The organism is Bacillus sp. OV322 (genome assembly GCF_900112495.1).
Taxonomy (GTDB): domain Bacteria; phylum Bacillota; class Bacilli; order Bacillales; family DSM-1321; genus Peribacillus.
Window position 1 is genome coordinate 346,029 of record NZ_FOMA01000004.1, and the last position, 163,590, is coordinate 509,618.

146 protein-coding genes, 14 tRNA genes, 2 pseudogenes, 1 riboswitch and 3 other annotated features (1 of these 166 cut by a window edge) are annotated in these 163,590 nt (G+C 42.4%); of the genes and pseudogenes, 42 read left to right on the plus strand and 120 right to left on the minus strand.

Features of this window, described 5'->3' with window-relative positions; genetic code table 11:
- The 8 genes from BM126_RS11895 to ytxC all read right to left on the minus strand — a co-directional run.
- Positions 1-748, minus strand: partial view of an SDR family oxidoreductase gene (locus tag BM126_RS11895; RefSeq protein ID WP_090989713.1) — the 5' portion only. It extends 74 nt beyond the left edge of the window; 748 of the gene's 822 nt are visible here — the first part of the coding sequence; its start codon is at positions 746-748; its stop codon lies beyond the left edge, outside the window.
- A gap of 394 nt (positions 749-1,142) precedes the next feature.
- Positions 1,143-1,415 (minus strand): DUF1294 domain-containing protein, encoded by a 273-nt coding sequence (locus BM126_RS11900; RefSeq protein WP_256213087.1) that lies wholly within the window; start codon positions 1,413-1,415, stop codon positions 1,143-1,145.
- A gap of 81 nt (positions 1,416-1,496) precedes the next feature.
- Positions 1,497-1,856, minus strand: coding sequence for a 50S ribosomal protein L20 (gene rplT / locus BM126_RS11905; protein ID WP_071350790.1), 360 nt, complete (start codon positions 1,854-1,856; stop codon positions 1,497-1,499).
- 35 nt (positions 1,857-1,891) lie between these two features.
- Positions 1,892-2,092, minus strand: coding sequence for a 50S ribosomal protein L35 (rpmI, locus tag BM126_RS11910; RefSeq protein ID WP_034309070.1), 201 nt, complete (start codon positions 2,090-2,092; stop codon positions 1,892-1,894).
- A gap of 21 nt (positions 2,093-2,113) precedes the next feature.
- Entirely contained in the window at positions 2,114-2,617 is a 504-nt protein-coding gene (gene infC / locus BM126_RS11915; RefSeq protein ID WP_071350791.1) for a translation initiation factor IF-3, read from the minus strand.
- 129 nt (positions 2,618-2,746) lie between these two features.
- Positions 2,747-2,886: a sequence feature (ribosomal protein L20 leader region), on the minus strand.
- Positions 2,887-3,031: 145 nt separating this feature from the next.
- Positions 3,032-3,532: a GNAT family N-acetyltransferase gene (locus tag BM126_RS11920; protein WP_090989714.1), complete on the minus strand. Its 501-nt coding sequence runs from the start codon at positions 3,530-3,532 to the stop codon at positions 3,032-3,034.
- 336 nt (positions 3,533-3,868) lie between these two features.
- A complete protein-coding gene (gene thrS / locus BM126_RS11925) occupies positions 3,869-5,800 on the minus strand; it encodes a threonine--tRNA ligase (protein WP_071350793.1) in 1,932 nt (643 codons plus the stop codon).
- Between the two features lie 447 nt (positions 5,801-6,247).
- Positions 6,248-7,093, minus strand: a complete 846-nt coding sequence (gene ytxC / locus BM126_RS11930) for a sporulation protein YtxC (protein WP_256213088.1) — start codon at positions 7,091-7,093, stop codon at positions 6,248-6,250.
- Positions 7,094-7,176: 83 nt separating this feature from the next.
- Here ytxC and BM126_RS22390 point away from each other — a divergent pair, with 83 nt between their 5' ends.
- Positions 7,177-7,416: a hypothetical protein gene (locus BM126_RS22390; protein WP_177201414.1), complete on the plus strand. Its 240-nt coding sequence runs from the start codon at positions 7,177-7,179 to the stop codon at positions 7,414-7,416.
- Positions 7,417-7,507: 91 nt separating this feature from the next.
- Here BM126_RS22390 and dnaI read toward each other — a convergent pair whose 3' ends face one another.
- The 16 genes from dnaI to BM126_RS12010 form a co-directional block, all read right to left on the minus strand.
- Positions 7,508-8,449 carry a primosomal protein DnaI gene (gene dnaI / locus BM126_RS11935; RefSeq protein ID WP_071350795.1) on the minus strand — a complete coding sequence of 314 codons (942 nt, stop codon included), beginning with the start codon at positions 8,447-8,449 and terminating at the stop codon, positions 7,508-7,510.
- On the minus strand, positions 8,436-9,866 hold the full coding sequence (locus BM126_RS11940) for a replication initiation and membrane attachment family protein (protein WP_090989716.1): 1,431 nt from the start codon (positions 9,864-9,866) through the stop codon (positions 8,436-8,438). The genes dnaI and BM126_RS11940 overlap by 14 nt, the downstream gene beginning before the upstream one ends.
- Positions 9,867-10,010: 144 nt before the next feature.
- Positions 10,011-10,475, minus strand: a complete 465-nt coding sequence (gene nrdR / locus BM126_RS11945) for a transcriptional regulator NrdR (RefSeq protein ID WP_071350801.1) — start codon at positions 10,473-10,475, stop codon at positions 10,011-10,013.
- A gap of 144 nt (positions 10,476-10,619) precedes the next feature.
- A complete protein-coding gene (locus BM126_RS11950) occupies positions 10,620-11,015 on the minus strand; it encodes a hypothetical protein (protein ID WP_090989717.1) in 396 nt (131 codons plus the stop codon).
- 185 nt (positions 11,016-11,200) lie between these two features.
- Positions 11,201-11,581 (minus strand): adenosylmethionine decarboxylase, encoded by a 381-nt coding sequence (gene speD, locus BM126_RS11955; RefSeq protein WP_071350798.1) that lies wholly within the window; start codon positions 11,579-11,581, stop codon positions 11,201-11,203.
- Positions 11,582-12,091: 510 nt separating this feature from the next.
- Complete coding sequence (locus BM126_RS11960; protein ID WP_090989718.1) at positions 12,092-13,123, minus strand: glyceraldehyde-3-phosphate dehydrogenase; 1,032 nt, start codon at positions 13,121-13,123, stop codon at positions 12,092-12,094.
- A gap of 647 nt (positions 13,124-13,770) precedes the next feature.
- The gene (gene coaE / locus BM126_RS11965; RefSeq protein ID WP_090989719.1) at positions 13,771-14,373 is read right to left on the minus strand and encodes a dephospho-CoA kinase; all 603 of its coding nucleotides are present in this window, start codon (positions 14,371-14,373) and stop codon (positions 13,771-13,773) included.
- Between the two features lie 20 nt (positions 14,374-14,393).
- Entirely contained in the window at positions 14,394-15,029 is a 636-nt protein-coding gene (gene ytaF, locus BM126_RS11970) for a sporulation membrane protein YtaF (RefSeq protein WP_090989720.1), read from the minus strand.
- An 83-nt stretch (positions 15,030-15,112) separates the two neighbouring features.
- Complete coding sequence (gene mutM, locus BM126_RS11975; protein WP_090989721.1) at positions 15,113-15,946, minus strand: DNA-formamidopyrimidine glycosylase; 834 nt, start codon at positions 15,944-15,946, stop codon at positions 15,113-15,115.
- Between the two features lie 41 nt (positions 15,947-15,987).
- On the minus strand, positions 15,988-18,618 hold the full coding sequence (gene polA, locus BM126_RS11980; protein WP_090989722.1) for a DNA polymerase I: 2,631 nt from the start codon (positions 18,616-18,618) through the stop codon (positions 15,988-15,990).
- A 607-nt stretch (positions 18,619-19,225) separates the two neighbouring features.
- Positions 19,226-20,998 carry a two-component system histidine kinase PnpS gene (gene pnpS, locus BM126_RS11985; RefSeq protein WP_090989723.1) on the minus strand — a complete coding sequence of 591 codons (1,773 nt, stop codon included), beginning with the start codon at positions 20,996-20,998 and terminating at the stop codon, positions 19,226-19,228.
- On the minus strand, positions 20,995-21,711 hold the full coding sequence (locus BM126_RS11990) for a response regulator transcription factor (protein WP_090989724.1): 717 nt from the start codon (positions 21,709-21,711) through the stop codon (positions 20,995-20,997). The genes pnpS and BM126_RS11990 overlap by 4 nt, the downstream gene beginning before the upstream one ends.
- Positions 21,712-22,193: 482 nt before the next feature.
- The gene (gene mdh, locus BM126_RS11995) at positions 22,194-23,135 is read right to left on the minus strand and encodes a malate dehydrogenase (RefSeq protein ID WP_090989725.1); all 942 of its coding nucleotides are present in this window, start codon (positions 23,133-23,135) and stop codon (positions 22,194-22,196) included.
- A 127-nt stretch (positions 23,136-23,262) separates the two neighbouring features.
- Complete coding sequence (gene icd, locus BM126_RS12000) at positions 23,263-24,531, minus strand: NADP-dependent isocitrate dehydrogenase (protein ID WP_071353364.1); 1,269 nt, start codon at positions 24,529-24,531, stop codon at positions 23,263-23,265.
- Positions 24,532-24,655: 124 nt separating this feature from the next.
- Complete coding sequence (gene citZ / locus BM126_RS12005; RefSeq protein WP_090989726.1) at positions 24,656-25,771, minus strand: citrate synthase; 1,116 nt, start codon at positions 25,769-25,771, stop codon at positions 24,656-24,658.
- 546 nt (positions 25,772-26,317) lie between these two features.
- Positions 26,318-26,776: a DUF441 domain-containing protein gene (locus tag BM126_RS12010; RefSeq protein WP_090989727.1), complete on the minus strand. Its 459-nt coding sequence runs from the start codon at positions 26,774-26,776 to the stop codon at positions 26,318-26,320.
- Positions 26,777-26,945: 169 nt separating this feature from the next.
- Between BM126_RS12010 and ytvI the strand changes: the two genes are divergently transcribed.
- Complete coding sequence (ytvI, locus tag BM126_RS12015; protein WP_090989728.1) at positions 26,946-28,070, plus strand: sporulation integral membrane protein YtvI; 1,125 nt, start codon at positions 26,946-26,948, stop codon at positions 28,068-28,070.
- 224 nt (positions 28,071-28,294) lie between these two features.
- Here ytvI and BM126_RS12020 read toward each other — a convergent pair whose 3' ends face one another.
- The 8 genes from BM126_RS12020 to dnaE form a co-directional block, all read right to left on the minus strand.
- Positions 28,295-28,681 (minus strand): FxsA family protein, encoded by a 387-nt coding sequence (locus tag BM126_RS12020; protein WP_090989729.1) that lies wholly within the window; start codon positions 28,679-28,681, stop codon positions 28,295-28,297.
- 191 nt (positions 28,682-28,872) lie between these two features.
- Positions 28,873-30,633 (minus strand): pyruvate kinase, encoded by a 1,761-nt coding sequence (gene pyk / locus BM126_RS12025; RefSeq protein WP_090989730.1) that lies wholly within the window; start codon positions 30,631-30,633, stop codon positions 28,873-28,875.
- Positions 30,634-30,675: 42 nt separating this feature from the next.
- Positions 30,676-31,635: a 6-phosphofructokinase gene (gene pfkA / locus BM126_RS12030; RefSeq protein ID WP_090989731.1), complete on the minus strand. Its 960-nt coding sequence runs from the start codon at positions 31,633-31,635 to the stop codon at positions 30,676-30,678.
- A 332-nt stretch (positions 31,636-31,967) separates the two neighbouring features.
- The gene (gene accA, locus BM126_RS12035; protein WP_090989732.1) at positions 31,968-32,948 is read right to left on the minus strand and encodes an acetyl-CoA carboxylase carboxyl transferase subunit alpha; all 981 of its coding nucleotides are present in this window, start codon (positions 32,946-32,948) and stop codon (positions 31,968-31,970) included.
- Positions 32,945-33,811 (minus strand): acetyl-CoA carboxylase, carboxyltransferase subunit beta, encoded by an 867-nt coding sequence (gene accD, locus BM126_RS12040; RefSeq protein ID WP_090989733.1) that lies wholly within the window; start codon positions 33,809-33,811, stop codon positions 32,945-32,947. The genes accA and accD overlap by 4 nt, the downstream gene beginning before the upstream one ends.
- A 90-nt stretch (positions 33,812-33,901) precedes the next feature.
- Complete coding sequence (locus BM126_RS12045) at positions 33,902-34,540, minus strand: FadR/GntR family transcriptional regulator (RefSeq protein WP_090989734.1); 639 nt, start codon at positions 34,538-34,540, stop codon at positions 33,902-33,904.
- On the minus strand, positions 34,537-35,778 hold the full coding sequence (locus BM126_RS12050) for an NADP-dependent malic enzyme (protein ID WP_090989735.1): 1,242 nt from the start codon (positions 35,776-35,778) through the stop codon (positions 34,537-34,539). The genes BM126_RS12045 and BM126_RS12050 overlap by 4 nt, the downstream gene beginning before the upstream one ends.
- 121 nt (positions 35,779-35,899) lie before the next feature.
- Positions 35,900-39,259 (minus strand): DNA polymerase III subunit alpha, encoded by a 3,360-nt coding sequence (dnaE, locus tag BM126_RS12055; RefSeq protein WP_090989736.1) that lies wholly within the window; start codon positions 39,257-39,259, stop codon positions 35,900-35,902.
- Positions 39,260-39,426: 167 nt separating this feature from the next.
- Between dnaE and BM126_RS12060 the strand changes: the two genes are divergently transcribed.
- Both BM126_RS12060 and ytrI read left to right on the plus strand, forming a co-directional pair.
- Positions 39,427-39,762, plus strand: coding sequence for a sporulation membrane protein YtrH (locus tag BM126_RS12060; RefSeq protein ID WP_371261438.1), 336 nt, complete (start codon positions 39,427-39,429; stop codon positions 39,760-39,762).
- A complete protein-coding gene (ytrI, locus tag BM126_RS12065; RefSeq protein WP_090989738.1) occupies positions 39,759-40,259 on the plus strand; it encodes a sporulation membrane protein YtrI in 501 nt (166 codons plus the stop codon). Before BM126_RS12060 ends, ytrI begins: the two co-directional genes overlap by 4 nt.
- A gap of 430 nt (positions 40,260-40,689) precedes the next feature.
- On the opposite strand, the gene BM126_RS12070 is transcribed toward ytrI, so the two are convergent.
- A complete protein-coding gene (locus tag BM126_RS12070; protein ID WP_090989739.1) occupies positions 40,690-41,628 on the minus strand; it encodes a DHH family phosphoesterase in 939 nt (312 codons plus the stop codon).
- 239 nt (positions 41,629-41,867) lie between these two features.
- Between BM126_RS12070 and BM126_RS12075 the strand changes: the two genes are divergently transcribed.
- On the plus strand, positions 41,868-42,173 hold the full coding sequence (locus tag BM126_RS12075; RefSeq protein WP_090989740.1) for a YtpI family protein: 306 nt from the start codon (positions 41,868-41,870) through the stop codon (positions 42,171-42,173).
- Between the two features lie 45 nt (positions 42,174-42,218).
- On the opposite strand, the gene BM126_RS12080 is transcribed toward BM126_RS12075, so the two are convergent.
- From BM126_RS12080 to BM126_RS12090, 3 genes are all read right to left on the minus strand, one after another.
- Positions 42,219-43,538 carry a CBS domain-containing protein gene (locus BM126_RS12080; protein WP_090989741.1) on the minus strand — a complete coding sequence of 440 codons (1,320 nt, stop codon included), beginning with the start codon at positions 43,536-43,538 and terminating at the stop codon, positions 42,219-42,221.
- Between the two features lie 68 nt (positions 43,539-43,606).
- On the minus strand, positions 43,607-43,843 hold the full coding sequence (locus BM126_RS12085; RefSeq protein WP_090989742.1) for a hypothetical protein: 237 nt from the start codon (positions 43,841-43,843) through the stop codon (positions 43,607-43,609).
- A 180-nt stretch (positions 43,844-44,023) separates the two neighbouring features.
- Complete coding sequence (locus BM126_RS12090; RefSeq protein ID WP_090989743.1) at positions 44,024-44,707, minus strand: metal-dependent hydrolase; 684 nt, start codon at positions 44,705-44,707, stop codon at positions 44,024-44,026.
- Positions 44,708-44,870: 163 nt separating this feature from the next.
- Here BM126_RS12090 and BM126_RS12095 point away from each other — a divergent pair, with 163 nt between their 5' ends.
- Entirely contained in the window at positions 44,871-45,968 is a 1,098-nt protein-coding gene (locus BM126_RS12095) for a M24 family metallopeptidase (protein ID WP_090989744.1), read from the plus strand.
- 83 nt (positions 45,969-46,051) lie between these two features.
- Here BM126_RS12095 and BM126_RS12100 read toward each other — a convergent pair whose 3' ends face one another.
- The 7 genes from BM126_RS12100 to BM126_RS12140 all read right to left on the minus strand — a co-directional run bounded on the left by BM126_RS12100 (position 46,052) and on the right by BM126_RS12140 (position 54,743).
- The gene (locus BM126_RS12100; RefSeq protein WP_256213076.1) at positions 46,052-47,629 is read right to left on the minus strand and encodes an ATP-binding protein; all 1,578 of its coding nucleotides are present in this window, start codon (positions 47,627-47,629) and stop codon (positions 46,052-46,054) included.
- A 218-nt stretch (positions 47,630-47,847) separates the two neighbouring features.
- On the minus strand, positions 47,848-49,245 hold the full coding sequence (argH, locus tag BM126_RS12110) for an argininosuccinate lyase (protein ID WP_090989746.1): 1,398 nt from the start codon (positions 49,243-49,245) through the stop codon (positions 47,848-47,850).
- Entirely contained in the window at positions 49,242-50,447 is a 1,206-nt protein-coding gene (locus BM126_RS12115; protein WP_090989747.1) for an argininosuccinate synthase, read from the minus strand. Before BM126_RS12115 ends, argH begins: the two co-directional genes overlap by 4 nt.
- Positions 50,448-50,800: 353 nt before the next feature.
- A complete protein-coding gene (locus BM126_RS12125; protein ID WP_090989749.1) occupies positions 50,801-51,313 on the minus strand; it encodes a MogA/MoaB family molybdenum cofactor biosynthesis protein in 513 nt (170 codons plus the stop codon).
- Complete coding sequence (locus BM126_RS12130) at positions 51,314-52,150, minus strand: EcsC family protein (RefSeq protein WP_090989750.1); 837 nt, start codon at positions 52,148-52,150, stop codon at positions 51,314-51,316.
- Positions 52,151-52,269: 119 nt separating this feature from the next.
- On the minus strand, positions 52,270-53,460 hold the full coding sequence (locus BM126_RS12135) for an acetate kinase (protein WP_090989751.1): 1,191 nt from the start codon (positions 53,458-53,460) through the stop codon (positions 52,270-52,272).
- Positions 53,461-53,756: 296 nt separating this feature from the next.
- Positions 53,757-54,743 (minus strand): class I SAM-dependent methyltransferase, encoded by a 987-nt coding sequence (locus BM126_RS12140; RefSeq protein ID WP_090989752.1) that lies wholly within the window; start codon positions 54,741-54,743, stop codon positions 53,757-53,759.
- Positions 54,744-55,173: 430 nt separating this feature from the next.
- On the opposite strand from BM126_RS12140, the gene BM126_RS22865 reads away from it, so the two are divergent.
- Positions 55,174-55,296: a hypothetical protein gene (locus BM126_RS22865; protein WP_256213078.1), complete on the plus strand. Its 123-nt coding sequence runs from the start codon at positions 55,174-55,176 to the stop codon at positions 55,294-55,296.
- Positions 55,297-55,307: 11 nt separating this feature from the next.
- Here BM126_RS22865 and tpx read toward each other — a convergent pair whose 3' ends face one another.
- The 3 genes from tpx to BM126_RS12155 all read right to left on the minus strand — a co-directional run bounded on the left by tpx (position 55,308) and on the right by BM126_RS12155 (position 57,523).
- Positions 55,308-55,808, minus strand: coding sequence for a thiol peroxidase (gene tpx / locus BM126_RS12145; protein ID WP_090989753.1), 501 nt, complete (start codon positions 55,806-55,808; stop codon positions 55,308-55,310).
- 440 nt (positions 55,809-56,248) lie between these two features.
- Entirely contained in the window at positions 56,249-56,773 is a 525-nt protein-coding gene (gene ytfJ / locus BM126_RS12150) for a GerW family sporulation protein (RefSeq protein ID WP_090989754.1), read from the minus strand.
- Between the two features lie 15 nt (positions 56,774-56,788).
- Positions 56,789-57,523: a DUF2953 domain-containing protein gene (locus tag BM126_RS12155; protein WP_090989755.1), complete on the minus strand. Its 735-nt coding sequence runs from the start codon at positions 57,521-57,523 to the stop codon at positions 56,789-56,791.
- Between the two features lie 218 nt (positions 57,524-57,741).
- Between BM126_RS12155 and BM126_RS12160 the strand changes: the two genes are divergently transcribed.
- Entirely contained in the window at positions 57,742-58,542 is an 801-nt protein-coding gene (locus tag BM126_RS12160) for an NAD kinase (protein ID WP_090989756.1), read from the plus strand.
- A 28-nt stretch (positions 58,543-58,570) separates the two neighbouring features.
- Here the strand turns inward: BM126_RS12160 and rarD are convergent, their stop codons facing one another.
- Together rarD and BM126_RS12170 are read right to left on the minus strand one after the other, a co-directional pair.
- Positions 58,571-59,500 (minus strand): EamA family transporter RarD, encoded by a 930-nt coding sequence (gene rarD / locus BM126_RS12165; protein WP_090989757.1) that lies wholly within the window; start codon positions 59,498-59,500, stop codon positions 58,571-58,573.
- Between the two features lie 41 nt (positions 59,501-59,541).
- On the minus strand, positions 59,542-61,155 hold the full coding sequence (locus tag BM126_RS12170; protein ID WP_090989758.1) for an amidohydrolase: 1,614 nt from the start codon (positions 61,153-61,155) through the stop codon (positions 59,542-59,544).
- Positions 61,156-61,449: 294 nt separating this feature from the next.
- Between BM126_RS12170 and BM126_RS12175 the strand changes: the two genes are divergently transcribed.
- Positions 61,450-62,145: a hypothetical protein gene (locus tag BM126_RS12175; RefSeq protein ID WP_090989759.1), complete on the plus strand. Its 696-nt coding sequence runs from the start codon at positions 61,450-61,452 to the stop codon at positions 62,143-62,145.
- A 232-nt stretch (positions 62,146-62,377) separates the two neighbouring features.
- Positions 62,378-62,607 (plus strand): annotated as a pseudogene (locus BM126_RS22870) (IS1595 family transposase); the annotation flags it as partial.
- Between the two features lie 91 nt (positions 62,608-62,698).
- Here BM126_RS22870 and BM126_RS12185 read toward each other — a convergent pair.
- The 6 genes from BM126_RS12185 to ezrA form a co-directional block, all read right to left on the minus strand.
- Entirely contained in the window at positions 62,699-63,007 is a 309-nt protein-coding gene (locus tag BM126_RS12185) for a DUF3784 domain-containing protein (RefSeq protein ID WP_090989761.1), read from the minus strand.
- A gap of 430 nt (positions 63,008-63,437) precedes the next feature.
- Complete coding sequence (gene mbcS, locus BM126_RS12190; RefSeq protein WP_090989762.1) at positions 63,438-65,018, minus strand: acyl-CoA synthetase MbcS; 1,581 nt, start codon at positions 65,016-65,018, stop codon at positions 63,438-63,440.
- A 184-nt stretch (positions 65,019-65,202) separates the two neighbouring features.
- Entirely contained in the window at positions 65,203-65,400 is a 198-nt protein-coding gene (locus tag BM126_RS12195; RefSeq protein WP_071349998.1) for an alpha/beta-type small acid-soluble spore protein, read from the minus strand.
- A gap of 88 nt (positions 65,401-65,488) precedes the next feature.
- Positions 65,489-66,700 (minus strand): tRNA uracil 4-sulfurtransferase ThiI, encoded by a 1,212-nt coding sequence (thiI, locus tag BM126_RS12200; RefSeq protein WP_090989763.1) that lies wholly within the window; start codon positions 66,698-66,700, stop codon positions 65,489-65,491.
- A 4-nt stretch (positions 66,701-66,704) separates the two neighbouring features.
- Positions 66,705-67,844 (minus strand): cysteine desulfurase family protein, encoded by a 1,140-nt coding sequence (locus tag BM126_RS12205; RefSeq protein ID WP_090989764.1) that lies wholly within the window; start codon positions 67,842-67,844, stop codon positions 66,705-66,707.
- A 430-nt stretch (positions 67,845-68,274) separates the two neighbouring features.
- Complete coding sequence (ezrA, locus tag BM126_RS12210; RefSeq protein WP_090989765.1) at positions 68,275-69,972, minus strand: septation ring formation regulator EzrA; 1,698 nt, start codon at positions 69,970-69,972, stop codon at positions 68,275-68,277.
- Positions 69,973-70,138: 166 nt separating this feature from the next.
- Between ezrA and hisJ the strand changes: the two genes are divergently transcribed.
- Positions 70,139-70,945 (plus strand): histidinol-phosphatase HisJ, encoded by an 807-nt coding sequence (gene hisJ / locus BM126_RS12215; protein WP_090989766.1) that lies wholly within the window; start codon positions 70,139-70,141, stop codon positions 70,943-70,945.
- Between the two features lies 1 nt (position 70,946).
- Here the strand turns inward: hisJ and refZ are convergent, their stop codons facing one another.
- A complete protein-coding gene (refZ, locus tag BM126_RS12220; protein WP_090989767.1) occupies positions 70,947-71,603 on the minus strand; it encodes a forespore capture DNA-binding protein RefZ in 657 nt (218 codons plus the stop codon).
- A gap of 324 nt (positions 71,604-71,927) precedes the next feature.
- On the opposite strand from refZ, the gene BM126_RS12225 reads away from it, so the two are divergent.
- Positions 71,928-72,407, plus strand: coding sequence for a GAF domain-containing protein (locus tag BM126_RS12225; RefSeq protein WP_090989850.1), 480 nt, complete (start codon positions 71,928-71,930; stop codon positions 72,405-72,407).
- Positions 72,408-72,644: 237 nt separating this feature from the next.
- Here BM126_RS12225 and BM126_RS12230 read toward each other — a convergent pair whose 3' ends face one another.
- Positions 72,645-74,522 carry a sensor domain-containing diguanylate cyclase gene (locus BM126_RS12230; protein ID WP_090989768.1) on the minus strand — a complete coding sequence of 626 codons (1,878 nt, stop codon included), beginning with the start codon at positions 74,520-74,522 and terminating at the stop codon, positions 72,645-72,647.
- A 506-nt stretch (positions 74,523-75,028) separates the two neighbouring features.
- Here BM126_RS12230 and rpsD point away from each other — a divergent pair.
- Positions 75,029-75,631, plus strand: coding sequence for a 30S ribosomal protein S4 (rpsD, locus tag BM126_RS12235; RefSeq protein ID WP_071351454.1), 603 nt, complete (start codon positions 75,029-75,031; stop codon positions 75,629-75,631).
- Positions 75,632-76,094: 463 nt separating this feature from the next.
- Here the strand turns inward: rpsD and BM126_RS12240 are convergent, their stop codons facing one another.
- The gene (locus BM126_RS12240) at positions 76,095-76,436 is read right to left on the minus strand and encodes a hypothetical protein (RefSeq protein ID WP_090989769.1); all 342 of its coding nucleotides are present in this window, start codon (positions 76,434-76,436) and stop codon (positions 76,095-76,097) included.
- Between the two features lie 251 nt (positions 76,437-76,687).
- Between BM126_RS12240 and BM126_RS12245 the strand changes: the two genes are divergently transcribed.
- On the plus strand, positions 76,688-77,488 hold the full coding sequence (locus BM126_RS12245) for a polysaccharide deacetylase family protein (protein WP_090989770.1): 801 nt from the start codon (positions 76,688-76,690) through the stop codon (positions 77,486-77,488).
- 110 nt (positions 77,489-77,598) lie between these two features.
- Here the strand turns inward: BM126_RS12245 and BM126_RS12250 are convergent, their stop codons facing one another.
- Positions 77,599-78,261, minus strand: coding sequence for an HAD family hydrolase (locus BM126_RS12250; RefSeq protein ID WP_090989771.1), 663 nt, complete (start codon positions 78,259-78,261; stop codon positions 77,599-77,601).
- A gap of 264 nt (positions 78,262-78,525) precedes the next feature.
- Between BM126_RS12250 and BM126_RS12255 the strand changes: the two genes are divergently transcribed.
- Entirely contained in the window at positions 78,526-78,804 is a 279-nt protein-coding gene (locus BM126_RS12255; protein ID WP_177201415.1) for a hypothetical protein, read from the plus strand.
- Between the two features lie 304 nt (positions 78,805-79,108).
- Here the strand turns inward: BM126_RS12255 and BM126_RS12260 are convergent, their stop codons facing one another.
- A complete protein-coding gene (locus BM126_RS12260; protein ID WP_371261442.1) occupies positions 79,109-79,492 on the minus strand; it encodes a VOC family protein in 384 nt (127 codons plus the stop codon).
- Positions 79,493-80,149: 657 nt separating this feature from the next.
- Positions 80,150-81,406 carry a tyrosine--tRNA ligase gene (gene tyrS / locus BM126_RS12270; protein WP_090989774.1) on the minus strand — a complete coding sequence of 419 codons (1,257 nt, stop codon included), beginning with the start codon at positions 81,404-81,406 and terminating at the stop codon, positions 80,150-80,152.
- A gap of 56 nt (positions 81,407-81,462) precedes the next feature.
- Positions 81,463-81,681 (minus strand) — a binding site (T-box leader).
- Between the two features lie 146 nt (positions 81,682-81,827).
- On the opposite strand from tyrS, the gene BM126_RS12275 reads away from it, so the two are divergent.
- Positions 81,828-84,725: a transglycosylase domain-containing protein gene (locus BM126_RS12275; RefSeq protein ID WP_090989775.1), complete on the plus strand. Its 2,898-nt coding sequence runs from the start codon at positions 81,828-81,830 to the stop codon at positions 84,723-84,725.
- A 41-nt stretch (positions 84,726-84,766) separates the two neighbouring features.
- Here the strand turns inward: BM126_RS12275 and acsA are convergent, their stop codons facing one another.
- Positions 84,767-86,485, minus strand: a complete 1,719-nt coding sequence (gene acsA, locus BM126_RS12280) for an acetate--CoA ligase (RefSeq protein WP_090989776.1) — start codon at positions 86,483-86,485, stop codon at positions 84,767-84,769.
- 390 nt (positions 86,486-86,875) lie between these two features.
- On the opposite strand from acsA, the gene BM126_RS12290 reads away from it, so the two are divergent.
- Genes BM126_RS12290 through BM126_RS12300 form a run of 3 tightly spaced genes read left to right on the plus strand, consistent with a single transcriptional unit; the run spans position 86,876 to position 89,358 of the window.
- Positions 86,876-87,508 carry a GNAT family N-acetyltransferase gene (locus tag BM126_RS12290; RefSeq protein WP_090989778.1) on the plus strand — a complete coding sequence of 211 codons (633 nt, stop codon included), beginning with the start codon at positions 86,876-86,878 and terminating at the stop codon, positions 87,506-87,508.
- Between the two features lie 27 nt (positions 87,509-87,535).
- Positions 87,536-88,180, plus strand: coding sequence for an acetoin utilization AcuB family protein (locus BM126_RS12295; RefSeq protein WP_090989779.1), 645 nt, complete (start codon positions 87,536-87,538; stop codon positions 88,178-88,180).
- Positions 88,177-89,358, plus strand: a complete 1,182-nt coding sequence (locus tag BM126_RS12300; protein WP_090989780.1) for an acetoin utilization protein AcuC — start codon at positions 88,177-88,179, stop codon at positions 89,356-89,358. Before BM126_RS12295 ends, BM126_RS12300 begins: the two co-directional genes overlap by 4 nt.
- A gap of 75 nt (positions 89,359-89,433) precedes the next feature.
- Here the strand turns inward: BM126_RS12300 and ccpA are convergent, their stop codons facing one another.
- Both ccpA and BM126_RS12310 read right to left on the minus strand, forming a co-directional pair.
- On the minus strand, positions 89,434-90,435 hold the full coding sequence (gene ccpA, locus BM126_RS12305) for a catabolite control protein A (protein ID WP_090989781.1): 1,002 nt from the start codon (positions 90,433-90,435) through the stop codon (positions 89,434-89,436).
- A gap of 481 nt (positions 90,436-90,916) precedes the next feature.
- Positions 90,917-91,993, minus strand: a complete 1,077-nt coding sequence (locus BM126_RS12310) for a bifunctional 3-deoxy-7-phosphoheptulonate synthase/chorismate mutase (RefSeq protein ID WP_090989782.1) — start codon at positions 91,991-91,993, stop codon at positions 90,917-90,919.
- 268 nt (positions 91,994-92,261) lie between these two features.
- Here BM126_RS12310 and BM126_RS12315 point away from each other — a divergent pair, with 268 nt between their 5' ends.
- Complete coding sequence (locus BM126_RS12315; RefSeq protein ID WP_090989783.1) at positions 92,262-94,421, plus strand: cell division protein FtsA; 2,160 nt, start codon at positions 92,262-92,264, stop codon at positions 94,419-94,421.
- 293 nt (positions 94,422-94,714) lie between these two features.
- Here the strand turns inward: BM126_RS12315 and ytxJ are convergent, their stop codons facing one another.
- From ytxJ to BM126_RS12330, 3 genes are all read right to left on the minus strand, one after another.
- Positions 94,715-95,038 (minus strand): bacillithiol system redox-active protein YtxJ, encoded by a 324-nt coding sequence (gene ytxJ / locus BM126_RS12320; protein ID WP_090989784.1) that lies wholly within the window; start codon positions 95,036-95,038, stop codon positions 94,715-94,717.
- Positions 95,039-95,144: 106 nt separating this feature from the next.
- Entirely contained in the window at positions 95,145-95,729 is a 585-nt protein-coding gene (locus tag BM126_RS12325; RefSeq protein WP_090989785.1) for a YtxH domain-containing protein, read from the minus strand.
- A 30-nt stretch (positions 95,730-95,759) separates the two neighbouring features.
- The gene (locus tag BM126_RS12330; protein WP_090989786.1) at positions 95,760-96,248 is read right to left on the minus strand and encodes a DUF948 domain-containing protein; all 489 of its coding nucleotides are present in this window, start codon (positions 96,246-96,248) and stop codon (positions 95,760-95,762) included.
- Between the two features lie 445 nt (positions 96,249-96,693).
- Between BM126_RS12330 and BM126_RS12335 the strand changes: the two genes are divergently transcribed.
- Entirely contained in the window at positions 96,694-97,809 is a 1,116-nt protein-coding gene (locus BM126_RS12335; RefSeq protein ID WP_090989787.1) for an aminopeptidase, read from the plus strand.
- Between the two features lie 494 nt (positions 97,810-98,303).
- On the opposite strand, the gene murC is transcribed toward BM126_RS12335, so the two are convergent.
- The 4 genes from murC to BM126_RS12355 all read right to left on the minus strand — a co-directional run bounded on the left by murC (position 98,304) and on the right by BM126_RS12355 (position 104,787).
- Positions 98,304-99,605: a UDP-N-acetylmuramate--L-alanine ligase gene (gene murC, locus BM126_RS12340; protein ID WP_090989788.1), complete on the minus strand. Its 1,302-nt coding sequence runs from the start codon at positions 99,603-99,605 to the stop codon at positions 98,304-98,306.
- 453 nt (positions 99,606-100,058) lie between these two features.
- On the minus strand, positions 100,059-102,857 hold the full coding sequence (locus BM126_RS12345) for a DNA translocase FtsK (RefSeq protein WP_090989851.1): 2,799 nt from the start codon (positions 102,855-102,857) through the stop codon (positions 100,059-100,061).
- 637 nt (positions 102,858-103,494) lie between these two features.
- Positions 103,495-104,295, minus strand: a complete 801-nt coding sequence (locus BM126_RS12350) for a DUF1444 domain-containing protein (protein WP_090989852.1) — start codon at positions 104,293-104,295, stop codon at positions 103,495-103,497.
- Between the two features lie 180 nt (positions 104,296-104,475).
- Entirely contained in the window at positions 104,476-104,787 is a 312-nt protein-coding gene (locus BM126_RS12355; RefSeq protein ID WP_090989789.1) for a thioredoxin family protein, read from the minus strand.
- Positions 104,788-105,123: 336 nt separating this feature from the next.
- On the opposite strand from BM126_RS12355, the gene BM126_RS12360 reads away from it, so the two are divergent.
- Complete coding sequence (locus BM126_RS12360; RefSeq protein WP_090989790.1) at positions 105,124-107,235, plus strand: methyl-accepting chemotaxis protein; 2,112 nt, start codon at positions 105,124-105,126, stop codon at positions 107,233-107,235.
- A gap of 41 nt (positions 107,236-107,276) precedes the next feature.
- Here the strand turns inward: BM126_RS12360 and BM126_RS12365 are convergent, their stop codons facing one another.
- The gene (locus BM126_RS12365) at positions 107,277-107,786 is read right to left on the minus strand and encodes a DUF84 family protein (RefSeq protein ID WP_090989791.1); all 510 of its coding nucleotides are present in this window, start codon (positions 107,784-107,786) and stop codon (positions 107,277-107,279) included.
- A 140-nt stretch (positions 107,787-107,926) separates the two neighbouring features.
- Complete coding sequence (locus tag BM126_RS12370; RefSeq protein WP_090989792.1) at positions 107,927-109,000, minus strand: M42 family metallopeptidase; 1,074 nt, start codon at positions 108,998-109,000, stop codon at positions 107,927-107,929.
- 174 nt (positions 109,001-109,174) lie between these two features.
- Here BM126_RS12370 and BM126_RS12375 point away from each other — a divergent pair, with 174 nt between their 5' ends.
- Positions 109,175-109,489, plus strand: coding sequence for a PepSY domain-containing protein (locus BM126_RS12375; RefSeq protein ID WP_090989793.1), 315 nt, complete (start codon positions 109,175-109,177; stop codon positions 109,487-109,489).
- A gap of 66 nt (positions 109,490-109,555) precedes the next feature.
- Here BM126_RS12375 and BM126_RS12380 read toward each other — a convergent pair whose 3' ends face one another.
- Positions 109,556-110,407: a YtnP family quorum-quenching lactonase gene (locus BM126_RS12380; RefSeq protein WP_090989794.1), complete on the minus strand. Its 852-nt coding sequence runs from the start codon at positions 110,405-110,407 to the stop codon at positions 109,556-109,558.
- A gap of 968 nt (positions 110,408-111,375) precedes the next feature.
- Positions 111,376-112,017, minus strand: a complete 642-nt coding sequence (trmB, locus tag BM126_RS12390) for a tRNA (guanosine(46)-N7)-methyltransferase TrmB (RefSeq protein WP_090989796.1) — start codon at positions 112,015-112,017, stop codon at positions 111,376-111,378.
- A 221-nt stretch (positions 112,018-112,238) separates the two neighbouring features.
- Here trmB and BM126_RS12395 point away from each other — a divergent pair, with 221 nt between their 5' ends.
- On the plus strand, positions 112,239-112,517 hold the full coding sequence (locus BM126_RS12395) for a YtzH-like family protein (RefSeq protein WP_090989797.1): 279 nt from the start codon (positions 112,239-112,241) through the stop codon (positions 112,515-112,517).
- A gap of 9 nt (positions 112,518-112,526) precedes the next feature.
- Here the strand turns inward: BM126_RS12395 and BM126_RS12400 are convergent, their stop codons facing one another.
- The 7 genes from BM126_RS12400 to BM126_RS12435 all read right to left on the minus strand — a co-directional run bounded on the left by BM126_RS12400 (position 112,527) and on the right by BM126_RS12435 (position 120,202).
- Entirely contained in the window at positions 112,527-113,300 is a 774-nt protein-coding gene (locus BM126_RS12400; protein WP_071352235.1) for a phosphotransferase family protein, read from the minus strand.
- 422 nt (positions 113,301-113,722) lie between these two features.
- Positions 113,723-114,709 (minus strand): diacylglycerol/lipid kinase family protein, encoded by a 987-nt coding sequence (locus BM126_RS12410; RefSeq protein WP_177201416.1) that lies wholly within the window; start codon positions 114,707-114,709, stop codon positions 113,723-113,725.
- On the minus strand, positions 114,693-115,688 hold the full coding sequence (locus BM126_RS12415) for a hypothetical protein (protein WP_090989800.1): 996 nt from the start codon (positions 115,686-115,688) through the stop codon (positions 114,693-114,695). The genes BM126_RS12410 and BM126_RS12415 overlap by 17 nt, the downstream gene beginning before the upstream one ends.
- Positions 115,689-115,715: 27 nt before the next feature.
- Complete coding sequence (gene thpR / locus BM126_RS12420; protein WP_090989801.1) at positions 115,716-116,324, minus strand: RNA 2',3'-cyclic phosphodiesterase; 609 nt, start codon at positions 116,322-116,324, stop codon at positions 115,716-115,718.
- Between the two features lie 203 nt (positions 116,325-116,527).
- The gene (dat, locus tag BM126_RS12425) at positions 116,528-117,385 is read right to left on the minus strand and encodes a D-amino-acid transaminase (protein ID WP_090989802.1); all 858 of its coding nucleotides are present in this window, start codon (positions 117,383-117,385) and stop codon (positions 116,528-116,530) included.
- 22 nt (positions 117,386-117,407) lie between these two features.
- Entirely contained in the window at positions 117,408-118,820 is a 1,413-nt protein-coding gene (gene pepV, locus BM126_RS12430; protein ID WP_090989803.1) for a dipeptidase PepV, read from the minus strand.
- Positions 118,821-118,954: 134 nt separating this feature from the next.
- Complete coding sequence (locus BM126_RS12435) at positions 118,955-120,202, minus strand: DUF445 domain-containing protein (RefSeq protein ID WP_090989804.1); 1,248 nt, start codon at positions 120,200-120,202, stop codon at positions 118,955-118,957.
- 511 nt (positions 120,203-120,713) lie between these two features.
- On the opposite strand from BM126_RS12435, the gene BM126_RS12440 reads away from it, so the two are divergent.
- A complete protein-coding gene (locus tag BM126_RS12440) occupies positions 120,714-121,052 on the plus strand; it encodes a YmaF family protein (protein ID WP_090989805.1) in 339 nt (112 codons plus the stop codon).
- 302 nt (positions 121,053-121,354) lie between these two features.
- Here BM126_RS12440 and lepB read toward each other — a convergent pair whose 3' ends face one another.
- From lepB to BM126_RS12450, 3 genes are all read right to left on the minus strand, one after another.
- Positions 121,355-121,900, minus strand: a complete 546-nt coding sequence (lepB, locus tag BM126_RS12445) for a signal peptidase I (RefSeq protein WP_071350165.1) — start codon at positions 121,898-121,900, stop codon at positions 121,355-121,357.
- Between the two features lie 125 nt (positions 121,901-122,025).
- A complete protein-coding gene (locus tag BM126_RS22875) occupies positions 122,026-122,481 on the minus strand; it encodes an ankyrin repeat domain-containing protein (protein WP_256213080.1) in 456 nt (151 codons plus the stop codon).
- The gene (locus tag BM126_RS12450) at positions 122,445-123,341 is read right to left on the minus strand and encodes a M48 family metallopeptidase (RefSeq protein ID WP_256213081.1); all 897 of its coding nucleotides are present in this window, start codon (positions 123,339-123,341) and stop codon (positions 122,445-122,447) included. The genes BM126_RS22875 and BM126_RS12450 overlap by 37 nt, the downstream gene beginning before the upstream one ends.
- 611 nt (positions 123,342-123,952) lie before the next feature.
- On the opposite strand from BM126_RS12450, the gene BM126_RS12455 reads away from it, so the two are divergent.
- A complete protein-coding gene (locus BM126_RS12455; RefSeq protein ID WP_083392038.1) occupies positions 123,953-124,174 on the plus strand; it encodes a DeoR family transcriptional regulator in 222 nt (73 codons plus the stop codon).
- Between the two features lie 116 nt (positions 124,175-124,290).
- Here the strand turns inward: BM126_RS12455 and BM126_RS12460 are convergent, their stop codons facing one another.
- Positions 124,291-125,016 carry a pseudouridine synthase gene (locus BM126_RS12460; protein WP_090989806.1) on the minus strand — a complete coding sequence of 242 codons (726 nt, stop codon included), beginning with the start codon at positions 125,014-125,016 and terminating at the stop codon, positions 124,291-124,293.
- Between the two features lie 119 nt (positions 125,017-125,135).
- Positions 125,136-126,752, minus strand: coding sequence for a putative polysaccharide biosynthesis protein (locus BM126_RS12465; RefSeq protein ID WP_090989807.1), 1,617 nt, complete (start codon positions 126,750-126,752; stop codon positions 125,136-125,138).
- Between the two features lie 1,049 nt (positions 126,753-127,801).
- Here BM126_RS12465 and BM126_RS12470 point away from each other — a divergent pair.
- The gene (locus BM126_RS12470) at positions 127,802-129,085 is read left to right on the plus strand and encodes a BaiN/RdsA family NAD(P)/FAD-dependent oxidoreductase (RefSeq protein ID WP_090989808.1); all 1,284 of its coding nucleotides are present in this window, start codon (positions 127,802-127,804) and stop codon (positions 129,083-129,085) included.
- A 59-nt stretch (positions 129,086-129,144) separates the two neighbouring features.
- On the opposite strand, the gene BM126_RS12475 is transcribed toward BM126_RS12470, so the two are convergent.
- From BM126_RS12475 to BM126_RS12495, 5 genes are all read right to left on the minus strand, one after another.
- Positions 129,145-129,327 (minus strand): sporulation protein Cse60, encoded by a 183-nt coding sequence (locus tag BM126_RS12475; RefSeq protein ID WP_071350168.1) that lies wholly within the window; start codon positions 129,325-129,327, stop codon positions 129,145-129,147.
- 68 nt (positions 129,328-129,395) lie between these two features.
- Positions 129,396-129,707: a rhodanese-like domain-containing protein gene (locus tag BM126_RS12480; protein ID WP_090989809.1), complete on the minus strand. Its 312-nt coding sequence runs from the start codon at positions 129,705-129,707 to the stop codon at positions 129,396-129,398.
- A gap of 271 nt (positions 129,708-129,978) precedes the next feature.
- Positions 129,979-132,390 (minus strand): leucine--tRNA ligase, encoded by a 2,412-nt coding sequence (leuS, locus tag BM126_RS12485; RefSeq protein WP_090989810.1) that lies wholly within the window; start codon positions 132,388-132,390, stop codon positions 129,979-129,981.
- 62 nt (positions 132,391-132,452) lie between these two features.
- Positions 132,453-132,680 (minus strand) — a binding site (T-box leader).
- Between the two features lie 136 nt (positions 132,681-132,816).
- Positions 132,817-134,010 (minus strand): MDR family MFS transporter, encoded by a 1,194-nt coding sequence (locus BM126_RS12490; RefSeq protein WP_090989811.1) that lies wholly within the window; start codon positions 134,008-134,010, stop codon positions 132,817-132,819.
- 192 nt (positions 134,011-134,202) lie between these two features.
- The gene (locus tag BM126_RS12495; protein ID WP_090989853.1) at positions 134,203-134,466 is read right to left on the minus strand and encodes a YtzC family protein; all 264 of its coding nucleotides are present in this window, start codon (positions 134,464-134,466) and stop codon (positions 134,203-134,205) included.
- Between the two features lie 272 nt (positions 134,467-134,738).
- Between BM126_RS12495 and BM126_RS12500 the strand changes: the two genes are divergently transcribed.
- On the plus strand, positions 134,739-135,704 hold the full coding sequence (locus BM126_RS12500; RefSeq protein ID WP_090989812.1) for a tRNA modification radical SAM protein MnmL/YtqA: 966 nt from the start codon (positions 134,739-134,741) through the stop codon (positions 135,702-135,704).
- A complete protein-coding gene (locus tag BM126_RS12505) occupies positions 135,701-136,273 on the plus strand; it encodes a tRNA 5-(aminomethyl)-2-thiouridylate-methyltransferase MnmM (protein ID WP_090989813.1) in 573 nt (190 codons plus the stop codon). Before BM126_RS12500 ends, BM126_RS12505 begins: the two co-directional genes overlap by 4 nt.
- A gap of 53 nt (positions 136,274-136,326) precedes the next feature.
- Here BM126_RS12505 and BM126_RS12510 read toward each other — a convergent pair whose 3' ends face one another.
- On the minus strand, positions 136,327-137,133 hold the full coding sequence (locus BM126_RS12510; protein ID WP_090989814.1) for an alpha/beta hydrolase: 807 nt from the start codon (positions 137,131-137,133) through the stop codon (positions 136,327-136,329).
- Between the two features lie 128 nt (positions 137,134-137,261).
- Between BM126_RS12510 and BM126_RS12515 the strand changes: the two genes are divergently transcribed.
- On the plus strand, positions 137,262-137,783 hold the full coding sequence (locus BM126_RS12515) for a gamma carbonic anhydrase (RefSeq protein ID WP_090989815.1): 522 nt from the start codon (positions 137,262-137,264) through the stop codon (positions 137,781-137,783).
- 188 nt (positions 137,784-137,971) lie between these two features.
- Here the strand turns inward: BM126_RS12515 and metK are convergent, their stop codons facing one another.
- Positions 137,972-139,174: a methionine adenosyltransferase gene (gene metK / locus BM126_RS12520; protein ID WP_090989816.1), complete on the minus strand. Its 1,203-nt coding sequence runs from the start codon at positions 139,172-139,174 to the stop codon at positions 137,972-137,974.
- Positions 139,175-139,407: 233 nt separating this feature from the next.
- Positions 139,408-139,557: riboswitch (SAM riboswitch) on the minus strand.
- Positions 139,558-140,032: 475 nt separating this feature from the next.
- On the opposite strand from metK, the gene pckA reads away from it, so the two are divergent.
- The gene (pckA, locus tag BM126_RS12525) at positions 140,033-141,619 is read left to right on the plus strand and encodes a phosphoenolpyruvate carboxykinase (ATP) (protein ID WP_090989817.1); all 1,587 of its coding nucleotides are present in this window, start codon (positions 140,033-140,035) and stop codon (positions 141,617-141,619) included.
- 49 nt (positions 141,620-141,668) lie between these two features.
- Here the strand turns inward: pckA and BM126_RS12530 are convergent, their stop codons facing one another.
- Positions 141,669-141,911, minus strand: coding sequence for a DUF2584 domain-containing protein (locus BM126_RS12530; RefSeq protein ID WP_071350179.1), 243 nt, complete (start codon positions 141,909-141,911; stop codon positions 141,669-141,671).
- 44 nt (positions 141,912-141,955) lie between these two features.
- Entirely contained in the window at positions 141,956-142,744 is a 789-nt protein-coding gene (locus BM126_RS12535) for an alpha/beta hydrolase family protein (RefSeq protein WP_090989818.1), read from the minus strand.
- A 304-nt stretch (positions 142,745-143,048) separates the two neighbouring features.
- Between BM126_RS12535 and BM126_RS12540 the strand changes: the two genes are divergently transcribed.
- Genes BM126_RS12540 through BM126_RS12550 form a run of 3 tightly spaced genes read left to right on the plus strand, consistent with a single transcriptional unit; the run spans position 143,049 to position 145,643 of the window.
- On the plus strand, positions 143,049-144,047 hold the full coding sequence (locus tag BM126_RS12540) for an ABC transporter substrate-binding protein (protein ID WP_090989819.1): 999 nt from the start codon (positions 143,049-143,051) through the stop codon (positions 144,045-144,047).
- A gap of 29 nt (positions 144,048-144,076) precedes the next feature.
- Positions 144,077-144,859 (plus strand): ABC transporter ATP-binding protein, encoded by a 783-nt coding sequence (locus tag BM126_RS12545; protein WP_090989820.1) that lies wholly within the window; start codon positions 144,077-144,079, stop codon positions 144,857-144,859.
- The gene (locus tag BM126_RS12550) at positions 144,837-145,643 is read left to right on the plus strand and encodes an ABC transporter permease (protein WP_256213082.1); all 807 of its coding nucleotides are present in this window, start codon (positions 144,837-144,839) and stop codon (positions 145,641-145,643) included. Before BM126_RS12545 ends, BM126_RS12550 begins: the two co-directional genes overlap by 23 nt.
- A 46-nt stretch (positions 145,644-145,689) precedes the next feature.
- Here the strand turns inward: BM126_RS12550 and ytkD are convergent, their stop codons facing one another.
- On the minus strand, positions 145,690-146,166 hold the full coding sequence (gene ytkD, locus BM126_RS12555) for an RNA deprotection pyrophosphohydrolase (protein WP_090989822.1): 477 nt from the start codon (positions 146,164-146,166) through the stop codon (positions 145,690-145,692).
- A 117-nt stretch (positions 146,167-146,283) separates the two neighbouring features.
- Here ytkD and BM126_RS12560 point away from each other — a divergent pair, with 117 nt between their 5' ends.
- Positions 146,284-147,132, plus strand: coding sequence for a DUF6612 family protein (locus tag BM126_RS12560; protein ID WP_090989823.1), 849 nt, complete (start codon positions 146,284-146,286; stop codon positions 147,130-147,132).
- A 245-nt stretch (positions 147,133-147,377) separates the two neighbouring features.
- Here the strand turns inward: BM126_RS12560 and BM126_RS12565 are convergent, their stop codons facing one another.
- Positions 147,378-147,716 carry a hydrolase gene (locus BM126_RS12565; RefSeq protein WP_090989824.1) on the minus strand — a complete coding sequence of 113 codons (339 nt, stop codon included), beginning with the start codon at positions 147,714-147,716 and terminating at the stop codon, positions 147,378-147,380.
- Positions 147,717-147,942: 226 nt separating this feature from the next.
- Here BM126_RS12565 and BM126_RS12570 point away from each other — a divergent pair, with 226 nt between their 5' ends.
- Positions 147,943-148,200, plus strand: coding sequence for a DUF6154 family protein (locus tag BM126_RS12570; protein ID WP_071352329.1), 258 nt, complete (start codon positions 147,943-147,945; stop codon positions 148,198-148,200).
- A gap of 170 nt (positions 148,201-148,370) precedes the next feature.
- Here BM126_RS12570 and BM126_RS12575 read toward each other — a convergent pair whose 3' ends face one another.
- Positions 148,371-148,811 carry a Dps family protein gene (locus BM126_RS12575; RefSeq protein ID WP_090989825.1) on the minus strand — a complete coding sequence of 147 codons (441 nt, stop codon included), beginning with the start codon at positions 148,809-148,811 and terminating at the stop codon, positions 148,371-148,373.
- 232 nt (positions 148,812-149,043) lie between these two features.
- On the opposite strand from BM126_RS12575, the gene BM126_RS12580 reads away from it, so the two are divergent.
- Together BM126_RS12580 and ytzI are read left to right on the plus strand one after the other, a co-directional pair.
- Complete coding sequence (locus tag BM126_RS12580; protein WP_090989826.1) at positions 149,044-149,376, plus strand: YhfM domain-containing protein; 333 nt, start codon at positions 149,044-149,046, stop codon at positions 149,374-149,376.
- Between the two features lie 419 nt (positions 149,377-149,795).
- Positions 149,796-149,900, plus strand: a pseudogene (gene ytzI, locus BM126_RS23325) (YtzI protein); the annotation flags it as partial.
- A gap of 217 nt (positions 149,901-150,117) precedes the next feature.
- Here the strand turns inward: ytzI and BM126_RS12590 are convergent.
- The gene (locus BM126_RS12590; RefSeq protein WP_071352333.1) at positions 150,118-150,591 is read right to left on the minus strand and encodes an S-ribosylhomocysteine lyase; all 474 of its coding nucleotides are present in this window, start codon (positions 150,589-150,591) and stop codon (positions 150,118-150,120) included.
- A gap of 177 nt (positions 150,592-150,768) precedes the next feature.
- Between BM126_RS12590 and yidD the strand changes: the two genes are divergently transcribed.
- Positions 150,769-150,999, plus strand: a complete 231-nt coding sequence (gene yidD, locus BM126_RS12595) for a membrane protein insertion efficiency factor YidD (RefSeq protein ID WP_218154471.1) — start codon at positions 150,769-150,771, stop codon at positions 150,997-150,999.
- Positions 151,000-151,191: 192 nt separating this feature from the next.
- Positions 151,192-151,344, plus strand: coding sequence for a DUF1540 domain-containing protein (locus tag BM126_RS12600; protein ID WP_090989829.1), 153 nt, complete (start codon positions 151,192-151,194; stop codon positions 151,342-151,344).
- A 111-nt stretch (positions 151,345-151,455) separates the two neighbouring features.
- Here the strand turns inward: BM126_RS12600 and BM126_RS22395 are convergent, their stop codons facing one another.
- The 7 genes from BM126_RS22395 to BM126_RS12630 all read right to left on the minus strand — a co-directional run bounded on the left by BM126_RS22395 (position 151,456) and on the right by BM126_RS12630 (position 159,545).
- Positions 151,456-151,632 carry a hypothetical protein gene (locus BM126_RS22395; RefSeq protein WP_177201417.1) on the minus strand — a complete coding sequence of 59 codons (177 nt, stop codon included), beginning with the start codon at positions 151,630-151,632 and terminating at the stop codon, positions 151,456-151,458.
- A 435-nt stretch (positions 151,633-152,067) separates the two neighbouring features.
- A complete protein-coding gene (gene menC, locus BM126_RS12605; protein ID WP_090989830.1) occupies positions 152,068-153,174 on the minus strand; it encodes an o-succinylbenzoate synthase in 1,107 nt (368 codons plus the stop codon).
- Entirely contained in the window at positions 153,171-154,661 is a 1,491-nt protein-coding gene (locus tag BM126_RS12610; protein ID WP_090989831.1) for an o-succinylbenzoate--CoA ligase, read from the minus strand. Before BM126_RS12610 ends, menC begins: the two co-directional genes overlap by 4 nt.
- An 85-nt stretch (positions 154,662-154,746) precedes the next feature.
- A complete protein-coding gene (gene menB, locus BM126_RS12615) occupies positions 154,747-155,559 on the minus strand; it encodes a 1,4-dihydroxy-2-naphthoyl-CoA synthase (protein ID WP_371261443.1) in 813 nt (270 codons plus the stop codon).
- 20 nt (positions 155,560-155,579) lie between these two features.
- Positions 155,580-156,374, minus strand: coding sequence for a 2-succinyl-6-hydroxy-2,4-cyclohexadiene-1-carboxylate synthase (menH, locus tag BM126_RS12620; protein WP_371261444.1), 795 nt, complete (start codon positions 156,372-156,374; stop codon positions 155,580-155,582).
- A 2-nt stretch (positions 156,375-156,376) separates the two neighbouring features.
- Positions 156,377-158,134 carry a 2-succinyl-5-enolpyruvyl-6-hydroxy-3-cyclohexene-1-carboxylic-acid synthase gene (gene menD / locus BM126_RS12625; RefSeq protein WP_090989833.1) on the minus strand — a complete coding sequence of 586 codons (1,758 nt, stop codon included), beginning with the start codon at positions 158,132-158,134 and terminating at the stop codon, positions 156,377-156,379.
- Positions 158,127-159,545, minus strand: coding sequence for an isochorismate synthase (locus BM126_RS12630; protein WP_371261439.1), 1,419 nt, complete (start codon positions 159,543-159,545; stop codon positions 158,127-158,129). The genes menD and BM126_RS12630 overlap by 8 nt, the downstream gene beginning before the upstream one ends.
- Positions 159,546-159,822: 277 nt before the next feature.
- On the opposite strand from BM126_RS12630, the gene BM126_RS12635 reads away from it, so the two are divergent.
- Both BM126_RS12635 and BM126_RS12640 read left to right on the plus strand, forming a co-directional pair.
- Entirely contained in the window at positions 159,823-160,758 is a 936-nt protein-coding gene (locus BM126_RS12635; protein WP_090989835.1) for a 1,4-dihydroxy-2-naphthoate polyprenyltransferase, read from the plus strand.
- 356 nt (positions 160,759-161,114) lie between these two features.
- A complete protein-coding gene (locus BM126_RS12640; protein WP_090989836.1) occupies positions 161,115-161,861 on the plus strand; it encodes a TraR/DksA C4-type zinc finger protein in 747 nt (248 codons plus the stop codon).
- 437 nt (positions 161,862-162,298) lie between these two features.
- Here BM126_RS12640 and BM126_RS12645 read toward each other — a convergent pair.
- The 14 genes from BM126_RS12645 to BM126_RS12710 all read right to left on the minus strand — a co-directional run bounded on the left by BM126_RS12645 (position 162,299) and on the right by BM126_RS12710 (position 163,572).
- A tRNA-Glu gene (locus BM126_RS12645) sits at positions 162,299-162,370 on the minus strand.
- Positions 162,371-162,372: 2 nt separating this feature from the next.
- A tRNA-Ser gene (locus tag BM126_RS12650) sits at positions 162,373-162,463 on the minus strand.
- 5 nt (positions 162,464-162,468) lie between these two features.
- A tRNA-Asn gene (locus BM126_RS12655) sits at positions 162,469-162,543 on the minus strand.
- 1 nt (position 162,544) lies between these two features.
- Positions 162,545-162,621 (minus strand) — tRNA-Ile (locus BM126_RS12660).
- A 5-nt stretch (positions 162,622-162,626) separates the two neighbouring features.
- Positions 162,627-162,700, minus strand: a tRNA-Gly gene (locus BM126_RS12665).
- Between the two features lie 6 nt (positions 162,701-162,706).
- Positions 162,707-162,782: transfer RNA gene (locus BM126_RS12670), tRNA-His, on the minus strand.
- Positions 162,783-162,802: 20 nt separating this feature from the next.
- Positions 162,803-162,878: transfer RNA gene (locus BM126_RS12675), tRNA-Phe, on the minus strand.
- Positions 162,879-162,920: 42 nt separating this feature from the next.
- A tRNA-Asp gene (locus BM126_RS12680) sits at positions 162,921-162,996 on the minus strand.
- Positions 162,997-163,002: 6 nt separating this feature from the next.
- A tRNA-Met gene (locus BM126_RS12685) sits at positions 163,003-163,076 on the minus strand.
- Between the two features lie 37 nt (positions 163,077-163,113).
- Positions 163,114-163,206: transfer RNA gene (locus BM126_RS12690), tRNA-Ser, on the minus strand.
- Positions 163,207-163,216: 10 nt separating this feature from the next.
- Positions 163,217-163,293, minus strand: a tRNA-Ile gene (locus tag BM126_RS12695).
- An 8-nt stretch (positions 163,294-163,301) separates the two neighbouring features.
- Positions 163,302-163,378: transfer RNA gene (locus tag BM126_RS12700), tRNA-Met, on the minus strand.
- Between the two features lie 22 nt (positions 163,379-163,400).
- A tRNA-Ala gene (locus tag BM126_RS12705) sits at positions 163,401-163,476 on the minus strand.
- Between the two features lie 19 nt (positions 163,477-163,495).
- A tRNA-Pro gene (locus BM126_RS12710) sits at positions 163,496-163,572 on the minus strand.
- Between the last annotated feature and the right edge of the window lie 18 nt (positions 163,573-163,590).

Here is a 163,590-nt window from a genome sequence, read left to right on the forward strand (position 1 = left end):
CTGCAGTAATATCTTCTCCCGTTATATATGAACTGTCATCTGAAGCAAGGAACAGGGCCACAGAAGCTATTTCTTTCGGATCACCTAATCTGCCGAGCGGAGTTATCCATTTATTCGCTTCACGGAACTCTCTTCCTGCTTCCTCTTCCTTTGAACCTGCCAATTTATCAATGAGCGGCGTTTCAATAGTACCAGGTGAAATAGAGTTCGCTCTGATGCCATCACGCGCATAATCGATAGCCATCGCTTTTGTAAAATTGGTGATGCCTCCTTTCGCTGCATTATAACCTGATCGATTACGATCTGCAGCGCGGCCAGACATAGATGAGGTATTAATGATTGAACCCCCGCCGTCAAGCATAAGCGGAATCAGGTACTTGCTGCATAAAAAAGTTCCGCGCAGATCTACAGCAATGATACTATCGAAAAGTTCCACAGGATATTCATGCACCTTTCCGCCTTCTTGATCGACTCCAGCATTATTGAATAGCACATCAATGGTTCCATGCTCTTCCTTCACTTGTTTGGCAAATGCTGAAACACTTTCTTCACTTGATACATCAACATGATAGGCATAAGCCTTGCCATTATTTTTCTTGATTGTATCCACTGTTTCTTTTACTTGATCCTCTTTCACATCCGCACATAAAACTGTGGCGCCTTCACGGGCAAAAAGCTCTGCGGCTGCCTGCCCAATACCGGTAGCCGATCCTGTAATGACAGCCACTTTATTTTCTAATCTGCCCAATTAAATGACCTCCCCATGATTTATGTTTATAAAAGGCTCTTTTCTTAAAGATTGTTGTTTTTAAATTGTTCTATGAAGCGAACCTGTTGTTAAACCAGGTTTATTGGAGTGTAAGGTGCGAGACTCCTGTGGGATTAGCGGGAAGGTGAGACCCCGCAAGCGCAGCTGAGGAGGCTCACCACCCGCCCCACGGAAAGCGAGCATCCTGGAGCGGAAATCAACCCCTTGCTCAGGTAGCAACAAAGTTTACGAAAACAGCCTTATAAAAATACCCTGTATGTGAAATAGTAAACATAGTTAATCTTTTGGTGGTTTTAGTTGCAAAAAAAATAAACGGCTCCTTAAAAGAGCCGCCCTGCTTTCGTAATTAAACCCATCGTCAATTTAGCTTTAGCTATTGGAAAGTCAAATAAACCATAGCCAGAAGCTGCAAAACCATCAGGAGAGGAAAGCCGTATGCAAAGCTGGCATTCTTTGTTTTATGGCGGAAATTCCTCATTCCAGCAAATCCGCCGGTTCCTCCGCCCACCCAGGCAAGGAGCCACAGGGTTGCTTCGCTGATCCGGTACTCATGGTTTCTCGCCTTTCTTTTATCGATGCCCATTATGGTAAAAGAAATGATATTAATAATAACAAAATAAATCCATAGCACTTCCATGCCTGACATTTCCTTCACTCCAATTCCCCCACATATGAAAAAAGCCACTCTCCCGAAAGAGAATGGCTTCTTTAACAGATCAATTTGATCTTATTTTTCGTATTGCTGTTTTGCAGCTGTCGCTAATTGAGCAAATGCTTGTTCATCAGAGATAGCAAGCTCAGCTAGCATTTTACGGTTAACTTCGATACCTGCAAGCTTCAAGCCATGCATTAAACGGCTATAAGAAAGACCGTTCATGCGTGCTGCTGCATTGATACGAGTAATCCAAAGTTTGCGGAAGTCGCGCTTTTTCTGGCGACGGTCGCGGAAAGCATACAATAATGATTTCATTACTTGCTGATTAGCAACTTTATATAATGTATGTTTGGAACCGTAGTAACCTTTGGCTAATTTAAGAACTTTTTTACGACGTTTGCGAGTAACAGTACCGCCTTTTACACGTGGCATGTTATTTCCCTCCTATTTCAATCGATAACTCGATCTTACTTAATATTGTCTAGCATATGACGAATACGTTTGAAGTCACCTTTGCTTACAAGGCTAGCTTTGCGCAGCTTACGCTTTTGCTTAGTAGATTTGTTAGCAAATAAATGGCTTGTATAAGCGTTTGAACGCTTAAGTTTGCCGGATCCAGTTTTTTTGAAACGTTTTGCAGATCCGCGGTGTGTTTTCATTTTAGGCATAAGGTATTCCTCCTCATTACATTACTTTTCGTTTTTCGGTGCTAAAACCAGGAACATGCTGCGGCCATCCATTTTTGGGTGTGATTCAATGGTCGCCACTTCTTTACATGCAGCTGAGAAACGGTCTAGTACACGCTGGCCGATTTCCTTATGCGTGATTGCACGTCCTTTGAAACGGATAGAAGCTTTCACTTTATCGCCTTTTTCAAGGAACTTGATTGCATTCCGAAGTTTTGTATTGAAGTCATGCTCATCAATAGTTGGGCTCAAGCGAACCTCTTTTAAGCTAATTACTTTTTGATTCTTGCGTGCTTCTTTGTCTTTCTTTTGCTGCTCGAAGCGGAATTTTCCGTAGTCCATTATGCGGGCTACCGGAGGCTTTGCATTCGCAGCAACTAATACTAGATCAAGATTTGCACGAGCGGCAATGTCCAATGCCTCGAATTTCGTTTTGATTCCAAGCTGTTCTCCGTTTTGGTCAATAAGACGAAGTTCACGGGCCCGGATGCCCTCGTTTACCATCATGTCTTTACTAATAGTTAGCCACCTCCAAGGATATTTAGCGAATACAAGCGTTCGGGCTGAAGAAACCAACTCACTGCCAACACTTTCGCTTGCCATTGCCATGATCTGTTTAGTTTGCATCTACTTTTAATCAATAAAAAAGTGTGGATGCATAGAAACACCCACACAGATAGACTAGATAGAATCATTCCAAATAATCAAATCATGAAACCTGTTAACAACACGATTTGCGTCAACCAGGTGAGAAGCGGGTGCTTCTTCTTTTCCTCAAACTCGTATTCAATTTACCTTAGAAAATATATCATAAACACAGATGTTTTGTCAAATACATTACTTTGTTTTTCACAACAAAAATTATCTTATCAAATATCCTGGGTTTTGGCAATACGTTTTGTAAAAATATATAAAATATCCTTAACCAAGGAGCTTCGACATGTAGAATTCATCTGCAAACTTTCCTCCGAAATACAGCGAGTCCAGTTTAGTGCCTTCAATCTCAAACCCCATTTTTTTATATAATGCGATGGCAGCTTCATTATAGGCGATCACAGTAAGCTCAAGTCTATGCAGGTTCATCCTTCTTGCATGTTCTTCACACTCAGCGAATAAACGGGTGCCGGCGCCTTTCCCTCTCGCCTGCTCTGCCACGCCGATTACAATATATGCTTTATGGCGTGCTCTTTCATTACTGTTTCCAATGAGCATTAAATATCCGATTAATTCCCCATCGCTGTCTTCAGCTATAAAAACCTTTGTAACCTCCTCGTCCCCTGCCCTCAAAAATCTTCCCTCAAGCATTTCAGGCCTTACCTTTCTTTCACCTGGATTAAAAAGCATAAAGCCTGATTCATCTGCATGCTCCATCAATGCTGCCAAATCTTTGGCGTCCTTTTGCAACGCTGTACGGATCTTCATAATTTTCTCCTCCCCCCTATAAAGCGCAAGCGCCTGAATAGCAGATCAAAGACTAAGAACGCCGCGTCCTGCGGCAACGTCTTTGTGACCCCCGTCCTGAGGGCCTCCGACAAGCATAAGACGCATCCGAATAGAAGGTGCTCTTTGCCTTCAATTCGGATGCGTCTTATGACCTCGAGGGGCTAGGCGCTGGAGCTGGACTACATAAAGCGGAAGCACCCAGTTTAAAAAAAGGCCATGCCCCTTTCCGTGCAAATACGTACTGCACAGCTATGGAGTCATGGCTCTTTGATGGAATATAAATTCGTACTGCGGTATGACCAGTACTTCTTAGGCTTATAGTTTCGCTTCTTGCTTTATGGCATTTACAAATTCATCAAAAGCGACTGTTTCAGACTTTTGTTCTCCGTATTTACGGACATTGACACTGCCTTCCTTGCTTTCATTATCCCCTACTACAAGCATATAAGGGATTTTCTGCATTTGGGCTTCACGGATTTTATAGCCGATTTTTTCATCACGCTGATCCAGGGATACACGAAGTCCTTGGGCCTGCAGCTTTTCCTGCACTTCCTTGGCATAGCTGAGGTGGATTTCAGGTGATACAGGAATAACCTGAACCTGGACAGGTGCCAGCCATGTCGGGAATGCACCTTTATATTCTTCAATCAGGAATGCGACAAAACGCTCCATTGTCGATACGACTCCGCGGTGGATAACGACCGGACGGTGCGGCTTGCCGTCTTCACCCACATAGCTTAAATCGAAGCGTTCCGGCAATAAGAAATCAAGCTGGACAGTTGACAATGTTTCGTCCTTGCCAAGCGCCGTACGCACCTGGACATCAAGCTTAGGGCCATAGAATGCCGCTTCGCCTTCTGCCTCGAAATACTCAAGACCAAGATCATCCATGGCTTCCTTCAGCATGCTTTGCGCTTTTTCCCACATAGCATCATCATTGAAATATTTTTCAGTATCCTCTGGGTCACGGTAAGATAACCGGAAAGAGTAATCCTTAATATCGAAGTCCTTGTATACCTCTAATACCAGATTGACTACACGTTTGAATTCTTCTTTAATCTGGTCAGGGCGTACAAATAGATGAGCATCATTCAAAGTCATTCCTCGGACACGCTGCAATCCTGAAAGCGCACCAGACATTTCATAACGGTGCATAAGCCCAAGCTCGGCAATGCGGATCGGAAGCTCGCGGTAGCTATGGATGTCATTTTTATAAATCATCATATGATGCGGGCAGTTCATTGGACGAAGAACAAGCTGCTCATTCTCCATTTCCATAACAGGAAACATGTCGTCCTGATAGTGATCCCAGTGTCCTGAAGTTTTATATAAATCTACACTTCCCATAACAGGAGTATATACATGGTCATAGCCTAAACGCTCTTCTTTATCCACAATATACCGTTCGATAACACGGCGGATAGTCGCGCCTTTTGGCAGCCACATCGGAAGACCTTGGCCAACCTTTTGAGAGCTTGTAAACAGGCTCAGTTCTTTGCCGAGCTTGCGGTGGTCGCGCTCTTTTGCTTCTTCAAGCATCTGCATATGTTTTTCAAGATCTTCTTTCTTGAAGAAAGCAGTTCCATACACACGCTGAAGCATTTTATTATCACTGTTTCCTCTCCAATAAGCGCCAGCAATGCTCAAAAGCTTGAATTCTTTGATTTTGCCTGTTGAAGGTACATGGATTCCGCGGCACAGGTCAAAAAATTCTCCCTGCTCATAAAGCGTTACCTGCTGCTCCTCAGGAATGGCATCGATAAGCTCAAGCTTATATTCGTCCCCAATTTCCTTGAATTTGCTGATTGCTTCATCACGGCTTACCTCTTTGCGGAGGATTTCGAGATTTTCATTCACGATTTTTTTCATTTCTTTTTCAATCTTCGGCAAATCTTCTGGAGTTAAAGACTCTTCAAGATCCATATCATAGTAGAATCCGCCTTCGATAACCGGGCCAACTCCGAATTTAGCATTTTTAAACAAACGTTTAACAGCCTGTGCCATTAAATGTGCTGTACTATGGCGAAGAACCTCAAGAGCTTCTGCGCTATCTTGTGTAACAATTTCTATTGAACCATCTTCAGTAATCGGACGTTTTAAATCATACAGCTCGCCGTTAAATTTTCCGGCTATTGATTTTTTCTTTAGTCCCGGGCTGATTGAAAACGCAATGTCTTCAGTTGTAGTTCCGGCCGGAAACTCTTTTACAGCGCCGTCTGGAAATGAAATCTTGATTGATTCTGACATTCAAATCTCTCCTTTTTACTTCTATTTTTTATTCCCGGGCACTGGCCCGAAAGCCAGACAGGGGTTTGAAAAAACACAAAAAAAGCCCGCCCCTGTATAAAATACAGGGACGAGCTTTATCATATAAGATTAACCCGCGGTTCCACCCTTGTTTCATTCCCCATCTAAGGAAATGACACTCGTGACTTTTAACGGCAGCTTCCCGTCAGCCAATACTTGCTTAAGCGTTCCTGGCTGAAGTTTAGAGGCGGTAAGCGTACTAATCGTGCTGGGAAGCTTTCAGCCGTGTCCTCCCTCTCTGACAGCCCGTAATTAGAATGCCCTTGTCCTCATCATAACTTTTTCGAATGTTTTTTTCATAGTATGTAGGAAATTATAAAGTGTTATGTAAAGAAAAGCAAGACCATTTTCACAGACTTTTCAAAAGTAATTACGGCTTTTAGCCTGCTATGCAAAGCCGTTTTGCTCACTGAACGTATGGAGGGGCTTGATGACCGTTCTTTCCTCAAAAATCCTGCTGATGGTCCGGATCAATCCGTCCTCGCTTTCATTCGTATACAGATGCAAAGAAGAAGGTGCAATAGAAATCAAGGGAGCCAAAACAGAAGAATCAATGTAAAAAGGATTTTTTTCACTCATAAGCTTCCTGTCAATCAGCCGGTATACTTCCTGTTTATCCATCTTCATACACTTATCATTATAAAAGTGAAAGCCATTGTCATGGAGCAAATGTATGATGCCTGTTTTCGGCTGCCGTTCGTTCAGCATATCACGAAGCGAAGCAATGAAGTTCTGATAATCCTGTTCCAGCTTATATTCATCAATGGCGAGACCCGCGTAGTGCAGCAGGGTATCGTAAAAGGACTTGAGCCGGAAGGTGGCAAATGAATTAAAAGAGAATGTATCTTTTTCCAGCAGGATGGTCCTCAATCCTTCTTCAAGGATGGCCTTTTCCTTGCCAAACAGACTCTTTTTATGTTTCTTCTTGTCTCCTTCTATGATGGAATGCGCTATATCGGTAATCGCCTCCACTTCTTCTCTTTCCTGAAAAAAAAATTTCTTGGTCACGATATCCTCAAGAACATTTGACAGTTTTTCCTTCAGCAAATAGGAATAAAAGACATCACTTAACATCGACAGTATCTTTTCGGCATTATTTTCTTTTATCTGAACGATCAATTTGAGGTCAGTGCTGAAATGAATATGTGAATGGAGTTCTGCCCAGTATGGATGGATAGAAACCAATTTCTTTAAAATGATTGCTTCTGATTCGTTTTGAAAATGGATATGCACCAAATCTATTCCCCCCTAAGCCTGCCTTTCTGCTTATGTATATGGGATAAGCCCTCTATTTAGAAGCAGGAGGGGAACAGAATATGGAAAAATGGTATCTGGCGCAAAAGTTCTTTAAAAAAGGCTGTTTTCGTAAACTTTGCTGCTATGAAACAAGGTGGTTGATTTCCGCTCCAGGATGCTCACTTTCCGCGGGGCAGGCGGTGAGCATCCTCGGCTGCGCCTGCTTAGGTCTCACCTTCCCGCAAAACCCGCAGGAGTCTCGCACCTTACGCTACAATCAACCTGGCTTAACAACGGGATTGCCTCACATAACAAATTAAAAAACAACAATCTTTAAGAAAAGAGCCTTAAAAAAGAGTCTAAAAAGTAAAAACAGGCAGCTGTCCGCAGCCGCCTGTTTTATGTATATGTTTAAAGTCTTCTATTTTTCCCGTTTAAATGGATGGGCTCAGCCAGATAGCGGATCCTCTCCATGACACGTGCTGCCTTTACTTCTTCTTTTTCCCCCCGCTGTGAAAAGGTTAAATGATTTTTCAAGCCATCCATGTCGAAATTGGACGTGAAAAAGGTAGGAAGGTTTTCAAGCATTCTAAACTGCAGAATGGGCCCGATGACTTCATCTCTTCCCCAGCTTGTCATCGTTTCCGCACCAAAATCATCAAGCATAAGTATAGGAGCATGCTTGGTCATTTCTATTTTTTCATTGATCGTATTGTCCCCAATGGAGCCTTTTAGCTCTCTGAGAAAGTCAGGCACATATACAATCAGGGAAGAAATTTGTTTTTTGGCCAGCTCATTTGCAATGGCCCCAAGCAGATATGTCTTTCCGACACCAAATTTCCCATACAGGAATAACCCCTTCTGCTTTTTCCCAGGCTCATAATCCATAACAAAGGCCATTGCCTTTTCGCCTGCATCCATTCTGCCTGCAGACGAATCGCTCAGATAAAAATCTTCTATGCCTGCAGACAGTATATCCCTCGGAACATACAGGCTCTGAATCAGTTTTTCCCGTTTGGTTTTTTCATCATGAACTATTTTCCGGGGACATGGCTCGTAATGAAGATCAATTCCATTGCCTTGAAGGACCAGATGCGGCTGATAGCCTTCCATCACATTTATGCAGCCTTCAAGGCTTGGGCATTTTTCACAGCCGTTTTTACTTTGTGTGCTATATTCATAAAGCTTCATCAGGTTTTTATCCACAGTTTCCTTCGAAATGGCGGAACTGTTTTCATTTAAAAAATAACGGACATTTTCATCATTCAGGATTTCATTTTTAGTCCGTTCATATCTTTTCTGAAAATCTCCGGTATTAGCAAGCTTATTCAGCGATTTATCAATCCGTTCCATGGGCTGCTTCACCTCCAGTTTTTAGCTTTCTTAATTTTTCCTCAAACTGTCTCTTCCGTTCTTCAAGGCTCTCATTTTCAGTAACCTTCGCAGCCGCTGCAGGAGAGCTTTCATTGTCTTCCACTTCATTCAGCCACTCTGGAACAGATTCCGTCCTAATGGCTTTTTTCGAGCGGGTGTTTCCTGTTTTCTTATTATCTGCCCATTCCTGATATTGCCTGTGCTCGCTTTTGGCGAGCTCCATGGCCTCTGCAACCGTAACAACACGCTTTCTTGCCCAATGGCTCGCAATTTTTTCCACATAAGCCTTCGTCAGCTTCATATCTGTTTTGATCATCACATATTCAACAAGCACATTCGTTACTCCCGGTGTCAGGTTTTGCTTGAGCATAATATCCTCGAGAATCTGCAAATCAGATTTGGACGGCTCAGCACCGCCTGAAAGCTGGATCAGACGGCTGCGCGGCGATACGGTTTCCAAATGTCGGATATAAAGCTGTTCCTTCGTCTTAGGCTCTTCGGAATGTGAAATATATTTTAGGGGCTGAACCCTTTCAATAAGGCTTGGCATGTCAGCATGATATTCCATCTGGTACCAGTCGCGGGCTGATTTCCTCAGTTCTTCCAGATCAATTTCATTGTCTATATCAAGAGAGCTGAGAACAAGCTTTTGCATCTGTATGGGATCAATTCCATATAAAAAGGAAAGCTTGGCAATTGTGTCCCTGACCTTCAAATTAAATGCCCTGCGCGGCACGAGCGAGGTTTTGATGCCAGCAAACAGCAAATCAAAATCAAATGTATGCTCAAACCCCTGCAGCTCTTCGCCTTCTTTTCGATTCATTAATCTCTTGGACTGGTCTACGCTTAAATCCTTCAAAGACTCATCTGTAACATACAAGGAATCAAGGTGATCCGAAGCGAAGATTTCCGCAAAAGATTTGGTTACCAGTTCATATTCCCCAACAGGCACACGATCATCACAGAAGAATTTCTTCAGGCGCATAAATTGGGCTTTTCCTACTTTTTTATATAAATAAATGTTCAGCATGCCGTCCGTGAAAAACTGTTCCGGACTCAGCGGCGGATTCACTTCATAAATAAACTGCTTGTTTTCATCTGCCTTCTTTTTATAAACCGTCAAAAGGCCGATTCCTTCAAGCTTGGTTCTCGCATCATATATCTCTCTCAAATTCATGCTCATTGTGTTCATCAAATTATAATGCAGGGAAGACTCTGACCAAAGGCGGTTTTCTTCAAGCTCACTCCATAAAGTCATATAAAGGCTGATGCATACCGGCCCGATCAGCGGCTGATACAATAGTGTCAATACTTTGCGGTCATAATCATGAAGCAGCCCTGCTGATGATACCGAATATCGGTCTACGGGAAGCAATTCCTGCCAGTGGTTGGACATCCATATTCAAACCTTTCCAAAGTGAATCATGGCGGTACAAGGAGCCGCAGCACCCCGCCCGACGCGTTCACAGTCAACAGTAGTTTGCGCAATCTTTTATGATTTCACGGCTTTTCAGTGAAAAAAAGAGCCAAAGTGGTTGCCTCAGCTCTTTTTCTCTTTATTAATTAAATCCTTCAATTCATCTATAAATACATTAATATCTTTAAACTGCCTGTACACGGATGCAAATCTGACATAAGCAATTTCATCTACCCCTGCCAGCTTGTCCATGACCATTTCGCCAATGCTGTCGCTCTTGACTTCCGATATCCCCTGGCTTCTCAGTTCCTTTTCAACGAAATTTGTAATTTCCTCTAATTCCTTCAAAGGCACAGGACGCTTTTCGCATGCCCTTATCAGGCCGCGGAGAATCTTATCCCTGCTGAATTCCTCTCGGGTTCCCCCTTTTTTCACAACAATTAAAGGTATTTCCTCAACCTTTTCGAATGTTGTAAAGCGGTACCCGCACACCTCGCATTCCCTTCGGCGGCGGATGGAGCGGCTTTCGTCTACAGGCCGGGAGTCCAATACTCGTGTGCCGTTATATTGGCAGGACGGGCATTTCATCATTTATCAGCTCCGTTTATGCAGTTCTCCCTATCCATGGAGAACGAACCATTTTCATACCATTATACTATAAAAAAGAACCTGTCAGTACAAGAAGAAATAAAGAACTGTTCAGAAGCTTTCAGAGCTTCTGGAAGCCGAAAGTTATGCTTTTTTTCCTGCTGCAGCCGGAAGCTTCTTGTCGAGCTGTTCGTAGGAACCAGCAGCCGCCCTGCACAGAAGCGGATATACCCCGGTCAGTGAGCGCTTTTCCGTGGAGACTGTAAAATCGACTGCAGTTTCAAACGGTTTTACGGTTACAACTGTTGCAATGATGGATATGCGCGGCGCCTTTCGGGTTACGGCAAAAACTTCACCGTGCTCCTTTGAAACAGATTTAATTTCAAATTGCTGTTTATTTGCAAAAATCTCTTCTGCTGCACGAAGCGCTGTTTCTGCATTCGCTTTATAATAATGCGTCCTTAGCAATTCATCTCTATGATGATCGCTCGTTTCACATTGCTGATTGTACCGTTTAAAAATAGACTGAAACAAAGCCATTACACATCATCCTTGAAATTGTTTTGATGTAACCATTATACATGTCGAACTGTGTAAAAAAAAGCATAAGCATCATATTCCGGGGAAGAAAGGGCTGTAATGGAAAGGCAAGTATGCCTGAAATTCCCTATTTCCCCGCAAATAAAAAGAGATGCCGCGCGGGCATCTCCTGAATCGTCATTAAATTATAGTGCATTAACTTTAGTATTTTTTACTTGTACAGGACCCATTCCACGCGGAAGTTCGATATTTTCGCGTGTTTGTGCATTCAATGCCTCTGCAATGTAGTCTGCAGCAATGTGCGGGTTCAAATCTCCGCATGTATACACATCTATGCTTGCATATCCGTGTTCAGGAAAGCTGTGGATAGTCAGATGCGACTCAGAAATAATTACTACTCCGCTAACTCCCTGTGGTGCAAATTTATGGAAGGCCACTTCACGGACCTCTGCTCCAGATTTTAATGCTGCATCAACAAAAACCTGCTCAATATAATTCATATCGTTTAATTTTTCGAAGTCACAGCCCCAAAGTTCTGATATTACATGTCTGCCCATTGTTTCCATGTTTATGTTTCCCCCTTAACATGATAAAAATATTTTTGTAAAATTCAAGCAAATAACTACCACGGGGGAAAGTTAGTCCAAAGAGGTCCTAACCCTTTAAGTAGCCATTATGAAGGTCTAACCTAAGAAGTTCACGAATCATAGTATACTTTGTTTATTATTACTTTGCAACATATCTTTTTCATACCCACCTGCCGGAGAATAATGGAATTACAAACGAAACGGGGAGCAGCCCGCACTATGCATATCATTTCCAAAATAAAAAACCATATTAAATATTTTCCTGGATTCTTTATTGCTGCCCGTCTTTTATAAAATAAAAAAGGCTGTTTTCGTAAACTTGGTGCTATGAAATAAGATGTCTGATTTCGCTTCAGGATGCTCGCACCTTACGCTCCAATCAACCTCATTTAACAATGTGTTTGCCTCTCAGAACTCATAAAAAACAACATTTTTTTAAAAAAGAGCCTTAAAAAAAGAAGCTTCCCTCTTCAGGGGAGCTCCTTCTGGTTATCCTGCCTTCATTTCTTTCATACTAAGCATTTCAACTGCCACCAAATTCACAAGGTCCACAACACGGCAGGAATAACCCCATTCATTATCATACCAGGCTAAGACCTTCACTTTCCTTGTTCCCATGACCATCGTTGACAGTCCATCAATGATGGCTGAATGAGGATTCGTGTTAAAGTCTATTGATACGAGCGGCTCATCCGTGAAATCAAGGATTCCTTTTAACGGCCCTTTTGAAGCAGTAATGAAGGCTTCATTAACCTCATCAAGAGTAACATCCCTTTTTACATCAACCACAAGATCCACAAGCGAGACATTTGGGGTCGGGACTCTTAAGGCCATTCCGTGAAGCTTGCCCTTTAACTGCGGAAGCACTAGCGAAAGTGCTTTTGCCGCACCAGTAGTTGTTGGAATGATACTTTGCCCGCAAGCCCTGGCACGCCTTAAATCTTTATGGGGATTATCTATATTCCGCTGATCATTTGTATAAGAATGAATCGTCGTCATTAAGCCATTTTCAATTCCGAAGCTATCTTCGAGCACCTTTGCGACAGGTGCCAGGCAATTCGTGGTACAGGAGGCATTGCTGATGATATAGTGCTCATCAGCCTGAAGCGCTTCTTCATTTACACCCATCACGATTGTAACATCTTCCTCTTTTCCGGGAGCTGTTAATACAACTTTCTTAGCTCCAGCTTCAAGATGCTGTGCAGCTTTATCCCTGCTATTGAACTTTCCTGTTGCTTCAATAACAATATCTATATTCATTTCGCCCCATGGAAGCAGTCTCGGGTCGCGGTTATTAATGAGCCGAATTCGGTGCCCATTCACTATAATAGAGTGTTCTTCCGCCCTAACATCCCCGTCGAACCTGCCATGGTTTGTATCATATTTAATTAAATGCACTAAGGTTTCAGCAGGATAGCTGGCATTGATTGCCGCAATGTCCAGGTTATCATTTAGAATTGCTTTACGGAAAACCATTCTTCCAATCCTTCCAAATCCATTAATCGCTACTCTTGCTTTCATGTTTCGGAACCTCCCGAATTAGTGTTATACTCATTATGTTATTTCCACAATTAGTATAGCATAATTCATAATGAAAGCGGTAAACATTTCTCTAAAAATCAGCATATTTATTAATAATGATACCTCTGATTCACTTTTTTGTTCATTTCTGCTCCAGACAGTTCCTTTTCAGGCGCCGTTCGGCGAGCCTTTTCACACAGCAGACACCTTTAAATAGGCTGTTTTCGTAAACTTTGTTGCTATGGAACAAGGGGTTGATTTCCGCTTCAGGATGCTCGCTTTCCGCGGGGCGGGCGGTGAGCATCCTCTGCTTCGCTTGCGGGGTCTCACCTTCCCGCTAATCCCGCAGGAGTCTCGCACCTTACGCTCCAATCAACCAGATTTATCAATGAGTTTTCCTTACACAACTCATTAAAAAACAACTATCTTTAGGAAAAGGGCCATTAAATATGAAGATATGAAAACAAGATTAATAAAGCATCATATTTAAACAAGCCTTTTTTAATCTTGGCAGGTTAGAGAAAAAGGACGATTTAGCAACCGGCCGTACAATGGATTTCAAAATATTCAATAGCAGCAAAATTTACGAAGCAGCGCCAAAAGAAATACTCTTTAGAACTCAAAAAAAAGAAAAGCACATGGCTTTTCTAAAGTACATTCCATTCTTTAAGTATCTGTTTCACATTTTTCAATGTTTCTTTGAGGTCTCCGTTATTGTCTACAACTGCGTCTGCCAGTTTCTTTTTCTCGGCGAGCGGCATTTGTGAAGAAATCCTCGCGATGGCATCTTGTTCGGATAAAGCATTCCGCTTTATCAGGCGTTCTTTTTGAACGTCTTCATCCACATAAACAAGCAGTGTTTTATCTGTCATGTAGGTAAGCTTGCTTTCAAACAGCAAAGGGATATCCATGAAAACAGCCTTTTTCCCTTCATGGAATGCCTCTTCTTTTTGTTCAGTCATCCTCTTTCTGACAGCAGGGTGGACAATGCTGTTCAGCAGGAGCCTTTTTTCCTCATTATGAAAAATTATGGATCCCAGCTTAGCCCGGTCAATGGTCAAATCCTCAAGCAAGAGGTCATCACCAAACGCCTGAACAATTTTTTCATAGGCTTCCCTTCCAGGCTCGACAACCTCCCGGGAAGCAATATCTGCATCAATGACGGGGAATCCCAATTCTTCTTTTATATACTGGCTTACACTGCTTTTACCGCTTGCAATGCCCCCGGTGATTCCAATTACCTGCCCCATAAAAAAAGACTCCTTTTGCCTCAATAAAATTTTAATATGCCAATAATAATCAGCAGCACACCCGGCAAAAATGACAATTTCTGAACAAGCCTGTTAGCGGACAAAACCTTACCGCTCTGGAGGCCCATCCAAATAAATAAAGAACTCATCGCAGCAATGGCAAGAGCCAGTATGAAAGGAGGAATCCCAATCATCGCAGCTCCGATTCCTGCACCAAATGCATCGAGTGAAAGGGCAAATCCCAATACAAGTGCTTCCACCCCGTTAATGGTTCCTGATTTATCAAAATCTGCCGTTTGAGGTTTTTGCAGAATATTAATAGCAACACCAAGTGATTTGATTTCAAAATTAAATATAATCTTTTCTGTCAGCATTTCTTCATGATTTTGTTTTACTGGCCTAAAAAACTGAAAAAGAATCCACAAGCCCAGGATAATTAAGATAACGCCGCCTGTTTTGGCAGCGGCCTCTGGAGAAACCAGCGTGCTGATAAAGTCCCCAATCATCATAGCAATGCCAAGGCTCAAAGCTGAGCAGCAAGCAATGACCGCTATGGATCTAAAAGGAATCTTCATTTTTCTGATTCCAAATGTCATACCGACCCCAAATCCGTCGATACTTACCGCAAAAGCAAGAAATAGTATTTGTAGCCACATCGGAAAAAGTGCCCCTTCCTATCAGATTGCTACGATAGTATATGGAAATGGCAAATCCGATGTGTTTTTAATTGATCAGGGGTTCAGTCCTGAAGTTTTTGGCAGGAAGGGCAGATATGTGTCCCCCTGCCGCCTACTGTAAGCTTTACAACCTCTGTTCCGCAGCGTTTGCATGCTTCCCCTTTTTTGCCGTAAACATACAGCTCCAGCTGAAACATCCCCATTTCCCCCTGGGAGTTCAAATAGGTTCGAATGGTACTCCCGCCTTTTTCTACAGCCTGTGATAGCGTATCGACAATTTCCTGGCGGAGCACCTTTACTTCAGCTTCATTCAGAGAAGATGCGATCCGCTCAGGATGGATTCCTGCCCGGAATAATGCTTCATCCACATAAATATTGCCAATGCCGACTACAACTGATTGATCCAGAAGAACCGGCTTGATTTTCCTGCTGGTTTTAAGCAGGCGGCTCTTCAGATACTCTGCTGTAAACTCATTTGAAAAAGGCTCAGGTCCAAGGTGCATAAGCGGCTGCTGTGCTTCTTCCTCGCCTTTGCTGAATAAGTGCATGGTCCCAAATTTGCGGACATCGCGATAGCGAAGCTCGGTTCCGTCGCGGAATGAGAAAATGACATGTGTATGCTTGTCATAGGGAATATCCTTTTCCTGCAGAGCATACTTTCCCTCCATCCGGAGATGTGAAACCATTGCATAATCATCCAGATAAAAAATCAAAAATTTGCCGCGCCGCCCAATTCCAAGAATGGTTTGCCCGATAAGTGCATCACGGAATTGTTCAGGCTGGGCAGGAGACTTAATGATATTCGGCCAAAAAATTGACACGTCTTTAATTTCTTTGCCAATGACCAGGCTTTCCAAGGTCCGCCTAACTGTTTCTACTTCCGGCAGTTCTGGCATCTTACAGCCTCCTTTTCAGTAAACCCCAATGGAGGTTTTCTTTATTTAGCATCAAACCACGTCGGCCCGTATGCGTAATCTACCTTCAGCGGCACATCCAGCTCGATTGCCCGCTCCATTTCTTCAGGAACAATTTTAAGCAGTATGTCCAATTCTTCCCGGGGAGCTTCGAATATCAATTCATCGTGCACCTGGAGCAGCATTCTCGTTTGCAGCTTCTCCTGTTTAAGGCGGCCGCTCATATTGATCATGGCAAGCTTGATGATATCGGCTGCACTGCCCTGTATCGGCGTATTCATGGCCGTCCGCTCAGCAAAGCTTCTTAAGTTAAAGTTCCGGCTTGTTATTTCGGGGATATATCGCCGGCGCTGAAGCAGGGTGGTGACGTATCCAGCCTGCTTGGCATCTGCCACGCTTTCCTTCATATATTCTTCCACTCCCGGAAAGCTTCTCAGATATTGCTCGATGAACTGTGCGGCTTCTTTTCTCGTGATGTTCAGGCTTTGCGATAATCCATAATCGCTTATCCCATATACGATGCCAAAGTTGACTGCCTTTGCCTGCCTTCTCATATTGGAAGTCACTTCATCCTTCCCGACATGGAACACATCCATCGCAGTTTTTGTATGGATATCCATATCACTCCGGAAGGCCTCAATAAGACCGGGATCATTCGCGATATGTGCCAGGACCCGCAGCTCAATCTGCGAATAATCCGCAGCGAAAATGATCCAGTCCTTTTCTGAAGGAATAAAGGCCTGTCTGATTTTCCTGCCTTCTTCAAGGCGGATTGGAATGTTCTGCAGATTCGGGTCTGTCGAACTGAGCCGCCCTGTTTGTGTCAGCGCCTGATTAAAGCGTGTGTGCACTTTATCCGTTTTCCCGTCCGCCACTTTAAGGAGTCCCTCAATATACGTAGACTGAAGTTTGCCGAGCTGTCGGTAATGAAGAATTTCCCGGACTACTTCATGTTTTGATTCCAGCTTTTCCAGCACATCAGCAGAAGTGGAATACCCTGTTTTCGTTTTTTTGATCACAGGCAGTCCCAGTTTTTCGAATAAAATGACACCAAGCTGTTTCGGGGAATTAATATTAAACGCCACACCTGCGGCCAGGAAGATTTTCTCTTCAATGGCTTTTAAGCGGCCTGTCAATTCTTTGCCTGTCTCCCTCAGCCTGCCCACATCCACCTTGATTCCCTGAAACTCCATGTCAGCTAAAATAAGGGACAATGGCAATTCGAGCTCCGTCAGCAATTCATATTGGCTGTTTTGCTGCAGCGCATGGATCATTTTATCTTTTAGATCAATTATAGCTCTTGCTTTCCGGGCAATATGGACATGCAGTTCTTTTTCTTCTGGAATGGCCCTTTTTGCACCTTTTCCGTAAAATACTTCATCGGATTGCAGAGGACTTCCATTTTGCACCTTCACTATGTCGGAGACACCATTTGCAGATTCAGATGGATTCAAGATATAGGAGGCAAGAAATAAATCAAAATCAATGCCCTTTAACTCAATGCCCTTCAATTTGAGGGAAACAACAGAACGTTTGGCATCATACACGGATTTTTTCTTCGTATCATCTTCAGCCCATTTTTTAAACGCATCAGAAGCAGCTGCAGTATCTGCAGAAAAACTGAAATGGCTGGCTTCATTTGACATTGCCATACCGATAATTTCTCCGTGGAAATAGTTATCTTCAAGTATCTCAATATAAAGGGCACTCTCTTCAGTCAGCATATCTTCTGTTATTTCCGTTACAGACACTGCATTGATTTCTTCCTGTTCCACTTCTTCGCCTGGGACTGCCGCGTCCATCTTATCAAGAAGTGTCTGAAACCCAAGGTCTTTATATAGGGCTATGACTTTCCCCGTATCCATTCCTTCATAGGCGGTATCCTCTAGTGTAATTTCTATCGGAGCTTCCCTGGTAATCGTAGCAAGCTCCTTGCTCAAGACGGCAAGATCTTTATGCTCCTCGATTTTTTCCTTCAGCTTGGCCCCGCTCACTTCATCAATGGACTGTATCAGGTTTTCCACCGTTTCAAACTGATGAAGCAGTTTAAGCGCTGTTTTTTCGCCTACACCCGGAATGCCCGGGATATTATCTGAAGAGTCTCCCATAAGCCCTTTCATATCAACAATCTGGCTTGGAGTCAGCCCATACTTTTCTTTAATATGCGAGGGAGTATATTCTTCAATTTCAGTGATTCCCTTTTTCGTGATATTTACAGTTGTCGTCTCTGAAGAAAGCTGTGTTAAATCCTTGTCCCCGGATATTACCTTCACCTCGTAGCCTTCTTGTTCGGCCTGAAGAGAAAGTGTCCCGATGATATCATCCGCCTCGTAGTTCTCGAGCTCATAGCGGGCTATCTTATAAGAATCAAGCAGCTCGCGGATCAGAGGGAACTGTTCGGACAGCTCAGGAGGCGTTTTCTGTCTGCCTCCCTTATACTCCTTATATGATGCATGCCTGAATGTGGTTTTTCCTGCATCAAACGCAACAAGCAAATGTGTCGGCTTTTCTTCTTGCAGTATCCGGTTGAGCATCATCGTAAAACCGTATATTGAATTTGTATGTATGCCTTTATCATTATTTAAAAGCGGCAATGCAAAAAAAGCACGGTATGCTATGCTGTTTCCATCGATTAACACTAATTTTTTATCCAAATCCGCACCCTCCTAGTTAACAGCCATAACGCATTTTAAAAAAAGTCCCAAACAGTAAAAGCCGTTATATTCTTTCCTATATTCTAACACGAGAATAATAGGAAAGAAAAATAACGGCACAGCAGAAGCACAAGGCTTCTCCTTATTTATTTTTAAGGCTGTTTTCTGAAACAAGGTGGTTGATTTCTGCTCCAGGATGCTCGCTTTCCGCGGGGCAGGCGGTGAGCCTCCTCGGCTGCGCCTGCTTAGGTCTCACCTTCCCGCAAATCCCGCAGGAGTCTCGCACCTTACGCTACAATCAACCTGACTTAACAATGGGATTGCCACACATAACAAATTAAAAAAACAACAATCTTTAAGAAATGAGCCATTTTTAAAGATGTCCGGATGTATACCATTACTTTCTGTGTTAAAGATTTTTATACGTGAACTGTTACTTAACCGGATTGATAATTGATTGGAAAAAGCAAGGACGGGGTCTTGTCCCTGCTTTTTCCGGCTCCTTGGATGAAGGGGTTTTCAATAGTAATTGTAGTACTTTTTTATTAAGAAAGATTAGCTGTATTGTAAAGTACTTGTAAATTCCCATTCATCCGCCAAAGGCCTTTCATATCAATCGTTTTCTTAATGTCACAGTGAAAGCTGTACCTTCGCCAAGTTCGCTTTGCACACTGATTTTTCCTTTATGGACTTCCACGATATGCTTTACAATTGCAAGCCCAAGACCAGTACCGCCGGAATTCCGGCTCCTTGCCCGATCGACACGGTAAAACCGTTCGAAAATTCTTGGAAGCTCATCCTTTTCGATTCCGATTCCATTATCCCTGACTGTCACATGAACCGAATCAGCTGATTCACTGAGATCGACGCTTATCTTTCCTCCGGCCGCTGTATAGTTTAAGCCATTTGTAATCAGATTTATGAAAATTTGCTTTACTCTATGGGAATCCCCTTCAATAGCCGCCGGTTTATCAGGCATGTTCAGTTCAAGGGAGATATTTTTCTCTGCAGCCTTGAAGTGAAGGATATCACATGTCTCTTTTAAAATAACAGACAGATCAAAGGATTGAATATCCAGGACAAATTCCTGCTGCTCCATTTTCGATAAATCCAGCAGCTCCTTGATAAGAGCCTGCAGCCGGTCGCTTTCCTTAAGGATAATCGTCAGGAAATTCTGCAGCGCTTCTTTATCCTCCAGGGCCCCGTCCAGCAATGTTTCTGAAAACCCCTTTATCGAGGTGATCGGTGTTTTCAGCTCATGGGAAACATTGGCAACAAAGTCCTTGCGCATCTGTTCAAGCTTCTTAAGCTCAGTAATGTCATGAAAAACTACCAAAATCCCTTTCCATTCATCGTTATTGCCAATGATGGGTGCCCCGTACACTTCAAAGTTCTTTCTTTCAAGCATCAATGGAATGTGGAGCTGCCTCTTGATGCTCTTCTCCGTAATGAAAATTTCTTCAATGAGCGCAATGATTTCTTTATGCTGGACAACTTCATAGTAAACACGGAAAAGAAAGGACGATGATTCAACCTGGAACAATTCTTTATATTCCCTGTTTATCAGGGTGATGTACCCTTTATTGTCAATCAGAAGGACGCCGCTGCCGATGTTTTCAATCAATGTTTCCAGCCGGTCCTGGTGCATTTCCCTCGCTATCTCCATTTCCTGGAGATTTCGCGCAAGGATATTCAACGATGTGCTCAGCATTCCTGTTTCATCTGAATGCTCTTCATATGTACGAGCCCGGTAATTTCCCTTCGCCAGTTCAATCGCCGTGCTTGTGGCCGCTTCTATCGGTTTAGTATAACGGGAAGCGATTTTGGCTCCAAGCATAATAATAATAATAAGTGAAGCACCGAGGCTCGCTGAGAGAATCTGCCACATCGATCTGTTGACCTTCTTAATGGCTTCAATCTCATTGCTTAAAACTGCATAGCCTTCTATCTTATCGTCTCTTTTAATGGCTTTCCAATAATAATGCAGATCCTTTTCGCCTTCCACCGTTTCGAACCCTTCGCCCCTATCACTGCCTTCCTTATGGGCAATGCTTGTCAAAAGAGCCTCATGCCTTGCTGGATTTGTTTTCCGGTTTGCATTGCTGTCAAAAAGGATGCTTCCAGTTTCAGAAATGATCGTGAAATTGGAATCAAGCAATGATTTTAGGTCATTTGTTTTTTGCAAGGCCAGAAACGAAGTAATTCCGCCGTTTTGTTCGATATAATTGGAAATGAAAACTGTTTCCTTCTGAATGCGTTCATTAAAGGTATTCACATAATAGCTTTTAAACAACTGGCCCAAGAGCAGGCCCGCTGCAATCAGGACAATCATGATTAAAGTAATTAAGGCAAACAAAAGCCTTGTCCTGAATTTATTCATTCGTCTTTAGGCTCCTCCAGTTTATAGCCCAGTCCGCGAATGGTTTTAATATATAAAGGTTTCTTTGAATTACTTTCAATTTTCTCCCGGAGATGGCTGATATGCACATCAACAATCCGAGTGTCCCCTGCAAAATCATAGTTCCAGACCGCGCTAAGCAGCTGATCCCGGGTGAGCACTCTTCCTTTATGCTTAGCCAGGTACATCAGCAATTCAAACTCCTTAGGAGTCAGCTCAAGCAGATTTCCTTCAAAAAATGCTTCATAGCGTTCAGGATATATTTTTAAACCGCCGAGTTTAATGAGCTCATCATCACTGTTATCTTCTTCGGCTTTTTCAGGCTGAAACTGCGACCGCCTCAAAATGGCTTTTATCCTTGCTACGACTTCACGCGGGCTGAAAGGCTTTGTCATATAATCATCAGCGCCAAGCTCTAGGCCAAGCACTTTATCAAATTCATCATCTTTTGCTGTAAGCATCAAAATTGGAGTCATGACTTTTTGCTGCCGCAGCTGCTTGCAAACTTCTATTCCATCAAGCTTCGGCAGCATCAAATCAAGTACAATCAGATCCGGCTTCTCTTCAATGGCAAGCTTCAGGCCTTCTTCTCCGTCAATCGCTGTGACCACTGAATATCCTGCCTGCTCCAGATTGTATTGCAGCAGAGTCAATATTGATTTTTCATCATCTACTACGAGAATTTTCTTTATCATGTCATCCTCCTGAGTATGTATTACCCCTGCCCAAGTTTTGAGCCTATCATCCACCTTCATTATAAAGAAAAAAACCGAGAAGGAAAACGCTAATTTAGCATATCCATATTTTCTTTGCCCTATTATGAAAACAAAAGGCTATTTTTGTTAAGTTTGCTGTTTTTTAATAAGTTCTACGAGGCAACACCATTGTTAAGCCAGGTTGATTGGAGTGTAAGGTGCGAGACTCCTGCGGGATGAGCGGGACAGGTGAGACCCCGCAGGCGCAGCAGAGGAGGCTCACCGCCCGCCCCGCGGAAAGCGAGCATCCTGGAGCAGAAATCAACCATCTTGTTCCATAGCAACAAAGTTTATGAAAACAGCCTTAAAAAAGAGCCAAATAAAAAAAAACCAGCTTCCTTAAATAAGGGAGCCGGCCTTGAAGATAGATGCCTTTTTGAAAAGCAGCTTTACATGAACAATGTCTCTTTATCCATTAAATCCTATTCATTTAATACCTTCATGACACTTTTAACAGAATCCGCTGATTTAGAAAGAGCTGTTTTTTCTTCTTCTGTTAATTCAAGTTCAATGATTTTTTCAATTCCGCCGGCACCGATGATTGTCGGTACACCAAGATAGATTCCATCAAAGCCATATTCACCTTCAAGGAAGGCAATGGTCGGAAGAATGCGGCGCTGATCCTTCAAAATGGCTTCAGCCATTTCCACAAGAGCTGCAGCAGGAGCATAATAAGCGCTGCCGTTTCCTAGTAGATTAACAATCTCTCCCCCGCCGGTTCGTGTTCTTGCAACAATGGCATCAAGACGCTCTTTCGAAATTAGTGTTTCAAGCGGAATTCCCCCAGCATATGAATAGCGCACTAATGGAACCATGTCATCTCCATGGCCTCCAAGCACGAATCCCGTAACATCCTTAATTGAAATATTTAATTCCTGTGAAATGAATGTGCGGAAACGGGCAGTATCCAAAACTCCCGATTGGCCGATAACACGGTTTTTCGGGAAGCCGGATTCTTTGTAAACTGTGTATGTCATGGCATCTACCGGGTTAGTCAAAACGATGATTGTTGTGTTTGGAGAATGCTTAACAATATCCCGGGTCACCGATTTCATGATTTTTTGGTTTGTCTGAACCAAATCATCACGGCTCATGCCTGGTTTGCGGGCAATGCCCGCTGTAATAATGACGATATCGGAATCTGCTGTATCTTCATAGCTTGATGTGCCTGTAATATTTGCATCAAAGCCTTGGACCGGACTTGCTTCAAGCATATCGAGCGCTTTCCCTTTTGTTGGGTTTTCCATCTGTGGAACGTCAACAAGAACTACATCACCGAGTTCTTTTTGAGCGAGTAAAAATGCAGTTGTCGCACCAGTGAACCCGCCGCCGATTACAGATATTTTTTTTCGGGCATTAGTCATGGCATTTCCTCCTTGAATTATGTAGTTATCCGATACATGCATTTTTAGGGCTAACGAAAATATAAGCTTCTAGGGGACAGAACCATTGTAATGCATCCTGTCCCCTAGAAGCTATTAGATTATAATATTAAAGATTTTTGATAAGCTCGTCTGCAAACTCAGAGCATTTAACTTCAGTCGCGCCGTCCATAAGACGTGCAAAGTCATAAGTTACAACTTTTGATTCAATCGTTTTTTCAACAGAAGCTGTAATTAGATTCGCAGCCTCATTCCATCCAAGGTGCTCAAGAAGCAATACGCCTGAAAGAAGGACAGATGAAGGATTTACCTTATCTTGTCCGGCATATTTAGGAGCTGTACCATGAGTAGCTTCGAAAATGGCATGCCCTGTTTCATAGTTAATGTTCGCTCCCGGTGCAATACCGATGCCGCCAACCTGTGCTGCAAGTGCATCTGAAATGTAGTCGCCATTTAAGTTCATTGTTGCAACAACATCGAATTCTTTCGGGCGTGTAAGGATTTGCTGAAGGAAGATATCCGCAATGGAATCCTTGATGATGATCTTGCCTTCCGCTTCAGCAGCAGACTGAGCCTTGTTGGCTGCATCTGTTCCTTCAGCTTCTTTGATCTTGTCATACTGGTTCCACGTAAATACTTTATCTCCAAATTCCTTTTCCGCTAATTCATAACCCCAGTTTTTAAAGGCACCCTCTGTAAATTTCATGATATTGCCCTTATGTACAAGTGTTACAGATTTGCGGTTTTCTTTAATTGCATAATTGATGGCAGCGCGCACCAGGCGGGAAGTGCCTTCTTCAGAAACCGGCTTGATTCCGATGCCTGATGTTTCAGGGAAGCGGATTTTATTTACGCCAAGTTCGTTTTGAAGGAAAGAAATCAGTTTCTTCACTTCATCAGAGCCTTTCGCATATTCAATTCCAGCATAGATATCCTCAGTGTTTTCGCGGAAGATAACCATATCAGTATCTTCAGGACGCTTAACAGGTGAAGGGACACCCTGGAAATAGCGAACCGGGCGCAAGCAGACAAATAGGTCAAGCTCTTGGCGCAAAGCTACATTCAATGAGCGGATTCCGCCGCCGATTGGTGTAGTAAGAGGCCCTTTGATTGCGATGAAATACTCGCGGATCACTTCAAGAGTTTCTTCAGGAAGCCATTCTCCTGTCTTGTCAAAAGCTTTTTGTCCTGCAAGCACTTCTTTCCAGACAATGCTTTTTTCACCGTTATATGCTTTATTAACTGCCGCTTCTAAAACGCGGGAAGCCGCTGCCCAGATATCAGGGCCGATTCCGTCGCCTTCAATAAATGGAATTACCGGATTATTAGGGACATTTAACGTACCATTTTCAACTGTGATTTTTTCACCTTGTGTCATGTCAATTCCTCCGTTTCAGATATCAAGGGCTGCAGGCTGTCCTTACAGGAAGGCCTTTGGCCCTTTTTCTTACACCTTTAAATTTACTACATAAATGGTTAATTAAAAAAGAAAAAGTTTGTGATTATCTTTTTTCTACTGGCACATATTTTTGCATTCCAGGCCCTGTATACTCAGCACGCGGGCGGATCAGGCGGTTGTTTGAATATTGCTCAAGGATATGTGCAATCCAGCCGGATGTGCGGCTTACAGCAAAGATCGGCGTGAACAGGTCATGATCGATTCCCAGGCTGTGGTAAACAGATGCTGAATAGAAATCGACATTCGGAGGAAGATTTTTCTGAGATGTCACGATATCCTCAATCTTGACGCTCATTTCATAATACTCCGGCTGTCCTGTGATTTCAGTCAGCTTTTGGGACATTTCTTTAAGGTGCTTGGCACGCGGATCTCCTTTGCGGTATACCCTGTGTCCAAAGCCCATGATTTTTTCTTTGTTTGCCAGTTTTTCGTTTATAACGGATTCTACACGGCCGACAGAACCGATTTCTGTAAGCATCTTCATAACTGCTTCATTCGCTCCTCCGTGCAATGGGCCTTTAAGGGCGCCGATGGCAGCAGTGACTCCGGAGTAAATATCAGATAAAGTCGCTACACAAACGCGTGCAGTGAATGTAGAAGCATTTAATTCATGGTCGGCATGAAGGACCAATGCCTTATTGAAAGCTGTTTCCTCAATATCGGAAGGCTCTTTTCCGCTTAGCATATATAGGAAGTTGGCAGCAAAGCTAAGGTCGGTACGCGGCGCGACAGGCTCCTGGCCCTTGCGGATACGTGCGAAAGCTGTAACCAGTGAAGGAATTTTAGCCTGTATGCGAATGGCTTTGCGGTAGTTTGCTTCATCGGTCATGGCGTCCGCTTCATCGTCATAGAGAGCTAAACTTGAGATTGCCGTGCGAAGTGCTGCCATTGGGTGAACTTTATCGATTGGAAATGTTTTGAATTGGTTTAGAACTTCTTCAGGAAGGCTGGCATTTTCTGCAAGCTGCTTTGTCAGTTCTTCCAATTGGCTCTTAGTAGGCAGGATGCCATGCCAAAGTAAATAAATGACTTCCTCAAAAGTCGCATTATCTGCCAGATCGTCAATGTCATACCCCGAGTATGTTAACGTATCATCAATGATGGAACTGATTGCGGAAGTTGTAGCCACAATCCCTTCTAGACCCTTTGTTGCTGTCATACAAAACCTCTCCTTTTCATGAGTATTCCCCTATGCTCATAACGTTTACGTATAAATACAGCGCTTCCAAGAAGGTTTAATAACTATTGCTATGTACTGTTCTGGGGAATTAAGACCTTCTGGCATGAAAGCGCGCAAAGTGAAGGCGCATTCATTTTTTGTAAAAAACCAGAATGCAAAACACTTAAACTCTCATTTATTTAATACCCTAGAAACATAGCATTAAAACTTTCCATCGAGCGCTTGCTCAATAACTATACATTCCTGAAAAACCAGGTTTTCAGCGCAGTTCGGATACCTGCTTCCATGTAATCGTTATGGGACTGTTACATGAACATTATAAACAATATTAAGAACTTTGGAAATGAAAAGAATATAAAATGTGAAAAAATTATTATTTTATTAGAAAAATACAAACAAAGAATTTCAGCCGATTTTTGTATAATGATAAAAAATCGTGATAATCCAGATAAAACATGCTTGAAACAGAGAAAAAAGGATTGGCCGCTTTCCTTTTTTCTCCGTTTTATTTATTTTCCTTGCTTGTTATTTAACAACGCTGAAGATTTGCATGAAAATATAAGCAATGCCGGCACCGATCAGCGGCCCGACAGCCACTCCCCTGAACAGGGCAACCGCGAGAATCGTACCAAAAGCAAGTGCTACTGTAATCTGCGGATCAGTTGATAAAAGCGTAAGGCCATTTTTAGCGATTAATGCCACCGCTATCCCGGATGCAAGTGCAATCCAGGCATATGGCGACTTGACTGCATCTGACAATTCCTTAAACCCGATTGCGCCGCTCGCTATCGGGACAAGCACAGCTATCGTGATAACAGTTACACCTAAATTGATTCCCTTCGACGCCAGGTATGGAAAGACTTTCACTGAAAGTCCCGTGAACTTGATCAGCAGCAGAAAACCAGCAGCAAACATCAGCGACGTGTTCTTGGCAATCAGTCCTATAATTCCAAGCAAAAGCAAAAACAGGATGGGTCCATTCATATTTCATCCTCCTTTAATATTATTTTGAAATAATTAATCGAAACATTTTTAGATCACCAAGGTACCTATATGTAAATGGAGAGGCCATTCTTGGCTGAAATCTAATCTTTCTTTTGTCCCCTGCACTAAGTTACAATGATAACTATAGCAAAACTTGGGGGGAAGTGCCTTGAATCCAGTTTTTTTGAACCGGTTTCTCCGCTTCTTGATTGTGGCGGGAATCATCGCATTAGGCGGAATCGTCTTGTTTTACATTTCCAGATATACATACCCATTTATTATTGCCATGATCATCGCTTTTTTTATGAATCCTTTGGTAGACTTCCTGGAAATTAAAGGACGAATGCCAAGAGGATTGGCCGTCATTATCTCCATTGCATTCATTTTGTCTGTGTTTGCAGGCCTGATTACCATACTAATTGCAGAAATTGTATCAGGAGCAGACTATTTAGGCGGTGTAGTCCCTGCCCATCTTGATACCCTCATCAATTATTTGGAGGACTTTGCAGCAGGCCAGCTCATCCCCTTTTATAACAAAATTGCCGTATTGTTCAACAATCTGGATGTCAAGCAGCAAACGACCATACTTGATAACATTCAGAACGTTGGCCAAAAAATAGGCAGCACTGCCGGGAACTTCATCCAAGGCTTCTTCCAAAACATCCCTGCCATCATCGGCTGGTTTCCTAACGCAGCCTCCGTATTGATCTTTTCGCTCCTTGCAACTTTTTTTATCAGCAAAGACTGGTACCGCATGTCAAATTTCAGCGGCAGAATCTTGCCTCCAATAATTTTTTCCAGCGGCAAACGTATCGTCGAAGACTTAAAAAAGGCCCTATTTGGTTTTATTCGGGCTCAATTCACACTGATTTCCTTAACAACCATCATTGTATTAATAGGCTTGCTCATCCTTCGTGTAAAATACGCCATCACGATTGCATTGATATGCGGCATTGTGGATCTTCTCCCGTACCTTGGAACTGGCACCGTTTTTGTGCCTTGGATCATTTATGAAGTGATATCCGGAAATACAAGTCTGGCGATTGGCCTTTCAGTATTATATGTCATTGTGCTAGTACAGCGTCAGCTCATGGAGCCAAAAGTGCTTTCATCAAGCATCGGACTGGACCCCCTGGCTACATTAGTTTCCCTTTTTGCCGGCTTCAAGTTAATCGGCTTCCTTGGCCTGGCTGCCGGACCTGTTGTTTTGGTTATAATCAATACATTGATAAAAGCGCATGTTTTTTCTGATATATGGGATTTCATTATGGGCAGAAACCCTAATGAAAGATGAAACCCTATTAAAAAACAACAATCATTAAGAAAAATGAAAAACATCGCCTTCCACTGAAAAAGGGAGGCGATGTTTCATGTCTGCCTCACTTCACCCCGGGCACCACTATTTTTCTCTAAAAAGCTGTCCCTCAAAATGCTTCAAGCTCACAGAACTTTAACGGGTAAAAAAAAGCTTCTGCCGCCCTCTGCACCTAAAGGTACAAGAACTGCAAAAGCAATGGTTTATCTGATTATGGTGAGCTTCCCTTTATTCATCCTGTTCAAGATCCACCTGATAATCAGCGGTTTGATGATGGCACGGGTGGGCGGAAGCAGCAATATAAGGCCAAGAATATCTGAAACAAAACCGGGAGTCAGCAGGAATGTCCCGCCAATAAGTATGCAAATCCCATCAATAACTTGATTTCCCGGCACTTGGCCGCGGCTCATTTGTTCCCGGGCCTTCCTGATTGTTTCCAGACCCTGCTGCTTTGCAAGATAAGCCCCAATCAATCCTGTGGCAATGATCAGCAGGAGTGTAAATCCGACTCCAATTGTTTTTCCTGACAATAAAAGAAGGGTGATTTCTAAAGCTGGCATAGCAATTAAAAACAAGATAAAAAGTTTCATCTGTTATACCCCCGAATATTTCCTTTTAATAACCTTGTACTGCCTTAAGTATACAATATGAACCTTCATAGTGCTAAATTCAGTATTTGGAATAATACGGAACTACGGCTAGACCTGCAGCAAAATTTAAATAAAAAACAAAAAAAACGAAGCGAAAGCTTAGCCTTCGTTTCGTTTGTTAAAGTTATTTATTACAAAACATTTGCATGACCGTTATAGACAATGCCTCTGCTTGCATCTACAGTGATTCTTTGTCCATTTTGAAGCTGGGTCATGGCGTTTTCAGCACCGACGATTACAGGTATACCAAGGTTTACGCCGACAACAGCCGCATGGCTTGTCAAACCGCCTTCTTCAGTAATTAATGCTGAACATTTTTCAATGGCAGGCATCATTTCTTTATCAGTTGCGATTGTAACCAGTACAGAACCCTCTTTTACTTTTTCATTAGCTTCTTTCGCAGAGCGTGCCAGCACGACATTGCCTTTTGCAGACTTTCTGCCAATTCCCTGTGCTTTAATCAAAACGTCGCCAAGTACATGAATCTTCATTAAGTTGGTTGTTCCGGCTTCGCCTACTGGTACACCGGCAGTAATGACTACAAGATCACCATGTGAAACAAGTTCTGAATTCAAGCTTTCATCAATGGCTGATTGAAGCATTTCATCAGTACTTGCAGCCTGTGATCCGTTCTGAGGGTATACTCCCCATACAAGAGATAAACTTCTTACAACATAATCATTTGCCGTTACAGCAATGATTGGAGATTTTGGACGATATTTAGAAATCATGCGTGCTGTATGGCCGCTTTCAGTTGGTGTAATGATAGCTCCTGCATTCAGGTTAAGAGCTGTATGCGCAACCGATTGCCCGATCGCATCTGTCACATTATGTCCGTTATCCCTGCTTCTTGCTGATAGAATTTCTTTATAATTCAATGCACTTTCAGCACGTGAAGCGATATTATGCATAGTTTGAACAGCTTCGACAGGATATGTTCCGGCAGCCGTTTCGCCTGAAAGCATGATGGCATCCGTTCCGTCAAATATGGCGTTGGCTACATCACTTGCTTCAGCGCGTGTAGGACGCGGATTTCTTTGCATTGAATCAAGCATTTGTGTAGCAGTGATGACAGGTTTTCCTAAGCTGTTGCATTTCTTGATCAATTGCTTTTGTACAAGAGGAACTTCCTCTGCAGGGATTTCTACGCCAAGATCACCGCGTGCAACCATCAGGCCATCTGAAACTTCAAGAATTTCATCAATCCGGTCCACACCCTCCTGGTTTTCGATCTTAGGGATGATCTGGATATGCGGAGCGTTGTGCTGCTGAAGCAGTTCACGAATCTCAAGCACGTCAGAAGCTCTGCGGACGAAGGAAGCAGCAATGAAGTCAACTCCCTGTTCAATTCCAAAAATGATATCCTGTGCATCTTTTTCCGTGATCCCCGGAAGTTTGACAGATACACCTGGAACGTTAACGCCTTTTTTATTTTTAAGCACACCGCTGTTTAAAATCTTCGTATGAATTTCTTTTTGGCCATAATTGATTTCAGTAACCTCAAGGCCGATCAATCCATCATCAAGAAGAATTTTTGAACCAACGTGAACGTCATCGATTAATCCCTCATAAGTAATAGAAAACTTATCAGCAGTTCCCAAAACTTCTGTCATAGATACAATGATGTTTGAACCTGCCGTTAATTCAATTGCTCCGTTTTCCATGTTGTTCGTGCGGATTTCTGGTCCTTTTGTATCCAAAAGAATTGCAACCTGCTTGCCGGTTTGCTTGACAGCTTCACGGATGTTTATGATTCTTTGTCCATGCTCCTCATGGTCACCATGGGAAAAATTAAGGCGGGATACATTCATGCCTGCCTCAATAAGCTGGCTTAATTTTTCTACACTTTCACTTGCCGGGCCAATCGTACAAACTATTTTAGTTTTGCGCATTTAAAACTACCTCCTGTTTTATTAGAAAATTATGTAATTGCATTAGATGGACAGTTCGGAAGAAAGATCGTACATTTTCCTGTCGATAGCATGTTTATGGGACAAAACTTCAATGATATCATAGTCAACAAGCTGGTTTTTTTCAAGGCCCACCGCCCGGCCGCCTTTGCCTTCCATGAGCAGCTCTACGGCATGTGCCCCAAGCCTGCTTGCAAGCACACGGTCATTTGCTGATGGCGAACCTCCGCGCTGCACGTGCCCCAAAACGGTCACACGTGTATCAAAGTGCGTTTCTGCTTCAATTTCCCTAGCAATATCCACGGCACTGCCTACGCCCTCTGCCACTATGATGATGCTGTGTTTTTTGCCGCGTTCTTTTCCCCTTATGAGCTTTGCAATAAGCTCCTCCATGTTATATTCGCACTCAGGACATAGAATGGTCTCTGCTCCGCCAGCAAGCCCCGCCCACAAAGCCAGGTCTCCTGCGTCCCGTCCCATAACTTCCACGACATATGTCCTTTCGTGGGATGTTGCTGTGTCCCTGATTCTATCAATAGCATCAATCACCGTATTCAAAGCTGTATCAAATCCTATGGTGAAATCCGTTCCGGGAATATCGTTATCAATAGTTCCGGGTACTCCAATGCAAGGGTATCCTCTTTCGGTCAGCGCGCCAGCTCCCCGGTAGGAGCCATCTCCGCCAATCACAACCAATCCTTCTATGCCGTGCTTTTTCAGCTGTTCAATGCCCTTCAGCTGGCCTTCCTCGGTTTTGAAATCAAGGCAGCGCGCTGAATGCAGCATGGTACCGCCCCTGTGTATAATATCCCCTACAGAGCCGATTTCAAGCTTCCTAATATCCCCTGAAATCAAACCTTGATAGCCGTAATAAATACCATATACTTCAATATTATGGAATATTGCCTTCCGGACTACAGCACGGATTGCTGCATTCATACCCGGAGAATCTCCCCCACTTGTCAGTACACCTATTTTTCTCAAGCAAAATCACCTCTTCTTAACATGTGTGCAAATATTAAGATCATTATGATTTAGACTGCCGAAGCAGTTATTCCCGGAGTTCATACTACAAAGTATTGTTACAATCAATTCTGCAATAGACTCTTTAAGACTACATTATTTCAGGAATAATGAGAAGTAAAAGCAGATATATTTTTTCTGCATCCCCCTGTCCTGCACGGGGGTGATATGCAGACTGCCTTTATTTTTTATTTTTCCTCAATAACTGTTTCTTTACCCATGTTTATAAGAGGAAAAAACGTGCCGCCTCAGGCAACACGTTTTAAAGCATCATTTAAGGTCGTATGATCCCTTTATTTTTCTGCTTTCGTCAGTGATTCCTCAAAGGAATACTTTCCGATTTTCTTATACTTGGCATACCGCTGATTCACAAGCTCCGAACCGCTTAAAGATGATAATTCAGCAAGCGATGAAGCCAGTACTTCCCGGATTGATTCTGCCTGCTCATCCATGTTGCGGTGCGCTCCTCCCTTAACCTCAGGAATGATTTCATCTATGACACCTAGCTCGTGTAAATCAGGGGCAGTAATCTTCATGGTTTCAGCGGCTCTTTTTGCCTGTGCGGCATCTTTCCAGAGCAATGCAGCTGCACCCTCCGGTGATATGACGGAGTACGTGGAGTTTTCAAGCATATGAATGCGGTCTCCAACACCCAGTGCAAGGGCTCCTCCGCTTCCGCCTTCCCCGATTACGATGCAAATGATAGGAACCTCAAGCCCGGCCATCTCGAATAAATTCTTGGCAATAGCTTCACTTTGGCCCCGCTCCTCTGCTGCCTTTCCGGGGAATGCACCTTTTGTATCAATAAAGCAGACAATCGGGCGATGGAACTTTTCTGCCTGCTTCATAAGGCGCAGGGCTTTACGGTAGCCTTCCGGATGAGGCATACCAAAATTCCTGCGGATGTTTTCCTTTGTATCTTTTCCTCTTTGATGGCCGATGATTGTAATGGGCTTGCCTTCAAATTCGGCAATGCCAGCCACAATTGCTTCATCATCCCCATAATACCGGTCTCCATGGAACTCGAGGAAATTGGTGCACAATCTTTCAATATAATCAAGAGAGGTCGGGCGTGCAGGATGCCTCGCCACCTGGACACGGTCCCATGGCTTCATATTTTCATAAATCTCTGTTTCAAGGCTTTCCAGACGCTTTTCAAGCTTTTCTATCTCAGATGAAAGATCCACTTCGGCATCGTTCGTAATATCTCTGAGCTCGTCGATTTTTTTACGGAGCTCCGTTACCGGACGTTCAAACTCTAGTTCGCCAATCATCGTTCTTCACCACCTGGTACATGTAACTTAAGTATGGTTGTTAATTTGTCCTTCATTTCCAGACGTGATATAACCGCGTCCAGCTGGCCATGCTTCATCAAAAACTCGGAGGTCTGGAAATCCTCAGGAAGCTCTTCCCGAATGGTCTGTTCAATAATCCTCCTGCCTGCAAATCCAATAAGTGCGCCTGGCTCTGCCAGGTTAATATCACCAAGTGAAGCAAAGCTTGCAGATACACCGCCCGTAGTCGGGTGAGTCATAATCGAAATGAAAAGCCCGCCCTCATCACTGAACATCTTAAGTGCGGCACTTGTTTTGGCCATTTGCATCAGGCTTAAAACGCCTTCTTGCATCCTTGCACCGCCGGAAGCGGTAAAGATGATGAATGGAATCTTCAGTTCACCCGCTTTTTCTATGGCTCTTGTGATTTTTTCGCCCACAACGGAACCCATGCTGCCCATACGGAAGCTTGCATCCATGATTGCCACTGCTGTCTGGTATCCGTTTATCTTCCCGATTCCTGTTACAACGGCTTCATTGATGTTTGTCTTCTTTCTGTCTTTCTCAACTTTCTCCATGTAGTCGGGAAAATCGAGCGGATTCACTGAAACCATGTCTGCATCAATTTCTGTAAAGCTGTCCTGGTCGAACAGGCTTCCGATTCTTTCGTATGCTGTCATGGTATGATGGTGGCCGCAGTGCAGGCACACCTTTTCATTCTTCATTAATTCCTTTGTATACATGATTTTTTTGCACTTCGGGCATTTTGTCATGATGCCTTCCGGAACATCATGCTTATCACGTTCTGAAGGAATGGTTGCATACTTCTTTTTTTTGCTTTTTGTAAATAACTCTTTAAGCAAGCTGAATCCTCCCTTTGCCGCTAATTATCTTCAGTGCAAGGCCTGTCCCTTACTTTAACAGAAACAAAGCAAGAAACTTGTAAAACACTGTCAAACACTCTTCGACATATTCCTGATTTTGTGAAGATAAATATGAATCGCTTCTTCTTCATTTCTTTCTAGAAGGGCTTTCACCAGGGAATAATATTCATCCCCTTTTGCTCTTTCAGATATTGTCCGGGCTGCCTTTGAATAGGTATTTACTATGCTCCAGATTCTCCCGATTAATCGGTTATGGTTAATTTCTGATATATGTTTAAAAAACATTTCATCATCAAATTCATTTTGTTCGGTCCAAGCCGCCAAATTTCTAAGTGTTTCATCGGATGAAGTGCTTATGATGATCCTCAAACAATCAATTTCAATCAGCACTTTGGTTTCTTCCAAATCTTCTTTTACCTTTGAATTCTGCAGAAAGAAGGTCCCGAGAAGCTCTACCAGCTTGTGCTCCTGAAAATCCTTGATAAATGTGCCTTCCCCTCTGCGGGTTTCAATGAGCCCAAGGAGCTCCAGTGACCGCAGGGCTTCCCGGACTGAAGAACGCCCCACATTCAAGCGCTCCGACAGCTCCCTCTCAGAAGGCAGTTTGTCACCGGGAATTAAATGATCTTCTTCCATCATGCACCGGATCTTTTCAACTACATCCAAGTAAATCTTTGTAGATTGATTTGAAGTGCCCAAATCACTCATTCCCCGCTTTTTCCGATACTTGCCAGCTTCCTGGTTCTTTCTTTCACTTCTTCCGGGTCCACTTTGATTCTTGCAACGCCGGTTTCCATGGCTGCTTGTGCTACTGCTGCAGCCACGGCAGGCGCCACTCTTTCGTCAAAAGGAGCTGGAATGACATAGTCGGAGTGAAGCTCTTCTTTCCGGATAAGTCCGGCAATCGCTTCGACCGCAGCCACTTTCATTTTTTCATTTATATGGGTAGCGCGCACGTCCAGCGCCCCCCGGAAAATGCCTGGGAATGCAAGAACATTATTAACTTGATTCGGGAAATCCGAACGGCCGGTTCCCACTACCTTAGCGCCTGCAGCCTTAGCCTCTTCCGGCATGATTTCAGGATCAGGGTTAGCCATCGCAAATATAATCGGATCTTCATTCATGGAAGCAACCATTTCTTTGGACAATGCCCCAGCCACTGAAACTCCGATGAACACGTCGGCTCCCTTAATCACTTCTTCAAGGCTTCCCTGGAGTTTGCTGCGGTTGGTAACTTTCGCTATCTGATCCTTAATATCATTCATGCCGAATGTGCGCCCTTCAAAAATGGCGCCCTTTGAATCGCACATAATGATATCACGTACCCCATAATGATACAGAAGCTTTATTATAGCGATTCCTGCGGCACCTGCTCCGCTTGCGACAACCTTGATTTCAGACATGGTTTTCCCTGTGATTCGCAAGGCATTCACAAGTCCGGCAACTGTAACGATTGCTGTCCCATGCTGATCATCATGAAAAATCGGGATATTTGTTTCCTTCTTCAGTCTTTCTTCAATTTCAAAGCAGTTAGGAGCTGCTATATCCTCTAGGTTGACGCCGCCAAATGTTGGTTCAAGGAGTTTGACAGTTTCTATTATTTTATCCACATCTGTTGTTTTCAGACACAAAGGAAAAGCATCAACACCTGCAAAGCTTTTAAACAGCACGGCTTTTCCTTCCATAACCGGCAAGGCAGCCTCTGGCCCGATATTGCCCAGCCCAAGGACTGCTGTTCCGTCAGAAATAACTGCCACTGTATTGCCTTTCATTGTGTAGTCATATACCGTGTCTGGTTTATCGTAAATCTCCTTGCACGGCTCCGCAACTCCTGGAGAATACGCCAGGCTCAAGTCTTCTGCGTTCCTTACGGGTACTTTAGATACCGTCTCAAGCTTCCCTTTATGGACGCGGTGCATATGCAGTGCTTCTTCTCTTAGTGTCAATGTCTTCACTCCTTGAACTAGATAGATATAATCATAAATATGATGAATGAGTTCCATTTAAAAGTGGTCTGACCACACAAATACATAATACATATTAACATAACTATCTTGCTTGTAACAGCTATTCTTGCTGAAGAATGACGTTTCCTTCTCCGGCAATTGTCTCAAGCCTTGCCAGCAATTCCCTGGATGGCGTGACCCAATCCCTCAGGGAAAGCTGCACATATCTTTCTTCGCTTTCATAATAAAGCATCACTTGTGTGGTTCCGGGATGCTTGAGCAGTGCCTGCTTTATTTTCTGCAGAATCGGGTTTGTCTGCTTGTCCTGCTCAATCTTTATAAACAGCCTTGTTTTATCTTCTTCCATCATACGGTAAAGCTTTTCAAGTTTATATGCATCATGGATGATCAGCTGCTTTTTGCCGTCCCGTTCCTCCATGGTTCCCTGGATCATCAGGATTTCTCCATTGCTTAAGACAGAGGAATGCTTTGAATAAACATTTGGGAATGCAACAGCCTCTAAATCGCCATTTTCATCACTGACAGACAGAAAGGCCATCACTTCACCTTTTTTTGTACGGATGGTCTTTACTGAGGTGATATAAACCCCAAGGAAAATTTTCGGTTCTTTTGAAATGATGGCCTCATCTATGGAGACGGCTCCAAAGTGGCTGAATACATTTCTGTACCCCGTTACAGGGTGGTTCGACAAATAAAAACCGAGTGCGTTTTTTTCATAATAAAGTTTATCTTCAAGTCTGATAGGATCCACTTCAATATACTTTGGCTTCAGGGAAAATTCGCTGCTTTCAAAGAAATCAAATTGGCTGTCGTCAGGATTGACCAGCTCCGAATGGCTTAGCGCAACATCCAGGCTGGCCAGCAGTGTTGCCCTGTCTTTTCCGAATTCATCAAATGCTCCCGAATGGACAAGTGCTTCAAGAATTTTTCTGTTCACAGCCTTTCCTGATACCCGGAGACAAAAGTCGAAAAGATCTTCAAATTTCTTTTGTCTTCTGGCAGAAAATATTTCTTTAAGCACTGCTCCGCCTATTCCTTTGATTGGACCAAGGCTAAAGAGAATCGATTCCTTATCAGCCTTGAAAGGGAAGCCGCTGCTATTTATAGAAGGAGGGAGCACCTGGATTCCTAACTTTCTTGATTCCCGGACGTACTGGCTTATTTTATCTTCATTGCCGATTACAGATGTCATAAGCGCTGCCATGAAATAAGAGGGATAATGTGCCTTAAGGTATGCCAGCTGGTAGGCAATCATACTGTACGCAACAGCATGGCTCCGGTTAAATCCATAATTAGAGAACTTCACAATCAGATCATAGATTTCGGATGCAGCATGTTCCTTATATCCCTGCATGAGCGCCCCTTTTATAAAATGCTGCCTTTCCTGGTCAAGAATGTCTTTCTTTTTCTTGGAAACGGCCCTTCTCAGCAAATCTGCCTGTCCAAGTGTAAAACCAGCCATTGCAGAAGCTATTTGCATGATCTGTTCCTGATAGACAATGACTCCATATGTGTCTTTCAATATTTCCTTCAGTTCAGGAATAGGATACGTTTCTTCAGCCATCCCGTGCTTGCGCTGGATAAAGAGAGGGATGTTTTCCATCGGGCCCGGACGGTACAGGGCATTAACGGCCACGATATCTTCAAAGTCCGTAGGGTTCAGCCTTTTCAGCACATTTCGTATTCCATCCGATTCAAACTGAAAAACCCCTGTTGTCTCTCCTTTGCTTAAAAGCCTGAATGTTTTTTCATCCTTAAGCGGGAGGCTGGCAATATCAATTTTCTGGCCGGTATTCTTTTGAACGGCGGATATAATCAGGTCTATCAGGGTTAAGTTGCGAAGGCCGAGGAAATCCATTTTCAACAGCCCCAGTTCTTCAAGAAGGTCCATTGGGAATTGAGTAAGATGTATGCCTGCATGTCCTTCCTGGATAGCAATCAGGTCAGTAAGCGGCTGTCCGCTGATTACAACCCCTGCTGCATGTGTCGAAGTATGCCTCGGAAGCCCTTCAAGCTTTGAAGCTGTATCAAAAAGCTTTTTATTCAGCTCACTCTGATTCACAAATTCCCGGAGAGCCTTTGATTCCCCTAAAGCATCCTTCAGGGAAATGCCTGTCCTGCCAGGAATCATTTTCGAGATGGTTTCCTGTTCCTTAGGGTTAAGCCCAAATGCCCTTCCTGTATCACGCAAAGCTGCTTTTGCCGCCAGTGTCCCGAAGGTTATAATTTGGGCAACATGGAACTCACCGTATCTTGACGCGACATAGGAGATCACTTCTTCCCTGCGGTTATCAGGAAAATCGATGTCGATATCCGGCATGGAAACACGTTCAGGATTCAGAAACCGCTCAAATAATAAATGGTGCTCAATCGGATCAACTTCTGTGATCGATAATACGTAGGCAACCATTGATCCTGCAGCCGATCCCCGTCCAGGACCAGTCAGGATGCCCTTTTGCCGGGCAAATTTCATAAAATCCCATACAATCAGAAAATAGTCGCTGAAATTCATTTTTTTTATAATATCCAGCTCATAATGAAGTCTTTCCATATATGAACGCGGTGCTTGCGGCCTTCTTTTTTCCAGCCCCTTTTCACAAATTAATTTCAGCAATTCATCAGAAGATACACCAGGCTCTGCAGGATATTGAGGAAGAAGGGGGCGATTAAAAGCAATATCAACCTGGCATCTTGCAGCAATCTTCAGGGTATTTTCAAGCACTTCAGGGCAATCCTGAAACAGCTCGGCCATTTCTCTGGGATCCTTCAAATAAAATTCATGGGAAGGAAGTCTTTCACGGTCATCCTCTGAAAGTTTTGCGCCGTTTTTGATGGCAAGCAGAACCTCCTGGGACATGGCATCTTCTTTCATAAGGTAAAAGGCTGGGTTTGTTGCAATAATATCCAATCCCTGATTTGCGGCCAGCTGGCCGATTTTCGCCTCCATTTCACTCTTTGCGGCAGTCGATTGGCGCTGAATGGACAGAAAGAAGCGCCGGGGCCCAAATATATCTGCAAACAAACCAGCAGCTTCATAGGCTTTTTCCTCCTGATTTTCTGCTAACAGGTTTTCTATTTTCCCTTCAGCACCCGGTGAAATAGCAATCAGGCCCCTGGAGTATGCTTTAAGCCATTTATACGGAAGGCCTTTGGGGGACTTGGTTTTAATAGCACTGCTTATTTTTAATAGGTTTTGATAACCGTCATTATTTTCTGCCAGTAATATCATCGGGAACGATTCCTCAGCTTCATCCAATATATCAGCCAGCAGGCCAATAATAGGCTTGATCCCGAGCTTTTTGCATTCTTTATAAAAGTACAGAGATCCGTACATCACATTCCGGTCTGTTAATGCTAGCGCTTTGTATCCCTGTTCCTTCGCAAGCGCTGCAAGTTCCTTGATTCTTACAGTGCTTGTCAGCAAGCTGTATGCACTTTGTATATGAAGAGGTACGAACATGTTTACACCTACCTTCTGCGGCTTCCTTTTAGCTTTATTATAGAGGCATTAGATAAAAAAAGAAAATACGTTCTCATTTTGGATTATGCCTGCAAGGGCAATCATATTGTTTGTCCTCCATCCATATACATAATTTATATAGAAATTCTTAATGAGGGATGATGAAAATGAAAGAAGCATTTTTTCCTGCTTTTCTGAACAGTTACTTTATATCCTTCGGTGTTCTTCTTGGAGGCTCTTTAATCGGGGGGCTTGCGGCATTTTTTACAGGACAGGCTCCATTGTCATCCATACACCGCCTGTCGGATTCTTTAAGGATCTGGGCCATCATTGCTGCAATCGGCGGAACCTTTGATACAGTTTATGCTTTTGAAAGGGGCATTTTTAACGGCGCCACAAAAGACATTCTAAAGCAATTCCTGCTGATTTTATCTGCGCTTGGAGGTGCACAGACAGGCGCATTGATCATCAACTGGCTTACTCAGGAACATATTTCATCATGAGAATCCCTCCCTTATACAGGCGTCCCGCATGGCAGCGTTTTTTTGCAGGAGCTGTCATTGGAGGGGTAACCAGCTGGCTGATTTTTTTGTATATGTTTGGTGTACAGCAGGAAAAGCAAATCACTACACTCAAGGCCCAGCAGAAAACGATACATGAATTGAAAATAAAAAACGCCGTCTGGGAGCATGACTTAAACAAATTAAATGATGAAACCGAACAGGGGCTCTCCATCCAGGATGTGAAAGTCACAATAACAAACGGCGAAACATATGGACTTGATAAACTTAGCGTAGCGGAAGCAGAAGATGCACTCATTGAAGATCTAAAATCATTAATAGCAAAAAACGTAGACACCGTCTTCAAAGGAAAAATGCTGCTGAAAAAATCCATAGAAAACAAAATACTGGAAATCAACAAAAAAAGATACGCCCTGGAAGTAAGCGAAATACTTTTCTACAGCAACATGTATATAGAAATCAAACTTAAAAGGCTATAGAAAAAGCGGAAGCGCCTTGGTCAGCTTGCGAAGCAAATAGGGTTTTGGCCTTAGAAGGCGGTTCTTTGCCTTCTAAGACAAAACATCTTACAAGGAACGAAGGCTAATTACTCTGCATCCTGCAGAAACGCCTTCATGACCTGCGTCCTGCAGGCCTCAGCAAGCTAGGCGCTGAAGCTGGATTACATAGAAAAAGCATAAGCGCCTGTTTAGAGGATCAAAGACTAAGAACGCCGCGTCCTGCGGCAACGTCTTTGTGACCCCCATCCTGGGGGCCTTCGACCAGCATAAGACACATAAGAATAGAAGGCGCTCTTTGCCTTCAATTCACTTATGACCTCGAGAGGCTAGGCGCTGAAGCTGGATTACATAAAAAGCATAAGCGCCGTTGGCTCCCATCCCCGGAGTCCAACGCTTTTTTATGGAAAATTCAGCCCTGGAGGCTCGCAAGCTCCATATCCTTTAAAACCTCTTCTGCTTCTTCCCAGGAGTAAATGGAAGCTCCAGCCGCAAGGGGATGTCCTCCGCCTCTGTATTTTTTGGCTATGGTATTGATGACTGGCCCTTTAGAGCGCAGGCGGACACGGATCTCTTTTTCCTCTTCGATAAAGAAAACCCATGTTTTGACTCCTTTTACTGCACCAAGCGAGCTGACGAGCAAGGATGCTTCTGAAGGGACAACATTGAATTGATCCATAATCTCTTTTGTAATCACCATTTTGCCTGTACCATTTGTAAGGATTTCAAAATTCTGCAGCACATACCCATTCAGACGAACAATATTTTCACTGACATCATACATTTCATTAAACAATTGAGGGCGCGAAAACTGATAATGTATCAATTCGCCTGCGTATGTAAAGGTTTTTTCCGTTGTGCTTGGATACAAAAATCTTCCGGTGTCACCTACAATTCCCGCAAAAAGCAGGCGTGCTGCCGAATCGTTGAGCTTCAGGCCCTGATCTCTGCCGGACAAATAGAATTCATAAATCATTTCACTGGCAGAGCTTGCAGATGTATCAACCCATACCAGGTCTCCGTAAGGATCTTCATTTGGATGATGATCAATTTTTATTATTTTATCTCCTAGCGTGCATCGTTTGTCACAAATCCGGTCAAAGTTGGCTGTATCGCAAATGATAACAAGCGCATCCTTATAGACTTCATCGGGGATATCATCCAGCCTCATCAAATAATTCAGCGATTCTTCTTCTTTTCCCGCAGTATAAATATTCTTCTCAGGAAATGAAGCCTTAAGAATCTCAGCAAGCCCTCCCTGTGACCCATATGCATCAGGATCCGGCCGGACATGGCGGTGAAGAATGATGGTTTGATAGCGTTTTATTTCACTTAGTATTTTGTCCTTCATTTCAATTCCCCTTTCAAATGTTCTTCATGATAATCAGGCATGGCAGCCCTCTTTTGCAAAAGCGGTATGTCTTACAGTCTATTTAAGCAAAAAAAGAATATCATGAAAAGAATGATTGTCATTTATCCTCATCGGATATCAGTGAAGCCCCCGCTGTCTGAGTTTTCACTTTATTGTAGCTTTCCCTTTTGTTAGCCGTTACAATGGAAACGTATAATATGGTTTGGGGGATTTAAAATATGCCGATTCTCATAGTTTCTATAGTTATTTCACTTTCTTTCTATTTCTTTTACAAATATAAATCCGCGAGGACCAGGAAGCCTATGGAGAAAAAATGGATTTCTGGAAAATCTTCTATTGCCCTTGGATTATTTGTTGCCCTTTTCGGAGTGTATCTGATTGCCGTCTATCAGGCACCTCTTGCTTATTTCATAGCCGCAATCTTTGTAATCATTGGCGGAAACAGCATATGGGGCGGATATAAAATGTACACGTTTTATCTGCCGCATGCAATTAGAGAAGCCGAAAGCTCCCATAAAGCCTAGAAGAAAAGGATGGCCGCAGGGTTTTCCCTTTGACCATCCCTTCTGCTATGACCGATCAAGCAGCTGGCAGGTAAGCATCGCTTTCCCCACTAGCCTTCCTTCGTTAAACACTTCTACGTCCACCTTACCGAACTTCCGCCCGACTTCAAGAACCCTTGGATGAATGTCAAGCATACTTTCAATCTGGACTGGCTTAATAAAGTAAATCGTCATATTTTCTACTACAAGGTCGCCCCGCTTATAGCCACGGAGGACACGATTCGCTGATTCTGTCACAAGGGTGGTAAACACCCCGTTTGATATGGTACCCAGATAATTTGTCATCTGCGGCGTAACTTCGCAGCGATATGACTCGTCTCCTTTTGCCCGGCTGCCTGCCATCATCAGCTGGCTTGTTATTGTATCATCGATCGTTTCTCCAGCCTGGGGCTGCCTCTGGCTCATCTGCAGGGCTTTCAGTACATCCTGCCTGCTGACAATTCCCTGAAGGAGATGGCTGTCATTCACAACCGGCAGCAATTCAATGCCTTCCCAGACCATCATGTGCGCAGATGATGCCACGCTTGTTTTCGGCCCTACTGTCATCGGGCTTTTTGTCATGACCCGGTCCATTTGAAGATGTGTATCCTGGCCAAGTACATCCTTTGAAGTCACCATTCCCTGCACTTTCATAGAATCATCCACAACAGGAAAACGGCTGTGTGTCGTGCTTTTATTCAAATTCAACCATGTGTCGATCGTATCGTTTGTCTTTAAAAACACCGTTTCAGAAATAGGCGTAAGGATATCCTCGACCAGCAGAATTTCCTTTTTGATCAGCTGATCATATATGGCGCGATTGATCATTGTTGCTACTGTAAAGGTATCATAGCTGCTTGATATGACTGGCATTTCAAGCTCGTCCGCAAGCTTTTTTACACTTTCATCTGTATCAAATCCGCCTGTAATCAGAACAGCTGCTCCTGCTTTTAGGGCATGTTCATGTGCCTGTGTGCGGTTTCCGACAATAAGGAGGTTTCCCGCATCTGTATATCTCATCATGGCCTCGAGCTTCATGGCGCCAATGACAAATTTATTGAGCGTTTTATGGAGGCCAGCCCTTCCGCCCAATACTTGTCCATCCACAATGTTGACAACCTCGGCAAAGGTGAGCTTTTCAATATTTTCTTTCTTTTTCCGTTCGATCCGGATGGTCCCGACCCGTTCGATAGAACTTACATATCCCTGGTTTTCCGCTTCTTTAATTGCTCTGTAAGCCGTCCCTTCACTTACGCTCAGCGCTTTAGCAATCTGGCGGACTGATATTTTTTCACCGACAGGGAGCCCGTCGATATGTTTCAAGATTTGTTCATGCTTTGTGGCCAAGCTTTTCACCCTTTTTTAGTAATCCTTTTACTATATTATAAGGTGAAATAACTGCCTATACAACGGACCTACTGATAATAATGGACTCTTTTCTTTCCTGGCCGCTTTTCCTTGCTTATCCGGTTTCGTTTTTTAGGTGTATAGAGCATGCCTGTAAGATTCCCTGCAGCCGCACAAAAGGCAAAAACCAGCCATGTACCTGCAAATGCACTTTGTGCTCCGCCCTGTTCAAACGAGAGCCTTGGTGCAGCGTAATATAAGAGAACCCCGCAAAGCAGCAGGCATAGCAATAGCCGCTGTTTCATCCTTCATCCCCCTCTTGTTTAAAAATGCTCCCTACTATTCTATGCGGCTCCCCCCTAAAAAAGACACCATCTGAAACGTGATGGAGATATAGAGTTCTATATAAAGGCATGGACTTGCAGCGCTCCTTCTCCCGGTAACTAAATAAACCAGGCCCTGTTTCAGGGCCTGGCACGTCATTTTTATAATTCGATGCTTTCTCCAGGCTCAAGCACCTTTGCGATGCCCGGCTTAAGCATCTCAGCATATTTATGCGGATCCTGCTTAATTGGAGGAAACGTATTGTAATGCATCGGGACAACCTGTTTTGCCTGCAGGAACTCTGCTGCTGCGGCTGCATCTTCAGGACCCATGGTGTAATTGTCCCCGATTGGCAGGAATGCAAGATCGATTGGGTGCCGCTCTCCAATCAGTTTCATATCAGAGTATAAAGCGGTATCACCGGCATGATAAACCGTTTTTCCTTCTGCGGTGAACAATACTCCCGCCGGCATGCCCAGATAAATGATTTGCTGATCCTCGGTCATTAAGCCTGTGCCATGGAAAGCAGGGGTCAATTTAACCTTGCCGAAATCAAATTGATAAGCGCCGCCGATGCTCATGCCATGGGTTTTTTCAACTCCCTGCCATCCGATATACGCCGCAAGTTCCGCGACAGCGATGACCAGCGAGTTATTTTTTTTGGCCAATTCAACCGTATCCCCAATATGATCTCCATGTCCATGGGTTAAAATAATAACATCGGGTTTGACGTCTTCGAGTTTCAGGTCAGTCAATTCATTGCCCGTGATAAATGGATCAAATAAAATGGTTTTGCCGTTTGTTTCAATTTGGACAATAGAGTGTCCATGAAATGATACCTTCATTTAAAATCCTCCCTTTCATGAGTTAAAACTGGCTATAGTAATCATTAAACAAGTTTTCCGGCAACTATTCAAACAGTAGGCTTCAACATTTTAGATATCTGACAGTTTACAATCATTTTTCTTATTGGTATGGTCAATGTAAAAGAATTACGGAGGTATAAACATGAATAATAGAATTAGTGAAATTCAAAACTGGCTTCACAGCACAGAAACCGATGCAGCATTTATTACCTCACCTGAAAATGTTTTTTACTGCAGCGGCTTTTTAAGCGATCCCCATGAAAGATTGCTTGCACTTGCCGTTTTCCCTAATGCAGAACCTTTCCTTGTTTGCCCGAAGATGGAGGTTGAAGAAGCAAAAAAAGCTGGATGGCAGGGTGAAATTATCGGCTATACAGATATTGAAGATCCATGGGATGAAATTCAGCGTTCACTTAAACGCCGCTCTGTTACTGTAAAAAAGGCTGCAATTGAAAAAGAGCATATGAATGTGGAACGCTATGAAAAAATACAAAACGTTTTTTCTGCCCCTGAACTCGTATCGGCTGAGGAAAAGCTTCGCCATCTGCGCATGGTCAAAACAGCTGACGAATTGGATATAATAAGAGAAGCATGCAGGTTAGCTGATTTGGCAGTTGAAACAGGCGTAAATGAAATCAGCGAAGGAAAAACCGAAATGGAAATCCTTGCTGCGATTGAATTTGAGCTTAAAAAATCCGGCATCAACAAAATGTCCTTCTCAACGCTTGTACTGACCGGTGCAAATGCAGCAGCACCGCACGGAACACCAGGATTAAATAAGATCAAGCGGGGAGATCTCGTCTTATTTGATTTAGGTGTGGTTTATAAAGGATATTGTTCTGATATCACAAGAACGGTTGCTTATGGAGATATCAGCGACAAGCAGAGAGATATTTATGAAACGGTCCTGAAGGCACAGGAAGCAGCGGTTGCAGCAAGTAAACCAGGTGTATCATGCTCTGAAATTGACCTTACAGCAAGAAATATCATAAGCGAAAGCGGGTATGGAGAATATTTCCCTCACCGGCTTGGACACGGTCTTGGCATCAGTGTCCATGAATACCCTTCGCTGACTGAAACGAACCCGCTCATTCTTCAGCCTGGCATGGTTTATACCATTGAACCCGGTATTTACGTGCCTGATGTAGCAGGCGTAAGGATTGAGGATGATGTTCTTGTAACAGAGAATGGCTATGAGATTCTTACAAGATATCCTAAAGCACTGCAGGTCATTAAATAAATCGTACAATAAAAAGGTACATTCCAGCATGCTGGGATGTACCTTTTTCACATGGTTTTATAAAGTGAACCTTACTCAACCTGTTACTGCTGTCCATTCATGCTTGATAAATCTGATTCTTCTCTTGGCATTTCAAGCTTTTTGCGGGGATTGCCCGGAAAAGAGATTTTGAATGCAGTCCCTTTATTTAATTCACTGTGAACCGATATCATTCCTTTATGATTCTGAATGATTTTATAGCTCACCATTAGGCCAAGGCCGTTTCCTCCCGTTTTAGTCGTAAAAAACGGTTCACCCAGCTTTCTCACCTCTTGTTCACTGATTCCAACACCATGGTCTTTAATGATAATATGCTTTTCAAATTCATTTTCCGTAATGGATATTCTTACATTTCCCCCGCCGGGCATAGATTCTATCGCATTTTTAATAATATTTAAAAATACCTGCTTCAGCTGGTTCTTCTCACCAGATATCATCATGTCATGTTCAGGGAAATCATGGCACAGCACAACATTTTTAAGGTGGGCCTCTGCCTGGAGAAATTTGATGACACTTCTAAGGATTTCTGTGACATTGCACTCCTGAAAATATATTGTGTGAGGCTTGGCAAACACCATAAATTCGCTGACAATAAAATTGATCCGGTCTATTTCATCCAGTATGGTATCTTCAAATACACGGTCTTTGGCAGATTCAGTAAGCAGCTGGACAAACCCCTTTATAGTAGTAAGGGGGTTCCGGATTTCATGTGCAATTCCTGCCGCCAATTCCCCGACCATCGATAACTTTTCTGTTTTCTGAAGTGTTTCTTCGGTTTTCTTTTTCTCGGTAATATCATATTGAAGGGATATATGCTGATAGGTTTCTCCATTATGGTCCACAAAGGGAACAATCGTAGTATCAAGCCAATAAGTAGTCCCATCCTTGGCTTTGTTCAGGATTTCGCCCTTCCAGACCTCCCCGCGCTGAATGGTATCCCATATTTCCGTAAAAAAACCGCTCGGATGAAATTGGGAGTTCAGCAGATAGTGGTTTTGGCCGATCAATTCTTCCTTTGTATAGCCTGATGCCTCGCAAAATCTGTCATTCACATATGTAATCAGGTCATTCCTGTCCGTTATGGCAAATATAGTGGATTCATTCAAGGCATTTTTAAGATCTTCAAGCTCTCTGAGCGTTATTTTTAAATCTTTATTCGATTCATCTAGGGCAAACCTTGTTGAAGAAAGATTCTCATTATAATGATTTATAATGGTATTCGAAATCAGTTCACATATGGGGTCAATGATTTTAATAATCTTAAATAATGTATGAATGGAAATATTGCCTTGGTTCAATTCCCCTTCAAGGAAATCCATAATGGCAGATCGGGACAGATGGACAATACTTATGGATTGGTCAAGCGATGCCATCGACCTGACAGACCTTTGGCCAAGTAAATTAGCGCAAGTCACCAGATTATTCTTGCCGGCTTCATCTCTTGTGCATAGATAGCTGCCAAGAAGGCTGAATAAATTGGTCCGCAGGTTATATTGATAATCAGATTTGCTGTAATAGAGGCTATAAGCATTTTCGCCCTTAGGCATATTAAGTGTTTTGGCGGCCAGGACATTGCTTTCCTCTTGAATCTTCCTGCCAAGATATTCTATTTGATCGCACACATTAATCCCTCGCCTTGTCAAAACTTCTTTCCCAAGGTCCCAGATCGCTCTTTCAGAACCCGGGATGCTTGTAAGCTTCCATATAATTTCCGCTAAAAGCTCTTAATGTTAAGTTTGACAAATACAGCAAAAATCCTTCTTTTTTCCTAAATTGAAAAAATATATATATCTGCCATTTTTGTACTGCATGCATTAAAAATCCAGCTAAAAAAACCCAATCAAAGAGGATTGGGCCCGCTGAATTCATGCACAAGTTTTTTTCCTTTTTCAATAGCCAGCTCAACCTGTTCAAATCCTGTACCACCCGCGCTGTTTCGGCGTTTCACTGCTGCGTATGGATTTAAAACATCGTAAATATCCTGTTCAAAAAGGATAGAAGCTTCTTTGTACTGTACAAGAGGCAAATCTGCAAGGAAGCAGCCTTTTGATACACAGCACAGCACAAGCTTTCCTACAATTTCATGGGCTTCCCTGAATGGAAGGCCTTTTGAAGCAAGATAGTCTGCAAGCTCTGTTGCATTTGAAAAATCGCGCTTTACTTCTTTTTCCATCGTTGCGCTGTTAACCTTCATTGAAGATATCATGCCTTCAAAAATCCGCAAAGAACCCGTAACCGTTTTAACAGTATCAAAAATGCCCTCCTTGTCTTCTTGCATATCTTTGTTATAAGCAAGAGGAAGACCCTTTAATACAGTGAGAAGACCCATCAGATTTCCGTATACACGTCCGGTCTTTCCACGGATAAGCTCGGCCATATCAGGGTTTTTCTTTTGCGGCATAATGCTGCTGCCTGTTGAAAAAGCATCGTCCAGTTCAATGAACTGAAATTCGTGGCTTGACCATAGTATGATTTCTTCACTGAACCTTGATAAATGCATCATCAGTGTTGAGCTGCCGCTTAAAATATCCAGTACAAAGTCCCTGTCACTGACAGCATCAAGACTATTTTCGTAAATACGTTCAAATCCCAGAAGTCCCGCACTATATTCCCTGTCAATTGGAAAGGTGGTGCCTGCAAGTGCCCCTGCTCCAAGCGGTGACGTATTGATGCGCTTCATGCTTTCAGAAAATCTTTCCTTATCACGCTCCAGCATCCAAAAATAGGCCATTAAATGATGGGCGAAGGAAATAGGCTGGGCGCGCTGCAGGTGAGTATATCCAGGGATCAGTGTTTCCACATGCTGTTCGGCTTGATTGATAATCGCCTTTTGAAGCAAATTAATTAAATGAAGTATTTCAGCTGTCTGCTTTCTTAAATATAAATGCAAATCAGTCGCTACCTGATCGTTCCGGCTTCTTGCTGTATGAAGCTTGCCTCCCGCAGGGCCGATTTCTTTAATGAGCATGCTTTCCAGGTTAAGATGGATATCCTCCATTTCGACCTTGTAGGAAAGCTGCCCATTTTCCGCCTTGCTTTTTAAAGTGTTCAGGCCAGAAATAATTTCATCTGCCTCACCTTCTGATAAAATGGCGCTTTTTTTCAGCATCGAAACATGTGCCAGGCTGCCCTCAATATCTTCGAGCACAAGCTCTTGGTCAAAGGAGATGGAAGCCCCAAATTCATCTACCCATTCCTCAGCTGACTTTGTAAATCTTCCTCCCCAAAGCTTGTTCACACTGTCACCTTCTTATTATTCACCATGCTGTTCACCTTCGTCGGAAGTCCCCATAATGAAGTGAAACCGACAGCTGCTTCGTGGTCAAAAGCATCATCTGATGTATATGTGGCAAGCTTTTCATTATACAGGGAGTTATCCGATTTCCTGCCTTCTGCAATGGCATGGCCCTTAAACAGCTTCATGCGGACTGTGCCTGTCACAGTTTCCTGGGTTTGTGCAAGAAAAGCACTGAGTGCATTTTGAAGCGGAGAAAACCATAGTCCTTCATAAATCAGCTCTGTTAATTTCTTTTCAATCACTGGCTTAAAATGTGCTACTTCCTTCACAAGCGTCAAATCTTCCAGTTCCTTGTGTGCTGTCATTAAAGTCATAGCGCCCGGGCATTCATAAATCTCGCGGGATTTTATTCCTACTAATCTATTTTCCACATGGTCGATCCTTCCGATTCCATGCTTGCCGGCAACCTCGTTCAATTCTAAAATCAGTTCATCAATTTTATACTCTTTATTATTCAAGGTAACAGGAACGCCCTTTACAAATCCTATTTCAATGATATCCGGCACACTTGGTGCGTCTTCAAGACTCGAAGTCAGATCATAAGCTTCTTCAGGAGGAGCTGCCCAAGGATCTTCCAGTACACCGCACTCACAGCTTCTTCCCCATAAATTCTGATCAATAGAATAAGGGCTTCCAAGGTTAATAGGAATAGGAATTTCATTTTCCTGGGCGTACTTAATTTCTTCTTCTCTTGACCATTTCCATTCGCGTACAGGCGCTATCACCTGCAAATCGGGATTAAGAGCTGCAATGGATACCTCAAAACGCACCTGGTCATTTCCCTTTCCTGTACACCCATGTGCTACCGCTTGAGCCTTTTCCTTTTCCGCCACTTCAACAAGCTTCTTTGCAATCAGCGGTCTTGATAAAGCCGAGACCAAAGGATATTTGCCTTCGTATAACGTGTGAGCCTGAAGAGCTGCAAGTGCATATTCTTTGGCAAACTCCTCTTTAGCATCAATCACATACGATTTCACAGCCCCAACCGCTAGTGCTTTTTCTTTTATAAAATTCAAATCTTTGCCTTCCCCTACATCAAGGCAGCAGGCAATCACATCATATCCTTTTTCCTGAAGCCACTTTATTGCTACAGAGGTGTCTAATCCTCCGGAATATGCTAGAACCGCTTTTTGGTTTTTCATGTAAAATCCGCCCTTTCGTTTGAATAAAAATTCAGATTGTTTTATTTTTATTCATATTATGTATAGTACTTTATCAGCTTTATTATGAGAATGCAAGAGTTTTTTTCTTATGTTTAAAGGCTTGCCAGATTATTTCTCTAAATTTAACAAAGAGGATAAAAAATTCAGTTTCTGCATATATAGGACAATTGATGGTATAATTATAGAATTAAGAAACAGCAAACCCAGTAAGCATATGGACATCCATTGGATTATTCCCGCAGCCTTCATGCAGGAACAAAATCAGCTCAAATATTTCTGCACAAAAAAAGGAGACAGTTCCGCAGAACCTCTCCTTTTGCTCACTAATGAATCTATAAGTCTTTATTGATTTCCTTCACAACATGTCCTAATTCAGGAAGGATAAGCTTCTTCATTGCCAGGCTTACTGCACCGCTGGATCCTGGAACGGAAAATATCGCTTTATCTTTTGCAACGGCTGATATGGCTCTGGAGAGAATTGCGGCGGGGCCAATGTCCTCCTGATAGCTGAGCATCCGGAAAAGCTCTCCAAACCCTGGAATTTCTTTATCCATAATTTCCTGAACGGTTTCGATGGTAACATCCCGTTTCGCAATCCCGGTTCCGCCGTTTGTCAGGATGACATCTGTACCCGGATCATCGCATCCTTTTAAAATGGACGCTCTGATTTCTTCCTGCACATCTTTCACAATTTCATAGCCTGAAATGCTATGTCCATCTTCTGCAAGCAAATCCATCATCAGCTTTCCGCTTTTATCGGTGGTTTCATCTCTTGTATCACTCACTGTTATCACCCTGCAGCGGACAGTTTTCCTGGCATCCTGTTTATGCTCTGTGAGACCCATCTACTCCACTCTCTTTCTCTGGAGATAGCGGTATTGATAATATTTTTGGGCAAATTCGCTTACTCTTCTTGTAAGCTGATAATTCGAGCCTGCTCCAATGGACATTGAAATCAGAGGAATGCCCTGAAACAGCTTTTTGCGGAACAAAGTGATCGCCGTTCCTTTTAGCAGCTGATTCAGCGGAAGCTTCATCCATGCAGGATCGGTTAAATCTTCACTGCCCTGATAAAAATACTCTCCATCTTTTTCAGGCGTTTCCTGCAAAAGCTCAGCCCATGCAGCACCCTGAAGCCGCTTTGGCAGAGTTCCGATACGGAATACCTTCAATGCGGTCATCATTTCAAATGGTGTATTCACTTCATATCCATATGTCATCGCTACCAGCTGCACAATGCGCAGATTAATGGCAAGCATGGCAGGAAAATCTCCGCCAAGCAGCAATATGCCGCCTGAACCGCTTGCTCCTCCTTGTGCAAAGGAATACAGCCTGTATTTGGCTATCTGCTGATCAGCTATATAATTCAGCTGGTCAATCGTCAGTTTCTGCAAATCAGGGATGGATGATATATCTTCGCTGAATACACGGGCTGACCCTAAAATCCTGTCCCTTGCATCCATTTGAATCTGCGAGCTCTGAATCATGGCATGCAGATGAAACAGCCATGTATCAAGCTTTGAAAAAAATTGAGTCTGCTTATCCTGGGGCAAAAGTGAAAATCCCTGTTCCACCCATTTATCATATAAAGACGAAAAATCAGTAGATTCATATAAATTCAGTTTCTCTTCCCATTCGCTGATTTCATTCCATATCTCAATTTCACGATTCGTTAATGGCATAAATTAGCCTCCCGTACAGACAAGTGTTTTACATCTATCTGTAGTATAACATAAGCTGATATCAACCCTAAAAAAACAGACCAGGAATTTTGGCGCGCAATTAAAAGAATCCGAGTATTTTACAATCCCGTCAGTCTTACTGTGTCCCTTGCAATCATGACTTCTTCATCCGTAGGAATGACCATCACCTTGACAGGGGAATGCGGGTAATTGACAAACGTTTCTTTTCCTCGTGTCCTGTTCAGTGAAGGATCCCAGTATACACCCATAAATTCAAGTCCCTTCAATACCCTTGCCCTTATGGTTTCACTGTTTTCGCCAATTCCTGCCGTAAAAATAATGGCATCCACTCCGCTCATTCTCGCAGCATATGACCCCAGATATTTATGGATGCGGCTTGCAAAAACCTCAAGAGCTAACTCGGCACGTTCATTTCCCTTATCCGCCTCTAATTCAATATCCCTCAAATCACTTGAAAATCCTGAAACAGCGAGCATGCCGCTTTTCTTATTCAAAACTTCCAAAACTTCATCTGCTGTTTTACCTGTCTTTTCCATGATATATGGAATAAGCGCCGGATCAATATTGCCTGAACGTGTTCCCATGGTGACACCCGCCAGAGGAGTGAACCCCATCGACGTATCAATGGATTTTCCTCCCTCGATGGCTGCAATGCTTGCCCCGTTTCCCAGATGGCAGGAAATCAGGCGCAGCTGCTCAAGCGGCCTCCCCAGTATAGCTGATGCACGTTCAGAAACGTATTTATGGGAGGTTCCGTGAAAACCGTATTTCCTTATGCCATAGTCTTTGTAATATTCATATGGCAAGCTATATAAAAATGAATTTTCCGGCATAGTCTGATGAAAGGCTGTATCAAAAACCGCTACAGCAGGAACATCAGGCAAAACCTGTTGAAATGCTTTGATTCCGGTTAGGTTTGCCGGATTATGAAGCGGCGCCAAATCGGATAACCCTTCTATCTGGGAAATAACCTTATCTGTTATGATGGCGGAATCTGTGAATATTTCTCCTCCGTGCACAACCCTGTGGCCAATTCCATCTATTTCGTCATAGGATTTTATGATGTTGTGTTTTATAAGTTTTTCAAGGAGGATAGCCACGGCTGTTTCATGGTTTGGAATTTCCATGGTTTCCGTCAATTTTTCGCCTTGTGCCGATATCGTAAAGATCGGCTCCTTCAATCCAATTCTCTCTACAATTCCCTTAGTAATTACACCTTCTTCGGGCATATCAAACAACTGAAATTTCAAAGAGGAACTGCCTGCATTTATTGCAATGATTTTAGACATGATTCCCGCTCCTTTTCTTTATCCATGTACACAATAACTCTATGAATGCCTTTACAAAATAGCTTCTTTTGTTTCATTTAAACATTGAATAGACTGCCTTTCAATTTAAAACGCATTTTGGCCGCGCTTACATTCAGAAGTAAATCAATTCAGAATTTTCCCTGCACTGAGGCTATTGATATCTGTTTAAAACCGTTTTATTCTGCTTTACCCTTCTATATCCTGCTTAATGCAATTATCCGGGCATGAAGACAGACAAAAAGCTGATGTTTATTTTAGCATCAGCTTTTTGTCTGTTATTTTTCTTCCTTGAACCATTCGTTCATTTTATTCATCATCGCTTGGGTTGCTTCCATATCAGAAAGCTTTGGAAGCTGCACAAGCATGGTATTTTTCGGAGCCTTGATTCCCTCTTTTTTCTTTTGGAGAATAAGGATGCTTTTTGCGGCTGCCTCGTTTTTGAACATGGATAATGGAAGCTGTACAAGGCCCTGGATAAATGTGTGCTCTTTTAAGTACTGGTTAAGCCTCGGGGCCTCGTCTGAAAGAAACAGGTTGTTTGGCACAATATAAAATAAATATCCCCCGTCCTTAACATGGTTGACTCCTTGTTCTATGAACAAGTGATGCGCGTAGGAATGCCCTGTCTCCCTTGCAAGCTCATATTCTGCTGCACGGACATCATTCGGATAATATCCCACAGGGAGATCGCTCACTACAGCATCAGCTGGATCAATGAACAACGGTTCAAGACTGTCCTGGTTGAATAATTCAACTGGGTGCTCCTGCAAATTTGCCCCGCAGTATGCAAGTCTGATAAGTGTTTCATCCACATCTGATCCAAAAGAGGATATTTCATGCTGTGTCAGCTGGTTTAAAATCGTAAAAAGAAGATTCCCTGTGCCTGCAGCAGGATCCAGAAGGGTAAACTGCTTGCTGTTGTTCATAAATTTGCCGATAAGGTAGCTTACAAACATTCCAACAGCATCTGGAGTCATCTGGTGGTTGGGCTGGACGTTTTCTTTCATACCCTTCAATATAGCCAGCTGAAAGGCTTTCCTGATTTCTTCTTTTCCGTATTTATCCAAGGAGAACTCTGCATATTGCTTGTTCAGCCTTTTCTCTGATATCTCGCTGATATCATCCTGCAGAACCTTTCCCTGAAACAGATTTTCTCCAGTTTCACCTAATGCATCAAGGTATGTACAGGAAAGCTCTTCTTGTAAAATTTTAGCTGTTTCATCAAGCTGATGGAACAGTTCTTCTATCGGGGTGAAGTTCAACGTTCATTCCTCCTGTTAATGTTTATCATTTCCTTTTTATATGGCAGGGCATAGCCCGATTTTCAAGGCTTCTTTTATAAACTTTGCTGCTATGACAAGTGGCTGATTTCCTCTCCATGATGCTCGTGTTCCTTGTGGCGCGCGGTAAGCCTCACAAGCAATGCTTGCGGGGGCCTCACCTTCCTGCTAATCCCGCAGAAGTCTCCCGCCTTACACTCCAATCAACCCGTTTAACAACATGATCGCTTCACAAAACATATTAAAAAAACAGCAATCTTTAAGAAAAGAGCCATTTTAAAAGCAAAAACGGTTTATCCAAACGATTATTATAACACGCCTATGCTAATATTCGCGCTTAATAAGCCTGCAGGGTTTAAGAATAAGCAAAACAAAAGCGCAAGCGCCATGTACAGCCCCAGAAATAAATCATATGAAGGCGTTTCTTGCCTTCAGGATTTCAGGGGCCAGGCTGCTTGCGCTGGACGCGAATAAGGAAATGCTAACCAGCAAACTGGCAGTCATCCGCAGAACGCTTTGTTATGGAAACGGCTGAAAGGCAATCCTTTACTCAGCTGCTTTTGCAGCTGCGACAGCACTTTCATAGTCAGGGTGATTTGTTCCTTCGCTGACATACTCCGCATAAGTAACTGTATCATTGCTGTCTACAACAAATACGGCACGGGCCAATAAACGAAGCTCTTTCATGACTACGCCATATGCTTCACCGAACGATAAATCGCGGTGGTCGGATAAAACCTGTACATTTTCAAGGCCGCTTGCAGCACACCAGCGTTTTTGGGCAAAAGGAAGATCGACGCTGATAGTCAACACCTTAACACCATCCACTTTAGAAGCTTCTTCATTAAAACGTCTTGTCTGTGCATCGCACACACCTGTATCAACAGAAGGAACTACACTGATAATCCGGACTGAACCTTTTGAATCGCTTAGCTTCACTTCTGATAAATCATTGGCCAGAACCGTAAAATCAGGTGCTTTGTCACCAGCTTTCACTTCATTGCCGATAAGTGTGACCGGGTTATTTATAAACGTAACAGATGCCATTTCAGAAATCCTCCCTTTAATTGCTTAATATGTATTCTTATACTTCATGATAGGATGTCCAGTGAATTTTTGCAATCATTTGGATCAGCTTTACATGGATTTTTCCCAGCCTTATATTTTATAAACAGGAAAAAGGCAGAAATAGCTTCGGCACATTCTTGCTGAAGATTTCTTGCCCTGAGGCACATTCAAATTCCGCTGTTTTATTAAGGCTGTTTTCGTAAACTTTGCTGCTATGGAACAAGGGGTTGATCTCCGCTCCAGGATGCTCGCTTTCCGTGGGGCGGCCGGTGAGCCTCCTCAGCTGCGCTTGCGGGGTCTCACCCTCCCGCTAATCCCACAGGAGTCTCACACCTTACACTCCAATCAACCCGGTTTCACAACGGAATCGCTTCACAGAACATATTAAAATACTACAATCTTTAAGAAAAGAGCCTTTATTAAAAATCAAAATCCTGTCTCTGCGGGCGCCGGTCCGGTTTTTCATCATGGTCTCTGCTTCCTTTTTCCCGCCTGTCCTGGTCTCTTCTGTCAGGCTCGCCTGATCCGCTTTGGCTGCCATTTATCTGCTCTTTATTCATGCCGCTTTTAGAAAGCATGGACTGAATTTTATCGATGACAGCGGGTGCTGCATCAAGAAGCTTTTCCATTAAATGCGTCCCATCATTCAGGTGAAGCATCTTAATACCCTGTGACCCTACGATTAAAAAGGCAATCGGAGTAATGGAAACACCCCCGCCGCTGCCGCCGCCAAATGGCTGTGAAACAGAGCTGTCATGGCTTTGATTACTCCCTGAGAATTCGCTTCCACCTGCAGCAAATCCGAAGCCTACCTTCGAAACCGTCAAAATGACACTGCCATCAGGCGTTTCCACCGGATCTCCAATAATTGTATTCACATCAACCATTTCTTTAAGATTTTCCATTGCCGCTGTCATTAAGCCTTGAATTGGATGGTCTGACATTTCATGTTCCTCCTTCTAAAATGTTTGTCCGTTTGAATCAGCCGCAAAATTTTGCATACTATCTTTTTCAGATTCAGCATATATGCTTTTCCAATAACGAAACAGTTTAATTCCTGCCAAAATAGCTTTTCCTAACCTAAATTGAAATATACAAGAAAGAACAATCCCTGCAGCAGGTTTTTGGAAAACAGGAGTCACAGTATAAGAAGGAACTATTTTACATGTTACATACATACAGAGAAGGGCAATTGCCCATGATTGAAGCGCAAGAACCCCTCCCGACAGGACAGCTGTTAATGCAGCATCTCCTGCCCCGATAGATGTATGGCATTCGAATTTTGAGAGCCGCACTTTTCTTAAGAAGTTCTTCATTATACGACGGACCGCCCCAACATGTCCCATGATTTTCTTTATATCTTTAACGCCGCTGAAAAAATCGCCTGCTGAAATTATTGCTCCTTCAGCAGCCATTTTCCTCTTATGCATTTTTTCAGAAGCATCTCTGCCATTTTCAGAGACATAAATGGTATAGCGGATGAGGCCAAACCAGGAACGGAGCTTGATAGTCAATTGATTTTGTCCTTGCTGGCAAGTATAAAAAATGATTACCTTCACCTTTGTAAAAAAAAGCAGGAAAAGTACACCTATAAGAAAAAGAAAAAGATACAAAATCCAGATAATAAGCTCACATCCCTTCAGCTTTCCAGTATTCGCATGAAGGAAAAAAAATAAACCTGAAAGCATGGCCATATAGGTCTGTAATGGGGGTTATTATTTGAAGCAAGGCAGCTGAACAATACCATCACTTTCTAGTTTCAGCTTGTCTCCGGCATTTTGAAACCTCTTACATGTAAAATGCCATGCTTCATGATAAACTGATTTCACAGTGAAGACTTTGATTTGCTCCAGGATGGATTCTTTATTAGAGCAGCATTAAAGGTCTGAAAAAATGAACGGGAGGAAAATTGATGTCCAATCGGCGAAATATTTATTTTTTCCATACAAATTCATCTGACATGCTTGAAAAAATCCGCCCGCTGCATAATTTAGCAGAGCGGTATTCCTTTAATATTGTTAAGGATGCCAGACAAGCCAACATCATCTTAAGTGTCGGCGGTGACGGGACCTTCCTTCAGGCTGTCCGGAAAACCGGATTCAGGGAGGATTGTCTATATGCAGGGATTTCAACCGGAGGAAGTTTAAATATGTACTGTGACTTCTTACTGGATGATACGAGCAAGATGATTGATTCCATGACACAGGAACAAATAGAGGTGCGGAGATATCCGACTATTGAAATCACTCTTGATGATCAGCCTTCCTTTTACGCCCTTAACGAATTGAGCATCCGTTCATCTGTAATTAAAACTGTGGTTATGGATTTGTTCATTGATGACATCCATTTTGAAACCTTTCGGGGCGATGGCATAGTGATTGCTACTCCTACAGGAAGCACAGCATATAACAAATCAGTGAACGGCGCCGTTGTCGATCCTTCCCTGCCCTGTTTCCAGGTCAGCGAACTGGCTTCTTTGAATAATAATACATATCGCACGCTCGGATCTTCATTCATCCTTGGGGAAAATAGATCTTTAACAGTCCATGTTTCGCAAAACGGCAATGAATACCCGACAATCGGCATGGATAACGAAGCCATGAGCATCCGGCATGTGAATCAGATAAAAGTAAATTTAAGCGGCAGGAAAATTAAAACGGTCAAATTAAAAGATAACTCGTTTTGGGAAAAAGTCAGAAGGACATTTTTATAGAGATGGCATATTTGCCATCTCTATTTTTTCATGCTCCGATTTTTCTTTTTCCTTTCATTCTTCCTGCACCTGCCGTCCCCCATTTGGTCTTTGAGATGGAGTATATGGCCAGCGCGCTCCAAATGAAAATGAATGCCACTAGATGTGTTTTAGTGAATGTTTCATGATAAACAAACACTCCAAGGATCAATGTCAATGTCGGAGCAATATATTGAAGAAAGCCGAGCATCGATAAAGGAACCAATTGAGCTCCTTTAGCAAAGTACAAAAGCGGAAGGGCTGTAGCAATCCCTCCTCCTATCAGAAAAAGACTGACAGAACCTGATCCGAAAAATGAAGAATGTGATGATAAAGCTAGATACACGCAATAGCCCAGTGCAAGCGGAGTCACCATCATCGTCTCCAATGTCAGGCCTATGGCTGAATCTGCACTGATCATCTTTTTGGCGAGGCCGTATAAGCCAAAGGTAATAGCCAGAATGAGTGATACCCAAGGTATGGAGCCAAAGTGAATTCCCAGAATAAGCACCCCAGCTGCAGCTAAGCAAAAAGACAGGACCTGTGCTCCAGATAAGCGCTCCTTTAAAACAATAACGCCTAATAAGACACTGACAAGAGGATTAATATAATAACCAAGGCTCGTCTCAAGAATATGATTTGAATTGACGGCCCAAATAAAAACTCCCCAGTTTGCACTTACCAGCAGGGATGCAGCGAAAAGAGCAAATAATTTCCTTGGCTCCTTTGATATTTGTTTAAGATAAGCGGTAAATAGCTTCCATTTTTTCGTGACTACTAAAAGGGCAGCCATAAAGACAAATGACCAGATGATTCTGTGTGCCAGGATTTCGTACGGCTGGACCTGCTGTACAAATTTCCAGTAGATAGGGATGATTCCCCAGATCACATAGGAAAGGGCTGCATAAAATATGCCTTCTTTTTCGTTTTCGTGTTTCATCTTCTTCCTTCTTTCCTTCGTTTCTTAAACCAAATATTATATCATAAATCGTAATCAGCGGATTTATATACGATCCGGCCATCCACAACCGTCATGACCGCACTAGCTGTCAGCAGATTTGACTTTTCCGCAGAAAAAATATTAGTGTCCAGCACGGTAAAATCAGCCGTATAACCCGGTGCAATTTTGCCCCGCTTCTGCTCCTGGCCAATTGCGTAGGCACTTCCTTTTGTATATAAAGACACGGCCTCATATACCGAAAGGCACTGATCTTCTCCAAATATCTCCCTATCCTCGCTGTCCGGCTTTGTTCTGGTTACGGCTGCGTGGATGCCCAAAAGCGGATTAAGTTTTTCAATCGGCGCATCTGACCCGCCTGCACAATGTATCCCTTCATCCAGATAGGTTTTCCATGCATAACTTTGCTCTATTAAATCACTGCTGACCTTCTCTATAACCCATGGAAAATCGGAAGGTACAAATCCAGGCTGAATATCAAAGATAAGCGGCAATGATTTGGCGCGGTGAATCAGATCCTTCCTCATAATCTGGGCATGAATCAGCCTGTCCCTTAAACCTTGTTCGGGCGGAAAGGCTTCAATGGCATCGAGGGCGTACTCAAAGGCCAAATCCCCAATTGCATGAATGGCAACAGGCATGTGCAAGGACCTTGCTTTTTTAACTAATTCCTTCAGTTCTTCCGGTGTAAAAATGGCAACACCCTGTGTTTCCGGCTGATCTGAGTACGGCTTGCTTAAAAGAGCCGTATTTCCTCCCAACGAACCATCCGCGAAAATCTTCATACTATCAAATTCAATGTACGTTGTTCCTCCTCTGTACGAGTAGCCGTGGCCATGCACATCAGCGGCTGCTTCATGATGGACAAGCAAATTCGCCCTAAAACTCATTCCTTCTTTTTCGATTACTGTAACAAAAGCTTCATAGGTCGGCAAAAAACCATTGTAATAATGCAGATCTTCCGTATGGCAGCCCGTCAGTCCAAGCCGGTAACAATCAGAGATTGCCATACGGAGAGCTGCTTCTATGTATTCCTTTGTAATGCCAGGGATGCAGTTTAGCACAAGCTCCTGGGCCGGGTCTTCCTTAAACATCCCGTTCAACCGGCCGTCAGGATATCTGCCGATAACCCCTCCCGCCGGCTCTTTCACATCCTGCGCCACAGCTGCTTCCTTCATGGCTCTTGAATTTGCGACTAGGGCATGCCGGCAAATTCTCTTTAAAATCACAGGATGACTCTCAGATAATACATCCAAATCATCGGATAAAATAAGAGTGGAATCTTCCCATTCATTTTCATTCCAGCCTTCTGCGACAACCCAGTTGCCCTCTGGTGTTACCCTGCATTTATCTCGGACGGCACGCAAAACTTCTTCCCGGCTTTTCATCTCGGATAGATCCAGTCTCATCAGCCTCTCTCCATGACCGACAAGATGCATATGGCTGTCAACAAGCCCCGGAAGCATTGTAGCATGATTCAGATTGACCCTTTCTGTAATCCTTGAATGATATTTCTTCTCGAGCTCTGAAGCCTCTCCTGCTTCAATTATTGTTCCTTGTTCAGTAAATATAGCCTCTGCCATACTGCCTTCTTCCGTCATTGTGTATATATTGCCATTGCCCCATAATATCCCCACAAAGCTGCACTCCCTTTTAGCTGTGTATTATATTTTCTTAAAGTGTAACATTATGTAAATATTCTAACAATATTTACGCAAGCTTCTCTCTATCGATGAAAATCATAGTATAATAGCAAATATTAATTTTGCTTGCAGATGCATACAGGAGTTTATTTATACTTATAACAACCAAGCAATTCCAGCAGGCTAAGTTGTTACTGAAAGCCAAATAAGTCCCAAAAGTATAGATACACGGATGGGCCGGCTGTTTTTATATTAGTAGGTGTTTGAAAACGAGATGGGAAGTGCGAAATGGAAAATATTTTAACCAATGTTTTGAAAAACGATAGATTGGATGAATATCCGTTATTCAAAAAGTATTGTGTCCTTAAAGATAAAGGGCTACGGAAAGAATCCTTTAAACTATTATCCTCATTTATAGATGAAGCAAAGAAATGGGATAAAGATAAACAACAGAATTTCGCTTGTTGGCTATTTGCTTTATTTGAAGTATCAGACAATATTCACCACTTACTTGTTCATCCTTTAGAAGAAAATTTATTAAAGCCTATACTTGAGGAATGGATAAAGAAAAATCCTAAAGAACCAAGACCATATAGGTGGTATGGCTTGTTTTTACAAACCGAAAACCGTATTGAATACTTAAACAACTCAATTGAACTTGGCGGCAAAAGCGAACAATTATCTTTGTTAAAACTCATTGATATTAATTTGTACTCGCTTTGGTATTCGTTTCATCATATATCCGAAGATTTATATTTGGGTAATATTGAAGAAGACTCTCTACTTATTACTAAGTTACAGCAGTTAAATGATAAGGTAGAATGTCAACAAACCAGAAAAGAAAATGATGACGAAATTAACTATTATAGAGAACTGTTGAATGATTGGATGATGTTTAAAACCGAACAAAAAAAGGACTTTGTTAACTGGTGTAAAAACAAGGGTAAGGATTACCATTGGACAAATGCTTATTATTACGAATAATAAAGGGCTTTTTATAGCCCTTTTAAAACAACATAAAAATTTAACAGAGCCTAATAAAAAAGGATCTTTTCGCAGAAAATGCGGCGTTATTGACCATACTGTTGAAGTGTTGATACATGGGTTTAAGGAGGCGTTCAATCGTGTGGGAATATGTTTATGAAGATATCAGCGAATTAACCAAATCAGTTCAAATGTGGCGTTATTTAATTCGATGAAACAAAAAAAATACTGAACCTTCTTTCGTGAGTCAATGCAAGGTAGCGAAATTACCCATAGAAAACCCAAGAAACGTGGTGAATAAGACGAAAAAAGAGGTGTTTCTAATCTTAAAATTGCTCGAAAGGCAGGTGTAGACCGTGTAAGAGCCGAGGAAATTGATACTGTGATAGGTTAGTATATTCACCCGTCTGCTTTGATTTTACGGTTACAGCAATGAATTATAAAAAGTTTACCAAGATAAAGGTGTCAAAATTCAAATGATATTACAAAGAAACGGTTTAAGGGGTTTTTTGAGGCATTAAAAAGGAGAGCAGTCGCCATCCTATACATTGGTCTAAAATCGAAATCGCCAATAATTAGCCACCACAATCATTAATACAGCATATACACCGATAATATATTTGTATATCTGTACGGAGCCTTCGCCAAAAACCCAAACTGCTAAAGGCAGTGTAATAATAATAATTCCTAATATTATTGCTGACAAACCTGTTCTTTTAGCGTATTTATCTTCATCTCCGTAAAATGTTCTGTCACTATAACCAATGATTAAGGATAACATCTTTTTTGCTCCAATCAGATACCCTAAATAAATGACAAAAATTCCAGCAACTATTGAAGCCACTGTACCAAGAGTTCCCACGATTTCACCTCCATTTATATCTATATTACCATTTTATAATTAATTTCCTATATTAATCCAACCATTAATAAAACAACAAGGTTTACGAAAAAGAGCCATAAAAGTAAAAGCATCCGCTTCTAGATGTTTTCTTTTTGGCTCTTTTCACTTAAGGATTGTTGTTTTTTTATTGTGTTAAGTTAGATCTCATTGTTAAGTCTGGCAGATTGGAGCGTAAGGTGCGGGACTCCTGATTATAGCGGATGGTGAGACCCCGCAGGCGCAGCAGAGGATGCTCACCGCCGGCCCCGCGGAAAGCGAGCATCCTGGAGAGGAAATCAGCCACCCCCGTTTCATAGCAGCAAAGTTAACGAATACAGTTTTCTTTTTTCACACTATGAACCCCGTCTGCACCCAGGTGCGCTTTCTAATCAGCCATATACTTTAATTCTTAATTTAAAATCGTCTCTTCCCTTTTCCTCAATTCAATTCTGCGTATTTTCCCTGAAGCCGTTTTAGGGAGCTCTTTAATGAATTCAATCTTTCTTGGATACTTATATGGGGCAGTAAGGCTTTTCACATGCTCCTGAAGCACGGAAATTAATTCCGGATTCCCTGCTTCCGCTTCGTCACGCAGTACAACATAGGCCTTAACAATATGGCCACGGGTTTCATCGGGACTGCCCACTACCGCGCACTCCTTTACGTAAGGATGTTTGACCAGCGCGTCTTCCACTTCAAACGGTCCAATCGTGTAACCTGAACTGATAATGATGTCATCTGACCGTCCCTCGAACCAGAAGTATCCATCTTCATCTCTTGAAGCCCTGTCACCGGTCACATAATAATCACCCCGGAATTGCATGGCTGTTCTTTCCGGATCTTTAAAGTATTTTTTAAATAAAGCAGGCGTTTCGATATGGACAGCAATATCCCCTACTTCTCCCGTCTTGCATGGCTGGCCATTTTCATCAATGATTTCTACCCTATTTCCGGGTGTTGGTTTTCCCATGGATCCCGGTTTCATTTCCATTCCTTTTATGACCCCGACCAAAAGGGTGTTTTCCGTCTGGCCATACCCATCCCGCACATCAATATTAAAATGCTTCCGGAAAGTTTCGATAACCTCCCTGTTCAGCGGCTCGCCCGCTGACACGGCACTATGCAGCCCTTCAAGCTTATAATTCTGCAAACCATCCACTTTTGCAATCAGACGGTACTCTGTCGGTGTGCAGCAAAGAACATTCACTTTATAATCCTGCATGAGCTGCAAATACTTTTCTGGTTCGAATTTGCCGTGATAAACAAGCCCGGTGGCCCCTGAGCCTAGCACGGATAAAAACGGGCTCCAAATCCACTTCTGCCAGCCAGGTCCTGCTGTTGCCCAGACAACATCATTTTCCGTTACTGCAAGCCATTTAGGCGCCGCTGTCTTTAAATGGGCAAATGCCCACCCATGGGTATGGACCACTCCTTTAGGATTTCCTGTCGTGCCTGATGTATAAGATAAGAATGCCATATCCGATGCATTGGTTTCTGCCATATCCAGCTGATCTGGCTCATTATGGGCCGTTTCGCTAAGAAGCTTCCAGGAATCCGCTTCTTTACCTACAGAAAACTTAACAAGCGATGCAGCTTCTTCCACTTCATTAATCTGATCGATAAATGGGTAATAGCTTACGATTCCCTTTACCTCACCGTGGTGAATCCTATACTGGATATCTTTTGCCCTCAGCATTTCCGAACTCGGGATAACAACCATCCCAAGCTTTAAGGCTGCAATATAAACCTCGTATGCTTCAATAAGCCTCGGGATAATAATTAATAGGGTGTCTCCCTGTTTAAGGCCGGCCTTCAGGAAAGCGTTTCCAATTCTATTTGCGTTCTTAAGCAAACGTTCATATGTAATTTCCTTTTTTAAACCAGCTTCATCTTCCCATTGCAGGGCAAGCTTTTCAGGATTGCCGGCATGCTTCTCTATTTCGCTGACCAGGTTATATTTCGCGGGTGCCAGCAGTTCACTTCGATTCATTGTGTTTCCCCTCCCTGAGTGCATTTTAGCTTCTGATTTCATTATACTAAATAATTCTGATATTTTAAAATTTTTGTTTAATTATCATTTAGTACGAATTAATGAATAAGCCTTCCATGCCAAATGTGTAAAACCCAAAAAAAGAAACGGGCCAGAGACCCGCTTCTTTGTATCCAGTATATAATTACTTTTGGTAACCGCCTAATTGCTGTTCCGCCATTTGTACTAAACGTTTAGTTATTTCTCCGCCAACGGATCCGTTAGCGCGAGCAGTTGTGTCAGCGCCAAGCTGGACGCCGAATTCATTTGCAATTTCGTACTTCATTTGTTCAAGAGCTTGTGATACACCAGGAACTAACAATTGATTTCTGTTATTTGCCATGTGTTCTTCACCTCCTTGTGGTAATAGATTGTGCAGAAACACATGGCATCATTCCTATATTATATTTGGGAATATTGTGAAATATTTTTTAGAATAAGTCCTCAGAATCATTCAGGAGACCGATTTCCTGCGCCGGAGTCAAACTCATAATTTCTGTCTTGGCAACAGCTTCGTCAATCAACGATTCAAAGTCTACAAAGCTTTCGTAAAAATTAACCTTTTCTCGCTTTGGCTTTGTTTTCGGGCTTGCTGGTGTAAAGACCGTACAGCAATCCTCATAAGGAAGATTGGAAATTTCAAGTGTATCATGTTCCTTGGCCAGTTCAATGATTTCCGTTTTATCCATCATAATCAGCGGACGGAGAATAGGCGTATTAGAAACCTCATTTATTGCAAACATGCTGTTTAGCGTCTGGCTGGCAACCTGTCCAAGGCTCTCCCCAGTAATGATCGCCAGGCCTTCCTGCTTTTCGCGGATTTTGTCGGCAATCTTCAGCATCGCCCTGCGGGTGGCTGTCATTGTATAATTTTCCGGTATTTGCTTTTGTATCAGCATCTGGACATCTGTAAACGGAACAATATGAAGCTTCATGCTTCCATAAACTTCCGCGAGCTTTTTGGAAAGATCAATTACTTTTTGTTTAGATCGCTCACTTGTAAATGGCGGGCTGTAAAAATGAATGCATTCTATGTCCAGGCCGCGTTTCATTGATAAAAAACCGGCCACCGGGCTGTCTATTCCCCCAGAAAGCATAAGCATCGCTTTCCCGCTTGATCCAAATGGCAGGCCGCCAGCACCCGGGATAATTTCACCCGTCAAATAAATGGCATCTTGCCTGATTTCAACTCTTAAGTTAAGATCAGGGTTTCTTACATCTACCTTTAGCCCGTCCATGTTTCTTAAAAGGTGTCCGCCTAGGGCATGATTCATTTCATCCGTATTGTACGGATAGGTTTTATCCGCTCTTCTTGTTGAAATTTTAAATGTCTCAATGCTCCCTGACAGCTGGCTGAGATAAAATAGAGCAGCATTTTTCACTTCTTCTATATCCAGGCCGGTTTTTAATGCAGGACTCAGGGACTGGATGCCAAATACTTCCTTAAGCAGAGCAATGATTCTCACATGATCGGCACCGTTTAAGATGATAAACATCCTATCCCTGCTGGAGGTAATCTTAATCTCTGCAAAATCCCTGAGTGTCCATTTTATATGGGTACGGAGTTTATCCACAAACGCTTTCCTATTTCTTTTTTTTGTGGATATTTCTCCGTATCGTATGATGATATGGTCAAATTTCATTTTATTACCTCATTACCATTTGTAATTTTTCTATCGTAGCCCTGATAGCGTCCAGGACCTCTTTTGCTTCCTTTATATCGTTTTGGTAAGAAAGGCTGATTCTTACCACGCTTTCTGCCCTCGCCTTATTGCGGAACATGTTCATAACCGTTTCACTGGCAGACTTATTTTTGGAAGAACAGGCGCTTGTTGTAGAAACAAAGATATCTTTTGCTTCGAGTGCATGAATGAATACTTCTGACTTGATTCCAGGTATTGAGAAATTGATGATATGCGGTGCACCATTCAAAGTACTGTTCACTTGGACAGCATCCATGTCCTTAAGACCGGAGTACAGGCATTCCCTGACTTCAAGGAGTTTATCACCGTCCTTTTCCTGATGCTGAAGCGTAATGCGCAGTGCCTTTGCAAGCGCAACGATTCCCGCTACATTTTCTGTACCGCTCCTTACCTTCGATTCCTGGCTTCCGCCTGAAAATAGCGGAGAGATATTGACGCCATTTCTTTTATATAATACGCCTGTCCCCTTCAAAGCATGAAACTTATGGCCAGAAATGGTGCATAAGTCAATGTGGCTTGCTGAAAGATTCAGCACGGTTTTTCCGATTCCCTGGACATGGTCGACATGAAATAGGGCGTGCGGATAACCGGATACGATCCTGCCGATTTCTTCAATAGGCTGTATGGATCCAACTTCATTATTCACATGCATAATAGACACAAGAATCGTGTCACTTCTTAAAGCCCCTTTAAGATCCAAGAGTGATATCAGCCCATCTTCGTTCACAGGAAGATATGTCACTTCAAACCCCTTGCCTTCCAGATAACGGCAGGCATCTTTCACAGAAGCATGCTCAATTTCCGTTGTAATAATATGCTTCCCTCTCTTGGCATTCGCCTCAGCTGCTCCCTTGACCGCAAGATTATTTCCTTCCGTTCCTCCTGAGGTGAAATAAACTTCTGAAGGAGCAGCACCAAGTAAATCAGCAACCTGCTTACGGGCCTGAGACAGTAGCTTCTCTGACCTCGCACCCATTCCATGAAGCGATGAAGGATTCCCAAAGTATTCAGTGGAAACCTTCGCGAAGGCTTCAATGACTTCTGGATATGGCTTGGTCGTCGCACTGTTATCAAAATAAATCATGATTTCCGCCTCCATGGTCCGTCTATATCTATAGAATACAGCAAAATAAGCCGCACTATTTAATTAAATCGCTGCCGGCAAGTCCACCATCAAAGCACAATACATACCTGCAAAGCCTGAAAAAGGATGGACAAGACTCAACTATTTATAATAGCATATCTGCCCGCATTTGAAAAAAAAAGCGCAAGCGCCTTGATAGCCTTGACCAGCATAAGGCTCCACAGAATAGAAGTCGCTTTTTGCCCTTCAATTCTGTGGTGACTTTTGACCTCGATAGGCTAGTCGCTGGAGCTGGATTAATTTCAAAAGCGCAAGTGCCTGCAAAGAACTAAAGACTAAGAACGACGCGTCCTTCGGCACCATCTTTGTGACCCCTACGAGAGCCATCGACCAGTAAAAAGAAGAAGCCGGCTAGCGCAGGCTTCTTCTTTTACCTCGTCAATATTTCATCAAGGTTCGCTTCTATTTTTTTCAGGCTGCCCGGCTCCACTTTTTCTATGGAGCTTGCAGCTATCTCTAATGCTGCTTCATATTCATAGGTCCTGAATTTTTCTTCAGCTTCCTTCAGCGCATCAGCAACAGAGGAATAACGGCTGCGGTAGCGGTTGCCGTATTGGATGACCTTTTCCGATAAAAACATTTGCTCGATCAGCTCTTCAGTGTTTTCGTACAGGCTATCGACAACAGTGACTGCCTTTTCGAGATAAATATGTACTGAAGCCATATCCAGCGGTTTTTCTTCCAGCTTATTATGAACATCCTCAAAGCTTTCCTTTGCGGCGTAAATAGCAGCCTTGTATGATTCCGGAAGGCCAGGCATGTTGCTTTTTGTAATCAGGCGGCTTGTATCGGCCATTTTCCCCCTGAGAGTTTTTAGTGCCTCCCTGGCTTCCATTTCATCCTTGCGAAGCGCCTGCAGCTTGCCCGAAAATACATTTTGTTCTTCTTGAATCTCTTTTATCTGCTTTTCAATCTCGATGATCTCTTCGCTAAGTTCAGAACTTGCAACAGAATTTTCTTCAATCTTCATTCTTATGGCCGGATATTTTTTGGCAATCTGCGCAATCTGTTTCTCTAAGATCCTGTAGGCTTCCAATTCACTTTCAGTTAAATGGTAGCTGTGCTGGACAATGGCTGCCTCAGCCTTCAATTTATCATTTTCATACTCCAGTTTATAAATCTCTTCCTGAAGGAGTTCTTCATTAGCCTGGATAAATTGTCTTGCATACACTTCTTTTTCAAGCAGATCATATAATACATTCACATTATCATGCATTTCGGCAATGCCCTGTTCCACTTCTTCTGTTTCTGCATTGTCCAGGTATTCAGCATATAAACCAAGCTCCCGTTCAATACGGGAAACTTCCTTTTCAAACTGGATGTGATCCAGGGAGTAGCCCTGCTGCATCATTTCTGCATATCCATCCTTCAGTTCAGCAATGGTATTCGGCAATGCAGTTTTGCTTTCAGCTACAAGCTGCGGAAGCAATTCCATTTTGGAAGCGGCATTTGCAAGCTTTCCCTTGATTGTCAGGACAAGCTCCCTCGCATTTAAATAGTTGCCGTTTTCTGTGGCACTTTCATACTGCTGAAGAATCTCCAGAACTTCATCAAGCATAAATTCAAGCTTGTCTGCAGCTGCTCCATATGTGTGATGATGGGCAAGCAGCTTCTTTTTCAGTGTGCGGTAATTTTCTTTGACGTCCTCAATTTCTTCCCGGTTTTTTTCTTCGCTTCCGACAAGATCATTTAGTTCGTCAAGGATGTTCTGAATGGTCTCTTCTATTTCCCTCAGTTTCAGCGTCAGTTTATGCTGTACTTCCCTTGAACGTTTAAAACGGTACTTATCAATATATTCTTCTGCGTCAAACAGAAGCTCCTCGACATCAGGCATATGGATGGTAATGATGGCGTCCCATTCCTTTCGCCATCTTTCAAACATCTCTTCTGTTTCCCCCGTCATATTCAACTGTTTAACCTTAGATAGCTCATCCAGTACAGGGCGGTTCATGATATCCATTTTCCATGATTCCAGACGGTCAATTTCTTTAAAATATTTCTTTTTAAAAAAATACCCCCAAATAATAAAAGCCAGTATTACTGCAATCGCTCCAAGTATGTATTCCATCATAAGCCCCCTGTTCTTGCCTCACCGTACTTCTACATTATATATAAATGCAATAAATGTTCATTTCAATGCTTTTATGATACCATGTTAGCAATAATTTTTGACTAGAAAATTGAATTTTTTTGTAGAAATATGCATGAATGGAATGTTTATTGGAGGGGTTTAGTTGAAAAGTGATCAACATGTGCACAGTCCTTACTGTCCGCACGGTTCAAATGACGGATTCGAGGAATATATCGGGAGGGCCATCGAACTCGGAATGGAAGCTATCACCTTTACAGAGCATGCTCCTTTGCCAACAGGATTTGCTGATCCGGCTCCAGAAAAAGACAGCGGGATGGATCCTTTGCTCCTTATGGATTATTTCGGGGAAATCGAAACCTTAAAAAGATCTTACAAGGACAAAATAACGATTAAGGCCGGATTAGAGGTCGATTACATTGAAGGCTTTGAAAAAGAGACCAGAGAGCTTCTTGACAGGATTGGAAAGTATCTCGATGACAGCATTTTATCTGTCCACTTCCTCCATGCAAAGGAAAAATGGTACTGCATGGATTTCAGTGATGATGTATTCGGGGAGCTTTCCAGCATATCCGGTTCTGTGGACAATGTTTATAACATGTATTATTCTGCTGTTGAAAAATCCATTGATGCTGATCTTGGGGTATATAAGCCCACTCGCATTGGCCATATCACCCTGGCACATAAATTTCAGCTGAATTACCCGTCCCGCCGTAACTTCGGCGATCGTTTGCATGCCATCCTCCATCAAGTCCGCCGAAAAGGCTATCAGCTGGATTACAATGCAGCAGGACTATTCAAACCGCTATGCAGGGAACCCTATCCGCCAGATGATATAGCCATTTATGCAAAAAAGCTCGGTATTCCCCTTGTTTATGGATCTGATGCCCATCAGGCTAAAGATGTGGGACAAGGGTATAAAAACCTGCTTCCTATTCTCCAATCCCACTGATTCACATAGTGGATAACTGAGGTTCGCGATAAACCATGATCTCTGAGTCTTTCGAATAAAGGACCAATTGCAGGAATTTAATTATTTCGTCTCCATATTTGGTGTTATAGTAGTTCTCCTGAGGAAAGACATGCAAAACCTCCATCGCATAATGGGAATGCATAACAGGGGCAGAAAGCAGGCCTTTAAGCTGAAGAATGAATACTGGAATGGAGACGTTTTGAAAAGCATGCTCTTTCATTCCTTTTTCCAGTATTAATTGAAAGTAAAATCTTTCTTTTGTAAAATAGGTTGAAAGGATTTCACGGTTTAAGCTGGAATCCCAGGAGGATTCTCCATAGATGAAGCTGGATGCAAGGAAATTCTTTTTTTGAAACTCAAGAATATCCAGGATCATACCGCTAAGGCAAAGTTTTGGACCTTTTCTCTCCAGTTCAAGGATATTGATATCAAGAATTTCTACATACTCTTCTAAATATGAGGTGAAGCAATATTCTAGCAAGCCTTGCTTATTTTTAAAGTAATAGGCTATATTTGCCGGATTGACTTTCGCCTTCCCAGCAATATCCCGAATGGAAGTGGCATGGTATCCTTTTAAGTGAAATAAATATAGAGCGGCATCTAGAATCAATTGTTTAGTCCGGGTTTGGCGGTTCATTTTTGAGTCCCTCCCTTTTCTGTTGCAGCACATCTCTCTACCAAGTATTCTTGCCCGGAGCAGTTTCTCCTTTGTCTTCTTCTCGACAACTTTTATGGCATGCAGGGGTTAACAGGAAACTGTCGAATTGTGCAGATGCCATTTTAATCATGTTCTTCTCATCCAGGCGGAAAAATGCTGCGGATAAATATGCGAAATCACAGGATTATTGCTTAATATTGGGGAAACAGATAAACGAAAATTTTTAACTGACAGTTATAAAGAAATAGAAATAGTTAATGATCTATAGATTATTAAAAATTACCGGAAGCAAGGTGAATGTTTGTGTTTAATGTTGAATCCTACCAAGGAAATAAAGAAGAAAATTATAAGATGGTTATAAAACAGCTCGTTTCTCTTATTGAAGACGAAAAGAATATGGTAGCTAATCTTAGCAATGCTTCAAGTCTTTTAAACCAGTTCCTCGATGAAGTGAACTGGGTGGGCTTTTACCTTATAGAAGGAACAGAGCTTGTTCTGGGACCATTTCAAGGGCTGCCGGCATGTGTCCGCATCCCGTTTGGAAAGGGTGTTTGCGGAACCTCTGCAGCAGAACGCAAAACCATGCGAATTGAAGATGTGCACCAGTTCCCGGGACATATTGCCTGTGATGCTGCATCACGTTCTGAAATCGTGGTTCCACTCCTTAAGAATGGAGAACTGCTTGGAGTTCTTGATATCGACAGCCCAATCATCAAAAGGTTTGATGAAATTGACGAAAAGATGCTTCAGGAATTCGCCAGCACCCTCGCTCAATATCTGTAGGATAATGGAATATCCAGCAGCAAAATCCAGGTTCTGAACTTGAAGACACAGAAAAAGCCTTAAAGGGCAGCCTTTAAATTGGCCTCTGCCCTTAGACAGCCAGCGTACAAAGTAAGGTAAATAAACATCAAAGAAGCCGTCCTATTCTATAATTATAGAATAGGACGGCTTCTTTCCATTTTGGCTAATCCTGGTTTTGCTGCGTCTTTTAAAGATTAAACCTTTCAAAGTTCTGGCTTAACAATGCCCGTCCTCCTGGACCAGCACCTTGTTTTTACCGGAGCTCTTCGCCATATATAAAGCCTCGTCAGCCCGCTTAAACAATGCATTGGCATTATCAGACGCAGAGTTGGTCCAATAAGATACCCCGCAGGAGATCGTGATGCGGGGGCTGGACAATTCGCCGACTCTTTTCAGGAGCCGCTCGGCAATCCTTACACCAGCCTCCAGGGAAACTTTCGGCAAATAGATTGCGAGCTCTTCCCCGCCCCACCTAGCTCCGATATCAGTTTCACGGATATTGCAGTTAATCAGTTTTGCGACCTGAATTAAAATATCATCGCCCACCTGATGCCCATACGTATCGTTCACTACCTTAAAATCATCAATATCGATAAGGATAAACGTTCCCTCTTCATCATTTTCCATGGAGTGATAAATTTTTTCATCCAAATAACTTCTGGAGTACAGCTTTGTCAGATGGTCTGTAATGACCATTTTTTCCAGTTCTTCACGAAGCATGGAATTCACCACAGCAAGACTTGAATGATGGATGAGGGACTGAAGCAATTTAAACATTTCGAAGGAAAAATTGTAGGGCTTTTTATGAAGAACAACCGCAAATCCTTTCAGGCTATCACTTGCCATCATCGGTACTGCCATCAATGATGGATACATGATATCCTCATCTGTCAGCTGAAGGCTCAGGTCACCAATGAACAGGGCTTCTTTATCGGCATTTATTTTTTCCTTCAAATACGATATGTATAAATCAGATTCTTTTGTATGGAAGAAATCGGTACTGCCATCGAGGTAATTAACCTCGCCATTTGCCTGCACGAGGATAAATCCTGTTTCATCTGCCTTAAAAGACTTCATGATCTGCTGCTTCATATAGCTCATCGTTTCACTCAGCCTCAAACTGGAGTTTAACCGGTGAGAGGTTTCGTTAATAAGCTGCAAATCCGCTATCACACGCTTTGACTGTTCATATAGCTGGGCATTTTCCATAGCTCCCCCTGCTGCATCTGCAAGCATTGTAATAAACTCAATTTCAGCTTTCGGGAAAACCAGGGCATGAGGTGCTATTATCTGCAGAACTCCGTAAACTCCCTGCTTCCCATTTAGAGGAGCATAAAGAATGGACTTCTTTTCTGCCAGATAATCCTCCATTTGAATGGTTCCTGTCACATAGCATTGAAGAGCAGCGGCATTCTCGCTGTCATACTCCAAATCCTTAATAGGAAGATTTTTGCGGTTTACAATATCATGGGATATCAGCAAATAATATGTTAAGGAAGGATAGACTTCTTGCAATGTATCGATTACTTCACTAAGAACAGCATCCATGCTCATAGAGGAGTGAATTCTTTGGGTGACACTCAATAATTGTTTATTGCGCCTTTCCTTTTTGGCCAATTTGAAAAAGGTTAAAGATGTCTTGATCAATTTTTTGAATTCACGTGCAGTTTCTTTAGCTTCTTCACAGCCAATTTCCTTTAAAGATCCCTTTTGTTTTTCCTTTATTGCCAGGACCCCAATGATTCCGCTCCCATCTAAGATTGGCAGGATCACTTCAAATTCAGCAAGCTCTTTCACAGATTCATTATTATATGAATAAAGGGCCGTTCCCAATTCAGATAATGCCTGTTCATCACAGGGAAACCCGGCGCCTGCATCCGCAATGGCACTTGTAGATGCTTCTATGAATAAAAGCTGTTTCCATTCATCATATTTAAAGTAGGCAACCTCTGCTGCATCCAATGCATCACGTATACAGGAAAGCAGTTTTTCAAAGAATTCACCATAAAAAAGAATATGGCCTTCTGTATACTCCATATAGTCAAAAAATAAAGATTTTAAATTATAAAGCAGTTGGCTTGTGTCATATTTCATCACTATCATCCCTATATTGGCGCTTTAGCTTAACGCCTGCACTTTTAAAGTTCAAAAGACCTGGTCTATAAGACCTATCCAAAATACCATCAATGTTTGATATGCAAGAAATTACTATGCGGAATATTCTTACATCCATTATAAACGCTGCATGCTGAAATTACTTCTATAATTTTTAATGCAGCCCCTTTTTTTGTAAATTTTTTCTTCTAATCAAGGTAAAATGGCCTACTTTATTCTCTTCTTCTTTTCTTCAATACGCTTTATAGCTTTTCACATTCAGAATTCCGCTTGACTCTCTCAATAATAAATTATATAATACTCTTTGTGTAAAATATTGCAGCCTATGTGAAAGCATTTATGCTCTCATTTTGTTCCTCTTAAGAGGTGCATCTCGTAACCCTCTGCTGCTAGGGCGAAGGTGCATGAAAACAAAATGGTCTTACTTGTGATGTCACAACGGTTTTTATTTTACCAAAATAAAAACATAAGAGGAGGAGTCATTCATGGCTCGTTATACTGGCCCAAGCTGGAAATTATCCCGTCGTTTAGGAATTTCCCTAACAGGTACTGGTAAAGAATTAGAAAAACGCCCTTACGCTCCAGGACAACACGGTCCTAACCAACGTAAGAAAATTTCCGAATACGGAATGCAATTACAAGAAAAGCAAAAGCTTCGTCACATGTACGGTGTTAACGAACGTCAATTCCGTTCATTATTTGATAAAGCTGGAAAATTACAAGGTAAACACGGTGAAAACTTCATGGTTCTTCTTGAATCACGTCTTGATAACGTTGTTTACCGCCTTGGTCTTGCTCGCACTCGCCGTCAGGCTCGCCAGCTTGTAAACCACGGTCACGTAACTGTTAACGGAAGCCGCGTTGATATTCCATCTTTCAAAGTATTAGCTGGACATACAATCGGTGTTCGTGAAAAATCACGTAACCTTGATATCGTTAAAGAAGCTGTTGAGTCTACAAACTTCGTACCAGACTTCTTATCTTTTGACGCTGAGAAATTAGAAGGTACTTTCACTCGTTTACCAGAACGTTCTGAATTGCCTGCTGAAATCAACGAAGCTCTTATCGTTGAATTCTACTCTCGTTAATTAATACGCTTTGTAAATAGCGTAGGGAAAAACCCTAGAAACCTTGATTTATCAATGGTTCTAGGGTTTTTTTTGTTTGTTTTCAGCTTTGCAGATATATGTATTCTTCCCCTTTGCTGCTATGGAACAAGGGGTTGATTTCCGCCCCAGGTTGCTCGCTTTCCGCGGGGCAGCCGGTGAGCCTCCTCGGCTGCGCCTGCTTAGGTCTCACCTGTTCTGCTCATCCCGCAGGAGTCTCACACCTTACCCTCCAATCAACCCGGTTTCACAGTGGGATCGCTTCACAGAAATATTTAAAAACAACATTCTTTAAGAAAAGAGCCTATTCGAAAAAATAGAGCAGCAATCGTAAATGTTTCTGTTGCACTTGCATAAAAAAGAAGGCTTTCAATGTATAAAATTGATGCCCTTTTTTTATGACTTTAGCGGATGGTTATTCCAGTGCATACATGGTTTATTGATTTCACCATTCCCTCCACTCTTCAGTTATATCATCTTTTGATTCCAAACCCGATATGCGTGCTGCTTCTGTAATAAACTCACATAGGTCTTCTCTCTCCATTATTTCAATAAAGTCATCATATTTCTCATTTAGTTCATTTAATCTTATTACAACACTTTTTACACATTCCACTATTTCTTCTTCAGTTGGATTTTCTGTCAGTTCTTTTAGGCTATTGATGTATGAATCCAGAACAGTATTAGTTGCATCTATATTTTCAGATGTAAATAAATCATCACCTTCATTCATTCTTTCTTTCCATTCAATCGTTGGTTTTTTTTCAGTTAACTCTTCAAAAGTCATAATTATCCTCCCTGAAATGCAATTATTAATAACCTCTTTTTAGACTTTTAAGTCCATATCTTGATTATCAAAGTACCCTGAATGGATTCCCTGAATGGATTCTTCTTCAAGCAACTTGAACTTTAGTATTTTAAAAAAAGCTGCCAGAATGACACCTTGACCTAAAACCCTTGCACTTTCATTTCATGTTTCTCATTAAATATTTTAATAAGGGCATCATAAATCATGTCGTTAAATGAGGAGTGTGTCCAATGAAAAAAATATTGTTTTTTATCTTCCTTTTATTGATTCCTTTCTTCTCCTTTCTAATAAATGTGTCCGCATCCACTAAAAGTCGTGAGGAATATGAAAAAACTGGACGTGTTATTTGGGAAGTTAACACAAAGGAAAAATTAGTTGCCATTACTTTTGATGATGGACCTCATCCTTTTTTTACCCCACAAATACTTGATATATTAGCTAAATATGATGCTAAAGCCACCTTTTTTGTAGCTGGTAATAAAGTAATAAGATTTCCTGAACTATTAAAACAGGAAGTAAAAGAAGGACACGAAATTGCCAATCATACTTATCATCATATTTACGGAAATATTACATCAGCAAAACTATCATCAGAATTAGAAGAAACAGATAAAATTATAGAGAAGTCAGTTGGTTTAAAACCGACTCTTTACCGCCCAGTAGGTGGTTTTTATAATGATTTAATTATTAATACTGCATTAAAAAACGGAAAAGATGTCGTTTTATGGTCATGGGGTCAGGACTCTCGTGATTGGGCAAATCCACCCGCAAGTCAAATTTATAACAATATAACAAAAGGAGTAAAACCAGGTAATATCATTCTCTTTCATGATTGGCATGGCAGTGAATATACTCAGACTTCTCAAACCGTTACTGTATTAGATAACATTTTGGGGTTTTTATACGATAAAGGGTATAAATGTGTAACTGTATCTGAATTGCTTTACCAGTCGACACAAATAATTCCAGACTCTTTTGAACTTTATCCTACAAATTCCATAAGGAGTCAAATACACATAAAAGAGAGATAGATTATCATCTCTCTTTTTCCACTAACCTGCCGCTTTAGCTCTATAAGAAAAAAGCGACACTTCGTTATTGAAATATCGCACCTATGAGTTCAAGAAGATTTAATATTAGATTATGTTAAATTTTCAATGATTGAAGGTAATTCCGCCAAATCATCTACTATAAAATCTGCTTCGACATTGTTCCATTGAAAATCTTTTTTCCAAATCCCCTTCATCCCTGCATTTTGAGCAGCGTTCACATCATTTTTTGGATGATCGCCAACAAATATACTTTCATTAGGTGAAACATTCAGTTGCTCTAAGGCTCTCTTAAATATTTGAGGATCAGGTTTTTTAATTCCTTCCCATTCAGACACTAATATCGTTTCAAAATACTTTTTAATACCTAAAGCCCTTATATTATCTATCTGAAATTGTCCTTTTCCATTTGTAATCATTCCTAGAACAAGGTTGTTACTTCGTAATTTTTCTAACATGCTAATAAGATTTGGAAATGGGACGCAACTATTCTTAAATTGGCTTATATAATCTTGAAGCAAATCTTCCCAAGTTATCCCTGTAATATCAAATTCACCAGCCAATTGTTGATATACTTTATCTTTCCAAACATAACCTCGACAATCTAACTCTATGAACCTTGATGTGTATTTCTCTTTCGGTATATGTCCTATCCATTTATTTAATCTTTCATATTGTCCGTCAATAAATTTTTTTAGTGAAGCATCTCTATTTAATAAAGTTCCATCTAAATCAAAAATCACTGCATTAATCACTTTTCCCCCACTCCCTAACAATTACATAATTATCTATTTCGTTATACTTACTCCATTTTCCTTGTTGAACTATCCTGACCCTTTAGTGGAATAAAAAAGGTGCCTAGCAGCCAAGTCTTCACCGAAATCAAAATGTAAACATTCTGTCACCGTAATACAGTTGATGTTAGGATTTTGAAAGTATAAACTTTACTTACTATATGAGGAGTGATTAGGCTGAAAACAGTAACCGCTGATAAACTAGTATTCAAGAAAAAATTTTCGATGATTGAGCAATTTGCAATCAAAGATTTCCTGTTTAAATGGGTTGGAAGACCAGCAGAAGGAATTGATGATTTTCTGCCCCTTGAGTACACAGAAAGTGTCTTTGCGAAGATGGAGACAAAACAGGTAACAGCTTTACTCATTAATGGGGATGAATATTTCAGATATGCGACAATATCAGAAGATAATCAAATTGTTATAGGTGTTGTAGATTCGGATAAAGAGTTAATGCATAGAATCATTTCTCTGGATGAGGTTTTAATAGGTAAGCACTTGTAATATGCTTGCCTCTCTTTTTCGTCCAATTTGTATACTCCCCACAAATTTTTTACTTAATTCTTCAGTTTAATTATAAAAGATTCTTCAATCATCCTTCGCGCCCATTAGATCAATAAAAAAAAGCAGCCAAGAATAGCAGCTGGATCTTCAACTATTTAGTTTAAATACACTTCTTCACAAACTAAAATTCCAGCAGATTAAATAGCATTCTCAATTGGTAATGGCTACAAGCTTGTCTCAATTGCTATATCCAGTTACAAGTGTATCCTGCCCCTTTCATTTAAATAGATGTATGTTCAGCAATTTAAAAAATCAATTTCAAAAACATTTCCGAAGGGATCCTCAAAAGCAACATAGCGAGTGTTTCGTGTAAAAATTTTATACCCTTCGATTTCATTTCATAAAACGTTTGCTCAACAGAATCCATCTCGAATAATAAAACTGTTCTAGCTTCGTTTGAATAATCCCCTGCGCCTCCATTCTTTTCACACTTAAACGCAACAAGCTGCGTACCTTCTAACTGGAAAATCAATTTATTTTCATGCTCAAGTATTATAGGCATCTCTAGCAGCTTAGCATAAAACCTTTTTGCTTCATTGAGGTCTGAAAAACAAATATCATCACATTTCCTAATTTGATCTAGTATTCTCCCCTTTTTTGTTTGAATTTCTGCGGTAAATTTTTTCACTTTCAATGCTGAACCTTATGAAGAGGGATAGTTATCTAAAGGAGCTTTTTAGATACATTGTAACTGTTTGTATAGCCAGCAAGCGTGCAAATAAATGACTAATAGCACGGGCACATTACAATAGTATTTCTTTGCTAGTTTCTTCATTCAATCATTCCTTTTCTTTAATCCCTCTTACTGACTCCTCATTCTTCCCGAAGCCTGCAGTACGTTCATTTTTGGAGAAATACACCACACCATTTTATAAAAGGCTCTTTGTTTAAAGATTGTTGTTTTTTTAATTTGTTATGTGAGGCATTCCCATTGTCAAGTCAGGTTGATTGGAGCGTAAGGTGCGAGACTCCTGCGGGATTAGCAGAACAGGTGAGACCCCGCAGGCGTGCAGCCGAGGAGGCTCACCGTCTGCCCAGCGGAAAGCGAGCATCCTGGAGCGGAAATCAGCCACCTTGTTTCATAGCAACAAAGTTTCCGAAAACAGCTTTATAAAAAGAAAATTCAACCCGACCCCCATTCATAATCCTTGCTCTTTTCTTTGGCCGTAATTTAGACAACCAATTTCGTCAGCAGCTTTGTTTATTACAGGGAGCTTTAAGAAAAGCCGGCCCTTTACAACAAGGCCGGCTTTTTCTATGGAGTATTTGAAGCTCTTCTACATCCTTATTTAATAAGTGTATATTTCTTTTTCCCGCGGCGGATCAATGTAAATTGCCCTTCTATTGCATCACTTTCCGATACCATATATTGAAGGTCTGTTACTTTTTCGCCATTGATGGAAATGGCCCCGTTTTGGATATCTTCGCGTGACTGGCGCTTAGATGGAGAGATCTTTGCGTCAACAAGCAAATCCACTAAGCTGATTTCGTCTTTACTGTTTCTTTCATAGCTTGGGACATCCTTGAAGCCCAGTTTGATTTCGTCTGCAGTTAAATTCTTAACCTCACCGCTGAATAGGGCAGCAGAGATTTTAATGGCCTGCTGAAGTGCTTCTTCTCCGTGTATCATGCGTGTCATTTCCTCTGCAAGTGCCTTTTGGGCCTTTCTTAAATGCGGTTCGGTTTCAACCGCCTGCTCAAGGGTTTCAATCTCTTCGTGAGAAAGGAAAGTAAAGAATTTCAGGTATTTAACAACATCTGCATCTGCAGTATTGATCCAAAATTGATAGAATTCATATGGAGTTGTTTTCTCGGGATCCAGCCAGACAGATCCTCCCTCGCTTTTTCCGAATTTCGTTCCATCCGCTTTTGTAACTAAAGGAATCGTCATTCCGAAGGCTTTTGCGCCTTCATCATGCATTTTCCTTATCAGCTCAAGGCCTGTTGTGATATTGCCCCACTGATCGCTTCCGCCAATTTGCAGCCTGCAGCCATTATGGTCATATAAATGGTTGAAATCCATTCCCTGAATAATGGTATAAGTGAATTCTGTAAAAGAGATCCCGGTTTCAAGGCGCGAAGATATCGTGTCTTTTGCAAGCATGTAGTTAATGCCGATATACTTCCCATAATCCCGCAAAAATGTCACCATATCTATTTTGCCGATCCAGTCATAGTTATTCACCATAACTGCTCCGTTTTCACCTTCGAATTCAAAAATCTTTTCTAATTGCCCTTTAATGCCGTCCGCATTATAAAGGACCGTTTCAAGCGTCTGCAGCTTGCGTTCCTCGCTTTTGCCGCTCGGGTCGCCAATCAGGCCTGTCGCGCCTCCCACAAGGACAATCGGGCGATGTCCGTGCTGCTGAAACCTGCGCAATGTCAGGAAAGGAAGCAAGTGGCCAATATGCATGCTGTCTGCGGTTGGATCCACCCCGCAGTATAAGCCTATTTTTTCATTATCCAATAGGGTTTTCAGCCCTTCTTCGTCTGTTTGCTGGTAAATAATGCCTCTCCATTCCAAATCTTTAAGCAATTCCATGTTATATCCTCCTTTGATTTCAAAAAAATCCAAATAAAAACGCCCCTTCAAATAAATGAAGGGACGAATAAGTTCGCGGTACCACCCAACTTGAGGACACTCCTGTCCTCCGCTTAATACGGATAACGGCCGCAATCCGCCTGCCGCTAGCCTGAATGGTTCACAGCAGATGCTCAAGGAGGTAATTCATCAAACAATATGTACCGGTTTCCACCAGCCACCGGCTCTCTGAATACAGGGATTGTTTCACTACTCATTCCTATCATAGCGTTTCAAAAATAAATATTTAGATAATGAATTTTTATCACATTCACAGGCAGCTTGTCAATTACACGCGGGCAGTTTTCTGAAAAATATCTAAAGAAAGCCTTTTCCATACCTGTTCTATGCTATAATGTATGTGATTTCAGGGGGTATGATAATGAAAAATAATCAAGATGCACCACCTTCGTTTTGGAGTAAGCTGACAGGTTTCCTCCAGAGCAAAAATACAAAGAGATATTCACGAATTACCTATCAAGTCATTTGGAATTTAATGCTCTTACTGATTATAATCGGTGTTCTTGGGTTTTGTTTTGCAGGGGGAGCCGGTGCAGGATATTTCGCTGCTCTCGTTAAGGATGAGCCTGTCCGCCCAAAAGCAGAGCTTAAAAAGGACATTTACAACTATGAAGAGACCTCTGAATTATACTTCGCGAACAATACATATTTAGGAAAGCTGAATTCAGACCTCGAACGCGAACAAGTGACCCTTGACCATGTTTCCAAATACTTATCAGATGCTGTGGTAGCAACAGAGGATGAGTATTTTTATGAACATCATGGAGTCGTTCCAAAAGCGCTGATGAGAGCCATTTTCCAGGAAATGACCAACTCCTCCGTCCAGTCAGGCGGAAGCACGCTGACACAGCAGCTTGTTAAGAATCAGATCTTAACGAATGAGGTTTCTTTTGACCGTAAAGCAAAGGAAATCCTGCTTGCACTGCGCCTGGAAAAATTCTTCAGCAAAAAAGAAATCCTTCAAACCTATCTTAATGTTTCTACCTTTGGAAGGAATTCCTCAGGACATAATATTGCCGGTGTCCAATCAGCTGCGAAAGGCTTATTCGGCAAGAATGCCAGTGATTTGAACATCCCTCAGGCTGCTTTTATTGCAGGTCTTCCCAAAAATCCATTCGGCTATACGCCATATACACAGCAAGGCAAGCTGAAGGAGAATCTGGATCCGGGGATTCTGAGGATGAAAACGGTTCTGAAAAGGATGCGCGACGGAAATTATATCACCCAGAAGCAATATGAAGATGCGCTAAAATATAATCTTGTAAAAGATTTCATCGGGCCGGTGCCGTCTCCTTCGAAGAAGTATCCATGGGTAACCTATGAAATTGAAAAGAGATCCATTGATATCCTTTCAGTGATACTTGCAAAAAAAGATGGCTACACAGAAAGTGATTTAAAGAAAGATAAAGACCTTAATCAGCAATACACTACACTGGCAAGCCGGAACCTCCGTCAAAACGGGTATAAAATATACTCGACGATAAACAAAAAAATGTACGACACTATGCAAAAGGTGAAAAACAATTATCCATATTACGGATATGACAAGCAAGAGGAAGTCAAAGATCCTGAAACAAAAAAACTCAAAACGGTAACAGAGCCTGTAGAAACAGGGGCTGTGCTGATTGAAAATAAAACAGGTAAAATTCTCAGCTTTGTCGGCGGAAGAAATTATAAAAGAGAACAAACCAATCATGCCACCGCTGCCCTCCGGCCTAATGGATCGACGATGAAGCCGCTGCTTGTATACGGACCCAGCATTGAACTTGGGAAAATATCACCTGCATCACCTGTTGCCAATGTGCCGATGTCCTTTGGCGGCTGGTCCCCTGGCAACTATGGGGGAAGCTTCAGCGGTCTGACAACGGCACGGCATGCACTCGCACAGTCCTATAATGTGCCGGCAGCAAAGTTTTATATGGACATTATTAACACCCGCCCTGTCACCTATCTGGAGAAAATGGGCTTCACCTCTTTGACAAAGGATGATTACACGTATCCTTCCATGGCATTAGGCGCCATGCAAAGAGGTGTGACAGTTGAGGAAAACGTAAATGCTTATTCCACTTTTGCCAATTCAGGTAATTTTATTGATGCCTATATGATCGACAAGATTGAGACCAAGGATGGAAAAGTCATTTATCAGCATAAAGTAAAACCTGTTAAGGTGTTCACACCGCAGACTGCTTATCTCACACTTGATATGATGCGTGATGTAGTCAATAAAGGCACGGCTGCATCCGTGAATAACCGTCTTGCCTTTTCATCAGACTGGGCCGGGAAGACAGGAACCGGACAGGATTATCATGATGCCTGGTTCGTAGCTACGAATCCCAATGTTACATTCGGCACATGGATTGGCTATGATACTCCAAAGTCACTGAAAGGATATTATAAGGGACTCGAATATAATAAGCGGAATCTCTATTTATGGGCTGAGTTAATGAATGCCGCATATAAAGTCAAGCCGAGTCTGATTGACCCTGAAAAAAGGTTTGAAATGCCGGGCGGTATCGTAAGACGGCCTGTCTGCGGAAAAGGCGGCATGCTTCCTGCAAGTGTCTGTGAAAGCTCGAAGGAAGGTGCAACCGATTTATTTGATGCCAATTTCCTGCCGGACAAATCGGACAGCAAACTTATTGAAACCAGATATGTCCAGATTGGAAATAAACAGTATGCGGCCCTTTCTTCTACACCAGATGAATTTGTCAGTACAGGTACAATCATTAATCCCGATTATTATGAAAAATTGGGCGGCAAATATGTAAAAGATCCTGGCTCGCTCATGCCAAAAGGAGATGGAGGGACTGCTGCAGAGTCATTGCGTGATAACGGCTCAACTCCATCTGCCCCTTCTATCGGCACAAGCGGCAGCTCCATTGTCTGGAGCAGCCATCCGGAAGCCGATGTGATTGGCTACAGAATTTATAAATACGGCCAAAAAGCCGGCAGCACTAAGGCTGGAAACTCGCTTTCCTACAGCGGCGGAAGCGGTTCGTACTATATAACTGCGGTGGATATTGCCGGAAATGAATCCGCACCTTCCAACACCGTCAGTATTGGGGATACGAGCCCGCAAAAAGATACAAAACCTAAAGATGAACCAAAGAAACAAGAAGACAAAGTAAAAGATCCACCCCCTAAAGATGACCGGAAGAAAGAAGAAAATAAAGTAAAAGAAACAAAAAAAGATTCTAAACCGGGTGAAACAAAACCTGTTGAACCAAAAAAACCAAAAAGCAGCGATAATAAAGAATAGAAAAAGCATCCCGGCAAATCAGCCGGGATGCTTTTCTGTGTTCAATCTTCCATTGTAGACAAGTCTCCTGCCGGTAAATCAAGCTCCCAGGCTTTAAGAACACGTCTCATGATTTTGCCGCTCCTTGTTTTAGGAAGTTTATCCCGGAATTCTATTTCGCGGGGGGCAGCATGTGCAGCGAGTCCATTTTTAACGAACTGGCGGATTTCCTCTATTAATTCATCACTTGCCGCATATCCGTCTCTCAGCGCAATGAAGGCTTTAATGATTTCTCCGCGTACAGGATCAGGCTTTCCAATTACGCCGGCCTCTGCAATGGCAGGATGCTCCACCAGCTTGCTTTCCACTTCAAATGGACCGACACGTTCACCTGAAGTCATAATCACATCATCCACACGGCCCTGGAACCAGAAATAGCCTTCTTCATCCATATACGCTGAATCCCCCGAAACATACCAGTCACCAGGCATAAAATAAGATTCATACTTAGCCGGATTGTTCCAGATGGTATGCATCATTGATGGCCAGCCCTTCTTGATGGCCAAATTCCCCATGCGGTGCGGCGGAAGTTCATTGCCCTGGTCATCAACGATGGCAGCCTTGACTCCCGGAATCGGTTTCCCCATGGAGCCCGGCTTAATTTTAATGCTTGGGTAATTGCAGATTACTTGTGCGCCTGTTTCAGTCATCCACCATGTATCATGAATCCTTAGATTAAATACCTTCATCCCCCAGCGGACCACTTCCGGATTGAGCGGCTCGCCTACGCTCAGGATATGCCGCAGTGAGCTGAGATCGAACCGCTTGACGATTTCATCGCCTGCGCCCATCAGCATGCGGAAGGCAGTCGGTGCACTATACCAGACTGTGACACCGAAATCCTCGATTGTTTTATACCATGATTCAGGCTTAAACCGGCCTCCTACAATCACGTTGGAAGCTCCAGCAAGCCAAGGGCCAAAGATTCCATAGGATGTTCCTGTTACCCACCCTGGATCAGCTGTGCACCAGTATACATCCCCATCCTGCAGATCAAGAACCCATTTGGCGGTTTGGTAATGCTGGATCATTGCGTTATGAACATGCAAAACTCCTTTTGGCTTTCCAGTGGAGCCGGAGGTGTAATGCAGAATCAGTCCGTCTGTACGATCCACCCACTTAATTTCAAAACGTTTGTCAGCTTCCTTCATCTTTTTATTGAAGTCATAAACATTTTCTTCTTCAGCGATATTATCCCCCACAAGGAAAATATGCTTTAGGTCCGGCAATTCACCCACCGGTACACGAGGAAGCAGTTCAGGCGTCGTAATCAGGACCTTCGCTTCGCTGTCCTGCAGCCGATCCTTAACAGCTCCTTCCATGAAGGCTTCAAACAGCGGGCCGACTATTGCTCCCGCTTTTATGGTCCCTAACAGCGCAAAATACAGCTCAGGAGAACGCGGCATAAAAATGAAGACGCGGTCGCCCTTACTTACACCAGCATATTCTGTCAAAATATTTGCCGCTTTATTTGTGTAGTCTTTCAGTTCTTTAAATGTATACTTCTCGTCTCTTTTTTCGTCTTTGTAGTAAAGGGCAATGTTATTTTTCTTAGATGATTCTGCGTGGCGGTCGACGGCTTCATAAGCCAAATTCACTTTTCCTGTTTCAGACCATGTAAATTCCTTTTCTGTTTCAGCCCAATCAAACTGCTTATACGTTTCATCGTAATTTTGCAGATTAAAATGGCCTTCCATTACTGGCAGCGCTTCCACTTTCATACATCATACTCCCCCTCTATTCGACTTTACTTCTTTATTATAGTATAGAAAACTTTTATTCTCAATTTTTTAAATATTCACCTTTTCCTTTTTCAGGAAATTTATTGGCCAATCTATCGACAAGATTTGATATAATCATAGAATGAAAAGACGGTTCTGTGAAAAGCAGATTCGTTATAGCAGAAGAATGTATGCCTGAAGTCCCAACAGGCCAGCAGGCACTAAGCTTTAAGGATCGGGGCACGTTAAATGGGTATAACAGCCCGTAAAGGCCAGTATAGAATTTTCCATCAGCGTGGATGAAAGAAAACATCCCCAGATGGAAGTTTCACTTGCCTGTCAGATTATTTAGTATAATGGAAGAGACTATTTTTTAGAGGTGGTGAAGAAATGGAGCATATAAAAAGATATAATGCCGTGGAGCTCGGGACCAGCCAGGGGACATTGATTATTGAAGGCCCTATTTCATCCGAGAAGCTTGCCAAGTATGAATTTCATGAACATTTGGTTGCGTTTCGGCCTCCCTCGCAGCAGCACAAAGCATTAATTGAGATTGCAGATTTGCCAGAGGGCAGGATTATTATTGCCCGCCACCAAAACACGATTGTGGGCTATGTCACATATTTATATCCTGACCCGCTTGAGAGATGGTCGGAAATAGAAATGGATGATTTGATTGAGCTTGGCGCAGTCGAAGTCATACCGGAATTCCGGGGTGTTTCAGCCGGCAAAAATATGCTGAAGGTTTCTATGATGGATGATGCTATGGAGGACTTCATCATCATTACCACGGAGTATTACTGGCATTGGGATTTAAAGGGGACAGGATTGAATGTATGGGACTACCGCAAAGTCATGGAAAAAATGATGAGTGCAGGAGGCCTGGTCTATTATGCGACAGACGATCCTGAAATCAGTTCGCACCCTGCAAATTGCCTGATGGCCCGTATTGGAAAAAGAGTGGACAGCGAATCCATTCAGAAGTTTGACCGATTGAGATTCATGAATCGTTTTATGTATTGACGGGAATCAGAGGAGGAGGAACAAGATATGATTGTTGAAAAAATCATGAAAACAAATCTCACCGTGCTTACCGAAAATGATACGATTCACCGTGCCATAACCCTGATCAAGGAAAAACAAATCCGGCATATTCCGATTGTGGATGATGACTTTAATTTAATTGGTCTTGTAAGTGACCGGGATATACGTGATGCTGCCCCTTCCATATTCCGGACAGAGGAGTTTAAAGAAGACCTTCAAAAGCCGCTGAGCCTGATTATGAAAAAAGAGTTGATTACAGGTCATCCGCTTGATTTCGTCGAAGAAATTGGAGCTGTTTTTTGTGAAAACAGCATAGGCTGCCTTCCTATTGTAAAAGGGAAAAAGCTAGTGGGCATCGTCACTGGCACCGATTTGCTTCACTCTTATGTCGAGCTTACAGGCGCCAATAAGCCTGGCTCGCAAATTGAAGTTCAGATTCCTGACAAGCCAGGGGTGCTTCATACTATTTCAGGCATATTCAAGAAAAGAAAAGTCAATATACACAGTTTGCTCGTTTATCCCGCTGATAATGAAACACATAAAATCCTTGTTATCCGTGTTCAAACCATGAACCCTTTTGCTATTGCAGAAGAATTGCAAAAAGAAGGCTATTTAGTTCTTTGGCCTATGCAGCAGGAGCTCCCATTATGAAAAAAGAAGCCGTATTCGTTTATTCCGATGATCTTCTTGCATATAAATTCAAAGAAGGCCATCCTTTCGACCAAAAAAGACTGGGTATTACCCTGGATTTATTAAAAAAACAGCATGCCATCAAAGAAGAAGATATCGTGAAGCCGAGAATGGCGACAGATGAAGAATTAATGCTCATCCATGACCCTTCCTTTGTAAACGCTGTCAGAATGGCCGGTCAAGGCAAGCTTTCCGGGGACCGTGCAGATAGTTATGGTCTCGGAACCGAAGATACACCCATCTTTTCAGGCATGCACGAAGCATCCGCCCTGCTGGTTGGCGGCACTCTGACTGCTGCAGATTATGTGATGTCCGGAAAATCGCTTCATGCCTTAAATCTTGGCGGAGGACTCCACCATGGCTTCCGCGGCAAGGCCTCAGGCTTTTGCGTGTACAATGACAGCTCTGTTGCCATTAAATACATTCAAAAGAAATATAATGCCAGGGTTCTTTACGTTGATACTGATGCCCATCACGGTGATGGTGTGCAATGGTCGTTCTATGATGATCCTTCCGTCTGTACGTTTTCCATTCATGAAACCGGGCGCTATCTGTTCCCTGGGACAGGCAATATCAGTGAGCGGGGCCAGGGACAGGGCTATGGCTATACCTTTAATTTGCCTGTAGACGCATTTACTGAAGATGAGTCATGGCTTGCTTCCTACAAAACTGCCTTCAGGGAAATCATTGAGTTCTTTAAACCAGACGTAATACTTACCCAAAATGGAGCAGATGCTCATTATTATGATCCTTTGACACATCTTTCTGCCACAATGAACATATTCAAGGAAATCCCGCGGCTGGCACATGAGCTGGCACATGAATACTGCGGGGGGCGCTGGATTGCTGTTGGAGGCGGCGGCTATGATATTTGGAGGGTTGTTCCAAGAGCATGGTCCATGATATGGATGGAAATGGCCGGATACAGGCAGACATCCGGAGCCTTGCCAGCTGACTGGATATCAAAGTGGCAGCCGGAGTCTCCAGTACGGCTGCCTGAGCACTGGGATGACCCGGATGGCATGTACACGCCGATTCCAAGAAAGCAGGAAATTACCGAGAAAAATGCTCAAACCCTGGATAAATGCCTATATCCAATCAGGTCCTACAAAACGGCTCCTGACAACAAAAGTCCCTAGCTTCATGAATATCTGATCCATAAACAGCAGCTGCCGATCTTTAAAGTGAAAAAAAAACGTCCCGCAGGACGTTTTTTATTTTGTAGATTGGCGTTTTTCAATACGATGAGGAAGAGTGACTGAAGCATCGCCTTCTACTTCTTCTTTATTCATCAATTTTGTCAGAAGCCTCATGGCTACCGCGCCAATATCATATAAAGGCTGCACGACCGTTGAAATCTGCGGGCGGACCATTAATGTCAGACGGGTATTGTCAAAGCTTATTACCTCAAAGTCATCCGGAACATTAAAGCCTTTATCCTGTGCTGCATGTACGATGCCAAGGGCCATTTCGTCAGCGCCTGCAATAATTGCCGTAGGCTTCTCCCCTGCTTCAGCAAGCTTTTCAAATGCTTCAATTCCTGAATCGTAGGTGTAATCTCCTTCCACAATAAGATTTTCACTTGCTTCTATACCAGCTTCCTGCAGTGCACGCTTATATCCAGCAAGCTTTTTTTGGTTAACAGGCTGTGAAAGGCTGCCTGAAACCAGCGCAATCCTTTTATGGCCATTGCGGATAAATTCCGAGACCGCGTCATAAGAGGCTGCTTCATAATCAATGTTGACTGACGGGACCTGCCCGCTGTCCTCCACCGAACCTGCCAGCACAATCGGCACCGGAGATTTCTTGAATTCCTCTATATGTTCTTCAGTAATATTGGAGCCCATAAATACAATGCCGTCCACCTGTTTGCCGAGCATGGTATTAAGCAGGTGAAATTCCTTGTCCCTATTCTCATCTGAATTGCTCAGGATAATATTGTATTTGTACATTGTCGCAATATCTTCAATTCCTCTGGCAAGCTCTGCAAAGAAAATACTGGAGATATCCGGAATGATTACTCCAACTGTTGTCGTTTTCTTGCTCGCTAGACCTCTTGCTACTGCATTAGGGCGATAGCCCAATCTATCGATGACTTCAGATACTTTCTTTCTTGTTGCAGGCTTTACATTTGGATTGCCGTTCACCACACGGGAAACGGTGGCCATGGAAACATTTGCTTCGCGGGCCACATCATAAATCGTTATATTATTCATCTTCCCACTCCTCCATTTCTTTTACTTTCTCCTTAAAATAGCGGATTATTTCCGATATTCCATAACTTTTCATATTTTTTCCCGCATTAACAGGCAGTAATCCCCTCTGCTCCACAAGAATTGGAAACCAAAGCATGGGATAACTGCCCGAAAAGCAAGTTCAACGAACCATCAATGAAAAAGAAGAAGACCTCCATTGATGGATGTCTTATACATCATCCTTATTTCAGCGCGAGCGACTCATTTCTATCTTTGTTCATTTGTGAGCAATAAAAAGAGCAATCCTGGTGGATATTTGGAGCACTCTTAGGCATATCAATAATCAACGGACTTGTACTTTATTTTATTATCATACGATAGTAGAACCCTTACTGCAATGTATGAGCCCTTATTTAATCAATTTTTTAAAGCAAAACGCCCATTCAGCTTGTGAAAGGGCGTTTGCGGGATCAATTATTGGATTTTTGCCTGCAGTTACTTATTATACAGTAACCCAGTTCAGCTTTTGTATTTCAGCAAAGAAATCATCAAACTGATCTAAGTCCATTTGCTGTGCTGAATCAGATAAGGCAACTGCCGGATCCGGATGGACCTCCGCCATTACACCGTCTGCACCAATTGCAAGGGCAGCCTTGGCTGTCGGCAGAAGCAAGTCGCGCCGGCCTGTAGAATGTGTCACATCTACCATGACAGGCAAATGGGTTTCCTGTTTAAGGATTGGGACAGCGGATATATCCAATGTGTTCCTTGTTGCACGTTCGTAGGTACGGATTCCGCGCTCACATAAAATGATGTTTCCATTGCCCTGAGACATGATGTATTCTGCTGCATGAATGAATTCATCGATTGTAGCAGCAAGCCCCCTCTTAAGCAAAACAGGTTTGTTAACAGAACCTGCTGCTTTCAGCAATTCAAAGTTTTGCATATTGCGTGCGCCAATTTGGATAACATCCAGGTATTCACATGCAAGTTCTATATCATTTGGATTGACGATTTCGCTGATGACCGCAAGCCCATATTCATCTCCGACTTTTTTAAGGATTTCAAGGCCTTCTACTCCAAGTCCCTGGAAATCGTAAGGTGAAGTCCGCGGTTTGAAAGCCCCTCCGCGCAAAAGCTTAAGCCCTTTTGCTTTTACTGCTGCAGCAACTGTTGCTACCTGTTCGTAAGATTCAACAGAGCATGGGCCAAAAACAAAGCTTGGAACGCCATTGCCGATTAATTCGCCTTTTAGATTCACAATTGTATCTTCAGGTTTTTTCTTCCTTGAAACCAATAAAGCCTTTTTCTGATCTTCTTCTTGAAGACCAAGTCCAAGCTTGAATATTTCTTTGAAGATGTGTTTAAGAGAGGCAGCCTCAAGAGGGCCCTCATTATTCGCTTCAATTAAATCGAGCATCTTTCTTTCACGGACGGGATCATAACGATTCACACCCTGTTTTTCTTTTACCCGGCCAATTTCCTGCACAAGCTCTGCTCTTTTGTTAATTAGCTGCAGTAAATCAAGGTTTACTCCATCAAGCTTTTCGCGTAAAGCATCAAGATCTTTATTGCTCATTATAATCCATCCTTCCATAATAAAATGAGTGCTGATTCAGCCGCCAGGCTTCAAACCTGCTTGCCAGCCGGAAAATTCATATAAAATTATGCCACTTATCATTCCATTTCCGGTAACTTTTATGAAATAAAAAAGTATGTTACATTTCTTATATAATTTTTAATTATTATAAATGAAAAATAATAGAATGTCACTCATTTTTTCTTTATTAAACAAACGCTTTTAAGCGTTAAAGTATAAAAACCAAATTAAAGAAGGTGTTTTCGCTGTGAAAGAAAAACTTTTTGCTCTTGATATAGGTACAAGAACAGTAGTCGGAATTATCCTTGAAAGGAACTCAAACGGCTACAGCATCCTGGATATTTTATCAAAGGAACATTCTGAGCGTGCTATGCTGGACGGCCAAATCCATGATGTTGTAGCCGTATCCAGGGTAATTGAAGGCATTAAAGCTGAACTGGAGAAAAAACATGGCCCATTAGACCAAGTAAGTGTCGCTGCTGCGGGAAGAGCACTGAAAACAGAACGTGCAAAAGTAGAAATTGATATAAAAGGCAAGCCGATCATGCAGCGGGAAGACATCCTCCATCTGGAGCTTACTGCTGTCCAGAAGGCACAGGGAGCAGCAGCAGGACAAGATGATACTCAATCAGACTATCATTACTATTGTGTAGGATATTCCGTTTTATACTATCATCTCGATGATCAGGAAATCGGGAACCTTATTGATCAGAGCGGTGAAAAAGCTTCTGTGGAAATCATTGCTACCTTTCTTCCTAAAGTAGTCGTGGAGTCTCTGCTTGCTGCCTTGAAGAGGGCAGACCTGACCATGCAGGCATTAACACTTGAACCCATTGCAGCTATTAACGTGCTCATCCCTGCCTCTATGCGCCGGCTGAACATAGCCCTTGTGGATATAGGTGCCGGAACCTCTGATATAGCCCTTACAGACTCAGGGACCGTGATTGCTTATGGAATGGTTCCTGTCGCAGGAGACGAGATTACAGAAGCTATCAGCGATGCCCTGCTGCTGGATTTTCCGATGGCTGAAACGGTTAAAAGACAGCTAAACAGCAAAGAAGACTTTATTTCCGTAACAGATATCCTCGGATTTAGTCATGACATGCAAAAAAGTGATGTGATTAAAGAAATATCAGGAGCACTTGAGCGGCTTGCCTGCTCCATTTCTGATGAAATTCTTTCTTTAAACAATGGAAACCCCCCAAAGGCAGTCATGCTTGTGGGTGGCGGCAGCTTAACTCCCGATCTCCCGGGGCTGCTTGCCAATAAATTAAGCCTTCCTGCGAACAGGGTGGCAATCAGGGACATAGAAGCCATACAGAATCTGGTTTTTCCGGAGACAATGCTTAGTGGTCCAGAATTTGTTACACCAGTCGGCATCGCTATAGCTGCTGATAAAAATCCTGTTAAATATTTGAGTGTAACTGTTAATAATCAAACCATCCGATTATTCGACATGAAAAAGATGACGGTGGGAGATTGCCTGCTTACTGCGGGAATCAAATTAAATAAATTATACGGTAAGCCTGGAATGGCCATGATTGTCCAATATAACGGCAAGTCAGTGACCATCCCTGGAACTCATGGCTCTAAGCCGGAATTATCACTTAACTCCATGGAGGCTTCACTTGCGGATGAGGTATCAGAGGGAGATGTGATAACTGTTAGAAAGGGACAGGACGGGATGCAGGCCAATTATTCTATCGCAGAGCTTGCCGACCATATCCCTCATAAATCTGTCTCCATTAACGGTGAAAGATTTATAGCTTCAGCAGAATTAATCAGGAATGGCCTGCCAGTTACAGGTGCGGAGCCGCTAGGTGATCATGATGTGATTGAATGTAAGATGCCTGAAACCATCTCCTCATTGCTTTCCCGTTTAAAGCTAAAAGATTTATTAACGAATATTCACCCTTTTACTATACAGCTTGATGATAAAACAATCAGACTGCCGGGATACTCCCATAAGCTGAAAAAAAATGGAATGGAAGCAGATATTTATGATTCCTTTGAAGACGGAGATGAACTGATAGTCATTGCACCACAGCCTCCTGCAGCACAGGATTTACTTAATGAAATAAACTGCCAGTCCGATTATTCTATACCCATTTCTTTTAATGGCAAAAAAATGTCCCTTTCCAAAAAACTCTCTGAACTCCATCGCAACGGAGAACCATTAGGCGCTCATGACGTAATAAAGAACGGAGATATGTTGACGCTGATCCAGCATAAGATGGAGCCATTTATCTTCCAGGATTTATTCCGCCATGTTGAAATTGAAATGCCCAAGGATTCAAATGGACGTTTTATTCTGATAAAAAACAATAAAGAAACCAGCTTTCATGAAACCGTCTCACCTGGTGATGAACTTAAAATCCTGTGGCCAACCGCCATGAAAAATTTCTGAGAGCCCATAATAAAAGGCTGTTTTCGTAAATTTTGCTGCTACCTAAACAAGGGGCTGATTTCCGCTTCAGGATGCTCTCTTTCCGTGGGGCGGGCGGTGAGCCTCACAAGCAATGCTTGCGGGGTCTCATCTCCCGCTAATCCCACAGGAGTCTCGCACCTTATACTCCAATCAACCTGGTTTAACAACAGAATCGCTTCACAGAACAATTAAAAAACAATCTGTAAGAGGAGAGTCTAATAAAAAGATGCATCCTGCTGAAAAGCACAGATGCATCTTTTTTACTGTTGATTTTATTGAACTGCTTTAGTTAAGGATTCATTGGTTATTCTGCTGTGAGAGGCATTCCATACCGGTTCTCCATTTTTAAATAGGATAGCTTGGGGAGATTCATGCCTGATATTGAATTTGTCTGCAATATAGGCGGAAAGAGGCCTCGCCTCCTGTACAGCCAAATAAGCAGTATTAACGGCTTCATTTTCTTTAACAAAACGTTCATACTCACTAAAAGCCGCGCCGCTTATCGGGCATGTCAGGCTATGCTTAACAAGCAAAAAACTGTCCTGTTTCAGCAATTCTTCAAATTGCTCCTGAGAATCAATTTTACGTGCATTCATTTTTGAACTTCTCCCTTCAGTCATGCAAGATTTACCGCATACGAAAAAAACAAATGGCGGTGAAGCCATGTTATCACTTCACCGCCATTATTTTCAAACTCACTGCTTACTTGTTATATTTATTCTCTGTTTCTTCAAATGCCTTCTTTGTTTCATCAAGTTTTAGCTGTGCTGCGTTTTTATTGCCGCTTGAAAGATCAGCACTGCTGCCTGATGATGCATTGTCAGATGAATTGTAGGACGTTTCTACAGAAGTAATTGGAGAGCCTGATTCACCTTGTGTGCCGGTTGATGTTTTCCTAGTCGCATTCGATTCGCCTGAACCCGTCTCTTTATCACCGGTTTTCAAGCTTTTTACTTTGTTCATAAGGTCAGCAGACTTGTTGGTTACAAGTTCTGAGACAGTGCTCGTTTTGTCTTTTGCTGTGCCTGCAATGGTTGTGCCTTTTTCCATAGCTGCCTGGCTGAGCTTTATCGTTTTGTCTGAAATATTTTTTGCCTGAACATTGAAATCGCTTCGCAGCTCTTTCCCAGCCTTTGGAGCCATGAATAGTGCTGTAGCAGCACCAACCATTCCTCCGACAAGCGCTCCAATGATGAAATCCTTCGAGCTGCTTGATTCGCGGTCTGCCTCATATGTTTTTTGGTAATCCCTCGTATATTCCTTTGGCTGATATTCTTTTTGAGTCATTTTCATTCTCCTTTCAGTTTTCATATTTTTTTAATATCTGGATCTTAAGAATTTTTTCTTTGGCAATTCATCTGAAAGGCCTTCAACAGGCACTGAAGATGACGGCTTGGACTTTCTTGATTTCCATTTGTCCTTGATTTCCAAGGCTACATTGCTCCATTGTACGATTTGCGATATTTTTTCCTGGTTGTTGTCAATTTCAAATTGAACCTTTTCAGAAACCTTCTGCATGGAAGTGTTAAAGCTGGAAATGGAGTTTCCAACACCTTTAACCGCATTTACCACTGTATTCAGGTTTTCTGACTTATGCTGCAAATCTTCAGCAAGGGCATTTGTTTTATGAAGGAGCTGAGTAGTTTCCAGCGATACCCCCTGCATTTGCCCTTCCAGCCCTGTCAGGGTCTGCGCAACACTGTCAAGCGTCACCTGCAGGGATTTCAATGTTCTGGACAGGAAAATCACAAGGACTAAAAATGCGACTGCTGCCACTGCTGCACTCAAATATAATATAATCTCCATGGGGCACCTCCAATTTAAAAATTCAGTACATTATGTACTAGTAACTTGTATGTTTAATACCCTTTCCCTTTTATTATAAACGTATTTATTTTTTCAATATAGCCTAAAAAAAATCCTTCTTTTTGAAATAATTTTTCTTAGGTTTGTTTAATCAGTCTGCTGATTAATGCACGCTAAGCGGATTAGCCCGCCTGGTTCCCGGGTTATTCTTCTTACATCCGAAGACCTGCAGGCTCAAAGACTGCGCGGAAACCCTGCCAGCTCTCCCATGGATTCTTGCTTTCTGCACGAAAATCAGCAGGGAAGTTTGACCATGTCATTTTCTTCATGACCCAATGATTACGACAGCCTGCCCATTTTATTTCTAATTCCGAAATATTTATTGTAGCAGAATCCAAAGAATCGGTTACAATAGAAAGGAATCGTTAATATTGGAGGCTGTGTAATGAAAGATCCCAGAATTGAAAAACTAGCGAAAAACCTTATCAACTATTCTGTTAAGCTGCAAAAAGGAGAAAAGGTTCTTATTGAGAACTTTGGCCTTCAGCGCGAGCTTGTCAATGCCCTTGTAAAGGAAGCCTATGCCGCGGGCGGATATCCATTCGTGCTGCTGAAGGACCATAAAGTAGACCGGTCATTATTAATGGGCGCACAGGAAGAGCAGTTCAATTTAATGGCCCAGTTCGAAGCAGACGTAATGAGCAAAATGGATGCATACATCGGTCTTCGCGCCGGGGATAACATTAGTGAGCATGCTGATGTGCCTGCAGAAAAAATGGCCATTCACGGAAACACCATCGGCAAAAAAGTACATAGAGAAATCCGTGTTCCAAAAACAAAATGGGTGGTACTGCGCTACCCGACCAATTCAATGGCCCAATTGGCCAAAATGAGCACAGATGCTTTTGAGGACTTTTATTTTGATGTATGCAACCTTGATTATGGAAAGATGAGCGAAGCAATGGATGCTCTTGCCGGCTTAATGGACAAGACCGACAAAGTTCGTATTGTCGGGCCTGGAACAGACCTTGCATTTTCCATTAAAGATATTAAAGCCATAAAATGCGCAGGCGAATTAAACATTCCGGACGGAGAAGTGTATACGGCTCCTGTCAAGGATTCAGTCAACGGCGTAATCACCTACAATACTCCCTCTCCATATCAGGGCTTTACTTTTGAAAATGTAAAGCTTACGTTTAAAGACGGAAAAATTGTTGATGCCAGTGCCAATGACACACAAAGGATTAATGAAATTTTCAACACAGACGAGGGTGCCCGTTACGTGGGTGAGTTTGCCATCGGTGTTAATCCATTTATCCAAACTCCGATGCAGGATATCCTGTTCGATGAAAAAATTGACGGAAGCTTCCACTTCACTCCAGGCCAATGCTATGATGATGCTTATAATGGCAACCAGTCAAACATACATTGGGATCTTGTGAATATCCAAAGGCCTGAATACGGCGGCGGGGAAATCTATTTTGACGATGTCCTGATCCGCAAAGACGGCAGATTTGTCATCCCGGAGCTTGAGAAACTAAACCCGGAAAACTTAAAATAATTTTAGTATAAAAAAAGGAGATCCCGCGGGATCTCCTTTTTTTATTGATGTTTCGGCCACAGAAAGCAAAGTGCGCCTTCCATGGCCGAAACCCTATTTGCCTCGGGCCCCCAGGACGGGGGTCACAAAGACGTTGCCGCAGGAAGCGGCGTTCTTAGTCTTTGATCCGCAACAAGGCGGTTGCGCTTTTTATTAATCCAGCTCCACCGCCTAGCTCGCCTTGCAAAAGATGTTTCGGCCACAGAAGGCAAAGTACGCCTTCCATGGCCGAAACCCTATTTGCCTCGGGCCCCCAGGACGGGGGTCACAAAGACGTTGCCGCAGGAAGCGGCGTTCTTAGTCTTTGATCCGCAACAAGGCGGTTGCGCTTTTTATTAATCCAGCTCCACCGCCTAGCTCGCCTTGCAAAAGATGTTTCGGCCACAGAAGGCAAAGTACGCCTTCCATGGCCGAAACCCTATTTGCCTTGCGGGCTGAACAGGCGGTTGCGCTTTTTATACTTCAATCAGTTTTTCGTATGCGCTTTGGAATTTTTGGATGTCTCCAGCGCCCATGAATAAAATGACGCTGTGTTCATGTTTCTTCAAGAGGTCTGTATTTTCTTCGGAAAGTAATTCAGCACCAGGAATTTTTTCCTGCAGGTCTTCAATAGACAATTTCCCCTGGTGTTCTCTTGCAGAGCCAAATATTTCACAAAGATACACTTTGTCTGCCAAGTTCAAGCTCTCGGCGAATTCAGCAAGAAATGCTTGTGTTCTAGAGTAAGTATGCGGCTGGAATACGGCAATGATTTCACGGTCCGGATATTTTTGCCGTGCTGAATCAACGGTAGCCTCTATTTCAGTTGGGTGATGTGCATAGTCATCAATAATGATTTGGCCGCCTGCCTCTTTTTCAGAAAAACGGCGCTTCACTCCGCCAAAGGTTAATAATTCTGCTTTGACAGTTTCCGTATCCAGATTTTCATACTGGCAAAGTGCGATTACTGCCAGGGCATTTAAAACATTATGTTTTCCGAATGTAGGAATTGTGAATGTGTCATAAAGGGTATTGCGGACATGCACTTCAAAAGTTGTTCCTTTTTCAGAAACCGAGATATTGCGTGCCTGGAAATCATTTTCTTCTGCAAATCCGTAAAAAATAACCGGAACTTTTGCCTGTATGCTTTGCAGATGCTCATCATCCCCGCATGCAATGATCCCTTTATTAACCTGAAGGGCCATTTCCTGGAATGCCTGGCATACATCTTCAACATTTGCAAAGTAATCAGGATGATCGAAATCAATATTGGTCATAATTGCATAATCCGGATAGTATGAAAGAAAATGACGGCGGTACTCACACGCTTCAAAAACAAAATACTCAGCGTCTTTTATGCCTTTTCCCGTTCCATCCCCAATGAGATATGAGGTCGGCTTTGCGCCGCCCATGACATGGGCCAGCAGTCCAGTAGTCGATGTTTTGCCATGAGCTCCTGTTACCGCAACACTGACAAAACTCTTCATAAAATCGCCAAGGAAACGATGATAACGAATTACTGGCAGTCCAAGCTCCATCGCCCGGACAATCTCCGGATGTGTGTCAGGAAAAGCATTGCCTGCCACAATTGTCATATCCGGCTGTATATTTTCCTCATTAAAAGGAAGGATTTTTATTCCTGCTTTTTCTAAAGCAACTTGTGTAAAAAACTTTTTTTCATAGTCGGAACCTTGAACCTGTAAGTTCATATCATGAAGCACCTGTGCCAGCGCACTCATTCCTGAACCTTTAATACCAACAAAATGGTAAACAGTCATATATAGAACCTCCACCAATCGTCTATCTGTATGACAGTATATGACGTCATCTTTTTATTTGCGTTTTTCTCTGAATGCTGTGCAAGCCTTCAGAAACACCGCTTTTTTTTTGATAATCTTTACTGATTTAAATGGCTAATGAGTTTGGCTGCAATCAACAAGGATTAATTATACCACCTTTTGATTAAATCAGCCATGTCAGGTGATTCCAGCTGCAATCAAAAAAATCTGCACCCTGCAGAAATTTCCTGCTTATTATTATATACACTAAAACTAAAGTTGTTCAGAGACGTATTTTTTGCTTATATCCTTTAAACCTCGGCCATTCATTTACGCTGCAGGCGCCTGCATTTGCAGGGTTTTGGGAGTCCCCTCACCTCTTTCGGTCCCAGGGGGCTCCCATTATCTGCACTTGTCCAAGGAGTCTCGCTCATTCATTTCTATAACCCGTTTTCAGGAATTAGTTTCCAGAAGAAATTCCAGCTCATCTTCTGAAATTAAGACGTCCCTTGGCCTGCTGCCTCTTGATTCAGATATAACACCTTGCTTTTCCATCATTTCCATCAGTCTTGCAGCACGGTTATATCCTACCCGGAATCTCCTCTGCAGACTCGATGTTGAAGCATTATTCTGATGGACTACAAATTCGCAGGCTTCAAAAAATAATTCATCCGTCTCTTCAGATATCTGCGCTTTATTCAGTAGCTCATCTTGTTCAAATAAGTAATTCGGCTTTTGTTCCCGTTTTACATGATTAACCACTTGGTCAATTTCTTCATCACTGACAAATGTCCCCTGCAGTCTTACTGACTTGGAAGATCCGTTCTCAGCAAAGAGCATGTCTCCCCTTCCCAGCAGCTTTTCAGCTCCGCCGCTGTCAAGAATAGTCCTTGAATCAACCTGTGAAGAAACGGAGAAAGCGATCCGTGTCGGAATATTTGCTTTGATTAGCCCTGTAATGACATCAACGGAAGGACGCTGTGTTGCAACAATCAGATGAATGCCGCATGCCCTGGCCTTTTGTGCAATCCTTGAAATTGCTTCTTCAACATCGGCCGGCGACATCATCATCAAATCGGCAAGCTCATCAATGATTACTACTATATATGGCAGTTTGATGGAATATTGTCCAGCTTTATCTGCATTATCGTTAAAACGGCCTATATCCCGCACCCCTGCATGCACAAACAATTCATACCGCCGCTCCATTTCCTCAACCGCCCATTTTAATGCGGCCGTGGCAGCTTTTACATCCGTGATTACCGGGCTGACAAGATGTGGAATGGAATTATACGGAGCCAGTTCAACCATCTTTGGATCAATTAAAAGCAGTTTAAGCTCCTGCGGTGTAGCTTTATATAATAAGCTGACAAGCATCGTATTAATACATACGCTCTTTCCTGACCCCGTTGCTCCGGCAATCAGCCCGTGAGGCATTTTCCTTAAATCCGTAATGATTGGCTGCCCCGAGATATCAAGGCCAAGCGCAACGCTTAATGGAGAATCATCTTGCTGAAAGGCTTGGCTTTCAAGCACTTCCCTTAAAAATACCGGCTTGCTCTTCCTATTCGGAATTTCAATTCCAATGGTATGTTTTCCAGGTATTGGCGCTTCCATCCGTATATCCTGAGCAGCAAGGCTGAGCTTGATGTCATCCATCAGATTAGTGACTTTGTTGACTTTAACACCTGGCTCAGGCTGAACCTCAAAACGGGTTACGGCAGGACCCTGGGTAACATTTACAACAGCTGCCCGGACATTGAAATTCTTAAGGGTCTCATTAAGCAGCAAGGCCTGCTCATCGAGCCAATACTCATCACTTTCTGCTTCTGCTGCAGGAGTAAGCAAATTGATATCAGGGAAAACATAATAAGGATTTTCTTCCAAAGGACTCTCACGTTCCTGATCTGAATCTCCCATTATTTTTTTCTCCTGCAATACGCCTGCAGGTTCTAACTCATGTTCTTCAGTTATTAGCTCAGTATGGGTATCTTCAGATTCAAAGACAATGTTCATAGGCTTCTCATCGTGATCAATGGCTTCCGCTGCTGATGGGAGAACAGAAGGAACGGCTTCAAAAACCTCCGTCTGTTCTTCCCGCTCTGCTACAGCTGCTGCGGCTTGCTCTATGCTTTCCACTTGCGCATTTGCAGCAATTTTCTGTTCAGGCTCCCGTTCTGCAGCTTGTTTTGCTGCGATTGGGCTAGGGGTTTTTTTTTCAGTAAAGCTGCTAAGGAAATCCAGCTTTTTTTTATCCTGCTTCAGCATGACTACATTAAAAGGAAGATGTTTTTTTGGAGCCTGAATTTCATCAGCTTCCAAACGCCTTGCTTGATCAACCTCTTCTATCGACTGCACCGCTGCCGGTTCTTCTGTTTTTACCGGTAAACTTTCCGTTTCTTCAGGAATGATTGCAGACGATATGCTTTCCTGTACTGCATCCGATTCATAGCCAATTGTATCTTCAGCTGCGGATGGCAATTCGTCTGAAGGCAGCATCATTTCTTGATCGTTCACCGGCACTTCTGGGGCTTCATTTTGTTCTGTATCATTCATAGAAAAGGAAGTCGGCGGAATTTGAGAAACTTCAGCTGCCGTGTTTTCCTGAACAGAAGTTTCATTAACAGGCTGAATAATTAATTCCTCCCGGGCCGATTTTTCAGGATTTTCCACTATTGCTTCTGATTCATCCTTTTTCTTAACTTCCAGGCTGCGAAGATAAGCAGGTACTTCCATGTCGGTATTGGAAGCAAATTTGCTTTTCAGCTCATACTCAATGGCTTCCTCTTTTTTGACAGGCGGTTTTTCTGGCCGCTGTTTGTACCCGTAAATAGGAGAAGGAATTTCGGTTGGCCTGAAGGGAACATTAGATGGAATAATTTTGTTTGATAATTTCTTTTCTGCTGCTGCTTTTGCAAAGCTAGGATTTTTGCTTTCTTCCTTTGGGCTTCTTTCCATGTTAAATGGAGTCTTTCTTTGATCTTTATTAAGTTTTGCTTCCTGTTTATCCTCTATCCCCCGTTCAGGCTTACGTCTTCTGGCCGGTTCGCTTTTTCTTCGCACCTGCTTTTTGACAGGATCTCTCCGGTCTGGAATGACAGGGAATTTAAACTCCCCTTTGGGATATTGAAACAGGATTTTTGTATTTGGCTCCCTCTGATTTCTTGAAGCTTGATCGAAAAGTTTCTTTTCCTTTTGCTTTTGCTTTTCTTTTTCGAGGTTCTGTTCCTCCTGATAAGCTGAAAAATCCATTGTCTTAAGCTTTTCTTCATCAATAGGCTCGTCTATGATTATTTCTTCTATCTCAATAATTTCTTCTTCATCCTGGAACCAATTTTTAATTTTATTTAGCCATTTCAAATCTATCACTCTTTCCACTAGCTTGTCGTTCAATTATTAATTCTAACAGTATTTTTAAAAATATCGAGTAAAAATAAAATAATAGGAAAATATATGGAATCCCCCCTGTACAAAGGAGGGGACTTTTATAACTAAGCTCTTTGAACCCTCCCCTATTAAACCCCTCTTCTATCGTTTATAAACCTCTTTTTTTATTTCGATATAACTTTTTCAAAAGAAATAGGCTATATTTTCATTTGTTTTACATATAAATGCCCCTGCTAAAAGTTATAATTTTAATAATAATAATCCTTTAAAGACTATTTACTATTTAAAAATGAACCCTATGATGCACCTTTTACGAAATGCCCCGAAAATTAGCATACATTAATCCTGGCTTTTACATGGAAAATAAAAAGGCTGCTGACATGCATCAGATCTCCGATGCATGTCAGCAGCTAAAAACTTCCATTAAATAGAGTTTTCCTCGATGAATGATCACCAGGAGGGAAATATTCCCCTGGCGAAGCAACAGGAGGGGTACTAACCATTACTCCTCGCGCTTTTTGTTTCTCCCTAGTATGAATACCGGTTCGAGCCCCTCATCTTCATATAAAAAGGAGAGGGCAGTAATTGGCACATGTCCGCTTGCAAAGAAGCTCATTGCCATTTGGGCAAGAACATCATACCCTGTATCATTTTCTATATCACCGACAATAATTACATCCTGATGGGGAATGGCAACTGTCATTGTCCCCTTCATTTTGCCCTTCATTTCCTTCAGCCACGTTTCATTTAATACCCTGCTTGCATCATACCCATCATTCGTGTTCAAGAAGTAAAAGGTATTGCCTGCCACAGTATCTGATTTCAGGCGAATCGGCAGTGAACGGACATTAAACCTTGCAATCTGGCGGATTTGTTCTTTTTCCCACTTTTCCCGGCTGATCATTTGTTCATCAATCAGCCTGTATGTATTACCAAGGTCTAATGCGTAATACACCCTTGTTTCAGCTGTATGCTCATCAAATAAAAAAGGATTTCCCTCTGAAGCTTCATCCGGAAACGAAGTGGAACGTATGACAGGAAAAATGCTTTTTTCTTTTCCCTTCAAAGAATGCATTTCTCCCATAACGTTCAAGGCTTCATTTACATAATAAACTACTTCATCCGCAGCTTTCTCACCCTCATTCTCCCAATTCGCAATCACCCTTGGAAGATCAATAGTGATACCTTTTTCTGTCAAAGTATTTTCAATCCGAAGAGTATCCTTTTCACTGTTGAAAGCAAAAGTGCGTTCCGGACTATCAAGGCGTTCCTGCAGCAGTTCCGTCATTAATTTGCTGTTCATTTTCATACTCTAACCCCCTTGCCAAAGAAAACTTCATAAATCATAAAAACAGGCTGGCCCGTAATTGTGCCAGCCGCCTATGTTCCCGGACAGGCAAGCATTCCCCCCAGCCATCCAGAGGGTCACTCCCTGCCTGCCAGTATGTCAGCTTACAGCAATTTCTGATGCTGAAGCTCTGCTTTACAGCGATTCAATGAAGTCTTCGATTTGCTCCTGTGTTTTTCGGTCTTTGCTTACAAAGCGGCCAAGTTCCTTGCCGTTATCATAAGCTATGAAACTCGGGATGCCAAACACATCATTGGCTGCGCAAACATCAATAAATTTATCACGGTCAACATGGATAAAGGTATACTCGGAATATTTAGCTTCAATTTCCGGAAGAATCGGATCAATAAAACGGCAATCTCCGCACCATTCTGCAGAAAAAAGGAAAATATGCTTTCCATCATTTTTTAGAACATCATACTGTTCAATCGTTTCGAGATTTTTCATTTGTCTTTCCTCCAGCTATTAAGTAGTGTGCAGCATTTAATATAAAATAATCATATCAAATTAAGATGAATTCAACCAATCATACGCATATGAACAGAAGCTGCCTATGCCTTATTTTTCGCTTTATTGAACCGCAGTGCTTGGGAAAGCCACTGTATCTCCATGCCAGGAGGCAAGTTATAGGGACTGAAAAAAAGTTAAAAATTAAAATATAGTTAATATTTCATAAATTCTATTAGTTTTCCGGAATTCTGTCCGATAAAAAGGGTATATAGTCCCACCGATCCATTACCGGTGCATCAGCTTATCAAAAAAAAACAAAACAGGGAGGACCCAATGAAAACGATCAGAGCCAAGATAAGACTAATAATCTGTATGTCAGTTGCTGGCGCAGTATTATTATCCGCATTCAATATGATTGCCTCCAACACACAAAACGATGTACGCAGCCAGGAAAAAATCCTCAACAAAGCAGTTGGGCAAAGCAAGGATGTAAAGTATGAAATGGCCACCACCCGAAAGTTCGAAAGGCAATATTTGAAGAATCCCCAAATCGCAAGCAGTAAAATAGTGTCACAAAGCATTAACAAAGTGCAATATGAAGCTGCTTCACTTAAGGAGGACTACAAATCAAATCCTAATATCTCTAAGCAATTCAAAGTCATTGAGGAAAGCGCCAAAGCCTACTCAAAAAGCTATGCAAAACTGATCTCTACATATGAAATGATCGGGTACAACGACAGTGAAGGCATTTCCGGACAGATCACCCAGTTTGGAGATGGAATGGAAAAGGCCCTTTCAAAAACCAAAAATAAAAGTCTGGAAGATCAATTCCTTTTTATACGCATGTATGAAAAACAATATCGTAAAACAAATGACCAAGGGGCCTTCAGTGAATACAACACCAGAGTTTCAGACCTGCAAAACAGCCTGAATAGCTCAAGTCTTTCTGCAGCAGTAAAGAAATCCCTTGCACAAAGTCTGCAGAACTATACAAATGCCATGAGCTCTCTCGTTGCCGGATATTTAAAATCAAAAGAATTATCTGTTTCATTTGATTCGACAGGACAGGAAATCGAAAATGCAGCTGCTGAATTAGAAACGATTGTCAGCAAGGAACAGGCAATACTTGACCAGAAGATGCAGGACAAAACAAAAAGTTTCGCCTTTGCTTCACTTGTTATCAGTATCCTGGTTATTATTACTCTTATTACAGTGGGAATTGTACTATTAAGAACGATTCAATCATCTATTGCCGCACTTAAGACAGGTGCTGAAAAAATCGGCAGCGGCAACCTTAATCACCGGGTCATTATGAAAAGAAAAGATGAAATGGTCGCACTTGCAGCAACATTTAATAGGATGGCCGAAATGGTAAGGAACTCCCTGACAGGTGTCAGAAGCTCAGCTGATAAGCTGAATGCCTCCTCACAGCACCTTGCCGCTATTTCAGAAGAAACCTCTGCACAATCCAATCAAGTAAACGTGTCAATTAAACAAGTGGCTGCAGGTGCAACACATCAATCTGCCGAGCTTGAAGAAAGCAACGCAATTATGAAAAGCGTTTCCAGCTCCATTCAGCAAACTGAGCAGGTCAGCCGCGAAATTGCCGCAGAAGCTGAAGAAACGGAAAAAGAAGGCCAGGAAGGACTCAGCACAGTTGAAAGCCTTCAGGAAACATCAGAGCAATTTTTAGGGCTCGCCAATCATTTAACCGTTCAAATCCAGAGTGCTTCAGAAAAATCACGCAGCATATCGGGCATTGTCGGGACAATCCAGGAAATTGCAGAAAATACGGACTTGCTTGCCCTGAACGCAGCCATCGAATCAGCCCGCGCAGGTGATGCAGGCCGAGGTTTTGGCGTAGTGGCCAAGGAAGTAAGAAAGCTTGCTGAACGTTCAAAGAAAGAGGCGCAGTCCATTCAAGATCTTATTCAGACGATGAATAAACAAATGGACAAGCTGATGTCAGAGGCTCAAAAATTCAATGAATATAAAACAGTCCAAAGCAATTCGGTCGCTTATACAAAACAGGCATTCGAAAAAATCGTAGAACACGTAACAAGAATAAGTTCAAAAATCTCCAATGTGCAGCAATCCATCAATTTAGTTCAATCTTCCAACCATACGCTTGCTGAAAAGATGGCTGAAATTTATCTTATTTCTGAACAATCTGCCGGAGCTTCACAGGAGGTCAGTGCTTCAAGCGAAAGCCAGCTATTGGCGATCCATCAAGTCAATGAAGCCGCTTCTGAACTGAGCTTTATTGCTTCTGACCTTCAATCCGTTGTATCTCAATTCGACTTAGATGGAACTGGAGACGCACCTGATAACAAAAAATCTAAAAAAACAAAGAAATCAAAAATGAAGAAGCCGCTTTTTAAAAAACCTGCATTTTTCAAAAGAAAACAAAAGGGAAAAGCTCCGGCAGGCAAAAAAATATCATAAACAGAAAGAGCCCGGGATATTTAGTCCCGGGCTCTTTCTGTTTATGTATACTTACATTCATATTGGCCGATGAGCATGCAGGCAATTTGCTCGAACATTTCGCTTCGTGACAGCCGTTCATTAGTAAAAACCCCAATTGCCCCCTCCTTCTTCCTAATATCAGGCCGTTTTGTATATTCATCCATCAAAGGGCCAAGCTCAGCCCCTTCCTTCAGTCTTTCCGCAATTTTTTCAGGAAGCAAAATCCGTGCGCCTCCTGCTAAAAATACCTCCTGTCCCACAGCCATGGCACCCCAATTGCAGACAAACAACCCGTATTTCGTCTGAACAACGCCTCCTTCAAGGCCAATTCCAATGCTTGCCCCGGAATGATCCCTGCTCGCCTTAGCCCGGTTTATTGCTCCCTCTATCGTTTCCTCATCTGAAAATGGCTGTGCTGCCACTCCTGATGCTGCATCAAGGGATATAATTTCTATATCGATATTCTCATAAGCTTTCTCGACTGCCTTCACCTTTGCAGGATTTTTGCTGCCGACTGCAACCTTTAACATTATTCATCACTCCAGAAACTTAAAAATCAAAAAAAAACGCTAAAGGGAAAATAATAAAGGGGACCATCCTCTAAAAGAAGATTCCCTGAACTGCTTCCATTTAACGCCCTAAATCACTGGCTCATTTTAAAATAAGCTTTTTATCCATTTTGCCTGATGGATTCCACTGTGGACCAGTCACATGCTTTTACAAGCTTGCCAAGGAGCTCTCTTGCTGCTGCATAATCATCAATATGGATTATTGATGCATGTGTATGGATGTACCTTGAACAAATGCCAATCACGCTGCTTGGAACTCCCTCTTTAGAAAGGTGGACTTTTCCAGCATCCGTGCCGCCCGGAGAAACAAAGTACTGGTAAGGGATTCCATTGGATTCTGCCGTGTCGAGAATAAATTCCCTCATTCCTTTATGTGTAACCATAGATCTGTCTAGAATTCGAAGGAGCGGACCTTTACCCAGCTGGCCAAACTCAGTTTTGCTGCCTGACATATCATTTGCAGGGCTTGCATCAAGCGCAAAGAAAATATCAGGGCTAATCATATAGGAAGCAGTCTGGGCCCCTCTCAGACCGACTTCTTCCTGTACAGTCGCACCGGAGAATAAAAGATTCGGAAGAGTTTCATCCTTCAGATCCTTTAGCAATTCAATCGCCAGGCCGCAGCCATACCGGTTATCCCACGCTTTTGCCATGATCTTTTTTTCATTTGCCATAGGTGTAAACGGACAAATCGGTACAATAGCCTGTCCGGGCTTAATGCCAAGCCGTTTTACATCCTCCTGGTCATCTGCACCAATATCAATCATCATATTCTTGATTTCCATTGGCTTTGAACGCTGATGTTCTTCAAGGAGATGCGGAGGAATCGATCCAATCACCCCGATTACGGGACCGTTGTCTGTGATGATTTCCACTCTTTGAGCAAGCATGACCTGGCTCCACCACCCGCCGATTGGCTGAAAGCGGATCATGCCATTTTCTGTGAAGGAAGTAACCATAAAGCCCACTTCATCCATATGGCCTGCTACCATTACTTTAGGGCCGCTGGCATCACCTTTTTTTACGCCAAAAATACTGCCGAGTTTATCCTGTATAATTTCATCACTGTATTTTTCCAGTTCAGAACGCATAAACTTCCTGACTTGATGCTCATTGCCGGCAATTCCCGGAAGCTCAGTCAAGGTTTTAAACATTGATAAGGTTTCTTGATCCATTTCCTCTACCCCTTACTATCAACTTATTATGTACGTATCCATTTTACAGAAAATTAAAGCTACTTTCCATTTAAAATCTTCTGCTTTCCCCTCTATGATGTTTCAATAAGTAGGAATTCATAACATATTTCTGTATACTTAGGAGAGATTCATCTAAAATCGGAGGGGAACAATATGAATTGGAAATCTTTATTTGCAGGTGCAGCCGCAGGGTTTGCAGCAGGATTCGCTGTTAAACAGATATTGAATGAATCAGGGCAGCCTTCACCAGAAAAGGTTTTGTCGAATGTGAAGAATTTTGTCAAAAAAGATGGAAAGATTTATGGAGCCTGGATTTTGATGAAGCCTGAAGCTTATGAAAAATTTAATCTGGACTATACAGTTTATAAAGGCGGCATTACAAGGCATGTAGACGGCAGCCAGGAGCAGTTTGAATTTGTTGCTGATGCCGAAACTGGAACCGTGCTTGACCTTATCCCAAAAAGCTGAAAGTTATGGCTCTTATGCCCGGCGGTTAATAGCCAGGCAATAAGAGCTATATTTTTTCCAGCCTTATTATGCCTTGCGGTCCCTTTTTACAGCTTCCTGAATTTCCTTCCCGCTTTTGTCCCACTTAACAGCACGGTAGATTGCATCATGATAAAAACTGTACCAGACTTCATTCTCAAGTCCATGCCCCATCCACTTTTGCTTTTGGAAGACCGAATCCATTGGATAGTCATCAAAGGCAAGCACCCATAAAACGTTAGCATGGGCGTGGGTCGGCATTAGATCTGCCATATGAATCAGCTGGTCTCCCCCGCTTTCCATCAAAATGACACTGTGTCCGTCACTATGCCCGCCTGTATGAACCATTTTTATTCCTTCTGTGATAACCTTTTCATCCTGAAAAGGAATGACAGAATCGCTGATTGCCATCCAGTTTTCCTGCCAATATGTATTTCGTGAACGAATATTGGGATTTCTCATTTCATCCCATTCAACCTGCGAAGTGATAATTTTTGCCTTTTTAAAAACAGGGACCCATTCATCTCCCTCTCGTTTGGTAAGACCGCATGCATGATCAAAATGCAGATGGGTCATCAGCACATAATCAATATCATCTTCACTTAAACCCAGACTGCCCAAACCTTCCGCCAAGCGTGACTCCTCCGTTACCCCATAATTCCTGCGCTGTTTTTCAGAAAGCTTTCCGCTGCCGATTCCCGAATCGATCAGCAAATTAAGGCCATTCGCCTGCACCAAAATAGGATCAGTCCTTAATTCAATCTGATTATTTGCATTATGAGGATACTTTTTGGACCAGAGCGGTTTTGGGACTACGCCAAACATCGCCCCGCCATCAAGATTTGTAACCCCGCCATCCAGCCAAGTTAAAGTAATATCACCAATTTGAAGCGTTTCCATAACCATCCCCCTTTTACCCCAGTCTACCATTAATGATTAACAATTAAAAATATTTAAAAAAGAGGGAGATTCTGTATAGACCGTGAAGTGAATAGGGTTTTGGACTTGGAGGCGCTCTTTCCCTCTGAGACCAAAGCCTCTTTTGAACAGCGGGCTAGGTGCTGGAGCTGGATAAAAAAGCAGAATCGCTTGTACAGCCTCTTCTTGCATAAGGAAATCCAATAAAAAGACTATGTAAAAGGTAAAGGCTGGTTTTTCAAAAGGCCTCTCTGAACTGTAAAATTATGTTAAAATATGATTAATTTAATGAAATGTTTGTTAATTAAAATGGGGTGGAGTATGAGTGAACGATTCGAACTAAGTTTTAAAAATAATGAAGTTAGAATGTGGTTTTATATTACAGTGCCAGCTTTTATTATAGGAATCTTATTTCTGTTTATCGGGGGCCTTACCTATAATTATGTTCTATGCGTATTGTTAGTAATTGCATTGATTACCTTTTATACGTGGCGCTATCTTTACAGGAGGAAACAGAAGGGAAAAACAAATTAACCCTTTTTAAGCACAAAGGTTGCGTTATGACAATAGTTGAGACGCTTTTTCACTAACGGGGTGCTTTAGTAAAAAATGGAATAAAACACCCCAGCACATGTAAAAGGTGAATAATCTTAAATATGCACTTTTCTTAAAGATTGTTGTATTTTAATGAATCTTTGAGGCGATTCCGTTGTTAAGCCAGGTTGATTGGAGCGTAAGGTGCGAGACTCCTGCGGGATTAGCGGGAAGGTGAGACCCCGCAGGCGCAGCCGAGGAGGCTCACCGCTTGCGTGGAAAGCGAGCATCCTGGAGCGGAAATCAGCCACCTTGTTCCATAGCAGCAAAGTTTAAGGAAATCGCCTTTAAATAACATAGCCAATAAAAAGCTCCCATACAGGTTGATTAACCTGTATGGGAGCTTTTCTTCACGATCAATTGTTAAATGCTGCTTCAAGCCTGTAGATCCGGCTGCCTTTACTTGAGAACTTTTCTTCATATTCAGTCATGATATTTCCTTCATAATCGCTGTTATGAAGATCCAGACTGATGAATGTCAGAAGCATTCCATACTGTGAAATGCTTAACAGCGAGGATTCGAATAATCCCTGATTATCTGTCTTAAAGTGTATTTCTCCTTTTTCCGGAAGAATATCTTCGTATACGGAAAGAAAGGATGAGTGGGTCAGGCGCCTTTTAGCATGGCGAGTTTTTGGCCAAGGATCCGAAAAGTTGAGATATACCCGCGAAACTTCGCCCTTTGCAAAACATTTCTGCAATTCAGCTGCATTTTCTACCATCAGCTTCAGGTTAGGCAATTCTTCTTCAATCAAAAGATCCAGAGCTGTCACCAGCACATTCCGGTTTAGCTCTATCCCGAGAAAATTCACATCAGGATGCGCCTTTGCCATTTCCGTGATAAAACGCCCTTTACCCGTTCCTACCTCTATATAAAGCGGATTATTATTTCCAAATACTTCGTGCCACTTTCCTTTATGGCTTTCTGCCTGCTGAATCATGTATTGAGGAAAATCGTTCATTCTGCTTTCAGCCCAGGGCTTATTTCTTACACGCATGATGACACCCCTATATATTTATTTCGTTCAAACCATACCATGACAGCAGGGCTTTTCGCAAGCATGATTTTATAATCGGCAAGAAAAGAACAGCAGCTTGATAATAAAACCAGATCACTAAAAAGACCGCCCGGGAATGGACGGCACACAAAATAATTTCCAGTATAATCTTTTAGGGAGATAAGCACCCTACAGATAAACTCATAAAGGGGGTATCATGCATGCCGCTTTCCCATGAACATCAAGTTTCTCTTTTAAAGGATATATTGAACAATCACCAAAGCGATTGCTGCGGTTCAATTTCAGAGTGCGAACAGGTCGAACGCCTTGTTAAATCATTGATGGTCAATATGGATGTCCACCAAAATGTAAAAAATGTATTGGAAGAAATATACCGGTACAGCCAGGGCGGAATCAACTCCGGCGATTTAGATGAGCATATCACTTCCCATAAAGGACAATTGACTCAATGGGTGGATGATATAGGGGAATATTCGTGACAGCAGGCTTTACAGAATGGTTTTCAGCTTGCTGATAACACGCTCCATTTCTTCCAGGCGATTTTTCGATTTATGCCATTGTATAGAAGCTATTGCCTGTGAAATCACATGCCACTTCATCCGGATTTCAAGCCCTGCATCAAGAGTCATGCCATAGCGTTCAAGCCATGATTCCCAGTCATCTCTAGGGACATAAGAATAAAGCAGTGTACCTAAGTCAATGGCTGGATCAGCTATCATAGCCCCATCCCAGTCAATCAGGTATAGTTCATCTGTTTCCGTATACAGCCAGTTGTTATGGTTAACGTCGCAATGGCAGACGACATTTTCATCGCATTCTATCAGCAGCAGATGACTGCGCAAAAAATCCATTCCCTGAACAACTTCAGGGATTTTTTTTATTTCATCATCCAAGCTGCATTCAATTTGCGAAAAAATGCTTTCAGGTCTTAAAGGAGATTTGCCAAGCCTTTTCAGCATGCTCAATAAAGGTTTGGACTGATGGATTTTCCGTAGCAGCTTCGCAACCTGCTCTTCATTCATTTCCTGATGGGAAAGCTCCCTTCCGTCTAACCAGTGCTGTGCTGTTATGACGTCCCCATTTTCCAGCCGCCGGGTCCATATCAGCTTAGGCACAATTCCTTCAGCGGACAGAACGGCTAAAAACGGTGAGGAATTGCGTTTAAGAAAAAGCTTTTGTTCATTATTAATAGCAATGAAGGCTTCTCCTGTAGCTCCTCCAGCAGGAAATATATCCCACTCCTGACCTAATAAATGTTCCAAATGGTTCACCTTCAATTTCCTCACTTTATAACCCCTGGTGTTAAAGAAACGGCGGTAGCGCCCCGGTTCACCAAAAAAAGGCTGGACGCCTTGCCAAATACAAATATTTATTATAACAAATCAGCTTCTAAAATCGAAATCACACGATCAATCCGATATATGCTCTGCCAAAACAGCAGTGAGCAAAAACAACTTTGGAAACTATGTATGGCTAAAATGGAATATAAAGTTTTTTAAAATAATGATTAAAATGAAAAAAGACAGCTATTTGGCAATAGGACAATAGCTATCATATAAATTTTAGTTGAAAAGATGATTATACGTCAAGTAGTATAATTTGAAATTAACGTTTAAAATCAATAGTAAAATATACCTAATCAAGATAATAGCTGGTATTTCACGTTTATACAATTTAAATTTCTTTATGCTTCTTCATTCTTTTTCAGCGCTTTTTTTGCCAATACAGAAATTTGGTCAGAAGCAAGCGACACTGAAAGCTCTTTTGTGCCAATGATTTCTCCGTCTGCCTGAATCAGCGAATCCTGAGCGGAGCGGATAGTCATTGTTTCCCCAGTAAATGATTCCACGTTTTTCAGTTTCAAATGGCCGCCCCAAAAAACGGTTATAAAAATAAAAAGCAGCTTTATATGGGAAAGATCATGAACAGCAAGAATGTTGAGCTGCCTGTCATAGGGTGAGGCATGCGGTGAAATCTTAATCCCTCCGCCAAAGTATGGCTGATTGGCTGCCACAACAAACCACACGCGCCTGAAGGAATAATGTTTTCCATCTATAATTACTTCCATATCCGCTCTTTTATATGTAAATAACTTTTTTATAAATGTGATAAGATAAATTAATTTTCCGGCTTTCAGGGCATTGAACCGCTTCTTCCAGAGAGAATGCTCGGCTTCATAGGTGATTTCAGCATCAAACCCAATACCAATGCTATTGACAAAAAAACCATGCTTGCTGCCCGTTTCAAATACTCCTGCATCTATTCTGCAGGAAGGAAGCGCCGCACTCTCCAAAAGAAGCTTCATTACTTCTTTTGCACTTGCTGTTTGCTGTATCCCTCTGGAAAAGTCATTCCCTGATCCTGCAGGCACACAGCCAACCATTGCATGATCAAGGCCTGCTGCTGCATGGATAACTTCATGCAGAGTCCCGTCTCCGCCTACTGCAATTACCCATGTCTTTTCTTTGTTTTCCATCCATATCTTACGGGCAAGCTCAAGTGCATGGCCTTTTCTTTCAGTAAAATAATAATGATAAGGAACTCCTTTTGCCTGCAGAATGCCCTCAACTTCCTCCCACACCTTCTTGCTTCCCTTATTCCGGGCCTCCGGGTTAATAATGAAGAAAAACGGCTTTAATAGATCTGTCCTAAGCTTAAGTGGTTGATTCATCATGTCTGGTCTCCTGCGTTTCCTGATTCCATTCTTGTCTTCTGCTGGAGGTTGTCTGGCAGTATTCAAGCAGGGCCTGTGCCGCCTTCAGCTGCTGATGCTTTAATGGTGTCTGCGAGCTTCTCATACGCTTGAACCAATCTGGAAAGTGCCGTTTATCCAGCAGCTGTACATCAAATGGAGACAGAGGATAATCAATGTAACCATTTCTTGAAAGAATAGCTTTTTTAACAGGAAGAGTAACCTCATAAAGTGATAGTATCCCAGAAACAATCTGTTCCATCCGCTTTATAGAAAGCATGGGATTCAGCACCTTTTTATCCGGATGAATATGATGCCTTTTCATCCAGAAGCGTTCATTGGACCCTTCAAAAGCAGCATCCTCTTCACCCTCAAGGAAAGAGAGGCACCAAACTTCAGTAGGGGTAATCAAAATGCATTCAGCTTCTACTGGCGCATTTTTCAATAGAAAGATAGGCTTATATAAAACTAGGCATGTATCCGGAAAACGCTGCAGAAAAAAACGAAGCTTTTCATCAAGGATAAAGCCTTGGTCGATGAAAGACTTTTCATAAAGGGTTGAACTCCCCCACTTCATCTGAAAACGGAGAAGCTGATTGAGAAATGTCTGCTTAAGCTCATCGAGGCTTTCTGGCCGTGCAGGAATGTGAAGGGAAAACACATTGACGTTTTCCGGGGCAGTCCCCGCCTGTTCCTCCACTTGTTCATCCTTCCTATCGTTTCTGGCAAACATATTTTTCATTTTTGACAGTATTCCTGTCTTTTCAGAAATGTACAGCTCGTCATCTTCCTCAGAGTAGCCGGTTCCTCCATAATGCTTCTCAAGCTCGCCAGCTAGATAGGCTGCCTTCACCTTCTCCCATTGCTGCTGTTTCAGGCGTACGAATTGTATAGGGTATCGGTAAATATCTTGTTCATATCTTGAAATATAATCCTGTAATTTTATGAGCTGGCCCAAAAGGTCACCACCCGTTCTTGTTATTCGCTAAATCAATTCTATTCTTACAATCGGCTCATAAGAAGGCATTTCGCCTATATGTGATTGGTAAAGTGTAATACCAGATGCCCGAAAGCGGTGCTGGCTTTCTGAGTTTGCTGTTTTATCGATTTTCTCCAAAGAAAAGGGTGAATCGCCAGCATATCTCCGTGCAATGGTAATATGCGGCTTAAAGGGCTTCTTATCAAGCTGAAATCCTGCTTTCAGACATGCCTGGAACACTTTCTGCTGAATATGAAGAAGGCGTTCCTCCCGCTCGACACCAGCCCAGAGAATCCTGGGTGAATGGTCTTGCCCAAATAGGCCGATTTCACTGATGGCCAGTTCAAATCCCTTTTCATTTTCCAGCTCCTGCCCAGCCAGCTGCAGGGCAAGATTCCTCATGTCATGTGGAGCATCGCCAAGAAAAGCCAGGGTAATATGATAATCCTCTCTATGCAGCCACTTTTTAAATGCAAACTCCTCTTTGATACGGCTGGCCTGCTGGCTGATAAATGATTTGGTTTCGTCCGGCAATGATAACGCAAAGAAGAAGTGATTTTGATAAGCCATGGTCTTTTTCCCTTCCTTTTCCTTTTTTATTTTATCATAAACCAATCATGAACTCTTTATCCTCCCGGACAACACAGCCTTTTTCCTAAAGCAAAGAAAAACCCCCCCTTAAAGCCGAAGCCCGTCTTCCTGAATCGGGCCTTGACATGGTAAAAGGAGGGTCTCTTTTTATGGCTGTTTTCGTAAACTTTGCTGCTATGGAATTAGATGGCTGATTTCAGTACCGTGCAGAATTAAAGCCTGTGTAATCAGCGTGCAAGCGAGCCGCATTGCCTCTCAATTTCTTCTTCAAAAAGCTGCTGCAATTTTGCGGTTATCTTGCCTATTTTTCCGCTGCCGATTGCTTTGCCGTTAATTTCCGCAACAGGGGCAACCTCAATTGTTGTTCCAGTAAGGAATACCTCATCAGCATTCAGCAGTTCTTCTAGTGTAAAAGGCTTTTCTTCAAAGGGAATTCCATTTTCCTTGCATAGCTTCAGCATAACCTGCCGTGAAATTCCATTTAATATGAAATTATCGGAAGGGTGCGTCAAGACCGTACCATTGCTAACAATAGAGACATTCGAGGAGCTTCCCTCTGTCACTCTTCCGCTGCGATGCAGGATCGCTTCAAAACAGCCGGATTCGGATGCCTTTTGTTTAGCAAGGATGTTGCCGAGCAGATTTAAGCTTTTAATATCACAGCGCAGCCATCGGATATCATCTTCTGTTAAGACCTTTACGCCAGCAGCTGCCTTGCCTTTATATTCAACGTTTTTTGTATAAGCGATATAAACCGGATTTGTTTCAGGGCCAGGAAAAGCATGGTTCCTTGGCGATACGCCTCTGGTGAATTGCATATATAAAGTACCAAACTCTATACCATCTTCTTTGATAAGCCTGTTTAGCTGTTCCGCCATCTCAGCAACTGTATAAGGAACAGAAATCCTGATTTTTTTTGCGCTATCAAGAAGGCGTGTTAAATGTTCTTCTGCAGCAAACATGGTTCCATTATAGATCCTGATGACTTCGTATATTCCATCCCCAAACTGATATCCCCGGTCATCCACATCAAGCCTGATTTCTTTCCGTTCCTTGATTTCCCCGTTTAAAATCATTTTCCCCATCCCAATGATTCCCCCTTTTACATTACTTTGCTAGTTCATAAATTGCATGAGCATAAATTGCTGCTGCTTTTAACATATCTTCAATAACAATGTATTCGTCCTTTTGGTGGGCAATATCCTCGCTTCCCGGAAATAACGGCCCAAATGCCACTCCTTCTTTTAACGAGCGGGCATAGGTGCCCCCGCCAATGGAAAATAAGTCTGCTTTTTCTCCAGTTTCCTCTTCATACACCTTTTGCAGCGTTTGAACCAGGAAGCTGTCACTCTCCACATGATGCGGAACAGAGTTTGAAAGTGTTTCAGTATACAAATTAAGTCCGCTTAGCAATTCATCCAGCTTTTGCTTTCCCTCTTCCCATTGATAGGTAACAGGATAGCGCATAGTGAAACCGATTTGTCCGCCTTCAAGTATATTGTAAGACAATTTTCCGGCATTCATTGTCAGGTCCCCGGTAATATCATCAGAAAATGCAATGCCAAGTTTGTTTCCTCGTGAGTCACCGAAAAGGTATTCTTTCACGAAAGTAAAATATTCCTTCGCATGCTGCGGCATTTCCAAATCCGCTAAAAAGGACGCCAGATGCAGGCCTGCATTCACGCCATTATTAGGCTCCATGCCATGTGCGGAAACTCCTTCAAGCTCCAAAACTGCAATATCCTCTTCAAAGACTGCTTTTCCTTTTAGAGAGTGTTTGCTTAAGTATTGATTAAACTTTTTAGTAATTTCAACAGCATGTTCTCCCTTTAGTCTTGCGAATGCATGGTCAGGCACCATATTCATTCTGCGTCCTGATGAAAATTCAATCAATTCCGCCCCAGCCTGTTTTTCCTCAGCAAGTGCAGGCTTTTGCTTAATATAAAAATCCCAGATTCCTTTTTCGGCATTTATAATCGGAAAATCCGCATCCGGTGCAAAACCGAGAGTCGGCATCTCTTCCGTCTGGAAATACCTGTCCACACATCTCCATTGTGATTCCTCATCCGTCCCGATAATCATCCTGATACGCTTATTTAAAGGCAGGCCGAGTTCTTTAACAACTTTCATGGCATAATAAGCGGCCATTGTCGGCCCTTTGTCGTCGATGGCCCCGCGGGCAAATAGTTTGCCGTCCCTTACTTCTCCTCCAAAGGGATCGGAGCTCCATCCGTCACCCTCTGGTACAACATCCACATGGCAAAGAATGCCTACAAGCTCTTCTCCCTGTCCCATTTCGATGTGGCCTGCCACGTTATCCGTGTTTTTTACAGCAAAACCGTCTTTCTCTCCCAATTGAAGCATATAATCGAGGGCTTCTCTGACGCCCTGCCCGAATGGAGCTTCGGGTAAAGGATTTTCCTCATCCAGTACACTTTTGATTTTCAGCAGGTTTTGCGCATCTGCCAATAATTCGATTTTTCTTCTTTCAATTTCACTTCTCCAATTAATTTCAGCCATATATCAGCACTCCCTATTTTTTATTCTTTCATTTTTAAATAGAATCTTTTAATCTTTTCTGTTCATTGCTGCAGATGGCCAATAACCGCACCAGTCAGCAATTGGCCAAATCTCCCTTCACCAGAGGCAGGCATTTAAAAAATCAATTTTAATCCGGCTAAAAGAAGGCCTATGATAAATCCGCAGATGGCTCCATTTACACGGATCCATTGCAGATCTTTCCCGACGTTGTTTTCTATCATATCAATCAAGGTTTTATCATCAAGCTTATCAAGGTTTTCCTTAACGAGCTTCCCAATCTTATTATGATTGGCTTCTATCGCCGCGACAATTTGTTTTTGGACCCAAAGCTCAATTTTAATCATTGTTTCAGGATTACTCTTCAATGAGTTGATTCCGTTTTGAATAACAGGAAGCACATACGTTTCAACCGTTTCAGGTTTTTCGGCGAATGCAAGGAGTTTGTCCTGGACGCCTGCAAGCAAATCTGTAATGGGTCCTTCAGCAGAAATGCCGCTTACAGCAGACTTTTTCCAAGTTTCCAGCCTGCCGAGCACGTCTTCATTAGAACTGACTTTAATTAAATTTACACGGATAGCAGCAAGGATTTTCACCCTGTTTGGATGTTCTTTTTGAAGAACATTGTAAATCTCATTAAGCGCAAACTCCTGGACCACCCGTCCGATTTTCTCTTCATCAAGCATGCTAAGGACGGACTTTACAGCTATTTTCATAAATCCTTCCCATTCTTTATTCTGAAGGGCCGTCATAATCACATGCCCCATCTGAAACTTGGAGGATTCCTTTTCAGTCCATTTCGCGACAGAATGCAGGGTATAATCAAGCACTTTTTCATCTGCCTTATTGCCAATGACCGCGTTCGCCAAAAATTCAACAGCAGGCTTTAAATCGAAATCAGAGGCATAACTCTTCAATTCCCTTTCTATTAGCGGTGCTATTTTCTCAGGGCTGATTTTTTTAACCGCAGTAATCAGGAATGACTGAAGAGCCTTTTTCACTGTGCTTGTATAAAGCTGCTTTTCTGTAAGGCCGATTGCTTTTTCAGTTAAGCTGATGCCTGAAAGCTTATTAATGATGCTTTCCTTTGTAAGCCAATCATTTTCAATCAGACTGATCAGCTTACTGATAATCGTTTTTCTGTTTTTTGGCAGTAATGCTGTATGAGGGATAGGCAGTCCAAATGGCCTCCTGAATAAAGCTGTTACTGCAAACCAGTCGGCAAGTCCCCCGACGAGGCCGGCTTCAAAACCGCTTTGGGCAATTCGCCCGATCAGCGAGCCTTCTGCGGGGATTGTACCAATGAAGCCCGCACCCATTACTGCAAGCGAAATTCCTGCTAAATACTTGGATTGTAGTGACATGATCTTCTCCATTTCCAGTTATACGCACTTCTATTAATAAAGGCGTTTTTTATCCATTTTTCATTATTTATAACATGTGCTCTATATCTTCGCAAATATACGCTGCAGAGCTGATCGCATCCGATTGGACGAATCATGATACAGACAGTACCCGATTCTATGCCCGCTCATACAGGAATAATAGTCTTTACCCTGATTTTATCAAAGAAAGCCAGCAATAGCGAAAGAGATGGGAATTTTAACTTAAAGTTTGAGAAAAAAAGAGGAGAACATGAAAACGGGGATAGAAACCCGGCCGTCACGCACTTAAAATGACAAGCTAACGCCAGCCGGGAATTTACATGATTATAATTTGTGAAACGCTTTCCATGTCAAGGCAAATAGCCGTTTAATTATTTTGCCGCATCAATCCTTCTGAACAGCTGCGGGATTTCACTGCCAATTAAAAGGGGATAAATCATGCAAAAATTCATATATTTTATAAAACCCATTGAAAGAGAGGCATTTTACCATGAAAAATATTAGTAAAGATGACTTTGTATCTGGTTTTGTCCCGCACCATAATCACGGTTCGGTGGATTATACTTCAATGAGTGACGGACATGTTCACCAGTGCCTTGATATTACGTCCCCTCCTATACAATCAGAGGAAGGCGGCCACTATCATTTCACTGAAGGATATGTCTTATTTGAAGACGGCCACAATCATTATTATAAAGCATACTCCGGGCCTGCCATTCCTGTTGGAAATGGAATGCACGTTCATTATTACGATTTTTATACAACTGAGGAAAATCATCACCGTCATCATGTCAAGGGAGTGGATCAGCCAGCACCCGGCACAGAATAAAGGCAGTATGCAAAATTTTAAGAAAGGCTCTTTTCTTAAAGATTGTTGTTGTTTAATAGGTTCTGTGAAGAGATCCCGTTGTTAAACCAGGTTGATTGGAGTGTAAGGTGCGAGACTCCTATGGGATTAGCGGGAAGGTGAGACCCCGCAGGCAAAGCCGAGAAGGCTCACCGCCCGCCCCGCGGAAAGCGAGCACCCTGGAGCGGAAATCAGCCCCTTGTTCCATAGCAGCAAAGTTTAAGAAAGCCTTAAGAAAAGAGCCAAACAAAAAGACGCCTGGTTCGCTCCGGCGTCTTCTTAGTTTAGTTTACAGTTTTAATTTCTTTAATTGGCCAATACACAAGACCTGCCTTGCCGACTATTTTATCCACGGATATCGTGCCGATTTCACGGCTGTCCATGCTGTTTTGGCGGTTATCCCCCATCACAAAAAGCTGGCCTTTTGGTACTGTGGTGCTGCCTGTAACATCTTCTAGGCTAAAATCTGCCGTTAACGGCTCGCCTGACATCTGTTTCTTATATTTATCAAGATATGGCTCTTTGTATTTCTTTCCGTTCACATAAAGGGTGTCATTACGGTATTCGATATGATCTCCAGGCAGCCCGATTACCCTCTTGATGAAGTCCTTTTCCTTGGTTGCATGAAAAACGACTATATCAAACCGGCTGATATCATTGATTTTAGTCCCGAACTTATTAAGTACGATACGCTCATGGTCCTGCAATGTAGGCATCATGGATTCTCCATCCACTACAATAGGAGCAAAAATATAGGTTCTGATGACAAAAGCCAAAATTACTGCAATAGCAAGTGCTTTAACCCATGAAAAAATCTCTTTACTCTTCATTCAAGCCCCTCTTTTTCCTGTTTTTTTCAAAATTTATTATATCACAGATTATGCCTTGGGCCAGAATATAATATACCGGCGTATTCAAGAGAAACATATTTGGCTGCAAAAAAGATATCCTATTCCTAAATATCGCTTTGTTTTTTTATATGGCTATTTTTCTTTGATAACAAGCTCTGCAGCTGTTCATTTTCATTTTCCAGAGCGTAGTCATATGCGGTGAATCCTTCATCATCCTCATAGGAAGGGTCCGCACCTGCTTGAATCAGCAATTCTGCCATTTCAGATGAATCATTGGAAACAGCATTAATAAGCGGAGTGGCTCTCCATGAGTCTATTGAATTCACATTTGCGCCATGTTCTAAAAGGAACTTAGCAGCCGCCCTATTCTCGTTGCTTACAGCCCATTGAAGAGCTGTAAAGCCTTCATTGTCTTTCTCCTCCAAATTTGCACCGCCGGCAAGAAGCTCTCTCAGTTTTTCTGTATCATTAGAAGAGGCAGCCTCCATAAGGGAGGTGTATCCTTGAACCTCGCCTGCCTCGTCTAAAAAGTATCCAGCACACCCGATTTCACCGCCCATGTTCCAATTCCAGCAGCGGCCGCTATAATCAAAATGCCGATCATTGATGCAGCAGCAAGGCCCAGCATTACTGATTTTTTCTTTTCTTTCACTAACGGCTTTTGTTCCGGATCAAACCAGTTATCAAGAGAATTTATCCGTTTTGGCAAGTCTGGATGAGTGGAAAGCTTTTCACTCATCCAGGCGAAAAATCCGGACTCTTCCCGAATTTGTTCAATATATGCTTCTTTATTAACTTGCGGAGCCAGTTTCTTCCCTATTGCAAGCATGGCCAAAGCTTCCTTAGACGCTTCGGAATTATTCACATAAAAAGCTGCATAGCGGTCACAGGTGTATTCACAAGCCCTTAAATACGCTTCACTCAGCAGCGGCACAAACATAGATGGAAGTAATAATGTATGCACTAAAACATGGCGCCTCTTTAAATGGGCAAATTCATGTGCGAGAACAAAGAGCAGCTGATCTTCCCTCTCATCTGACAAATCAAATATCTCCGAGTAAATGACCACCATATTCTTCCCGAAGAAACGCGATGCGAAGGCATTTAAAATACCTGATGATTCCATCACATAAATAGATGGAATCGCGGCCAGCCCCATTTCAGCAGCCAGTATTTCCGCCTTTTCATAAATATGCGGAAATTGATTTTTACTGACCCTTACTCCATTCCGGCGGATGGATGCCATGGACAGAGAGTGGGCAAGAAAAGAAAAAATCATTATTATCAAGCTGATGGCAATACCAATCACCGAGAAGAATAACAAAATGTAACTAATAATGCCGATGAATGCAGTAATTGCAAAATAGAGGTTTTCTTTATTGTGCACAAGACGGTTCCTGAGCGCTTCTCTTCCTATCAATCTATAAGTCCCTCCTGATTTCTTTTGAAAAATAATTCCATAAATTACACAGAACATGTAAATTATACACAATTACATATTTTAAACCTATATGTATATTTTTCCTTTTAGAGGTATTAAAAACCATAGATACCTGCATATAGATATAGTCCCAATTAAAAAATTTAATATTTCGTTAATTTAATGCAAACTTGTAGAATTTCCATTTATAAAGAGGTAAAATATAGGCAAATGACATCTTGTCTTTTCATAAGGCTCATTTCTTAAAGATTGTTGTTTTTTTATTTGTTATGTGAGGCGTTCCCATTGTCAAGTCAGGTTGATTGGAGCGTAAGGTGCGAGACTCCTGCTGGATGAACAGAACAGGTGAGACCTAAGCAGGCGCAGCCGAGGAGGCTCACCGCTTGCGTGGAAAGCGAGCATCCTGGAGCGGAAATCAGCCACCTTGTTTCATAGCAGCAAAGTTTACGAAAACAGCCTTTCATAAAATGTTTCACAGGAGGTCCAAAGTGGTATAGCAAGTACATAGCGGCTGCTGAAATGCTGCCCTGAATATCGGTTGTGTTTTCATTCGTCCCAGGAACAAATGAAAAAGAATAGGGAGTGATTTTTTGAAACCTTCAACAAATCGCATGTTAACCCGTATTAAATCCGTTTATATGTTTATAAGTAATAACGGTACGGTTTCTACTCAAGAACTTGTAGAAGAATTTGGCATCACTCCTCGAACGGTACAGCGCGATTTAAATGTGTTAGCCTATAACGACTTAGTCAAAAGCCCAAGCCGTGGCTTATGGACCATCACTAACAAGAGGGTAAAGGTGTCATCTTAGCGTTACACAGCCTGCAGCATGCAGGTTCACAGATATAAAAAAAGAAAAACATATAAATAGAACGAGGCCGGCTTAGGAGCCCGCCTCGTTTTTTTGCGATAATAGAACTTATTTTTTTATTCTTCAGGATTATAGCCGGATTTAAGTTCTTCGACTTCTTCGTTGGTCAATTCCCTGTATTCCCCGAGTTCCAGCTCCTCATCAAGCTGCAGGCTGCCCATGGAAATCCGCTTCAGATAAACGACCTTTTTGCCGACTGCCTCAAACATTCTTTTGACCTGATGAAATTTCCCTTCGGTAATTGTTAATTCGATATCAGAAGTCAGCCCTGATTTCAAAATGTTCAATTCACCGGGCTTTGTCACGTATCCATCATCAAATTCAACACCCTCGCGGAATGCTTTTGCATCTTGATCAGTGACTTTTCCTTCGATGACTGCAAAATAGGTTTTCGGCACATGTTTCTTGGGAGAAAGCAGCTGATGTGCAAGCGATCCATCATTTGTAAGAAGCAAAAGCCCTTCCGTATCCTTATCCAGCCTTCCAACTGGAAATGGTTCAAATATCTGATCCTCAGGCTGGAGAATATCAATTACTGTTTCCTGGTATTTATCTTCAGTAGCCGATAAAACCCCCTGAGGTTTATTCATCATCAGGTAAATAAATTCCCTGTATTGTACTTCTTCTCCATGAACAGTTACTACATCCGCATCGGGTTCCACGTGTTCCTTTGAACTTTTGATGACTGTTTCATTCACTTTGACTGCACCGGATTTCAGCAGCTTTTTCACATCTTTCCTGCTTCCTAATCCTGCATTGGACAGTAGCTTATCGATTCTCATAGTATCCCCCTTAATAAATGCGGTTCCTCTTTTAAAAGGCCCTGCCACTTAAAACGGCAAGGCCTTGTTAAACAAAAATATCTTTTCCCGATATTTTCCTATAGTAAACACAAGATGCATTAAAATTTAAGCCGGAGCTTCTGCTGGAGCCTTTCGATTCTCCTGCCAAAAAGCTGAATGGCAAGGCCGCTCTTAACTGAAAGTATAAAGTACACAACAGCACCTAATCCTGCACAAATGACCGTAAAGAGAACAGACTGCATTCTATCTTCAGGATTAAGAACAGGCGCCAGGAGCCATTCAGCTCCCCAGACAACTAAAGCCATTCCTGCCGTGAATGCTGCCATAAGCAATGTTCTTTGAATGACCATCTTATATTTGTAGCCTGTAAAATAAGTAATGATATACATATTAATCAGACAAGCTGCCAGATATCCGATTGTTGTCGCATAAATGGAGCCTTCAGTATGAAACATTTCTATCATGGGAATGTTTAGAGCTAATTTAATCAGGATTCCTGTCAGCAGACTGAGCACAGTAAACTTTTGCTGATTGATTCCCTGCAAAACGGCTGCAGTAACTGAGAAAAGGGCGAATAGTATCGCAGCTGGAGCATAAGTCTCGAGCACACTGACCCCTAGCGCATCATACCCGTAAAAAGCCGTGTAAACTGGTTTGGCCAAGATGGACATCCCGATGACGGCAGGCAATGTCAAAAACATTAAAATCTGAAAGGCCTGATTCAGCTGGTTGCTGAAGGTGTCCATACTATTTTCAATAAATGCCTTTGTAACGGTCGGAACAATGCTCATCGCAAAGGCCGTTGCAAGAGTCATTGGAATAATGACCAGTTTCTGTGCTGAAAAGTTCAGGATTCCCAGTGCATTTCCTGACATTTTCGCCTGGCCGATATTGGCCATAGCCCTATTAAAGGTCAATGTATCCACCCATTGAAACAGCGGCATTGCAATACCGACAAAAACAAATGGAATAGACGATATAAGTATTTCTTTATAAATCTGCGGCAAGGATATTTGCACAGCACCCTTATCCTTCACCAGAAGATCCGCAATGTCGTCTTTTCTTTTTTTCCAGTACCAGAGAAGAACAGCCAGGCTTCCGACAGCTCCTGCAGTTGCTGCAAAGGTAGCAATGCTGATGGCGGTGACAAGACTTCCATCCATCACCTTCATCACAATAAATACTCCCCCGAGAAGGACAATGATCCTGACTGCCTGCTCCACTACTTGTGAAACAGCTGTAGGGCCCATGGACTGATGGCCCTGAAAATAACCCCTGATCAGGCTCATGAATGGCACGAGGATCAAGGCAAAACTCACCGCTCGCATGACCGTCGTTATATCTTCTACCGTAAAGTTCTGGCTTTTACTGACAGTCACAAAGCTGGCGATTGATGGAGAAGATATGTACATAAGGACGAATGCAGCAAATCCAGTGACCATCATGATTTTTAGACCAGATTTGAATAGCCTTTGGCCAACTGCATATTCCTCAAGTGCATTATATTTGGAAACAAATTTTGAAACAGCCAGCGGCAGCCCTCCAGTTGCCAGGCTGATGAATAAAGTGTACGGAATGTATGCATATTGATAGAGTTCAGAACCTTTTGCGCCTACAAGCGCTTCAAAAGGAATTACATAAAACAATCCAATTAATTTAGACAGCACCATTCCAAAAGTCAAAATAAAAGTTCCTCTTAAAAGCTTTGATGACATCTAATCCCTTCCTGCCTATGTTCAGTTAACGTTTTCACACGCTCTTTATACTACCACAAATGACTTTATGAAGCTTTTTGAAGACCACTATAAAGCGGCTATTAAAACTAAAAACAGTTTACTCTTTCCTCTTCCCATTTACAATGAGGAAACCATTTCCTTTTCCTAGATGCAAGGCATCATCAAGAAGTTTAGCAAAAGAAATACACCGCAACAAGGAATAACCATTTGCCATAACGTTCCATACACACCAAGAAACTTTTACTTCCATATAAAGAATGCATTATAATATAAAAGCGCAAGCGCCTGGTCAGCCTCGACCAGCATAAGGCGGGTGAGAATAGAAGGCGCTCTTTGCCTTCTCTTCTTGCGTGACTTATGACCTCGAGAGGCTAGGCGCTGAAGCTGGACTAATAAAAAAAGCGCAAGCGCTTGACCAGCTTGCGAAGCAAATAGGGATTTGGCCTTAGAAGGCGCTCTTTGCCTTCTGAGGACAAATCATCTTTTGCACAGCAAGCTAAGCGCTGGAGCTGGACTAATATAAAAGCGCAAGCGCTTTGTGCGGATCAAAGACTAAAAACGCCACGTCCTGCGGCAACGTCTTTGTGACCCTCATCCTGTAGGCCTCAGCAAGCTAAGCTTTGGATTCAGAAAGTGAACAACTATACGAAAAGGCTCTTTTCTTAAGGCTCTTTTCTTAAAGATTGTTGTTTTTTTAATTTGTTATGTGAGGCGTTCCCATTCTCAAGTCAGGTTGATTGGAGCGTAAGGTGCGAGACTCCTCCGGGATGAGCAGAACAGGTGAGACCCCGCAGGCGCAGCCGAGGAGGCTCACCGGCTGCCCCGCAGAAAGCGAGCATCCTGGAGAGGAAATCAACCACCTTGTTTCATAGCAACAAAGTTTACGAAAACAGCCTTTCTTAAAGATCGTTGTTTTTAAATAAGTTCTGTGAGGCGTCCCATTGTTAAGTCAGGTTGATTGGGCGGAAATCAACCACCTTGTTCAGCAGCAACAAAGTTTACGAAATAGACAAGAAGCGGTGATAGAGATGAAATATGATGTAATAGTTATTGGCGGCGGGCCGTCAGGATTAATGGCTGCCATAGCTGCCGGTGAAAAAGGATTAAACGTCCTTTTGGCTGATAAAGGAGAAAAATTAGGCAGAAAGCTTGCCATTTCCGGCGGCGGGCGCTGCAATGTTACAAATCGCCTTTCCATTGATGAAATTATAAAGCACATACCAGGAAATGGACGCTTTTTATATAGTGCGTTTTCTGTATTTAATAATGAAGATATTATTGTTTTTTTTGAAAAGCTGGGAATTCAGCTGAAGGAAGAAGATCATGGCCGGATGTTTCCTGTAAACAATAAGGCACAAAGCGTTGTAGATGCCCTGATTACAAAGCTGAAAGATTTGAATGTCACTATTTTCACTAATTCCCCTGTTGCAGATGTGGAGTATGAAAACGGCAGGACTGCGGGAGTTAGATTCAAGGATGGCCAGTATTTTTCTGCAGATGCAATTGTGATAGCGGTCGGCGGCAAATCTGTGCCTCATACCGGTTCGACAGGCGACGGATATGCCTGGGCGAAAAAGGCAGGCCACACCATAACAGATTTATTCCCAACAGAGGTCCCCATTACAAGCGATGAGGAATTCATCAGGAATAAAACTCTCCAGGGGCTCTCTTTACGGGACGCAGACTTAAGTGTCCTGAACCCTAAGGGAAAAAGCCTTATTACACATAAAATGGACATGATATTCACCCATTTTGGCATCTCGGGTCCCGCCGTCCTGCGCTGCAGCCAATTTGTTGTAAAAGCCATGAAAAAGTGGAAACTCCCCCGTGTGACCATGATGCTTGATGCTTTGCCTGACAAAAACAAAGAGGAATTATTCCAGGACATCATGAAAGAAGTGAAGGCCGAGCCCAAAAAAGCCATTAAAAATGCACTCAAGGGTTTGCTGCCTGAGCGTTACCTGCATTTCCTCCTTGAAAAAAGCGAAATCGGACTTCAAGAGCAAGGAGGAACGATTTCACACGAAAAACTAAGGGCTTTTGCTTCTCTTTGCAAGGATTTCCGTTTTACCGTCAACGGGACACAGCCGCTTGAAAAGGCGTTTGTAACAGGCGGCGGTGTTTCAGTCAAAGAAATCCATCCAAAGGAAATGGCTTCAAAATTCATGGACGGGCTATACTTTTGCGGTGAAATTCTTGATATCCACGGATACACCGGGGGCTATAATATTACCTCCGCACTTGTGACTGGACGGCTTGCTGGCCAAAATGCAGCATTATACAGCAAGTCTCAGAAAATGAACTCATACTGATTGCTGCACCGTATAGAAAAAGAGGCATCCATTAAGGATAGCCTCTTTTCTATCTGTTTTTACTTCTTGTAAATGACCATGGCACTGAAGCAGTAGATTTGTTCTTCTTCTTCTTCGCCAGTCGCAGCGACATTGTATTTGATATCCACAATTTGATTATCACGGATATTCTTTAGAAACACATTCATTTCTGATTCCAGATCTTTTTCATGCTCATAATCAAATAGCTTTACTTGGATCAATGCCTCTCCCCTGCCTTTTTTAAAACAGGGTTCCCATCATTTAGTAAAAATATACCTGAAAAAGGTAATTATTTAACAATAACTTCTCCGTCCCAATTCATCATTCCGCCAGTCATGTTCCGCACTTTAAATCCTTGGTCATGCATATAGTGGCATACATTTATGCTGCGCCGTCCAGAGCGGCAAATAAAAATATATTCTTTACTTTTATCAAAATAATCCAGATTATCAGGAATAGTATTCATTCTGATATGCTTGGCACCTTCAATCATGCCGAATTGAACTTCATCATCTTCACGGACATCCACAAGTTCAAGATTTTCTCCTGCTTCTATCTTCTTTTGCAGTTCTTCTGTGGTAATTTCTTTGATTTCTTCCATTTGTGCACCTCTTTTACTCATTTTATTGTCATCCGGCTTTTTCAGTACTGCACCATTTCAAGTCGGGGATAACTGCACCACAAGGCCCGGCAGACTCTGCTTTCCATCAGTGGCCGATGATTCTCCGCACGGATGTGATTTTCTTCATTATAACAGTTTTTTAGAATCTTTCTAAGTGCTGCGTTTTGTAGTCCAAGGCTATTGTAGCTACAAGCCGTTTTTCGCAACAAGCAAACACCCCCAATTTATGGAGGTGTCTGATGTTACACTATTAGTTCGCTACTATGTTTACAAGCTTGCCAGGAACGGCAATTACTTTGCGGACCGTTTTCCCATCGATTTGTTCTTTGATTGCATCGTCGCCCATTGCGATTTCTTCCAATTTTTCTTTTGTTGTATCAGCAGGTACCATTAATTTCGTTTTAACTTTTCCATTGACCTGAAGAACAATCTCAATTTCATCGTCAGCAAGCTTTGCTTCATCATAAGCAGGCCATGCTTCATATGAGATAGTGCCTGTATGTCCTAGCATTTCCCAAAGTTCTTCAGCAATATGTGGAGCGACAGGTGACAGCATCTTCACAAATCCTTCAACATATGCTTTTGGCAGAACATCTGCTTTATAAGCGTCATTAATGAATACCATTAATTGTGAAATAGCTGTATTGAATTTCAATTCCTCATAATTCTCGGTTACTTTTTTAACAGTCTGATGATACACTTTTTCAAGCTTTCCATCATCTTTTCCTGAAATTTTTGTTGATAAAGTTCCGTTTTCCTCTACCAATAACCTCCATACACGGTCAAGGAAGCGGCGTGAGCCGTCTAACCCATTTGTCGACCATGCAATCGATGCATCAAGAGGACCCATGAACATTTCGTACATCCGAAGCGTATCTGCTCCATGGCTGTTTACGATGTCATCCGGATTCACGACATTCCCTTTTGACTTACTCATTTTTTCGTTGTTGGAGCCTAAAATCATTCCCTGGTTGAATAGCTTCTGGAATGGTTCTTTTGTAGGCACAACACCGATGTCGTATAAGAATTTATGCCAAAAACGTGCATACAGCAAATGAAGAACGGCATGCTCGGCACCGCCGATATACATATCCACTGGAAGCCATTCTTTTAATTTTTCAGGATCAGCGATCGCTTCCGTATTATGAGGATCGATATAACGAAGGAAGTACCAGCTGCTTCCTGCCCATTGAGGCATTGTGTTCGTTTCACGGCGTCCTTTTCTTCCGTTTTCATCTGTGACGTTTACCCATTCCGTAATATTAGCAAGCGGAGATTCCCCCGTGCCGGATGGTTTGATTTCCGCTGTTTCCGGAAGGATGACAGGAAGATCTTTTTCAGCAACCGCCTCAACGGCTCCATCTTCCCAATGAATGATCGGGATAGGCTCTCCCCAATAACGCTGGCGGCTGAAAAGCCAATCGCGCAGGCGGTAGGTTACCTTCTTTTCACCGATTCCTTTTTCCTGAAGCCAGCCTATCATTTTTTGGATGGCACTTTCTTTATCCATGCCATCCAAAAATCCGGAATTAACATGCTTGCCGTCTCCGGTATAAGCTTCCTCTTCAACATTTCCTCCAAACACAACCTCTTTGATCGGTAAATCAAACTTCTTCGCGAATTCGTAATCACGCTCATCATGGGCAGGCACAGCCATGATGGCTCCGGTTCCATAGCTCATCAAAACATAATCCGCAATCCAGATTGGCATTCTTTCTCCATTAACCGGGTTGATGGCATAAGCGCCTGTAAATGCGCCGGTCTTTTCTTTAGATAGCTCAGTCCGTTCAAGATCGCTTTTATTTTTCACTTCCTGGATGTAAGCCTCAACTGCTGCCTTTTGGCCATCTGCCGTTATTTTTTCAACAAAAGGATGCTCTGGTGAAAGCACAGCATATGTCGCTCCAAACAATGTATCTGGACGAGTCGTAAAGACTGTAAATGTTTCTTCATGACCTTCAATCGCAAATGTCACTTCTGCTCCCTCTGAACGGCCGATCCAGTTTCTTTGCATATCCTTTATATTTTCAGGCCAAGCCACTTCATCAAGATCATCAATTAAGCGGTCGGCATATGCTGTAATGCGAAGCACCCATTGTTTCATTGGGCGGCGTTCTACCGGATGCCCGCCGCGTTCGCTTTTTCCGTCGATAACTTCTTCATTCGCCAGTACGGTCCCAAGAGCCGGACACCAGTTAACAGCTACTTCGTCAATATAGGCAAGTCCCTTTTCATAAAGCTTTGTAAAAATCCATTGTGTCCATTTATAGTAATCAGGTGAAGTTGTGTTAATTTCCCTGTCCCAATCATACGAAAATCCAAGTGATTGGATCTGGCGGCGGAATGTATTGACATTATGCTCCGTAAACCCTGCTGGATGGTTTCCTGTATCAAGTGCATATTGCTCTGCAGGAAGGCCGAATGCATCCCAGCCCATAGGGTGGAGCACTTTATATCCCTGCATTCTTTTTAGGCGGGCAAGAATATCGCTTGCCGTATAGCTGACAGGATGCCCTACATGGAGGCCTGCTCCGGACGGGTAGGGAAACATATCAAGAGAATAGAATTTCCGTTTTCCCTTTTCTTCATTTGTTAAAAAGGTCTTATGTTCCTGCCAATAATTTTGCCATTTTTTTTCGATTTTGCGATGGTTAAAACTCATAGATTTTTCCTCCTATAATAAGCATACAGTTCATAAAACATAAAAAATCCCCTCATCCCTCAAAAAGGGACGAGAGGATTATGTATGATCTTCCCGCGGTACCACCCACATTGGCGAAATAAAACTCGCCCAGCTTAAATTCCTTAACGCGGATAAACGCCAGACACTAAATAAATGCTTCATGCCTGGAACTCCAAGGCGAGTTCACGATCTCTCCTGATTGGCTTGCACCATCCGCCAACTCTCTATAACAGGTTCTAACCGCTACTGCTCCTTATCATTGTTCTTCACTTTTATTTAATTATATAGGTATTCTAGTAAATTTCTGCAAGAAAAGCAAGAGCAGGTATTTAAGATTATAAACAGTTTTTCTTTATATATTCAGAAATTAAGGAAATGTGTGCCCTTTTTCTTCAAAAATGACGGTCAAAGATTTGAAACCACCTGATTATTTTCTTCCGCCTTCTTTAAGACACGTTCATACATAAATATAGTGAAGATGGCAATGACGAATGAAATTGTAAAAATGCTGAACATCATATTCATGCCATGTGTATCGACCAGAAAACCTCCAAGAAGCGGGCCAACCATTCTTCCCGCAGTTGCCGTTGAATTGACGATACCCTGATAAAATCCTTCCCTTCCCTTTACGGCCAAATCATTAGCCACAGCAGGAACTGCAGGCCAGACAAACATTTCACCAATCGTCAAAATCACCATGGCAGTTAAAAAACCGGAAAAATCATGCGCATTCGCCGCGACTGCAAACGAAATGATAAAAATGAGCATTCCAGCAACAAGCTGTATTTTAAGCGTTTTGGCAAACCATTTAATCAGGACTTTGATGACCGGCTGCGCAAGAACGATAATCGAACCGTTTATTGCCCAGAATAGACTGTATTGCTTCAGTGATAAGCCAATTTGCTGTGTGTAGTCAGCAATGGTGGATTGCCACTGCACATATCCGATCCAGCATAAGAAGTACCCGACGCACAGAACGGATAAAGCAAGAATTTTTTTGCTGTGCTTTACAGGTATGCTTTCATTCAATACAGAAGTCTGAACGGCAGCATCACCTTCAATCCCCCTGAACCCGAACACAGCCAGCAGGAGAAAAGCCAGATACATAATAGCATTCGCAGCAAAAATGTACTGAAATGAGTAGGATGCAATAATTCCGCCCAAAGCTGATCCAAGTGCTACACCAAGATTTTGGGCAACATATATGGCATTGAAGGATTTCCTTCCGCCCTCTTTCCAGACAGAGCCAGCCATCGCGAAGATTGCCGGAAAAATAATTCCTGTACCAAAGCCTGACAGCGTCAGAAAGATTGTATATGATACTATTTCGTGATTGGCTACCATGCCGATTGATGATGCAAAGGTAATGAACACTCCCGCCAGCACACTTTTATAGCCGCCTGCCTTATCAAAAAGATAACCGCCGCAAAGGTTGCCGAAAACGCTGGCAAGGGAATTCGCCATTAATACAAGCCCTGCAGCAGATAATGATTCCCCTAGATATTTATGAAGATATATTGTATTTAAAGGCCACAGGAATGATGAAGCAGTTACATTCAAGGCCATTCCGATAATTAAAAGCCATAATGATCGAGGCATCATTAACCTCCTTCTATGTGTAAGTTTCTTTTTGAACCCACATTATTCTATTGCTTTTTTAGAACGGCTGCAATACTTTTTTTATGTCTTTTCCATGAATTTAGAGTTTCTGCCTTTTTTTGAAAATATAGAATATAACCCGCAAAAAAAGGCACTGGAAATAAAAATTCCTCAGTGCCTTTTTGCCTTTTCTTAATGGCTAAGCAGAATCATGTTATTTTGCATCTGCTGAAGCTGAAGCCTCATACGGTGCAGCTGCTCTCTCTGCTGATGATTGCAGCTTTCCCACATCCGGTCCACATCATTTAATGCTTCCTGCAGCAGTCCTTGTGAATCTGTATATGCTAAATCTCCGTAATGCTCCTGTTTAGCGCCTTCCCTGTACTGTTCAAGGCCGCTTCTGAGAGCAGCTTCACATTGCTGCAGGCAATCTTCAATTGATTGTCTTGTCGCCATCCATATCCTCTCCCCAGGTAGCTTGTATGATGAAATCATCATCCCTCCTAGTTTCTGCTAACACCGCCCGTAATATCTCATACAAGAAAAACCAATTTCAAACTTCATCCCCAAGACCGCACAAGCCAGTGGAAAAAAAACCGAAAATTTGAGATGATACATATAAAGCGCAAGCGCCTGTTCAGCCTCGACCAGCATAAGGCGCATCAGAAAGCGCAGTAAAAAGAAACAATATAACCAAGGTAAAGCCAAGGTTTTGGGAGGTTTTTGATATGTCCGGGAGTAACCCGTTTATATATGCTTCAGATGATAAGAGGTATCATACGTGGAATTACCACCTCAGACAGGAGTTCGGCCACAAGGTATTCAAGGTGGCCCTGGATGGCGGGTTTGACTGTCCAAACCGTGATGGAACAGTGGCACATGGCGGCTGCACCTTCTGCAGTGCGGCTGGATCTGGTGATTTTGCCGGAAACAGGGCAGAAGATCTTGAAGTCCAATTCAAAAAGGTAAGCGAGAAGATGCACGACAAGTGGAAGGATGGCAAGTATATGGCCTACTTCCAGGCATTTACGAACACCCATGCTCCTCTTGAAGAATTAAAGGAAAAATATGAGCTTGTTCTTAAACAGGAAGGTGTTGTTGGGCTATCCATTGCCACAAGGCCGGATTGCCTTCCTGAGGATGTTGTTGAGTATCTCGCCGAACTGAATCAGCGCACCTACCTGTGGGTGGAGCTCGGGCTTCAGACCGTGCATGAAAAAACAGCAGAGCTGATTAACCGCGCCCATGATTTTGAGTGCTATAAAACAGGGGTAAGCAAGCTAAGAAAGCATGGAATCCGGGTTTGTACCCACATCATCAACGGCCTCCCGCAAGAGTCGGCAGAAATGATGATGGAAACCGCACGCGAAGCAGCAAAACTAGATGTTCAGGGTATTAAAATTCATCTTCTGCACCTTCTTAAGGGTACTCCAATGGTAAAGCAATATGAAAAAGGACTGCTCGAATTTTTATCTTTTGATGACTATATAAGCCTTGTTGCAGATCAGCTTGAAATCATCCCGCCGGAAATGATCATTCACAGAATTACTGGCGACGGTCCCATCGAACTGATGGTTGGCCCAATGTGGAGCCTTAACAAGTGGAAGGTGTTAAACGCAATAGACGCAGAGCTTAAAAGACGTGACAGCTGGCAGGGTAAATTTTACGAACAAGTTCTTGAGGTACAGCCATGAAACTGAAAAAAAACCTGCCGTTTGCACAATCATTGCTTCAAACGGCCATTGCGCCTGGTGACATCGCAATTGACGGTACAGCAGGCAATGGCCACGACACCGTCTACCTTGCAGGGCTCACTGGAAAAGATGGACATGTTTACGGATTTGATATTCAAAAAGAAGCAATTGAACATACCGCAAAGAAACTTGCCGATGCCAATCTGGATCAGCAATGCACACTTTTCCAGACAGGGCATCAGCATATCACCGCCAACATTCCCAAAAAGCACTTCGGCAAAATAACTGGAGCAATTTTTAATTTAGGCTACCTGCCAGGCGGCGATAAAACGATTGTAACCATGGCATCGACAACCATTCCGGCCATTGAACAGCTGCTTGATATCATGGCCCCTGAAGGAATCATTGTTTTAGTCATTTATCACGGCCATCCCGGAGGATCACGGGAAAAAGATGAAATCCTGGCGTTTGCAGCCGGGCTGGATCAGCAAAAAGCCCATGTCCTGCAATACAGTTTTATCAACCAGGTAAACAGCCCCCCATTTGTTATAGCCATCGAAAAAAGATAAAAAGGTTTGCCGTCCCGGATCAGGGCTGGCAAACCTTTTTAATTGGTTGTACATTACTGCATAATATAACCTAGTGCCCTTAGTCTGTTCTCCACAAACCCAAGGGCATATCGGAAAACATCTTCTCTTTCAGGCTCATTAAATATTTCATGATACAGTCCCGGCCATTCTTTAAACTGCTTTTCGCTGCAAAGATTGTAATTGAACCAATCACGCACAAGACGCTTGTCCACAATTTTATCATCTCCGCCCTGCATGACCAGAAGGGGAAGATCTTCAAATTCAGGAATTTCTTCAAACGCTTCTTTCATTGCGTTAAGCAGTTCCCTATACCAGCGGACAGAAACCTTCGTTACAAAAAGAGAATCATTAAGATCAGATTCTTTGATATCATCATTTCTAGTTGCTAACTCGGGTGTAAGCCCTGCATCTATTTTTAATTTAGGAAATGTAATATTAAGCCCGCGGGATAGAGCATTCATAAGCTTTGAAGGATGCAATGCCAGACCGAGACATGGAGATGACAGAATTACACCGGCAAGATCGAGCTCTTCCTCCTGCAGCAGGCGGATTGCAACAAGGCCGCCCATACTATGCCCAAGCAAAAATACCGGCAGGGAATAACTATATGCTTCCTCAATCCAGCCTCTTACTTCATATAAATATTGGTCAAAGGATTCAATATGCCCCCGAAAGGCTCTGGTTGTCATGCCCTGGCCCGGAAGATCCCCCATAATTACATGGTATCCCGATGACCTCCACATCTGAGACAGCCATTTATAGCGCCCATGATGCTCCATTGCACCATGGATCATGACAATTACACCTTTGGCGCTGCCTTCAGCCTCCCATTTCCACATACAGAAAATCCTCCTTAAAATATCTATTCTAGTTGTATTATTGCTTCAATTGCAGAATGTAATGATAACATTTGATATTATATAATCATACATAAAAAACACTCGCTTCGGAAAGGATTTGATTCTTCATGACGATTTACCCATATAAAGGAAAAATACCCGAGATTCATGAAAGCGTTTATCTTGCGGATTATTCAATCATAACCGGAGATGTGAAAATCGGCGAGGAAACGTCCATCTGGTTCAACACGGTCATCCGGGGAGATGTGGCTCCGACAGTCATAGGCAAAAAGGTCAGTATCCAGGACAACAGCGTACTGCATCAAAGTCCAGGAAATCCCCTTATCATTGAAGATGAAGTAACAGTCGGACATCAGGTTACTTTGCACAGCTGTATACTCCGCAAAGGCTCGCTCATCGGGATGGGCTCCATTGTGCTGGACGGAGCTGAAGTCGGCGAAGGTGCTTTCATTGGGGCAGGCAGCCTGGTGCCTCAGGGAAAAACCATTCCGCCTAATATGCTCGCTTTTGGCAGGCCCGCTAAAGTGATCCGGGAATTAACAGAAGAAGATAAAAAAGATATGGCGCGGATTGTCCGGGAATATGCAGAAAAGGGACAGTATTATAAGCATGCTGAACCCATCGAATAATCATTTTATTATTATTCTTAATACCGGCATTAAATAATCTGCCTTTTTAAAGTTAATCTCCCATGAATTCTATGAGGCAATCCCGCCGTAAATCAGCCGCCTTGTTCATTGCGGCAAAGTTACGAGCCAAAACAAAAAGCTGCCCTCAAAGGCCGGATTCCGGTCTTTAAGGACAGCTTTTTCCTATTTTACGCTAGATTAGCTTGTTCTTTTAAAGAATCAGCTTTGTCAGTACGTTCCCAAGGAAGATCTACATCAGTACGGCCAAAGTGTCCGTATGCTGCAGTCTGCTTGTATATCGGGCGGCGAAGATCAAGCATTTTGATGATTCCTGCCGGGCGCAAATCAAAGTTGCTGCGCACAAGATCAACCAAAATATCTTCACTGATGGTTCCTGTTCCAAATGTATCCACTGAAATGGAAACTGGCTGAGCTACACCAATAGCGTATGCAAGCTGCACTTCAACCTTGTCTGCAAGACCTGCAGCAACAAGGTTCTTTGCAACATAACGGGCTGCATATGCTGCAGAACGGTCAACTTTTGTAGCGTCTTTTCCAGAGAAAGCACCGCCGCCGTGGCGTGCATAACCGCCGTAAGTATCTACGATGATTTTGCGGCCTGTAAGACCTGCATCCCCTTGAGGTCCGCCAATTACAAAACGGCCAGTTGGGTTAATGAAGTATTTTGTATCTTCATCAATCAAATCACCAGGAACCACAGGATTAATGACATGTTCTTTTAAGTCGCTTTGGATTTGCTCTAAGCTGACTTCAGGAGCATGCTGGGTAGAGATAACGATTGTGTCGATGCGGACTGGTTTATTGTTCTCATCATACTCAACAGTTACCTGTGTTTTGCCGTCCGGGCGAAGGTAATCAAGAACTTCGTCTTTGCGGACTTGAGTCAATCTGTGTGATAGCTTGTGTGCAAGTGAAATCGGAAGAGGCATAAGCTCTTTGGTTTCATTGCAGGCAAAACCGAACATTAAGCCCTGGTCTCCTGCTCCGATGGCTTCGATTTCTTCATCAGACATTTGTCCTTCACGTGCTTCCAATGCCTGGTCAACACCTTGTGCAATATCTGCAGACTGTTCATCGATTGAACTTAATACTGCACAAGTTTGGGCATCAAAACCGTATTTGGCGCGTGTGTAGCCAATTCCTGCAATGGTGTCACGCACAATTTTCGGGATGTCTACATATGTAGACGTTGTAATTTCGCCTGCAACCAGTACTAAACCTGTTGTAACTGAGGTTTCACAAGCAACACGGGCATTTGCATCTTTTTCAAGAATTGCATCTAGTATAGAATCTGAAATTTGGTCACAAATCTTATCCGGATGGCCTTCTGTAACAGATTCAGAAGTAAATAGACGACGTTTCTTTGACATCTTATTTCCTCCTTAGAGTATGGTATGTTTTAGTTATGACTGGCAGGATTTCACTGCCTTTTCATCACTTGTTTTGACGGAGCTCGTTCCCTTATTAGTTCCAATAATAAATGCAGAATAATAACAATATGACACTCACATGCACTCTTTCGTTAAAATAAAGGCATGAAAAATGCATAAAAACCTTTCCAGGTTAGTGAGGAAAGGTTTGTTGTCTGACATCTATCCTTTCACTCTTATCGTTCAAGGGTTTCTTAGCCTTGCATCAGGTTAGCACCATCGCTAAAATTCCACTTGTCCAAATCATTCAGATGAGTCAAGTTTAATAATAGCAGGTTGCTGGGTTTCATCGGGCCTGTCCCTCCGCCAACTCGGGATAAGAGAATCCGTACAAGGTAAAATAATAACGTAAGAAGTCGAATCATGTCAACTCTTTTTTCTTGTCATTTCCGCCCTGACTTTTCAATCATCGTACGGTTTAATCGATCCCCTCGTTTTTTATCTACTGCAAGTCCTGTTTCAATCTGCCCGGCCGCACATTCTATCATTCAAGCTTTGTTTAGGCCAATGGTAATTTCCGCTTCACTTTTGAGTAATATCTGGTGGTATAAGAACCTCAGACAGCAGGAAAAATCAGGAAAATTTCACAGTCATTATTTACTTTATTTACCTTCAGACAACTGCAGTATTTCCGGGCCAAACAGTTAAAATCCCCTGTCTTTAAACTTTCCAAAACCATTAATTTTAGTCATTAAAAAAAGGCTATAAAAAGTTAGTGATTAGTATAGATTAATAGTCTCAATGTGTTATACTATTTTATATTGAACATTAAATATGATAAAGGAAGGTACCTCTTACATGAATTCCGTAGACATTTCAAATGAACTGCATCAACTATTATCCGGAAGCAACGTACATGTACAGCTTTCTGTTCCGCAGCTTGTGGAAAAAGTATTAAGCCGCAAAGAAGGAGTCCTTACTTCTACCGGCGCTGTGAAAGCGCAAACAGGAAAATATACGGGGCGCTCACCAAGAGATAAATATATAGTAAAGGAAGATTCAGTCACTGATAAAGTGGACTGGGGCACTGTCAATCAGCCGATTGCCAAGGAAGTCTTTCTTAAGCTTTATGATAAAGTAATCAGCCATTTAAAAGAAAAAGAAGAAGTTTTTGTTTTCAAAGGTTTTGCAGGTGCTGATGAAAAGACCCGCTTGCCTATTCAAATCATAAACGAATATGCCTGGCACAATTTGTTTGCCCATCAATTGTTCATCCGGCCAAATGAAGAAGAGCTCCGCGGACATAATTCTGAATTCACTGTTATCTCTGCCCCGGATTTCAAAGCTGATCCGGAACTTGACGGTACACTTACGGAAACCTTTATTATTATTTCCTTTGAAATGAAAACGGTTTTAATCGGCGGCACCGAATATGCAGGCGAAATGAAGAAATCCATCTTTTCCGTGATGAATTATCTGCTGCCTGAAAATGAGATCCTGCCTATGCATTGCTCCGCAAATGTTGGCCGCGAAGGAGATGTTGCCTTGTTTTTTGGATTATCAGGCACTGGCAAAACGACACTTTCAGCAGATCCTAACCGCCGTTTAATCGGGGATGATGAACATGGATGGTCTTCAGGCGGGGTCTTTAACATCGAAGGCGGCTGCTATGCCAAATGCATCAATTTATCAAGGGAAAAGGAACCTCAGATTTTTGATGCCATCCGTTTTGGAGCCGTGCTCGAAAATGTCGTCCTTGACCCTATTACACGTGAAGCTGATTATGATGACAGCTCTCTTACTGAAAACACAAGAGCGGCTTATCAGATCCAATCCATTGATAATATTATTGACCCCAGCATTGCTGGACATCCATCAGCCATCATATTTTTAACGGCAGACGCATCAGGCGTACTCCCGCCAATCAGCAAACTGACCAAAGAGCAAGCCATGTTCCATTTTCTAAGCGGCTATACCAGTAAATTAGCAGGTACCGAGCGCGGTGTCACATCACCTGAAGCCACTTTCTCTACCTGTTTCGGTTCACCATTCCTGCCGCTTCCTGCAAGCCGTTATGCTGAAATGCTCGGAGAACGAATCGATCAGCATGGGGCAAATGTCTTCCTTGTAAATACAGGATGGACCGGAGGAGGATACGGATCTGGAAGCAGGATGAAGCTTGCGTATACAAGAGCGATGGTACAGGCTGCGCTTGAAGGCGAACTATCCAATGTGGAAACCGTTAAGGATGAAATATTCGGATTCGATATCCCGCTGCATGTGCCAGGGGTCCCAGATCAAGTGCTCCAGCCCGGGAAAACATGGCCAGATCAAGCAGCATATGAAAAAACCGCCAAAGAACTAGCAGAAAAATTCCTGACAAATTTCCAAAAGTTCAACAATGTCCCAAGTGATATCAAAGAATTAGGCGGACCGCTTATTTAAATCGCCAAAGCCATAATCCTCCCGGATTATGGCTTTTTTTGGGTGGCATTCAGTTGGTTGAATTCAAGGAAACAAGACGATAGGTAATGGCGGTCTGTTCATTTTCCCAAGTTATTTTTTTAATAATCCCTATGCCGCTGGAGTCACTTTGAATGGTCTTCTTTACCTCAATTGGAATATCAATCGGATAAAGTCTGTACCCCTCCTTCACAAGGCTGAACATATTTTCTTCCTTGCGGATTTCGCGTCCCTTCGTTACAATCATGGTGTTCAATTCCATTGGCATCCCCATATATTAATCCTCCTACTAAAACCTTTTTCTATTTACATTTTAACTTAATGCTTCTGCACTTTCATCCATTGTGTTAAATCTCCAACTATTTTCCGGTTGACTGCAGGAGGGAAATAATGTGTGTATTCACTGAAAATCCAGCTTTCCACTAGCTTTTCTTTTTCTTTTAAGATTTTCTCTAATCGGTGAGCATGTTCCACAGATACATTCCGGTCCCTTTCCCCATGAATAATCAGGACTGGAACATTTAGCTCTTCAGCTTCGTACAATGGTGTTCTGTATTCATAGCGCTCTGGATACTTTAACGGAGTGCCGCCTATCACACGCTTCATCATCCTGCGGAGCTCCACTCTCTCTACATAGGTTAGAGCCATATCCGAAACACCTCCCCATGTCACAACTGATGTTGTATTTTCACAGGAGATGCCTGTCCATAAAGCCATCACTCCCCCTCGGGAAAAGCCAAATACATGGATACGGTCCTTCTTTACACGATGGTGATTTTCAAGCAGCTTAAAGCCGGCGAATGCATCATTTCTATCTTCACCAGCGAAATCTTCATCACCTTCGCCTCCTTGGTTTCCTCTGTAATAAGGAGCAAAAACGATAAATCCCTTTGATGCAAATTGTATGATCCTGCCTGGCCTTACCTTTCCGACATTCTTAATTCCGCCCCGCAAATATAAGAAACCCTCATATATTTCCCCTCCATCCGGTTCTGCCAGCAGGCCTTTCACATGAAGACCCTGAGACAGATATGTAACGGTATAGAGCTTGATATGCGGATGCGGAGAAGGAAAGCGCACTTTGGATATGATGGTTCCATCCATCATGAAAGTCCCCCTCTGCTATTTTATTTATTTTTAAATATGTTCTGTGAAGCGATCCCGTTGTTAAACCGGGTTGATTGGAGTGTAAGATGCGAGAAAAATCAGCCGCCTTGTTCCATAGCACCAAAGTTTACGTATTTTTCAACTTGCAATCCACTTAACTATACCCCATTCTCATGGAATCTATTTAGCATAAAACTAAGGAAAGAAAAGTGTTCCATAGGCTATCACACATTTCCCTCTCCATCATACGATAATTCAAAACAGCCCACAGGCATAATTTTCATTTAATGAAGGAGGCAACATTGTGAAGAAATGGATCAAAGCTGGATGGATTATTTTGATTGCATGTATATTAATCGTTCCTCTCGCTGCATGCGGAAAAGAGGATTTAACAAAAGTCCGGATTGCAGAGGTGACACGCTCCCTTTTTTACGCGCCTCAATATGTGGCCATTGAAAAAGGATTTTTTAAGAAAGAAGGTTTGGATATTGATCTGAAAACGACAGCCGGAGGAGATAAAACGATGACTGCCCTGTTATCCAACGGAGCAGACGTGGCATTGGTGGGGTCTGAAACATCCATATATGTTGCTGCCCAGGGATCTAAGGACCCTGTCATCAATTTCGCCCAGTTGACCCAAACAGACGGAACCTTTCTTTTTTCGAGAAAAAAAATCGATAATTTCAATTGGAATATGCTTAAGGGATCAACCTTCCTCGGCCAGAGAAAAGGCGGTATGCCCCAGATGGCTGGCGAGTTCGTGCTGAAAAAGCATGGCATCAACCCCAAAAAGGATCTCAATCTCATCCAGAATATTGACTATGCCAATATCTCGACTGCATTTGCATCCGGTACGGGGGATTTTGTTCAACTGTTTGAACCGACAGCGAGCATTTTTGAGAAGGAAGGAAAAGGGCATATCGTCGCTTCCTTCGGTACAGAGTCCGGGCATTTGCCATACACCACTTATATGTCCAAAAAAAGCTTTATAAAAAAGAATAAAAGCACAGTTGAAAAATTCACCAGGGCCATAAAAGAAGCCCAGGATTGGGTGCAAAAGCATAATGCGGGTGAAGTGGCAAAAGTTATCCAGCCATATTTCGAAGATACAGATCTGCAAACCATTGAAACGGTCATAAACCGCTATAAATCACAGGGCTCATATGCAACAGATCCCATCCTTGATAATAAGGAGTGGAATAATCTGCAAGATATCATGAATGAAGCTGGCGAGCTGCCGTCCAGGGTGGAGCATTCTAAATTGGTGAACACAGAGATTGCAGAAAAAGCTTCTAAGAAATAGCTTATCTGCCGCAGAAAGGAGTATCCTTCATGGGTTTTTTATCAATCCAGAACATTCACCATACGTATTTTTCTAAAACTGCCGCATTTACAGCTCTCGATGGCATCAGCTTAGAAATTGAGGAAGGGGAATTCATCTCCTTCCTCGGCCCCAGCGGCTGCGGCAAGACAACATTGCTGTCCATCATCGCCGGCCTATTTTCTCCTACAGCGGGAAAGGTCATGCTCGGGGAAGGCCGGCTGCATGTAGGAACGAAAAATTCAATCGGGTATATGCTTCAGTCAGATTATCTGTTCCCATGGAAAACCATTGAGGAAAATGTTGTGCTTGGCTTAAAGCTTCGCAATGAAAATGAAGAAACCGCGAGGAATAAGGGACTTAAGCTTTTGCAGGATGTTGGGCTTAGTGATGTACAGGGACAATTCCCAAAACAGCTTTCAGGGGGGATGAGGCAGCGGGCAGCACTTGCAAGGACCCTTGCTGTAGATCCTAAGATTTTATTGCTGGATGAACCCTTTTCCGCACTGGATTACCAGACAAAATTAAAGCTGGAGGATTTAGTTTTCGAAACACTGAAATCCTTCCAAAAGACAGCCATTCTCGTAACGCACGATATCGGAGAATCTATTGCCATGAGCGATCGGATTTTTATGTTTTCGGCCAATCCAGGCAGGCTGCATGCCACATTTGCAGTCCCAGAAGAGATCAGGGGCCTGACCCCTTTTCAGACAAGAAGCCATCCGATATACCAGGAACTATTCCAGACGATTTGGAAGGAGCTTGAGGGTCTTGAAAACATCTCTAAACGTTAAGGATCTGCATGACCGCTATAAATCTTCGTTAACAAAGGAAAAACGCAAGGTGCGCATCTATCAGCTGTTTATATTCCTCGTGTTTTTTTCTGGCTGGGAACTATTTTCGAGAATGGAGTGGGTCGATCCCCTCATATTCAGCTCACCTGCAAAGATATGGGAACTATTCCTCACAAAGCTTTCCAACGGATCTTTAATCACCCATATCAGCGTGACTGTTTTTGAAACGATTCTAGGCTTCATTCTGGGTACACTGCTGGGAACTATGCTTGCTGCTGCACTATGGTGGTCCCCTTTTCTATCTAAAGTGCTCGACCCGTATCTGGTTATATTAAATGCCATGCCAAAGGTTGCACTCGGGCCGATTCTGATTGTTGTCCTTGGACCGGGTTTTACATCCATTATTTCCATGGGTGCCATTATTTCAGTTATTATTACGACGATTGTAGTGTATACCTCATTCAGAGAAGTAGACCCCAACTATTTAAAGGTCCTTCAGACTTTCGGGGCCACAAGACTGCAAACATTCAGGGAGGCTGTATTGCCGGCTTGCTTTCCAACAATCATATCCACCTTAAAAGTAAATGTGGGGCTGTCCTGGGTGGGGGTCATCGTGGGTGAATTTCTGGTTTCTGCCAAAGGACTCGGCTATTTAATCATCTATGGCTTTCAAGTCTTTAATTTTTCTCTTGTGCTGCTTTCACTCCTGATTATTGCAGTTTTTGCGACAATTATGTATCAGCTCGTAGAATTGCTGGAGAAAAAGCTGATTAAAAACGGGTAAAAAAATGGAGGATCCTGCACTCCATTTTTTTATTTGCACAAAGTTTTCAGGATGAATTTTTACCCTGCAGCTTCTTGAGCCTTTCAAGACTAAAGGGCAAGATATCGTCCTTCATGATAAAACTGAAACCCGGCTCCTCTTTTATGTTATGGGGCAGCCTCGATAACAGCACTGGCCCCTCTGTTTCTAAATAGGAGTTCTTGACAGCCATATTGGCCAGCTCTGAAAAATAAATGGATTTTACAAAAGACTTCTTATCATCATGAACTTTGTATTGGCCTAAAAACAGCAGATTTTCAGCTCTGCCTCCCGTTTCCTCAAATACTTCCCTTGCAGCAGCTTCTTCAGCACTTTCTCCCCGCTCCTTCTTTCCGCCCGGAAATTCCATTCCCCTGATTTTATGGCGCGTCAAGACCCACTCACCTCTATAGCTGCAAAGAACGAGGACATGATCCGCACTTCCGAAAACTGCCTCCTCAGACAACTCCACTAAATTCCCTTGATAATCAATAAATTTCTTCATATAGTTACCCCCGGATCACAAACAGTAAAAAAGTCCCATTTATTCCTTTTTCAAACAACTGGCTCGTCATTTGTTATATTCTGTATATATATTCCATTTATGAAAGGAGCACAAATTATGAAACTAAAATGGCTGGCTGCCCCTCTTTGTATTTCCATATTAATGCTTAGTGCGTGCAGCGAAAAGGCAGAGCCCGTATCATCAGAAAAAGGTACTGACAGTACTAAGGACAGCCAAAAATCACTTACACTCGAACAGGTGTACAAAAAGACAACTGAAGCTGCAGGCACCATCAAAAGCCTCTCGATCGATATGAACATGGATCAGGTTACGGATGATGGTACAGGAAAATCTGTTTCTGTTAAATCCGAAATGAAAATGGATGTCATCCAAGAGCCGATTTCTTTTTACCAAAAGGCACGTATTACACCAAAAGGTGAACAGCCTGAGGAAACAGAAAGCTATTTCACGAAGGATGGCTTTTTCACTTATGATCCAACATCAAAACAGTGGATGAAGCTGCCTGATTCTTTGACTGCCGTACTTAAGAATCTCCCTAAAACCCAAGGCAATCCTGCCGATCAGCTAAGAAAGCTGCAGCAATTTGTTAACGACTTTACCTTTCAAACCGACAACTCTCAATATATTTTAACCCTTGATGCATCGGGCGACAAATTCAATGATTTTATAAAAGAAGAAGCTAAGAAAAACTTAGGCCCGGAGTCACAGAATCTTCCGATTGATGACGCCCTGGACATTAAAAATGTGAAATATAAATACTATATCGATAAAAATACCTTTTATCCAAAAAGACTGATTATCGCGATGGAGATGAACGTAAAGACGGCTGGCGAAGAAATCCATAGCAAACAAACCTCAGACAGCACCTTCTCAAACTTCAACAAAGTTAAAGCGATTACAATACCGCAAAAGATCATACAAACAGCAGAGGACATGCCCCAATAAATGTGGAAGCGCCTTGTTCATAGGAACAAAAACTAAGAACGCCGCGTCCTGCGGCAACGTCTTTGTGACCCCCATCCTGGGGGCCCAAGCAAATAGGGTTTTGGCCTTGGAAGGCGCTCTTTGCCTTCTAAGGACAAAACATCTTTTGCACAGCGAGCTAGGCGCTGGAGCTGGATTCATTAAAAAGCGGAAGCGCCAGTTCAGGCTCCGCTAATCAAATATACAAAAACGCAGGATGAGATCTCTTATGAGAAGCCATCCTGCGTTTTTGCCTGAAGAATTCCTATTGCCTCTATATGATTTTTTGCCTCCTGATCGCCAAGCTCGTGTATCATTTCGTAAATTTTTTGAAGTGCCATATCATTCGTATCATTGCCGCGGTCGTAGTGATATTGCACATATGGCACATGGGCACGATAGAAATTTTCAATATCTGCGGAATAACTCTGATCAAAGTAAGATCTAAGCCTGATAATTTCATTATCGGTTGCTTCAATCTTATAATTCCATGTAGAGCATTCCCGATCCTGGAATATTTGTCCGCTGCCCAGCTCAATATAATAGGTCTTTTTGCTTTCAGCCAAAGCATCTGCCCCCTTGTTTATTTGTTAGTTATATTTTCCTTCACGAAGCACCTTTTCATACCCAAAACCTTTAGAGGATTTTCATATTGCATTGTGGAAGTTTTCTATCAAAATGTAAAAAAATAGATTAAAGAATCATTCTAAGGGTAAAACATATAGTATATTCAAAAGTTGTTTTTTCGGTCAAAAATAGCTGCACAGACATCCAGATTGTGAGGTGATAGGAATGAAACTGATTGAAGACTTGTATAATCTTTATCGGAACAAGCTTACAGGGGATGAAGAAGATATCGATATGCTGGCATTTGCTGTATTAGAACAGCTTGACCGCGGGGAAATCCTCGGGCTGCTTCAGGATATGGATGACCAGGAATTGAACAATTTAATGGGGTTATATATCATCGAGTCATTAAAAGGGAAATTCGCTCAAGAAAGCCTTGATGACGTGAAGCCGCTTCCCTTTCACCAGCGCAATATCCATTAAGGTTACTGTCTGCTGATATCACTTTCCATACATATCTGCCCTCACTGCGGAACATATAAAATGACCTGCAGTGATCGATTTCAAAGAACTGAGCCGGCATTTTATAGCCGGCTCATTTTCTTTGCAAGCAAAAAAAAGACCCGCTTTAAAAGCGGATCTTTCCTTAATTATCAACGTCCAAGATAGGCTCTTAGCATCCATGCATGTTTATTAAGGCTCTTCTTCATGCCAATCAGCATATCACCAGTAACCTGGTCATCGTCCTTCTCGGCAGATTCTATACCTTCCTCGAGTTCCTTAGACAATTTTTCAAAGTCGGTAATAACACTTTGAACCATATCTTCTGTATTTTCCTGGCCTGTAGCTTCCTCAATGGAAGTCAGTTCCATATATTCCTTAATAGTTGCAACCGGCTTTTCCCCAAGTGCCAAAAGCCTTTCTGCAAGCTCATCCATGTTAGCAGTCACTTCATTATATAGTTCTTCAAGCTTTACATGGAGTTCAAAAAAATGCGGTCCATTAACGAACCAATGATAATTGTGCAGCTTTGTATAAAGCACGCTGAAATTGGCGATTTCCTTATTTACCACTTCTACAGTCTTTTTAGACATACTATCAACCTCCTGTATATATTTTATATATTTCCCTTTTACTAAAAGTTAAAACATTTATTTAGCAAGCTGCTATGGGCTATTGTTTAGGGATTGTGACCTTTATTAAAGAATATCGTCTATACAATTAAAGGAGGTCATTCAAATATTTCCAGATAAAAGAAATAATCATTATTTCAGCAAGTTTAGCATTATAGTTTCTTTGTTTCTTGTCCTACTTGCTGGATGTGCTATGAGTACAATCAAAATACCACTTGTTATTAATAAATATGATGCAGATGGTAACGAGCATCCATATAAAACCATTAATAACGAAGAAGACATTAAAGAAGTCAAAAAAGTTCTTAAAAATGCTAAGTGGGAAAATTCAAAAGTTGAATTAAAAAAAAATCCTGATTATAACTTTTATTTTGATAATCCTAATGCAAAAACAATTGAATATAGATTATGGATTACACCGAATAAGAAACAGATAGAAATTTATAAAGGAACTGCTGAATTTGCCAAGTTATCAGTAAAGGACTCTACAAGTATTTTTTCCATTTTTGAAATCAGATCGAATTAGCAAGATAGACCTTTTGAACATTTCAACTGTGTTATAACTTGATTTTTGACAGGCTGAATATGCATATGCTCCCACCCGTTTTTCGAGTGATAAATGCTTCCCCATTCAAGCCATCTAAACTAATAAAGGCAGTTTTCAAGGGAATTTTACTGCCACACCTTGAGAACTAAGCCAAGTTTTCAAATGACTATGAAAGCTATTAACTTGCTGTATAAAGTATATACCTTTCGTCAGCCGTTCCTTTTTGCTGTTCGTGAGCCAATCTATGTCCTCAAACAGTCGGATAGCTGACAGGTGATTCATCCTCCACTTCCTCATTGGACTATGCCCTTCACATTCCTTAAAGTTTGGGTTTTCTCACCTCTATTTTGATAAAATAGGATTAAAAGGAAAAGGGAGGGATTCGCTTGGTCACAATCATGATTATTGCGGGCATTTTAATTGTCCTTGCCGTCTTGCTGCTTTCGGTTACTACAGTCAATAAGGGCTATGGCTATAAGCACACCATTGATCCAATTGATAACAAGGATGACAGCCATGGAAATGATTCCTTTGCAGACAAAGCTGAAACTTTGGAAGGGCAAAACGAAGATCAGCCGAAGTAATGAGACATATCCAACATGATAAATCATTACGGCCGGGATGTTTATGAATACATCCGCTCATTATGGCTGCTTTTTTATTTCTCTGTAAACTAAAAAAGCAGCCTCAGGGCCGAACCCCAGGCTGCTTTCCAATTATTTATGCGAATACTTGATGAAGATCTTCTTTGCTTTGTTTAAGCCAGAAGTTCATCAATTTTTTTGCTCCTTCAAGGTCATGAAGTTTAGCCTGGCCGCATTGTGTTTCATTTGCAGCAGGAATTTCAGTGACTTGCACGCCATCCTTCATGGTTTCTTCCAGAACATCGATAATCTCTGAAACCGTAGGTTCTCCGCTTACGACCAGGTAAAACCCTGTCTGGCAGCCCATTGGGGAAATATCAATGATATCAAAATGATCATACTGCTCGGAATGCTTGCGGATATTATAAGCAAGCAAATGCTCAAGCGTATGGATGGAATCCGGCTGCATTGACTGTTTATTCGGCTGGCAAAAACGTATATCGAATTTATTAACAACACCGTCTGTACCTACTTTATGAACACCGCAATGTCTGACAAAAGGGGCTTTAACAGCGTTATGATCTAATTCAAAGCTTTCTACTGAAGGCATTTTATCACTCCTTATTGTTTTCTGTATCCTATTCTACAGCTAATTCCGACATTTTTCATCTATTTTGTTTGATTTATAATTAATTTCTGGAATAGGCATCCCTGCTGAATCTCTATAGAGATATATGATATAGTTGCACAAGAAGCATTAACACATTCTATGAAAAGGATGACACTCATGATCAACAAACTCCTTATAGGATTAATCCGTTTTTATCAGATTGCCATTTCCCCTCTTAAGCCCCCTTCCTGCCGTTTTTACCCTACATGTTCTCATTACGGAATTGAAGCGATTAAGCGTTTTGGGCCTTTTAAAGGAAGCTGGCTTACTTTCATCAGGATTTTAAAATGCCAGCCGTTTCATCCTGGAGGCTTTGATCCTGTCCCTGAAAAAAAGAGGAAAAAATAAAGTAACTTTTATGTCATTGTTAATGGCTGTTTTCGTAAACTTTGCTGCTATGGAACAAGGTGGCTGATTTCCGCTCCAGGTTGCTCGTTCTCCGCGGGGCAGTAACTAAAATACCATTTAAAAATAAGAATCATGAACTCTAAATGGCTAACCCTATATATGTTCGTTACTTTTACTATAGGAGTGGATATCATGGCAGAGGATGTCAAATGTACAGTTAACAATTGCCGATACTGGAAGCATGGAAACCGTTGTTCTGCTGAAAGCATCATGGTGGTAAACTACTCTGAAGAACGTGCACATACAAGCAATGATGCCGGCTGCAGAACCTTTGAGCCTGCATAATGTAAAAATACAGGAAGGGAAGCCTGCATAATGTAAAAATACAGGAAGGGAAGCCTTCCTGTTTTTTATTTATATATATACGATTTATACAGCTAGCTAAAACAAGAAACCTTATAAAATCCTTTGTATAAGAAGGAAACGCCCTGAACGCTTTTTAAGCCGGCATTTCTGCCTGATTTTCTTTATCTCATTCACATCAAGGGCGGTAATTTCCTTTATCACATTAATCGGCAATCCTCTTAATAGCAGTATTTCAGCAATAAGATATGGTTTATTCTCAGAACTCATATGATCTCCCTGCCTTTTTAAGTGATGGGCTTTTTTAATCTTGTCTGTTAATTTCCGCTGAAGGTGCCCGCTTCTCTAAAAACGTACACCTGATGAGACTGTAGTGTTTATTATAAAAAGATAACCAGGAAAAGACTATCGGCACATGCCTATTTTGCAGCCTATTTATACAAAGGCTGTTTTCGTAAACTTTGTTGCTAAGAAACAAGGTGGTTGATTTCCTCTCCAGGATGCTCGCTTTCCGCGGGGCAGCCGGTGAGCCTCCTCGGCTGCGCCTGCTTAGGTCTCACCTTTTCTGCTCATCCCGCAGGAGTCTCGCACCTTACGCTCCAATCTACCTGACTTGACAATGGGAAGCCTCACATAACAAATTAAAAAAACAACAATTTTTAAGAAAAGAGCCTATACAAAAAAAAAGGACCCTGCATACGGTCCCTAGTTTGAATATACTTCTTTGTGAAGCGTTTTTTCAGCGAGCTTTTTTACATTGACCGAAAAACCGATTCCGGCAGACTTTGGCACATCAATACATCCATTTTTCACCACAACCTCAGGATCTATAATATCTTCCTCCCAATACTTTGAAGAAGATGAGATATCACCAGGAATGGTGAAGCCTTTCAATGAAGCAAGAGCTATATTATGGGCTCTGGAAATGCCAAATTCAATCATTCCTCCGCACCATAGGGGAATATCCTCCCTAATGCACAAGTCATGAATGCGTGCAGCTTCTGTCCATCCCCCGACACGTGACATTTTCACAGAGATGATTTTACAGCTTCCTAGTGCAACAGCACTTTTGGCATCCTCATAGGAGCTTATGCTTTCATCCAGGCAAATAGGCGTATTCAATTCTTTTTGGATCATGCTGTGCTCAACAATGTCTTCTGCACCTAAAGGCTGCTCAATCATCTGCAAACCAAATTGATCGAGCTGCTTAAGGCGTTCTAAATCGCTGAGACGATAGGCCGAATTTGCATCTGCCATTATAGTTAGATCCGGATACCTCTTTCTGATTTCAGATAAATAGTGCAGATCATTTTCAGGACTTATCTTAATTTTATATCGCTTATAGCCTGTCTCCAGATAATCTTCAATCTGTGACAATGCTCTTTCCAGCTCTTTGGCAGCAATCACTGCACCGGCAGCCACCTCTGTTCTTGTCCCTCCAAACAGGCTGCCGATATACACACCCTGCTGTTTGGCATATAAATCCCAAATCGCCTGGCTAAGTCCAGACTTAGCCATCCTGTTTCTCCTGATTCCCTTCCATAATTCAGACAGCTGTGAAGGATGTTTAAGCGCTGCTGACAGGAGCATTGGGACTAAAAAATCCTTCAGCATGTGCCTGCAGGTGACAATAGTCTCTTCTGTATACCAGGGACTTGAAAAAGGAACGGCTTCCCCGTACCCTGTTCTCCCCTCATGATCACGGACTTCAATTACGAGTGCCTCACGTTCGGTCACCGTTTCCAGATGCGTTTGAAAGGGTGACTTTAACGGAGCCGAAATATGGTATATAAAGATAGAATGGATATTCAATCGCTTTCCTCCAGACGTTTTTTCAGCTCTCTTCTTAGAAGCTTATTAGAACCGCTGCGCGGAAGCTCTTCACAAAAGATAATCCTCTCGGGGATCTTATAAGATGCAAGGTATTGCCGGCAGTATGCAAGCAATTCTTCGGCTGATGTCCTTTTCCCAGAATGCCTTACAACAAATGCTGCAGGCACGCTGCCCCATTTAGGATGATTCATGGAGGTTACTCCAGCTTCGAAGACATCATGATGCTTCATCAGTACTGACTCGATTTCGGCAGGATAGATATTTTCCCCGCCTGAAATAATCAAATCAGATCGGCGGTCTAGGACATACAGAAAACCCTCTTCATCAAGATACCCAATGTCACCTGTATAAAGCCAGCCATTTTGGATGCTTTTTTCTGTTTCCTTTTCACGATTGTAATATCCCTTTGTTACATTAGGACCCGAAACTACAATTTCACCAGCTTCATTCGGTGCTGCCACCCTTCCTTCAGCTTCTATCCGGAGCTGAGACGGGAAAAGCGGTTTACCCGCAGAACCGATTTTCTTCAAACTGTACTCAGGAGAAAGGGTGACAATTTGAGAAGAAGTTTCAGTCATTCCGTATGTTTGATAAACAGGTATCCCCTTATCCCTGCATTCCTCAAGAATTGGAAGGGGTGCAGGACCTCCGCCAAGCAGCATGCACCTGAATGATGAGGGATATCCGCCTTCCCCGACATTTTGAAGCATTCTGTTCAGCATGGCCGTTACAACAGAAATTATGGTAACTCCCTTATTCTCTATCATTCGATTAGCTTCATCCGGGTCAAATTTATCTGTGATTACGATTTTCATTCCATAAATGACATTTTTCATTAAAATGGAAAGTCCGCTTATATGAAAAAGAGGAACTGCACAGAACCAGCAATCATCCTCCCTTAAACCTAGATTCAATACTGACCCGACAGCGCTCCACCAATGATTGCCGAATGTCTGAATCACTCCTTTCGGATTCCCCGTAGTGCCAGACGTATACATGAGAGTAGCCGTGTCATGCTGATTGAACTCTTCAATGATCTTCACATCTTCAGCTTTTTGCAATTGTATGTCTTCCTTTACAGAAAAAACAACATCTTGCACCTCGCTTAAAACTTCCCTGTTTTTTTCTGAAAATGCTTCCTCGGATATAAACCATCCTGCTTTGCTGTCTTTAATCTGAAAGCTTATTTCACTGCCAGAAAGGCGATTATTGATCATCACGATTTTTACCCCAAGGTAAAACAAGGCATGAATCATGACGGCACTGTCAATATGGTTTTTAAGCATCAGTGCACATGTATCTGCAGGTTTAAGGCCGATAGCAGAAAGCTTTCCTGCTGTTTTTGCTGCTAGTGTATCAAGATCTTTAAAGGTATATGGGGCACCTTGAAATTCAATTGCTATTCTGTCTGGAGTCAGTTCAGCTCTTTTTTTCAGCCAATTTGGCAGCTTTTCCTGTGGAACCATATGTATTTCTCTCCTTTAGAGAAAAACAGCCCGGCGAAGAATTCGCGGAGCTGTTTTGCATTTCAATTTATTAAGGTTTTCGCCATTAAGGAAAACGAGGGAACTGGCCAAAGTCAGGGCTGCGTTTTTCCTTGAATGCATCTCGTCCTTCTTTTGCTTCATCTGTAGTGTAATAAAGCAATGTTGCATCACCGGCAAATTGCTGGATTCCAGCGAGGCCGTCTGTGTCGGCATTGAAGCCAGCTTTCAGGAAACGAAGTGCAGTAGGGCTCTTCTCAAGCATTTCCTTACACCATTGAACCGTTTCTTCCTCTAATTGCTCTAAAGGAACAACCGTATTCACCAAGCCCATGTCCAAGGCTTCCTGCGCGCTGTATTGGCGGCATAAATACCAAATCTCGCGTGCTTTCTTGTGGCCTACGATGCGTGCCAGATAACCGGAGCCATATCCAGCATCAAAGCTCCCGACTTTAGGTCCTGTTTGTCCGAATACGGCATTATCAGCTGCAATCGTTAAATCACATACAATATGAAGAACATGTCCGCCGCCGATTGCATAACCTGCTACCATTGCGATAACAGGCTTTGGAATAACGCGGATCAGGCGCTGAAGATCAAGGACATTCAAACGCGGAATTTCGTCCTCTCCCACATATCCGCCATGGCCGCGGACTTTTTGGTCTCCTCCAGAACAGAATGCCTTTCCACCCGTTCCTGTCAAAATAATAACGCCAACTTCTGAATTGTCGCGTGCTCTTGAAAAAGCATCAATCAATTCCATAACCGTTTTTGGACGGAAGGCATTATGTACCTCTGGACGATTAATTGAAATCTTAGCAATGCCATTATACACTTCATAAAAAATATCTTCATACTCACGCTGTGAAACCCAATTGATTGCCAAACTTTTCTCCTCCTTTATAAGTACTCACTTATTATTTTACCAAACTTTTTCTCTTGTTCCACATGAATTGCATGTCCTGCACCGTTTATTATTATCACTTCGCAATGTTTCATGTGTTTTTTCATGGAATATGCAATTCTGCAGAATTTTTCATCAAGCTCACCAGCCAGCAGCAATACCGGAAAATCGAACGTGCCAAGCTTTTCCCACCAGGAGGGCTGTGCACCTGTTCCCATCCCATTCAAACTGTTTGCAAGTCCAATGGCTCTATTAGAAAGCCTCTGATTCCGGATCTCCTGCTGTACATCTTCCGGCAGGCTTTTTTGGGTAGTAAACAAAGGGATGTTTTCCCAATAGTCCACAAAACGCTCCAATCCCTCATTTAAAATCATTTGAGACAATTTCTTATCTGCCATGATCCTTTTTGTTCTTTCCATATCCTCCTTGAGGCCTGGAGACGCACTTTCAAGTATCAGCTTATCAATTCGTTCCGGATAGAGTGCAGCAAAACTTAATGCAAGCCGCCCTCCCATGGAATAGCCCAGCACACTTACTTTTTCTGCCTTCAGCTGGTCAAGAATCTCCTTTAAATCACCTGCCGCCTTTTTTATTTCATAGCGATCGGAATCTTCAGGTGAATCTGTTTTTCCATGGCCAATGATGTCGACAAGAATCAGCTTGCATTTTGAACGGAGAACGGGAATAAGAAATTTCCAGCTGTCAAGATTGCCTGTAAATCCATGCAGAAGCAAAAGAGGTTCTCCCTCTCCCGCTACCTCAACATGGTATTCGACATCCTGACAGGAAATCCTCAAGAATTCTCCCCTGGATTGGCATTTTTTATTTCCTGGGAAACAAAATTCCACAAATCCCGATGCTTTAAGACATTGGTTTCCCTTAACGTAGGAACTTCAATAATTTTCAAACCCGGTATATTAAAAGATTCTGTAAGGGTTTTTGAAAAATGATCCCAACTCTCAGCCTTTGCATAATTAGCTCCATATAATTGGGCAGCATGCGAGAAATCCAATCCATGCGGAGTGCCGAATAAAACTTCAAAATTTTCTTTTTCACTGGATTGAGGCAGAAACGAAAAGATTCCTCCTCCATCATTATTAATCAGCAGCACTGTTAAATTTTGTTTTTGAAGCTTAGCTGCAAGGAGCCCGTTCATATCATGGAAAAAGCTTAAATCACCAATAGCCAGAACTGTGTTTTGCGATACTGTACTTACCCCGATAGCAGTTGATACGACACCGTCAATTCCGTTGGCACCCCGATTTGCAAGTGTCCTTATTCCTTTTGAATTATTAAAAAAGAATGTGTCCAAGTCACGGATAGGCATGCTGTTTCCGACAAATAAAGTGGAATGCTCGGGGAGGAGATCACTTAAAAGCAAGAACAGCTTTCCTTCATTAAGCTCATGGTCATCTCCTATTGCCAAAAGCGCACTTCTGACTTTTTCATTCAGTGATACCATGTATTCAAGAAAATTCCGGTCTTCTTTTTCATCAATTCTCCGCAGCATATCATGGCAAAAGGAGACTTCATCGCAGTAAATCATATCTGTAGCCATGCCCGCAGGCTCTCTCCAGCCTGCTCCGCCGTCCACAACCATATGCCTTGCGCTTGTTTGTTTTTTTATAAATTGCAAAAGCGGTTTTGAAACAGGCATGGCTCCAAACCGCAAAATAAGATCAGGCTTGCAGTTTTCCGAGATTTCATCAAAACGCAAAAAGGTATCATATGTATCCACAATCAGCTCTTTGCTATGGTCTCCGCTTCTAAGCTGTGACAACGGATCTGCAAATACGGGAAAACCAAGTTTGCCTGCAAGTGAAAGGATAGCATCCTTAGTCGTTTCATGCTTTAATTCACCGCAAATGATGATGCCTGATTCTGATTCGTTAAATACCTGTGCAATCCTATCCACTTGTCCTGGCGAAAGTGCAAGCGCCCCGCTGTCTATCATAACGGCTGCTTCGCGTTCTTCCTCGCTCCCCCATTGCTCTTTTGCCATCAATAGATCCGGAACAAGCGGCTCACGCAGCGGAAAGTTTAAATGAACGGGTCCAGACGGCTCTTTTGCTGCCTCGGCTATAGCGCGGGCAGAAACATTCCTTGCGTACTTAACCATTTGATCGGTATTCTCTGGCAAAGCCATTTCTACGAACCATTTCACATTCTTGCCGTATAAATTGATTTGGTCGATGGCCTGTGGGGCTCCCACGCTTCGCAGCTCATGGGGACGGTCCGCTGTTAAAACAATCAGCGGAACTCTTGAATAATAGGCTTCTATAATCGCCGGATAATAATTGGCTGTTGCCGTACCTGATGTGCACAGCATTGCAACTGGCTTATTAAGGGCTTTTGCGAGGCCCAGAGCAAAAAAGCCTGCTGATCTTTCATCGACATTAATATGCACGGTAATATCCGGATGTTCTACAAGCAGCATTGCAAGCGGTGTTGATCTGGATCCAGGGCTCACTACAGCGTGTTTCACATGATTTTGTGCTAATTCATCAACAAAAGCAGCAGCATATGCTGTCAGTGCTTCACGGTCATTCATGAAGGTTTCCTCCTAATGCGCTTAACATCGGGTTAAATTTAATGGATGTTTCCTGATATTCGCTTTCCGGTGAAGAATCCTCTACTACTCCGCATCCTGCAAAAAGAGATGCTTCATTTCCCTGAATTAACCCAGATCGTATTCCCACCGCAAATTCGCCATTTCCATAAGAATCTGCCCAACCGATTGGTCCGGCATACAATCCGCGCTCGAGCAGCTCTATTTCCCTGATTCTGGTGACCGCTTTTTCCTTTGGCAGCCCGCCTAGTGCCGGTGTCGGATGAAGCTTATCAATCACCGAAAAAACCGATACAGCAGGGTCGCATTCACCTGTAACTGGTGTATACAAATGCTGGATATGCCTTATTTTCATAAGCTCAGGTTTTTCAGGTATGTATACTCTGTCGCATACCGAATTTATTGCTTTAGAAATCATGGATACAACATATTGATGTTCAATTAGATTCTTCTGATCACAAAGAAGCTCAGCCCCTAGAAGCTCGTCCTCTTCTTCTGTTTTACCTCTGGCAATTGTTCCGGCAAGGCATGCAGAATAAAGCTGGCCCTTACTTTTCTTGATCAGCCTCTCAGGAGTAGTACCTATGAAGCAGTCACTGCCCGACTCCAGGCTGAATATAAAGCTTGCAGTCTGCTCTGCCATAAGCCTTTCCAGTATTGCTTCAGAAAAAATCGCATCCTGAAAAACCAGGCGCATCTCTCTGGCAAGCACAATTTTATCCAAATCAGTTTCTTTAAGTTCCTCTACAGCTTCGGCCACTGTTTTCTTCCATTCTTCCGGCTGGATCTCTGTTTGTGAAAGAAGTTCATTGCCAGAAAAGCTGCCGCGGCCCAAGTTTTCATAAATATATTTTTCCCGTTCATTTATCAAATCAATAAAATGATCTGCACTATCTTCTGGCGAACAGATAAGATTGGCGGTTAAGTAGGCTTCCCCTTCACAAATGCTTAGCATAAAGGCAGGAATATACAGTAAATGATCCCCGAATTGATCCCATAGCATAGAGCTGCTTTTTTGGTAATCAAACGAAAAACCTCCAAACAGCAAAGGGCCAGTCGCAGCAGCATCCGCTGTTCCGATCTTAACAGCATTGCTCAGCAGGTCTGACCATCTGGACTCAATTTCCTTAAAGCGTGCAGCATTAGCCGCACCCTGAAGTTTTTCAGCTTTACCTAAACCAATAATGGTAGTTTCTTTGGCAGGATCCTGCCAAAAGAAGCGTTCACCTGCATATCGTTCTCTTCCAGCTTGATAAAATGAAAGGGGGTTGGTAACATCTATTTTTTTTACTTCGCTGAACAGCACATTTTGGTTAGTTTCCTGTGCCTTTTTTAAGGCCTCAGTTAATCCAAAAAGAAGTTCAGACTGCTGTGAGATAGCCAAAAAAATCACCCCGAATGTACATTTTAAAAGCTTTTCAAACCTATTTAAAGATACACCTCAATTTGTCTCCCTGTCAATTATTCCACCTTTTTCATAGCCTTTCCGACTGCTTTATTCCTTATTAATATATTCTTCCTCAAATACAGAACTAAAATTCTTAATCAGCGGGAAATTTGTTCGTTTGCATTGACACCTGCAGGATGTTTTCCTACACTTAACCTGTATGCCATTTTTTATAGCGCCTTATATCGGGGGTTATTCATAAATCAAAACTAGGAGAGAAATTATGCAAAATAAAGATCATCAAAATCCCGGGGCTATCCGGCCTGAAAAGCGAAGCTGGAAGATCTGGTGGGAATTAATTCGTCCCCATACATTGACGGCTGGATTTGTGCCCGTCTTAATAGGCACAGCACTTGCCTTGCAGACAGAAAGTGTTAATGTACTGCTGTTCGCTGCAATGCTGATTGCCTCATTACTTATCCAAAGTGCGACTAATTTATTTAATGAGTACTATGATTTTAAAAGAGGTCTGGATAATGAGAAATCAGTCGGTATCGGCGGAGGCATCGTGCGCCACGGCATGAGCCCGCAATTTATTCTGAATCTTGCCCTTGCCTTATACGGAATTGCCTTGCTTCTAGGCATATATATTTGCGCTGTATCATCCTGGTGGATTGCTGCAGTGGGGCTTGTCTGCATGGCAGTAGGCTATTTATACACCGGCGGACCGCTTCCAATATCATCCACTCCGTTTGGGGAGCTGATGTCAGGATTATTCATGGGATTCTTAATCATATTAATATCCTTTTACATCCAAACAGGAACCGTTTCAAAAATGACGGTACTGGTCGCTATCCCAAGCGGCATATTGGTGGGACTGATTAATTTCGCCAATAACATACGCGATCATGATGGTGATAAAGCAAACGGACGAAAAACCCTTGCTATATTAATGGGTCAAAAAAAATCTATCAAATTTATGGGCATTATGTTCACATTCGCTTATCTTTGGGTAATCGGACTTTGTGCAGCCGGAATCGTTTCACCGTGGCTTTTGCTTGTCATCCTAAGTGTGCCTAAAGCCGTTAAAGCCATTAAAGGATTCATGGGCAAAACCATTGCTAAAGAAATGGTTCCTGCCATGATTGCAACTGCCCAAACAAACACGATATTCGGCTTATTATTATCTGCCGGTTTATTTATAAGCTACTTTCTATAAACTCAATCCCTGTCCCCATGCACATGCATGGGGATTTTTCTTTTACACTTTGAGGGCCATAGACAGGCTGCCTTGTTATACCCATTTTTGTACAAGGCTGTATTCGTAAACTTTGTTGCTATAGAACAAGGGGCTGATTTCTGCTCCAGGATGTTCGCACCTTACGCTCCAATCAACCAGACTATTTATAAGAAAAGAGCCTTATAAAAAGAGAGAAAGCACCTCAGGGAGTTTTCATTTTATTAAATGACATCAATTGCATAAAACTTTCCTTGTTTCCAATGCTTAAAATTCGGGTATTTAATCCTTACACTCAAAAAAATATGTTCGACCAACTATTAAGGAGCGGATAATCTATGGCTACAAAAGAGCAAATTAACTCATTAAAAAATGAACTGCTTACACTAAAAGAGCAGCTTGAACAAAGAGTTGAAAATGATCATGAAACAGTTTTAGATAAAAGCGAAAAAGAATCAGTAGGAGAACTGTCTTCATATGACAACCACCCTGGTGATCTGGGCACAGAGCTATTTGAAATTGAGCGGGAAAAAGCATTGGACAGCCACGCTGAGACTGAGATTGAGAAAGTTAATGCTGCACTCTCCGCAATCAGTGAAGGAACATACGGCATATGTAAAACCTGCGGTACGGAAATACCTTATGAGCGCTTAGAGGCAGTGCCTTCCACATTATATTGTGTAGAGCATACACCTGAACAGCATACGGCTTCAGACCGGCCTGTGGAGGAAGACCTGCTGATTCCTTCTAAAGGAGACAGCTTTGAAAACAGGCATAGAGGCAATGCAAATGAAAAGGAAGACAGCTTTGGCGAAGTAGCCCGCTTCGGAACATCTGAAACACCTTCAGATTTTACAGGCGATAACGAAAACTTCGATTCTTTATATAAAGAGGAAGACGAAACAAACGGCTTTACCGAGGAATATGAAGGGTTTCTAGGAAATGATATAGAGGGCAAAAATAAAAAAGTGTATCCCACAAAAAGAGAAGAAAAATATGAACAAAGACTGGACGATGAAAATATGGAATCTCCGCTGGGAGACATTCCATATAAACGGAAGGACAGCTATGTAGATGAAAAGTAACCATATAATAAAGGGGGTGATGACTTATGTTATCACCCCCTTTATTATGAATTGCAATCCGTGCATACTGGCGAGCCCATTTTTTATGATTCATTCCCGCATTTTATCCTGCCTCTCGTACAAGCTATTAAATCCCTTCTTAAAAGGCTGCTGAAAATAGTCATAGAGATAGACTTTGAATACTTCCAACCCTATTTCTGCAGTGCCCCGTCGGATTTCTCAGCTTTAGGCATCGTGAGGTTCATTATTGTTTAATGACTGGACAATTACGTGCATTTTTTTGTTTCAAAGTGTGGAATCCGAGCATTTATTATAGAAGCAAAAAACAGGCCAGACACCCATTTAAGTAAATGGAATCTGGCCTGACTATATTCTGGACGTAAGCATAAAGTAAATGAAAAAAAGATGTATACAGTGAATGTATACATCTTTTAATATGACCCATACGGGATTCGAACCCGTGTTACCGCCGTGAAAGGGCGGTGTCTTAACCGCTTGACCAATGGGCCAGTGGCGGAGAAGGAGGGATTTGAACCCTCGCGCCGCTTACGCGACCTACACCCTTAGCAGGGGCGCCTCTTCAGCCTCTTGAGTACTTCCCCAAAAATGGCTCCGCAGGTAGGACTCGAACCTACGACCGTTCGGTTAACAGCCGAATGCTCTACCACTGAGCTACTGCGGAATGGTGGGCCTAAATGGACTCGAACCATCGACCTCACGCTTATCAGGCGTGCGCTCTAACCAGCTGAGCTATAGGCCCACATTTGGAGCGGGTAGAGGGAATCGAACCCTCGACATCAGCTTGGAAGGCTGAGGTTTTACCACTAAACTACACCCGCGATATATGGGGCGGATGATGGGAATCGAACCCACGAATGTCGGAACCACAATCCGATGCGTTAACCACTTCGCCACAACCGCCACAGTTATTTAATATATAATGGTGGCTCGGGACGGAATCGAACCGCCGACACAAGGATTTTCAGTCCTTTGCTCTACCGACTGAGCTACCGAGCCAATTGGTAATATGTATGACATATTATTTAAATCTAGTGAAAATGGCGGTCCCGACGGGAATCGAACCCGCGATCTCCTGCGTGACAGGCAGGCATGTTAACCGCTACACCACGGGACCTAATGATTGCGGGGACAGGATTTGAACCTGCGACCTTCGGGTTATGAGCCCGACGAGCTACCAGACTGCTCCACCCCGCGACAATAAGAATGCTTCATATGCTGTTATTAATAAAAATGGAGGAGGAAGAGGGATTCGAACCCCCGCGGGCTTTGACACCCCTGTCGGTTTTCAAGACCGATCCCTTCAGCCAGACTTGGGTATTCCTCCGTATTGAAGATGGTGGACCTTGTAGGACTCGAACCTACGACCGGACGGTTATGAGCCGTCTGCTCTAACCAGCTGAGCTAAAGGTCCTTATATTTTGGTAGCGGCAGAGGGGATCGAACCCCCGACCTCACGGGTATGAACCGTACGCTCTAGCCAGCTGAGCTACGCCGCCAAATAAAATATAGGAAATGATATGGTGGAGCCTAGCGGGATCGAACCGCTGACCTCCTGCGTGCAAGGCAGGCGCTCTCCCAGCTGAGCTAAGGCCCCATTTTTTTAAAAAATCACATGGTCGGGAAGACAGGATTCGAACCTGCGACCCCTTGGTCCCAAACCAAGTGCTCTACCAAGCTGAGCTACTTCCCGTAATATGGCGCGCCCGAA

Excerpts from the sequence above, each read along its gene's own strand:
- BM126_RS12575 (WP_090989825.1), bottom strand. The coding sequence starts at position 148,811 with ATGTCTAAAAAGACTGTAGAAGTGGTAAATAAGGAAATCGCCAATTTC.
- tpx (WP_090989753.1), bottom strand. The coding sequence starts at position 55,808 with ATGGCATCTGTTACGTTTATAAATAACCCGGTCACACTTATCGGCAAT.
- BM126_RS12470 (WP_090989808.1), top strand. The coding sequence starts at position 127,802 with ATGAAATATGATGTAATAGTTATTGGCGGCGGGCCGTCAGGATTAATG.
- pckA (WP_090989817.1), top strand. The coding sequence starts at position 140,033 with ATGAATTCCGTAGACATTTCAAATGAACTGCATCAACTATTATCCGGA.
- BM126_RS12480 (WP_090989809.1), bottom strand. The coding sequence starts at position 129,707 with ATGGAAGAAATCAAAGAAATTACCACAGAAGAACTGCAAAAGAAGATA.
- citZ (WP_090989726.1), bottom strand. The coding sequence starts at position 25,771 with ATGACAGCAACAAAGGGTCTAGAAGGGATTGTGGCTACAACTTCCGCA.
- BM126_RS12325 (WP_090989785.1), bottom strand. The coding sequence starts at position 95,729 with ATGACTCAAAAAGAATATCAGCCAAAGGAATATACGAGGGATTACCAA.
- infC (WP_071350791.1), bottom strand. The coding sequence starts at position 2,617 with ATGATGGTAAACGAGGGCATCCGGGCCCGTGAACTTCGTCTTATTGAC.
- BM126_RS12160 (WP_090989756.1), top strand. The coding sequence starts at position 57,742 with ATGTCCAATCGGCGAAATATTTATTTTTTCCATACAAATTCATCTGAC.
- BM126_RS12535 (WP_090989818.1), bottom strand. The coding sequence starts at position 142,744 with ATGATGGATGGAACCATCATATCCAAAGTGCGCTTTCCTTCTCCGCAT.
- BM126_RS22875 (WP_256213080.1), bottom strand. The coding sequence starts at position 122,481 with ATGGGCGGTGAAATCGGGTGTGCTGGATACTTTTTAGACGAGGCAGGC.
- yidD (WP_218154471.1), top strand. The coding sequence starts at position 150,769 with ATGATCAACAAACTCCTTATAGGATTAATCCGTTTTTATCAGATTGCC.
- BM126_RS12155 (WP_090989755.1), bottom strand. The coding sequence starts at position 57,523 with ATGGCCATGCTTTCAGGTTTATTTTTTTTCCTTCATGCGAATACTGGA.
- ytkD (WP_090989822.1), bottom strand. The coding sequence starts at position 146,166 with ATGAAGAAATTTATTGATTATCAAGGGAATTTAGTGGAGTTGTCTGAG.
- BM126_RS12095 (WP_090989744.1), top strand. The coding sequence starts at position 44,871 with ATGAATAATAGAATTAGTGAAATTCAAAACTGGCTTCACAGCACAGAA.
- BM126_RS12370 (WP_090989792.1), bottom strand. The coding sequence starts at position 109,000 with ATGGATCAAGAAACCTTATCAATGTTTAAAACCTTGACTGAGCTTCCG.
- accA (WP_090989732.1), bottom strand. The coding sequence starts at position 32,948 with ATGATTGGCGAACTAGAGTTTGAACGTCCGGTAACGGAGCTCCGTAAA.
- BM126_RS12245 (WP_090989770.1), top strand. The coding sequence starts at position 76,688 with ATGAAAAAAATATTGTTTTTTATCTTCCTTTTATTGATTCCTTTCTTC.
- BM126_RS12335 (WP_090989787.1), top strand. The coding sequence starts at position 96,694 with ATGAAAGATCCCAGAATTGAAAAACTAGCGAAAAACCTTATCAACTAT.
- thiI (WP_090989763.1), bottom strand. The coding sequence starts at position 66,700 with ATGAAATTTGACCATATCATCATACGATACGGAGAAATATCCACAAAA.
- speD (WP_071350798.1), bottom strand. The coding sequence starts at position 11,581 with ATGGAAACAATGGGCAGACATGTAATATCAGAACTTTGGGGCTGTGAC.
- BM126_RS12045 (WP_090989734.1), bottom strand. The coding sequence starts at position 34,540 with ATGAGTGATTTGGGCACTTCAAATCAATCTACAAAGATTTACTTGGAT.
- BM126_RS12640 (WP_090989836.1), top strand. The coding sequence starts at position 161,115 with ATGGCTACAAAAGAGCAAATTAACTCATTAAAAAATGAACTGCTTACA.
- BM126_RS12010 (WP_090989727.1), bottom strand. The coding sequence starts at position 26,776 with ATGAATGGACCCATCCTGTTTTTGCTTTTGCTTGGAATTATAGGACTG.
- BM126_RS12635 (WP_090989835.1), top strand. The coding sequence starts at position 159,823 with ATGCAAAATAAAGATCATCAAAATCCCGGGGCTATCCGGCCTGAAAAG.
- BM126_RS11990 (WP_090989724.1), bottom strand. The coding sequence starts at position 21,711 with ATGATAAAGAAAATTCTCGTAGTAGATGATGAAAAATCAATATTGACT.
- BM126_RS12410 (WP_177201416.1), bottom strand. The coding sequence starts at position 114,709 with ATGAATCAACCACTTAAGCTTAGGACAGATCTATTAAAGCCGTTTTTC.
- pnpS (WP_090989723.1), bottom strand. The coding sequence starts at position 20,998 with ATGAATAAATTCAGGACAAGGCTTTTGTTTGCCTTAATTACTTTAATC.
- BM126_RS12600 (WP_090989829.1), top strand. The coding sequence starts at position 151,192 with ATGGCAGAGGATGTCAAATGTACAGTTAACAATTGCCGATACTGGAAG.
- BM126_RS12195 (WP_071349998.1), bottom strand. The coding sequence starts at position 65,400 with ATGGCAAATAACAGAAATCAATTGTTAGTTCCTGGTGTATCACAAGCT.
- acsA (WP_090989776.1), bottom strand. The coding sequence starts at position 86,485 with ATGAAAGTGGAAGCGCTGCCAGTAATGGAAGGCCATTTTAATCTGCAA.
- thrS (WP_071350793.1), bottom strand. The coding sequence starts at position 5,800 with ATGTCAGAATCAATCAAGATTTCATTTCCAGACGGCGCTGTAAAAGAG.
- BM126_RS12060 (WP_371261438.1), top strand. The coding sequence starts at position 39,427 with ATGAAAGAAGCATTTTTTCCTGCTTTTCTGAACAGTTACTTTATATCC.
- dat (WP_090989802.1), bottom strand. The coding sequence starts at position 117,385 with ATGGGGAAAATGATTTTAAACGGGGAAATCAAGGAACGGAAAGAAATC.
- metK (WP_090989816.1), bottom strand. The coding sequence starts at position 139,174 with ATGTCAAAGAAACGTCGTCTATTTACTTCTGAATCTGTTACAGAAGGC.
- BM126_RS12135 (WP_090989751.1), bottom strand. The coding sequence starts at position 53,460 with ATGTCTAAAATCATTGCAATAAATGCAGGCAGTTCCTCTTTGAAATTT.
- BM126_RS12090 (WP_090989743.1), bottom strand. The coding sequence starts at position 44,707 with ATGAAGGTATCATTTCATGGACACTCTATTGTCCAAATTGAAACAAAC.
- coaE (WP_090989719.1), bottom strand. The coding sequence starts at position 14,373 with ATGGGGCAGGTAATTGGAATCACCGGGGGCATTGCAAGCGGTAAAAGC.
- ccpA (WP_090989781.1), bottom strand. The coding sequence starts at position 90,435 with ATGAATAATATAACGATTTATGATGTGGCCCGCGAAGCAAATGTTTCC.
- BM126_RS11950 (WP_090989717.1), bottom strand. The coding sequence starts at position 11,015 with ATGGCTTTGTTTCAGTCTATTTTTAAACGGTACAATCAGCAATGTGAA.
- BM126_RS12570 (WP_071352329.1), top strand. The coding sequence starts at position 147,943 with ATGAAACTGATTGAAGACTTGTATAATCTTTATCGGAACAAGCTTACA.
- BM126_RS12130 (WP_090989750.1), bottom strand. The coding sequence starts at position 52,150 with ATGCCATTAACGAATCGTGAAATTGAGATATGGAATGAAATCAGCGAA.
- BM126_RS12380 (WP_090989794.1), bottom strand. The coding sequence starts at position 110,407 with ATGGAAACGCTTCAAATTGGTGATATTACTTTAACTTGGCTGGATGGC.
- ytfJ (WP_090989754.1), bottom strand. The coding sequence starts at position 56,773 with ATGTCAGACCATCCAATTCAAGGCTTAATGACAGCGGCAATGGAAAAT.
- BM126_RS12610 (WP_090989831.1), bottom strand. The coding sequence starts at position 154,661 with ATGGTTCCACAGGAAAAGCTGCCAAATTGGCTGAAAAAAAGAGCTGAA.
- nrdR (WP_071350801.1), bottom strand. The coding sequence starts at position 10,475 with ATGAAATGCCCGTCCTGCCAATATAACGGCACACGAGTATTGGACTCC.
- BM126_RS12230 (WP_090989768.1), bottom strand. The coding sequence starts at position 74,522 with ATGAAATATGACACAAGCCAACTGCTTTATAATTTAAAATCTTTATTT.
- BM126_RS12205 (WP_090989764.1), bottom strand. The coding sequence starts at position 67,844 with ATGATTTATTTTGATAACAGTGCGACGACCAAGCCATATCCAGAAGTC.
- BM126_RS12435 (WP_090989804.1), bottom strand. The coding sequence starts at position 120,202 with ATGTCACTACAATCCAAGTATTTAGCAGGAATTTCGCTTGCAGTAATG.
- mdh (WP_090989725.1), bottom strand. The coding sequence starts at position 23,135 with ATGACTAATGCCCGAAAAAAAATATCTGTAATCGGCGGCGGGTTCACT.
- BM126_RS12515 (WP_090989815.1), top strand. The coding sequence starts at position 137,262 with ATGACGATTTACCCATATAAAGGAAAAATACCCGAGATTCATGAAAGC.
- dnaI (WP_071350795.1), bottom strand. The coding sequence starts at position 8,449 with ATGGAACGGATTGATAAATCGCTGAATAAGCTTGCTAATACCGGAGAT.
- BM126_RS12310 (WP_090989782.1), bottom strand. The coding sequence starts at position 91,993 with ATGAGCAATAAAGATCTTGATGCTTTACGCGAAAAGCTTGATGGAGTA.
- BM126_RS12085 (WP_090989742.1), bottom strand. The coding sequence starts at position 43,843 with ATGAAACAGCGGCTATTGCTATGCCTGCTGCTTTGCGGGGTTCTCTTA.
- BM126_RS12375 (WP_090989793.1), top strand. The coding sequence starts at position 109,175 with ATGAATTGGAAATCTTTATTTGCAGGTGCAGCCGCAGGGTTTGCAGCA.
- BM126_RS12495 (WP_090989853.1), bottom strand. The coding sequence starts at position 134,466 with ATGGCGACAAGACAATCAATTGAAGATTGCCTGCAGCAATGTGAAGCT.
- ezrA (WP_090989765.1), bottom strand. The coding sequence starts at position 69,972 with ATGGAATACATACTTGGAGCGATTGCAGTAATACTGGCTTTTATTATT.
- rpsD (WP_071351454.1), top strand. The coding sequence starts at position 75,029 with ATGGCTCGTTATACTGGCCCAAGCTGGAAATTATCCCGTCGTTTAGGA.
- BM126_RS12020 (WP_090989729.1), bottom strand. The coding sequence starts at position 28,681 with ATGAAACTTTTTATCTTGTTTTTAATTGCTATGCCAGCTTTAGAAATC.
- BM126_RS12300 (WP_090989780.1), top strand. The coding sequence starts at position 88,177 with ATGAAAAAAGAAGCCGTATTCGTTTATTCCGATGATCTTCTTGCATAT.
- BM126_RS12255 (WP_177201415.1), top strand. The coding sequence starts at position 78,526 with ATGATTGAGCAATTTGCAATCAAAGATTTCCTGTTTAAATGGGTTGGA.
- BM126_RS12395 (WP_090989797.1), top strand. The coding sequence starts at position 112,239 with ATGCCGCTTTCCCATGAACATCAAGTTTCTCTTTTAAAGGATATATTG.
- BM126_RS12295 (WP_090989779.1), top strand. The coding sequence starts at position 87,536 with ATGATTGTTGAAAAAATCATGAAAACAAATCTCACCGTGCTTACCGAA.
- murC (WP_090989788.1), bottom strand. The coding sequence starts at position 99,605 with ATGACTGTTTACCATTTTGTTGGTATTAAAGGTTCAGGAATGAGTGCG.
- BM126_RS22390 (WP_177201414.1), top strand. The coding sequence starts at position 7,177 with ATGGAAAAATGGTATCTGGCGCAAAAGTTCTTTAAAAAAGGCTGTTTT.
- leuS (WP_090989810.1), bottom strand. The coding sequence starts at position 132,390 with ATGAGTTTTAACCATCGCAAAATCGAAAAAAAATGGCAAAATTATTGG.
- BM126_RS12560 (WP_090989823.1), top strand. The coding sequence starts at position 146,284 with ATGAAACTAAAATGGCTGGCTGCCCCTCTTTGTATTTCCATATTAATG.
- BM126_RS12505 (WP_090989813.1), top strand. The coding sequence starts at position 135,701 with ATGAAACTGAAAAAAAACCTGCCGTTTGCACAATCATTGCTTCAAACG.
- BM126_RS12355 (WP_090989789.1), bottom strand. The coding sequence starts at position 104,787 with ATGAAAAATCTCGAAACGATTGAACAGTATGATGTTCTAAAAAATGAT.
- trmB (WP_090989796.1), bottom strand. The coding sequence starts at position 112,017 with ATGCGTGTAAGAAATAAGCCCTGGGCTGAAAGCAGAATGAACGATTTT.
- BM126_RS22395 (WP_177201417.1), bottom strand. The coding sequence starts at position 151,632 with ATGAGTTCTGAGAATAAACCATATCTTATTGCTGAAATACTGCTATTA.
- BM126_RS11940 (WP_090989716.1), bottom strand. The coding sequence starts at position 9,866 with ATGTCCAACCACTGGCAGGAATTGCTTCCCGTAGACCGATATTCGGTA.
- BM126_RS12330 (WP_090989786.1), bottom strand. The coding sequence starts at position 96,248 with ATGGAGATTATATTATATTTGAGTGCAGCAGTGGCAGCAGTCGCATTT.
- BM126_RS12290 (WP_090989778.1), top strand. The coding sequence starts at position 86,876 with ATGGAGCATATAAAAAGATATAATGCCGTGGAGCTCGGGACCAGCCAG.
- BM126_RS22865 (WP_256213078.1), top strand. The coding sequence starts at position 55,174 with ATGAAGGCGTTTCTTGCCTTCAGGATTTCAGGGGCCAGGCTGCTTGCG.
- rplT (WP_071350790.1), bottom strand. The coding sequence starts at position 1,856 with ATGCCACGTGTAAAAGGCGGTACTGTTACTCGCAAACGTCGTAAAAAA.
- BM126_RS12530 (WP_071350179.1), bottom strand. The coding sequence starts at position 141,911 with ATGGGGATGCCAATGGAATTGAACACCATGATTGTAACGAAGGGACGC.
- BM126_RS11920 (WP_090989714.1), bottom strand. The coding sequence starts at position 3,532 with ATGAAGATCCGTACAGCGTTGCAAAAGGACGCCAAAGATTTGGCAGCA.
- BM126_RS12125 (WP_090989749.1), bottom strand. The coding sequence starts at position 51,313 with ATGGGTCTCACAGAGCATAAACAGGATGCCAGGAAAACTGTCCGCTGC.
- mbcS (WP_090989762.1), bottom strand. The coding sequence starts at position 65,018 with ATGAATCGAAGTGAACTGCTGGCACCCGCGAAATATAACCTGGTCAGC.
- pyk (WP_090989730.1), bottom strand. The coding sequence starts at position 30,633 with ATGCGCAAAACTAAAATAGTTTGTACGATTGGCCCGGCAAGTGAAAGT.
- BM126_RS12070 (WP_090989739.1), bottom strand. The coding sequence starts at position 41,628 with ATGAAGGACAAAATACTAAGTGAAATAAAACGCTATCAAACCATCATT.
- BM126_RS12240 (WP_090989769.1), bottom strand. The coding sequence starts at position 76,436 with ATGACTTTTGAAGAGTTAACTGAAAAAAAACCAACGATTGAATGGAAA.
- BM126_RS12275 (WP_090989775.1), top strand. The coding sequence starts at position 81,828 with ATGAAAAATAATCAAGATGCACCACCTTCGTTTTGGAGTAAGCTGACA.
- rarD (WP_090989757.1), bottom strand. The coding sequence starts at position 59,500 with ATGAAACACGAAAACGAAAAAGAAGGCATATTTTATGCAGCCCTTTCC.
- BM126_RS12500 (WP_090989812.1), top strand. The coding sequence starts at position 134,739 with ATGTCCGGGAGTAACCCGTTTATATATGCTTCAGATGATAAGAGGTAT.
- BM126_RS12510 (WP_090989814.1), bottom strand. The coding sequence starts at position 137,133 with ATGTGGAAATGGGAGGCTGAAGGCAGCGCCAAAGGTGTAATTGTCATG.
- lepB (WP_071350165.1), bottom strand. The coding sequence starts at position 121,900 with ATGAAGAGTAAAGAGATTTTTTCATGGGTTAAAGCACTTGCTATTGCA.
- tyrS (WP_090989774.1), bottom strand. The coding sequence starts at position 81,406 with ATGGAATTGCTTAAAGATTTGGAATGGAGAGGCATTATTTACCAGCAA.
- menD (WP_090989833.1), bottom strand. The coding sequence starts at position 158,134 with ATGAATGACCGTGAAGCACTGACAGCATATGCTGCTGCTTTTGTTGAT.
- BM126_RS12365 (WP_090989791.1), bottom strand. The coding sequence starts at position 107,786 with ATGTTAAAGGTTGCAGTCGGCAGCAAAAATCCTGCAAAGGTGAAGGCA.
- BM126_RS12460 (WP_090989806.1), bottom strand. The coding sequence starts at position 125,016 with ATGAGAATCGATAAGCTACTGTCCAATGCAGGATTAGGAAGCAGGAAA.
- BM126_RS12465 (WP_090989807.1), bottom strand. The coding sequence starts at position 126,752 with ATGTCATCAAAGCTTTTAAGAGGAACTTTTATTTTGACTTTTGGAATG.
- BM126_RS12350 (WP_090989852.1), bottom strand. The coding sequence starts at position 104,295 with ATGAACAGCAAATTAATGACGGAACTGCTGCAGGAACGCCTTGATAGT.
- BM126_RS11960 (WP_090989718.1), bottom strand. The coding sequence starts at position 13,123 with ATGAAAGCAAGAGTAGCGATTAATGGATTTGGAAGGATTGGAAGAATG.
- ytxJ (WP_090989784.1), bottom strand. The coding sequence starts at position 95,038 with ATGAATGCACGTAAAATTGATTCTCAGGAGCAATTTGAAGAATTGCTG.
- BM126_RS12115 (WP_090989747.1), bottom strand. The coding sequence starts at position 50,447 with ATGAAAAACCAAAAAGCGGTTCTAGCATATTCCGGAGGATTAGACACC.
- icd (WP_071353364.1), bottom strand. The coding sequence starts at position 24,531 with ATGACACAAGGTGAAAAAATCACAGTTGAAAATGGTACGTTAAATGTC.
- BM126_RS12345 (WP_090989851.1), bottom strand. The coding sequence starts at position 102,857 with ATGGATTTTTCAGCTTATCAGGAGGAACAGAACCTCGAAAAAGAAAAG.
- BM126_RS11900 (WP_256213087.1), bottom strand. The coding sequence starts at position 1,415 with ATGTCAGGCATGGAAGTGCTATGGATTTATTTTGTTATTATTAATATC.
- BM126_RS12360 (WP_090989790.1), top strand. The coding sequence starts at position 105,124 with ATGAAAACGATCAGAGCCAAGATAAGACTAATAATCTGTATGTCAGTT.
- BM126_RS12580 (WP_090989826.1), top strand. The coding sequence starts at position 149,044 with ATGAGTACAATCAAAATACCACTTGTTATTAATAAATATGATGCAGAT.
- BM126_RS12075 (WP_090989740.1), top strand. The coding sequence starts at position 41,868 with ATGCCGATTCTCATAGTTTCTATAGTTATTTCACTTTCTTTCTATTTC.
- mutM (WP_090989721.1), bottom strand. The coding sequence starts at position 15,946 with ATGCCAGAACTGCCGGAAGTAGAAACAGTTAGGCGGACCTTGGAAAGC.
- BM126_RS12490 (WP_090989811.1), bottom strand. The coding sequence starts at position 134,010 with ATGCCTCGATCATTATGGCTTTTAATTATCGGAATGGCCTTGAATGTA.
- dnaE (WP_090989736.1), bottom strand. The coding sequence starts at position 39,259 with ATGTTCGTACCTCTTCATATACAAAGTGCATACAGCTTGCTGACAAGC.
- BM126_RS12175 (WP_090989759.1), top strand. The coding sequence starts at position 61,450 with ATGGAAAATATTTTAACCAATGTTTTGAAAAACGATAGATTGGATGAA.
- BM126_RS12545 (WP_090989820.1), top strand. The coding sequence starts at position 144,077 with ATGGGTTTTTTATCAATCCAGAACATTCACCATACGTATTTTTCTAAA.
- refZ (WP_090989767.1), bottom strand. The coding sequence starts at position 71,603 with ATGAACCGCCAAACCCGGACTAAACAATTGATTCTAGATGCCGCTCTA.
- pepV (WP_090989803.1), bottom strand. The coding sequence starts at position 118,820 with ATGGCTGAAATTAATTGGAGAAGTGAAATTGAAAGAAGAAAAATCGAA.
- ytaF (WP_090989720.1), bottom strand. The coding sequence starts at position 15,029 with ATGTGGCTACAAATACTATTTCTTGCTTTTGCGGTAAGTATCGACGGA.
- ytrI (WP_090989738.1), top strand. The coding sequence starts at position 39,759 with ATGAGAATCCCTCCCTTATACAGGCGTCCCGCATGGCAGCGTTTTTTT.
- rpmI (WP_034309070.1), bottom strand. The coding sequence starts at position 2,092 with ATGCCTAAAATGAAAACACACCGCGGATCTGCAAAACGTTTCAAAAAA.
- BM126_RS12590 (WP_071352333.1), bottom strand. The coding sequence starts at position 150,591 with ATGCCTTCAGTAGAAAGCTTTGAATTAGATCATAACGCTGTTAAAGCC.
- BM126_RS12440 (WP_090989805.1), top strand. The coding sequence starts at position 120,714 with ATGAAAAATATTAGTAAAGATGACTTTGTATCTGGTTTTGTCCCGCAC.